We start from the raw sequence: 230,686 nt of genomic DNA on the forward strand, positions 1-230,686 counted from the left end.
TATCACAATACGCGTGATGGTGCGAACGATGCGCAAGCGGATATGGAAGATGATTGTGCTGGCGGGGCTTGTAAGATTTAGGTTTGATAGATGGCGGGTTTAACTTTTTGGTTAAGCTCGTCATCCGCTTATATCTACTTTAAATATTAACACGGATATAGCAAAGTAATATTGAAACTTATCAAATAACTTCAAGGACTGGAAAGATGAGTGATATTAAAATTTCACCTGTTAATGTAGATCTAACACCTTTGGTAGAAAGTGCACCTAAAGGTGTTAATAAACTTTTCGATCTTTTATTTTCAAAACATCTTAATCGTCAACAAAGGACAGATAGGCTTTCTAGTGCTCAAACAGAAAAAGATATTAAACTAATTGAGAATGGTATAGCAGAGTTTAGGGATGGCAAGTTCATTTTAAGTTCAGAAATGGTAAATAACCCCACTACTGTTGTCGGCAATATGATTAATAATCAAACAACTATAGAACAAGAAAATGTCCAGCAATCATTAAATAAAGCATTGGAATACCTGTCTGGAATTGAAGACCATGAAGTATCTGATGATATCATTGAACAAACCTTTTTTAATAAATGGTTTAATTTCTCAAAAGAAGTTTCTGATGATGAATTGCAGTCTTTATGGGGCAGATTACTGGCTGAAGAGCTTTGTTCTCCTAATACTATCAATTATTTAGTTCTAAATACCTTTTCATTGATGTCAAAAAGACAGTTAGAATCATTTCTCAAAATTGTCCCTTACACAGCATATAGCCATCTTATATTTTATGACAATAATAGACCAAAGGATGAAGCATTTGAAGGCACATCATCTTTTGAATTACAAGAACTTCAAGATTTAAAGCTAATAAAAGAATTCAATTCAACTTTTCAAACTAGCTTTCCCCTTTCTTTTGGTATGCTTGACAACAAAAATACGCCTTATATATCCAAGTCTTATAACGGAAATTATGTATTATTCCTAAAATCTGAAAGTAATGAAGAAGTATCAATAACTGCTTACCAATTAACATCTATTGGACAGAAAGCACTGGAAATTGCTGAGAAAGATGCTGATATAGCAAGTCAGTGTCAGTTTCTAGCAAAAAAACTTTTTAACTTTAGAGGTTTAGAGCATATAACAGATATAGAAATCCAAAGACGAGACTCTAATGGAAAATATGAGTTTATCGATAATATCAAAAGAGCATAATAAATGAGTTGTAAGGTACGCCCAGCGCACCGATGATATAGAAATCATGTTTAAATGTGCGCAAAGCGCATCCTACAAATTACGCCCAAACAGAAAAATTGTTAAGAAAGAAGAAAGATGCCCCAGCAAGGCTTTTTAGCCGCGACTATATCGGTATCCTGCTGACGACGATGGCGATGCAGTCTGAGGCTGAACGTAGTATCGAGACAACAGGAATGCGGTCAGACACAATAGACTGCACGCCAGCGGCAAAGCAGATACAAGCGGTAGGCGGGATTGGCTACTGTTATAATGAAAACATACAGACAGAACTAAAACGACGGAGGTCATGTGCAATATACCGCAATCATCAAAGACGGTGGTTTGTTTATTCCAAACGTATTTTCAGACCTAAACGATGGTGGCTCGCATATCGTACAAGTCGAGGTTGATATTGCAGAGGTGCGTCAGCAGTTAGGTGTGAATGAAGCACCAAAGACAACTGTCGCCAAAAAAAGCGTGGCAAAAGCAGCCAAAAAGCCAGTATCGAGAGCGGCTAAAAAAGACGTAAAAACAGCAGCGGAAGAGTCTGATGTGAGCACCCTACGCAAAAGCGCACTTGATGAATTAGAAGCACTCGATGATAGTGAGCTGAGCGAGATATTCAAAGCCTATATGAACGATGGGCAAGAGTCGTCACAGATATCACTAGAGAACCTCTAAGCTAAAACGCTATAATCCAAAAACGTGTCATAACATCAGATCAAAACCAGTCAAACCCCTATAAATTAATAACCGTATCAATTATAAAGGCAGTCCCATGACTTACTCGATTTTTTCTCAAACGCCAAACAATGCTTTAAAAGAGCCGATGTTCTTTGGTCAGCCGGTCAATATTGCCCGCTACGACCAACAAAAACACCCTATCTTTGAGCAATTGATCGAAAAGCAGCTGTCGTTTTTTTGGCGTCCAGAAGAAGTCGATGTATCACGTGACCGTATTGACTTTGGTAACTTATCCTCGCATGAACAGCATATATTTTTGAGCAATCTCAAGTACCAGACCCTACTTGACTCTATTCAGGGCCGTAGCCCAAACGTGGTGCTACTGCCACTGGTGTCTATCCCTGAGCTTGAGACTTGGATTGAGACATGGTCGTTCTCTGAGACCATCCACTCGCGTAGCTATACCCATATCATTCGTAATATCGTCAATGACCCGGGTATTGTGTTCGATGATATTATGCAAAATGAGCACATCTTGGAGCGTGCGTCCGACATTGCCAAATACTACGACGACTTGTATCGTAACTCGCAGTTATACAGCTTATACGGGCCGGGTACGCATAATATCAATGGCGAGCAAATCACTGTCGATTTAAAGTCTCTCAAAAAACAGATGTATCTGTGCATCATGGCAGTCAATGTCTTAGAAGCCATTCGCTTTTATGTGTCGTTTGCCTGCTCGTTTGCTTTTGCTGAGCGCAAATTGATGGAAGGCAATGCCAAAATTATTAAGCTTATCGCTCGTGATGAGGCGCTACATTTAACTGGCACGCAGCACATGCTTAACTTAATGCGTAACGGCAAAGACGATCCTGAGATGGTCGAGATTGCAAGCGAGTGCTATGATGAGAGTGTTGAGATATTCCGTAAGGCGGCCGAGCAAGAAAAAGAATGGGCCAGCTATCTGTTTAAAGATGGCTCGATGATCGGTCTAAATAAAGACATCCTTTGTCAATATATTGAATACATTACGAACTTGCGTATGGAAGCGGTCGGCTTGCCATCAGCGTTCCCAAATTCGAAATCAAATCCGATTCCATGGATCAATACATGGTTGTCGTCTGATAACGTACAAGTTGCCCCGCAAGAGACAGAGATAAGCTCATACTTGGTCGGGCAGATTGATTCGGATCTATCAGAAAGCGATTTTGATGATTTTGAGCTCTAATACAGTTTTGAGCTTTAAGACCGTTTTGAGTCTTAAAGATAGAATATGCTTTGCGTAGATGGATACAACGATAACAAAGTACTACTGGGATAGACTATGACTTGGGTAATGACCAGTAAAAAACAGTTTTATTTGCATGATGATGAAAGCCTGCTCGATGGGCTGCTGCGTACAGGGCACGAGGTCAATTATCAGTGCCGTGAAGGTTATTGTGGTAGCTGCCGAGTCAAGCGCATAGCCAGCTCACATGTGGTTGATTATCCGTTTGCACCGCTTGCTATGATCGAAGAAGATGAAATCCTGCCTTGCTGTTGCCGTGTGCAAGGAGTCATTTACATCAATCATGAGCCTATCGTGAAATAACCACTCATTTATGAAAATAAAAATACCCAATAAAAAGCGCGCTACCTTAGATAAGATAGCGCGCTTTTTATTGGGTAATTACCATGCCCGTCTTGCTTATTGCGACGCGGTGTCTTGTTCAAACAGTTTTAGCAGCTCTTCACGCATACGGTTGCGCTCTTCTTCTGACATCATCGGCGCATCTGGATCATCATAGTATTGCTCTTCACCTTGAGCCCCTGTACCGCCTTGACCGTTTAATCTGTCATCGTGCAAGATTCTAGGTGTCTGAACTTCTACGACTTCTTGCACAGGACGCTCTTCAAGCATAATCTTAACTTGTTTGTTTTGACCGTTGCGCAATACTTGAGCGTTTAGCTCAGTCGTTGGCGCCTTACGCGCCACATACTGAATCAAAGTATTGGCATCTGTCATCTCGATACCATCGATGGTCAAGATAACATCACCGACTCTTAGGCCACTTTTGGCAGCGGGACCTTGAGCGACGACATTTAAGACTTCTACTCCTGTCGAGGTTTCAAGGCGCGTTGGATCACGTAGTTGTGATTGAATCTCGATACCTAACCAGCCGCGACTGACTTTACCGTCTTTAATAAGCGCATTCATGACTTGCTCAACGATGGCAGTTGGAATAGCAAAGCCAATCCCCATCGAGCCGCCAGAGCGCGAAAAAATCACTGTATTAATACCGACCAGCTCTCCGCGAGCATCGACAAGTGCCCCGCCCGAATTACCCGGATTGATAGCAGCATCAGTCTGGATAAAGTCTTCAAACTTATTGACCCCAAGACCCGTACGACCAGTTGCCGAAATAATCCCTTGAGTGACCGTTTGACCGACACCAAACGGATTACCAATTGCTAATGCTAAATCACCAACGCGGCTAGGCTCTTCACGAAAGCCAAGCGGCGTAAGCCCTGTCATATCGACCTTGATCACAGCCAAATCACTATCGGGATCCGTGCCGATGACCTTGGCTCGATTTTTACGCCCGTCGTTGAAAGCCACCGTAATCTCATCTGCTTTTTCGATCACATGAGCATTGGTAACGATATAGCCATCCTCCGACACGATGACACCAGAGCCAAGGTTGGTTGGCCCCTGCCCTTGACCTTGTGGCCCACCATGGAACTCAAAAAAGCGACGTAACACAGGATCATCCATGTAAGGATGTTCGGCCATGGTCTGAGTGGTATAGATATTGACCACCGACTGCGAGGCACGAGCGACCGCATTATGATACGAGTCAATAGGTTCAGGTTTATCAGATGCAGGTGCTATAGCTTCTTGCTCAGCCGCGGTCGTTCTTGGTGGCTCCCACGCTGTCTTCGATGGTGTCTTCATACTCATAAACAACCAGACAAACGCTGCAATTATTACCAGCAATAAAACCCAAGGTAACCACTTCCACAGTGTTGCCTTGTTGTTGGTGTTTGGAGATGACGACATATATAAACCTCTATAAATTTAATCAAACAGACGTTATTGAATACAATGGGATGACGACTATTTTTTGCTTGCTATTAAGTACCACACAACCCGTTAAAACCTATTCATCCAGTAGGCTCACGTATGTAAATTATAACTGCCCATACATCAAAATAGTAACGTATCGTGTACCATTTCAGTTATGGGGTTTATCTACTCATTTGCAACATCATGCTAAAATGATTACTACAAATTTATGAACGGTGATTGTTAAATTGGCTCAAACAAGGTCAGCTAGAACAATAGTTTCAACTTAAATCATAAGGACACCCAATGTCAGCAAAAGACCCATCATACGACTCATCAAATGTAGCGATTACTGCCCAAGCGTTAACGCAGTTTTGCGATGACTATTTATCTGCAAATGCCTTTAAAGACTATGCTCCAAACGGATTGCAAGTAGATGGCGGGCAGCCTATCAGACGTATTGTGACCGGTGTTACTGCTTGTGAGGCCTTGATCGATGCTGCTATCGAGGCGAAAGCCGACGCGATTATGGTACACCATGGTTACTTTTGGAAAGGTGAACCTGAGCCTATTACTGGTATGAAGGGTCGGCGTATTCGCAAATTGATGCAGCATGGTATCTCGATGATTGGCTATCACCTACCGCTTGATGCACACCCTATCATCGGTAACAATGCAAAGCTCGCTGAGACGCTAGGACTGACGATCACTGAAGCACTCTACCCTCATGAGACCCATCCTGTGGGCAATATCGCTATTTGTACGCCGCAAAGTGCCGAAACCCTAATTCAGACGATTACTCAAGCACTCGGCCGCGTGCCTCTACATATTTCAAGCGATTGTCGTTTCACAAACGAAGATGAAACAAACAATACAAAAATGATCGAACGTATCGGCTTATGTACAGGCGGTGCGCAAGATATGATTGAGCAGGCAGCTATAATGGAATGCGATGCCTATCTGTCTGGCGAGATATCTGAACGTACTACACATAGCGCACGAGAGCTTGGGATTGATTACTTTGCTTGTGGCCACCATGCGACAGAACGAGGTGGTATTCAGGCGCTTGGGGAGATGGTTGCTCAGCACTTTGGACTACCAGTGACATTTATCGATATCGATAACCCTGCTTAACGCTACGCCGTAGAACTTTCTCAAAAATAGGGCCTTTTCGAAAAATATTGACATAGTACCGCCTGACTGGCGATAAAATAGACTTTATTCGTTTATATGAATATAATAGCTGTTTTTGACCGTCTATTACTCAATTGTTAAGTTTTATCACTCTTTAATTAACTTTACTTGAATAATGGCCTTATAAGCCCTATAAAGTCAACTAGAAAGAGAATGTTTTGTCATGAAACTTCCCATTTACTATGGCCTCCGGTTATAACGCCTAGCTATTTAATAATGATGCGTACATTTACTATAAATTACGTTTGATACTTTTTAGCGAGACGTTGCAACGATTGTATAATTCGATCTTATGAGGTGCGATGTCATTTACATTATAAGTAATTGATGTCTCAAAGCTCGTATAATTCGTTATCAATACTGCTGGACAATATAATATTGCAAGTAAAATCAAACGGTTAGATATTACCGTATTGTTTGATTTTACCGTATGTTTATTATTTTTGTCTCAATAACTTATTCATGACCTTACCTATAGTTAATATAATAATTTAAGTGTATTTTCAGCCATTATCGATAAAGGTGACATAACTGTCATTATTCTTTATCTGTGTAGCTTTATTTGAGCGATGTTATTTTTGACATGCTTAGAACGGTAGCACACGGTTTATTATGCTGTTTTATAAACTTATTATTATATTAATCAAGGTGTTGTAATGCTCATAACACTAAGATCTCTATTAGCGATTTAGATTAATGAGCTGTGTAACATCTAAGCTGCCTTCAAAATGTTTATTTATCATTTACGTACACATTGAGATGATGGCAGCTCCCTGGTAAGCAGGATGGCTAATATTAGGAGACATCCATGCAGCGTATTACTTATCGTGTAAAAGTATCTGCGCAAGGTGCCAAACGTCGTATTTCTTATTTACTGCGTCCATCCAAGCGCTCACTTAGCACCAAAAGTAACCTCGTTTCATCCGTTACCCCTACCAAATTGAACCGTTTTGCCAAAACAAAAAAGATGGCACAAGTATCTAGTATTGCCCTTCTCTCCTTACCTGCTGAGAGCCTGATTACGATGGATTCAACAGTACCAGCCTATGCTAAGGTGATGCTTGAGGAGACTCTTACCATCGCAGCTGTCCCAGGAGACAGCACTTATTTTGCGACCGATGGCTTTCAGCACGGCTTTGGCTTTGATTTGATACGTAGTTATGCTGATGAGCTAGGCGTTGAGATTGATTTAAAGGCTTATGCTAGCGAAGAGGCGGCATTGAGAGCAATAAAATCAGGTGACGCTGATATGGCATTGACGACAGCGAGTACGCAGCTAAAGAGTCAGCTGAATTTGTCTTCAGTTAATGTTAGTTGCGGCTATGATGCTAGCCTAACAAAAAATGGCTTACATCCTAAAGTCAGCTGGACATTTAACCAAGCCGATGATCCGTTATCACAAAAAGCCAGTTACTTCTTATGTGATAGTATCAAGCTTGAAAACACGCAAAAGCTTGCCGCGTTTTATAATCAAAACTTACTAAAAGATGCTTATAGTCAAGATCATTTTAAAAAGACGTTGACTGAAAAGTTGCCTGATTACCAATCTTCTTTTGAAGAACAAGCCCGCAATTATAACCATGATTGGGAGCTGCTAGTGGCGATGGGTTATCAAGAGTCGCATTTAGATGCCAATGCCGTATCGCCGACAGGCGTACGTGGTTTGATGATGCTCACTAACAACACTGCAAAAGCAATGGGGGTCTCAGATCGTGTTGACCCTTATCAAAGCATCGGCGGCGGCGCTCGTTATTTAGAACAGATGAAAGCTGACTTCGCTGATGTGCCAAAGACTGATCGAATCTGGTTTGCACTTGCGGCTTATAACATGGGCCCTAATGCGGTCAAACGTATACAGCGCAAATTGAATGATGCTGGTATCGATGATAAAAGCTGGGCGAACGTCTATACATATTTATCAGAAAATAGAGCTTCCAATAGCCGTTATGGGCAGGCGATGCATTATGTAAGTAATATCAGAAGCTATCTTGAAACGATTAAAACTCGTATGGTCTAGACATATGAGTTTATAGAGGAAATATAAAAAAGCTGCTCTTATGTAAGAGCAGCTTTTTTACTGTTCAATTATGTTAGTCGGGTTTAACAGTGAGTTAGCGATTAGGTACTGTTAGGCGTTGACCACGTTGTAGCATAGTGTCTGCTGCGATATTGTTCATATCAGCAAGCGCTTGGGTTGAGACCCCATATTTACGAGCCAGTCCGATAAGACTATCTCCAGAGCCAACCGTATATCGCACTGTTGCTTTAGGGACTTTAATCGTTTGGCCGCGCTGTAGCTGGGCATTGGTCGCCATATTATTCGTTGCTGCCAAATCTTCTACTGCAATACCAAAACGACGTGACAAAGCGATTAAACCATCGCCTGACTGTACTCTATAACGTTCAGTGTTACCAAGTACTTTGCCATTACCGCTTCTACTGCTGACTGTCGTACTTTGGCTGCTAGCATTTGTATTATTGATAGTGGCGCGAGCACTGCCCCTTGCTGGAATAGTAATAGTACGACCACGCAATAAGTTTGACGTCGTACTTAAGCCATTTGCTGCCGCCAAGTCACTGATACCGATATTATAGCGACTGGCTACCCCTGTCAAACTATCGCCGGACTGTACTTTATAGCTTATAGGTTGATTGTTTAATTGGCGATTTACTTCTGCTTTTGATACAGGCACTCTAATGGTTTGTCCGCGTTGCAAGCGCGCGTTAGCATTAAAATTACTATTCACTGCTGCGACTTCTTTTGCACTGACCCCGATACTATTTGCAATACCGATTAACGTCTCTCCTGATTTTACTGTATAACGGCTGCTAGAGACTGAGCTGTTAGCACTACTGGTATTTGTACTACTAGAATTGCTATTGGTAGAAAGATCGACGCTATCAGGTATTTTGAGCGTTTGACCCACGTATAAAGAGTCTGTTGCTCGAATACCATTAAGACTGGCTAGAGTATTGGCTGACATGTCAAACTGGCGTGCTAATGCAATGAGGCCATCACCAGGTTTTACTTTGTAGTTTTGAGTCGCGTTGCTAGATTTGCGAGCTTTAGTAGATGGTGCAGCAGGCGTTGTCGCTGGGGCCTTGACTTTACCTGGTATTAGCCACAGTTTCTGACCTCTTAGCAAATCAGAACGGCTGCTCAAATTGTTATAACTTGCCAGCTGTGTCACTGATAGGCCAAAGCGATTTGCCGTACCGATAAGCGTGTCGCCCGACTGTACAACGTAACTGTCTGGCTGATCTTTGGTTTGTGTATTTGCACTACTCAATGGCTCAATAGTCTTGGCATCGTACAAATATAGAGTACTACCAGACAACAACTTTGCCTCGGCATCTATCTGATTCCACTCAGTAATATCACGCCAGCTGACGCCTGCACGACTGGCGATATTTGATAAGGTATCGCCGCGTTTTACCGTATAAGTTGTACGTTTGCCCTGAGGTTTTGGCTTACTGACTGGCGTTTTTGCAAAGCTCAACTTTTTATCTTCACCACTGGCCTCCAAAATAGACTGCTGTGTCTGTACCGCGGATAGATTGATGTTGCCATCAGCGTTAATGACCTCGGTTTCTGGTGTTTTGACTCGTATCTGATTGGCGATAAAGTCGCGCTCTTCTTTACTAAGTGGAGGCTCTTGGACAATGGTATTGTTTTGTGTAATCTGTGCAGAGGTCGTCGGTAAGCTATTACTGCGTTGCAGTTCAGCATTAATCTTACTGGTCTCTTTACTTGTGATAGGTGGCTCAGTGCTAACAGTCGAGTTACTATTATATCCAGAGCCGCTAGACGATGCCGGAGAGATATAACTGGTCGTTTGCTGCGGCACGCTTGCACTGGCAGCGTAATCTGCCAAGCCGCCACCAGTAGAAGGTAATGACGAGCTGGTATATGGTCGACTATTATAGCTTGGCGTAGCAGTACTACTTGGGCTACTGGTGTTACTTGAGGCAATAACGTTACTCGTACCATTGCCTCTTAACGATATAAGCTTGGCATCAAGATTGGTATTAATATCATTAGGGATGATGATACGCTGCGGGCCTGAGGCATCAACACGTCCTGATGTTAGAGCTGTATTCAGCCTTTCTAATTCATCGTAACTAACGCCAGTTACTTGCGACACTTCAGCCAAACTGACACCATAGTTGACTGGTACACTACGAAAATGCTGTCGGTTGGCAATAGCTGGCAGGTAAACACCGTACTGCTCAGGCTTAGCGACGATTTCTGCTACCGCCAAAAAGCGTGGTACATAATTCATTGTTTCAGTAGGCAGTCTAAGCGACCAGTAGTCAGTGGGCAATCCACGAGCCGCATTGGCATCAATGGCTTTTTGTACACGACCAGGACCTGCGTTATAAGCTGCTAGTGCCAGCTCCCAGCTACCAAACTGATTGTATAACGCTGTCAAAAAGTCATAGGCTGCACGTGTTGATTCGATCACATCACGGCGACCATCATAGGTGCTGCTTTGATTCAAACCATAAATTCGTCCCGTACTTGGAATAAACTGCCACAAACCTGCTGCCGCTGCACTACTGGTGCCGCTTGGATCATAAGAGCTCTCAATTACTGGTAATAAGGCAAGCTCAGTTGGAATATTGCGACGCTCAGCTTCACGTACTGTATGGTAAATATAGCGACTGGCACGCGCAGTCAACCGGTTTAAGTAATCTTGTCTGCTAGTAAACCAGCTTTTTTGCCCTTCAATACGTTGATTGTAGATAGGCTGACCGCCATTCATACGATAACCAGCTCTTAGACGATTCCACAAATCACCATATTGCTGAATAGCCAGTTTATTGTCTTCAACCATGGTCATATCAGTCGCTTCTAATAAGTCTGCCAACTCATCTAAGCTTTCTGCATCCAAAAATGCAGTTGAGTAGTCATCACTCGTACTTGGGCGAGCAGCTCCAGACTGTTTGACTGGGCGCTTATTCACAACAGACGAGCTATTGGTAGCACTGGTATTTTTTACCGTTGACGTATTGCTACAGGCGCTGATAAGTAGGGTTGACACTGCAAGGGTCAATGGTAAAGCTATAAATGATTGGGGTTTTGATGACACAGTAGACATGATGATAGAAGGTTCCTAGCGACAAGAAGTAATGAAGATAATCGACAGTATAATATACAATGTAAGAAACAGACCATCATTCTATAGAAGATGATCTGCAAAATTTAAATTAAATTAATCAATCGCTACTTGGGAAACTGCACGTAGCAGCACAGCGTTGCCAGTCGACAAAGTAAGTGTGACTCTTGATGTAGTCACAAATGAGACTTTTTTGCCGTCTTTAACCCAGCTCTCAACGGTTCTAACGTTTGCCTTTGCTTGTGAGCCAGTCGTAACGATATTGTTGATGCTAATATCATAACGATAATTTGACGTTTGGCTCCAGCTGTCTTGTAATAATTTTAAATACGCATTTTTATCGAGACTGGTAGACTTCCCCTTTCTAGATAAGGAGATCAGTGCATCATCAGATACCAAACGGGCAACTTGGTTGATGTCATTATTATTAGCTGCTGCTTTCATCGCAGTAGCATAGTTTTGTACCAAGCTCTCATTCATGGTCGCAGCTTGAGCAGTAATAGCAGCAGTACCGGCCATTACCGTCAACGTAGCAACGCTCGCGCTTTTTATAAACAGAGCCAATAGCCCTTTATTCCACAGTTGTTTCATTATAATCCTTAAGGTGTTTCTTATTATCTAATTGTGTTGAGTAATTGACACTCTATTAATGGTATTTTTAGCCTATCACTAAATACTCACACCTATGTAACGCCATGTGTAATTATTGCATGTATACCTACCTAGTATCCTACTATTACATCCTAAACGCTTTACCCTTATAGGCTCATGTATAAGTCTTTATGAAGTTTTTATACATTTACTAAGCTTTGGTATTGTCATGTATCGCTTCTTCATCATCGTTAAGCTTCATACCTAAACGCTCCACTCGCCTATCCATCATTTGACGAGCCAGTGCCTGCATGTCTTCGACACGATCTATCTCATCGACGATCTCAAGACCTAAGAGAGTCTCAAAGACATCTTCTAATGTCACCAAACCTTTAACTTCACCATATTCACCTACCGTGATAGCGATATGAATACGATTTTTTAGCATCAATTCTAATAAATCAAACAACTTCATTTTTGAAAATACAAAGGTAATTTCTCGTTCAAATTGCGTCAAAGGTTTATGCATCGCATGATTGACTTTTGCCAACAGCATATCCGTTTTTAGGACAAAACCGGTAATGTTATCCAAATCGCCATCATAAATAGGTAAGCGCGAAAACGTCAGTTTTGGACGATCAACCAATACTTCAGCGACCGTTTTATTCTGTTCAAACGCAAGCATGACTGAGCGCGGTGTCATAATGTCTTCGACTTTAATGGCGCCAAAGGCGAGTAAGTTACGAATAATTCGTGACTCTAATGGATCAATCTGGCCAGATTCTTCACCTATGCTGGCAAGCGCAGCAAACTCACGGCGGCTAAAAACATGTGTCTCTTTACTGCGTACTAGTAATTTTGTCAAACGTTCTGAAAACCAAATCAGAGGATAGAGTATAAGAACAATACCGCGTACAAAGTAAGCTACTATGCCGCTTAGCTGACGCCAATAAACCGTTCCTAATGTTTTTGGAATAATTTCAGATAAGAACAAAATCGCCAAAGTCATGATTGCAGAAAATAGACCAAACCATGCGCTGCCAAAGACAATCGTTGCCTGTGCACCAGCACCAATCGAACCTAGCGTATGGGCAACCGTATTCAATGTCAAAATAGCCGCTAAAGACTGGTCAATATTGTCAATCTTTAAACGTCTTAACATGTTTGCTTTGTTAGGATTGCTTTCTTCGACATCAGCGATATACGAAGGGGTCATACTGAGTAATGCGGACTCTGCTAAAGAACAAATAAACGATATACCAATAGCGATAGCAACAAAAAGTATAAGTAAAAAAATGCTGGTAGCTGTTGGTGCCGCTGATGCTGGGGTTTCAGCAGCTTGTGATAAAGCCGCCTGTGCTGAATGAGGTAAAGCAGTGATTAATACAGTCATCAATGCTGATAGACCAAATACTACCTTTGTGCTAGGACGAGAATAACGCGTCGTCGGGGGAGGTTCAGCAGGCGCTTCTTTACGATGAGCGCGTGGACAACATAGACGAGGTGTAAACGAAAAAATGGTGAACAAGTTAGGTAACCTAAACAATGAAAAAAGAATGGAAAAGGATAAAATACAATGAGCTTTATTGCTAGTAAATACAGTGACTGCTCGCGTTTAACTCACAATGAACAAAGCTTAACGAATAAAATAGCTCTATATAATAAGAACGACAAACCCGCGACTCCTTACGCTAACAGACGATATAATCAATCATTTGATATTAGCACTGATGCTTATATTTAACAATTAAATGTCGTGCTATCTACCTGTCCAAAAAACACCCTATTTTAAATAAAAAACATAGTAATAAAATTGTATGAGTAATGCTCTTATTGGTGGTGTCAAATTGACACAAATTCAATATCTACTGACTTAGTATATTTCAATATATCGTCATTTTATTTTAGTTAGTTACTGCTTAAAGGGATTGTCGCACTAGATATCGGCTGCTAGTATGCCAGTACGTTAAGGAAAATACCTTCATCCCATGATTAACAGTTACCAAGATTGGGATTTTTTGTTACTATGCGTTTAATTTTATCGTTCCCTATGACTTATTGAGAGAAATTATGAGCTTATTTATTCAAGCTGCCCATGCTGCTGCTCCTGAAGCCGCAGGCGGCGCATCACTGTTTGGTCAAATTCTATTGCCAGTAGCTTTTTTTGCAATTTTTTACTTTTTAGTCATTCGTCCTCAATCGAAGCGTACCAAAGAGCATCGTGCTATGGTAAATGCTTTAACTGTTGGCAGCGAAGTGATTTTCGCTGGTGGGCTTATGGGCCGCATCAAAAGCCTTGAAGGCGACTACGCTATTATTAGCTTAAACAACAATACTGACATTAAAGTACAACGAGCTTCTGTTATTTCAGTATTACCTGCAGGCACCATAGAAAGTGTATAAATAGAAAGCATATAAATATCGATGATGGATCATCGCGTTTAGCATTTATCATTATGGCCTTGACTCATACATCGATGAAAATGACCGTTGATACTCTACGGTCATTTTCTGCTACTAGACTGCCAAATTAATGACACATTGATTCCTCGTTAGTTTCTAGGTTAATCCGTTGCCTTTTAGTTAGTCGATTCATTGTAGCAAACTTACCTTTTATCTGCGTATTGCGGCTCAAAAGTTAGTCGTTCTATAATGCTTAGCGTTCTATTATTATAGCGGATGCTTGCAATGATGAATGATGCTTCATACTGATTATGATCATTGTTCATGATAAATGTAAACACTCCATCTGCTAATCTGTGGCCTGCATCGCCAGTATCTTATCAACTTAAAGAAGTGATTATGCAATATCCCGCTTGGAAGTACCTACTTATCACCGTCGTACTGATCATCGCTGGTCTGTACGCTGCACCCAACCTCTACCCTGATGAGCCTGCTGTGCAGATTACCAGTGCTGCAGCAGGTACACAGCTATCTGAAGGTATTTTGACTCAGTCAGAGAGCCTGTTAGAAGAAGCTGGCGTAAGCCACCACGATGGCACTTTTGAGGGCAACAGCGCCCTGGTACGCTTAGACAATCCAGATGCTCAGCTCAAAGCACAAGAGGTCCTCAAAAAGAACCTTAGTGACGATTATGTGGTTGCGCTCAACTTAGCGCAGACAACGCCGCAGTGGCTACGTGATATTGGTGCAAAACCGATGAAGCTTGGCTTGGATTTGCGCGGTGGGGTACGTTTCGTTCTAGAAGTTGATATGGACAAAGCTTTAGAGCAGCGTCTGTCCAGTGCCAGTCGTGATGTGCGCCGTGAGCTACGTGCTGAGCGTATTGCAGTTAAGGGTATTAAGTCTGAGTCACAAGGTATTGTATTACATTTCGCTAATACAGATACCCGTAACCGTGCACAGAATATTCTTCAAGGCTCGATGGGCAATAACTTTACCTTACAGTCCTCTATTGATGATCAAGGTCCTGCGCTAATCATGGCTTATAATGATGCGACATTGGATGAGATTAACAGTTATGCAGTCAATCAAAACTTAACCACCCTACGTAATCGTATTGCTGAGCTTGGAGTTACTGAAGCCTTAGTACAGTCTCAGGGTGCTAGCCGTATCGTCGTCGAATTACCTGGCGTACAAGACACCGCGGAAGCCAAACGTGTACTTGGACGTACTGCAAACCTTGAGTTCCGTTTGGTTGCCAAAGACAGCGAAAACTTTATGGGTGGTATCCCTCCTGCTGGTACCGAAGCCTTTCCATTCCAGACACTTGACGGTCCACCTGTACTGTTAGAGCGTCAAGCCATCGTCACTGGTGACAAAGTTACTAACGCCCAAACCAGTCTTGATGAAAGTGGCCGTCCTGAGGTCAATATTACCTTGGACAGTGCGGGCGGCAAGCTTATGCAAAATGCAACCCGTACCGCTGTTGGCGATCAAATGGCGGTATTGTTTATCGAAAATAAACAAAGAATTACGTATGAAGAAGACCCAACTACAGGGGAATCTGTTGAAGTGCGTACCCCTTACGCTGAGACCAAGGTCATTAACCGCGCTAATATTCAAGCAGTACTAGGCTCATCGTTCCGTATTACTGGACTAGATAGCAATGCTGAAGCGGCTGAGCTTGCTCTATTACTACGCTCAGGCGCACTTGCAGCCCCAATGTATTTTGTTGAAGAACGGACCATTGGGCCGTCACTAGGACAAGAAAACATTGCTAAAGGTCTGTTTTCAACTCAGATTGGTTACTTACTAGTCTTTGTCTTTATGATTATTTTTTATCGCCTGTTTGGGGTCATTGCCAATGTAGCATTGGCAGTAAACGTCATTATCATTATTGCGATTATGTCGATCTTAGGCTCATCGCTCACTCTACCTGGGATTGCTGGTGTGGTCTTGACCATCGGCATGGCAGTAGATGCCAACGTACTCATTTTTGAGCGTATCCGAGAGGAGCTGGCAAACGGGGTACGGCCAAAATCTGCAATCGTGGCAGGCTTTGATCGTGCTTTTAGTAGTATTTTTGATGCCAACATCACCACGTTATTGGTCGCGTTTATCTTATTTGCGATTGGTACTGGTCCGATTAAAGGCTTTGCGATCACCTTAGCTATTGGTATTGTCAGTTCACTATTTACCGCGATTTTGGTAACACGTGCACTGGTACAAATTGCTTATGGTAAGCGTAAATCTATCAAACGTTTGAGTATCGGCTAGGAGAATAACATGGCGATTGAACAAAATAACAATCCTGAGAATAATACGCCGACGTCTAGTAGCTCAGGCGGTGCGGGCAATAACCCTAATGACAACCAAAAACGTCGCCGCCGTAGTAAGCCGCGTCGTGATGGTAAAGGCAGCAATGCTAAAGCCAATAATCCTACGACGGCAAAAGCTGGCAAAGGTAAGTCTCATGGGACTAACAAAAGCTCAAAAAATGAGCAAGCATTGGCGACTCAAGCAGACAATGCTGCTATCGATAACGATCATAACCAAATAATCGATAGCGCTGCTGATGACGCTGCTGCAAAAGAAGGCGGTATCAAGGCAGTTGGTAATCAGCGTATTATTCCGTTTATGAAGATAGAAAAGCCTATGGCAATTTTGTCTTTATTCATGGTCATTGCTAGTATTATTGCGATTGCGGTCAATGGTCTTAATCTTGGTTTGGACTTCACGGGCGGGGTTTCAGCAGATGTACGTTATGAGCAGCCCGCTGAGCAAGTTGAAGTCGTACAAGCATTGGCGGATAATGGTTTTGATGATGCTGTCGTACAGTATCTAGGCACGCGTCAAGAGCTGCTTGTACGCTTGCCACCACAATCTGACAATATTGACGGTCTAAGCGCCAGCTTAACTCAAGCTTTAGCTTTGCCTAATAACACTGCTGATATTAGTAACGTTAACATTATCGGCAGTCAAGTCGGTAACGAGGTGTATTTAAACTCAGTCATGGCGTTAGGGCTAGCATTAGTATGTATGCTTGGATATGTCGCTCTACGTTTTCAGTTTAAGCTGTCACTTGGCGCGGTCATGTCGTTGTTTCATGACGCTATCGTTACTATCGGTGTCTTTGCATTATTTGGTTTCCCCTTTGATCTGACCGTATTGGCAGCCATATTGGCATTGATCGGTTATTCACTAAACGATACGATTGTCGTCTACGACCGTATTCGTGAAAACTTCCGCCGTGTCCGCGGGATTAGTCCCAGTCAGACGGTTGATTTGTCATTAACAGAAACGCTGCGCCGTACCATTATGACTATTTCAACAGTGCTATTAGTTGTATTAGCCATGATGTTCTTAGGCGGTGACGGACTGTATTGGTTCTCAGTAGCGCTATTCATTGGCCTGCTTGCTGGTACTTATTCGTCAACCTATATTGCAAGCTCTATCCCTCTTAGAATGGGTCTATCACGCGATGACTTCGTTGTAAAAGTGAAGCCTGAGTTTGAAGAAGAAATCGTGACTTTCAATGATCCAAAGATGTTTGAACAAGACTAATGGTACACACCTATTTTGATAGCATTGGCTTCAATAACGGTGTTTAATAATAGTAGTATTGACTAAGAGACGACTAAAGAATCGAGTAAAAGCACCTAACCGTTAGGTGCTTTTATCTTTGTATGACCATCCAATATATTTAGTAGTAAAAGCTCATCCCGCAGTCATGTAGCAAACGGGCGGGTATTATTAGCTGTGTTTACGCAGAAGTGATCATCTTATGCCAACGTCTACCCCATCAACAGTCACGTCGCCTATTGACACACGCTACAGGCGTATTGTCGCGATTGCTGTTCCAGTTTTATTAGCTAATCTAGCCATGCCGCTCCAAAGTGTGATTGATACTGCCATCGTCGGCAATATGAATGATGCCGCAAAGCTTGCAGGCATGGGCCTGGCAATACAGCTTTTGTCCCTACTGCTTGTTAGCTTTAACTTTTTACAATATGCATCTTCTGGTTTATCTGCACAGGCATTGGGGCAACTTTCAGATAGTAGCAACTCTATAAACTCGCAGCAAAAAGCATCGCCACTGCTATCTATTTTGCAGCGTGCGCTCTTATTAGCCGTCGTCATTGGTTTGGTGTTACTACTAGCGAAGCCTTGGCTCATAAACTTTGGCTTGCAAGCGTTGTCTGCCAATCCTGATAGTGGCGCTGCTGCCAAGATTTATTTAGATGTACGTTTTTGGGGAGTCATTGCTGAGCTGATGAACTTTGCTTTTATTGGCTGGTTTGCAGGTCAAGGCAAAACGCGTTATATGCTCTATCAGCAAGGATTTATTGCTGTATTTAATATTATTTTGACACTGTTTTTTGTTTACAGTATGCAGTTGGGAATAGCTGGCGTTGCGTTAGGGACTACCATTGCATTTTGGTCAGGGGTTGTATTGGCCTTGTGGCTTAGTCGCCGACATTTACAATTGACTTGGCCTACTTTCTTTCAAGTGGACCCGCAGCATTTTACTAAAGATAAAATGCTTAGGTTATTCTCTTTGAATAAAGATATTTTTATTCGTACGCTTATCTTAACAGTGAGCTTTGCATGGATTACTCGCCTCTCTGCTCAAAGCGGCGATTTAGTATTGGCTGCTAACGCAATATTATTGCAAGTATTAAGCATTTCAGCCTTTGCACTTGATGGCGTAGCAGTGTCAGCTGAGACTTTAAGTGGACAAGCAGCGGGACGTCGTGACTGGTTGCGCTTTCGTGTTATTGTCAAGCGTACAGGCATTGTCAGCTATGCTCTTGCTTTACTATTAAGTACGATTTGGTGGCTTGCCATGCCAACTTATTTAGATTTGATGACCAATATCGAAACGGTTTTTACCTTAACTAATAGTTATCAAGGTTATGCCATACTACTCCCAATCGTCGGTGTGGGTGCTTATTGGCTTGATGGTATATTTTTTGGTTTGACGGCAGGACATGTCATTCGCAATGCCGCTTTGATACTGGCTATCATATTTTTCCCCCTTAGCTGGCTACTTTATCAGCAGTGGGACATGACTGGTATTTGGCTTAGTGTATGGTGCCTGTTGTTATTACGCATGCTAATTCTTAGTGGTTTTTTGTACTATGCGCATAGAACTGGCAGTTATGAAGAATTACAACCAATTTGATGAGTTATTAAATATACTTTTATCCATATTATAAACGCATATAGTAAGAAGTATTGTTTACAAACCATCATGTCTATAAATCAATATTTCGACCAATCTATTAAGCTTGACGATCTTAGGATATCTTGTGAATACTTACTCTGAACAACAGCAAAAATCCGCTTATCAATGGGCTGAAGGCTTTAAAAAAAGCATTCCAGTCGCTATGGGCTATTTACCTGCAGGTATCGCTTTTGGTGTCTTGGCACAAATCGCTGGTGTGCCGATATGGGCAACGATTATGCTCAGTATCGTACTGTATGCAGGGGCGGCTCAGTACGCTTGTCTACCCATGCTTAGTGCCGGCCTGCCCATAGGTAATATTGCAACTAACATTGCAGCCATTAACCTGCGTCACGTATTTTATGGGATGCCGCTGCTACAGTCTCTACCAAAAAACAAAATAGCCAAAACTTATTGTTTATTTGCGCTAACAGACGAAACATTTTCAGTGATGACGAGCTTACCACATGAAATACGGCGTGCGATTATATTACCCATTAGTTTGTTTAACCAGAGCTGGTGGGTATTGGCAAGCGCTATTGGGGTAATGATCGGCAGCACTCTTGGTGACTTGGTGCCGCATTTGGATTTTGCGTTGGTTTGTTTGTTTGCAATCTTAGCTTACGAGCAATTTCAAAGTATTAAACGCTACTTCCCTATTGGCATCGCGGTCGTTGCTTTGGCTATTGCCTCGTTATTCACCAGCAATTGGTTACTTCTGGTAGCGATTACCATCTGTATGCTCATGATTTTGGCACGTGGTTTTTGGGTACAACATAAAGTGACAGGAGAGAACGATGAATAGTAGCTATTTGATTGCAGCCACTTTCGCGATGGCTGGAGTTACCTTTATTACTCGTGCTATTCCAGCATTAATACCAAAAAAGCTTCTTGATACGCCTTGGCTACATCGACTCAATGAGAGCTTACCGCTATCTGTCATGGTCTTATTGATTTTGACCAGTCTCTCCTATCAAGACTTGTCTGCCAGCACTGGGCTAAATAGCGCTGAGGTGCAACTATTACTTGCTCAAATTGGCGCATTGTTATTAGTGCTAATTATCTATCATATTAGCCGTCAGTTATTAATAAGCATGGTCGTGGGTATTGCAGCAATTAACGGCCTACTTTGGATGTTAACCAACGTTTTGGGTTAATCGTATTCATAAGTTGATAGATTATCCCTTAATACTTAGTAAACAAAAATAATAAAAAAGGCTGAATTCAATTAAGAATCCAGCCTTTTATTTTATATAATACCTTTAAGTCATACTATAGTTAATTCGCTATAAAAACGATACAGCGATACTGGTATAAATTTTTTGCAGTCTCTGTCAGCGTAGACACAGCAAGCAAGAAAAATTGATACCAGTTGCGTATCATATTACAACGCATCGGTTTTATTCGATATCGACTATACTGACTAAAAATGGTTATTTAAGACTCTTCTACACCCATCATATCGACAGGCGTATCTGCGACAATTTGTACCCCTTTTTTACCAGCTTTAGCGATTTCGCTACGCTGCTCTTGCAGGTGATCAAGGTAAGCTTCATTGATTTGTCCAGTGATATAGCAGCCATTAAATACAGCACAATCAAAACCTTCAACGCGGCTATGCTTTGTATCTTTTACCGCATCGATAAGATCATCTAAATCTTGAAAAATCAGACGGTCAGCACCGATGATTTTACGTACCTCTTCCACACTGTGCCCTGAAGCGATAAGCTCACTACGTACCGGCATATCAATCCCATATACGTTAGGATATTTTACTGGTGGCGCAGCACTGGCAAAAAACACTTTTTTCGCCCCTGCATCGCGTGCCATTTGAATAATCTCATGACAGGTGGTTCCACGGACGATAGAGTCATCAACCAACAAAACGTTTTTGTCTTTGAACTCCAACGGCACGGCGCTAAGTTTTTGACGAACTGATTTTTTGCGCTGCTGTTGACCTGGCATGATAAAGGTGCGACCGATATAACGGTTCTTCATAAACCCTTCACGGTACTTAATATTCATCTTCAGTGCCAGCTCCATCGCTGAAGTACGCGACGTATCAGGAATCGGAATCACCACATCAATATCGTGGTCATCGCCCCATTCATCGAGGATTTTTTGTCCCAGTTTTTCGCCCATACGAAGGCGCGATTTGTAGACAGAGATATTGTCCATGATAGAGTCTGGACGCGCAAAATAGACATACTCAAAAATACAAGGCGTATACTCTTTTTGCTCTACGCATTGATACGTATGTAGATTGTGATCCAAATCGATAAAGATAGCTTCACCAGGTTTGACATCACGAATAATACTAAAACCGCAACCAGTTAGGGCCACTGACTCAGAGGCAACCATATACTCTGTGCCGCCATTGGCAGCTAAACGTTCGCCAAAGATTAGTGGACGAATGCCATTTGGGTCACGAAACGCCAATAAGCCATGACCAGTAATCATCGCTACTACGCCATAAGCGCCTTCGCAGCGAGCGTAGACCGCTTTTACCGCTTCAAAAATATCATCAGACGTTGGATGAGTCTTACCTAGATTTTGCATCTCATGAGCAAGAACGTTTAATAGTACTTCAGAATCTGAGTCAGTATTTAAATGACGACGATCATCTTGATATAACGATTTGGCCAAGCTTTCAGCATTGGTCAAGTTACCGTTGTGCGCCAAAGTAATGCCATAAGGTGAGTTTACATAAAATGGCTGTGCCTCTGCACTGCTTGAAGTACCTGCAGTAGGGTAACGAACATGGCCAATACCGAACTTACCCACCAGTCTGACCATATGACGGTTCATAAAGACATCACGAACCATACCGTTTTCTTTACGTAGATATAGGCGACCATCCTGCAAGGTCACAATACCTGCCGCATCTTGACCACGATGTTGCAACATAGTTAAGGCATCATAAAGAATTTGGTTGACTGGCTCATGAGCTGCAACCCCAACGACTCCACACATAGTTATGTCCTATTTAAAACCACACATTAGTAACACTATAACGGTAAGCTAAATAACAATGTTGCCTACTAGCTTACCGATGACCTGATGATATATATTTACTGATATTTGTTTCACTGAACTGAGCATTTTATTGGCTCTAACTCACTGATTCAAGAATAAAGATACTGATTGATTTAAGAATAAAGATATTATATATGATGACATATTAACGACAATATTTAGATAGTGCATTATCAACAATGGCGATTTAAATTGTAGATACCACAGATGTTACATAATGATGAATGCCAATTTATCAAGGTATCACTTGTCGTAACTAGAGTCGTTAGAACTAATTTTGCCCTTAATTTTACCATAATTAAGACTGATTCATCTGCTCCCACGCACTGCCTAATACATCTGATGCAAGCGTTTTTGCCATTGGCGCATAAGGAAGTAGCTCAGGGGCCAGTACAGAAGTTTGCCACTGCGGAAGCTGTACTAATAACGGCGCACTGACACTAATAATGACTAAAACCACAAGAGTGTTTTTGGCCGCCCCTAATACACCGCCTGCCATTTTATCTACCACGCCCAAGCGTAAAGTTTTAAGCACTCCTGAAAATACAAACGCTACTAAATGCATCACAGCTAACACTACGATTACGATGAGCAAAAAAGCCATCGCCATTTGTAATACAGAGCTTTGGGTCAGCCCCGATAGCTGCGGCGCAATAGGACCAGCTAAACGAGTCGCAACAATCAAAGCGATAAACCAACCAACTAAGCCAACCGCCGTCTTGACAAGTCCTATTTGAAAACCACGCCATAAGCCAATAAGGACCACAATGGCAATGACGATATCTAGACCACTCATACTGACCGCCTCATGGCTTTATAGGACCATCTTAATCAAATGTCTTGGGCATCATAATAGCCGCCAATAGCTTGAATACAAGACTGTACCAAGCCTGGGCCTCGATAGATAAGACCTGTATAAAGCTGAACCATATCTGCCCCAGCTTTAATCTTTTTAACTGCCTTCTCGCCACTATCGATGCCACCAACGCCTATAATAGTCACTTTATCCTCTAGCTGATCTGAGAACTGTTGCAAAATTTGAGTACTAATATGACTGACGGGACGGCCAGATAGACCACCTGCTTGATCACCATCGGTCAGATCCTCAACCCCCACTCGGCTCAAGGTCGTATTGGTTGCAATCAAACCATCAATGTCAAAATCTAACAATTGCTGCGAGATATAATCAACTTGTAGCGGCTCTAAATCAGGGGCGACTTTTAATACTAACGGCACATAGAACCCGTACTCTGTCGCAAGCTGGCTATGACGATTTTTAATCACGTCTAATAACTGCGTTAACGCCTCGCCGCTTTGTAAATCACGTAAATTTTTTGTATTAGGTGATGAGATATTGATTGTAATATATGAGGCATGGGGATAAACACGTTCTAGACAGTAAATATAATCGTCAGCCGCATTTTCGACGGGCGTACTGGCATTTTTACCAATATTGATACCGATGTTGCCTTTATATTTACAGCGTTTGACATTTTCAATCAGATAATCGACACCCTGATTATTAAAACCCATCCGGTTAATAATAGCATCTGCCTGTCTTATTCTAAACAGACGTGGCTTATCATTCCCAACTTGCGGCTTTGGCGTGACCGTACCCACCTCAATAAAGCCAAATCCAAGCTCAGCCAGTGCGTCAATGTAATCGGCATTTTTATCCAATCCTGCAGCCAGACCAACAGGGTTAGAGAACTGCAAACCCATACAGTTCGTAGGTTGCATAGATTGGCCATAAGCCAAGCCCAAAGCCCGTGCTTTATGAGCTTTTGCCAGTAAAGATAGAGTCATATCATGAGCATGTTCAGGATCCATCTTAAACAAAAAAGGGCGAAGCAAGGCGTAAGACATAATAACGATAAACCCGGTCTGGATAGAAATAGTGAATGAAATAAGATGGATGAAACATTGAGCGTCATAAAGCGCTGCAATTATATCAGCTTAACAATAATAAGACCAAAGTTTCATTCTTAATATCATGGGCAACGACTGAATACTAGCTGTGTTTTGACAAGCATAGACGGACGCATTAGTAGTCAACTAAATTATGGTACAGGACGATTGTCAGTAAGCGCGATCCAGCCTCTGATAATACGGTATAGGTGCCAAATAAAAGTAAAGAGCATCAGTAACGCGCCAAACCCGGCCAACAAAAATGAACCGATAGCTATATTACCACTATCAGCCAACATACTGACGCCAACGCCACCGAGCGCAAACGTTATGATAATCGTTCCTATGATAAAAAAGACTATACTGTACCAAAAAGTCTTAATCTGCCAGTCAAAGTGTGTCGCAAGCCATGTACCTTCGGCATCACGGCGTTTGCCATAGTTCATTATGATTGGCACAATCCACAGCAGCCCTGCCGTAAAATAGCTGATCACATAAAGCAGATAGGTGATGTGATTATAAGTGATTAATGCGCGCTGCTCTTTTTGAGTCAACAGTGGTCTCTCTTGCTGCATAATTCTGTGTGTCGTTTGTGAGTCAATAAAGGGTTCGGTAGTCCGTGTTTTTGTATATGAATGCTTATCGGTTTTATCGTTAGAAGACTGGTTCATAATTTTTATCCATAACTGACAGTAGCCATTAAGTACTCAATTGTGGCAAATAGCGTCGCTTTCAAGATGAAAATTACCATGTCCTGATAATCTAACTTACAGTAACGGTTAAACGTAGATGAATATGTAAAGAGCCTTTGAGACAAGTTTTCAAAAATAAGGTTTATTAAGACGTGACAGTCGCTTGTACTTGCACCTGCTTGGTCGCCACATCCTGCTGCATCAACAGCTTTGTAAACTGCCAGCCTTGTTGCTCAAGCTTACCAAGTGCAGCACTGACGGTCGCTTGGCTCGGATGACTAAAGCTCAATTGCACCCCTGCACCATTAGCCACCACTTGTGCATTATCGATACCTGAGCTGTTTAATGCAGTATTCACGCGGCTTGCTGGTGGCATTGCATCAGCACCATCTTGATTACTAGCAGCATTTAATGCATTGGGGTCGATATTGGCTGCTTGTGAGCGTAACCAAAAATAATCAGCGACCTGCTCTTGGTAATTAGACTTACTCTCTTTAGCGGCTTGATGAACACTATAGCCACCGTAACCACCAACAAATAACAATAAAAACACCAGCAAAATAACCAATGCCATCTGATCACGAGAAGAGAGTACTTGCCAGCGTGACCATAGTGCGTTTTGATAGTTGTTCACACGTGCTGACAAGGCATTGGTTGCTAACGATCTGTGGGTGGTACGGCGCTGTAATAGTTTCATCACTTGACCTTGATGGATGGTATAAAATTTAAAAACTAAAAATTTAAGATTGTGCCATATTGTCTACGGCCGCAGGATCATTGGCGATATCGATGGTAATCTGTCCACTAAACTGTCCTTGCTCATTACTGTTGACTCGCTCTAGGCTTGCTTGAATACCTTGTGCCGTCAATGTGCTGGCGAACTTATCAAGACTACCACGGTCTGGCGCTATTAAGGTAAAACTTAAGACAGATGGCTCCATAACCAATGCCTGTGCATGTAACGATGACTGCTTAATAAGCGGTGATATCCGCGCCAATACCGCTAAGTGTGAAGCCGACTCTTGACTGTCGCTACGTAGTTTTGGTTGCATCTGCACTTGCAGCTTGGTGCGACTGGTATTGAGCACCTCATCTGGGAACCATGACTGGTACTGCTTCGCGGTTGCCATCTGTGCGACATCAGCGGCAGTATTATAACGATAAGTTTGTAAGGCATCAGTTGCCATTTGCAATACCAATGCTGACAATGCAACCATCATCGCCACTCGTAAATAGGGCGATAGATTTGTGGTTGATGACTTGATGAAAAAGTTAAGTGCGTGGCGTTCTGGTATCTCTATTGGCATAGGGACTGTAGATAAAGGCGTTGATAATATCTGCTGTTCTGCCAGCAAGTTGGCCGTTTCTGTCGCGATACGTGTTTCTGCTATAGAGTCTGATGTAAAGCCTGACTCCAAGTCAGTTTTTTGCAAGTTATTGCTATTATCTGTCAAGTCATCAAATGCATCAATTGGAGCGCTAATAGATGCTAAATCAGCCGATGATATCGAAGGCAATATACAAACTTCACTCAAATGCGGCAAGCGCTCAAAAATAAGTGGCAAGTAATTTACTGCCAAGCCCTGATATTGTGACTGTCGTAATAAAGCAGTATATTCATCTTGATATAAAATTATCTGCTGAGCGGCCCCCTCTTCAGGAATTGGCAACAGTAAAAAGTCCGGCAGTAGCGCGTTGATACTTAGGCCGACTAAAGCTGCGCTTTGTTGCCATGACTCTATATTGTTTTCAGCCAGCGCATAAATGTGATGTGCATGCGTATCGCCAATCTGCCTAATTGCCAATTGCTCAACTGGAGTTAAAGAAGCTTCTTCAAATAAGTACTGCTTACCTGTGTTACCAAGCTGTTTTAGCTGGGCTGCATTTAGCTTCGTATCGACTTGCAACAGATAGCTGGAGGGAAAATAAAGACAAAGTGATGGAGCACTGTTTTTGTTATTACCATAAATATCATACAGCTGTTGCCAGCCGGTCACAGACTGCCATTCTTTTGTATCAGCGTGCCAAACTGCTAACGGACTATGCTGCGATCTTATCCAAACATGTAACACCAAGCGTGTCCTTACTTAACTTATGAGATAAATTATTAAAATAAAACCAACCATCAGACATTTCAGTAGTTAGTCATGGTCGCCAGTTAAATCAAAGCGCGGTATTGACTTACGCCTTTATAATATCAATGGGGCTGCTGCGGCACAAAACGGTCTATTTCGTTTGCCATACCAGTCATGACAAATTCCATCTCAAAGACACGTGCTTCAGCCAAAGCGAACGACTCAGGATTATCACCAGTTAATAACCCAGCAAGGTAGGCAATGATAGACATATGACAAACCACCACCAAACACTCGGCTTCAATCTTTGCAATATCTGCTAATGCCATATGGGCATCATCGGACGGTGTAATATTGTCTTGTACTATAGACGGCACTGCAGTAGCACGCGATTGTAGCGCAGCCAATGTTTGCTGCGCGCGTTTATAAGGGCTTACTACAAAATGGTCTGGCGCATAATGCTCAATAATATATTCAGCCGTTTGTGCTGCTTGCTGTTGACCATACTCAGTCAATTGCCGTGCGCTATCTGGACGAGTCTCATCTTCTGCTTGTCCATGACGCATTAATATAATCTTCATAATATCCCTTTATTACCGCTTATTACATAACTTTTAGCAAACTTATTTTTTGTCTTTGCTAGCACTGTCATTTTTAGCAGTACTTTTTTTAGCATCTTTATTTTCAACCGAATCATCGTCAGTATTAGTAACGTTTTCAGCATCGTTTTTAGAGTCAGAATCTTGTTCTTGGTCATCTGGATTACTAGCAGCCGCTTGCATCTGTGCAGTAAGCGCCGCATTACTATAATCGTGTGGCATGACAAACTCGACATCGCTACGAAACCCTGCTTCCATCAAGTGCAGTGCTACACCAAGCGCTGCTTTATCTTCATAAATAACAGCGTACAAAGCATGGGTTATCGGCATATAAATACCGTCTTTGGACGCTTTTTCATGCACTTGCTGGATCGTATTAACCCCTTCGGCAGTTTGTCCCAGTTTTTTGACCGCTGCATCAATATTCATACCGCGACCGAGCATATTACCAATTTGATAGTTACGGCTCAGCTCCGAGCTACAGGTAGCGTACAGATCACCAACGCCTGATAAGCCTAAGAATGTCAAAGGATTGGCGCCAGCTTCTACCCCAAAACGACTCATTTCAGCCAACGCTCGGGTTAGTAGCATGGCTTTGGTGTTTTCGCCCACATCATATGCAGCAGCCATACCCATGGCAATGGCATAAATGTTTTTGAGCGCCCCGCCAAGCTCTACTCCGCGTATGTCATCACTGGCAAATACTCGAAAAAATGCACTGTGTAGTGCAGCTTGCACTGCATGACGCAAAGGCTCAGAATGACTGGCTATTACTGTCGCTGAGGGCATATTTTTCATAATCTCAATAGCGAGATTTGGCCCTGACATCACCCCAAAATTTACTTCTGGCAGCTCATCTTTGATGATGTCACTCATCAGCGCAAAGGTGTCTTTTTCCATACCCTTGGTCAAAGATACAACCGACTGTCCTGTAATAAATGGCGCAATACTCTTAAGCGTCTCACGAAATGCCAAGCTTGGTACTGCAAGAAAAATAATGTCTTTATCTTTGACGGCAGATGCTAAATCGTGACTGTATTTAAGGCTTTCATCTAGCTTATAACCAGACAGATATTTTTTGTTCATCTGCGATTTAGCCATAGATTTAACCGTACGCTTGTTACGAACCCAGAGGGTTGTATCACAGCCATTACGGGCGGCTAAGTTTGCCATCGCTGTACCAAAACTACCGCCGCCTAAAAACGCCAAACGTAGCTGATCTGGATTATCACGTACTTGTTCCATATTTTTGGCGACATCGGCTTCAACGGCACTAGGATTAAGCTTTCTTCGGCCAAGCCCTGATTTAGTTGCGCGCTCAATAATACCTGCCAGCAGACCACTAGACTTTTCAGTACTAGCGGTATCCAAACTTATATCGTCTGTCTTTTGATTGGGCGCTACTGTATCGACAGCTTCTTTATTTGGCTTTTCGTTGGATGTATTGTTTTTGGTAGAGCTTGTCATATCTAATTATCCGTGTTGACTGCTTATATCATTGAGGCAGATTACACTGTCTGCATAAAAAGGTATAGCGTTATATGATGCTTTAGTTCTGATACATCACCACACCAGCTATGATTAAAACCAATAAAATGACGCTTATGATTCAAAACGTACTAACGGTTCGATATCGATCGGTTTACGTTTTGGCTCATCTTTGGGACTAGTGCCAATATAAACAAAAGCGGTGACATAATCATCTGAGCCGACATCGAAATACGCTTTTACCGCAGGCTCGTTACACAGTAACCCTGTGCGCCATACGGTACTAAAACCTTGTGCTTTTAGAGCCAAAATCAAATTTTGTACAGCAGCACCAGCACTTAGCATTTGCTCAAAAGGTGGGACTTTTTTGTGTGCTTGCATTTGAGTCGCAACAGTAATGATAAGGGGGGCGCGTAATGGCATATTTTGAGTTTTTTTGATGGTTTTTTCAGACAAGTCCTCGCCATCTTGCACCGCTTTTGTCTTTGCAGCTTCAAGAAGGGCAAGACCCAGCTCATGACGAGCATCGCCTTCCGTCACAATAAAGCGCCATGGGCGAAGCTTCTTATGATCAGGCGCAGTTGCAGCGCATTCAATAGCCTCTTGGATTTGGGCACGAGTTGGTGCTGGCGCATCCAGATTACCCATACTGCGTCTTGAATTAATCCAGTTGATTAGTTGCTCACCAGTAACGTCTATATTATCAACTCCTTTATCATCATCAACTATCTCTTTATTATTCTTATTTTCGTCAGATACATTCATCATCTATCCTTAATTATTATCATCATTGTCGCTCAGTATGAGTGGTATTCTACAACTAAATACTTGATAGTTAAATCAAAAAACAGTTACGCAGCGTCAACGTTTTCAACACGGTGCTGCATTTTTAAATAATCTTCTGATTGCATCTCAAGCAAGCGTGAGCGCGTACGTTCGATCTCAAACGCGAGTTTTTCTCCTTGGTACAGCTCTAGAATCGATTGTTCCGCTCGTACCAGTAGCTTGACACGGCGATCATAAAACTCATCAACCAGATAAATAAAACGACGAGTAGGATCGCGCAAGTCATCGTCTAGTGCTGGTACTGCATTGACCAACACAGTGTTAAATCGCTTAGCAATCTCAATAAAATCAGAGGCAGAACGCGGCTCCATACACAGATGACGAAAATCGCAGAACAAAATATCTTCGGTACGAGCATTGATTTTTATTTCACGGCCATTGATAACGATGGGCTCGTTACTGATTTTTTGATTATTAGATAAGCTGGCAAAACGGTTGGCAAGCCAGTGATGATTGGCTTTGGTCATCGGCGACTCATACAGCTCTGCTTGCTGTAATACACGCAAACGATAATCAATGCCTGAGTCAATATTCATCACGGTAGTATGACGCTCAACCTCAGCAATGGCAGGCAAGAAACGATCTCGATGTAAGCCATCTTTGTACAGGCCCGATGGTTCAATATTAGAAGTGGCAACCAAGGTAACACCGCGGTTAAACAACATAGTAAACAGATCCCCTAGGATCATTGCATCAGAGACGTTAGAGACAAAAAACTCATCGAAACAGATAATCAGCGCTTCTGTATGAATAATATCGGCGACCTTTTCTAGCGGATCACTTTGACCTTGTAACGTATTGAGCTCGCTATGTACACGCTGCATAAAATGATGAAAATGCTGACGCATCTTACGCTCAATCGTCAAAGAGTCATAAAACATGTCCATCATCCATGTTTTACCGCGGCCAACGCCGCCCCACATATACAGACCTTTTGGTGCAGCAGGTTTTGACTTTAAAAAACTGAAAAAGCCCTTTTTTTGTTCGGCACTACTATTAAGCTGATGATAGAGATCATCAAGGTAGCTCATAGCCTGATATTGCTGCTCATCTCGAGTAAACTCATCAGTACCGATCGCTTGTTCGTAGCGTTGCAATGGCGATAATCTCATAATGCGACTCATCGTTAGACAAAATAAATAATAAAGTAAACTGTTGATCTTGCTTCACCATATCTCGGCAAAACTGAGAACCAGTTATAATTAAGAGTAATACTGATAGATAAAACTATTAAGTAAAATCTATGTATCACTACCAAAGCTGTGCTCTTCTAATAAACCCTTAAGCTCAGATAAACGTCCATGGAAAAAATGTCCTGCACCGTCCACCACACTAACACTAATACCTAAGCGTTCAGCAAATGCCTGCATAGTGGCAGGCTCAATCACTTCATCAGCATTACCATAAACCTCAAAGGTCTTGTCGGCTGGCAAATACAAATCGCTGCTGTCGTTCTTCTCCACCGATGGTGCGATAAGGGCGATTTTTGCAACTTCAAAATCACTCAACCCCCAAATATGAGAGGCTTCAAGTATTTGCTCAGCGACGCGTGCTGTCACATAGCCACCGAACGAAAAACCACCAAGCCATAGCTTGCGTGCAGCGCTTTGTTCTGCAATCCATTGTAGCACGGTCATTGCATCTACTACTTCACCATCGGCATAATCATGCTCACCAGTCGACTGCCCAACACCGCGAAAGTTAAAACGTACCACATGCATACCATTGTCACGAGCAAAACGGTACATGGTCGTGACCACTTTATTATTCATCGTACCATCAAAAAGTGGGTTGGGATGGCAAAGCAGCGCCACTGTATCGGTATCTGGATCATTAGGGTTATCTTGTTGCCATAGTGCGTCAACTTCAAGCACGCCAGCCGGAGCAGGAATCAATTGCATAGATTTACTTATAAATTGAGAATAGATAGGTTAATTATCCTAGATATGATTTATATTTCAAGTGATTTGCTGTGTACTGTTGCTGTTTGTTTGACTTTTGCTTGTTATAATCCATTATTTTGAGTAATTAGTGAATTTTCGTGCTTATCATCTAGAAACAAAGTACAAATAGAAACAATGTACAAAAATTAAGGATAATTTATGAAGACCCTTAGTAAAACCACAGTATTGACGGCTACTGTAGCCACTGTTCTTGCCTTAAGTGCGTGTCAAAGTACGCTTTCATCACCTGTTATTCAGCGCGCCAACTCAATTTATGAAACAACTGGTATCGCAGATACTAAGGTAAAGGCTCAACAAAATGCGATAGATAGTGCGCAAAAGACTTGCAAGAGTAAGCAGGTCATTATCGTTGATGACAAAATGACGTATAACGGTATCTTGGATGAGCGCACTGGACGTATGGTTGGACAAGCGGGTGCCGTTATTGGCTCAATCTTCGGCACTGGTACGCCAGATTTGTCCCGTAGTGACGATTATGAGTATAAAATTAACTTTCGTTGTCAGTAATCGTCAATCGCCTATAACAAATAAAACAGGTTGATAGTAGCATCACTGGCTTCTCTTTTTGTATGCCCGTTTTTGGGTTAAACTGTCGTATTAAATGTTTAAGCCATCTTATTTAGTCTAAAACAATCAATTCACAAACAAACAGACTACAAACACTCAGCTTTTAATCTGTCCTTACCTTTGGTTTTTTATTATGCGCAAACCCAATCTCTCAAATATCAAACAAGCAAAGGTATTAGCACCTGCCAAGGATTTGGCGACATTGGAGGCTGAACTCGCCGAGCAAGAAAACAGTCCTGAAGTCAACCTAGAAGACACCGTTCTGCGTCTTAGCGACTATCTATCAGCCGTTGATATGGTCATCAAGCAAACCTTTAATCATCGCGTGTGGGTAAAAGCTGAGATTCGCAACCTGTCTAGCAAAGGTGGACATTATTACTTTGAATTGGCAGAAAAAGACGACGATGGCAAAGTTATCGCAAGCTGCCGTGGTAACCTGTGGCGCTTTAAAGCCGACCGCGTCTTAGCGAAGTTTGAGCGCGCAACTGGCATGCCGCTTGAGCGCGATTTAACGGTACTGCTCAAAGTATCGGCAGGTTTTCATGCACAGTACGGCTTCTCGCTCACTATCGAAGACATCGATCCCAGCTATACGTTAGGCGACTTGGCGCGGCAATATGCCGAGATGATCGACCGCTTAACCGGTGAAGGTTTGTTACACCTGAATCAGCAGCTGCCTACGCCATTTGATATTGAGCATGTGCTGGTCATCGCACCCGAAAAGGCCGCAGGATTGGGAGACTTTCAAGCCGACGCAAACCGCTTAGCCAGTACCGGTGCGTGTCAGTTTCATTATCATCATGCTACCTTTCAGGGCAATCATGCCCCAAGCGAGATCCGCCAAGCAATCGTTAGCGCCCAACAGCAATTCCAAGATACTTATCAGCGTATACCAGATTTGTTAGTGATTATTCGCGGCGGCGGTGCCGTTGGTGATTTAGCCTATCTCAATGATTATGAGCTAGCGGCCCTAGTCGCTGAGCAGCCTATCCCTGTGTGGGTCGGTATTGGTCACGAGCGTGACAAAGTTATCTTAGATGAGGTCGCGCATACTAGCTTTGATACGCCATCTAAAGTGATTGCAGCTATAATGGCGCATTTAGCCCAGCTAGTCACTCAGACGCTGCAATACCAAGCACAGATTAAGCAAGCAGCAAAGCGGCAGTTGAATATGGCTGAGCAAAGAACGTCACGACAACTGAGCCAAATACAATCGCAAACTGTCGGTCAGCTAACCGCACTGCGAAAAGACAGCGATTATGCGTGGCGTAGCATTCAGCAAAGCGCACAGCGCCAAGTTAAGCAGGCAGCAAGACGAACTAGTGAGCTACGCGCGCAGACCCAATCCTCAGCTTATCAGCAGTTGGCAACGGCTGCTACAAATAGTAAGGATTATCGAAAAACTGTTATGCAAAATGCTCAGCAGCGCGTCATACAAGCGCAGCGTAACAGCGAGCATCTACGTGATATTGTACTACTACATCGTCCGTCTCGCGTACTCAAACAAGGCTATACCATGCTGACTGATACAAAAGATAAGCAGATATTGACCAGCAGTACGCAGCTTTATCCCGAGCAGACCATTCATATTGTCTTAAAAGACGGTAAAGCAAAAGCGCAGATTATTGATATCAAAACTAATAACAAGATGACAGAATCTGCTAATACGCTAACCGAATCATAAAACAGTTTTTAATAATTATTTACTTACTCAAACCATATTATCTACTTAGACCATTACAAGAAACTAGGAAACCTTATGACAACCCCTGCTCGCCGACGCAAAAAAGCCGCCCCAAAAACCTTTAAGGCGGCTTACGATATTCTAAAGACCAATGCAGCTGAACTACAACAACAAGATGAGCCTGATATTGATAACCTAATGACAACCGTTGAAGAGTCAATCGCCGCTTATCGCGTATGCGAAACTCGTATCAATGCCGTGCAACAAGCATTAGATGCAGCATTTGCTGAGGAAGAGAAAACAGAGAATAACGATCTTTAGACGGTCGTTACTCTGGCTCATCGACCTCAAAGACTTGGCGCAAATAGGCAAGATACGTATCATTATTGATCATCGTCTTACCTGGGCTGTCAGACAACTTAGCAACTGGCTGCCCATTGCATTCAACCAGTTTAAGAACGATATTAATTGGCGTGATGCCCATATCATTGGTGAGATTGGTGCCGATGCCAAAGCTGGTTTTGATACGATCTTTAAAATACTGATGCAGCTCCCACGCCTTATTGAGATTCAGACCGTCACTAAAGGTCAAAATTTTGGTCTTGGGATCTATCTTTAATTTTTTATAATGAGCGATTGCTTTATCACCCCAGCTATAGGGATCTCCGCTATCATGACGCAGGCCATCAAATAGCTTGGCAAAATACAAATCAAAGTCGCGTAAGAATGCATCCATACCAACGACATCTGTTAAAGCAATGCCCAAGTCGCCGCGATACTCATGTACCCACGCCTCAAGCGCCGCTTTTTGTGAATCTCGAAGACGCACATCTAGTGCCTGAAACGCCTGCATAAACTCATGTGCCATCGTGCCGATTGGCGTCATTCCCAGCTCTTTTGCCAAATATACATTAGAGGTACCGCCAACTATTTTTGGAGCAACTTTGTGTAGAGTCTCAACCACATGCGCTTGCCAAGCTTTGCTAAAACGCCGGCGAGTACCAAAATCAGCAACAATAAAAGGCGGTGTGTCATGACTGTATTGGGCTTGTTCTATTGCATAATTATGCAACAAGGCAACTTTTGCATCCAGTCTACGCTGGCCTTCTTTAATCACACTAGGATCAGACAATGCATTAAAATATAGCTCATTCACGATGGCTAATACAAACACTTCAAAGAACATCGCTTGTATCATCGGTCCTTCAATATCAATACATAACCTGCCTTTTGCGTCAGTACTGACCGTAATAAATCGACGCTTTAGCTGAAACAGCTCAAGATAATCAACGAAGTCTGAACGAATAAAACGCAACCCTCGTAAATATTCCAACTCGTCTTCTAAAAACCGCAATTCACATAAACTGTCGAGCTGCTGCTCAAGTGATGCTTTAATATCTGCTAGCGGATAAGCGGTGTCTTTGTTATTACGGCAACGAAAACGATAAACCCCATGCGTCTGCGGAAACTGATGTAGCATGGCTTGTAGCATGGTGAATTTGTACAAATCGTTATCAAGTAACGAGGTAATAATAGGTGCATAGGTAACGGTCATGCTAGGGCCTTAAAACGCAAAAATAATAAATAAACGTCACCTAACACTTAAAGCGACATAATAGGTGATTGATAAGCTCAAGATGATTACTGTTCATGAGTCATCAATAAAAGGTCAAGTATAACGAAGTTTGTTGTTTTTTTCAGAATTCGCTGTTGATTGCAGCAAAATTACTACGATTGCCTAGAGCGTATTCTCAATAACCAAACGGGAAGGTATCGAATGATCCTTCCTCTCGCTGTTTTGGCAGCGCTTCAACGGCACGCGTGTTATCAAACCAGATGTACTCATCGAACTGGGCTGGCAAAGAGGCATAAAAGTAATGACTCTGTAACTCAGTTTCAGGTCTATAAATGACGCCTATCGCTCGCTCTAATCGCTCTGGAAGCAATTTTTTACGAATGTCTTTATGTAGTGGATAGCGCAGTGGTAAAAGAAAATTATCAGCAGCGACCTTGTGAAAAATACGTTCATAGCTGTCAATATGTGATGGCTGTACTTGTTTTATCTCCATGGGCCCGCCCCAGCTAGACGCAGCAGCAACCGTACCATGATCAGTACCAAAACCTATATTATAAACTTTGTCAGCATATTCTTGACGCGCCAATTGGCCTATATTTAATTCGCCACGTGTACTCATTTGGGTTGCTCAAGCATCACCAAGGTGGGAATTATGTGCCCAAACAACTGCCTTTGATTGGGTGCCTCTAAACTCAAGCACTGCCTGTAGTGTGTCAAACATGTGCTGATCGCGCTGGTTCCATGAGTTGTTTTCAGCATAATATAGGGTACGGTAATAGCGTTCGGCATTGGCTATTAGCTGAGCATTTTGCTTGGCGTCAAAAAACTGCTCTTCGTTAGCTTTAGAATGCTCTAACTCTGTCTTGAGTAAATCCTGCAGATTTTTGAGTACTTCTGCTTCACAACTTTTATGTTGCTCGGTCATCACTGCACGGCCGTACAAAGCAGGGTCATCTGCCCAAGGTATCAGACAATCATAACGCCCGCGGACAATTTCTGCAGTCTTCGGATCCACTTTTTGCAAATAGTCCAATACTCTGTCAATAGAACTGTATAAGCTGTATAAATCCAGACCATACAAACCTACTTTTTGTTCTGAAGATTCAGTTTTAGCATTCTCAATTTTAGTATTGTATGCATGAAGCCAATGGGTAAACTCAAGCATGGATTGATTAGCCCACATCCAAGTAGGAAATCTGGAAAAAGGTTTATTCTGTAGCAAAGCATCTTGCTCTCTTCCATGAATATAATGATGGATATGCGCAGCATCTGTCCAGTCCGCTTCAGCAGTGACAATAGTAAAGCCTTTCTTTTCTATGAGCTCTTTGGTAATACGTGCGCGCATCTCATAAAATTCAGCCGTGCCATGTGATGACTCGCCAAGCAATACAACACGGCTGTCTCCAATACGCTCCATGAGATTATCTAGATTGACGTCATCAATACTTGCAAAATGTTCACTTGATTGACCAATCAATTCAGACAAAGCTCTATTAGCTTTCATCCCTTTTCTCCTTCCAACCTGCTGCACCAATCAGAGGTACAAAACGAACACTTCCCAAATCTTTTGTCTCATATTCCTCTTTACTGATACGCCGAATACGAACCAGTTTTTGTGACTTCAATGTTGAGCCAACGGGAATGACCATACGTCCGCCGATGGCGAGCTGTTCTTTGAGGATTTGCGGCGCTTCAGGTCCTCCTGCTGCAACTATAATGGCATCAAAAGGAGCATAATCTACCCACCCAAGTGTCCCATCGCCATGCTTGACCTGAACATTGGTATACCCCAATTTTTTTAGTCTCATTTGGGCAGTATCTGCCAAAGCTTTGTGGCGCTCAATCGTATAGACATGCTCACAAATCTCTGCAAGCACAGCTGCAGCATATCCCGACCCTGTACCGACTTCCAGTACGCGGTCGTCTGACTTCAACTCAAGTGCCGCCGTCATCAAAGCAACGATAAAGGGTTGTGAGATGGTCTGGTTTTCTTCAATAGGTAGGGGTGAGTCTTTGTAAGCAAACTCGATGAGATCTGTAGGTATGAATGCTTCACGTGGTACCGTACCTAGCGCATTAAGCACTGTTTGATCGTGAATGCCGCGAGCTGCAAGTTGGCGATCTATCATTTGCTGCCTTAGTTCTTCAAAATTATCCATGATGGTTTCCTTAATTTTTATTTTGGAGTAGTCAATACCATTGATATCGTCAGTCCCAAATAAAATAGATAAACATACATAACTGAGAAAAATTTATTTGTTGGCTATACGCTTTTCCAAAGACTATGACAATTGCTTTTAGCTGGCTTACATTCTTTTTAGTTTATAGATGTTTTACTTACTTTAGGCTTTAGCACTCATAAACTGGGCGACATAGTCGTCGGCTGGATGGTAGCGTAACTCATGCGGTGTGCCCGTTTGCACTAAGCGCCCACCATTTAAGATACTAATACGTTGACCGACTTTGACCGCTTCATCGATATCATGCGTGATAAAGACAATGGTCTTATTCAACCGCTCTTGTAGCTCAAGCAGCTGATCTTGCAATTGAGCACGGATCAGTGGATCAAGTGCAGAAAACGCCTCATCCATCAGCAAAATAGGATTGTCTGTTGCCAGCGCGCGCGCAAGCCCAACACGCTGCTGCATACCACCTGATAACTCATCAGGATAGCTGTGTTCCAAATTTTGCAAGCCCACTTCATTAAGCCAGTGCCGGGCAACCTCATGGCGCTCACTGACACTCATTTTACGGACGCGCAAACCATAAGCGACGTTTTGCATGACGGTCATATGAGGCACTAAGCCAAAATGCTGAAACACCATGCTAACGGTTTGCTGGCGATAGTGTTGTAGCCCTTTATCGTCAAGCTTTAACACATTGATCGCAGAAGATGATTTTTCAGATCCTACTGGGTCTTTAATGTTGTCAGCAGTCATTGTAGTTGGCTGCACATTGGCAGTATTTTTTGTATTGATATTTTTTGCATTGATAGAGGTATCTACCCATATTTTGCCGCTGGTTGGATCAATTAAGCGGTTGATATGGCGTATCAATGTTGACTTGCCAGAGCCTGACAAACCCATAATACAATGCAGCTCGCCCGCTTTAACATTCAGATTAATATCATATAGCCCAACCGAATAGCCAGTTTGCTCTTTCACCTTAATGCTGTCCATACCCTCAGCCAGTAACGTCAGTGCAGACTGTGCTTGCGTACTATTGGCATTATAAATCTTACTGATATTCTCTAATTGGATATGATTCATCGTGGTTCTCGCTATTGGTATTTATTGTTGTCGTTGTTATGGTTTTCGTTATTGTCACTTTCGCTGTTTGTTACGCTCATTTTTAACGGGGCATGTGCACCTTAACGCCAAGCAAACTCCTAACCAATCGGACGTTTGCCCCCTTCAATGGTTTTTTGACGCGCACGCTTACCTTGACCAAAAGCTTGAGTAATACGGTCGATAATAATAGCAACGATGACAATAGCGGTACCTGCTTGTAAGCCTTGACCGATATTGAGCGTTTGGATAGATTGCAAGACATCTTCGCCAAGACCAGGTGCACCAATCATGGAAGCCAGTACTACCATAGCAAGCGACATCATTACTGCTTGATTAATCCCCGCCATGATACTAGGCAGTGCTTGGGGCAGCTTAATCCAGACAAGCAGCTGCAAATGAGTGCTACCAAATGAGCGTCCTGCCTCGACCATTTCATGATTGACTTGAGTAATACCCAAAGTCGTTAGACGTATGAGTGGCGGCAGTGCATAAATGACTGTGGCAAACAGCGCCGGTACTTTACCAATCCCGAACAACATAAGTACCGGAATAAGATAAACAAAGCTTGGCATGGTCTGCATCACATCTAGTACAGGTGTCACAATCTTACGAAGTATCTTGCTACCTGACATGGCAATACCAATAGGAATACCAATCACTACCGTAACCAATACTGATACAATCAGTAGCGCTAAGGTATCGATGAGCGCGCCCCATAGACCAAAAGCACCAATTAAAAATAGCCCTGCACCACAGGCTAGCGCAAACCATATTTTGCGGACACCAAACCATCCTAGTATCGTTACAAGCGCGATAATGATCCATGGTGGAATAACGGTTAACAGACGCTCAATGGGTAGTAATAGATAGGTTAATGCCATCGTACTGATGGTACGAAACACATCACCATAATTTTGAACGACGCTTGCCAAAGTATTATTCAGCGGAGTCTCAAGTGACCAAGAAGGGAAGCTTGATGCTAGACCTAATTGATTGTCACTGGCTGCACTGTCATTAACAATGCCAGTATTAGTAACAGCTGCGCCTGTTAAGCTTATACCTAACTTAGCAGCTAGACGCTTGGCTGCTTCATCAGACAACCAATCTTGCCAAACATTTGGGTTATCACGTAAAAACGCTAACGCTTGCTCATCTCCACTACGCTTAGTCTCACTCATCTCTAAGATAGCGCCATTGAGCTTGTCAGGGGTGAATTGAACCTTTTTGAAGACATCAGCGAGCTCAGGATTAGATTCTATAAAAGGCGTGGATACTGCAATACCTAAAGGAGACACAGGGAAGCCAGACACACAATCAGCGGTACCATCAGCTCGTAACAGATCTTGCCAGCAGGCATTATCATGAGCTGGGAACTCTAATGACGCAAAGTCATATTTCGCCATCAAACCCGTAGGCTGCCAGTAATAAAATAGTAGCGGTTTGTGCTGCTCAAACGCAGAGGCAATCTCAGCATCAAGAGCTGCTCCAGTACCAGGATGGGCATTATTAAAAGTGCTGTCTAAACCAGTATTTTTAAGCAAACGAGTATTAAAAACCTCGCATGCCCAGCCCGATGGACAGTTCATAAAACGTGACTTACCAGGTTCTTCAGGGTCTGGAAATAACTCAGCATATTTAGGCAAATCTTGATAACTGCGTAAACCTGGGTTTTCTTCTAAGACATATTTGGGTACATACCAACCTTGAGTTGCGCCGCCCTTGAGCGTATCGCCAATGACTGCCACTTTATTCTGTTCAATGGCTTGTTCCATAATCGGCGAGCGTCCAACCCATTGCTCACCAATGACTTGAATATCGTCCTGTGACAATGCCGTCTCAAGCGCAGGGCCTGCTCCTGGTACTTCTTCGATCGTACAGTCATAGCCATCTTCAGTGATGTACTTAAGCACACCAGAGATAAACTGACCACTCTCCCAAGTCAGCGCGCCAAATTTGATAGGTGATTGGCAGGCTGCTGATGCCGATATTGGCAGTAACAACGCGCTCATACAAAGTAAACTTAACGCAATCCATTGGCGCATGTTATGTCCTATTTATTATTATTTTAGCCAGTCATTATCAATATTAAAGTTTATTGCTAACCAGAAATATAAATTTACCACAACTACCATCTAGTAATATTACGAAGTGTAGCGATTTATAGTATTGATGACAAACGCTTACTTATTCATCACTAGTGCTTTTTTTGACTAAAAAAAGCTTATAATTGGTAGTACATGCTAATGGTTTTAGCTCTTTTTTTAAAAACTGACTATATTTCAAATAAAAAAACAGCGCCTATGCTAATAGACGCTTTGATACTTTAAATAACGAAGCTTAAATATTAACTACTTTAACAGCAGAGCCATACCTTTTTTAAATAGCTCACCATAAGGCGGCAACAACAAATTCATACCATTAAGCTTCGATTGTACGAAGACAGGCTTCATATGACTTAAGCGCTCAAATCCTGCTTTACCGTGATAGGCCCCCATACCTGAGTGACCTACTCCGCCAAATGGCATATCATGCTGGGCCACATGCAAGATGACCTCGTTAATACAAACACCACCCGACACCGTATGCGTGCGTACTTTATCAACGTCGCGATCATTATTACCAAATACATATAATGCTAACGGACGAGGTCGCTCGTTAATGAAACGAATGGCATCATCAAGTGTTTCGTAGTCCATTAATGGAAGAATCGGTGCAAAAATCTCCTCCTGCATCACGTCACTGTCCGTTTCAGGATCAGTAACGACAACCGGAGGCATCAAACGTGTCTCAGAACTTGCCTTAACATCAGTAAGCGGCTGTACACGTTCTTCTGGCAATTTTTGTAAATAACCTGCTACACGCTTAAACTGGTCGTCATTAATAATGTGACTATAGTCTTGATTGTTACCAATATTAGGATAATGTTTTTGCATCCACTCTTTTGCTAGGCTAATAAAACGCTCATGATATTGACGTTGAATCAACACATAATCAGGCGCGATACAAGTTTGACCAGCGTTAAGGGTCTTGCCCATCATTACGCGATTGACTGCGTTCTCTAAATTCACATCATCGAGCACGATGACTGGCGACTTACCGCCCAGCTCAAGTGTCACTGGTGTTAAGTTCGGTGCTGCTGCTGCCATGACTTTTTTGCCGACAGCAGTAGAGCCAGTATAAAGCAGATGATCAAACGGCAGCTTACTAAAAGCTTCAGCAATATCGACTTCTCCCAGTACGACACAGACCATATCTGATGAAAAATAATGCGCGACTGCTTTAGCAAATGCCTCAGCAAATTTTGGTGCAGCCTCACTCATTTTAACCATTACTCGATTGCCAGCAGTCAAGGCATCAATCATCGGCCCTATCGCCAAATATAATGGGTAATTCCATGGCACCATGATACCGACCACGCCTAAGGGCTGCGGCTGAATCTCGTTATGCGCAGGCATATATAAAGCTGATATGGATGCGCGGCGGGTTTTCATCCAAGCTTTACCATGTTTTTTGGCATGACTGATACCCGTAAAGCTAGGGAATAGCTCTGCAAACTGCGTCTCTGACTCGCTACGATAGCCAAAGTCTGCACTAATAGCCTTGGCTAAGGTTGTTTGATTATCGCTCAATAGCGCTTCTAGATTGTCTAACTGACTCTCACGCGTGCTCCAATCAGTAATGGGCTGATGACGGCTCAAGGTTTGTAGGCGCGAAAAATTTGCTTGTAATTGCGCTATCGTCGTAATAATACTCAATGGCTTTTGAGAGTCAATTGACGTTTGATTATTTATCGCTTCGCTGTTTATAGTTTGGTCATTATCTGTCATGTTGCTTCCTTGTCATACATGCTAAAGTGAAAGCACTCTAGCCAGTTGCTACTTAATGTAGCGTATCGAGTGAGGAATGAAAAGGTTGATTCACATACTGATAGGTTTGCACCAGCTGTCTTTTAAAGCAGTACTTGGCTACATTAACCTATTTATAAAATAAGCTGTCATCTACAGACTGGGTGATAATAGCAAAAACTGCTAAACTCGTTATTATCTTTAATTATGTATTATTCTCTCTTAAACAAATCATAAATACGACAAATTGCACCTACCACAATAAGAAGCTGACCCTCATGCCAAAGCACACACTAAAAACTATGCAAACAACCTCACAAGAAACATCGCAACAGGCTTCACAAATAAGCGATATGCTTGTCAGTAAGTCATTATCTTCTGCAGACTATAATGCAACTCATAATGCGATGCTTGAGCGCACACTTGAGCGCATTGCTTTAAAGAAAGAGCAAAGCTTACGTACGCCTGATGAGTTATGGATAGTTGATCATAATGATGTCTATACCCTAGGTCAGGCAGGTAAAGAAGAGCACATACTACAGCATACAGACACGCCTATCATTAAGACCGATCGCGGTGGACAAGTCACGTGGCATGGCCATGGACAACTGGTAGTATATTGGCTATTTGACTTACACAGTCTTGGCTGGAGTGTTCGAAATCTAGTATCACATGCCGAACAAGCGATAGAAGATGTCGTCAACGACTGTCTACAAATCCTGCCGCCAACGGATAGTAACGATGTTAGTAGCACTATTAGCGCTCATTCGCGCCGTGATGCGCCGGGTGTCTATTTATATGCCAACATGTCTCATACGTACGATAACGATACTGATGATGATAGCGATATAGATAAACAATCTGACTCGTCAGTAGAAGACACTATTATGTTAGGTAAAATTTCCTCATTAGGTTTTAAGATTAAACATGGCTTTAGCTATCATGGCATTGCACTTAATTTAGATTGTGACTTGTCAGCGTTTAATGCGATTAACCCTTGCGGTTATGCTGGCATGCAAATGCTACGATTGGCTGATTTTGTGTCAATGAATAATGATGCAAAGCGAGAACTGCAAATGAGCGCAGCATTGAGTTATGAGCAAGTTACCCAAAAACTTATCGATAATGTGGCCAAACGTCATGCTGGTCTGATTGAATTGCGACCGATTGCTTCTTATAAATAACAGCTGGTCTCACTACTTTATATTAATCGTCTTATGCCAATCTAAAGTATTGAGTCTTATTTTGCATAATATCGTGCCTTCTTAGACTTAAGCTTAACAAGAAAATTTAAGTCAAACTTGCTATACTCGCAGGCGGTACAAATTAGGCGCAGCGATACACATCCTACGCCACATATCATCCTTTAAACATTTTTAGCCAATCAAGTATTTATAACAAGAGCAGATAGGAGTATTTTATGGCAGATTTCAATAAAATCTTAGACGCAGGCGATGTTGATGGCGGCATTATTAATGTCGTAGTCGAAATCCCAACTGGCAGCAGTCACAAAATTGAGTGGAATCGCGAATTGGCTGTGTTCGAGCTTGATCGTATTGATCCACAGATTTTTGCCAAACCTTGCAACTATGGTTTTATCCCGCAAACCCTTGATGAAGATGGCGATGAGCTTGACGCACTGCTTATTACAGAGCAGCCATTAACGACTGGTATTTTCTTAAAAGCCAAGGTTATTGGTGTGATGAAGTTCGTCGATGATGGCGAAGTAGATGACAAAATCGTCGTCGTACCAGCTGATGATCGCAACAATGGTAATGCCTACAACAGCTTAGAAGATTTGCCAGAACAGCTCATTAAGCAGCTACATTTCCATTTTAGCCACTACAAAGACCTGAAAAAAGCAGGTACTACCGTGGTCGAATCATGGGGTGATGTCACGGAAGCGAAAGAAGTCATCAAAGAGTCTATCCAACGCTGGAAAGATATGTAAACTACTGCTTTAGGTGATAAGTAAGCATTATTTAAAATACCGCAATCATCTTTATGACGGCGGTATTTTTTTGTGTAAATTTAGGTCATATTGAAAAACTATCAAGTTGTAAAGGTTTTGCTTTATAGTCAGGCCAATAAAAAGAGAGTCAGTAAGACTGGGACAAGTTTTGCGCAGTCTCTGTCAGTGTAGACACAGCACGCAAGAAAATTTTTTCCCAGTCTCGCGTCATAATCTGGTGTATCCATTTAATTTAGTATTAACGATACCATCGAACAATAATTTTATAGAGATAACATTGCTATAATGGTTGGCATTCTTAACAAGCGCTCTAACGTCATCAAATAGCAAGGACCATCATGTTTAACTCCGACTCAAACTCAAAACCTGTCAGTGCAAAGCTACCCAAGTCTATTGGTATGATGGTCGAAAAAGGCAATCTAGTGATGGCAATCAAGACGTTGGCTCAAGACGAAAACATCAGCATGGACGCAGCAAAATTACGTATTGACGCCTATGAGACCGAGATTAAGAATAAACAACATCAAAACCTAACTACAATTGCCAATAGACAAGGCATCCCAAATGAAGCTTTAAGTTTCGATAGAGAACCAGAGGTAGAGACCACGACTGAAACGCTTGTCAAGCACCGCGTCAAAACAACGCAACCTGAGCAAGGTTTTAGAAGCTTACAAAAAGGCGTCGATAGTAAATTGGATGATATAGGCTATAAAAAACCGCTCATCCCTTATTTGGCTAAGCGGCTTTTAGTGATTGCAGCCATCATGGCAGGATTGTTTTGGATATTATGGCGGGTCTTTGGTTAACTAGTTCTTTACTTAACTAAGATTTTTGATAATAAGGATATATTTTGATAGAAATGCTAGCCCATTATATCGATTTGGTTGCCAAGGTAGTTGAAATCATTGGTGTACTTATTATGTTTTTCGGTTTGTTCTTTGCGTTTTATCGCGGCATACGATTAACTAATGGCTTCAATCATGATACCTATGTCGAGATTAGACAGACCGTTGGTAAGTCTATTTTATTAGGCTTAGAGGTGCTCATCGCTGCCGACATTATGGCAACCGTGGTCACAGAGCCGACGTTACGCGGCGTTTTAGTATTAGGTTTTATTGTACTCATTCGAACTTTTTTAAGCTTATCACTACAAGTCGAGCTAGAAGGACGCTTCCCGTGGCAAAAAGAAAAATCACCGCAGGGGGCACAGCGTGTGAATCAAAAACTTTATAATGAAAATTCTGATAATCTAAATCCAAGCCCAGATTTAGACCCTTAAGCTCAGACTCAAAATGCGGATTATAGATAATACTTTTGGTATGACATTTATTTAAGTTATTCGTGCGTTTGCAAAAAATCTTCGACCACGCGAAACTGTCCAGCGGTACTTTCCTCGCCATACATTGCTTGGCGAAAAGCATTAGAGTTGGGAATGCCAGTGGTGTACCAAGCGATATGCTTACGGGCAATACGGCAACCTGAGTATTCACCATAAAAATCATATAACTCTTGTAGATGGGCCAGTACGATGTCTTTTATCTCGCTAACACTTGGCGCGTCAAGGCTCTCACCAGTACGTAAAAAATGCTCAATATCCCGAAATAACCACGGTTGTCCTTGGGCGGCCCGTCCTATCATCACCGCATCACATCCTGTCATCTCATAGACCTGTTGGGCTTTTTGCGCGCTATCGATATCGCCATTGGCAATGACGGGAATACTAATACTCTCTTTGACTTCTCGTATCAGCTCATAACGCGCTTCACCGGTATACATATCCTCACGCGTGCGCCCATGAATAGCAATGGCAGCAATGCCTGCTTGCTCTGCTCGCTTCGCCACGCGCAAAATATTCTCTCGTCCATTTTCAAAACCTAAGCGCGTTTTTAATGTCACCGGCGCATTGACGCTATTTACCGCAGCATCTAATAAACGCGCGACCAAGTCTTCGTCTTGCAACAACGCCGAACCTGCCAGCTTGCGACAGACTTTTTTGGCAGGACAGCCCATATTGATATCGATAATCTGCGCGCCATTATCAATCTGATAATGCGCTGCCTCGGCAAGTTTATCCGGCTCAGCTCCTGCTATCTGCGCAGAAATTGGCGCGATTTCATTATCAAAATTGGCACGATAGAGAGATTTTTTGCGCGCATAAAGTGCTGTATCAGCGATAATCATCTCGCTGACTGCATGACCTGCGCCAAACGACTTACACAGCCTACGAAAAGGATTGTCCGTCACCCCTGCCATAGGTGCGACCATCAGACGATTTTCAATCGACAAACCGCCAATATTAAGCGGCTGCAACAATGGATGATCGCTGGCAGATTGTACGACCGATTCAGCGTGGGCTGGATTATTTATAGACATAAAAAACGGCTTGATTTGCATAGAAAACAAGCCGTTATTCTAAGGGTTCTTGGTTTTAATGCAAGCCATTCAGGTGAATAACTTGCAACAATAAACATTCAGTTTCAACAATGAAACCAACTATTTATCAAACATGCTACTTATCAAACACACTGCCCTGCTCTAGCGTAATATCGTCATCATGTTCCTGCATACGCCAAGGTAAGCTATTAGGCGACTCTTCTAAAAAGTATAGATATTTTTCAAACTGATCGATGATATCGTTAATCACCGACTCTGATTGATAACCGTACAAGTCATAAACCTGACCACCGCGGCGCAAATGGACCTTGGCACGGTAATAGTGATCTTGCGATATCTCACTGCTGACCCTGTCCTTATAGTAATCAGGTATGTCTTGGTGCGTCAACCGCACTTCATACCAAAACTCCACATCATCGCCATACTGTAGTTCTAATACTGCCCGGTTATTGGTGTCATCGTAATTGACTTCAGGATTCCAACCCGTTTCCTTAAACTTCTCCGCCACCTCCTTCATCGATGTCATGACCGTCCCTTTAATATAGCCCAAAACATCCTCGCGGCTTGGCTGCTCAGTGATGTAATCAATCCGATTGCGCCATGACTCAAGCTTAAGCAGATGCGGTGGCAAACGGTTTTCATTTGCTAAGCTTTCATCACGGTGACCTTCAATACGCAGCGCCCGCCACATACCAAACATTGCAATCAAGATAATCATCGTAAACGGTAAAGCACTGACGATGGCTGCCGTTTGCAGAGCTTGTAGCCCACCTGCCAGCAGCAGCACCGAGGCGACAACACCCAATATCACCACCCAAAACGTACGCTGCCATGCTGGCGTGTCACTACGCCCTCCTGCAGCTAGCGAGTCAATCACTAACGATCCAGAGTCAGAAGAAGTGATAAAAAAGGTAATAATAAGTACGACCGCTAGACCAGATACCACTTGAGTAAATGGTAGGTTTTCAAGCAGCTTAAATAGAGCGATAGCTTGGTTGTTCTGTACTTCAGTAATTAGTGACTCATAGCCTTGTACCATAATCATATTTAGCGCCGTATCACCAAACACGGCAAACCAAAAGAAAGTGAAGATAGTCGGTACTAGCATTATACCGGCGATAAACTCACGAATAGTACGCCCGCGGCTAATCTTGGCAATAAAGATGCCGACAAACGGTGACCATGAAATCGTCCATGCAAAAATAAACAGCGTCCAACTGGTGATCCAATCGCCTTGCTGATAGGCTTGCAAACTAAAGGTACGTTCAACGATATTGCCCAGATAGCTGCCTGTGTTCTCCATAAAGGCATTTAGAATAAACACTGAAGGACCGACGATAAATACAAACAGCATCAGGGAGGTCGCGAGTGTCATATTTAAAATAGACAGGCGTTTGACGCCCTTATCCATACCCGCCAACACTGATATCAAGGCCAAGCCTGTTATTACGGTGATTGCAATAACCTGTACGGTGGTATTAACTGGAATACTCGGCACCAAGTAGTTCAAGCCAGTGTTAATTTGCGAGACAGAGATACCCAAACTGGTTGCTAGGCCAAATAAAGTACCCAAAATAGCAAATACATCAACCGCATGACCGATGGGGCCATGGATTTTTTCGCCAATTATCGGATACAGCGTCGAGCGCATTGACAAAGGTAAACCATGTCGAAAAGCAAAATAAGCCAAGGTGAGTGCCACCACACCGTTAATAGCCCAAATATGAAAACCCCAATGGAAATACGCAATTTGCATGGCCTCTTTGGCTGCAGCAATTGTTTGCGGCTCTGACAGCGGCGGCGTAGCAAAATGAATCACAGGCTCAGCAACACCATAGAACAATAAGGCGATACCGTATCCTGCCGAAAACAGCATAGAGATCCATTCAATAAAATTATATTGCGCCGTACCATGATCAGGTCCTAGCTTAATACTACCATAAGGTGAAAATGCCAAAATCACGATAAACATCAAGAACAGCGCTGTGGCCAGCATATAAAACCAACCAAAAGTCTCGGTAGTAAAGCCCAGCACTTGTGCAAACAAACCACTTGCCAGTTGTGGATTGACCGAAGCACCGATCACCAACAATACCATGACCACAGCAGTCGGTATAAATACCGGCATCAAAATAGTCGAACGAGATAGCTTACTCATAAAGGGTTCTCAAAAATCATAAATTTGAATGGGTATATGATACGCTTATATAACATCTGTTTTTTTAAAGTATTTATATGTCTTTAGTATGCATAAATAACGCTTGTCAACAATTCATTCATCCCTAAGCCTAGTAAGCGATAGTTTAGAATAGCGTTAACCATAGCGCTTTTAAACTATAATGAAAAGGGTGTTTTCTATAGAAAAAAGGCAGCCATCTAGCTGCCTTTAGTGACAATCAAATGATTCGATACTTACTTATCAAACACACTACCTTGCTCAAGCGTAATATCATCATCATGCTCTTGCATACGCCAAGGCAAAATGTCTGGCGACACATTAACAAAGTGTAGATATTTCTCAAACTGATCGATGATATCGTTAATCACCGATTCTGATTGATAACCATACAAATCATAGGTTTGACCACCACGGCGCAGATATACCTCAGCACGATGGTGATGCTCTTGCGGTAATGTATTGGCCATATCTTCAGTATAATAATCAGGAATCTCATGCTCGGACAAACGAACCTCGTACCAAAACTCAACGTTATCACCGCGTCTTAATTCAAGCACTGCACGATCATTAACCTCATCATAATTCACATCAGGCAACCAGCCTGTCTCTTCAAACTTCTCTGCAACTTCATGCATTGAAGATAAAACCGTGCCTTTAATATAGTCTAGTACCTTATCACGCGTTGGTTGATGGGTTATATAATCAATACGGTCGCGCCATGCATCTAGTTTGAGTAAATGCGGTGGGAGATGATTGTCATTGGCTAAGCTCTCGTTGCGATGCCCTTCGATACGTAGCGCACGCCACATGCCAAATGTAGAGATCAATATGATGACCGCAAAGGGTAGCGCGCTGACAATAGCAGCAGTTTGTAGGGCACTCAGACCGCCAGCAATCAGTAGCGCTGCCGCGACTGCACCTTCAGTTACCACCCAAAACGAACGCTGCCACCACGGCGTATCACTGCGACCACCTGCAGCAAGTGAGTCAATGACCAGCGACCCTGAATCCGATGACGTCACAAAAAAGGTGATAATCAATAGAACCGTTAATGATGAAACTATCTGTGTAAACGGCAAATTTTCTAATAATTTAAACAATGCTATCGCTTGGTTATTTTGCACCTCCCCAATCAAAGCATCGTAACCATCAACCATAATCATATGTAGCGCGGTATCACCAAATACTGAAAACCAAAAGAACGTAAACAGCGTTGGTACTAGCATCACACCCAGTACAAACTCACGAATGGTACGACCACGACTAATCTTAGCAATAAACAAACCGACAAACGGCGCCCATGCAATCGTCCAAGCAAAGATAAATAACGTCCAACTACCGATCCAATCACTTGACTGATAAGCTTGCAAACTAAAAGTACGCTCAACAATATTGCCCAAATAGCTGCCCGTATTTTCCATAAAGGCATTTAAGATAAATACTGATGGACCGACGACAAATACAAATAGCATCAGCGCTGTTGCCAAGACCATGTTTAGGATAGACAACCGTTTAACACCTTTATCCATTCCAGCCAGTACAGAGACGAGCGCCGCTGCCGTAACCAAAGCGATAATAATGACTTGCACTGTCGTGCTTACTGGCACCGTGTTAGGTAATAAGTAATTCAAACCTGCATTGATTTGCGCTACCGATAAACCCAAACTGGTGGCGATACCGAACATCGTGCCTACAATCGCAAACACGTCAACCGTATGCCCAATAGGCCCATATATTTTGTCACCAATTAATGGATATAACGTTGAGCGCACTGATAATGGCAAACCATGGCGAAAAGAAAAATATGCCAACGATAACCCTACCACGCCATAAATCGCCCAAATGTGGAATCCCCAGTGAAAATAAGCAATCTGCATCGCTTCCTTGGCAGCAGCAATGGTTTGTGGCTCTGAGAGTGGCGGACTGGCAAAATGTAGCACAGGTTCGGCGACGCCATAAAACAGTAAGGCAATGCCGTAGCCTGCTGAAAACAGCATAGCAAACCATTCCAGAAACTTATACTCAGCCTCCGCATGGTCAGGCCCAAGTTTGATACTGCCATAAGACGAGAAAGCCAAAGCAACAATAAATACCAAGAATATGGCAACTGCCAACATATAAAACCAACCGAAAGTATCGGTGGTAAACGCTAGTACAGAACTAAACAATTCGCCAGCAGCTTCGGGATTAATCGCTGTGCCAATCACTAGCAACAGCATAATAGCGGCGGCGGGTAAAAATACTGGCAGCAAAATAGTGGAGCGAGGTAATTTACTCATAAAAGACATTGTCCTCAAATTAAAGGCACTTTTATCGAACGAAAAACTCATTCGTATAGGTGAAGTAGAACAAACGCGCCCAATAAAACATATTTTTTACCACACTATCCGATCAAACCCCAGATATAAGCTTGTCTTGTAACACTAATTTAACGATTGTTACATGACTATTACCAAGCAATAAAAAAGGTAGCTTGTCAGCTACCTTTTTATATCTATGGTAAGTTTGTTAGGACTTAAAGCCTTTATCTGATGTAATTAATTTATATAACCAAAAACAATAGCACTATATTAAAAATCTAAAATCGCTGCTGCAAGTTTCTTTGCCATATTAGCAAGCGCTTCGCCATCCGCTTGTTTGGCAGCATGAATACCCAATTCATGTATGTTTCCTGGTATCAGGTGTACATGATAATGAAACACTGTTTGCCCTGCTTGTGCGCCATTTAGCTGCATCTGAATAATACCTTCACGCGCAAATACCTGACGCTGCGCTTGCATGACTTTTTTAGAAGTCATCAACACAGCTGCTGCATATTCTGGCTCAAGATTTGCCAAATCAATGGCCTTTTGCTTAGGGATGACCAGTACATGACCTTCTGCCTGCGGCATGATGTCCATAAAGGCGAGCGTTTTGTCGTCTTCGTACACCTTATGGTGCGGAATATCGCCGTTTAACATTTTGGCAAAGATGTTATTGTCATCGTACTTGACTACCTGATTTTCCTGACTCATTATATTATTCCTTAAATATTCATTAGCAGTTAATACATCATTTTATCTAGTTACCTATCATCTGCCATATATAGTGGACGAAATAGAGTCTGAGTACAAGATACCTTCTCACTATTATCATTTATAACACGGTGTAGTCATCAAATATTAAATCGTTATATCGATCGTTTAAACACTTATTTTGTTCGCGATGTATGTGCTTTAAATGTTATATTAAACCTTCACTCTGCCAATGCTAGGTTTATGAATTTGACTACCCTACCTACTCAGTTATCATCCCATTCTAATGCCGATACATTTTCTGACTCTGATAAACTATCATCTGCATCATCAGATGATATAGAATCATCAGAAAGTGGTGCTGTCACAAAGACTATCGCGCCAAATGCCACTATTTTGGCTGACGCTCTAACTGATACAACCATCAGCTGGCGCATTCATAATTGCAAAATTAGTGAAAAAACGCTCACTCAAGATATGCCTTTGGCGTTTTTATATTACTACGACAGTTTAGATGACGCGATCAAACAGACTCATCCGTTAACACCTGCCCTACTTGCTCAGTTTAATACACCTATGACAGCCAGTGAGGCCGCCAAACTCATCGGTATTGATAAGGCGCTTATCACCAGCCCGTGGCATGTAAAAGTTATCGGCTCGCTGGTTGTGTTTAGCGAAGCTTTGCAATTAGCGGTACGCCTACATTGGACAAATACGGGCAAAGCAACGCAGCAGGTATATACCAAAGACGCAGACGACGCTATGACAGCGGCTTTTAAAGAATGGCAGTTTTTTGGCCGTGTGGATGTACTGTATAAAAATGACAAGCAAGATTTGGTCAGTATTGATGAGCAAAGCGCAAATGATGAGCCGCTAATCATCATCAATGCTAGTACAGACTATCAACAGCTATTGGCTACTCATGCTTTAACGATTGTCGCTAAGCTAGAAGCGGATAAAGCAGAATTGCCTTGGTTTGAAGCAGCCATTCTAGAACGAATCGCCTAAGCATATGACGCCAATTTTTATGTAAGACATCTTCACATTACCCATGAATTGTTTTTAGTTATTCATATCTAATGGTATGGTAACGTCTTAGTATTATTCACTAGTATTCACTTTGTATAAAAAGCACACTATAAACATCAAAGCTAAAGCTGAGGCTATATCTTCAACGAGTCTCGCCTATTTGTAAGGAATATCATATGGATTATCGCTCAAAAACCTCTACCGGTGGTCGTAATATGGCAGGTGCTCGCGCATTATGGCGCGCCACTGGCATGACCGATGGTGACTTTGGCAAGCCGATTATCGCGATTGCCAACTCATTTACGCAGTTTGTACCTGGACACGTACATTTAAAAGATCTTGGACAAATGGTGGCGCGTGAAATCGAAAAAGCGGGCGGTGTGGCAAAAGAGTTTAATACCATCGCCGTCGATGATGGTATCGCAATGGGTCATAGCGGTATGTTGTATTCGCTGCCAAGTCGTGACCTCATCGCTGACTCGGTAGAATACATGGTCAATGCTCACTGCGCTGATGCGTTGGTCTGTATCTCTAACTGCGACAAGATCACCCCTGGCATGCTGATGGCTGCCATGCGCCTAAATGTGCCTGTGGTGTTTGTTTCTGGCGGGCCAATGGAAGCGGGTAAAGTTGTCGCTAGTACCGTTGCTCACAGTCACAATAACGACGGTGGCAGCGACGTACATGCAACTGACAGTAAAGGCAACGCCATTCGTAAGCTTGACCTTGTTGATGCGATGATGGATGCTGCTGATGACACCATTAGCGATGAAGATGTCTTGGCTATTGAAAGCTCAGCGTGCCCAACTTGTGGCTCTTGCTCTGGTATGTTTACTGCCAACTCAATGAACTGTTTGACTGAAGCCTTGGGGTTATCATTGCCTGGCAATGGCTCTTTATTAGCAACTCATGCATTACGCCGCGAGTTATTCTTAGAAGCAGGTCGCACGATTGTATCTTTGGCCAAACGCCGCTATGAGCAGGACGATGATTCGGTATTGCCGCGCTCTATTGCGACCAAAGCTGCGTTTGAAAATGCGATGAGCTTAGATATTGCGATGGGCGGCTCGACCAATACTATCTTGCATCTATTGGCTGCGGCAAATGAAGCAGAAGTAGATTTCAAAATGGCAGATATCGACCGTTTGAGTCGCGGTGTCCCTTGTCTCTCTAAAGTTGCTCCTGCTTCGCAAAAATATCATATGGAAGATGTGCACCGTGCCGGCGGCGTGATGGCATTACTTGCTGAGCTTGATCGAGCAGGTTTACTTACCACCGATATACCGACTATCCATAGCCCCTCCATGAAAGCAGCCATCGATAAATGGGATATCATGAATCCTGATAATACTGAGGCGCGCGCGCGCTACATTGCTGCACCTGGTGGCGTACGTACCACTGAGGCGTTTTCACAGTCAAAAGAATGGCCCAACCTTGACGTCAACCGTGAGTCGGGTTGTATTCGTAGCGTCAAGCATGCCTATTCAGCAGATGGTGGCCTTGCCGTACTCTATGGCAATATCGCTGAGCGTGGCTGCGTGGTCAAAACTGCTGGCGTCGATGAAAGCATCTTAACCTTCACTGGTCGTGCGCGTATTTTTGAATCACAAGATGCAGCCGTAGCAGCTGTGCTTGATGATCAAATCGTAGCAGGTGACGTGGTTATTATCCGCTTCGAAGGTCCAAAAGGAGGTCCTGGCATGCAAGAGATGCTGTATCCAACGACCTATCTTAAGTCAAAAGGCTTGGGTAAAGAATGTGCGCTACTCACTGATGGTCGTTTCTCTGGGGGTACATCAGGTTTATCTATCGGCCACGCCAGCCCTGAAGCTGCTGAAGGCGGTGCGATTGGTCTGGTTGAAGAAGGCGATACCATCCATATTGATATTCCAAACCGTACCATCAATATGCAGGTCAGTGATGCAGACCTAGCCGCACGTCGCGCCGCAATGGAAGCACGCGGCCGCGATGCATGGAAGCCTGTGAGTCGTGAGCGTTATGTCACACCTGCCCTACGTGCTTATGCTGCTATGACGACCAGTGCAGACACGGGTGCGATACGAGATGTGAGTCAAGTGGAGCGCTAACTACAGAGCAGCTATCCAAATTTTTGAATCAAGCCAGCTTTTATGCTGGTTTTTTTTCACCAAAAAACAACGCAGCTGACGTTTTGATAACGATTTTTTGCGAAACTCATTGCGTTTTTTCGTCACTATAGGTTTTTGACCGCTTTCATAGATTACGTTTATGTTCTACATCTTACAACTTCTACAGATTGCTATTATCAACTTTCCATTTTAAATTTTAAATTTTAAATTTTAAATGGACCAAGCGGCTTGCATAAACCTTATGATTGAAAATTATAATTTATTCTTATTAGTTTGCGGTATCGCTTTTTTATTTGGTGCTGTTTTTCCCATTATATTTAGGCCCCTACCCTTATCTCTACCCATGCTCCAAGTTACTTTTGGCATTGTGATTGGCTATTTGTGGCTTTCATTGTCATTTCTAGACCCCATGGAACACGGCATTATTATCGAAAAACTCACTGAGATTGTGGTGCTGGTATCACTGGTTGGAGCTGGTATTAAAATTGATACGCCATTGTCTTGGCGACTATGGCGTCCTACTGTACGATTATTACTTATTACTATGCCTATTGGCATTTTTGCCATGGCTTTTTTGGGCTATTATGCTTTTGGTTTAACCATAGGTGCAGCGATTCTACTAGGGGCTGTACTTGCTCCTACCGATCCTGTATTAGCATCTAGCATTCAAGTTGGACCGCCTAATACTGGGGGCGAAGACGCCCCACGTTTTACCTTAACATCAGAAGCCGGGCTCAATGATGGCTTAGCATTCCCCTTTGTGTATTTGGCCATCAAAATAGCTGAAGCTTATAATGAAGGTCAAGGGTTCTCAGGTGAGCTACTTTGGACGTGGTTTACACACGACGTATTATGGAAGATTGGTGCAGGTTTAGTCGTCGGTATAGTCGTCGGAAAGACTTTGGCAAAAGTGGTGTTTTCTAAGCATACTCGTGAGACTACCATCTCTCAAGGTTATGTAGTCATTGCATTGACATTATTAGCTTATGGCTTGGCTGAATATATACATAGTTATGGCTTTATTGCTGTCTTTATCGCCGCTTTTGCCTTTCGCCGCTCGGAGCATGAACATAGTTACCATGAAAAACTGCATGATTTTGCTGAGCAGTCAGAAGGTCTATTGATGTCCTTAGTACTGGTAGCTTTTGGCATGCTTATTGGACAAGGGTTGCAATCAGGTGTTGAGCTGACATGGCGAGTCTATATTGTCAGTTTTGCTTTCTTACTATTTATCCGTCCGCTAGGTGGTATTATTGCTCTGACAGGACTGAACCTACCTCGAACGGAAAAATATGCAATATCCGCCCTTGGTATTAGAGGTATTGGTACTTTATATTATTTGTCTTATGCGCTTAATCACGGGTTTTTTGGAGAAGAAGATGCGCTTAAGCTTTGGGTGGTATGCTCTATTGTTATCTTATCCTCTATCTTTATGCATGGTTTAAGTGCGCCAAAATTACTAAAAATGACAGCTAATAAACCACGCTCATAGTTCAAGTTGGTAATCTCAATTCGTATGTTTAATCTGTATTGATCAAATCTAATACCGCTTCCGTCAGGGCAAACTGGCGGACATCATTTAGCATAGTTACATCAAAGTTATGTATAAAAGCGAAAGACAGCTGCCGAGCAGGATCACACCAAGCGACTGAGCCGTTGTAGCCCATGTGTCCAAAACCCGCTTCGGTATTAGCACAAACGCTAAACAGACGATGATAACCCAAGCGCCAATGCATGTGAGCAGGCATTACTGCATCCATCCCTGTGACTTGCGGAGTAGATAGCTGCTCGAATGTTGCTTCATCGATTAGAGTTTGCCCTTGCCATTTACCACCGTTTGCCAACATAGCATAGATGGTCGCCAAGGCTTGTGCTGAAGCCACACCATTGGCAGCTGGAATAACTGCCTGTAGCGTTTGACGATTATAGTAATCTATAGGTTGCTTGTTGGCTGGTATGAGTGCAGCCTTATAGTTCTTTAAATTTAACTGATTTGTATTAAGGTATAGACGGTTGATCTGAGCGGTATCTAGTATAGACAATTCTTCTGTATTTTTGTCGTTATTATATTCTTCAACTGTTTGAAATTTGGCCGCATGCTGTTTCCAGCATTCATAACTTGACAGAGTTGCATAGGTACGTAATGTATGTTCAGAGTCCGGTTTTAATACGGGCTTATTTCGACGAGAACGGAGCTGAGTACGCTCTACGGTATGATCTTGCGTTGAGGCTACAAAATCCTTGACCAATACAGCCACTTTATCTGCTTTATCGCTTGGCACACCAAAGTAGCAACTATCAGCAATACCTAGCGGCTCCGTTAGATAATGACGTAACGCTTCGGCCAGCGCCATATCGGTGACCGCTTCTATGACACCTCCTAATATCCAGCCATAAACCAGCGCACTATAAGCACTATCATATCGCATTGCATCCTCAGGCAAGGTTATGGGCATTGCAGCGACCTTAGCAAGCATACTGTCCCATTCGAGCAAGGTTTCGCTATCAGCATCAATACTGTTTATCGAAAACAAATTGGCTTGATGCGACATTAATGAGCGTAAAGTGATATCAGCTTTGTCATTGGAGGCAAACTTAGGCCAATAGTTGGCAATTGGTCTGTCATAATCAAGTAGTTTTTGTGACACTAAAACATGGACCAACGTTGCTAATATGCCTTTGCCCGTTGAAAAATTTAGGGATAAAGTTTCTGGTTGCCATGAGACATCAGGTTGTGCCATGCCGACACTGGCCTGCGCAATACACTTGCCAGCTTGATAAACGACTATTGACCCACCTGCTGGCGCGTCATCTAGCTGTAGATCGGTCAGTAATTGTTGTAGGCGCTGCTGTATTTTGGTATCAACCCTACCACTTCGATCATAGTTGTTAGCAGTATATGGCATTGTCGTTTTACTCACTTATTAATTATCACGTGGTTTTTGATGATAGATAGTTTTACTAGACAATAATAAAAAAGGCCACCCATTGGTCGCCTTCTAAAACACACCTTTAACCCTACTATCACATTAACGCGGTACTAGCAATCGATTATGTACCTCTTGCTCAAGACCAGCCAGTCCATGACTACGCCCACGCTCCATAGCAGTATCCATCTTACGCCCGCGTAACCAGCCAGCACGTAGGGCAATCGCTGCCCCTGCTCTATTTCCTGACCCGCAATGCAATGCGGTTTTTTTACCATGGTACTGGCGCAGTATATTATCAAACGCTAATATATTGAGCTGCTTTAAATCTTTGGCGCCACTTATAGGTAGCTGTTCGTAATGCATACCAGCGCGCGTTACTGCCTCTGACTCATCGAAACTAAGCTCATCATCAGGCTGCAAATTAATAACAAGCTCAACCCCTGCAGCTGCTAACGCTTTTACTTTGGACTCATCAAGCGCACCGCAAACGATTGTCTGTTCATCAGGGCGAAAATAAGGCTCTAGTACTTCTGAAAGATTCATACCATTGTCAGCTACCGGGTCTTGATTATCATGTTCATCTGTAAAGGATTGGGCATTTGTATTTAGAGTCATAGTCGTATATATATTGGTAGATATTAAGATTTGAGTTAAGATTATACTGATTAATCTTCTGAAATTAACTTAACAACACCAGCAAGATGCGGCTTATCGTTTTTGGCGCTATACAAACCAAAATTACAGCTGTCATCACTGCTCTCAAGCTTTGCTAGGGATTCAGCAATCAGCTCAACCTCAGATGGCAAAAATATAGGTAGCTTAAATGATACCTCAGCAGTACATGCATCGGGTAGTTCGCCCATCATTGCCAAACATTTGGCCTTAGACCACATGCCATGAGCGATTGCTTTAGGAAACCCAAAAGCTCGTGCTGACAATGGATGCAAATGAATAAGGTTAAAGTCCCCAGATATAAAGGCATAACGACGACCAATATCTTCTGGCACTTCAAAGACAGAATGGGTCCCTTCTTCATCGACCATTGGTTTGACAGTAGCGGGACGCGGCTTGTTTTTGTTGCTTGCATTACTAGCAGGTTTTTTACCACGGGCTAGATACGTCGAGACCCCTTCCCAAATGACATCATCTTGTGACTTGACCGTAGTTACAAAGTCAAACTGCTGGCCTTGAGCATGATCACGTAAATTATCGAACGACACGGACATAGCGATCGTCTCACGCTCGCCAATAGGACGATACTGCGTCACACTATTATCTACATGTACCAGCCCTAACATTGCAAAAGGAAATGGTTCTTTAACCATCATATTCATCTGTAACGCTTGCGATAGCACAGAAAAATAAGTAATAGGGATTTTACCATCATCAGCAAAACCGCAAATATTACGGTAATCTTCTAAATTATCTTGATCGATGTGCAAATCATTCACATAGTAGGTCGCTTGCGGCAGCTCATCCTTGCCAACTTTTGCGTTGTCACCGATAGGCAACAGGCTCTTTATAATATTAGCGTAAGTGGTATGCGCTTTTGGCAACGCATCATAGTGTTTATCTGACATAAATCTATCCTGATTGAGGCTTAAGCGAATTTTTAGCACATCCATTGGCTGTTTAGTCGCTTATTTTGCAACATCTTGGCTCAGAAATACAGAACTAAAAAGTTACTAAATAAGCAAAACTAAAGACAAACATGAAAATATCTATTAAAAACAAAATTTTTATTAACCTTGTCAACCTTGTGGTTTTAACATAAAAAAGCCACCCATAGGCAGCTTTATTACAATAAGTTAGTAAATTTGTCATAAGTAACGATGATTTATACAATAAATCAATAGTAACATCATCAACTTAGTACAGAATTTATATCTATATATTTTATATAGAAAAATAACAGTTATATATAAATATTATGCACCTAGCAAGCTTTGACCACAGACACGTACGATATTGCCATTTAAGCCGCCTGATGCAGGAGAAGCAAGCCACGCAATCGTTTCAGCCACATCGACTGGCAATCCGCCTTGACTCATTGAGTTCATACGGCGACCTGCTTCACGAATAGCAAATGGGATGGCTTCGGTCATCTGAGTCTCAATGAAGCCTGGAGCAACCGCATTTATCGTCATGCCTTTGTCATTGCCTGCCAACTGTTTTGCAGTCGCATCGACCAGCCCAATAACACCAGCTTTAGAGGTAGCATAGTTGGTCTGACCAAGGTTACCTGCGATACCAGAGATTGAAGACACACATACAATGCGAGCATCTTCTTTTAATACATCATTATCAAGTAAATAACGATTCAATCTAGCGATACTGGCAAGGTTAATATTGATAACCATATTCCACTTTTTTTCATCCATTTTGGCAAGCGTTTTATCACGAGTAACCCCTGCATTGTGAATAATAGCGTCAAGACCACCACGCTTTTTGGCAGCTTCAGCGATTTGTTCGCCAGCATCATCACTAGTGATATCAACCATCAAAGTCGATCCACTAATCTCGCTTGCAACTTTTTGTAAGTCAGCTTGTTGCTGTGGTACATCTAGGCAGATGACATGTGCGCCTTCACGAGCCAATACGCGAGCGATCGCCTCACCAATACCGCGACTGGCGCCAGTGACTAACATCGTCTTGCCACCTAATGGCTGCGTCCAGTCTACTTCAACTGCATTACCCTTACCGACACGTACGACTTGTCCTGATACATAAGCTGAACGCGCTGAGGTAAAGAAGCGCAATGTTGAATCAAGATTGTTTTCAGAGCCTTCAGCGACGTAGATCAATTGAGCGGTAATACCCCGTTTGAACTCTTTGCCGACAGACTTCACAAATCCTTCAAGCGCACGCTGGGCTAAAGCTGTTTCTACATCAGTGATCTCTTCAGGTGGACGACCAATAACGACGACGCGACCTGACTTCTCTACGCGGCGAGCCAAAAAATGAAAGAACTCATAGACTTGCTTGAGCTCATCTGCATTGCTGATATTGCTGGCATCAAACAATAATACCTTAAAGTTGTCTTCACTGCCTGTATTGGCCTTTGCTTCTACGTTTGCATCAGCAAGTGCATCTTTAATACTGTCTCTGCTATTAACAAACACTTCAGCATGCAATTCTGACAAGATACGCGCGATAGACTTGCTCACACGATTGTCATTACCATCGGCTGAACCAACTAATACACTGCCGCGTACAAGACGTTGTCCGCTCTCAAAACGATCAAGACTTACTGGTAGCGGTAGACCTAAGTTTTTAGCAACTTTTTTACCAATAGAAGATTGAACAAAATCACCATAACGGTCTGACATAAAATACTCCTGTATCTAAAATTAAAACAATAATGAATGAAAACAGAGGGGTCTTTAATAAGTGAATTTAAAGTTGACATAACTATACACGCCTAAGCTAAACAAGTCCAAAAGTCAACGATATAAACATGAGTAAACGCGCAGACTTACAAACGCAGCAGTTACTTTCTCTTTCTTTGAAAAACAAACTTATATGCTAAAATAAAACCTAGAAGTTATGACTCAATTATATACTGATAACAATATATTATCAGACAGTCATTTAAGCAATACTAATAAGTAATACTGCTCAGTCTATGTATTTTTGGCTTATGTAAATTTGAGTTTTTGTTACCTGAATTGCTAAAGGTATACAATAACAGGGTAAAAACTATTACGATAAACGGCTACCATCTTCTATATTGATGACCTACCTTGTTTATGACAATGTTTTATTACCTTATTATCTACTACATTCACTCGTTTTAAGGATAACTTTATGAGTAACAAAAAGAATAGCCCAGTCGTTGAGAGTACAGTTATCAAAGGTAACACTCCAGCAGCAGACAACACACAGAAAAACCCTCAATCACAAAAAGATGTCCAAAAGAACAATGACCATTACGATTCAATTGCTGAGTTAAAAAAAGCCACTGATATTGTTGATGCTGACGGCAATCTAGTTGATGACAACTCTGAAAACGATCAAGCGCAGAAAAAAGCAAAAATTAAAGAAGATTTAGTTAATGAGTCTAATATGAGTGAATCAGAAGACCTCAATGTATTTGATACTACAGCAAAGTCTGAAGCGGCCAAAACGCATGAAGACAATACACAAAACCAATCAGTAAAATCAGAGGATCGTGCTGATGATAATACCGATGAGGCAGCGGCTAAGACTAGCAAGCCAAATACTGCTTCTAAAAAGAGCCGCGCTACCAAACTAAGTTCAGGCCAACATCGCGTTGCCATTTTAGGGGGCAATCGCATTCCTTTTGCCCGCTCAAATGGACCTTATGCTGATGCTAGCAACATTGATATGTTAACCGCTGCACTTAATGGTCTTATCGAACGTTATAATTTGCAAGATGAGCGTGTGGGTGAAGTGGTCGCCGGCGCTGTTTTAAAGCTTAGCCGCGATCTTAACTTAACACGCGAAGCGGCTCTAAATACTGCTCTAGACCCACACACACCCACTTATGATGTCTCACAAGCTTGTGGCACTGGTCTACAGTCTGCGTTTGCCTCGGCCAATAAAATTGCTTTAGGTGTGATTGACTCAGCCATTACGGGCGGTGTCGATACGACTTCAGACGCGCCTCTCGCTGTGGGTGATGGCCTACGTAAAGTCATCCTAAAGTTAGGAGCAGCAAGAAACAACAAACAGCGTTTGCAAGCCCTCATGGGTCTGAACCCAAAAGATCTGATTGAATCACCACAAAACGGTGAGCCGCGTACTGGCTTGTCTATGGGTGAGCACCAAGCGATTACTGCTCTTGAATGGAACATCAGCCGTGAAGATCAAGACGAATTGGCTTTTAATAGTCACAAAAACTTGGCTCGCGCTTACGATGAAGGCTTCTTTGATGATCTTATTACGCCATATAAAGGTCTGACACGCGATAATAACTTACGCCCAGACTCTACTCTTGAAAAAATGGGCAAGCTTAAACCAGCATTTGGTAAAAAGAATGCCAACCCAACCATGACAGCGGCCAACTCAACACCACTAACTGACGGTGCTTCTTGTGTACTGCTAGCCAATGATGAGTGGGCAGAAGCACACGGTCTGAAGCCTTTAGCCTATATTGTTCACCAAGAAACAGCGGCTGTTGACTTCATTGGTAAATCTGGCAATAAAGAAGGTTTATTAATGGCACCAGCCTATGCAGTACCGCGTATGCTTGAGCGTGCTGGTCTTACTCTACAAGACTTTGATTTTTATGAGATTCATGAAGCCTTTGCTTCACAAGTTCTTTCAACCCTTGCCGCTTGGGAAGATGAGACATTTTGCCAAGAGCGCCTAGGACTTGAGGCGCCGTTGGGCTCTATTGATCGTAGTAAGCTAAATGTGAATGGTTCATCACTTGCTGCTGGACATCCGTTTGCAGCAACTGGTGGCCGTATCCTTGCGACAGCAGCTAAGCTACTAGATCAAAAAGGCTCAGGTCGTGCGCTTATCTCTATTTGCGCAGCTGGCGGTCAAGGTGTCACTTGTATCCTAGAAAAATAATCTGGTGCTTATCAGACAAATAGCTTAAATATTTTGAATTTTTAACACTCTTTAATCGATTGGTTAGAGGGTGTTTTTTATGCTTCCTTATTTTTAAATGCAGTGACAAATCTGCTAGCGCGATAATGAGCAATACAAGGTTGCATCACACAATAATAAAACGCAGTCACCGCATAGCTTCGCCATCAGATATGCTAAAGTAAAGACCACAATTAATACAATGATAAGAATAGTTATTAGGAGTTTTCTATGAGTAAGATTCCCTCGGCAATTGACCCAAAGTCTTTGACACCGCAGGAACATGCCGAGCTAAGCAAACCTGAACAAGGCAACTTCATTACACGCATGGACAAAGAAGTCTTCAATGATGAGCTACGTCGTAAGATGCATCAGGATTTAATTGACGGTTATGATGAAGAGCTTGAAAATGAAATAGACGATTATGTACGTGATTTTCGTTTTGATGGGCTTGAGATGACAGAGCAAGAAAAGCTTGATCGTCGTACTTATTTTCAAGAACTGGTCCGCTTGCAGCGTGAGTTGATCAAATTACAAGATTGGGTAGTCGATCGCGGTGAGCGCATTGTCGTGATATTTGAAGGTCGTGACTCAGCAGGCAAAGGCGGTGCTATAAAGCGTATTACTCAACGTCTTAACCCACGCGTTTGTAGAGTTGCTGCTCTGCCCGCACCAACTGAGCGTGAGCAGTCACAATGGTATTTTCAGCGTTATGTGGCGCACTTACCAGCAGCTGGTGAGATTGTGTTGTTTGATCGAAGTTGGTATAACCGTGTCGGTGTTGAGCGCGTAATGGGGTTTTGTACCGATGCCCAGTATGAGGAGTTTTTTCAATCTGTACCTGAGTTTGAGCGTATGCTTGTGCGTTCTGGTATTAGGTTGGTTAAATATTGGTTTTCTATCACTGACGATGAGCAGCATTCGCGGTTTATGAGCCGGATTCATGATCCACTCAAACAATGGAAGCTGTCGCCAATGGACTTGCAATCAAGGCGGCGTTGGGAAGATTATACCAAAGCCAAGGAGACTATGTTTGAGCGTACTCATATTCCAGAAGCGCCGTGGTGGGTGGTTGAGGGCAACAATAAAAAACGGGCGCGTTTAAATTGTATTGCTCATTTGCTTGAGCAGATACCTTACAAAGAAGTGCCGCGCGAGGAAGTAGAATTGCCCGAACGTAAACGCGATGACGAATATTATCGAGAGCCTATTCCAGACGATATGTACGTTCCATCACGTTATTAGACCTTCGTAATGTCACAGTCAATAACTGACAAGACGTTTACTTATATAATGTGACCTACTATGGTCTGTCTTACACTATAGTCTATCTTACATAGTATAAGTCGCTTGCTGGCTATCAATCTTGCCTGCTAGTAAGCGTTCAACTTCATGTTTTATTTTTTGTCCCGCAACATCCGTACCGATTTGGACGGCAAACCCTGCAGGACGGTTGGCCTGTGCTTTATGATTGATCCAAACCACTTTGCCATTCATCGGTAAGCGTTCGCTAGAATTGGGTAAGGTAATCGCAATGAAGACTTCATCACCCAACTCCTGGACACGATTGGTGGGTACAAACAGGGCACCATTATCTACAAAAGATAAATAGCTGGCATATAGTTTTTCGACATCTTCAATATGACAGGTAATAATACCGCCACGTCCTGGCATTGCCATAATAACATCCTTAATTTTGATATACGGTTAGATATCGCTTGACTGTCACTTTAGTTTTACTATATAGAGTCTATATGCTCAGATAGATTCTATAGATAAACCAAGTCTTGCATCAGCTTATCATAGGCAAATTTTTCTTGCACATTTTGTTGAAGGGCTGTTTTTGTTTGCTGCAACTGGCTTAGCAATGTTTCTAATGCGTTGTCTGTAGGCTGATATTTTTCTAAAGCGGCTGATAGAGCAATATCTTTTTGGTTACTATCAAGACCTAAACAAACGCGCCGAATATCAATCAGCATAAGCTCAGTCAGCTTGAGAAACTCTGGTAGATCAATCTCAGCTTGCCAATAGTCACTAGCCGCTACACTGCTACGCTTACCACTACGTAAGGCTTGCCATGTCGTCAACCATAGAGCGCGTTTGCTATACCAGGTAGCTTTTGCCAGCTCTATTGCTGCAAGTGGTGCACCGTTTGCTAACTGTAACAACTGGGTAATTTGTATCGGACTTACCACTTCACGATTAATCGTATTGCCAAGCTCTTGAGCCACATAGTCATTTGTAATAGTTGGTTCTACTCCCTGCAATGGTAACTGCTGTACACGACTTTTAATCGTTGGCAGTAGTTTTGCTGGCATGTCACTGATTAAAAAAAGATGAACTTGTGCTTGTGGCTCTTCTAACGTTTTTAAAAGGGCGTTGGCCGCTGCGATAGTCATTTTTTCAGCATGATCTAACACGCAAATGCGCATCCCCTGTCCGCCCTGGTAGATAAAAGGCTGCAATGCGCGAATATCATCTACCTTTACTGTCAACGCAGCACTACTGGTTGCTTTTACCGACTTGGTATTGGTCTTCGTTTTTTTATTATTACTGACAGCTTGGTTATTTTCCTGACTTTCAGTGCTAATAGGCATACTGGTAATAGGCAATACTTGTAAGCTTGGATGCGTACCAGATCTAAGCCATTGACAGCTTTGACAATGACCACAAGCTCCAAGCGGATGCTGCTGACGCTCTTGACACAATAGCCAAGCTATCAGTCGCCAAATAAAAGCACGCTTGCCCATTCCTTGCATACCAGCGGCAAGTAATGCATGCGGCAAATTATGGGGCGGTGATAGTACACGACTTGTAAGCTGCGTCCACAATGCTTGCTGCCATGGTAATAGTGGCGCAAAATAAATACTGTCTGTCATATGATTCACGCTTGTTGCCTACTATTTCGTTTAAAATTTACTAAGCTTGGTACTTATCTTATCTTATAGATTCTTTCAAATATCAATTGCTAAATAAATGCTTAGGCTATTTATTATGTATTGCTTATAAACTTATTGACACTCATTGCATTTAAACGATCCAAATCTTCTTGCGTGTCCACGCCAGCAGGTAGCTGAACTTTTGCAGCCGCAATAGCTATGTTGCCACCGTTTTCTAAAATGCGTAATTGCTCTAAGCTCTCAAGCGTTTCAAGCGGTGTTTGAGACCAATGGACAAATTGTTGTAACAAACTTACCCGATAAGCATACAATCCCAAATGACGGTAAGCCTCTTTTGGGGCGGGTAGATCCGCTATATCTAAGTTACCAGCAGCCACTGCCAACGCCACATCACGATCACAAGGAATCGGTGCACGGCTAAAGTACAGCGCGCGCTGAGTGTCACCAACGATTGCACTCACAACCTTGACCACCGACGGTCTTATGAACGTCTGATAATCTTCAATAGGCTCGTATAAAGTCGCCATAACGCTGTCATCATCTTGTACCAACAGGTCTTTGACTTGCTGTAGTAAGAGCGGCGGCACTAATGGCTCATCTCCTTGCATATTAATAATGATATCATGATCAGCCCAGCCTTTGATCGTCGCAACTTCAGCCAAACGATCTGTGCCTGAAGCATGATCAGCACTTGTCATTACCACTTCATACCCTGCATCCGAGCAAACCTTAGCGATTCGTTCATCATCAGTCGCAATGCACATATCATCGGCAAAATGCGCGGCTTGAGCCTTTTCAGCGACCCAAAGTATCATAGGCTTACTATGAATATCTAACAAAGGTTTACCTGGTAGACGTGTGCTTTTAAAGCGTGCAGGAATAACGATATGAGTTTTGGCAGGTGCTAAAGCTGACGACATAAATAATTCCTATAACAAAAGGTACATAAATTCAAATAGGTAATATAAAAATAAGCGAGTAATTTAGACATACGCTTAGACATAAAAACAACTATATACATCGACTACCTTAACTTAATTATCATAACTTGACCCAACCATGTTGATACCATGTACGGTCAATTGCTGCTGCAATGTCTGATAGCAAACGTCAGATAGTTTGGCAGTCACAGGTAGTACCCATAGCTTGTTTACTAAAGCTATAATGTCATTGCCACTGTGACTATCAATAGATTCAGTGGATTCAGTGGATTCAGTGGATTTTATAGCATTTATTTTACTAAGCTCTGTTAATAGCACTATTCGAATTTTTACAGCGTCCTTAGTCGTCACAATCATAGGATGCTCAGTGTATTGCAGTAGCTCGGTCAGACTAAAGTTATGATGATCCGGATAAGGATGTCCTATGACATCAAAACCAAGCGTGCTCAGGGTGGCAAAAAAGCGCTGAGGATAGCCAATACCACTAATCGCATGTACCTTATCACCTTTTGACGGTACTACCTTAGCTGACAAAGGTTTAGATAACAAAGGTATGGTTATGTTTGAAACGTTCAACTCGACTAATTCATCATCAGACAGCAAAGGATACAGCTCATCTGGCTGTAACTGCATCGTTAAACGCTGAGCTAAGTTTTCATTATCGTTAAGAGCTGGTACTACGTTGGGTTTCTCATGATAGATAACGGTTGCATCCTTTAATCGCGCTATCGGTTCACGTAAAAACCCTGTCGGTAATAGCTGCTGATTGCCAAATCCACGTGCTACATCTACTACTATCCATTCGATATCACGTTGCAACGCATAATGCTGTAAACCATCGTCAGCGATAATTAATTGTAAGTCAGGATGCGCGTTTAGCAAAGTCGTAATTGCCTGCTTGCGGTTTGGGCATACTGCCATTGGCGCAGCAGTGGTGTTGACAATCAAACACGGCTCATCGCCTACTGTATTTGGCAAACTCTCTTTGGTTACTAACGCTGGCATTTGGGATGTATCGCCGCCATAACCACGGCTAATCACGCCAACCTTTATGCTTTGCTTCTGCAAATAACTGACCAAAGTGATAATTAAAGGCGTTTTGCCACTACCGCCAACCGTAACATTACCGATGACCATAACTGGTACAGGCGCACGGAAACTTGTCAATACTCCCAGTTTATAAGCCTGACGGCGCAACCAAACAAGCAAGCCATATAGCCAGCTAAGCGGCAATAGTAACCAAAGCCAAGCTGCTTTTTGCTGCCAAGCACGAGTAATTGTCGTCTCAATACTCATTATTTAGCATCCATCTGGTTTTGCCCGTAATTTGTAACCCAAACTGTTTATTATTCAAAATCTCGATCATACATTTGCGCATAATGACCTTGCTTTTGCATAAGCTCATTATGGGTACCAATTTCAACGATTTGCCCGCCGTCCATCACTGCAATACGATCTGCTGACTCAATCGTTGTGAGACGATGCGCAATGACTAAAGTAGTACGATCTTTCATGACATTGTCGAGCGCTTGCTGAATAAAATACTCTGACTCATTATCAAGCGCACTGGTCGCCTCGTCTAATATTAGGATTGGCGCATCTTTTAATAGGGCGCGTGCTATCGATAGGCGCTGGCGTTGACCACCAGACAACTGCAAGCCTTCTGCTCCAATCTGGCTTTGATAGCCTTGCGGCATTTTCATGATAAAGTCGTGAGCAAAGGCATCTTTAGCAGCAGCTTCAACTTCAGCTTGCGACTTAGTCGCTAAACTGCCATAAGCAATGTTATTAAAAACGGTGGTGTTAAATAGTACCACTTGTTGATTAACCATAGCAATTTGCGCACGCAGACTCTCTAAAGTAATGTCTTCAACAGGCATGCCGTCCATCGTAATCTGCCCTGAAGTTGTGGCTAAGGTGCGCGTTAGTAAGTTAACCAAGGATGACTTGCCAGCACCACTACGACCAACCAATGCGACAGTCTCACCTGCCCGTACATCTAAGCTAAAGTCCTGCAACGCGACAGTTGAGTCAGGATAGATTAGGCTAACGTTATCCAACTGAATCTCACCTGACAATGAGGGACTAAGCGTACCCGTATCGCGCTCTTCAGGCTCATCAAGTAATGCAAATATAGACTCACCTGCAGCGATACCTTTTTGCAGTTTTTGGTTGACATCGGTCAATGAACGTACAGGTTTACTTAGAAGACCTGCTGCTGCAATGTAGGATATAAACTCGCCTGCTGAGATATTGTCAATCACCGACGGGCGCAGAGCAAGCCAGACTACCACAGACATCGCCATTGCCATCAACAGCTGCACCGCTGGAGTGTTGATGCTATTGGTAACGACCACTTTCATGCCTTGACGCAGATTCTTTTTTGATGTGACGTTAAAGCGTTGAGCCTCGTAAGCTTGCCCGCCATAGTTTTTTACTACTTGATAACCGCCAATCACCTCATTAGTGATGTGACTCACATCACCCATGGTTTCTTGGATACCTTTGGACAGCTTTAGGTAACGCTTAGAGGCAAAACGAATCAACCATAAGATCGGTGGCAATACCAAAAACAAAATCAACGTCAAGCGCCAATTACTATAAAGTAAAAAACCAATCAAAGCGACGACTGTTAAGCCATCACGCAACACAGTCTTCATAGAGTCGGTACTAGCCGCCGTTACCTGCTCGACATCAAATATTAGTTTGGAAGAGATGGTTCCTGCAGGATTGGCCAGATAAAAAGAGCTTGGCAAGCGTAATAACTTATTAAACACTTGTACCCGTAGCTCATAAACCAGATTTCGTGAGACTAATGCAGAATAATAGTTACCCAAAAAGCTACCAACACCGCGCACAAAGAATAGCGCAATAATCAAAGCAGGAAACCAATTTTGCTTTGCTTGATCGTTTTGATTGATAGCATCGGTGATATATTGTAATAGTTTGGCAATCCAGATCTCTGTTGCCGCATTGATAGCAAACCCTAATACGGTTAAAAGAAGTGCCCACCAGTAGGGTTTTAAATACCTTAACAGACGCAGCAACGTCTTACGCTTAGGCGGACTCGATGGCTGTTCAAGTTTAAGATTGGCAGAGGTTTTAGTTACGTCAGATTGACTCATAAAAGCCTCGGGTCAAATGTTGATAGATGGGTTTGTGACATTCGTCGCATTAGCAGCGTCATTACATACAAAAGAATATGGATGTATAGTCGATACCGAATCAAACCGATACATTGTAACGTAATGTGCAACTGGTATAAATTTTTCTTACTTGCTGTGTCTACGCTGACAGAAGCTGCAAAAAATTTATACCAGTGTCGCTGTATCGTTTTTATAGCGAATTAACTATAGTAATGAGAAAATAGATGGCTCACCACTGCCTACTGCGGCAGTGTTTGACCGAGCGGCATAACAGTACTGATATTCAAATTTAAAAAGCCCAATTTGCCCGCAATATCCATTACTTTTACCACTGATTGATGAGTGGCGTTGGCATCGGCAGCGATAACAAACAAAATGTCCCGCTCATTACCTGCTTCTTGTTGCAACATACTGGTCAGCTCAGCCTCACTATTGTTAGCAAGGCTCATACCATTAACCATATAATTGCCATCCTCTTGTACCGCCACCTCAATACTAGTAGTTTGCTCGACAAGTGCGACACCTTCCGCTTCAGGCAAAACTATATTTAAGCGACTAAAGTGATTGAATGACGTTGCTAATAACAAAAACACGATCAAAAACAGTAAGCAGTCAATCATGGGTGTTAAGTTGATTTCTAGTGGTTCAACGGTAGGCTTTCTAAAACGCATGGCTAATTCTCTGATGACGTAAGGCTAGAAGGCGAAAATACAAGTATCTTCTATGCAGGTTGGTGCGTATTTTCAGTATCAAAACCCAATGTATCACCCAACTGCTCATCGTCTGTATGCTGATTCTTTACTACCGTAGCGGACGGTTGATTGAACGGTAAATGAGCATCAGCCAAGAGTTGATAGTCGTAAAGCTCTTGAATCATCAGTCCAGCTTCAGTCTCAAACCTAGCATTAATATCTACAATCCGGCGCTGAAAATAGCGATAAGCGACGAGCGCTGGTATCGCAACGACCATACCAGCTGCCGTGGTAATCAAAGCTTGCGAGACACCGGCGGCCAGCAAAGTAGGATCCTGCATCGCACCATCTGTAATGGCCAAGAATGAAGATATGATACCCAGTACAGTACCCAATAGACCAAGTAGTGGAGCAATTGCTCCTATTGTACCGAGCATATTAATGTTTTTTTCGAGCTGATGTATCTGTACACTGGCTCTATTTTGCATGTGCATAGTCATTGAGTCTAGACCATACTGACGATATACCAATCCTGTCGCTAAGATATCGCCCAATGGGGTTTTTTCTTTAACATTCATTAACTGAGTGCGACCAATATCGCCATTTTCACGTAGGCGCGTTATTAGTTGCTCACGTAATCTGTCAGGTACGATTTTACTAAACTGTAGCGTACTGCTGCGCTCAATGATAATGATAAGCGTAACTATCGAACATATGACGATTGGCATCATCAGCCAACCACCTGCTTTTACCAACTCCCACATAATGACTCTCTTATATCTTATCTAAAATGTCCAAAAGCTTGCGACCATTATGTAATGAAAGTCATTATTAGCGCAGCATGTACCACAGTACAACATTGACACACTGATTAAGTGTGTTGTTTTTAATACGTCAGTTTCAATGAGTGCATTAGCGCTGCGCTTCTAGCTGTTTGATTAACGCTGCCAGCTCATCTTGATTGTGAAAAAATATCTCTACACTACCCTGACCATCTTTTTTATGCTTAAGTTTTACTTCTGCCCCTAGCATATCTGTGAGGTGCTGCGTTAAACGTTCAGCATCGTGAGACTGTGATTTTTCAGTACGATCGGCTTTGGATACAGGATTTAAGATTGACTTGACCAGCTTTTCAGCCTCTCTTACAGTCATTCCACCATCAATAATTTTTTGTGCAATGATAGGCTGCTGCTCAGAAGATAACGCCAATAACGTACGCGCATGTCCCATGTCTAAAGCGTTATTTGCCAGATGATCTTTTACCGCGTCATGCAACTGATTGAGACGTAGTAAATTTGATACCGTCGTTCGCGCTTTGCCTACCACATCTGCAATCATTGCATGACTCATGCCAAATTCAGTATGAAAGCGCTGTAATGCTGCTGCTTGCTCAATGACTGACAAATCTTCGCGCTGAATATTTTCGATCAATGCAAGTGCAATCGCCAGCTCATCAGATAAAGCGCGTTCAATCGCTGGAATAACTGGTTTACCTGCCATTTTTGCTGCACGCCAACGACGCTCGCCTGCGATGATTTCGTGAGTCACATCGACTGTACTTTTATCCTCATTTGCAAGCAGTGGCCGGATGACAATAGGCTGCATCACTCCGTGTTGTTCGATCGAAGATGCCAGCTCCGCTAACGCCGTTTCACTCATATCACGGCGAGGTTGGTATTTACCTGCTTGCAGTTGGCTTACTGCAATTTGTACCAAACTGATCTGGTCCTCAGAGGCACCACTATCTATTCCATCGCTTGTGGTTCTAGTATTGTGTTTAGAATTATGACGGGTTTTTACGCTATTGCGAGTAGTACGCGGCGTGGTAGGCTCACTTGTGTCCGTAGCTACTTTTTTATTATTTTTTGTCGTCTGAATTTTGCTCTGCGCAGTAGATGATTCTGATGTCTGAGCACTAGAGCTGGCAGTAACCGTATCGTCACCATCACGTGTAACAGAATCGTCTTGCAAAGCAGAGGCGGTAATTTGCTTTTCTTTTTTGATTGATCCTAATAAGGCATCTAAACCTCGATTGGCAGCCAATCCTCGTTTTTTCGCCATGATTACCTATCCTCTAACGCTAAATAAAAGCCAAATGTTTATTAATAAATGCTCACTGATAAATACGCAACTTAGTACTTTATCGCTCAGCTAGCTGATGATTACGTTTGCTATATCTTCTTAATTTTAGCCTCTGCTAACGGCTTTGCTTGATAACTTCAGCTGCCAGTTTTTGATACGCGCGCGCCCCTTTTGACCATCTTTCATAGGCAATCACTGGTAGTCCATGCGCAGGCGCTTCGGCCAAGCGAATGTTTCTTGGGATATGAGTTTTGTACATAATGTCGCCAAAATGAGCTTCGAGTTCGGCAGACACATCGCGCGCTAACGTGTTGCGTGCATCAAACAACGTTCTTACAACCCCTCGAATATACAGTTTAGGGTTGAGCTCGGTTAAGCGTTCAATCGTTTGCGATAAATCAGCCAAACCTTCTAATGCATAATACTCGCATTGCATCGGAATAATGACGCCATCAGTGGCTACCAAAGCATTGATTGTTAACAGGTTTAAACTTGGCGCGCAATCCATAATGACATAATCGTAGGGTCCTTTTTTAGAGCTGGACTGAGCCTCTACTAAATTGGTCATTGCAGTCTGCAATAGCTCATGACTGTTGGTTTGCCCCATTAATGTGACATCCATACCTGCCAACTCACGATTGGCTCCAATCACATCAAAACCTGCCGGACTCATAACAGTCGCATCTTGTAATGAGACATCATCAAGTAGCACATCTGCTATTGTCAATTCTAAATCATTTTTATCAATACCAGTACCACTAGTAGCATTACCTTGTGGATCCAAATCAATCAGCAGTACGCGCTTACGCTTCGCCGCCAAACTGGCAGTCAAATTTACCGCCGTGGTCGTTTTACCAACGCCACCCTTTTGATTTGCAATTGCTATGATTTCCATACACTTACTCAATTTGATTAAGGTCTGTTGCTCGTTTTCGCTTTAATAAACTTTCGTTTTACATTCTTATTGTCATGTTTCACAAAAAATCTGTTCGTAATTTTATTATAATTTACGCAAAATATCACACGAAAACCTTAAGATTAAGGTCTCACGTTTTAGCCATTGTGTTAAATATACACCGAGCTGACCATGCCAAATGTCGCCCAGTTATTAATGTGCTCATAGCTTAGTCATTTTTGGCAGACAATTCAATCAAATGACGACTATCATGTAAACGTGGCACATCAAGAATAACGGTTTTGATTTGCCATTTTTCTTCTAAAACTTGTAGCTCATCATCCGTTGGCATTTTGCCTTTCATAGCGCACAAACGACCACCATTCGCCAATCGCGACTGCGCCACTTCAACAAAGTCTGTTAAGCTTGCAAAAGCTCTAGAAGTGACCACTTCATAAGTCGTTTCATGTGCTTCAATACGTGCAGCAATTGGTTGCACGTTACTCAAACCAAGCTCACTACTAATTTGCTTGATAAAACGAATCTTTTTCTGATTGCTATCGAGTGCAGTACATGAGCGTTCAGGCTGACAAATCGCGATAATAACTGCAGGCAACCCCGCTCCTGTACCGATATCTAGCAGCGACCCTTGAGGCAAATGCGGTATAATAGCCAGACAATCAATGACATGCTTAATTAAGGCTTCGACTGGATCCGTAATCGCGGTCAGATTATACGCTTTATTCCATAGTAAAAGCTGATCTAAGTACAATAATAACGTGCGCTGCTGCGTTTGGCTCAACGTTAGACCCAGCTCTTGCACTGCTTGAGCCAAAATATCAGCAAGCAATGGCAACTGCTTACCAAGTTTTGTAAAACCAGCAGCATCTATGTTTGTATTACTCATGCTCGTAGAAGGTAAAGAGGTTTTAGCAGAAGCTGACATATGGCGAATCATCCAGTTTTGGCATGTGAACCTTCTATTTTATCATGCAGGCCACATATTGAATAGTTGCAGATTGCGCTAATGTCCATCATCTTATACTATCAGCGCTAAGATTAGAGGGTTATTCCCTTATCTTTTTATTTTTTATGTCTTTATATAGGATTGCCGTTTTGTTATTACCTACTCTAGTATTATGTTCGTATGACTCAAAATACTAAGATATCTTGTAAGATATCGTTATTAAAACTTATCACCTTTTAAACTATTACATGATAAATGACCATACGCCTATGACCGAACAGCCGATTGCCTCTACAATGCAACTTTCAGACGATATTGACCTGATGACGACACCTACTGTTGTGACAGATCCTATATCAGTAAAAGCGAAGCACACAGATGACAAACAAGATACTTCATTACCCCATCCGATATTTAGAGCAGTTGATCAACGCTGTCTTATCGCCGCCAAGCAATTGAAACGTTATAGTGCTGCTGATATCCTGCCTACTGACACCCGTACTGCGCCCGATTTGGACATTGGTTTTGGGCAAAAGCGTGCGCTCAAAGCCTTGCACACTGCACTGGATATAAAAGCTAGTGGCTATCACGTCTTTGCCGCTGGCGAAAATGGGCTTGGTAAACGTACCATTATCAGCCGTTTCTTACAGCACATCGCTATGGATGCACCCACACCAGACGACTGGGTCTACGTGCACAATTTTACTGACCCTCGTACCCCTCTAGCGATACGGTTGCCTGCTGGACAAGCGGTATTATTACAACAGCAAATTAGCGACTTATGGACACAGGCAAAAAAACGTCTCAGTCAACGTTTTCGTAGTGACCAATATCAAAGTAAGATCGAGGCGATAAAAAACGACACGCACCAAAAGGAGAGTCTTGCTTACGACGCCCTAAATGCTGAAGGTAAACAATACGACTTGGCGTTGACGTTTCGCGCAGTTGATAATAAAGCGATGTTTGTGCATCCAAGCCAATTGCCTATAGAGGAAAATGATAAAACGACATCTACTACCTCTAAATCCACATCCACCGAGACGACTGAGCCAAGAAATACTGCCACACAAAGTGATTATGAGTCTGAGCTGCATGGCTTTACACAAAAAAATCACATGCAAAAGCGTCTTAGCCAGCTCACTATCGCTTTAGAAAAGCTAGAAGATGAAGCGAATGACGCAATAGAAGCGTTACATCGTAGTATTGCTCGCCGTGCGTTACAACCCTTATTTGCTCCCATACAGGAGCAGTTTGCTAACCTACCAGCTGTTATGAATTATCTTAATGCGATATTCGATGATATGGTGACCCATGTCGAACATATTGTTAATGGCGATGATGAAGAGTTTACTCCTGCTGTACTAGCGACTACCCCTAGCCGATACGCTGTCAATATCATGGTAAATCATGAGCCTGAAAGCGGCGTGCCAGTCATCTTTGAAGATCTGCCTACTCATCTTAATTTATTGGGACATGTCGAGCAAATTACCCAATTGGGCACAGTGACTACCGATGTCAGTATGATAAGAGCTGGCGCACTACACCGAGCAAATGGCGGTTACCTGCTGCTTGAGGCCAGTCACGTACTTGAGCACCCCTATGCTTGGCAAGGTCTAAAACGCGCTCTACAATCACGTAAAATCAAGTTGTCTAGTCTTGAGCAAATGCTGACTTTAACAGGCAGTTTATCACTAGCACCGATGCCAATCGATCTTGATGTTAAAGTGATTTTGCTTGGAGAAGCAGATTTATATTATGAACTACTGGAGCTAGAGCCAGAATTTGATGCTGTGTTCAAAGTTCGTGCTGACTTCCATGATGATGTGACACGTACAGCTGAGCATGAGCTAGCGTTGGTCGCCAAAATGGCGGATATTATCGATTATGCCAACCTATATCCTTTTGACAATAGCGCACAAACTACTCTTCTTGAGCATTTAAGCTTACAAGCTGAAGATCAAGACCGTCTTAGCCTGCACAGTGACCGCCTCATCAAGCTCTTACACGAGTCGAACCGTCATGCACGCCTCAATGAAAAGAGCATCGTCGATGCCAGTCATGTCGTCCAAGCCATCAGTGATATGGATGAGCGCTCAGGATACTTGCGTGATCTATACTGGGATGAGCTAAAAAACGGCCAACAGCTCATCAATACTCAAGGAGAGGCTGTCGGTCAAGTCAACGCCCTTACTGTTGTCAGCTATGCTGATAGTGAGTTTGGCATGCCAGCACGTCTTACTGCTTTGATTCAACCCAACATTGGTACTGGTGAGATTCTCGATATCGAGCGTGATGTCGATTTGGGCGGCAGTTTACATGCTAAAGGTATGTTGATTATGACCAGCTATTTGCGTGCGCTATTTAGCCAACATCATGCGCTAAATTTTAGTGCCTCCCTAGCCTTTGAACAAAGCTACGCTCATATTGATGGCGATAGCGCGACAGTCAGTGAAGCTTGTGCGCTCTTCTCAGCTTTAGCGAATGTACCTATCAACCAATCCTTTGCTATTACAGGCTCTATGAATCAGTTGGGTGAGGTGCAGGCCGTCGGCGGCATAAATGCCAAAATTGCAGGATTTTTTGATGCTTGTCGCGAGCAAGGTATGACAGGTCAACAAGGGGTAGTAATACCAATGGCCAATGTCAGCCAATTGATGTTGCGAGACGATATTATTGCTGCGGTCAAGGCAGGCAGCTTTTCTATTTATGGCGTGCATACGATTAGTGAAGCCTTGACACTGATGACAGGCTTGCCTATCGATACAATGAATAAAAAAGGTCGTTATCGTAAAGATACTTTATTTGGTAAAGTCTTGCGCCGATTGATGATATGGGACGATAATCAAGATACATGTGAGCCTATTGAAGAAAAAGAATCCAAAAAGAAAGCCAACAAGAAACGTAAATCTAAACGTCGTAAGAAAAAGGATAAACAAAAACAGCGTAAAAGCGAGAACGCTGATGACGGTCAATGATGACGCAAACCGAGTATCGTCCTCTTCGGCAATCATTTGCATTCATACTTTGTGTTAAAACTCTTTCGCTAAAATCATTCAGAAGATTGCTGGATGACAATCTTCAAAAGCCAAACTTAAACCTTCTAGACGCTTAAGCTATTTTCTGCGATGATAAACGTCTTTTATGCCAAGCAGGCTATGTTTTAACATGTTACTGTTTATGACAGACTCTATATAGGTTATCTCTCAATGACTGCGCAAAACGCTAACGCAACAGAACTCTCTACCTCTAACGCTCCTGATGAGCAGACAGTACAGCCTGTTTTATCAGCTACCGAAGAAACGGAGAATGTAGCGAACGATACAGCGGCTAGCCGTCATGGAGCGGCGACTACTGCGCGGCAATGGCAAGTGTTGTCACAGCTCCAGCGCAACCGCTGGGTGGGCACGACACATATTTATGAGCAGCTCAAGCTTGCTGGGTTCGATATCAGCTTACGTACAGTACAAAGAGATTTGAACGCTTTGGCCAAACGTTTTCCAATTGAAAAAAATAATGCCAACCCGCAAGGCTGGCGCTGGAAAGACGACGCTCCGCTGCAAAGCTTACCACATATGAATTTATCGCAAGCGGTTGCCTTTAATATGGTGGAAGCAAATCTTACTCAGCTACTTCCGCCAGCTATTTTAGATGAGCTATTCCCATGGTTTGATCTGGCACGGCGACAGCTTAAAAATAGCAAAGTCACGCACTCATGGATAGATCGCGTACGCATTGAAACAGCAACTCAGCCATTAATTGCGCCGCATATTGATTTGGACAGTAAAGACAATATTTATCATGCGCTGTTTTATCAACTACAGATTAAAGCCTGTTATACACGCAGTAACAAGTCAGAGGCCAGTGAGTATGTCTTAAATCCTATTGCTATCATTCAACGTGGCGTGATTATTTATTTGCTCGCCACTCGAACTGATGATCCAAAAGCCATTATCCGTACCTTTGCGCTGCATCGATTTGCTAGTGTTGAAATACTAGATAGCACTGCAGTAACACCAAATGATTTTCACTTAGACAGCTATCTGGACGCCGGTAGCATGGGCTTTACACATCCCCTATTGAGTCAGCTGCCTGATCGAGGTAAAAATACCCCTATTGAACTGCGCTTTACCAAAAGGGCTGGCAAAAGTCTAACAGAAAGTAAGCTGAGTGACGATCAAATCGTGGTGTTTAATGACGATGAAACTTTAACGATTCATGCGACCGTTAATCTGACCTCACAACTGGTTTGGTGGCTGCGCGGTTTTGGAAAAGGCTTATTAGAGGCCAAGCCGCCGCTTCTTTATCAAGTAGTCTTGGACAAAACATCAGACAATGAGTAACAAAATAATCAATAAAAGTTTGAGTAAAAAAAAGGAATACCATGTCATCTACCGCCTCATCACCCCTACTTTCAAAAAGCTTAAGCACGTTGGGCTTGACTGCCGATATGTTGTTTTTTTCGCTCAATTACGAATTTACTAAAACCGAATCCAAAGGTATAATGAAGCGCTTTAAAAAGAGTCAAAGCGCAATGGATATCGATATTGCTTGCATACTATACGACGAGAATTGTACGATCAGTGATATGGTCTGGTTTAAACAACTGCGCGATAAAGCTGAGTCTATCCGTCATCAAGGCGATAGTCTCAATGGCAAAGATCGTGGTGAGCAAGCGTTGTACAATGCGCCAATGGATCAAGAACAGATCCGTCTGTATCTAGATAAGGTTCCATCTCATATCAGTCATATAGGGTTGCTTGCAAGCTCATATCATGGCGAACCTTTTGGCAAGATAGAGGCCGGTGAGATCCATCTAAGCGACGACGAAGGCAACTACGCTTTTAAGGTCAATCTCAAGCAACTGCCACGTGATTGCAGTGCAGTTTGGGTCGCAGGTTTGCGCCGTGATATTGATGATTGGCACTTAACCTTACAAAATCTTCCACTCTCTGAAACTGACCTACAAAAAGCAGCTCAACAAGTTGCACATGAGCTTGCACGTGCTTTGCCCATCCCAGCACTGCATACCACCAATTAAAGCTCACAATGTTATCAAGAAAAACGCTATTCCAATGGCTCTCCGCAATTAGGACAAAAATTCTTTTTGCGCACTTCTTGTTCGCGGCGCTCAAGCTCTTGTTCACGTAGGACTTGCAACACAATATCTTGTGCTTGCTCTTTATCCAATCCAAGCTCACGGCGAATCTTATCAATCATCACTTGGTTTTGCACTAAGTCAAAATCACCATCTACTAGCTGTTCGCGAAAGTGTTGCTCAAGCTCATCTCGTCGCTGGGCAAGCTCATTGGCGAGACCTGTTGCCAAAATACCAGCTGGTAATGCTGCCAGACCCACACCTAAAATAGTAATGATTGCCCCTAATATCTTACCTGCATTGGTAATTGGCGTCACATCGCCATAACCGACAGTTGTAAGTGTGACAACAGCCCACCACATCGCTTTGGGTATCGATTCAAACTCTTCTGGCTGTGCATGGTTTTCTACTAAATAAATACCGCTAGATGCCGTTACAATCATAATTATCAAAATAAAAATGACGGCTTGGAATGAGCCTTTTTCTTTACTAATAACAACTAGTAAGATACGCATTGAGGCAAAATAACGTGTGAGCTTTAGGATTCTAAACAGACGTAGGATTCTAAGAAAACGCAGATCGAAGCTGACAAAGAAGTTTAAAAATGCAGGAACAATCGCTATCAAATCGATCAAAGCTGATGGACTTTTTATCCACTCCCAGCGTTGACGCCAAGTAGTATTATCTGGCTTGGCTTCAGCCACACTCCAAAAACGTAATAAATACTCAATAGAGAACACCACAATTGAGAAATTTTCAAACAACGTAAAGTATTCTTGATAAGGGTAATACCATTGATCAACAGACTCAGCAATCACTGCTGCAACGTTGGTCATGATCAAAAAAATTAAAAAATAATCAACATAACGACTAAATAAGGTATCGTGATCATCATTTTGCAAGACATCATATACAAAGTGACGCAGGCGCCGTATAGATTGGAATAGCATGCCGTCCCTATGCGGTAAAATACCGTGATTGAATGAATAAAAAGTAAAAAATATAATCGTTAATTTATTAAACGAGCGAACAGACATACGTATTTTACGTATAGAAGAATAAGGTCGCTTCTACAATAAACGAATCAATCATACAAAATTTGCATACGATATATATATCAAAGCCAGTAGTAACATAATAGTAATAGCCAAACTTATATGCAAAAACTGTAGTTCCATCCGAGAGCTACTACTCGAGCTTGCTGCAGGCACCAGTGATAACCCGCATTCAGAACAGCTGTTATCAGCTTGATTCAATATAATCAATGAATATGCGTTTGTACAACGCATAGGAGAATTACTACAATAGCCAGTCATAAATATATTGTCGCTCCTGTCACTTGTACTACTTTATAAAAATACTTTAATAGATCTTTTCGTTGTCTAAAATGTTCTTATCTATATTAGATAAGAATATAGAATAACGACTAAAATCAATATATATAGCCTATAACACTCTTTTATCTGTTACCACAGATAATTTGCATAAATCCTAAAGACTTATTCTACTTCTAACTTTTCACGTTATAAATAATATTTGGATACTATTGGTTAGATAATAGACGTTATTCACTATTAAAGACTTATTTACTACCATATATCAGGTATTTTGCTTATTACGCTTCACAGCCCTACTCTTAGTAAGGGATATGTATTATAATGAAACAAGTTAGTTACATTTTATAAAATAAGTGTGATTATTCCTTATAAGTAATTAATGTAATCCCTCATTGAATACTTACTTTCCATCATTTATTAGTTCAAGGAACCACCCGATGAAACTACAATCCCTAGTTTTAGCAACTGCTACTGCACTTACCATGACTACTGCTTTTGCTGTCCCTGCTGGTACTTGGACCGTTGCTGCTGGCGCCCATATGGTTGATCCAAAAAGCGATAACGGTACAGTATTAAATGATGCCTACTCTGTAGATGTAGACAGCGATATTCGTCCAACGGTCAGCGGCGAGTACTTTGTTGCAAACAATATCGGGGTTGAATTGCTAGCTGCTGTTCCGTTTCATCATGACATCACTTTAACTGATGCTAATGATAATGAAATTGAAGGTAAAACTCAGCATTTACCGCCTACTCTATCTGTACAGTATCACTTCGATGGCTATAACATGCCAATGAACGTAAAACCATTTGTTGGTGTTGGTGTTAACTACACGACTTTCTTTAAAGAAAGAATCTATCTTGGTAATGGCAACGATTTAGAGTTAGATGATAGCGTTGGTATCGCCGGTCATATTGGTCTTGATATTCCATTTGCAGAGACAGAGTCTTTCCGTATTGACGCTCGTTACATGGATATTAAAACAGATGCTAGCTTAAACGGCACTGACATTGGTGAAGTAGACATCAGTCCTTGGGTATATGGCGTAGCTTTCGTTAAACAGTTCTAAATTAGCGCAGCCATAAGATAAAGATACACCTTAAAAGCCAGCTTGATTGCTGGCTTTTTTGTGTCTGATGATTGGTGTAAAAATATCAATACCATAAAAAAGACCGCCCGTAGACGATCTTTTAAACATACTACTCATAACTACTCAATGAGCTTTTCTATAGCAAGATACGACGCGGGTCAGCCAATAAACTTGCAACATAACGAGTAAATACGGCCGCATCAGCACCATTAATCACGCGGTGATCATAAGATAATGATAATGGTAGCATCAAGCGCGGCTCAAAGGTCTGCTTATCCGCATTCCAGCGCGGCTGCATTGTTGCTTCAGAAGCACCCAATATACCTACTTGTGGCCAATTGACCAATGGCGTAAATGACGTTCCACCCAAAACACCTTGGCTCGAAATCGTAAAGCTAGCCCCTTGCAAGTCCTTGGTGCTAAGCTTTTTATCACGCGCTTTTACAGCCAGCTCGCCGATCTCAATCGCAATTTGCTTGATGCCTTTGTCTTGCGCATTTTTAATCACTGGCACAATCAGACCGTCGTCAGTCGCTACTGCAATACCCATATTGACGCTTTTACGCAAGATAATTTGCGTATTATCATCACTTAGATGACTGTTAAAACGCGGATGCTGAGTAAGCGCATAGGCAGTTGCTTTAACGATGAAGGCTAGAATAGTCAGACCAATACCTTCTTTTTTCATACCGCCTTTTAGCTCGCCACGTAGCTTTTCAGTCTCTGTAATATCTGATACATCAAACTGAGTAACCTGCGGCAGGTAGGTATTGTAATTAAGCTGCGGTATCGAGACCTTTTGTAGACGAGTAAGGTCTTGTATTTCAGTCTCGCCCCAAATTTCAGTATTACTCATGTCTGGCAGTGCAGGCAAACTTGCACGCGTACTACCATCACTAGCTGATGCGACCTGCTGTTTGTTGGTCATCAGCTTATTGACATGTGCGAACAGATCTTCTTTTAAGATACGATCATTTAGCGCAGTACCAGTTACGTTGGTAATGTCTACACCCAGTTCGCGAGCAAGCTTGCGAACAGCAGGTCCGGCATATACTTCTGCTGATTTTTCGTTAACTTCAGCTTCACTTAACTTGTTGCTTGCTGTATTTGTAGCAGCACTCGCTTTATCAGCATCTGCTTTAACCGGCGCTTGCTTAGGTTCACCTGACGTTTGCGAAGCTTGCTTATTTGGACGTGCCGTTTCAGAAGTCGTTGATGCGGCGGCTTTAGGCTCGTCACTACTATCACTCGTGCCACTACCAACGATGATAATAAAGTCTTGACCATTGGCGACCATGTCACCCGCTTGTACCAAGATTTTTTCAATCTTACCATCTTCTGGTGCTGGCACTTCGACCGAGGCTTTATCAGACTCAATTAGTAATATTGACTGATCAGCGGTAACCGTATCGCCCACACTAACCATAATTTCAGCTACTTGTGCTTCATCAACGCCTAAGTCTGGTAATTGATAGGTAGACGCCGATCCTGACGCTGTAGCTGCAGGCTTGTCATTACTTTCAGACTCACTTGATTCTTCAGCAGTAGGCTTAGCTTCTGGCTCTTTACTACCTTCATCGCTATCTTTACTTGCCTCACTGTCTTTATTTGAGTCAGATTTGTCTTGGCTGTTATTATCTGTTGCGTCTGCCGCATCACTTTCAAGCTCGATAAGTACCATACCTTCGCTAACTTGATCACCAACAGCAACACTAACCTTAATCACTTTACCAGCAGCAGAGCTCGGTACTTCTACCGAGGCCTTGTCTGATTCTAATAAAACGATATTATCGTCTTTTTCGATGATGTCGCCAACCTGTACCATAATTTCACTGACTTCGGCACTATCGACACCCAAATCGGGGGCTTTAATTTCCATCCTTTCTCTCCTTGTCTATAGGTATTATTCTTTGACGTCACCATCATTGAGTAAATTGGCATCGGCTTGATCTTCAGCACGGCCTTCATTACTGATTTCGTCATCGTCTTCACCGACAAACTCAGGTACAGGTTTCGGGTGGACATTATCAGATGCTGGAGCTGGTGCATCTGGGAAATGATCATAATAAGGCTGTTGCTGCCATGCTGGCGGCTGATCTACTTCAATACCAAAGCTTGAAATAGCATCTTTTACCAAACGCATCTCAACTTCGCCCTCATCTGCCAAGCATTTGAGTGTAGCTACTACAATATGGGCTGCATCAACGTGGAAGAAACTACGTAGTTGCTCACGCGTGTCTGAACGTCCAAAGCCATCTGTACCAAGCGTGGTGTAAGGACGGTTATCTGGTAACCATGCACGGATTTGCTCTGAATAATTACGCATATAATCAGTTGCAGCGACTACGATACCTTCGTGCGGCGCAAGCTGCTCTGTTACCCATGAGACTTTTTCTTCTTCCATAGGATGCAAACGGTTGTAATCATCACAAGCCATACCATCACGAGTCAACTCATTAAAGCTGGTCACGCTCCATACGTTAGATGTGATATTAAACTCATCTTTTAGTATTTTTGATGCTTTTTGGACTTCACGCAAGATCACACCAGAACCTAACAGCTGAACTTGAGTTGAACCATTGTCTTCAAGCAAGTACATACCACGTTTAATACCTTCCTCACTTCCTTCAGGCATCGCAGGTTGCTCATAGTTCTCATTCATTAAGGTCAAGTAGTAGTAAACACGCTCACCTTCGCCATACATTCGGCGCAGACCATCATGCATCACTACTGCCAGCTCATAACCAAAGCAAGGATCATAAGTCACGCAATTAGGTACCACATTAAATAGTAACTGCGAATGGCCATCTTGATGCTGCAAACCTTCACCGTTTAAGGTAGTACGACCAGCAGTTGCACCCAATAAGAAGCCTTGAGCCTGACAATCGCCTGCCGCCCAAGCCAAATCACCAATGCGTTGGAAACCAAACATTGAGTAGTAAATATACATCGGAATCATCGGCAGCGCATTGACAGAATAACTGGTTGCCAAAGCAATCCATGCACTCATCGCACCCGCTTCATTGATACCTTCTTCTAACATATGACCATCGATGGCTTCTTTATAGCCCATCAAGGCTTCACTATCTTCTGGCGTGTACTTTTGTCCAACGGCAGAATAAATACCCAATTGACGGAACATACCTTCTAAACCAAAGGTACGCGCTTCATCAGGTACAATTGGCACTACACGGTCTTGAATGTCTTTATTCTTTAACATTGCTGATAATAGACGTACAAATACCATGGTAGTCGATTGCTCTTTACCTTTACTGCCTTGTAGCACACGATCAAAAATCGATAACTCAGGAATATTAAGCGGGATATGACCACTACGGCGATTTGGCAAATGACCACCCAACGCTTCACGGCGACCTTTGAGATACTTCATCTCCGCTGAACCTTCTTCAGGGCGATAAAATGGCAGGGTCTCTAGTTGCTCATCGGTAAATGGCAAATCAAAACGATCACGGAAATACACCAACGCTTCTTGATCAAGCTTCTTAACTTGATGTGATTTATTGACCGCTTGGGTGGTGGATAAACCATAACCTTTAACTGTCTTAACCAATACAACGGTTGGCTGACCTTTGGTTTTCATGGCCTCACTAAATGCAGCATACACTTTCATAGGATCGTGACCACCACGGTTCAAACGTGAGAGATCCTCATCCGTTAATTCATCTGCCATTTCTTTTAATTCAGGATATTTATTAAAGAAATGTTCGCGAGTGAAGTCAGGCGTTCGGGCTTCATAAAGCTGATATTCGCCATCGACTGCTTCTTCCATACGATGTTTCAGCACACCAGTATCATCATTAGCAAGTAGACTATCCCAATTACCACCCCAGATAACCTTAATCACTCGCCAGCCAGCACCGCGGAATACAGACTCTAGCTCTTGGATGATTTTGCCGTTACCACGTACCGGACCATCAAGACGCTGTAAGTTACAGTTGACGACCCAAATCAGATTATCAAGCTTTTCACGGCCAGCAAGTGAGATGGCACCCAAGCTTTCTGGCTCATCGGTTTCACCATCGCCTAAGAATGCCCAAATCTTACGGCCTTCTTTTTCAAGCAATTTACGGTTTTCCATATAGCGATGCACATGCGCATGATAAATTGACATGATCGGACCCAGACCCATCGAGACGGTTGGGAACTGCCAGTAGTCCGGCATCAAATATGGATGTGGATAGCTAGATAGACCTTTGCCACCTACTTCGCGGCGAAAGTTATCAAGTTGCTCTTCAGTCAGACGACCTTCTAAATAAGAGCGGGCATAAATACCAGGTGCTGAGTGACCTTGATAGTAAATCATATCACCACCGAAGTGGTCACTAGCAGCGCGGAAGAAATGGTTAAAACCAGTCTCATAAAGCGTCGCACTAGACGCAAATGAGGCCAAGTGACCACCCAAATCGTCATCGTTTTTATTAGCGCGCATTACCATTGCCAAGGCATTGTAACGAATCAAGGCGCGAATCTTACGCTCAATACTTAAATCGCCGGGATACATTGGCTCGTCTTCAACCGCAATGGTGTTGATATAAGCAGTATCAAGGCGATTAAATGGTAGGCCTTCTTGTACGCCCATGTTATACAGCGCTTTTAACAAAAATTGGGCACGGTCTTTATCAGCGTGCTTGATGACGGACTCAAACGCATCCAACCATTCTTGCGTTTCGGTGCTATCAGCATCCTTATAATAATTCATCTTTGTTTGTCCTTTTATATCAGTCATTCCCACCTTATGGTAGGGGGTTATTAAATAATATGTGATGAGAGATGGGTTACTTTACGACGTCCTTGCTGCGCTCAAGCACTCCATTGTCCTATGCAAGTATATGAAAAATTTTTTTTGTAATTGAACAAACAATAAGCACAAATACAATATCAATCATATATTTACTTTGATTGTTAAAATCAGTTGTCAACCATACTCAAAATGTCTATAGGTATGATCATAAAATAATTATAGGCATCCATTATAAGCGCTTATTACTTAAATGTTTATGGCTGTAGAGAAATGACAACATAACAAGTATTTTGTAAATAAATAGCGATTAGTTTTTTTTAAAATGTTAGCAAAATATACGTTTCGTTCTTTGTATCTATATCTTAATGATACTTAGACATCCACTGTATTTATTCTATAGTTGACGGAATTTTCATCGTGTCAAGTCAACCAGCAATAATTTGGTGGGGTTATAGCCAACAATGCTGCCTTAGTATCGAACAAAGAGCAAGCGGCAAACGGTTGTAGCATTATTCAAAAAAGAAAATTGTAGTAGCTATATTTGATCTAACTAAATTTTTACTTTTTATCATTTTAATTAAAGAACTATGAACCCAATATTGATAATAAAAACTTAAATAAGGTTGATTTTTAACCGCTACCGCTTAACAAGTCCAAAACTCCATCCATCTGATTTCGGGCGCAATAGCAGTAATTTGCGTTTATATTCTTTATTAACTATATAAAGACACTTAACGAGTCTTATTAATATAAATATACATTTTACAACATGAAATGTACGTATACCTTTTGTCTGTAGAAAGGCAATAAAGTTATTCGTATTTTCAGAAAAGCTAGATTTACACCATATCAAGGCTTTTGTAATGCCGGTATCAACAAGTCGAGAAAGGAGTTAATTATGATTATAGCTGCCAAACGTTATCTAAGAATACTAATGACAACCACGATAGTATCTACAGCGTTCTTTCATACCGCTCAAGCAGCTGATGCATTAAAGATGGAACTACAAGCTACTAAAATTATAAAAAATGCTGATGGCAAAGCTCGTTATGTCGTTGCATCAAACGCTCAAAAGGGTGAGACCGTACAATACCGTGCCACCTATACCAATACTATCAGTCAGCCAATTAGTAATGTCGCTGTAACCCTGCCTATTCCTGCCAATATGACCTTTACTGGTGAAGCACAACCAAAAAGTGCGCAAGCGACTATCGACGGTAAAAACTATGCAGATATACCACTTATACGCAAAGTAGATGGCAAAGCCGTCAGGGTACCATTGACCGAATATAAAGCATTACGCTGGAATATTAAATGGCTTCCTGCCAACAAACTGGCAGACGTATCTCTCAATACTATTATCAATTAATAATTTTAACCACTTTTTGCAATACTTTTAGGAGATTCTTTATATGAAAACCACTATGTTCAAACGTTCAGTATTAACAGCTGGTATTGTAGCCGCTATGAGTATGACTGCTGCAAACGCTGCTGATGTAGTATATGACGAAGAGAATGCTTTTTCTGTGACGAACAAGGCAACGGCTACTTATACTGTCGCCAACAATACGACTGAGCAGAAAGCCGAGTCAAATGAAGTCGTCGTCAATGTGACTGAAACAGGCGCGTTTAGCTTAGTTGCCAAAAACGATGATGGCACCATTGGTGACAATATAAATGAAAATATTGAAGCGACCCCCAGCTCTGGCTCTTCTGTGGACTTTAGCCATACGCTCAGTAACGACGGTAATATCTCTGATACCTATACCATCTACCTATTTAAACCATCAGACAATTTGCCTGTTAGCGTTATCATTAAATACCAAATAAAAGAAGGTACCACCAATGTTGGTAACTCTGAGACCATTGCAATCGGTGGTAAGATAACGCTTAAACCAGGCCAAACTGCTGATATTACTATTACTGCCACATCAAATAGTGATCGGGTTATTGGTCATAATACCTCCTTTATGGTAATCGCGGCCAGTAAATATCTTACAGATAAAGGTCAGACGACAGCAGATAAAAGAGCGACCAATACCAATAACGCTATTACAATCACCCCTGTCTATGCCATTACTAAGTCTGCGACCACCAATCTTAACAATAAGATATTCGATACCAACAATGCCAACGCCTATGTTGACTATACGATTACTGTGAAAAACGAAGGTAATATCGATGGTACAGCAGTCAAAATTACTGACGCCTTACCTGCAGGTTTGGTGGCTATAAAGACTGGAGAAGACAACTATATAGCGCCTACCGTAGTCGCCTCTGGTACAAGTACAGCTAAAGATGCAAATATTTCAACCACTGGCAAAGAGATAACGGTTATTGGTCAAGATATCAAAATGAATGAGACCATTACCGTGACTTTCCGTGCAAAAAAAGATACGACTACGCCGGCTACTGGTACCAATATCACCAATTATGCACTCGTTGAAGATGATGTTGATGGCAATGGTTCTTTTGATCTTGTTGACAGCTCAGGTGATGATGCAGATACGTCAGTCTCTGAAAAAACCTACGAAGATACCACTGCTACTAATTACAAAGGTAAAGATAGCAACTCTAACGCTACTATTACTACCAGTAGCCAGACTCGTAATTTGACGGTTAAGAGCAATACTCTAGACAAAGAAGTTGCCCTCATCAGCCAAAACAATACTTATATCTATACCATCACTAATAAAGGGACAGATATCACCGAAGCTGCTAGTCCTGATAAAGTTTACTTTACAGTTGTCCCAACTGTTGATGATGCCAACATTACTATCAATGAAGCAGAAGTGTTTGTCGATGCCAATGATAATGGTAGCTATGATAGTGGCGAAACTGTTTTGACCAAAACGGATAAGGGATATGATCTTAATAAAGCAGCCAAGGCTGGCCTAGCGCCTGATGAGTTTGTAAAGATCGGTGTAACAGTAAATACAAATGGTTCAGGCAGTAACCTTGCAGGTGGCACAAATAATATCGATGACTCTGAAACCATGGCTATTACTGTATTGCCACAAGGCCCAGTTGCTGGCACCCCTGCCCCTGCTAACACCAGTGTGAGCTCGACTACTACTATGAAAGGCGTCAGTCTACTCAAGTATCAGGCAGTAGCCGCCTGTAAAGCAGATTTGACTACCCTTAGCTGGACAAGTGACCCTATCAGTGGTGGTGAAGCCAAGCCTGGCAACTGCGTTTATTATAAAATTACTGCAGAAAACACTTTTACCGATGCAACTAACGTGATTAGCGGTCTAATAGTAACAGACACGTTAGAGACACCTAAAATCGAGTATGAAAAAGACTTTAGTTCTGAGACATCAGGAAGTTCACTTGCAGCTACAGCAACTTATAGTAAGCCAAACTTAGTCGCTACATTCGATAACTTAGCTGCAAATGAAACAGGCACTATTTATTTCTCTGCCAAAATATCTCAGACAGGTACTAACCAACCTTAACTCAATTCTCATATATTGTATCTAAGACATATTATATTTAAGACTCAAAGCGCTACCTTAATCGCATATTAAGGTAGCGCCAACTTTAGTTTCCTGACTCCTATTTTTTAACGTCCGTTTTTCAACCACAATCTCCTACCTAGCTTTTATCGGTACTTATAACCTATCACTTTGTTATACATATACTCTTTTCAGAATATAAGCTCACATTTCAGGTTTGCGTAACCGATTTTGCGTAACGTGCCAATTTTCAGCAAACAAACTGCTGTAATTCTACTTAACTTTATATTTCTAAATTTAATTTAGCTTATTTAGTTAGGCTAACCGTCGTTAATGTCAACTTAAGTCAATATTTAGTTTATGGCATATATCTTGCACCTATATCTTGCATAAGTTATTTGAATTTGGCGACTTTTTTCCTTTAATAATTGCCAATCTACCGTCTACGACACAAACACTTTGATCATTCAGTATTACGATGTTTAAAGTGAATTTAGCCTCGAGAGAATAAGATGCAAGAAAGCAGCCATACTATTTATAGAACATACATCAGTGCTCGAATAGCGCTTGGTTTAACGACATCTACCATGCTGTTCATAGGGCTAAGCGCACACAGTCAGAACGTACAGGCCAATCCCTTTTTGCCGACAACGACTCCAAACTCCGCAGTAGGTAGCTGTCCTTCGAATCATAAGATGTATTACATTGGCGCAAACCCACCAGCGTATAGTCCGATTAATTCGCAAACCCTTAATTGGACGACGGGCAATCCTTCCAATACTTTTACCTTTGTAGAATCATCTGGTAATAAGACTTTTTTGATCAATTTTCCGCTGCTTTTAGATTTAAATAGTAACTATGGCGGCACGCCTCCGATTTATGGATCTCTTAACGGTGCTACCACCTCAGCAATTAATTTGATTCACAACTCCCCTGCTACCAGAATTAATCATACTTTAGATATTAGCGTTAATCGGTCAGTGAGTAAAATCGGTTATAAAATACAAGATTTGGATTCAACTGGCAGCTCTGGTCAAGTGCCCTATATCGAACAAGTCGATGTCTCTGCTAATAAAGGACAACTGACTGCTAATGCCAATTATCACACTATTAATACTGCCAATAATATCGTAAGAGCGCGTGAAGGACTGAACTGTGGTAGTGGAGAATGTACTATTGACGCTGCTTGGAATTATAACATTGCTGATGCTCTTCTCAATTTAAAGCATAGCAATACGTTCACGCAAAGAAATAGCCCTCATGCTATTGGCTATTCAGACTTCTACTTCTGCCTAGCGCCTCCCAAACTTATTGTCAAAAAACAGCTTGATGGCAATCGCGTTAATGACACTAATATCAATCGCGATCAGTTTTCGATCAGTGTCAACAATAGTGCCACATCACTAAAAACGTTTGAAACGACTGGTTCAGGACAAGTCGTTACTAATGATAATAGTGGCGTCGTAGATCTGGCAACCAATACTACTTATACCATTACTGAGCGGGTCACAAACAATCTAAATAACGGCGATATCGTCACTTATAACGCAGCTTATACATGTAGTAATGCAATGACTGGCAGCACAACTATCATGCCCACGACCGCGATGAACTACAACGCAGCGGCAAAAACGCGTTCATTTACCCTTGCTAATGCCGCTTATGGCGACGAGATTACTTGTACTATCACCAATAGTCCATCTGTTCCGTTGAGTTATACATTTGCAGGTATCGTTTTTAATGACAATGGTGGCATCATCGCTAACGCCAATACCAAGCAAGACATTTCGACTACTTTTACGAGTAATAGCAATTACTACAATGGTGTCTTTGACAACAATGAATCAGGTATTTTTGACAGTGGTTTACGAATCAGGCTGACTGACTGCAATGGCAACAATATCGTATCTACCTCACCAAATCCACAAACGGTTTCAAGTGCAGCAGCCAATACTGGTAGGTATAGTTTCAGTGTTAGTCCAAATGCGCTAGTGGGTAGATCAAAAGTGTGCTTAATCGAAACTGAGCCAAGCTCTTGGGAATATAGTGAAGATACGACTGTGAATACTAAAGAAGTTGCACTAGTCACCAATGTTTATAATTACAAAACCGAAAAGGACAGCTCAGGCAATATCACACGCAATCTTGATTTTGGTGAAGTAAAAGCAGACAACACCGCACTGGTACTTAAAAAATCACAATATGTGCACACTTGTGACAGCGCGCTCAGCTATCCCAATGTTGCCACTACCAATCAACCAACGACAGGATTTAGTACCAATTCTGCCAATGATGTCGAGCCAGGTAACTGTATCGCTTATAAATTGGAAGCGTATAACCGTGGTCACGTTGACTTAAATGAGGTTAGTATCAACGACTCTTTACAGCGCACTCCTGTTGAGTCAATCTTTAATCTACCCAAACCGCTAGGGAACCCTTCATCAGTATTTAAAAGTACCAATACGTCAGCGCCTATGGGCCAAAACGGCACCATCATATCTGATAGTTTTAATTTATTAAAAACGTCTGCATCCTCGACAGAGCCGACCAAAGCTACTTTATATTTCAACACCAAATATGGCGCCAAAAATACAACCCCATAAATAAGCTTTTATCGATTACTACTTTGGAAAACTAAAGCTATAGCTTGTTAAATATTCTCTTATATCCATTAAAGAACCGATAAACGTCGTTTATCGGTTCTTTAGTGTTTACTTATAAATTTTTTGTAAGAATAAAAATGTAGAAAAAGCCGCTAGCACTTATAGTAAACAATTGTTTTTACTTATATTTTTATAAGTTGGCAAGAATATTGCATGTAGATATTATCCAAACGAGGAACATGATATGAAATCATTTCAATTTTTACGCCATGCTCTTGTTGCCACTACGGTGTCTGCATGTCTAATCAATATATCTTATGCAGCGGATGCACTAAAGATGGAGTTACAGGCTAATAAAGTTGTCAAAACCGCTGATGGTAAGTTCAACTATATCGCAGCGTCAAATGCTCAGAAAGGTGAAACCGTTCAATACCGCGCCACTTATACCAATATCATCGATCAGCCTATTAGTGATGTCGCTGTAACCCTGCCTATCCCTGCCAGCATGACATTCACTGGTGATGCAAAACCAAACAGTGCACAAGCGACTATCGATGGCAAAAATTATGCTGATATGCCGCTTATGCGTAAAGTAGATGGCAAAGTCGTCAAGGTTCCATTATCTGAATACAAAGCCCTGCGCTGGAATATCAAATTACTTCCTGCAAATAAGTCAGCTGACGTATCACTTAATACCTCCGTTAAATAAACCCTTTGACCTTAGCTTTTCATTTTTTTACTCAGGAGAATCTCTGGATGGAATCCAGTATCTTTAAATACTCAGTATTAACAGTCGGTATTGCAGCAGCTTTTGGCATAACTAATGTCGCTAATGCCGCTGAATCCACAGCTGCATCGACCCCTACTATTAAAAACGTAGCAAGTGCAACGTATAAGATAGGCACTGTCGCGCAAACGGCCGTTCAGTCCAATCCAGTAACTGTCAACATCACACAAAGTGCAGCTTTTAGTTTAACGGCTAAAAACGATGATGGTAATAGCGCCGATGACTATAACCGTGACTTGCCCGTAACGCCTAAAGGTCGAGTGACTTTTAGCCATACGTTAACCAACACAGGTAACGTAGAGGACACTTTTAAGCTTAACTTGGCTCAAGGCGGTACTATTCCAGGTAGCCCGCAAGATGCCAGCTCATACGATTTGGACACGACTAATGTTACCTACACTATCTATAATGCAGATGACTCTTTAAAGAGCACAACCACTGTTACTGGCACTGTGTTTCAAGACACCAATATTACTCTTAAACCTAATGAACATGCTGACATTTCAATCGCAGCAAAAACAGCTGGAAACGTCGGTGGTGACTCACAGAATCTAACATTATCAGCAACCAGTGAATTCTTTACAGGTGCTGATACTACCAAAGCGACACTGACGAACATTGACAACAGTATTACTAAAGTAGCTGTGTTCAAAATCACCAGTAAGGTAAACAGTACCCTAAACTTGAATGATCCAAGCTCTAAGGTTACTTATACCGTAACGGTTCGTAATGACGATACTGCTCCTTACGCTGCCGCTGCCAACAACATTGTTGTCTTTGATGGCTTACCAGAAGGCTTACGTTTAGCAGATCAGCCAAATCTAAGTGTGAGTAATAATGCGACTATCGTACCGGGTAATGAAGGTAAAGGTACTAGTGATTCAAACGATAGTATCAGAGTTACTCTCCTGAATTTAGCGCCAGGTGAAACAGCCACTATCACGTTCGATGTGCAAAAAGATCAAGCCGAACCACTTGCTGACCCAAAAAACATCATTAATCATGCTTCTGTCACCCTCAATCTTGGTGAAAACCAGACCATCTACGACACGACAGATAGCACTGACACCAAGCAAAACACTGCCAACTTCTATCCAGCTGCTGATGATAGCGAAGTCACGAACGGTACTGTTAGCACAACTACTGGTAGTGACTCAGCGGCCCCCTTAGTCGCAAACCAGCGTGCTGTTAGCATAACAGCACCTACTACCAGAGGTATTCCAACTACTACTGACGACACCACACAAGTCACACATTCAGCTGTCATCAGAAATACAGGTAGAGAGACCGAAGGCGATCAACTCGGTGAGATTAAGTTTACCATCACTGAAGGTGCCAATGACCAAATCACTCAAATACCGAACACGGTAGAAGTGGTATACGACGCTGACGATAACCCAGCCACTGCTAATGTTACCTACACTGTCACAAAAGACGGTAACGGTGATTATGATCTCAGTACGGCCGTCCCTAAAAATGGCGGAGCAGCATGGACTGGTATGGCTCCGAACTCAAGTGTCACCATCAACTATAAAGTAGAGTCTACACAAGCCGTTATTGACTCAACCGAAAAAACCACAGTTACGTTAGTCGTTGGCGGGCAAGACGCTCCTTCTACAGGTGCGCGCTCTGTTGAAAACACGACTGTAGTCAAAGGTCTCAAACTGGTGAAACAACAAGCATTAAATGAGACTTGCGATGCTAATGCGTCGCTAGTCTTTACGCAGGCTGATGTCGGTGCTAAGCCTGGCGACTGTATCGTTTATAAGATCACAGCGTTTAATAACTTTGCAGCGTCGGATGCACGATTTAACTTCACCGATCTGATCATAACGGATACTACTGCTCGCTTTAATAACAAGGCTCAAGTACTGACCTCTAGCACTACTCCTGCTTTTGCAGTCAAACTTGCTGAAGTAGACGATGCAAATGACTCACCTGCAAACAACACTTATGGTGCAGCGGCAGGCTCTACTGCTATTAGCGGTACGGTACCAAGCTTAGACCCACAGAAGTATGCAGCACTTATATTTTCAGTAAAAATTAATCCTGACGGCGCTGCTCCTGGCTCAATTTAACATTGTGTAAATTATTTATTTTTATATACCGTTATCTGTAATTAGATTATAGATAACGCAAAAATTGTCTTTGCTTAGATTACTCTACAAGTAAGCAAAGACAATCCCTATGTTTTTGGATTTGATTGGATAATCACGTAATATGACACTTCACTGTATCACTCAGTCTACTCGTCTATCGGCTAAAGCAGCCAAATTATCTGCATTAACTGCGGCTATACTGATTATGCAATCAAATTCCGCTATGGCAGCTACGTCTGATGTACTTAGCATCATTGATAATATTGCCAATGCTCAATATTATGTCAATAACGATAAAGACGTATTACTGACCAGCACCTCAAACCAAGTAAAAGTCCAAGCATCAGCGTTAGAGAAGTATGACCTTCGCCTAAGCCAATCACCATTACAGACTGTAGCGTCTGGTAGTGAAGTGATATGGAAAAACGTGCTGACTAATAACAGTTATAGTGATGAAACTATCGCGCTAAGCTATGATATCCCAAGCAGTCTATCCAACTTTAAAGTCTATCAAGATATCAATAAAGACGGTCTGATTGATTCAGATGATTTATTAATTACTAATGTTAATTCAATCAAAATCGGACAAGGTGAGAGTATCCAGCTCATCGTACAAGCCCTTACTGACAGAAACGCGCAAGATGGCGATACTGCTGACATTAAGATCGGCGCAGTCGTCGTTGAAGATGAGTCAGTAAAGGCAGCAGTGTCCGACAGCCTCGTCATTGTCGAGCCTAGTATTAACTTTATGTCTTGGAACTTTACTGGTGGTAAAAGAAACTCGCAAATTGGTAGCGATATTTATGTTGAGGCCGGTTACGCACAGTGTAATGTACAGCCTGATAAGCCAGATCAAACCTGGGTGACTATTACTTCACCGAAAACGGGAGACACCTACTCTCTTAAAGCTGTCGAAACGGGTGACAATACGGGTAAGTACCGTTTGTCAGCACCAACACAAAATAATGCCAATGCACTCAATGACAATATCATCCAAACATTAAAGGGCGATACGCTACAAGCCAAATTGGTTGCTTGTATTGACAAAAAAGTTGGGTTAGATGAGCAACCTAATGCGTCTCATTTTAGCTATATTGATGAGCAAATCAGCAGTGATATCGCCATCATCAATGAGTCTCCTAACTTACAGGTGACTAAAGAAGGTGATGTCAAATCTGCCGAGCTTGGTGATTATGTTAACTATAGTATTACCGTAAAAAACGATGGTGCAGCGACTGCTTATGACGTCCAATTAAAAGATGCGCTACCACGTGGTTTCGATTATGTGACCGGCAGTCTACGCGTTGATAACAGCCAAATCACTGAGTTTAAAACTGAGGGAAAATATCAAGTTTTAGGTTTGGGCGATATGGCCATTGGTGAGAGCAGAAGCATCAACTATCGCGTGTTGATTGGCTCATCGGCATTAGGTGGTGACGGTATTAATAGAGCTATCGCTCAAGGTCGTAATGAAAACGACCAAGTATTAGTCTCTAGAGAAGCACAATGGAAAATTGATGTAAGCCGCGGCGTCATGAATACCGATGGTATTATCGTTGGTAAAATTTATCATGACATCAACCGCGACGGTATCCAGCAAAAAGACAATGGTGAGCTTGGTGTCGCTGGTGTCCGCATCTATATGGAAGACGGCAACTATATCGTTACAGATCCTGAAGGTAAATATAACTTCTACGGTATCAGCGCCAAGACCCACGTACTAAAAGTCGATCGCACGACTCTACCGGTGGGTACCGAGCTCATTACTCAAAGCAACCGTAACGCAGGCGATGCGGGCAGCCGTTTTGTCGACCTAAAATATGGCGAGATGCATCGTGCGGATTTTGCGCTAGTGGGCGGCATGGGCGATAGTACTGAGCGCCTAAACCAAGAGCTTATGACGCGTAGTAAAAGCATTAGTGCCAAAAATGACGCTCTTGAGCAAGCCGTCAAGAGCGAGTTAGCTTTGGAGCCTGATTACGACCTTAATAATGACGACAATGTCGATGCCAGTGGCTGTAAGTCTAATGATGAATTAGATCGTGGTATTCAGTGTGATTCAGCGATCGTTGCCGATATGGCTAACCCTACTGACGAACGTATTAACCTAACAGTCAATACTGTCGTACCGCCCAAACAAACAGAGCTTGAAAAATATCTTAAAAAAGTAGCCAACAACGATGTAGCATTTATTAACTTAAGTGCAGGTCAACAGATAAACTCGTACAAGCAATTGGTTCAAGTTCAAGCGCCACTAGGCTCAAACTTTACTCTATATGCGAATGGTAAAGCGGTACCAGAAGAGAAAATCGGAAAGACAGCCGAACAAGCAAACCAAAATGTCACAGCTTTTGATTATTATGCCGTTGATTTTAAGCGTGGTAGCAATACTCTACGCGGCGTCGCAACTGACGTCACAGGTAAGGTTATCTCAGAGCAAACTATCGAAGTCATCGCGCCCGATAGCTTGCAGGCGATTAATTATCGTACTCAAGAGCGTTTGATCGAAGCTGATGGTGTGAGCGAATACCAAGTCGTCATTAGCCTAAAAGATCGTAACAATCTTCCTTATATCTCATCGACACCTATTACTATTGATACCAATATTGGCCGTATCAATCTAAAAGACAACAACAAAGATCAAGCTGGCACCCAGTTTAGCGTAGACGGTGGCGAGCTACTGATTCCAGTAATTGCGCCAAATGCTCCTGGTAAAGGTGAGCTAATTATTGATACTGGTAGCAGCAAGCAAGTGATTCCGCTGCAGTTTACCGCAAAACTACGTCCGCTTATCGCGGTAGGTATTGTAGAAGGCGCTATATCACTAAAAGACTTTGATAGCGGCAGTATCACTGATGCTCAAGGCGCATTTGAACAAGAGCTGCATGAATTTGCAGGCAGTGACGACTATGCAGCATCTGTTCGCGCGGCAATGTTTTTAAAAGGGAAAGTACGTGGTGATTATCTGTTGACCCTAGCTTATGACAGCGACAAAAAAGGTGAGCGTCTATTTCGTGATATCGATCCAGGTGAATACTACCCAGTATATGGCGATTCATCCGCCAAAGGTTTCGACGCTCAATCTACGAGCAAGCTATATATCCGCTTAGATAAAGGCCGCTCATTTGCTATGTACGGCGACCTAAAAACTCAGATCGACAATGACGAAGGTATCAAGCTTGGTCAATACAACCGTACCTTAACGGGTGTTAAAGCCCAATATGAGGATGCAGATACTCGTGTTACGACTTTCATTGCTGAAACCAGCTCATCACAACGTGTAAATGAAACTCGTGGTCTCGGTATTTCAGGCCCCTATCTACTCGCTGGCGACTTTGACGCGGTACTCGAAAATTCTGAAACCATCGAAGTCATCACCCGCGATGCAAACAATCCTGGCTTGATCGTGCGCCGTGAGACATTAACGCGCTTTGCTGACTATGAGATCGATCCTATTAGTCGCAGCCTATATCTCAAAGCTCCTATTGCTAGCCAAGATATTGATGGCAATCCTATCTACCTGCGCGTCACTGTTGAAGTAGACGAAGGCGGCGAAAACTACTGGGTCGGCGGCGTAGCAGCCAAACAGCAGCTAACTGGCAAAATCTCTGTCGGTGGTAGCTATATCAATAGTGATGATCCACTAAACAAAGAAGAGCTTGCCAGCATTAACAGTGTCATCAAATTTAACAACAATTTGAATCTGGTCGCAGAGTATGCCAAGAACAAAGCTGAAAATCCTAATTATGAACCTAGCAATCAGATCAATGCAGAGTTATTAGAAGGCGACAATACTGATGGCGATGCCCTACGTATCGAGCTAAATTACGACGACAAAAACCGCACGCGCGCTAAAGCTTATTATAATAAAGCTGATGAAGGCTTCGTTACAGGTGCCTCTCCTCTAACCGCTGGACGTACTGAATCTGGGATAGAAGCCAATCATAAATTTAAAAACAAAACAACTGTACTAACGTTTGAAGGTATACGTACCGAAGACCATACTACCAATGCCAGTCGCGAAGGCGTACAGGCGAGTATTGAGCAGCGCTTAAGCCAAAACATCGTTGGTGAAATTGGACTACGTTATTATAAACAAGAAGCGACTGCTGCCTCACGTAATACGCAAGCAGCGACCGACGTCGTAGACACTGATATCGTCGATCAAAATGAGAATCCAATATTTAATGACAGTTTGATTAACCAGTCAGCACTCAACGGCGTGAATACTTTAGAAAAAGATATAGAAGGCATGACAGCCCGCGCCCGTATCACTGCTCGCCTACCTAAGCTCAATAAAGCCTTGGTATTTGCTGAATATGAGCAAGATGTTGAGCACAGTGCACGTAACGCAACGTCTATCGGCGGTGAAACTCCACTAGGTAATCTAGGTCGTCTTTATGCGCGTCATGACCTAATCAATAGCTTATCAGGTAGCTACGGTCTTGATGATACCGATGAGCGTCAACGTACTGTTGTAGGTTTTGATGCGACCTATATGAAAGACGGTAAAGTCTATAGTGAATACCGTGCCCGCGATGCCATTAGCGCACGTGAAGCCGAAGCGGCTATTGGTTTGAAAAACAAATGGTATGTCCAAGAAGGTCTAACCCTAAATACTTTATTTGAGCGGGTTGAATCGCTTGAAGGCGAAGAGGACAGCACGGCAACCGCTGCTGGCTTTGGTGTTGAATACTTGGCTCAAGAAAACTACAAAGCATCAGGTCGCTTAGAGAAACGTTGGGGCAATTCTAGTGATACATTATTAGGTAGTGCCGGTATCGCCTATCGCTATACTGATGACATTACCCTACTGGCAAAAGACATCTACTCACGAGTAGACTATGATGATGGTCATCGTACTATCAACCGCTTCCAGCTGGGTGCAGCGTATCGTGATTATGATAGCAACCAGTTAGATATGCTCGCAAAGCTTGAGTATCGCTTAGACGATAACAGTACTGGAACAGATCCATATCAAAAAGACTCACTGATATGGTCATGGAGTGGCAACTACCATCCAACCCGTCCATTAACATTATCTGGACATTATGCGGGTAAATATAACCAATACGAAGCTGATAATTTAGAAAGCGAAAACACAGCTCATGCTGCTTATGTACGTGGTCTATACGATATTAGTGAGCGTTGGGATATTGGCTTACAAGCAGGCACCTACTGGAACAATCAAGCCAATGATTTAGCTTATATGCTTGGTGCGGAGGTTGGTTATAGTCCAATGACCAACTTATGGTTATCACTTGGTTATAACTTTATGGGCTTTGAAGACGAAGATATCGCCTATGATGACAGCACCCAAGAAGGCGCTTACTTTAGGCTACGCTTTAAGTTTGATGAAGACTTATTTGAACGTACCGACCCACGTAAAAACAAACATATAAGCGCTAAGCCTAAGACCTAAAAAAACCTATTGTTGAGAGCATGTTTGTTGATAAAATAGCTTCATATATAACGATATTTTGTAAAAATTATAAGTTGGCTCATGCATGAGTCGACATACAACAAGGCTTGCACTATGTTAAATACTTCAAACTTGACGACGATAGTATCTGTCTACAAGCTTTGCAAACGTACTGCACTATCTGCAATGACGCTAATAGCATTTTTGCCTTTGGCAGAGGCTGCAGATAGTAATCGTCACAACAAGAGCCCAGCTAAAGACAACCCCAGTACAATTAACTATTGCTATGATAATGAAGTAAAACCAAATGCCCGCTTACAGTATCAGCTGTCTGAGCCGCAAACTATTGATTGTATGCTGACCGAGCTTGCTTCATACCAACAAAACCCTCTAACCGCACGCCAGCAATACTTTGCTTATAAAGCCCAAGCTTGGCTAAACTACGCTTCTTATGAGAACAGTATAAAAAGCCACTCATCTGCTGGCAGACAAGCATTAGAAGCTGCCGCTACTATTTTACAAAAGCTACAAAGTAATGCCGATGAGGAGCTACGTTTAACAACTGATATTCCATCGACATCTGCTTTGATGAGGCCTGATCTGTGGGCAATAATAAGTGCCTTGAAAGGTAGCGCTTCAACAAACAGTGATAACAAAATCATTGCTCCACGTGAGTTAGCATTTAGTGAAGTCGCTCTCATTTGGGCAGCAGCTGATCAATGTGCGCATGGTAGACGTGAGTCTGGTACGCATTTTCGGATGGCTGAGCGTTGGTTAGAGCAGGCACGTGAAGCCTACGTTAACGCTCATGATTCAAAGACCAACGTAGCACTTGAGAACTCAATCGTCGATTACTATAAGCAATACGTACCATTAGATCCGCAAGATGATATTTGTCGTGGTCAATCATTGTCTTTGACCTCCCATACATCAAACATTAATGACGTTAAAAACTCGTCTTTAACTCAGTCTATAACACTAAATATGACTATGCCAACTGCCAAATATAGTATTGGTCATAACACCATAAAACATCTCATCAACTAAGTTATGGCTCTATAGAGATCTGTAAAACAAAAAAAGCCGACATTATGTCGGCTTTTCAATATCAGTTGTTTCGTTATTTATTCATAGTAAACGGTATTATCTATGATGAAATAAAGCTTAAATGAGTACAACCGAGTCTTAACGGTTTTTACGAGGAAGCTTCTCTGGTAAATAGCAACGTAGATAAGCAATAGACGCTGTGGTAGCTTCTTGTAGATAGTTATCTGTGATTCGTTCATGACGACGATAAGACAAAGTAAATACACCATTGATAATACTGTAAGTTACTAATAGTATATCTTGTATGTCTTCAAACTTTGGCATCTCATAGCGTTCTGATAGACGCTTATACACTAGCTCAACAATTTGATGATCCATGTCTTCACCAAAACCATCACCTTCAAAATCTGGTGTATTGGTATCATAGATCAATTTGGCTTTGGTCTGGTCATCATGGAAGATACTTACGCAGCGCTGGATAAGAGCCGTTAGATAACCCTGCCATCTATCATAATCTACGGTCTCAACCGTGGTTAGTATTTCTAAAATCTCGATTGCATTCAAAAAGCGTAATGCTAAAAATATCGCTTCAATGTTTGGAAAAAAATGATAAGCAGAGGCTCGCGGAATACCCGCTTCTTCACACACATCAGCCAAGCTAATATCATTAATAGAGCGAGTCTCACTCAGTTTTTTTGCGCCCATCAGCAGTTTTTGACGGCGTACTCGACCTTGCTGGCTTGTAAACTTGAACTTGTTTGGTACCAACTTCTTAGCCAATTCTGAATCGACCAATATGTCTTCTATTTTGTCGTCTTTATGATCACTCATTATGAACCTCTTGTTATTACGCCCTATTATTTATAGATATGATCTTCATCGAATAACACTAACATTAAACCAGCATACTAATGTCAATTTAATAGTAAGTATTGTTGCTACTAAATTCGATGAGGGAGCATCATAAACACTTGCACATTATCAAACAAGGGGCGTGAATAGATTAGATGATAATGTACCTATTGATAATTTGGCTCGTTATGTTGTACGGTTAATTGTGAAGTCTTATCTTTGCTCGAACAATACCATGGTCAGTGACTCTATCATCATAATCCCACTTTAAGTGATCATTAAAATAATCCACACGTTCTACATGGCCTAGCGAAAACTTACTGTCAGGCAAAAACTCTTCTGAAACAAATAATTGGTCGATAACTTCTGGCATGCCCTGATGAATATGTGTATATGCCACGTCTTTCATCCAACCATAACGAGCCTGAATACGCGCCGCATCGAACAAGGCTGTGTCACGCATACTTTTGTCATAGTTCACCTCTCCTGTCTCAGACATTAACTGCGTAGTCACACTACCAGTGACATCGTTCATATCACCTAACAATATCAACGGTTCACGGGTATGCTGTAATCGCTGAATGATAGACATACGTATCGATGCAGCTTCTGCCGCTCGCATACATAAACTGCGTAACTTAGCGCGCACACGAATATTAGGATCATCCATATCTTCTAACAAATCACCAGACTCATCTCTTAAAAAGTATGCACGTTTACTTTTAAGGTGGGCCGTGATGATTGTCATTGGCTGACCATGCACATCAACCCGTAATAACAGTGGTGGGCGATTAAATTGACGATAAGCTCCAACATCAGGAATATCAATGACAGCTTCGGACACTATATCTGTCAATAGTGTGCTCTCTAACTGAGCAAAACGGCTAATAAAACCAACAGCTGGCGTCTTTTGTGCGCCTTGACCGTAGGTATGTTTACTAGAGCTATCGTTACTAGCAAGTGGAATGATCGCATGTTCTGCTTTAAATCCCAGTGATACTGCCAACGCTTCCAACGCCTCACTGTCCCATACTTCTTGTACTGCGATAATATCTGCATGAGCCTTGGTGAGTAATTCAGTTATTCCTTGCAATTTATCTTGATAGGTCTTTTGATTGTAAGCTGGCGCATTCTCATAATAAATTCGATTTGGATTGGCAAAATTGAGTAAATTAGCAGTCGCTATATAAAATTGCCTTTGTTCATTTTTACCTGTATGACGATCCATAGATTACCTATTTTTATTTTTATATGGCTTTAAATGACTGTTTTAAATATTGTGTTTCGATCCATTATTGCTCAATATTCATTGATACTAAATAAAAGCAAACAAAAAAGCCTCCAAAGTTACCTTTGGAAGCTTCAACATAGCACAAATTACATTAGTTGGGTATATTCGTTATACTGCATATACATTTGTTCCCTTGTGACTCACAAACCAGCAATATTTTATACACAATAATTACCACCCTTTACTTTTAAGTAGTAATAATGTATACAACTTAAACTATTTGTAAACCTACGCTGTTAGACGACATGTAACTTACTAACAGTAATTACTAGCTAACACGGTTCCATGCATCACGTGATGCAAGGCGGGCATCATCCCATGCCAAACGTGAATCACCTTTCACCTCTTCCCAAGAACGTCTTAGGTCGTGCTCATGATCTTCAAAACGTGCATCAGCAGGATAACGTGCTCTGTTGGCATAACCTACTGCATAAGCTGGGTGTAAGTCACGCTCAAAATCATGGCCTTGCTGATAATAGCTAGTATTGGCATGTTCTGCACGCCAGTAAGCTTCTTCGCGAGTTGGATCTATCGCTTCTGCTGCTGCATGTCCTGCGCCGCCACCAACAACTGCACCGATAGCACCACCGATTAAGGTACCAAGTGGTCCTGCCATTGTACCAATTGCTGCTCCTGCAGCTGCGCCACCAACACCACCGACACCTGTACCTACCGGATGAGATCCTGGCTTGCCAGTAATAGGATCTGCATTAAGATCTTTCTTTGTCTCTTTAGACATATTTTTTACTTCAGTCCGATCAATGTTGTCTCGATCATTAGTAACTACTTTTCTGTCGACCACTTCAGGATCGGCCGTTCTACGGGCATTGTCAGCAATGATACGCTCTTTATCAGAGATTCCTAAATCATCATCAGTGACAATGTGCCCATCTGTACTAACTAACTGGTCACTAATATGAGTAGAGGGATGTGAGTTGGGATCTTCTATGATAGAACCATCGGTACTAACTAATGGGTCACCAGCAAAAGTTTTATTATTTTGATCGTCATTTATGTGTTCATCTTCTAAAATCACACGGTCGCTACGATTTATATTTTTATTACTCATAATTTTATCCTTAAATTGGTTATTATTTATAAATTTAGATTGATAAGCCAAACTTCTAATTGGCTACTATTCTTGGTTAACCACAATTAAAGTATAAAAATCATCAACACTTGTCGATAGAACGTTTATGTAAAATATGTCGATGTCATGATGACCTTAGGTTACAGGATGTATAGTTGTTAGTCAGCCATATAAACCTTATATTAAGAATGTTAAACAAAGGCATCTTATATTTGTATATCTCTCAAACTTCCATTAGCGCTTTAGCAATCACTTGTTGCCATTTATCAATGTGCTGCGCTCGTCTATCAGAAGGCATTTGAGGCTCAAAAATCTGGTCGACTTTCCACGACTCCTTAATTGTTTGATCGTCATATAAACCATTCTTTAGACCAGCCAATAATGCTGCTCCTTTAGCGGTAATTTCAGTGTCTTTAGGTCGTAAAACAGGGACATTGAGTAAATCTGCTTGAAACTGCATAAGTAAATCATTGTTTGCCGCACCACCATCGACTCTTAGCTCCGTTAATGAATGCGGACTGTCTTTTTGCATAGCAATCAGCACATCATAAGTTTGAAAGGCAATTGCTTCGAGTGCGGCACGAGCGATATGTGCTTTAGTAGTACCGCGGCTCATACCGCTAATGCTAGCATGTATATCCGAGCGCCAATAAGGGGTGCCAAGCCCAGTGAAGGCTGGAAGCAATACGACATCTTCGCTGCTGTCTACCTGCCGCGCTAAATCTTCAACATCGCAGCTTTGTTTGATCATGCCAAGATTATCACGTAGCCACTGGACGATAGCGCCTGCCATAAAGACGCTACCTTCTAGCGCGTAAGTAACTTCGCGACCAAAGAAAGAAGCGGGCGCTTGTATCATACGTTTACCAGACTGCACAATGTCACTGATAGATAGGTTATCTACACGATTAATAGGAGCTTTACGCTGCCAAGCTATCGTAGTCAGTAGTTGGTGCTCACTAAGTTTGGGTATCTGACCAATATTCATCAGCATAAAACACCCAGTACCGTAAGTATTTTTGGCCATGCCAGGCTTAAGACAACCTTGTCCGAATAACGCTGCTTGCTGATCTCCTAGCACGGCATGAATAGGAATTTGTTTGGCAAACAAGCCTTTTTTGGTCTTGCCAAACTCACCATCTGATGGCAGTACTTTCGGTAATATATTCATTGGAATATCAAAGCGCGCGCACAGATCTTCTGACCATGCCAGCTTATGAATATCATATAATAGTGTACGTGAAGCATTGGTGATATCGATAACATGCTCGCCACCAGTCAGCTGATAAATTAGCCAGCTGTCGATGGTACCTACCGCTAACTGACCGCTGGCAGCGCGCGCTTTAATCTTGGGATTATGTTCAAGCAGCCAAGCAATCTTACTGGCACTAAAGTAGGCATCTAAGCGCAGGCCTGTAATCTGTTGAATGTGCATCGCTACATCATCAACACTATCTCTGGCCAAGTTTTTACAGTAGCTTGTCGTACGCCTATCTTGCCAAATAATCGCTGGCGCTAGCGGTGTACCTGTTTGTTTGTCCCAAACGACAATAGATTCACGCTGGTTGGTAATAGCAATACTAGTGACATCAGTTGCCAGTAACCCCGCTTGATTAATGACATCGTGCGCACAGCTAATTTGAGTTTGCCAGATTTGCCGCGCATCTTGCTCTACATAGCCAGCTTTTGGCGTGTGTAACGTAGTGGGCTGCTGGGCAATCTCGATAGGACGCGCACGATCATCATACAAAATCGCGCGGCTCGATGTTGTTCCTTGATCCAATGCCACTATATATCCTGCCATTTTTTACTCCTCAACTTTATCAAGCAATATCTTTGGCTCTACTTACCCGATGTTTTTAAGACCAACCGTATTAAAGCCAGTTATATAGTTGTCTGTTTTTATGATAGTCCCTAAAATAAAGCATACACCATCATTCTACAAAATTTATAGCGGTATAGTATTATAATGCCCCTATCTCTTGATGCATATTATATAAAACCTCAACACTGAATGAACGATAAGTAAGTAATAAGCATTGACCTGTTACAGTTGTATCTCTACAGTATACGCCTTGCTACCTGTATTAAAGCTTCTACTATAGGTGACAGTGGGTTCAATTGTTTTTTACTTAAGTATTCTGTATCGCAATACCTTATTATACGACGACCATTTGCTTCTTGATTGACGGTTTATATTTCATGAAATCTGCCATCTTATCTCTGCCATGTACGATTGCAACTATTATGCTAGTAGGAGTATCAACTCACAGCACAGCGAACGACCATACTGTAAGTACAGATGATGGCCAAAAACTTGTTTCAATGAATAAAACTCATCCTAAACCAGTTCACTCGGTTTTACTGCAGCCATCAAGTAGCCCTACTTTAGACACTCTCATTGACCCTATTACTCATAAAGAAGTCGCTAACAGCTATCCATTAGATGTATCTAGCTTTTTAAGTCTTGAGCAAGCACAAGAAATCTTATTACAAGTTTCACCCAAACTTGCTGCCAATCAAGCTGCCATTGTAGCCAATGAATATCAAACCGATGCTCTTAAAACAATAGACAATCCTTTTGTATTCGCGCAGTTATCGGCCAATGCCTACAATGTACAAGAAGATATTGACTTATCAACGCTCAAAAACGGTGTAAATAATGCTGGTGCTAATACTGGTGACGTTATTCCTCCGATGCCACCTGTACCAGATTTGCCAAACTTTGGTGAGATGATTGGTGATCGTATCCCTGACTCCTACGACTTTAAGCGCTCAGGCTCTACAGCAGGGGCAGGTCTTGGTTTTGCTTGGCCTGTTTATACTGCTGGACGCACTTCAGCACTCACTGGTGCATCAGATGCGCGCACTCAAGAGGCAGTGGCAGACAGCGTACTTGATAAAAATGCGCTTTATAACACGTTGATTGAGCGTTACTTCAAGGCGCAACTGGCGATTATTGCCGCTTACTTGCGTGAAGACGCTTATGACACGCTGCAACAGACCGACTATATGGCGAAGCGACTTTATGAAGAGGGTTTTATCTCACGTGTTGATAGATTGGAGGCGCAATCAGCATTGGCAGATGCAAAAAGTGAATCAGTGAATGCCAATAATGACGCACGTCTGGCGATGATAGCCTTACAACGTCTGTTGCGAACAGACTACCGTATCAAACCAACCACCCCACTATTTGTATCCAGCCGCTCTTTACCAGATGTCAGTTACTTTCAGAACTTGGCACTAAATCATCATCCAGGTTTACAAAAAGTCGCTGCAAAGCGCATGCAAGCCGAGCAACTACGTAAGTTATCTGATACAGGTTATAAACCAACTGTGATGCTGTATGGCTATGGACAGGTTGAAAGAGATCCTAGCTGGATTGCAGGTGTGTCAGCCAGTTGGAAGCTGTGGGGCGGACTCGATAAAGCAGCGTCGCTAGCATCCAATGATGCTAAGATACGGCAAGCAAATTTGTCCGAAATTGAAGTCAGTGACAACCTATTGTTGTTAGTCGAAAAAAACTGGAACGATGTGAACAATGCTCAATCGCGCTACCAGGCTCTTCAAAGCAATGTCGACTTAGCCGCAGAGGTATTACGCTTGCGTCGCCTTGGTCTGCAAGAAGGTGTGAATACTACTATCGAAGTCGTACAAGCACAAACGCAAGCTCTTAAAGCCCGTACTGAACAAGCGCAGGCTGCAAACGACTATGTACAAGGGCTTGCAGCTCTCATGCAAAGCTGCGGTACACCGCTTGCCTTTAACGATTATCTGAAGGTGGCTGATATTCGATTGCCAACTTTATATACTAAACAGTGATTTATGACTAAAAGTAATAAGCTACGTCGATAGGCCTTTGTACTCATGACTGTAGATAATCTCATAACCATTCCATCACCAATCCTATTGTGAACCAATTTTTTATGAAAGAAATGACTTCTAAATCGACCAGTAGTTGGCTGCAGATTTTACTACAGACATGGCGTACCGCGAACAATTCTAATGTTTGGGCACATTGTGCAAACGTAGGATTTTTTGGTTTTTTATCGATTTTTCCAGTAATGGCTGTGTTTGTGCTAGTTTATGGACTCGCGTTTTCACCGACTGAGATTCAAGAGCAGATTTTAATTTTGCGTCCATTTATACCTGACACAGTATATGAAGTCCTCAACTCGCGTTTAAGCGAATTGGTCTCTAGCACCACATCTACATTAACTTTCAGTCTTATTGTATCGACTTTGCTCGCCCTCTATGCTGGCTCTAAAGGTATCAAGTCATTGATTATTCTTATCAATCTTGCCTTCCATATCACGCAAGAACGCAGCTTTATACAAGGTACGATTCGAGCCATCAGTTTGACCTTTGGAGCAGTGGTGATTTTAATTATAGCGATCTCTTCTATCGCTATAATTCCTTTAGGAGCGGCTTATTTTCCCTTCCCTCAAGTAGCCAAGACGATTGCGCTTTGGAGCAGATGGCCGATATTGGCAGGTATCATATTTTTAAGCTTTCTAAGTCTTTATCGTCTAGCGCCAAACCGTGATGCTGTAGCATTAAAGAAACTGGTACCAGGCGCAGTTCTTGCAACCGTTCTCTGGATTGTATTGTCTGTGCTGTTCTCGATTTATGTGCAAAACTTTAATAATTATAGTGCCGAGTTTGGAGCGTTGTCAGCAGCTGTGGTCATTATGCTGTGGCTTTATTATTCCGCATTTGTTGTCGCCTTTGGTGCTATTTTTAATTCTAAAGCCATAAGAAACGACAAACCTTGTACTATTCGAGTGTATTAGAGCACCCCTAGTAATAAACCCCTTTATCCTCAACTTAGTTGCTTTAGGAATATCACCATCATGACTAAACTTCCAAACGAATCAGACGACTCAAGCAAGCCAACTGATTCTGATGAGTCGGCGCTGGCTGCTGAGCCTATAGAGGATATGTCAGATGCAAAACAAGAACAGGCTACGCCCAATTATCATCACAATAAGCCTAAAGCAAATGACTCGGCCATGATAAAAAAAGTGCTGCTTGCTATGGTGTTGCTCATCATCATTGGCGTCATTGCTTATGGCTTGTACAAAAGTACTGGGCAGAGCAAGCCGCAAGTCATGACACTACAAGGACAAATGCAAATGCAGCAAACGTCCATCGCAGCGAAAGTACCAGGGCGTATTGCGCAGATTATGGTCACTGAGGGCGATAGAGTAACACTGGGTCAGCAGCTGATTGAGATGGACTCTCCCGAAATCAACGCAAAGATTGCTCAAGCTCGTGCCGGTAAAGATATGGCACAAAGCCAGTTAGACAAGGCAGAAAACGGCGCGCGCCCGCAAGAGATCGCGCAAGCAAAAGCCGCTTGGCAAGCCAATAAAGCCGCTTCTGATTTGGCACAGAATACCTACCAACGTGTCAATCGCCTTTATGAAGAAGGACTTATGGCAAGGCAGAAGCGCGATGAAGCCTATGCACAGTATCTGGCTACGCAAGACCAAACTGAAGCGGCGCGTTTGCAGTATGACTTGGCATTAGAAGGCGCGCGCAGCGAAGATAAGTCTGCTGCCACCGCACAAGTCGCGCAAGTCGACGCTCAGCTAGATGAAGCGCTGGTCGCAAAAGAAGAAGCCAACCTCAAAAGCCCGATTGCTGGTATTGTGGATGATGTCATCGTCAGCGCAGGTGAAGTCATTGGACAAGGTGTACCAATACTGACCTTAGTCAATACAGACGAGCAGTGGGTCGTGTTAAACGTTACCGAAAATTATTTAAACCAATTCGCCATTGGACAGCATTTTACGGGTACTATCCCAGCGCTATCGTCTACAGATAAGCCTTTTACTAAAGAGTTTACAGTTTATGCGACTTCAACACTGTCTGATTTCGCTACTTGGCGACCAACCAACAATAATGACGGCTTTGATGTACGCACTTTTGAAATCAAGGCAAGACCTTCAAACCCAGACAGCCGGATTCGCTCTGGTATGAGTGTTATTGTCCAGATTGATCCGGCCGCTGTTATTCAGGCTCAAGAGTAAAGCATGCGTCTGTTAAAAGCATTCATACGTAGTGCTGCGTACGAGCGGCGGTTTTTAGCCAAAAACCCATGGGATTTGGCAATGGTAGTCTGGATACCATTAGCGACGGTATTGCTGGTTTGGTGGATATTTTCGCAAACCCAAATCAAAGATTTGCCTATTGGTGTGGTTGATCAAGATAACGGCCCTATTGCCAATACGCTGGTGCGCTATTTAGAAGCCAGTCCTGAGCTAAGCATCTATCAACAGTACCACTCGCCAGCCGATGTCGAAGCGGCTATATTGCAACTGGATGTTTATGCGGTCGTCGTCATACCTGAGAACTTTTCACGCAATATCTCATCTAGTAAACCAGCACCAGTCATTCTGCAAGTGAATGCTCAGTATGGTACGCATTCAGGCATCATTCAGACCAGTGTACAAGCAGTCGTCGGTACTTTATCAGCAGGCGTTGAGATACAGCGTATGGTCAAGCAAGGGATGGCACCTTCGCAGGCAGCAATCAACTACTCTCCTATCGCCATTCAGCGTACCAGTCTATTTAATACCATCAATAATTATCAGCAGTTTTTGGCATCGACGGTGATTCCTGCACTATTACATATTTTAGTAATGGTGATTGGCGCAACGACAATTGGCCGCGAGCTGCGCGATAAGCAGCTTGGACATTGGTCTCGCTTTATTGATACAGGTACGCCTGATTTACCTTATTTAAAGTCAACCAGCGATAGCAACCAATATAACGAACACAGTAAATCTGTGACAGATACTCAACACGAGCTAAGTAGTGTACCAAATATTAAACCTACTAAACCTATAGCTGACGTCAGAAAATCAAGCTTAGCTGTATTATTTGCAGGATTATTAGGTAAGTATTTTTGGCCCATACTGGCCTATAGCATCTGGTCTGCATTGGCATTATGGCTTGCCACACCGCAACAAGGTGTAGCCATAGAGTCCTTGATAGTCACTTATATCAGTCTAGTATTACTAATGATGTTGTCATTTTGGCTTGGTGCCGTGTTTACGCTCGGCTCGTTTTCATTACGTATGGGATTATCTGCGACGGGATTCATCTCCGTACCTTCCTATGCGTTCGCAGGCGTGACCTATCCTTATATCGCCATTACCGACAGCGCCAAATATTGGGCGGATGCACTACCATTGACGCATTATCTACAGCTGCACATTGCGCAGCTACAAATGCAAGCTCCGGTTGCGGTATCACTGCCCATTGTCTACGGCCTACTTTTAGCAACCATCATTGCGCTGATATTGATGGTTTTTTTGACCAAACGTGCCTTGTCGCATCCTGAGCGCTGGGGAGCCCGCTAATGTCAAAGCCATCTAAAACCAATGCTATAAAAACACCAATCTCCTTAAAGAAACCATCAGTGCCACAGTCATTTTGGACAAACTTTACCCAAACGTTTAAAGACGTGTTTACCGATAAAGGCGTGCTCTTAATGTTGGTTATAGCGCCTATTATTTATGGTTTTTTTTATCCATGGCCCTATTCATCTGAGGTAGTCAATCATGTGCCGGTCGGTATTGTTGATTATGATAACAGCGACTTATCGCGTACCATTGTGCGTTATAGTAGTGCCAGTCCGCAACTAAACACCAAACGCTTCCTTAATGAGCAAGCAGCCAAAGAAGCCATTTGGACAGACCAGATTGCAGGCTACATGATTATCCCAAGCGGACTTGAGCAGCAAGTGTTATCAGGCAAAGCCGCCAGCGTCAGCGTACTCGGTAATGGTGGTTACTTTTTATTAAATAAAAACGTGCAGATGGGATTCTTACAGGCGGTCAGTACAGTATCTGCAGGTATAGAAGTCAAAAAAAACGTCGCTCAAGGGGCTTATGCGCCTACTGCTGCGCAAAACACTCAAGCCGTACCATTACAGATTATGCCTTTGTATAATCAAACTGAGGGTTATGGTGCTTATGTGGTACCAGCAGTGTCTATTATTATTTTACAACAGACTTTATTGATAGCCACGGCAATGCTGATTAGTACTTGGTACGAGCAGCGTCGTCATAGTACCAGTATTCGCGGCTGGCTCGGCCGGATTGCAGCCATGAGTATACTTAGCTTTACAGTTGGCTGCTTTTATTATGGCTGGACCTTTGAGCTGCATCATTATCCGCGCGGACAAAACATGCTTGGTAGTTTGCTATTTCTGATGATTTTTTGTCCGACAGTAGCGACGCTTGGTTGTGTGTTTGGCTTGTGGTTTCGCTTGCGTGAACGCAGTATGCAAATCTTGATTTTCAGCTCACTGCCGATGTTTTTTATGAGTGGTTATCCTTGGCCTGCTAACCAGTTGCCAGAAATACTACAAATTTTACGTTGGCTAATACCTACTACCCCTGCGATCAATACTTCAGTACAGCTAAATCAGATGGGCGCCAGTCTCTCGCAAGTCGCTATAGGGTTTTATGCCTTGTTTGGTTTATGGCTGTTTTACTTTATCTTGCTTCTATTTATGCGTAAGCGCACACAATCAAAACAATCTACTTTTAAATGCCCTTGACCCAAAAGTATTTAATGAAGCAATACTCATTTAGAAAAACAAAGTTAAAAACACTTTGCCAAAAAAAACACTTGTTACATCAATAACAAGCGCTTTTTTATGTCTTTTCTCAAAATCTAAAACACTCGGTTGAGTCCATTTAACGCCGCTACCCGATAAGCTTCTGCCATCGTTGGATAGTTAAACGTCGTATTGACGAAATACTCAAGGGTATTATTACACTTCATCACGGCCTGTCCGATATGGATGATCTCTGACGCATGATTGCCGTAACAATGGATACCCAAGATTTCAAGCGTTTCACGATGAAACAATATCTTTAATACACCAGAGCGCTCGCCGATAATCTGCGCACGCGCCAAATGTTTAAAAAACGCCTGGCCCACTTCATAAGGAACCTTTTCGTCTGTCAGCTCTTGCTCAGTTTTACCGATACTCGAGATTTCAGGAATGGTATAGATACCAGTCGGTACACTTGATACTGGTTCGGCATCTCTATCACCGACCATAAAGGCAGCAGCGCAGCGTCCTTGGTCATAAGCTGCAGAAGCAAGAGATGGCCAGCCTATAACGTCTCCAGCTGCATAAATGTTTTTAACCCCTGTACAGTAAGTATCATCTACTTTGAGCTGTCCACGGCTATTAGCCTCTAAACCTATGGCTTCTAAATTTAAGCCCTCAGTATTACCTGAGCGCCCATTTGACCATAAAATTGCATCAGACTTGATTTTTTTACCACTTTTGAGATGTAAAATCACACAATCGTCGTGAGTCTCAAGATGGTCGATCTCTTCATTACTACGAATAAGGACACCGAACTGTCTAAAGTCATGCGCGATGGCATCACTGATTTCACTATCAAGGTAGCTTAGTAGCTGATTTTGGTTATTGATTAAGTCAACTTTGTAGCCAAGACCGGTGAAGATGGAAGCATATTCACAGCCGATGACACCTGCACCATAAATGATGATTTTTTTGACCACATAATCCATTTGCAAAATTTTATCAGAATCAAAAACGCGCGGATGATCAAAATCTAAAATCTCAGGACGATAAGGTCTGCTGCCAACCGTGATAATCGCCTTATTAAAAGTAAAGGTTTCAAAGATATTTTCGTCAGTTTCAACACGCAAGGTATTGGCATCTACAAAACTTGCCCAGCCATGAATGACTTCAATACGGTTACGCTCATAAAAGCGTGTATGAGTACTCACTTGGCTACGTATCACGCGACGAGCATTGGCCAGCACCTTGTTTAGTGGCACTTGCTCATATTCAAGCGCTTTGGTAAACATAGGATCACGGCGAAAATTGATCAGATTAAATACGGATTGACGCAGCGCTTTACTAGGAATCGTACCGACGTGAGTAGAGTTACCACCAACCTGATCGCGTGGATCAATGACCGCTACCTTTTTACCAGACTTAGCCAGCTTCATCGCTGCAGCCTCACCAGCAGGACCTGCGCCTAGCACAACTGCATCGTATTCAAAATTATGCTGATCGCTTTTTATACGCTGCGAATCTTTAGTAAAGCCTGATTTGATATCGATACGCGTATCATCTAACGGATTGACCAAATCGGGATGATGCATAACATCTTCTGTGACTTGTTCGTGGGTTTGCTCGATTTGTTCTTGTTTATTTTTTTCTTTGGTCTGCTCAGGAGATGTAGCAGGTGCAGCGCCGCTGTCTTTGTTTGATACTTCAGTCTTTGTATCACGACCAGTATCGTTAGTTGCATCATCTTTGCGTTTGCTTCCCATGATAACCTCTTTAATTATTTATTTACTGACTTGTCTGTCAATCTACTCATACTGTTATGAAGCCATCTATACGTGAATCAATACATTCATGCGTTAATAGCCAGTATTATGGCGTGCCCACCATACGTTGTGACAAAATATTTTGCAATGTCCAATGCCCATTTAGGCTCTGACGCCCCTCATCAACCTGCGGACGCGCACTAATCACATACTCTGTACCAAGACTTGGCGTAAAGTCATCAATCCAATCATAGGGGATTTGAAATACCGAACCATCTTTATTGGACTTGGCTAGCAGACACTGCATCGGTAATGCTGAGGCACAGGCCACGCGGTTTGGCATAATGGTTAACGTTTGCGCGTCACCTAAGACGATAGTAGGTATATAGCGCGGCTCGGGTACAGGCTTGCGCGCAAAAGGTGACGTTTGACAAGCACTAAGTAACGTGACACTGCATAGCAGGCCTAACAAAAACAAGGGCGATGTTTTAGGTTGATGGGATAGACTCATAACACTCTCTATGTGGTGATAAATGTATAGCGATACTTATATAAAATGTAGTATATAGTGATAATAATGGTCGACTATAAACACATGTATCAGATTAACCAATGCGACGTTTTAGGCCCGTCATTTGCAAAATGCGAGTGGCAATCTCTTCAACAGACATCTCGGAGACATCAAGGCTTTGAATACCTTGTGAAGTGTAGATACCTTGTATAGCGCGCTGCTCTTGCTGACACTGCTGATAGCTAGAATAGCGACTACCTGCGCGGCGTTCTTGGCGGATTTTTACTAGACGATCCGTATCAATCAACAAACCAAACAGCTTGTCTTTATGCTCGCGCAATGCTTTTGGTAGCTGATTGTCGTATAGATCATCTTCAGTCAATGGGTAGTTAGCGGCGCGAATACCAAACTGTAAAGCCAAATACAGTGAGGTTGGCGTTTTACCTGAACGTGATACGCCAATTAATATGATATCTGCCATATTGTAATGACGCGTACGTGCTCCATCATCATTATCCAAAGCAAAATGTACCGCATCGATACGCTCTTTATAAGTCTCAGAGTCGACGTTATCGTGAGCATGACCAGAATGAGCATCTGGCTCTATACCAGTTTCTTCCGCGATACGGCCGATCAAACCTTCGTACATATCTAAATTACAGCTATGAGCAGAATTAATCTTTTCGCGAATTTCTGGACTGACAATAGTATCAAATACTAACGGCAATAATCCATCGCGTTGATAAGCGATGTTGATTTGCTCAACTGCGTTTTCAGCACGTTCGATACTATCGACATAGGGCAATACTCGAGTTTCGAATGGCACTGAGGCAAATTGACTCAATATAGAACGGCCCAACGTTTCGGCTGTAATGGCGGTACCATCAGAGATAAAGAACGCGCTTCTTATCGCCTGTGAATTGTCCAAACCTAAAGCATGACGGTTTTGAATAGTCGTTTTATCTTGCTCAGACAGACTGTTTGAATACATAACTTGAAAACCTTAGTGTAAACCTCAATAGTAAGCTTTAATCGACTCATGATATTTAGTGTGTCAATTTTTAAAACTGAATCGCTATGTGGCAAATATATGGTGAATGGTAATAACGTATATATAAATAGGCAACTTATTTAGTACACTGATAGTTGTGTCTCTAATGAATTTACTAGCTGCCATTAGGGTCTTATACGCTTGTTACTTTATGTCCTACATTATACTCATAATAGACACTTAATAGGAATCAAAGTTAGCACAACTATAAAATCTAAATGACAGACATTTAATACAATCCTTTATGTGGATTTGAGCACATTAAACGTTGCAGATGACAGAAATACATATCATTTACGAAAATATTTATCTTAAGTTGGCTGCTTTATATTCGGATAAGTGAGACAATAGTTCGATTATTTACTCACAAATTATTGCTAGACTCTATAATTTGTATCTTTTTCATAAGTTTTTCGGTCTAACCCCTCGAAATTGTCCAAATATAGCGGTATAATTCACCGTTATAATCTTTACTAAATAACCTTATTTTCTGGAGTTATCATGGCAGCGCAATCTACAGCACTTGTGATCAATCTTGATCAGTTAGGAAAAAACGACATTGATATGGTCGGTGGTAAGAATGCCTCGCTTGGCGAGATGATCAGTCATCTGTCCGATCTGGGCGTTAGCGTCCCAGGCGGTTTTGCTACAACTTCAAATGCTTTCAATCGTTTTCTGACTGAAACAGGTTTGCTTGATAAAATCAATAGTGAACTTAAAGCGCTCGATGTAGACGATGTAAATAAGCTAACTGCCACAGGTAAAAAAATCCGTAATTGGATTATCGAACAAGAATTGCCAGAAGATCTTGAAAAAGAGGTTCGCCAATCATTTGAAGAGATGAGCGATGGTAAAGACATTGCTGTGGCGGTACGTTCTTCTGCAACTGCTGAAGATTTGCCAGACGCGTCATTTGCCGGTCAGCAAGAGACTTTCTTGAACATTCGTGGTATTGATAACGTGCTACTCGCTATTAAAGAGGTATTTGCTTCTTTATACAACGACCGTGCCATCTCTTATCGTGTACACAAAGGTTTTGAGCACGAAGGCGTTGCCCTCTCTGCTGCTGTACAACGTATGGTACGCTCAGAAACAGGCGCAGCTGGCGTTATGTTTACGTTAGATACAGAAAGTGGTTTTGATCAAGTAGTGTTTATCACATCGAGCTATGGCTTGGGTGAGATGGTCGTTCAAGGTGCTGTTAACCCTGATGAGTTTTATTTATCAAAACGCCTACTCACGGATGGTAAACCTGCAATTATTCGCCGTAACCTTGGTAGCAAGCACAAGAAAATGATTTACGGTGATGAAGGTAGCACAACCAAATCTGTCAAAACAGTCGATGTCGAAAAGCAAGAACGTATGCAGTTCTCGTTATCTACTGAAGAGCTGACTGATCTTGCCAAACAAGCCATGACTATCGAAAAGCATTATGGTCAAGCGATGGATATTGAGTGGGCAAAAGATGGCGATACTAATGAGATATTTATCGTACAAGCTCGTCCTGAAACGGTAAAAAGTCGTCAAGACAGTACTGTTATGGAGCGCTATGTCATTGATACAGCTGGTGCTAAAGTATTGTGTGAAGGTCGCTCAATCGGTCAACGTATTGGCGCTGGTAAAATACGTATCGTGAGCAATCTAAACGAGATGGACAAAGTCCAAGACGGTGATGTTTTAGTATCAGACATGACAGACCCAGATTGGGAACCAGTCATGAAGCGTGCTTCAGCTATCATTACTAACCGCGGTGGCCGTACTTGTCACGCTGCTATTATTGCGCGTGAGCTTGGTGTCCCAGCCATCGTTGGCTGTGGTAACGCTACTGAATTACTGGTCGACGGTCAAGACGTGACTGTCTCTTGTGCTGAAGGTGACACAGGCTTTATTTATGAGAGTCAAATTGATTTTGAAATCCAGACCAACTCTATTGAATCTATGCCAGAACTTGCATTTAAAGTCATGATGAACGTGGGTAACCCAGACCGTGCTTTCTCATTTACCCAAATGCCAAACGAAGGTATCGGCCTTGCACGTCTTGAATTTATCATCAACCGTATGATCGGCGTGCATCCAAAAGCACTGCTTAACATGAATAGCTTGCCACGTGAGATATCACAAGCGATCAATGAGCGTATTGCAGGCTATGCATCACCTGTTGATTTTTATGTCGATAAATTGGTCGAAGGTATCTCAACGCTCGCTGTTGCCTTCGTGGATCAACCCGTTATCGTTCGTATGTCAGATTTCAAATCAAACGAATATGCTAACTTGCTTGGTGGTAAATTATATGAGCCATCAGAAGAAAACCCAATGTTGGGCTTCCGCGGCGCCAGTCGTTACGTGTCTGACAACTTCCGTGACTGCTTTGAGCTTGAGTGTAAAGCACTAAAACGCGTACGTGATGAGATGGGTTTGACTAACGTCGAGATTATGATTCCTTTCGTACGTACCGTTGGTGAAGCAGCAGAAGTCATCGAGTTGCTTGAGAAAAATGGTTTAAAACGTGGCGAAAATGGTCTACGCGTTATTATGATGTGTGAGCTACCTACCAACGCCTTACTAGCAGAAGAATTCCTAGAGCACTTTGATGGTTTCTCAATCGGTTCAAACGACTTGACTCAGTTAACGCTTGGTCTTGATCGTGACTCAGGTATCGTCTCACATTTGTTTGATGAGCGTGATCCTGCAGTTAAGAAACTATTGTCTATGGCGATTGAAGCTTGCCGTAAAGCGGATAAATACATCGGTATCTGTGGTCAAGGTCCATCAGATCATCCAGACCTTGCGTTTTGGCTCATGGAGCAAGGTATCAGCTCTGTATCACTAAACCCTGATTCAGTCCTTGACACTTGGTTCTTTTTAGCGGGTGAAGAAGCACAATAAACTGCAGTATTCAGTCACCGCAGTAATTCACACAGTCATTAAAGTTACTTTGATTAGGGTCTATTTGATTTTTTCGAATAGACCCTAATATAATGATTTAAGATATGACTAATTATGTAGGCAACTATGCAGATTTTCCTTGCTCGAGACAACGTACAAGCAGGTCCATATACATTGGATCAGTTAAATATTATGCTGACATCTGGTGAAGTAGTATTGGATGATTTGGTATGGCATGAAGGTTTAGATAAATGGCAACGTATTGGTGACTTAACAGGTAACCAATATTCTTATCGTCCTGCTGATATCTCTTCTCCTTCTAACGACTCTATTGTCAACAATGTGACAGTCTTTCCAGAAGACAATGCTAGTAACCCCCAAAGTAGTAAATCGGTATCGCTAGATAGATTATATGGTAAGCCTGAACGCTCAAAAGATACCGCCAAAAACACAAAAGCGGATATGACAACCAACCGTCATCACACGCCTCATAGTAACGTGTCACTAAATAAGTCAACTGTCAATAAGACTGGGTCTCAAAAAGATAAAGTTATTGGTAATGTCGTCTTGGCACCTATCATGTCACGAGTATTAGCCACTGCGCTTAATGGCCTATTGTATGTATTAGCGATTTTTCCGCTGGTACTGGCATTAACCAAAATGGACATAGACTATTCAAAGTTTCAAGATATTCAAAACATGGACGCTGCATACCAGTACTCAATGACACTCATGGAGAGCTTACCTAGCTCTACTTTAATGATGTCACAAGTGATGGTGTTTGGACTGTTTGCGCTACAACTGGTATTTATTACATTACGTGGACAGTCGCTTGGTAAGCTTATCACTGGCATTCGTGTTGTCGATCAAACCACACATCGTATACCCTCTTTTCTTAAGCTTATCGGTATGCGAACCTTGCTACTCTTTATTATCTACAACCTATTATTTTCATTTACAAGTTTCTTAGGATTTGTCGTCATTGCTGTTCACTACTTTATAGCATCTAAAAGCCCTGAAAATATAGGGTGGCATGATAAGATTGCTAAAACTTTGGTAGTTAAAGCTGATAGTAGCCAATTGGCTAAGCAACCTGTAGTAAAATAAATATATTTAGCCACTTAAAACTATATAGACTCACTAAAAGCAGCGCTTAGTCGTTGCTTTTTTATTTATCGGCAGACAACAGTATTAACCTTTGTGTTAAGACTCGACTACTGCTATAATACGGCGCTTTATATCCTAAGCTTATTTTCAACTTTTCTTTAATGATTTGTTTGAGAGGCAGCTTACCTTATAAATCTCCTTGCTATTAACATAGGGTTAATAGCTACTAATCCGTAAGGAGTCCAAATGAGACATTACGAGCTGGTGTTAATCGTACACCCAGACCAAAGCGACCAAGTGGTCGGCATGGTTGAACGCTATATTAAGTTGGTTCAAGACAACGGTGGTGTTATTCATCGTTTAGAAGATTGGGGCCGTCGTCAACTGGCTTACCCAATCAACAAGATTCACAAAGCTCATTACGTTCTTTTCAATATCGAAACTGACGGTGAGACTTTGGCTGAGCTTGAAGAGTTATTCCGTTATAACGACGCGATCATTCGTAGCCTAGTTATGCGCCGTGACGATGCTATCACTGAAGAGTCACAGTTAGCTAAAAATGCCGATGAAAAACGTGCACGTAAAGCAACTACTCGTCGTCCAGACAGTCGTGAAAACGACGACAACGACAACAGTGAAGACTAATTAAAGGAGAATACTTATGGCACGTTTCTATCGCCGTCGCAAATTCTGCCGTTTCACTGCTGAAGGCATCACTCACATTGACTATAAAGATGTTGAGTTGCTAAAACAGTATATCAGTGACAATGGCAAGATTGTACCTAGCCGTATTACCGGTACATCTACTAAATATCAGCGTCAACTAGCCACTGCTATCAAGCAGGCTCGCTATTTATCGCTACTTCCGTATACTGACAACCATCAGTAATTTAACCGTTAACTAGGAATGACTCATGCAAATTATTTTGTTACAGCGTATCGTCAACCTTGGTAAACTCGGTGAAACTGTCGATGTAAAACCAGGTTACGGACGTAACTTTCTTATCCCTCAGGGCAAAGCACTACCTGCTACTAAAGCTAACATTGAAAAGTTCGAAGCACGTCGTGCTGAGCTTGAAGCTGAAGAAGCAAAAGAGATCGCTGTTGCTCAAGAGCGTGCTGATGCACTAACTGACGTTAATGTGATCATGCGTGCAAAATCTGGTGACGAAGGCAAGCTATTCGGCTCTATCGGTACTCGCGATATCGCCGAAGCATTGACTAACTCAGGTCTAGAAGTTGACCGTGCTGAAATCAAGCTGCCTGAAGGCACTCTGCGTCAAGTTGGCGAATATAATGTTGATATTCAGCTACATCATGACGTTACTGCTAGCATTTTAGTAACCATTCTTTCTGAAGATGGTGATGAAGAAAACATTGCAGTAGAAGATGATGAGACACAAGACGAGAGCGAAGATTACTCTGAAGAGTAAGTTTTAGAATATCTCGTTTAGATCAAAAAGAGCCAGTGACTTTAAGTTGCTGGCTCTTTTTTGTTTAGGAGACGCGGGTTCAACTCCCGCCATCTCCATCATAACGAACAATCTTTAGCAGTTTGGTTCTTATCGTAGTATGGTATAACTTATATCTTATAAATCATTACTCTAAATAGATCTAAGCACTGAGACGTTCATATGACATATTATTCAAAGCCAAATTATTCAAAGCACTTACACGATTGGCTTAAACGTGGCCGCAATTGGCATATCGAATATGACGACTATCTGTCCAATCATATTACCCATAATTGGATTGCGCTTGATGCTGCAGGTGTCAGTCAAAATAAAATGCAATGGTGGCAAGACGTATATATTAACAATGTCATAGATAAAGGTGCTACAAGTACGGCAAAAGGGTCTGAAATGCTTGTGCCGCCGCGCCAAAATGCGCTTGACTACACAGCGATAACGGATGTCAATTGGCTATACAATATACAGTCTACGCGTATCGCATTTGAAGCCTATCGTGACTTTTTTGATAAGAAAATAGCAAAGCTTGGGTTAAATACTTGCTTAAAACGCTACTACCCTGCGTTATCAGAGGGTATGGCAGGAGCGGCAATGCATCCAGTAATACATACAGGTTGGGCGGTCGATGTTGAGTCCGATAATATGGCAGCGGAAGGACTGGCCTATATGGCAACTGCCTTCCAGCCCTTAGCGACGGGCGCACATCATAGCTTGTATCAGTTATGGTCACCTGATGCGCCGCACCCTATTGACATGCTTGAGCAAATTTTAGCTGACGATAGCCTATCTCAATTAACCAAAAGAGCTGTTCAGCTGAGTCAAACTGAAGATTATAAGCAATTGAATAGAGGCGGCTTCCAGCAGCGTTTAATTACCTTCGATAACCCTAATGAGCCAATGGCACAGTTTCTTAATGATAAGGTTGTACTAAAGCTACCTGAGACTGGCAATAATTTGACTAACTCTATCGAAGCGCTAACCGTGATGGCAGCAAGCATAGTGTACGGTAGTGATAATGAATTTTTTATCATTCATGGATTAACCAGTTTGCACAGCGTTTTATGCGTACTACCCCATCTCAACGAGTTAGCACAGCGCGATGCATTGGGTTATTGGTTTCGCGCCTTGGTGGCAACGTTCATCATTCAAGACCGTCCTAACCATAAAAACACGCTAGCTATTATTAAAAGGTGGCAAGCAGATAAAAATACATCTAACAACCATCAATTAAGTGATGATGACAAAGCTTGGTGGCTACAGACCTTGCAAGCGACGACCGACAGCCTTGATGAGCATGTACCTAAGACCGTTTATGTGCTAAAGCGCTGGGCTGAATGGCAAGCGTTTTCAAAGGCATCACATGATATATTCGCTACAACCGCGCTTAATATTGCCACGCCTCATAAAGATGGTAAGTTACATGAGAATTTATGGTTTAGCAATTCATCTTCTTGAATTAATAGGAAAATAGACAGCCTCTCTTTATTTATCGTAAAAACGCCCCATATAATAGTTCTATGAACGAACAATAGTATTCATCGGGCTATTATAATATAGTATGTTATTAAGTGTAATGTCCGCATATAAGACCATTGCCAAAACCACCATTATATATTATAATACGTCGTTCTATTGGGGATGTTCTGGCTTCGACGCTGGTGATGAAACTCAATGATGCATGTCGAGAGTGTATGTCCTCTCGTAAATCAAACATATATTGTTATAGTCGCAAACGACGAAACTTACGCTCTAGCAGCTTAAACCCTGCTTACTGCGCTGCCGATTACCTATAGTTGACCAGCCCAGTTGAAGCGTCCGTATATAGGTTCGCCACAAGGGATTGTCTCAATCGCTTGGGTTCAAAAGTAGAGAATCGTCCAATCCATCCTGCCTGTCGGATCGGTGCGGACTAAAATCAAAGACAGAATCTAAACATGTAGAGTCATGAGCGTAATGCTGGCGGACGCGGGTTCAACTCCCGCCATCTCCACCAAATATATTAAATTAAGTCAATCACTTAGGTGGTTGGCTTTTTTTATGACATGATTTTGATAGGTTTTGATTATAGAGGTTAATTAGCCACTGCCCAGCGATAGAGCTTTTTAAGACCATAACTACCTGGATCGACCAGCTCTAACATATCAGCGCATGCTTCAGAACAGAACAACCGATACTCAGGATTATAAAATCCTGGAATTATAGTTCTAATCAAAGCCAAATAGTCATATTTAAAGCTTTTACGTTTGTTGAACCAACGTACGGCATAGTCAATATCACACATAACTGGAATCAATACCCAGTGACTAGGCTCCATATAGATCGTCTTACGCCGCAGTCCACCATCGCGATGACTTGAGCTAATACAATCGTAACGTTGCTCGCCCAATTCATTAATCACAAGCTCACAATGACTATAGGGAGAACCATCGATTGTACTAATAATATGGTCTAATAACTTTCCTTTTTCTGCAATGTAAAACGCCAAATAGGTGGCTTGCATGATGTACTCCTATAGTTACATTCTCCTATATAAATATACAGTAGCCGGCCAGTAATTGATAATAACTGCCATAAAAAAGCCAGTCAAATTACCTGACTGGCTTTGATGTTTTGTTGTTCTGTTGTTTTTTAGCCTTCAAGCCAAGACTTTATTTAGCCATTTACCAATATTTTGTATTTGCGGCATACAGACCTGATGCGCCATTGGATAAGTGTTATATTCAACACCATATCCCTTATCTGATAACAGTTGCTGTGCCTGCTGTCCCAAGATTACAGGAACAACTGGATCGTGAGTACCGTGTTCGATCAATATCGGTATCTCTTTATTAGCAGTGCTATAGTCGATATGATCATCGGTTGCCAAATACGTAGATAAGGTCATCAGTCCCGCTAGCCGCTCAGGATAGCCAAGCGCGACATGATAAGCCACTGCCCCGCCCTGCGAAAACCCTGCGATAACGATATGTTTAGGTTTGATGCCGCGTTCAATCTCACGACAAATCAAGTCATGGATTTGCTGAGAAGATGTCTCTATCTGAGCCAGATCGACTTTGCGCTCAAGGCTCATCTCTAAAATATCATACCATGCTGGCATCACCATACCACCGTTTACTGTCACTGGGCGTTTAGGCGCATGCGGAAAGATAAAGCGTACGGCCATGTCATTCGCTAAGCCTAACTGCGGTACCACTGGCTCAAAGTCATTGCCGCTAGCGCCCAAGCCATGCAGCCAAATCACTGCTCTGTCTATATTCTTTTGTGATGGGTTATGTTCAACAATGACCGCATCTAAATAATTACTCATATTCTTTAGGTTCCTTTGAATAAAATTATGGATACAAACAATTTATGCTTTCTATAGAACTGGTTTCTGTAGTAGGTTTTGTTCTTTATTTTTTAGTTCCGCACAAAAAAAGCCTTTGGTTGTTTCTAATTAGATAAGACTAGAATCAACAAAAGGCTGATAACTCTTTGAATGCGGTTTTAAGTAATTGATTCTACCGGCTGCTTAACATCCCCATTTTGACCACGATGACGCAGATAATGATCGAGCAATACAATCGCTAGCATGGCTTCTGCAATGGGCGTGGCACGTACCCCCACACAAGGGTCATGACGACCTTTAGTTAGCATATCAATTGCTTCACCATCTGTATTTATGCTCTTACCAGGGGTAGTAATGCTAGAAGTCGGTTTAAGCGCGATACTAACGCTAACATTCTGACCTGACGAGATACCACCTAGGATACCGCCAGCATGATTGGCAGTAAACCCATCTGGAGTCAGCTCATCGCGTGAACGATGACCAAACTGCCCAGCAACAGCCATACCATCGCCAATCTCTACCCCTTTGACGGCATTGATGCTCATCATCGCATGGGCAATATCAGCGTCTAAACGATCAAAGACAGGCTCTCCAAGTCCGACTGGTACGCCACTGGCAATAACTTCTAACTTCGCTCCGCAGCTAGTACCTTCTCGGCGTAGGCTATCTATTAATGTTTCAAAGCGACCAACCGCCTCTTTGTCAGCAGTGAAGAACGGATTACTATTCACAAAACCCCAATCGATCTGGCTTGGGTCTGTGACGTTACTATATTCATTACCAATTTGGGTGACATGACCACGGATTTGCACACCCAAGCGCTCTTGGAGATACTTCTTAGCGATAGCACCAGCCGCGACTCGCATCGCTGTCTCACGGGCTGATGAGCGACCGCCGCCGCGATAGTCGCGAAAGCCATACTTCATACTATAAGTATAATCAGCATGACCAGGACGAAAAGTATCTTTAATCTCACTATAGTCTTTTGATTTTTGATTGGTATTACGAATAAGCAGACCGATGGACGTACCCGTGGTTTTACCTTCAAACACACCGGAGATAATCTCAACTTCATCAGACTCACGGCGCTGGGTTGAATACTTAGAGGTGCCTGGTTTGCGGCGGTCTAAATCTACCTGTAAATCTTCTGCAGATAATACTAAACCTGGAGGTACGCCATCAACGATAGCCAACAAACCTGCACCATGTGACTCACCGCAAGTGGTGACGGTGAAAACCTGACCAATACTATTACCTGCCATAACTATCCCTAAACCAATAAAAATCTGTTTATATGTATTTACTAGTGGATCAAAAGCGCTGATTCGTTATTGACTCTTGTCCAATAACTGTACGTAATGTGCGAACAATTCACGATGCGCCATTAGCTCATCAAAAGTAATCGCAAAAATACCATGACCACCGAGTGCAAATTTTAGCCAGTCAAACTGAATGTCTGGATAAGCTTGTCTAAGCGCCCACTCACTATCACCCACTTCACACACTAACAAGCCTTCAGGACTTAGATATTCTGGCGCTTCAAATAAAATACGATGCACCAAATCCAGTCCATCTTGTCCAGCAGCCAGTGCTTGCTCAGGCTCATATAAAAACTCAGGCGGTAAGTCGGCCATGATAGCAGCATCAACATAAGGAGGGTTGGTCACAATAAGTTCATATTGATTTTCCGCTGGAATCTTTGCAAATAGATCTGATTCGATCACGTTCACTTGATGACCAAGATCGTGATGATCAACGTTGACCATCGCCACTTCTAATGCTCCTTTGTCAATATCAACCGCATCGACTAAGGCATCGACAAAACGTGTCGCCAGTGCAATAGCAATACAACCTGACCCAGTGCATAGATCTAAAATACGCTCTGGTTGTGACAATTGTTTCATATCAAGCCCATGATCATAAAACACAGCCGGTTGACCATTAACAGTTGCACCTAGAGGCTTTGCAAGCTCATTGACATCAAAATATGGGTGAAACTGCTGGCGGATTAACTCCGCTATGGGCGAGCGCGGAATAAGAACGCGTTCATCGACATAAAAAGGCAGATCACAAAAATAGGCCAAATTGATTAGGTAACTCAGCGGTTTTCGTTCAGCGATACGCTCTTCTAATAAGCTTAGCACCTGCTGTTTTTCTGACGTCGTCAAACGGCAATCAAGTATTTGCTCATTGGCGGCCCAATCTAAAGACAGAGAATGCAAAACAATCGCTGACGCTTCAGCAAACTCGTCAGTAGTACCTTGTGCCACAACCACATCATAATTGCGTAGTTGAGTGACTGAAAAACGAATGAAATCACGTATGCTAGATAATTGTTCACGCGCCTCTTCAAGCTCGCTATGTAAGTTTGCAAATTGATCTTCTTCAGTGATTAGATCCGTTTCATCTGTATCCAACCCATCTTGTAGATTCTGCTCAAAATGTTGAGACGCTTGATCGTTAGAATATTGATTTTGAAACTCTTCTGCACTCATAGTCTGGTGTTCTGACATATCGCACCTTGTTGATTACATGCTCGTTAGTCACATGATAGTGGATTAAATAAAACGCTGTGCATGCATTATAGACGTAAACGCTATATAGCGCCAATGACTATAAATCTTACTGCAATAAAACTTTGAAGTAAGAGTTTACAGCTATCTATAGCAATAAAATTAATTGATCATTATTTAGTAATTGACCAGCATTTATTCATTTTTTGGAATTTTTTATAAAAAGATAATCTTACTTAAAAATTGCTAATCAAACATTTTGAGCAACATACCAGCTAAAATATCAGCCAAATATAACTATATTGTATGTCATACGTCAGCTATTGACGCTTAGCACTCTACAGGTACAAAAAGATGTATCAAAAGTTTGCTTAGAATCTTAATTGTGCGCATAATAGCTCCATTGTAATAACCTACTATGGTCAAATATGATGAAAATAAAACCTCTTATTGCTTCTATGTCTATCGCTATCATTAGCGCTAGTATGAGCCTCAGTGCCGTTGCTGCAACTGATGATACGCGTACAACGCCAGCACGTACGGCTGACAAATTACCTGGTATTGCTGTATTGGCAAGCCTTGATGTACAAGAAAATCGTAGCACATCAATTGACAAAAATAACACAGTTGCTACGCCTAGCATCGAGCCTAAGACCACTGACAGTATGAGTGATCTGATCGACACTAAGCAAGATAACAGAATACAGTCAGCATCAGAACCAGTCGCTGCAGACAATATGAGCGCAGCTGAGCTGACGCGTAAGGATGAACAATCTGATCGTACTGACGATATTAGTGAAGGCCAAGCTGTGGCGGGTCCTAGTGACGCCTCATCTATAGACGCAACAGATCCTTCATCTTTTGAGATGCCTCAATATGAAAAGAGTCTAGACTTCAACACTGATCCTGCGATCAAAAATATCGAAGATAAAGATGGTAAAAGATATACCACGCTTAATTTGTCAAATTATGCCAAGCAAGTAAACAACGCCACATGGTCGCCGAATATGAACGTCAATTCAGCGATGACTATCAAAATGCAGGCTTTGCTTGACTGGAACTATGCCTCTCCTGGTCCAATCGATGGTGGTTGGGGCATGAATAGTAAAAAGGCGTTAATCAACTTTCAAACGATGAAAGGATTACCAGCGACTGGTACGATGGATCAAAAAACATGGGATGCATTGACTAAGAATATCCCTGCCAATAAGCCTGTCTTAGTCACGTATACGTTGACTGAAGATGATATCAAAACCAACTTTTTGACTACGCCTTCAGGTTCGGAAGCCAAATCAAAAGTGAAAGGTTTATATTATCAAGATATTAAAGAGATGCTTGCTGAGCGCTTTCATATGGACATACGCTACCTTGATAAGTTAAATAAAAATAAAAACTATCGAGCGGGTGAAACCATTACCGTACTTAACACACGTAAGCCGCTCAATGAGCGTATTAATCGCGTGGTTGCTGATAAAGCAAGCAAAACACTATATGCTTATAATGATGATAAGCTGGTTGCTACTTATCCAACGACGATTGGTAGCGATGCCACTCCTTCACCACAAGGTACCTTTAAGATCATTAATAGAGTTAAGATGCCATGGTATAAAGCGACTGTCGGTGAAGGTGGCGACAAAAAAGTACATATGTTACCACCAGGGCCAAATAACCCCGTTGGTGTCGTCTGGATGGGTTTATCAAAGCCTTCTTATGGTATTCACGGTTCACCCAAACCTGAAGGTATCAGTCGCCAAGCATCAGCAGGTTGTGTTCGTCTAACCAACTGGGATGTATTAGAAGTTTATGCCAATATCGAAAATGGCGCGACAGTTGAGCTTAAGTAGTAGCCGACTCGATAATACTTCATTGATATATTCATCGTTCATTTTAAAAAGACCTTTATTTTAAAGGTCTTTTTTTGTTTACTGATAGATTTTTATTCATAGATTATAGGGATCAAATATGAAGACAGTGATGTTCATAGGTTATGGATCGATGGCAAGAAAGGTGCACGAGATGCTACCTAAAAACGTCAAATTATCGACTGTATTAGCCAGTCCAAGGAGCGCAAATCATTTAACAATAGAGATGGGCGAATCTATAAATGTGATTACTTCTGTAGACGATTTACTAGAAGTTCCTGATATCGCTATTGAGATGGCGGGACAAGATGGGCTTAAAGAGCACGGTATCAAAATCTTAGAGAGAAACATACCTCTTGGGATTGTCTCAGTGGGTGCTTTTACTGATGAAAAATTTGCGATTTCGCTACATGATGCTGCAAAAAGACATGGGGTAAAAATTCATATTTTAGCAGGAGCGGTAGCAGGTATAGATGGCATCAATGCTGCAAGCTTGGCCGGACTTAGTAAAGTTATTTATCAAGGTAGAAAAAGCCCTTCGAGTTGGAAAGGCAGTTATGCTGACAAGCTCATTGATTACGACTCTTTAAAAAAATCGACCGTATTCTTTACAGGTACTGCTAGAGAAGCTGCGACTTTATTTCCTGCCAATTCTAATGTCGCCGCAACCATTGCTTTAGCAGGGGTTGGCTTAGATGAGACACAAGTAGAGTTGATCGCCGATCCCACGCTTTCTCACAACATTCATCATATAATAGCTGAAGGCATATTTGGTAAGCTTGAAATTAGCATAACTGGATTACCATTAGCTGAAAATCCCAAAACTTCAAGCTTAGCTGCATTTAGTGCTTTACGTTTGTGTCATCAGATTAATCAAGCTCTACAAATATAAAGCATCAATGAAGCGAGGTTATATGGTCAAAAACTCCAAATATTTCAAGTTTTATAAACCTCGAATAGCTCATATAGCTGAAACATTATACTCGCTGACCGTCGTTATTTTCTTCACCAGTAATGCTGCCTATTTTTTTGGTAAAGAACAATCCGACTGGTATTGAGATTAAGATACCAATCACTACAGCGATCTTAATGTGCGGTATTTCATTTAATCCTGTTACCAATGCTGCGATTATAAGTACGCCAGTGATGACTGTTGCCGTCATTGAATAGATCATAGAAAATAGTGTCCAGTTCATCGCTTAATCCTTATAAATTGTGTGGGTATAACACCTTTATACGTCAAATCCACACTAATAGTAAGCTTTTAGCATATACTCACAGGGCATACATATCGACTGACTTCTTCAAAAAACCATGCTAATATAAGGGATTATTTGTCAACTCATATATTTACTTTAATCCTCCTTATTTTCTTCATCACTTCTTAATAATACTGCTCTAACAATCAGTCATCTACTATTTCTCATCATAGTGTCTATTAACTAAAAAATTATTACGCTCTTCATGTTTTATCATTACAATAGCACTCCTCTCTTATTTGACTTGTAAAGCCAAAATGCTATGACATCATCAATCAACGACTCTTCTGAACCTGCCCCTTCAAAAAAGGACACATCCAACTTTCAAAACAGTACCAACGCTAACAGTACCAATGCTACTGAGGTAAAAAAGCAAGATCCATCGGACTATGTATTAGACAGTAACCGTTTGGTTGAAGAAGACAGGCAACAAGCAAATGAAATAGAAGCAGAGGCTCAACATTCCGACCCTGAGATAACGATGACTTCACCCAGTCCAGATGTAGTTATCGCCTCTGTCGAAAATATCTCACCTCAATCAGAAACTGCGGCAGCACAACCTGATGATAAAGATAACAACCAGCACCGCACTACCGAATCAGAAAATACTTCTTCGTCTCAAACGCCTCCTACAATACCAGCAGAATCCAATAATAACTCATCATCACCTGCGCCAAATTCGACGTTGAACGATGATGTTGACGGCAATGTTAAGCCACATCAAAGCGAGGATGAAAACGAAAAAAGTGCGAATGACACAGAAAGCCATCTAACAGACGATGATAAAGTCGATAAAGTCAAAGAAGAAAAGGAAGCAAAACTTGAGTCTTATAAGCAATTTATAGCGGAGCAATTTAGCAATCAAAAGGTAGACTATCCAAAAGTACGTCTCACTATCGAGGCCAATGCATTACCTAGTAAAATGTATTTTATGATGAATACCCTTTCTGCCATCATCGCCAGTTATGGATTGATAACCAATTCAGCGGCAGTCGTTATCGGTGCAATGTTAGTCGCTATGATGTTGGGGCCTATTACGGGAGCTGCATTAGCTATCATTGACTATCGCATGCCGCTACTACGCAGAACACTATTTACCGTTATAGCTGGCGTCTCTTTAGTTGTCTTAGTAGGTTTTGTTGTCGGTTATATGCATCAAGGCCAGCCGCTTTCCTCTGAAATTCTCTCGCGTACGCAGCCGACTTCAATGGACTTAATGATTGCACTTGCTGGCGGTACTGCTGGTGCGTACGCAATGGTCTCACCGCATCTGTCTGTCGCAGTGGTTGGTGTGGCGGTTGCAACCGCTCTTGTACCACCCCTTGCAGCAAGTGGTATTTTGTTTGCCAATGGAGAGACTACATTGGGTTTTGGTGCAGCCCTGCTCGCCTTGACCAATATTATTGCTATTCAATTTACGAATGCGATGGTGCTTTGGTTTTTGGGCTTTCGTCGTTTGGTCGATGATGATTACAAATCAAACACTTATATAACGTTCTTTCGCCGTAATGCCGTTGCGTTATTATTATTGGTTGGGTTAGGTATTTATTTGACCATTAACTTAAACATCAGTGCCACACAACAAACTTTTGAAAATAACGTAAAGGACGCTATAAACAGCCATTTTATAGACAAAGGTAACGTATTAACCAACATGCAATTTGTAAAAGCTGATGGTTATCAAAATGTACGTGCGGTCATTCGTGGTGAAAAAAGTCCGACCTCTTTTGATGTACAAGATATTGAAGCGGTTATCACCCAAGATATGGCGGATAACTTTCCTGATTATTTGCCTATCAAGTTACAACTGCGTTATCTGCCTGTAAAAATAATCGAATCTGATCCTTTTATCCAAAATAGACTTGACGAAACTGATGCTGCAATTTTGACTAAGTAATGTTAATACCAAACCTATCCATACTTATAAGAGTGGCATACAAAGGTGACTGATGTTTACCACACGTCTATTTGTTAATCTTCAACACACCTTATATGTTTGTGCTAAAATCGCTTGCAAAATTATTTTCTTTATTTTGTCCTTTTTATTTATCTCTATTTGTCAGTAAGGAGCCGCTGTGAGTCAGCCATTTCGCTCAGCCGATATTCGCCAAGCTTTTCTAGATTTTTTTGTGAGCAAGCAGCATACCGTTGTGTCTTCATCGAGTCTCATCCCGCATAATGATCCCACACTGCTGTTTACCAATGCCGGTATGAACCAGTTTAAAGAGACGTTTTTGGGTATGGAGCCACGTGACTACACACGGGCAGTATCTTCACAAAAATGTGTCCGTGCAGGTGGTAAGCACAACGATTTGGATAACGTTGGCTATACCGCGCGCCATCATACCTTTTTTGAGATGCTGGGTAACTTCTCGTTTGGGGATTACTTTAAGCAAGCAGGTATTGCTTATATTTGGGAGTTTTTGACATCTGATGAATGGCTTGGGATAGATAAAGATCGTCTATATGTGACCATTTACGAAACTGATGACGAAGCCTTTGATATCTGGAATAAAGACATTGGCATCCCCAGCGATCGCATCATTCGTATCGGTGATAATAAAGGCGCACCCTACGCATCCGATAACTTTTGGACGATGGGTGATACTGGTCCTTGTGGCCCTTGTACCGAAGTCTTTTACGATCATGGTCCTGAGATTGAAGGTGGACTACCCGGTACTCCTGAAGAAGATGGCGACCGCTTTATTGAAATTTGGAACTGCGTGTTTATGCAGTTTAATCGTCAAAAAGACGGCACTATGCTGCCATTACCTGCGCCTAGTGTCGATACTGGTATGGGGCTTGAGCGTATTAGCGCGATTATGCAAGGCGTCCATGGCAACTATGAGATCGATTTATTCGTGCATTTGATGGATGCCTCTGCTGAGATTTTAGATATACAAAATGAGCAGCAGTCATCGCTTAAAGTGATTGCCGATCACATTCGTGCGGTTGCCTTTTTGATTGCTGATGGTGTCCTGCCAAGCAATGAAGGGCGCGGCTATGTGCTCCGTCGTGTCATTCGTCGAGCCGTGCGTCATGGAAATAAGCTTGGCGCCGATAGCGATTTCTTCTATAAGATGGTCGCGCCACTCGTAGCTGAAATGGGAGAAGCTTATCCTGAGCTAAAAGATAAGCAGAGCGTCATCGAAAACGCGATTCAAAAAGAAGAAGCACAATTTGCCAAAACACTGGCGCAAGGTTTACGTTTACTTGCCAGCGAGCTTGAAGACTTAAAAGATGGCGATATTCTCTCTGGTGAAGCAGCCTTTAAACTCTATGATACTTATGGCTTCCCGCTAGACTTGACTGCTGATATCACTCGAGAGCGTGGTATTGCGATTAACGAAGCTGAGTTTGATGAGCATATGCAGGCACAGCGCACGCGAGCACGTGATGCTGGCAAGTTTGACGTTGATTATAGTAGTGTCATTCAAGTTGAGAGCCCTACCGAATTTATCGGTTATGAGCAACTGGAAGAAAACAACGTCAATGTTATTGCCTTATACCAAGACGGTAAATCTACTGAACACTTAGATGAAGGAATGGAAGGTGTCGTCATCATTGATCGCACACCATTTTATGCTGAGGGCGGCGGGCAAGTTGGCGAGCTTGGCGAAATTCGTACGACAACAGGGGTGTTTGAAGTACAAGATACTAAAAAGTCTGGACAAGCTATTATTCACTATGGTGTCGTAAATATGGGCCGCGTTAGTGTGCAGCAAACGGCGGACGCGCACGTGCTTTCTGATGTTCGTGCCGCTAGTGCCAAAAACCATTCTGCCACGCACCTATTGCATGCAGCATTAAAAGTGGTATTGGGCGATGAGGTTGCACAAAAAGGTTCGCTGGTATCAAGCGATGTATTACGTTTTGATTTTGCTTATGACAAGCCCGTCAGTAGCGCTGAAATCATGCGCGTAGAACGTTTAGTCAATGAACAAATACAAGCTAACGCACCTGCTTGTATTGAGAATATGCCCATCGATGAAGCCATGCAAAAAGGCGCAGTCGCGCTGTTTGGTGAAAAGTATGGTAGTGACGTTCGGGTCTTAACTATGGGCACAGACAGTATCGTTGATGGACAGCGTCAGCCCTTTTCTATCGAGCTATGTGGTGGCCTTCATGTACAGCGTACCGGTGACATCGGTGTCTTCAAAATTGTCAGTGAGTCTGGTATTGCCGCAGGTATTCGCCGGATCGAAGCCGTTACTGGCATAGGTGCGATAAAATACATCCAACAAAACGATCAGCAGTTGAGTACTTTAGCCTCCCAGCTCAAAGTCAAACGCCCTGAAGTGGCCCAGCGTGTACAGACTATGGCAGACAAACAGCGCGATTTAGAAAAACAACTGGAGCGTCTGCAACAAAAAATGGCCAGTGCTCAAGCAGCCAGCTTATTAGACGATGTACAGACCATTGCAGGCACGCCAGTATTAATTAGTATGGTAGAAGGCATTGATGGTAAGTCGATTCGCCCATTGATGGATGATATTAAGTCCAAACTGCAAGACAGCGTGATCGTCTTAGTGGGTGATAAAGATGGACAGCTAGCGTTGGCGGCCAGCGTAGCCAAGTCCGTCACTGCTCGTATTAAAGCTGGTGACATTGTTCGTCATCTTGCTGGCGAGTTAGGAGGTAAAGGCGGTGGTAAGCCTGATTATGCCCAAGGTGGCGCGTCCAAGACCGATAACATAGGCGCGGTTATTACAGCTCTACCAGCGTGGATTGAGTCACAACTTGGTTAACAAGAGGCTCAGAGTTCTATAACTTATCTGATTGGTTATAACAGTTATAACCAATCGCCATGTATCTAATGGCTGTTGCGACTTAAAATCAGTGTGCTAGTGTGGTATAAAGTATGGCGGTCAGCTCTTAATCTAGTCTGCCAACGAAAAAAACAATCAATAGCACAGCAGTTTTTATGATCCGGCTTTATCTTTGTTAGTATTTACCTCAAGCAATAGGAATAAATAGACTCATTACAGGTTAACACTAGCAACTTATAGACAGCCATTGACGAATAATAGGTAAATTTTATGGCTTTAATAGTGCAAAAGTATGGTGGTACGTCGATGGGCAGTATCGACCGTATCAAAAATGTCGCAAAGCGCGTCAAACGTTGGCACGATAATGGCCATCAGATTGTCGTTGTAGTTTCAGCCATGAGTGGTGAAACCAACCGTTTGATTGATCTGGCTCGCCAAATTAGTAGCCAACCAGATCCCCGCGAATATGATCAAATGGTCTCAACTGGTGAGCAAGTTTCTATCTCACTCTTAGCCATGGCAATTAAAGACCTTGGCGTGGGTGCTCGCTCAATGACTGGGCGTCAAGTAGCGATCAAAACGGATAACGCGCACAATAAAGCACGTATCGAGAGTATTGATGATAAAAACATACGTGAACAACTAGACGCTGATAATATCGTTATCGTGGCAGGCTTTCAAGGTATCGACGAGTATGGCAATGCTACTACCTTAGGACGCGGCGGCTCTGACACTACAGGTGTTGCGATTGCAGCTGCCTTAGGCGCAGATGAGTGTCAAATTTATACGGATGTTGATGGCGTCTATACCACCGACCCACGTGTGACCTCAAAAGCCAAAAAGCTTGAAAAGATCACCTTTGAAGAAATGCTCGAAATGGCCAGTCTTGGCTCCAAGATTCTACAAATTCGCTCTGTAGAGTTCGCTGGTAAGTATGGTGTGCCTTTACGTGTACTCTCTAGCTTTGATGAAAATACCGACGGCAGCTTTGATCAAGATTTTCAAGACAATGTCGGCACCCTAATTACAATAGACGAAGGAGACAATATGGAACAGGCAATCATCTCAGGTATCGCATTCAACCGAGACGAAGCAAAAATTGTAGTACGCGGTGTACCTGACCATCCTGGTATTGCCTCTGCTATCCTAAGCCCGATTGGTCGCGCTAACATTGAGATCGATATGATTGTGCAAAATCTTTCGGATCAGGGTACAACAGATTTTACTTTTACCGTCAATCGCACTGACTTAGACAAAACCATGAAAGTGCTAAATGATGAGGTAAAAGACGAGATTGGTGCAAAAGAGATACTAGGCAATAGCGAGGTTGTCAAAGTGTCACTGGTTGGTGTCGGTATGCGCTCACACGCAGGTGTCGCTAGCCTTATGTTTCAGACGCTTGCTGAAAACAATATCAATATTCAAATGATATCAACTAGTGAGATTAAAGTTTCGGTTTTGATTCAAGATCAACATTTAGAAAAAGCCGTTAAATCACTACATACGGCCTTTGGTCTGGACCGTGAAGACGGCGATAGCAAAATTGCGGGTTTATAAAACCAATGCAAAATACTATGGTTCGTCGATTTAGTGTTGGTTATTATTGAAACCGTTAAAACTGTAAGCCTATTTTGGTAGCATTGTTTTGACGGTTTTCAATTAAATAGCTATTTATCGTTTCTAATAAGTATTTGGTTAGGAAGGTACTTTTTATACCCTTTTTGTAATTTTAACGTTATTAACGTTGTAGTTTACCTAATAGTTTTATGAAAACCCGTGACAGCATCTGTTATGCCACCTATAATGGGGGCTCATTTGGGCTAAATGAACCTACCTATCATCATCGCTTATCGTGTAACACTTTACTTATCGTATGAGGCGCCTATATTACTTTATGGTTGTCGTACATAGGTTCCATGTCATGACGATTTAGTGATGATCTGTAATTGAGATGTAATGTAATGAGTAATAATTTTTTAATGCGACATAAGGAGTGTGACGCATGCTAATTTTGACACGCCGTGTGGGCGAGACGTTAATGATCGGTGATGAAGTGAGTGTTACTGTTCTGGGCGTTAAAGGCAATCAAGTACGTATAGGTGTCAATGCACCTAAAGATATTGCAGTACATCGTGAAGAGATTTATCAGCGTATCCAGCAAGAGCGTACAGTACAATCACAGATGCAACATCTTGAACAAGGCAATTTTGCGCCATCATTCGATGATGAAGACTACTTTAATCGTTAATTTAACCTGCTTTGAGGTCATTTACTTATGAGTATCCGCCAATCAGACGTATCGGCTTTGCTTAATGGATTGAACAAAAAAGCCATTGGATTTAATGATGTTATCAGCTTTATTGATGATTTTTATCGCTATGCACCAGTGCCATTCGTAAATGGCTTACTGCATAATGATGCTGGTGAAAATGAAGGGAGTGCAAAAGTCTTTGGCTTTGCTAGACATCATGGCTTAGATCAATTAGATACCCTAAAGCTTTTCGGTGAGCATTACGAAAAGGTACAAGCTACGCCGAATGGTACAGACCATGCTAACATTCGTAATTTTTTACATTGGGGCTGGCAGGGATTTTTAATGGAAACAAATCCACTGACATTACGTCCAAACGTAGATACTACTGCACTGTAAGCTATATAGTATCTGCCACTATAAAAAAGCCACGTTATGATGATAGCGTGGCTTTTTTATATCAAGTTGATTCAGATTGTTCAACCCAGTATTACTCAATACTATTCCATTTATAACATTACTTATCGCGAAATTTGACCGGTTGAATCGCCCCCTTAGGATTGGGCATATTAGGATAATGATGTTCATGCTCTACATCACACTCAGCTCCAACGGTTGAACCATCGTCTTTTATAGGTTTATGAATGAAGCCAGTACGCTCAGCAGGTGCTAGATGTTCGTGTTCCCAAATCATGACTGCCTGCATGCAAGTAGCACGCTGTTCAGCATTTAACTTAGTGCCATCAGCCCATTTACCTAGCTCAATAGCAACGCGGAACTTATCAACCAACTCTGAGGTTAAACTCGCTAAGATTGTTTGTTTATCCATTATATCTACTCTCTACTATTATTTTAGATACGTTTACTCGTCATCTGTAATATCATCATCACTGTCGAGACTAAATTCTTCAGCGTGGACGTTCCAGTGTAGCTTAGTACGGCAAGCTTCATAAAAGTCAAAGCCTGGAGGATGCAGCAAAGTCAGCTTATCTGGATGTTTACGAATGTATAAACGCTGTTCTTGTTCAAGTGGCATGCTCGCTTTGCCGTCTGCACTGACCATCGGCTGCGTACGATTGTCCTCATGAATGCGAATACAGACTTCGCTATTGCCACTGACTACAATCGGTCTGCTCGATAGCGTATGTGGATGCATAGGCACTAGACATATTGCATCCATACTAGGATGGATAATAGGGCCGCCACCTGACAAGGCATAAGCGGTCGATCCTGTCGGCGTTGCAGCGATTAAACCATCGCTATGCTGTCGATAAACATCTTGACCATCAATTTTCATTTGAAAATCAATCATATGTACCGATTTTCCGGCATGTAAAACAATGTCATTAAGCGCCATGTCTTCATGGATAATGTCGCGTCCTTCTCTTATCTCCATGGTCAATAAAAACCGATGGTCAAGCTGATAGTCGCCCATTAATACTTGACGCAGCTTAAAGGCAGCTTCATCAGGCTTTACATCAGCCAAGAACCCAAGTCGGCCACGGTTGACACCCAATACAGGTACACGGTAGCGCGCTAGTGCTTCAGCTGCATGTAAAATAGAACCATCTCCCCCTACTACGATGACAAGATCACAAATCTCGCCTATCAAACTACGCTTGACGATTTTGACTTTTTCTACTTCCGTCAAATCTAGAGTAGGCAAGTTAGCAGTTTGTACATCCATAATCAACATCAAACCCATATCATTGATGGTTTGTGCAATTTGAACAAGGCTTTGGGTGACGCTACGTTTACCAGCTCGGCCCATCAGACCAATACGCCTAAAAGCTGGGTTTTTTATAGCATGAAATAGCTCTGATTCGTGCAAATGCGGCAATCTTTCTGACTGCGCTGAGTTTTCCATAAAACGACTCGGTATCACTGTAAAGTACAGAGTAATGATAGCGATAAATGAGCGTTTAAACTAGCATGTTTTATCAATTATCGTTGTTAACTGTCATAATCGACCCCATATAATAACTAACGTACGCATTTTTTAGATGTTTTTTTGACTACTAAAAGTATCGTCTATATTAGTCAATAAGCGATTTAGCAGTCGCATAAAACCTCTATCTCTCATGGTGTCACGCAAACACAGTTGACAATAATAACGGTTTTGCTAAAGTAACTGACATCTGTATTATTTTATTTATATTTTTTATTAAGGATACATGTATGGCCAATCCTATTGTCAGTCGCGCAGAACTTGCGGTCGGCGGTAAGTCGATGACCGTCAAAGGTGTGGTACAAAAGACAACAATGCTATTAGGCTTGTCAGCACTCTCTGGTTTAGGCTTTTTCTTTTATGCAATTGCTGCTGGATTATCTAGTAGCTTTATCTATATGACTGCAATCGTTAGTATGTTTGCAGGTGTTGGTTTAGCGTTTTTTATGATTTTTAAGCCTCATATGGCTAAGACCCTAGCCATTCCTTATGCTTTACTAGAAGGTTTGTTCTTGGGCGGCATCTCGATGATATTTATGAGTATGTATCCAAGTGTGCCGTTGACTGCGTTATGTGCAACCTTTGTGACAGCCGCGGTTATGTTAGGTCTATATCGCTCAGGCCTAGTGAAGGTCACGGATAAGTTTCGCTCTATTATGATGTCAGCAGTTTTTGCGATTATGATCTTATACGTTGTGCAGTGGGGTTTTGTGTTGTTTGGCTCAAGCTTACCGTTTTTATTTGATGGCGGGATGATTGCTATTGGCTTTAGCTTGTTTGTCATCGTTATCGCCTCATTCAGTCTGTTGTTGGATTTTGATAACATTGAGCGCGGAGTAGCAGCAGGCGTTTCTGAAGACTACGAATGGATATTTAGTGTAGGCATTGTAGCGACTTTAGTATGGATGTATATCGAGTTCCTACGTTTGCTAAGTTATTTACAAGACTAACTAAAAGTAACGTTTTATTAAAATTATGCTTAAAAACCGCCTTTAATAACAGGCGGTTTTTTTATGGATAAAACTAATGGCTTGTTAAAACTTAAGTTGCGATGAAAGAAGCATTGTGATTGAGATTAGCAAGTCTGATAAGCTTCAAGTAACTAGATGATAACAGTTGTTATATGCAAATATAGGTTAAGCTCGTTTTAAACGCAGCGCATTTAACACCACTAATAATGAGCTTAGCGACATGCCAATAGCAGCGAGCCAAGGCGGAACATAGCCTAGCGCCGCTGGTATTAACACGATACCGTTATAAGCGAGAGCCCAGCGAAAGTTTTGTTTAATAATACGTTCGGTTTTATCAGCGATACGTTTAGCAGCAGTAATTGCATCGATTTGACCGTTCAATATGATACTGTCACTAGATACTTGTGCCAAATCTGCGGCCCCAGCAATCGAGGTCGACACGTCTGCTGCTGCCAACACAGGGGCATCATTGATACCATCGCCGACCATTAGGACGACTGCGCCTTCAGCTTGCAGTTTTTGTAAGTGGTTAACCTTATCGGTTGGCGATAAACCGTTGTAAGCAGACTGCATTCCCAAATCTTTAGCCATTACGAGCGCTTGCGGGCTTGGATCTCCTGTTAGCATCACTGACTCGATACCATACTCCTTAAGGGTATCAAGCATCGGTTTGGCATCATCACGTATCTTGTCATTGAAATAAAAACATGCCATTCCCTGCCACGTACTGCCACCGTTTGCTTGGCACGATAACACCACCGCGGAGCTGGCACGATGAGTAACTAAATTAATAATGGAGTCATCAATGGGGCTTATATGACTATCAAAATTATCGTTGACAGAACTATCGTTGACCCTATCCAAAGCGAAATCTATATGTCCAATACGGTACAATACGCCATCAATCACGGCTTCCACCCCGCCCGCTGGATAATGCTGCAAACCTTGGGTAAGTGGTAAATGCAATTGATGAGCCGCTGTTAGCAATGCATGAGCAATAGGATGACGACTGCCTACTTCTAAAGCGGCAGCAGTGGCTAAGAGACTGTTTTTTTGTGAAGCTGTCTTTGATTCATCTTTTTCATGTTGTTGTACAGAGTCTAATAGCTCAATATTCAATAAGTTTGGTTTACCATAAGTAAGTGTGCCCGTTTTATCAAAAGCCACGTGGGTGATTTCTGCTAGTGTTTGTAGCGTATGTCCACGAGTCGTCAAAAAACCATAGCTTGCCAAGCGATTGGTCGAGACAGTCAATGCAATTGGTGTGGCCAATGACAGCGCACAGGGACAGGTCGCTACTAGTACCGCTACAGTTGCCCAAATCGCTTGGCTTGGATCAACGACATACCAGCCGATAAACACCAACGCCGACAGTACTAAAATGCGCGCAACAAACCAACGTGCCAGCTTATCTGCTTGCTGAGCCAGCTTTGGCTTTTCGCTCATAGCACGGTTCATTAGCCTATCAATCAGGCCTATTTGACTGTCTGCTGGCAGTGCGGTAATCAACATCTCAAACGGCTGACTGTCGTTCTGAGCGCCGCCAATAATATAGTCACCTTGAGTTTTGGCGATCAAGTTGCCTTCACCTGTTAATAGGCTCTGAGAGACTGTAGCAGTTGGACTTAGCAAAATACCATCACTAATAATCTCGGAACCCGCCTCAACTATGATGATATCGCCCACTTGTAAACTATGAGCGGTGACCATTTGCTTTTCTTCATCTTCGTTTTGTCGTTTTAAGAGACCCAATTGTCGATTACGTGTCTGCTGCCAGTCTTTAGCAATACGCAAGGTTAGTTGCTGGACGTCGTCCTCCATGTTCTGCATAAAGTTAGGTATAGAGCTTGACGCATGCTGATTGCTTGTACCCTCAATAGTCACATTATCAATCTGCTCAGCAAGATTTTTTCCTGCTTTATTAACATCACTCTCCCCAGTCGTACTTTGCTTTAATTGCTGCAAAATACGTTCGGCAGACTCTTTGTCTTCAGCAATTTTTTGTACCAGTACCGGCTCTACAACGACTAGGTCATTTGCCATAGTAGCTGCTTTTAGACGTGCATTATGCTCAATATAACGTCCTGCCAATAAGAAGAAAATAAACATACTGACTGAGTCATAATACGTCTCTCCTTGACCAGTAACAGTGGCATAAAGACTGGTAAAGAAAGTAACAATCAAGGCAATACTAACTGGCACATCCATATTGACTTGGCGTGCACGAATCGCTGACCAAGCCGAGGTAAAAAACGGTATACCTGCATAAAAAAACACAGGCGTACTCACAAATAAAGATACCCAGCGTAAAAAGTCGCGCTGGAATATCAGCATATCGCTATACTCGCCAAAATAGATCGCTACGGCATACATCATCGCCTGCATGGAACCCAATGCTGCAATACCAAGCCTTAGTAGCATCTGATTGTTGTGACGTGCCAGCATAGCCTCATGGGTATCTTGCCGATAAGGTTTTGCTTCATAGCCGATCTCGTTAATGACAGCTAAGATACGGCTAATAGGCAGCTTGCTCTCGTCCCAAATCACTCGCATACGCTGATTGGTCAGATTTACCTGACATTTGCGAATACCATCTAACTCATCTAATCGTGATTCAATCAACCACGTACAAGCGGCACAGCGTAGATTGTTGACAGACAACTCCGCAACTGACATACCATCTTGGGCATAGACAAACTGCGACTTTATTTCGTCATTATCGTAGGCTTCAAGGCGTGTTAATTGAGTGGGTAGACTGGCTGTACGGTTGATTTCTGAGCGATCAAGGTAATACTGCTCAAGTCCAGCTTCTACAATGCTTTGAGAAGCCAGTTGACAGCCCATACAACACATCTCACGTGACTCCCCTAATATCTCAGCATGAAAGGGTGGCTGCGGTACTGGATCACCGCAATGGAAACAGTGACCGGCAAGCGGCAATACCAAACCTTCAATGATTGAGCTGTCTTCATGAGATATGATTGCGGGTATTGATGACGAGACACTAGACATAATCGTGCTTACTTCCTTTAGACATACTGCTTTACAGATATTGTGTTGCATAAATATTGCTTGATTTAGACTAAATTTAAGCTTAACAATAACCTAGCAACTATTGATAAAATAACAGCAGATAATCCATACAAAAAACACCATTTTTGGGCGTATAGGCTGTTATCCTATATGGCACTTATTAAATAAATTAAAACCTTATAGACAGTCATATATAAGCGAATGCCATATTAAAACTCATTCGTTAAATACAATATTTGCCCTACTCTTAGTTCTTTTAAACTCATATTAGTACTATTACTACGCTTTCATTAGTTCATTTATATATTGATATTCGATGTTATATCATTATACACCTTCCTAGCTAAACCCAATAAAACCTTAAGTCGATGATGATAGATTGAAAATTTTGTCAATTTGCGTCATTATGAGGCAGTTTTTTATCCCAATACGGTGCGTTATCAGTGCGAAAATCTAATCCTAAGTTACCTCAGTCTGCTGCAAGTAATCCCCCCTCGCAGCAACGCGGAATTGTATTTAGTAGTATTCTATTAATCATTGTCATCGTTGGCATGGTTTTGTTGGCGCTGTATCTGGTCAAGCTTGACCGTACTATTACTCATAAGTTTGAAGGTAAGCGCTGGGATATTCCTGCCAAAGTGTATTCGCAACCGCTTGAGCTTTATCAAGGTGCGGCAGTTGACAACAGTATGATGAAGACTTGGCTTGAGCTGCTTAATTATCGTAGCAACAAAGCCTATGATCGCACAGGTAGCTTCTATAAGTCAGGCAATAACTACTTTATTCATACGCGCGGCTTTACTTATAGCGCAAACGATATTGATAAAGAACAAGTCATCAAAATGACGATTGCCAACGATAAGATTAAGTCGATTCAGAGCACTGAACAAAATAAGACTGGCATTATTCGTCTTGAGCCTGTAAGTATTGGCGGCATTTATCCGGATAGCAATGAAGATCGCATGGTTGTCTCTTTAGATGACGTACCGCAACCATTAATTGATGCCTTAATCGCGACTGAAGATCGCGGTTTTTATGAGCACAAAGGAGTATCTATACGCGGTATCGCCCGTGCCGTGATCAACAACTTTTCTGGTGGCTCTATGCAGGGGGGGTCGACCATCACCCAGCAGCTTATCAAAAACTTTTATCTGAATTCTGATCGCACCCTTAAGCGTAAAGCCAATGAAGCACTGATGGCCGTATTACTAGAGCTGCATTATAGTAAAGATGAGATTTTGCAAACCTATCTTAATGAGATCTATCTTGGTCAAAATGGTAACCGCTCTATAAATGGTTTTGGCTTGGCAGCACAATTTTATTTTAACCAACCTCTAAATGAGCTGCGCTTGGATCAACAAGCCATGCTAGTCGGTATGGCTAAAGGGCCAAGCGTCTACAATCCTCGTCGCCATCCTAATGATTCAAAGGCACGTCGTGATGTAGTGCTCAACAATATGCTACAGATGGGTTCTATCAGTCAAGAGCAATACGATACGGCACTAGAAAAGCCTCTTGGAGTGGTAGACAAGCCTGTTGAAGGCAAAAGCCAATTTCCAGACTTTTTGGACATCGTCAAGCGCGAGCTTAATGACGTCTATTACTCTGATGACCTAAAAAACGAAGGTCTTACCATTATTAGTACCCTTGACCCTATTGCGCAATTAGCAGCCGACAAAGCGGTTGATAAAAAACTTGGCGAATTACGTCGCAACAGTAGTAAGACCAAAGACTTGCAAAGTGCCTTGGTCAGTGCCAATCCTGAAACCGGTGAGCTTGTCGCTGTCGTTGGTAGTGGTAGCGAGTTTACTGGTTTTAACCGTGCTGTTGATGCCAAGCGTCAAGTTGGATCATTGTTAAAACCTGTTATTTATATGACAGCGCTTGAAAGCGGTCGCTACAATTTAGCCAGCCCCGTCGATGATTCTCCGATTACGGTAAACTTAGGGGATGGTAGCAAGTGGAACCCTAAAAACTATAGTGGTCGTGATCATGGTTATGTTCCATTAACAACAGCACTTGCCAAATCGTATAATCAAAGCGCCGTGCGTTTGGGAATGGAATTTGGCATTGACACATTTGCCAAACAGTTACACCGTTTGGGTATTGAAGAAAAGATCCCCGCTTATCCCTCAGCGCTATTAGGCTCAGTTAACTTAAGTCCTATGGACATGCTTGGCGTGTATCAAGTCTTTGCAACTGGTGGCTTTCGCACCCCTATTCATAGTATTCGAACCGTTATTGACAATCGTGGGCGAATTTTGCAGCGTACTGGTCTGAACACTCAACGTAGCATACCACCTGAAACCAATTACTTAACCAACTACGCCTTACAAGAAGTGGTCAAAAACGGTACTGCCAAACGTGCCCAATCACTTGGTAGCAATTTAAACCTAGCGGGTAAGACTGGGACGACCAATGACTACCGTGATGCCTGGTTTGCAGGCTATAGCGGCAACTATGTGAGCGTCGTCTGGGTTGGACGTGACGACAATAAACCAATTGGGCTTAGCGGTGGTACTGGAGCACTGCCAGTATGGGTTGATTATATGAATCGTATAAAATTGACGCCTGTCGCGATGCCAGAGCCTGAAGGAATTGAATGGTTATGGCTTGAGAATAACACTGGCAAACTATCTAATGAGCGCTGCGCCTCGGCTCGATATTTACCAGTCATGTCGGCACATTTGCCAGAAGAAGCGAGCAGCTGTGCGATCTCTTTGTATCAGCAGGAGCAAGCACGTGGTCAAATACAATGGGAAAATGAGCAAGGATCGATCAATCAGCAGCGTCAGCGTGAAGGTCTAAATATACCAAACAGTGAGATAATCGAGCCAACTGACGAAAATGGTGATAACGATACTCAAAGACGTACGGATACTTGGTACGATCGAGCTCTTGAGTGGTTCTAGTAAAATATCTGATAAGCTGTTGATTCATACTGTTGGTTAAAATGACACAGAATAAGGGGTTTGATATGGCGGTATTTATGCAACATCAGTACTTGGTAGTACAGAACAAAAGCTACAAAAGTCTCAGCAGATCTTTATTGCTAACAAGTGCGCTCATCAGTACTTTGATGTTGAGTGCTTGTCAAACGACATCATCGCTACCTAGCAACACTGCTACGGTGATAACCAAAACGCCTGTGACTGTAGCACCTACCACAACTAAAACACCGTCTGATATTCAAAATCGTCCTGATGGTACAAATATCTACCAAACCAAACCATATATACCGCCTACTGATGCTACGCCAAAGAATAATACTTACTCAGAAAACACCTCAGACGCTAACAACCCTTTAACACAGCAAACACAGGTCATAGAACAACCAGAAATCATATTTAACGAGCCTGTATATACTCCCCCGCGTGACGATTATATGATCTCGCAGCCCCCTACTGCACCGTCACATAACGAGCTATTAGAGCAGGCGCGTCAGAATTCAAAACAAAAAAGCCGTCAACCTACTGATAATCAAAGTAACTTGCCAGCTTTTCGCAATCTCATGCAAACTGGTACTAGTCATTTAAAATCAGGCAATCTAACGTCTGCTGAGAACAGCTTTACCCGTGCGCAGCGTTTAGCACCGAGATCATCAGCAGTATACTTTTATCTATCACAAGTAGCCCTAAAAAAAGGGCAACCGCGTAAAGCTGAGGCCATGGCGCGGCGTGGTCTGACTGTTTCTGAAGATGCCAATCGCCGGCGTTCATTATGGCAGCTTATCCTACGCTCAGGTCAACAACAAAACAATTCGCGTGTTGTTCGTGAAGCGCAACAAGCACTTAAGTAATTTTGAGCTACTTTTACATAAAGTACAGTAGCTTACATTTGTTTTACTCACTTTAATCTAATCAAAGGTATCTTTATGGCATGGCAACAACTGCACCTCCAGTGTGAAAAAGCAAACGTCGAACTTGCAGAAGCACTGTTGTTAGAGGCAGGCGCACTATCTATCGCGTTAGACGACGCAGGTGATCAACCCTTATTTGAGCCATTGCCTGGCGAATCACCTTTGTGGGATGACGTAATACTAACCGGCCTTTTTGACGCTACTACCGAAGACGGCAGTCGACAGGCCGTTGAGCAGCTCAGTCATGATATTGCAGCACAAATACAAGCCAGTCGCATTTGGTTGACAGCAGTTGACGATAAGGACTGGGAACGTGAATGGATGACTCATTATCATCCAATTGAATGCGCTAACAACCTATGGATTGTGCCTAACTGGTTAACGCCACCCGACGCTGATGCCACTAATATTGTTATGGATCCAGGACTTGCCTTTGGCACAGGTTATCACGCCACTACGCGTCTATGTCTAGACTGGCTAACCGAGCAAGACTTAGAGAATAAAGTAATAATAGATTATGGTTGCGGCTCGGGTATATTGGGCATTGGCGCGTTGTTATTAGGTGCCAAACACGTCTACGCAGTCGATATTGATCCACAAGCAGTTCTAGCTACGAACCAAAACGCTGCACGCAATAAGGTTGATGGACAATTGCAAGCATTTTTACCAGAAGCGTTTGCAGATTATTGCGCGCAGCACGATATTATTCCAGTGGATGTTATTGTTGCCAATATTTTAGCGAAACCTCTTATTAGTCTCGCTCCCTATTTTGCAACTTTAATGACACCTAAAGGACGCATAGTGTTAGCAGGATTAATTGAGTCTCAAACCGAGCAAGTTGCAGAGGCTTATCGTCCTTACTTTGACCTCGATTCTAAACATGCTTTCACTTCTCAAGAAGATCAACATTGGCAACGTTTGTCAGGAGTATTTACACAATAGCAATAAAAAATAGTTTTATTTACACACTAGCAACAATTTATTACATCTGTTACGATAGGTAATTGGTTGGATTTTGCAAATGCAATACTACTCCCTATTGTCTATCGTGCTACAGATATCTCAAATAAGACAGTTTTTGGTGAGTGAGTATATGGTGATTATTACTGTATTTCTTTGGACTCAATTACATGACTACGCTTATCAAAACACAATGTCCTTCTTGTCAAGCCTACTTTAGTTTACCACAAACTTTATTAAATGAGCTGGATGCCAAAGTACGCTGCAAACGCTGTCAGCAGATATTTTTGATCAATGAAAACCTTGTGGTTTCTGGTGATGAGCCTTCAGGTATCAATAGCACCTCTACTTTCAACCAAAAAAATAAGCATAATAACGCGCAACGAAAGGATGATGACTTTTTATCTTCTGACACGCTTATCTATGATGATATGCCTATTGATGATCTTGAATCGCCAAACTCAGCACACAATTCATTGGATGAGATGAGCGCTTGGTCTTTTGATTTGGACGCTACGCAAATATCATCAACGCATCAAAACTCTGCAAACGCAGCTGATAAATCAATAGCCACTGCAGATAGCGACGCTTTCATTGATCATGATATCTATAACGAACCAGAAAACATGTTTGAAGAAACAAATAATGCTATAAACACCATGTCTCGATACGACAATGTTTCAGTCCCTATTGATACTTCTAACAGAAATACTAATAATGATAATGCATGGCTCGAAAAACTTCTTGAAGAGCAAAACCATAAAACAGACGTTATAGAACCTGGTACTGATTTATCACAATTGCTGGTGAGTATGGGCGTACCACTGAGAGATCAATTTCAAGCTACTCCTAAGCGCGCAAGCAAAGTTCAGTCACGTATTTATCCAGTACAATCTCGTGTACAAACATCCATCGCTTCGTTACTGTGGCTGGCCGGCTGTTTGGTGTTGATAATGCTATTGTTTGCACAATATGTTATTTTTAATTTAGACAATCTAGTCAAAAATCCAATGTATGCAGAGCGCTTACAAGCAGTTTGCGCTATTGCCGCTTGTAGTCTACCCACTGCTGATATGACAGCTTTTGATATCGTTGACGTGATTTATCGGCCTAGTAAGGTAAATGCTGCTGATGGGTTTACCGATATAGCAGCTACCCTGGCAAATCAAAGCACAAAATCTCAGTTATTACCCAATCTAAAAGTCAGTATCTATAGTAATGACGATGTTATTGGAGAGTTCATTGCCATGCCAAAGGACTATCTAGTCAGCAAACAAAACCTACTCTCTGCTGAACAAAACAAACCCTTTATGTTTACCGTCCCTGTGGTCAATGATGAGATTAATAAAGTAATTATTGATCCTATTTATTAATCTTTTATGCCTGCCTGTCTCTAACCTGATGTTTACATTGATATGCAGTTTGACACCCAGTTAGCCTTTTATTTATAACCTTTGTCGTATGACAATATTTAAGGACATTATCTTATGGCACACTCAGTTCCTCCTACTGCCAACCATCTTGCCCACCATCATGATCATCTTCGCGAGTCTGATAATCAAGATAGCATTCAGCAGCCAACAATGGACGCACAAAGCAGCTCAAACAATGACTTGTATGGCAACTCAGAGCTTGCTCCAGTCAATGCACCCTTGCGAGTACATGTCGAACGTGTCGTACGTGAATACTTTGCTGCTTTGGAGGACGAGATGCCAACAGACTTTTATGAGCTTATCTTAAGAGAAGTAGAGCTACCTTTGTTAACAGTCGTGCTTGAACAAACTCGTGGCAATCAAACCAAGTGTGCTCAAATCTTGGGTCTCAACCGTGGCACATTACGTAAGAAACTAAAAATTCATAATTTAATGTAGTTGGTTGTATAGAAGTTAGTATTTATGCTCTAAAATGATATTGAGTTTTGTGTAAATGAGTCAGATGTTTTATTATAGGCATCGTGATTATTAGGGTGTTTTTAAGGTTAGACGGTATATAGCTGACTGCAGATACGCTGTTATAACCTTAAAGCTTCACTTCATGCTGTTAATATCACGCTTTATCATTATTGTATAAGGCAATTTATAGATTAAATGTAATTGTATCTGTGATTGCTACTACTATCTTGCCGGACGTTTTGTCGGGCTTTTTCTATGGAATCGTTTTTATGGCTACCAAACCGTTTGCTCTACTCTCAGTCTCTGATAAATCTAATATCATAGAATTTGCTCAAGGGCTTATTCAGTCAGGATTTGACTTATTATCCACTGGTGGTACTTATCGGTTGCTCAAAGAGCATGATGTGGCGGTAACTGAAGTATCAGATTATACTGGTTTTCCTGAAATGATGGATGGCCGTGTTAAAACATTACATCCAAAAATTCATGGCGGTATCTTAGGTCGCCGTGGTACAGACGATACAGTAATGAATTCACATAGCATTGATCGTATCGATTTGGTCGTGGTTAATCTGTATCCATTTGCTGAAACGATTGCTCGTGCCAATGTCACTATGAATGATGCTATTGAAAACATCGATATTGGTGGTCCAACTATGGTACGTGCCGCTGCTAAAAATCATGCTCATGTAGGTATCGTAACTGACCCAGCTGATTATGAGCGTGTGCTTACCGCTTTAGGTGACGGCACGGAGCTGACAACGGCTCTACGCTATGACTTAGCTGTCAAAGCGTTTGAACATACGGCACAATATGATGGTATGATCGCCAACTTCCTAGGCAGCCGTGTCAATGATACTCAAGAGCCTGAAAGTTTTCCGCGTACCTTTAATGTGCAGTTTGAAAAAGCACAAGACCTACGTTACGGTGAAAACCCTCATCAAAATGCAGCCTTCTATACCGAAAACCAGTCTTTAAAAAGCCAGCAAGCTTCTATTGCTACTGCAAAGCAATTACAAGGTAAAGCGCTCTCTTATAACAATATCGCTGATACTGATGCAGCTCTTGAGTGCGTTAAAGCTTTTAATGCATCTGCTTGCGTCATCGTAAAGCACGCTAATCCTTGCGGCGTAGCAGTGGATCAAGACCAGGTCGCAGCTTATAAGACAGCATTTAGCACAGACCCTGAGTCTTCTTTTGGCGGTATCATTGCTTTTAATCGTCCATTAACCGTGGCGGCTGCTAAAGCTATTATTGACAACCAATTCGTTGAAGTCATTATCGCCCCAAGTATTGAAGACGGCGTGCTTGAGACAACTGCGACTAAGAAAAACGTACGTGTATTGGTTTGCGGCGAGTTGCCAGCGCCGGCTCAGCGTGACTCTCAACTTGACTATAAGCGCGTCAACGGTGGTTTACTCGTACAAGAGCAGGATTTAGGTTTGATTACGGCTAATGATCTAAAAATCGTTACCGATGTTCAACCAACTGAAGCCCAAATCGCTGACTTGCTGTTTAGCTGGAACGTTGCAAAGTATGTCAAATCCAACGCTATTGTTTATGCCAAAAATCAGCGTACTATTGGTGTGGGTGCAGGTCAAATGAGCCGCGTCAACTCAGCTCGTATCGCAGCTATCAAGGCGGAGCACGCTGGATTGGTTACTGAAGGAGCTGTCATGGCATCAGATGCTTTCTTCCCATTCCGTGACGGTATTGATAATGCTGCAGAAGTAGGTATTTCAGCGATTATTCAGCCTGGTGGCTCTATGCGTGATGATGAAACCATTGCTGCAGCAAATGAGCACGGCATTGCCATGGTCTTTACTGGTATGCGCCATTTCCGCCACTAGTACTCAGCCAGTTAGTATTTATTTATCATCCATCAAAAAAGCCACTGTATAGTACAGTGGCTTTTTTATTCAGTAAATCTCGCCCATCTTTTAGCCATTCTTAATCGCTAAAACTAAAGCCATGATACTTTTATTGACTTTGTGCGCCGGCTATATTGGCTTCATTGATTTCAACTTTATATACTAAGCGCAGATAATCTAAATAATCTTGTAGCTGATCTTGACCTAGATTGTCGCGAATGATACGTGCGGTTTGGGCTTTTTCTATATCCGATAACTGTGATTGTTGTTCAGTTTCGATGCGATTGCCAACTATCACACTAGCGCCTATCTCAGTCTCGCTAGCTAACGCTACAACCCCATCTTTAGGCGCTTGCTGACTGAATGCTAAACTGCGTTCTTTATTGGTCAATAACGTTGTTTGACGATTCACTTGACCTAATGCTTGAAAGTTTACTGGTTGCTCATTAATATCAGCCACAGTCTTAATACCAGCAGCTAATTGTTTAGCGTCTTCAAGAGCCATAGCACTGGCTTTTTGTTGACGTAGCTTTTGCGTGATTATCGGTGTTGCTGCTGCAAGCGTAAGAGTCTGAGTAGGACGATAGTTACTTGGTTGTACCCACGCCGTACCATTACCGACCTCAATCCCGGCTGTTACTGCTTGATCTTGAATAGTAAACTCATCAAACGCCTGTTTAATAACAGCAGGTTGCGACAACACTGAGGTGTTATTTTCTTTACGATAATCTTTAATATTTTTCAATGCCACATTTTCTTGCTGCGCAATATCTTCGATACTAAAACCATCAGCTGCCAAGTCATTAATCGCCGTTACTTTATCAGCATAAATAGATTGACGTTTATATTCTTTTGCCTTGATTGTTAGCTCGTCACGCATGCTTTCTAGGCTTGGTATTTTGCTACCATTGTCTTCTGTTACCGTAAATATCTGATAACCAAAACTGGTTTTGATAGGTGGTGTAACATCACCAACACTCAAACCTTGTAATGCTGATTCAACAGTGGCAGCATCGTTGCCGAATACTGAGGCATTAAACAGTCCAATATTACCACCACTTGCTCCTGATGGATCGTCTGACTCTGACTTAGCCAATGTTACAAATGACTCACCTTTATCAAGACGGGCTTTAACATCGCTGGCGCGTGCCTTTGCATCATCACCAGTCAATAAGATTTGGCTAATCTTACGTTCGTCGACCACAGCAAGACCTTGCTTATAGCTTTCATATTGCTGTTGCAGCTCTTCTTCTGTCACTGTATCAACTTTGATCATCGCTGGGCTCAGCTGAATGTACGCCAAGTCAACCATCGCATCACTTTTTAGCGTTTCTTTATTGGCATCATAGTAGGCTTGAATATCGTTTTCGCTAAGCTTAACTTGCTGCTGATAGTCTTGCCAATCAAAGCGGTGCAGCCAAATATCACGCGATTCTAGCTGCAAATCAATCAATTGATTTACCGCTTGCATAGGGTAAATGGCAGTACCAACGATACTAGCATTGAGCTGGTCAAGACTTAGTTGATTGCGAAATTCAGCAAAAAGTTGGTTTTTATTCATGCCACGTTGACGTAAAAAGTTTGAAAACTGAGCATTAGAAAACTCACCATTTTCATCTTTAAAAGCTTCCTCTTGACGTAACAGACGATTAATCGTTTCATCTGATACTGTCATACCTAGCTTGCCAGCTTGCTGCTCAAGCAAAGTACGATCAATCAACCCTTTTAACACTTGCTCATGTAATACGTCTTCATTTAATAAGCTTGCATCATCAATTTGGTCTAAAATCTCAGAACGTCTATTGTTGACTGCGTTCTGATACTCTGATAAGCCTACACTTGCTTCACCTACTTGAGCAACTTGATTGGGGTCAACATTACCCTGAAAGTAGCTTTCAATGCCCAATAAAGCAAGTGGCGATAAGCATAGAATCAATAAAATGCGACCAGGCCAGCTTTTTAAAAAATCGCGCAATTTATCCATAGTTATTTCTACTTTTAACTCATATTGATGATGAACCATTGCAACACTGTCGATGACATGTAAAACAATGAAATGATAAATGGTATGTGTGTTATTTGAAACTGATAAAATCGTAATTCAATAAAGCAATATCGTTACGCGCGCCCTATGATACGTGAATTTTGGTCTATACTCAAAATATTCCAAGCTTGTACGGCACAAATTTTAGCAATAAAAAAAGCACCTTTGTTTAAAGGTGCTTTTCATTGCTTGCTTTGCTATTAAAGATTAAACAACAAATATAAAAAACAAGCCAATATTCGCCTAGTTTAAGCGCTCTTTTAAGTTTTTACCAGCTTTAAAGCTTGGTACTTTACTTGCTGGAATGCTTAGCTCTTCACCTGTCTTAGGATTGCGGCCAGTACGAGCTTTACGGTCTTTTACGCTAAATGTACCAAAACCGACCAATGAGATGCTTTCACCAGCTTCTAGAGCTTCGCCAACGCTTTCCATAACGGCGTTCAATGCATCACCAGCTTGAGTTTTGTTTAGACCACTTTTATCTGCGATGCTATCAATTAATTCTGACTTATTCATAAAATTTCCTTCAAGTTTAAGGGCTGAAATAAACGCTAACGTCCGGCATTGTATCGCTCTCACATGATATAAGCAATAAAAACCATTTTAGACGCTTTTGTTTGCAGGTTGCGCGTTATTAACGTCTTTATATCAAGGCAACAAAAGGAGCGCAAGCGATTTTACATTTTTTCGCTTGCGAAACTACGTATTTGACACTTAACGTTACGCAAATCTCCTGTAACTCTTTATTTGATGTATAAATTTGCTTTAAAAATACTACTTATAAAAGAATGGTTTAGTAGACTTCTAATGTAATTTTCGTACTCTACAATACAAACTTTACTAAAAAAGTGTCGCTTTTAATATAATTTAAATGGTTAACTCAACGTTAAAGGTAGAAATTCATCTTATACAATGATTCTTTATGACCACATAAGACTATTGATTGATAGCCAACAACGTTAGTATAGTTTTTAGCGGCTTGTATTATCATTCTATTAATGCTTATCAATTTACTGTTTGCTGTTAGTTCATAGCACAACAATTTATTAACTGACATAGAGATACATTACTTTTTATGATGAAAACGTTATGATAGCTGTCGCATAGTATGTTATAAAAAACCGAACTATAATCAATCCTATGTTTGCAAACATTCATTGTTACTTATATTTTATGTTTTCTTTTAACCTGCCCAATAAAATGGATTACTTACATGAAGCGTACTACATTGTCTCACTCTCTTCTTAATATCATTTTAGTGTTCATTGAGTCAGCATTGACCCTGTTGCTACGTCTAGATCCTGAGCTACGTAAAGCTGCCTACCCACTTGCTAAACAGGGCACTTTGGTTTGTCTGCGCCTCTATTTACCTCATGTAGAGGTTTTTGCAACTTTTAGCTACAAAGGTGTGTTACTCGACGCTCAACTACCTGTTGATCGTAGTGAGCCTGACGTCGTTATCAACGCTTATAGTATTCAAGTGTTGAATGCTCTTACCTCACACGACAGTGAAACAACTGAAAAATTACAAATGCGCGGTGAAGCCATTCAAGTGCAACTGGTTAAGCAGTTTATCACTCAGCTAGGGCTAGGCAGTTTGATCCAAGGTATCGTAAAAAAATTCAAAGGCGGCAGTACTAAGAAAAAGCCTAGTACAGAGGAGATGGAAGAAAAGAAGCATAATTATAAAATACGTATTGCAGAACAACAGACTCAAATAAATACGTTGACCATAAAAAATCGCGAGTTTGAAACAACAGTAAAAGAGCTACAAAGTAGACAAAAAACGCTTACCATTGTATCAGTTGTAGCGACTATCATCGCGATCGGTGCCATCATTGCTTTATTAATGAATTGATCTATTTAGCTTTGCTCTTGTTAAACAACGACACTTAATGACGCTACAGAGCTGTCGTTAAGTGTTCTACTCTTACTGTTCCCCTCTTTGTTATGTCTCTTTTTAAGTCTTAAGTTTACCGATTACTTTTATTAATAACCGTGATAGATAAGATTAACCATACTAAGACACTTTAATCTTGACTAAATTACTCAGGATTAAGTATAATAACTCTATCACAGCACATATCTGGTTAATCATTTGTTGTTTGATGGTGCTAGCATTTAATCTGTTTAGTATCGCCATGATGTAAGTAGTCTTACATTAATTTTATTAATCAATATGCTTAAGCTCGTTATTAAATTTGGCTTATAACTGATCAGCTTGGAGATATTTTATGCGTTTAACTACTCGAGGTAGGTACGCCGTTACCGCTTTATTAGATCTGGCTTTACAGACTAGTCAGCAAGACAGCGCTGTGTCCTTATCTGATATTGCAAAGCGACAGTCTATCTCTATCTCCTATCTTGAACAGCTGTTCTCCAAACTTCGTAAACGTGGCTTGGTTACTAGTATCCGCGGCGCGGCAGGTGGTTACCATTTGGCAAAACCTTTAGATGAAATAGACGTGATGACCATCATCTCTGCTGTTGATGAATCTGTTAACGCGATGCAGTGTGAAGGACGCGGTGATTGTCAAGGCGGTACAATGTGTTTGACCCATGATTTATGGTGTGCATTATCAAATCATATAGAACAGTACTTGAAAAATATAACATTAGCGCAATTATTAGATATGGAAAACGTGCAGTCAGTATCAGAACGTCAGCATACCTCTACTAAAGAGATTTCCTTAAAAGACATTAATACTATTACTTTATCGACCAGCGAGGCAAACCCAGCATGAGCCAACATAACACCCTTATATATTTAGATTATGCCGCTACTACGCCAGTTGCTAAACCAGTAGCTGCTAAGATGAGCGAGTATCTGACTGTAGATGGCATCTTTGGTAATCCAGCCTCGCGCTCACATGGCTATGGTTGGCAAGCAGAAGAAGCGGTAGAGACTGCTCGTGGGCAAATAGCTGAAGTAATCAATGCTGATCCGCGCGAAATCGTCTTTACTTCTGGTGCAACAGAATCTGATAACCTAGCAATCAAAGGTGCAGCACATTTTTATCAGTCTCGTGGTAAGCATATTATTACAAGTAAGATTGAGCATAAAGCAGTATTAGATACTTGCCGTGAGCTTGAGCAAGAAGGTTTTGAGATCACGTACCTTGAGCCGCAAGCAAGTACTGGTCTCATTTTGCCAGAGCAAGTTAAAGAAGCCCTTCGTGACGATACCATCTTAGTATCACTTATGATGGTAAATAATGAGCTTGGTACGATTACCGATGTTGCTGCTATTGGTGAGATTACGCGTGACGCAGGTGTTATTTTCCATGTTGATGGTGCTCAAGCTGTCGGCAAGGTAGTGATCAACCTTGAAGAGATGAAAATTGACTTGATGAGTTTTTCTGGTCACAAAGCATATGGTCCTAAAGGCATTGGCGCATTATTTGTTCGCCGTAAACCGCGCATTCGCCTAAAAGCAGAGCAGCATGGTGGTGGTCATGAGCGTGGTATGCGTTCAGGTACATTACCGACGCATCAAATTGTCGGTATTGGTGCAGCATTCGCTTTAGCTAATGAGCGTTATGAAGAGGATCATGCGCACGCAGCCAAACTACGTCAAAAGCTTTGGGATGGCCTACAAGATATCGAAGAGATTTACTTGAATGGCGATTTAGAACACAGTGTTCCTAACATCGTAAATATCAGCTTTAACTTTGTTGAAGGCGAATCACTGATGATGTCATTGAAAGACTTAGCGGTATCATCTGGTTCAGCCTGTACATCAGCGACGCTTGAGCCATCTTATGTGCTACGTGCAATTGGTCGTCCAGATGAGTTAGCTCACAGCTCGATTCGATTCAGTTTTGGTCGTTATACGACTGAAGAAGATATTGATACTGTGGTTAAGCAAATGCATGAAGCGGTTGATAAGCTGCGTGCCCTATCGCCACTTTGGGATATGTATCAAGAAGGTGTTGATTTAGATTCAGTTGAGTGGGCAGAACATTAATATTTGGTAAGATATATTTAATGAATTAGATAATAATATGGTTATAAAATATAGCCATTTAGTGAGAAATCAGACAATTATAAATAACGTTTTTATATGAAGTGTTTGACCCCAATTATCGATGAGTAGTTAAACCTTTCAATGTTAATAAATAACTACTCATCATCTAACTAGGAGAAAACCCCATGGCCTATAGTGACCAAGTTATTGATCATTACGAAAATCCACGCAACGTTGGCAATCTTGATAAAAATGCCAAAAACGTTGGAACTGGCATGGTCGGTGCCCCAGCTTGTGGTGATGTGATGCGTCTACAAATTCAAGTTGATGATAAAGGTATCATTGAAGACGCTCGCTTCAAAACTTATGGTTGCGGCTCAGCTATTGCGTCAAGCTCACTCGTTACTGAGTGGTTAAAAGGCAAAAGTTTAGATCAAGCTGGCGAAATTAAAAATATGGATATTGCTGAAGAATTGGCATTGCCACCAGTAAAAGTTCATTGTTCTGTGCTTGCAGAAGATGCTATTAAAGCTGCCATAACCGATTATAAAGGTAAGCATGGTACTGCCAAAGTAGCAGAAGAAGCGACAAGTTAAATCTGATAGCATACACAATGTATGCTGTTAGCACTGCTGTAGTAGTGTGAGTTGCATTACTAATAACGCTTAGAGGTGACAATGATGCTTATAGGTGCTTGTCACCTTTTATTTTTAAAAGTCATTAGATTGTGATGAGTTTATTGATATGACCATACATTTATAGTGGTTGTTATCAATGCATAAATTACCATATTGTATAAGTTACTATATTGTTAGTCGTCATCAAATTTAATAGTAAATAGGAGTTGGCATGATTGAGATGACAGAACGCGCCGCTCAGCATGTTCGAGATTTTTTGGATAATCGCGGCAAAGGTGAAGGTATTCGAGTTGGTATTCGTACAGCTGGTTGTTCAGGCCTAGCCTATGTTTTAGAGTTTGTAGATGTACCTGATGATAACGATACACGCTATGAAAGTCGCGGTGTCAGCATTTTTATTGATCCTAAAAGCTTGGTTTATTTAGACGGCTTATTGATGGATTATGAAAAGGAAGGCTTGAACGAAGGCTTTAAATTTACCAACCCCAATCAAAAAGGCGAATGTGGCTGCGGGGAATCCTTTACTGTTTAAAATGTACGATTACGATATTGAGCAAGTAGCAGCATCTTGATGTAAATGTTGCAAAGTTAGTATTGGCCATTAAGCCTCATATAAGTATGTATTTACAATATTCAGTTAAGCAAAGACCTGAAAAACAAACAGAACAGCAAGGCGCATAATATGACAGATGTCACTTTAGAAGCTCAGTTTGATAACTTTTTTGCTCTATTTGAGCATCCTGTACAGTTTGAAGTCGATCAAGATAGCCTTGATCAGCGTTTACGTTTACTACAAAAGCGTTATCATCCAGATAATCTTTCTGTTAATGGTAAAGAGAGCGTAACAGATACCGCGCAAGCAAAGCAACAATCTGAGCAGGCATCAGCCTTGATCAATCAAGCTTATCAAACCCTTAGTGCTCCTGATAGTCGTGCCAGCTATTTACTTGATATGGCTGACCAAGCACAGAATGTAGAACACTCTATTGCTGATTTGGATTTTTTAGAAGATGCGATGCAGATGCGTATTGATTTAGATGAAGCCATCGAAGATAAAGATCGTGCGACATTACAACAACTGCATCCGCAAATCATAGAGCGCTTAGCGCGTCAATCTAAACGTTTTGAAGAAGCTTATGAAAGTGAAGACTGGCAGACTGCCATTGATGCCACACAAAAGCTGAAGTTTTTGGTCAAATTAAATGCTGATGTGACGATCGGTCTTGATGAAGTAGCGAGCGCTGAACACTCAGATGATGATGACCTATATGTTTAAACTTGACGTATGAGTATTACACTCTATATGTATGGTCAAAATATTACTAACAATATTTTCTTATTTTAAGCGCTATTTTCTTCTATTGTAGAGTAAGACTTTAGCCGTTAAACTATCGTCGCCTGCATACTACATTTGCTTCATTTTACTTATCTATTTTATCTTTGAGTTATTTTATGTCTTTATTGCAAATTGCCGAACCCAATCAAAGCGCCCAACCTCACCAACATCGTTTTGGTTTAGGAATTGATCTTGGTACCACACGCTCACTGGTCGCTGTGGTACGTTCAGGCAAAGCGCAAGTCTTAGAGGCAGCTACAACGACTGATACTTTATTACCTTCTGTAGTTTATTATCCAAGTACAGGTAACCCCCTTGTCGGTTACGACGCTCTAGCGCACTTAGCAGATGATCCAAAAAATACGATTGTTTCAGCTAAACGTTTTATGGGCCGTAGCCAAGCTGATATCAAGTTCTCTCATCCTTATGAGCTGTCTGGTCACAAAGATGATATGCCAACGTTTGTCACCGCTCAAGGTGAGGTCTCTCCTGTTGAAGTATCAGCACGGATTTTAGCGGCTCTTGAACAGCGAGCTACGAGTGCCCTACCTATAGATAGTGTAGAAGGTGCTGTGATTACCGTGCCTGCCTATTTTGATGAAGCGCAGCGTCAGGCGACCAAAGATGCGGCACAAGCGGCTGGTATTAATGTACTGCGTTTATTGAATGAACCTACCGCTGCTGCAGTTGCATATGGTCTCGACAAACCCGCTGAAGACTCTGTTAATAGCGAGACTAAAGAAAACTACTACTTAATTTATGATCTTGGTGGTGGCACTTTTGATGTGTCTATTTTAAAGCTTAATGATGGTGTCTTTGAAGTATTAGCAACGGGTGGTAACAGTGCCCTAGGCGGTGATGATATTGATCGTTTGGTGACCAATTGGCTCATCAAACAAGCAAACGTCGATCCTAAAGACGTCAGCCCTCATGATAAATCAATACTTGCGCAGCAGGCTAAAGCCTACAAGCAAGCGCTAACTGATGCCAAACAAGTCGATATTGACATTATTGTCAATGAGCAGTCTTATCAAGGCGTACTGCGTCATGAAGACTTAGTCGCCATCGCTAACCCTGTTAGTCGCCGTACATTAAGCGTGTGTGAACAAGTACTGCGTGATGCAAAGCTATCTAGCACTGATTTAGATGAAGTAATTTTGGTGGGCGGCTCAACCCGTATGCCTGCTATCCAAGACGTTGTGGCTGAGTTTTTCAATAAGCAGCCACTTTGTCGCCTAAATCCAGATGAGGTCGTTGCCTTAGGTGCGGCTCAGACAGCGCATCAACTGGTTAGTGGTGATAGTGATGACCATTTACTATTATTAGATGTGACACCATTATCGCTTGGTCTTGAAACCATGGGCGGTTTGGTTGAAGTATTAATCCCACGTAATACCCCTATTCCTGTTAAAAAGCGTCAAGTGTTTACCACTTATCAAGACGGACAAACGGGCATGGTTGTTCACGTAGTACAAGGTGAGCGCGAAACAGTAGAGAACTGCCGTTCACTGGGACGTTTTGAGCTATATGGCATTCCGCCAATGAAAGCAGGTTTTGCCCGTATTGAAGTGACTTTTAGTATTGATGCTAATGGACAGTTGACAGTTAGTGCACAAGAAACCACAACAAAGACAGAGAGTCAGATTGAGATTGTGCCTTCTTATGGATTATCAGATGAGCAAAAAGAGCAGCTTTTGACTGCTGGATTTAAGCATGCAGAAGAAGATAAAAACGCTCGTTCTTTAATTGAGACTAAAGTAGAAGCTGAGCGCGAAGTGCTCGCGCTACAATCCGCCCTGAACGAGTTTGCTGCTTTATTAACATCGGAGGAGCAGCAGTCCCTTGCTAAGCATATTCAAGGGTTACAAACGGCCCTTGAAACTGACGACTTATCAGTTATCGAGAGAGAACAAGCTTCACTTAAACCGCACAGCGACGCTTTTGCTGCTCGTATTATGAATCAGAGTGTCAAAGCCAGCATGGCAGGTACAAGTGCTCAGGACTGGTAATAGCTACACTGATGACTATAAATCAATAAGTATAATTCATTTAATATAATATATTTATACGTTATAACATTTCATTTTTAGATTTTTAATCGATTAGTATTGGACAGACAATTTATGCCAAAGATTACTGTACTACCCCATCACGAGATTTGCCCTGAAGGTACTGAGGTCGAGCTTCAATCTGGTGATAACTTATGTAAAGCCTTGCTTGAAAAAGGCGTTAAGATTGAACATGCTTGTGAGATGTCAAAAGCATGTACGACCTGTCATGTCGTGGTTCGTAAAGGATTTAATAGCTTAGAAGAAATGGATGATATTGAAGCCGACTTGTTAGATCGTGCTTGGGGACTGGAACCTGATTCACGCCTGTCTTGTCAGGTGATGCTTGATGAAGAAGATTTAACCATAGAAATTCCCAAATATACGCTTAACCATGCTAAAGAAAATCATTAAAGAATAAGCATAAAGTTTTTCTACACTAAAAAGCCAGCTATTAAAATATAATAGCTGGCTTTTTGTTTGGATGAAAAGCTAGTAATCTTCGTTCATTGTGTTGATTAAAAAAACTGCCCCAGTTATCTTTTACTTATTGATTAAAGAATGCTCTTTTTCTTCCTTTTCAATACGTTCAAGTGCGAAGTTCAGTTTGCTTTTAATCTCTTTATAATCATAATTTTGCATGTCTTTAAAATTTAAATGTAGATTAAAGCCAGGTAGAGTATGATCCACCCACTTAGATAAGCGGCCTTTATTAGCGTCAGGGTCTAATACTTGCCAAGCATTGATACTACTATCAAAACCTTTTAACTGATAGGTGCCAGCATATTCGCATTCGTAATCGTGGCAGACATAATCATAAGTCCTTTGACTAATAAGAATATCTCCCTTTCCTGCTATCGATTCAAGACGAGATGCAAGATTTGCCTCTTTACCAATGATAGTATAGCTCATGCGACTATTACTGCCAAAGTTCCCTACATGACAGTAACCGGTGGTAATCCCAATGCGTACATACAGTCCTTCAAAGCCCATCAAACGCCATTCCTGACGTAAACTGCGCATTTCTCGGCGCATATCAATTGCCATGGCCACGCAGTCCAATGCATCTTGCCGCGTCCCTCGACTGTTGGGTTCACCAAAAAAACATATCATACCATCACCAACAAACTTGTCTAGCATCGCGCCGTGTTTGTTGGCAATAACTGTCATACATTTCATATAAGTATTTAAAATATCAGCTAGGTTATCAGAGCTTAGACTGTCAGACAGCTCAGTGAATCCAGCGATGTCTGAAAACATGATCGTAAGTTTCGCTCGTTTATTATTCACATCTACCACATTGTCTGACTTTACAATTGGTTGCCAGACCTGAGGAGGTATGAAACGGGACAATTTACTAATGACTGATACCAAAGTATTAAGTCGTCCCTTTGTCTTCTCTGCCGTGTTTTCGTAACTCAAATATTTATGATAAATCTCCCAAAACTGACAGCATATAGTAATAATACTAGCTAGTAATACAATGGGTGATATAAAGTCATCATTGCAAACCATCATATCGCTATTTAGCATGGTACTGACGTAATAAAACATGACAGTAATGACGATCGAAACAATAATCAGCTTAAGTCGATTTTCAGGCTCACTTAAGATGATTCGAATACCGATCAATAATGACAAACTCAGTGATAAGATGGTACAAAACTGCATACTTCCAATGACTGTTGACAATAGCATTACAACGATATTGGATGTCCAAAAGCTTGGTTGACGCCGGTAGTTGTAAATTAAAATCATTAGACTTGGTAGGCTTACAATTGTAAACAATACCATTGAAATAGAATTAAACTCAAAATGCATAGCGACCAGCACTACAGTAAGCAGTAGGACGAATATCTCTGGATAGTCAAACCGAGCATATTCTTGATTTTTCAATAAAGTCGATGATTTCAATCTACCTAAAAGAGGCATACTTGACAGTCGCTTAGATTAAGACAAGCTAAAAAAGCTTAGAAGAGTGAGTGTTAAATTTTATAATAAAATAGAGAGGAATACAGCTGGTTGATTGGCGGTAATGATCTATGTAGATGTTGTATAAGTTACTAGTAACGTACATTGCTAAAAATGAACAACAGTTAATCAATACTATTCATCCTAGATACCGTTTAACATTACTCAGTAGTGTCAGTAGTTGACGTTCTGGTTATAACGTAAGAAACAGTACAACGCAAAAAATATAAACGTAACCATTCGCCAAGTACTGTATCTAACATTGTATCTAACTGTTGATTAACAACTACATTTGCCAATCAAACGGCATTTGATGATGACCTCGCAATGCAATCATTAATGTTTGCTGCATTTGTGCCAATATATCTTTTGTATATGGTACTGCAGGTACGCCCCATACTGGATTTGGCCATTGCAGATCGTTTTGATAGCGTACTATATGATGAAAGTGTAGCTGTGGAACTTGGTTGCCGAGTGCTGCAACATTCATTTTGTCGGCTTGGAATGTCTTGGCAAGTTGGCTTGACAACCAGCTTGACTCACGTAAAAATTGTGCTTGGTCGGATTCAGACAATTCATACAATTCTTTGATACCTGATACACGTGGTATTAAAACCAGCCAAGGAAACTGGCAGTCATTAATCAAACGACATGTCGACAAGGGAAAATCCCCTACTAAAAAACTATCAGCAGCAAGCTTAGGATGTAGTTGGAACATAATAACGGCTTCTCTTGTTATAAAATATCAATAAAATCAGTTAACAGCTATCTATAATGGCGCTATTTTATCAGTTATCTGTAACGACGTGTTGAACATTCACACATACCTACTGCTGATCATACTCATCTATCAAAACTGTGTTCTATATCGAGGCGAGATGATAACAATATAACACCCTTGACTAAAGAAAACAGAACACGTTTTTAAGCTGTTTCGGCTACTGTATGTTCGCTAAAATAATGCAGTAGCTCTTGGATAGCAGTGACCCGCTGCTGCGGTGTCTCAAGTTTATCTGCGTCATTATAACGAATACCTGAAGCGCCGTTCATACGATAACGTTGACCATCAGATTGAATCAATTTAATGATTGCCAAAGCGTCAACTGGTGTATCGGGTGCAAATTCTAGCGTCACACTATGGCTATTGGCATCAATTTTATTAATTTTTAATGGCTCTGTTTGTAAACGGAGGTCATGAATGGCAAATAGCTGCTTGGTTTGATCTGGCAGCACGCCAAAACGGTCGATCATTTCAGTACGTATGTCGATCAAGGTTTCTTTACTATCCGCATTACTAATCCGTTTATAAAATAATAGGCGCTGGTGTACATCGTGCAGATACTCTTCTGGTATCAGTGCTGAGCTGTGTAAGTTTATTTCACTGGTTAACGATAACGGCGTGCTCAAATCTGGCTCTTTGCCTGCCTTGATGGCTTTGGTAGCCCGTTCGAGCATATCCATATACAGACTAAAACCAATTGCCTGCATATTACCGCTTTGCTGTTTACCCAGTATTTCACCAGCACCGCGAATCTCTAAATCTTCACTCGCCAGCATAAAGCCTGCACCCAATGTATTGGCGCGCTCAATCGCATGTAATCGGCGTTTGGCATCCCCTTTAAGACCCTTAAGCGATGGTACTAATAGATAGCAGTAGGCTTGATGATGACTGCGACCGACACGGCCACGCAACTGATGCAGCTGAGCCAGGCCAAATTTGTCAGCGCGCTCAATAATAATAGTATTGGCATTCGGTACATCGATACCAGTTTCAATAATAGTTGTACAAATTAACACATTGAATTTTTTATGGTAGTACTGCTGCATGATTTGTTCAAGCTGACGCTCCTGCATCTGTCCATGAGCGACCCCTACGCGCGCCTCTGGTACCAGCTCGCGAATAGTCTCTGCCATACGCTCAATACTTGCGACATCATTGTGCAATAAGTATACCTGTCCGCCGCGTAGCAACTCACGTAAAATAGCCTCTTTCATTAGAGCTTCTGTCTTTTGCATGACAAAAGTTTTAATAGCCAAACGACGTGCAGGCGGGGTTGCAATAATAGACATATCTCGCATACCAGATAACGCCATGTTAAGCGTTCTAGGTATCGGTGTCGCTGTCATCGACAAACTATCTACATCAGTCTGAATAGCCTTAATACGCTCTTTGTGACGTACACCAAAGCGATGTTCTTCATCGACGATCATCAACCCCAAGTTAGAAAACTTGACATCAGGCTGTAATAGCTTATGCGTACCTATCACAATATCAACTTTACCAGCAGCCAAATCTGCTAGCACCGTCTCCTGATGCTTTTTACCACCAAACCGTGATAAGGTCTCGATACGGACAGGCCAATCAGCAAAACGGTCGCGGAAGTTGTCTTCGTGCTGTCCTGCAAGCAAAGTAGTCGGTACTAATACGGCAACCTGATAACCAGCGCTGACGGCAATAAACGCAGCTCGCATGGCAACCTCTGTTTTACCAAAGCCCACATCACCACAAATAAGACGATCCATCGGCTGGTTTTGTCTCATATCTTCGATAACCGCGTGAATAGCGTTGGCTTGATCCGGGGTCTCTTCAAAAGCAAACTGGCTGGCAAACAGATCATATTGTGAGATATTTATTTTAAAATGAATACCCACTTTGGCTTCGCGCCTTGCTTGCATATTGAGCAGCTCTGCCGCCACATCATGAATTTGCTGCAATGCTTTTTGCTTGGCTTTGTCCCATTTTCCACTACCAATTTTGTGTAGAGGAGCAAGTGCTGGATCACCACCACTGTAACGACTGATCATTTGTAGACTGGCTACTGGTACATAAATACTGGCATCATCGGCGTATTTTAGATGGATAAATTCTTGCTCACCGTCACCCACATCTAAAATAATGAGGCCATTATAGCGACCAATACCATGCTCGATATGGACAATAGGACTGCCTTGTGTCATTTCAGTGACACTTTTGACCAAGAACTCTTCTGATACGCCACTTTGTCGACGGCGACGTGTTTGTAGTACTTGCCTACCGAATAGCTGAGTCTCACTAATCAGCACCAAACGTTCGGGGACAAAGACTCCGCGCTCAATCGGTGCAACTGTCAGACCAACATATGGTTTTTGGCTTGAATTGTTGTCACTGACCTTGTCTGCTGCTAAAAAATCTTTGAAGCTGTCATAGGTTTTTATATCAATTTTACCTTTGAACAGCTCAATGAGAATCTCTCGACGACCTGCAGTTTCAGCGACAATTAATACTGGTGTACCTGTTTCTACCTGCAGATGTAAAAAATCCAACAGTTCGGTTAAAGGTTCTGCCTTTTGGTGGTTTACTGTCAGTTGTGGCGGCATTTGCGCGCTTAATGTGACTAGGCCTTGTTGTTTGGTTTGCGATACAGTAGATGCGGATGCTTCTTGGCCATTAAGATCTGCTACATCTGTCATAGATGCAAGCTCTTCTCTTGCACTTAATATCACTCGTGGATACTGGTTTAAATGCTCATTCAGCGTATTGGATAATAAATACAATAGCTCTGGTGCTACGATAGGTTTATCAATATCATGACGACGCTCTTCATAGCGGCGCTGGATTTGCGACCAGTAATCCGCTTGGCGCTCATTGATTAGCTCATCTGTAATGAACAAAGCATCTTTAGGCAAATAATTGAATAAGCTGCTCTCTTGCTGCCAATCTTCTAGATCAAAAAACAACGGTTGATAATATTCAAGCCCACTACTCGCAATTCCTGCCATCACATCTTTATGTAACTCAGATTTACGGCTACTAGCATTTGGGAACATTGCAGCAAAATTCATGCGAAAAGTGTCTTTCCCATCTTCTAAAGGAAACTCTTTTGCAGGTAGTATTTGAAACTTCTTAATAGGTTTTGAGATATCGGGCAATTTATGCAACAACGATAGCGACTCTTGACCCATACTTTTATCATTACCGGAGACCATAGCCTTTAGATCATCATCGGTCAACGTACGCTGAGTCTGCGGGTGAAAAAAGCGAATTGTCTCAATTTCATCATCAAATAAATCTAGGCGCAGTGGAAATGGCTGACCCATCGCAAAAATATCAATAATACTACCGCGTACTGCAAACTCGCCTGGCTCAAATACATTGTCAACCGCACGGTAGCCCGCTTTCGCTAGTAGCTCACGTTGAGTATGGATATCAAATTGATCACCAACACCTAAATCAAAGTGTTGTCCAATCAGCCAGCTAGGCGGTGCAACGCGATGCATCAAAGCTTGTACAGATATGAGTAGCACACCTGACGTTGGCATATCTGTCAATAAGTTGATTCGTTCACTAACGATATCTTGGTGCGGGGACAGCTCATCATACGTTAGCGTCTCCCAGTCAGGAAAGACATAAGCATCAACGCCGCAAAATGCCAGTTCAGTCTCTATCTGGTTGAGCTGGTTTTGATCTCGAGCTACGACCACTTTCAAACGTTCTGACACTTCCCATATAGTCGTTTTGACCAAACTTGCTAACCATAGACTGCCTACTGCACCATGTACGGGTGCAAGCCAGCGTCTTTGCAAGTTTTGGATAGGAAATAGCTGTTCATTAATGGGAGCAAAAGCGTCAGTTAGGGCAGTGATAGACATAGCAGGTAGGATCTATTTAAGAATCTGGCAGTTATTATACGAATATTTTCGCAATTGACCAAAACTAATTTACACTTTAACAGGCTGCTACGATTTGACAAAACTAAACGGTTTGTTAACATGGCACGCTTTTGGCTATTCTTGTTTTAAGCTAACTTTCCATTGTTAGCATTTAATTATTTCTATATAAACTTTTGCATAGTATTTTGAATAAATATCTCCTATACATGCCTTTTATTGAGTCTCGATTATTCAGTAGCTTGCACTCTCTGTAAAGCGCCAACAGCATTTTTACATTACCTAAAATCTAAAGCTTGTAGCTGCCAAAAACTGTTTATTAGTCATAAATAGTCGATACTTTGACGGTGTCCAGCTCAGCTAACTCATCAGGAGATTCGTCACCTATGAACGAGCAAAAACAGATTCCAAAGCCCCTTCTCGATAAATTTCGTCGCAGGCTTTATACCACTGAACATACAGTTGGTGAAAATAACACTGAAATATTGGGTTTAGATTTACACAGACCTGTATTCTTCTTTACCGCTATTGCCGTTGTTGGCTTTGTATTATTTGCTTTATTACTACCGAATATAGCCAATTCTTGGCTTAATGGTACTAAAGATTGGGTGGTCAATGGTTTTGACTGGCTCTTTGTCAGCACAGCTAATATTATGGTGATATTTAGTCTGATATTGGTTGTGTCTCCCTATGGCAGCATCCGAATTGGCGGTATAAATGCCAAACCTGAGTTCAATCGGCGCTCGTGGCTCTCCATGTTGTTCGCAGCTGGCATGGGCATCGGCCTTATGTTTTGGAGTGTGGCTGAGCCATTGGCTTATGCAAGCGGTTGGGCAGGTACACCACTTGGTGTCGCAGCAGGCAGCCCTGAAGCTTACCATGCTGCTATGGGTGCGACCATGTACCACTGGGGTTTGCACCCTTGGGGTATCTATGCAGTAGTTGGTTTGTCATTGGCCCTATTTGCTTACAATTTTCGCTTCCCATTGACCATGCGCTCCGTATTTTATCCTATTTTTAAAGAAAAGACATGGGGGCTGCCTGGTCATATTATTGATATATTGGCCGTACTAGCGACGATATTTGGTCTAGCGACTTCGCTGGGTTTGGGTGCTCAACAAGCGGCCAGCGGACTTAATTATTTGTTTGGTTGGGACTTTGCAGGTAATTCGCTTGAGATTACCATTATAGTTGTAGTGACTGCTCTTGCTACAATATCTGTAGCACGTGGCCTTGATGGCGGGGTTAAGCTATTGAGTAACGTCAATATGTTAGTCGCTTTATCTTTGTTGCTGTTTGTGTTTTTCGTTGGCAACTCAATCGGATTGCTGAGTAAAATCGGTGCCACTGCTGTTGATTATGCAACTTATATTATCCCGTTATCGAATCCTATAGGCCGCGGTGACGACGAATTCTTTCATGGCTGGACAGTGTTTTATTGGGCATGGTGGATCAGCTGGTCACCTTTTGTAGGTATGTTTATTGCTCGTATTTCAAAAGGCCGTACAGTACGTGAGTTTATTACCTCAGTAATGTTGGCCCCTACGCTTGTAACCATCGTCTGGATGACGGTATTTGGACAGTCAGGATTGAGCCAATATGATAATCAAGTCGGTGAGCTGGCAGGAGGGGTCAGTGATGCTTCCTTAACCTTATTTCAGATGCTGGCAAATCTTCCTCTAGGGACCATTACCTCTTTAATTGCTATTATTCTAGTAATGGTGTTTTTTGTGACTTCATCAGACTCAGGCTCTTTAGTGGTTGATACGATTACGGCAGGTGGTAAGCTTGAAGCTTCAATATATCAGCGTATATTTTGGGCTGTTGCTCAAGGACTTATCGCTATTGCTCTTCTCTATGGCGGCGGTGCGCAAGCCCTAAAAACCATTCAAGCAGGCTCAGTAAGTACGGGCTTGCCTTTTACCTCGGTGTTGATCGTTATGTGTATTAGCTTATGGCTTGGTCTACGCAGGATTTATAAAGCACGCGAACAACTACTCTCAGAGCTTGAAAAATACTAATGAATCATTTACTTTCAACCAAAAAACCCAGTTCCGTAATTTGAACTGGGTTTTTTAATTATCATATAATTACTTATAATATATAATTATTTATAATTACAATCGATTTATACTAACAATACTTTACGCTATTAAAGACTTATGACTTGCAATAATGCCATTATTATCTGCATAGACAAACATGCCAGAATTTAAAGTCAGGTCGCCAAAGCTAATTTCAATATCTGTTTGACCCTCATTTCGGCGTGTTGACTTGCGCGGGATACAGCCTAATGCCATCACACCGATATTCATTTGCGCCATGTCATCGACATCACGGACGCAGCCATACACAATAACTCCAGCCCAGCCATTATCAATCGCTGACTGTGCAATCATATCGCCGAGCAGCGCACAGCGCATTGAACCACCACCATCGACGACCAACACTTTGCCTGCACCGTTATCGTCTTTGCCATTACTATTCAATAATGCCTTCACACGGCTATTATCTTCAAAGCATTTTACTGTCACAATTTCGCCGCAAAACTTATCTTTTGCGCCAAAACTCTGAAAGGTCTTGCCCTCAATATTTGGTAAGCAGACTTGTGATTCAGGATTGGCATCCAATAAATCACAGGTTACAAAGTTCTCTTTATTCATTGCTGTTGATTCTGACATAGCTATTTACTCCTTGTTAATGACTATCAGTTATTTTGCAATCTATGGTCTTGCTATTATTGATATTACTTTATCAGCAAATGCTTAGGCTATTATCTTCCAAACAAGTTTGGTCGTTTGGCCTAACTTACCGACATAGTAATGTCGTGATTCATTTTTTGACACGAGTCATCGCTAGCATCTGCTTATTCTCGATAATATCAGTCATACTGGGCTTTGATTCAGAGAGCTTTGATTCAGAACGATAATCGCTGTATTTACGACGTTCGTACATATCATGGGCGGTCATTGCCATCGAAATCGCGACACGTTTGGCTGAAATGGGATGCAGCGGTAATGATTCAGACACTAAAGGCGAGATGATTTTAAAGGCTTTTTGACTAATGCTCTCGATTGGTCGACCTTTATGCTTACCCAATAATAATGAGGGACGAAAAACAGCCAAACGCTCAAACCCTAGGCTCATAATGGTTTGTTCAGTTTCTGCTTTTACTCTATTATATAAAAACCGACTGTCAACGTCAGCATTCATTGCAGACAATAAAAAAAAGTTTTTAACCCCTTTATCAAAGCATAACTTGGCAAAACTTACGTTATAGTCATAATCTACTTTTCGAAAAGCCTCATCGCTGCCTGCTTGCTTCTTAGTTGTACCAAGGCAACTGAAAGCATCCGTTGTAGCATCCACACCGATGTTTGCAAAAACGTCGGCTAAGTTATCAAAGTCATTCACCTGATAGAATCTCATACTAGCATTTATATACCTCGGTGGACGTCTGGCAATGACTATTAATGTATCATAGAGTTCACTAAGCTGCTTCGCAAGATGCTGACCAACCAAGCCTGTCGCGCCAATTAAAATTGCTTTTTGCTGCATATCCTATCCATTATTCATAATCGTAAAGTATTATAGAGACTATTTTATGACTTTTAGGTTTATGGTTTTCGAGTCGTACTATAGACGATTCACTATAAAACCCATACAGTGCGTGGCTAGTAACCTACTGGTTTTACGTAAAACGGACTATGCCCTATATTATAGGGCAGTATCATAACTAAGTTACCCTATAACTGTCGCTACTATTCATGATTTATTGTAAGAGTTTTTATCAATGGTTCGATTATTAACCACTATTTATCTATATACCTAACTTTATACATATTAGCATAACGACACATACAACTTCTTTTCGCTTTGATGGTCAAATATATTGTTCTAAGCGCAATAATTTGCTAAGATATCCGGCTTTACATGTCATAGCTATTTAATTATTCCAGATGGCTTTGACGCTACCGATGATTTATTAATATTAGGAAGTCTAATATTGAACATCGATATCATGTTTGACGAGACGGCTGCTCGTCACCGATGATTGTTAAACTCATTATTCCAATCAACATTCATATTTTTATCTGTCTTTCATAAAGGAGATACGCGTGGCTAACACTGCACAAGCTCGTAAACGCGCCCGTCAAAACACTAAACGTCGCCAAAACTCAGCGTCACAACGCTCTATGGTTCGTACTTATTTAAAGCGTGTCGACGCAGCAATCGAATCTAAAGATTATGATGCAGCTACCGAAGCTTATAAAAAAGCGGTACCTGTTCTTGATCGTATGGCTGACAAAGGCATTATTCATAAGAATAAATCTGCCCGTCGTAAGAGCCGTCTAAACAAAGCTATCAAAGCTCTTCAAGCTTAAGATTAGTAGCTTTAACAAGCGTTCATAAAAAAACCTTGTCCTAGTGGCAAGGTTTTTTTATATCTATTCAAAATGTAATATTTAATACTGTCCCTTGTAGTTTTAGCCTCGCGCCGCTTTAATACTACGTCCATCTCACTTTCGGCGGTAATAATAGCTTACTAGGATGAAAACCAGCAGCACGGTAGCTATCTATTAACGTATTGATCGGGCGAACATAAACCTCTCCGCGCCAAACAAAATATGCATTAGCCTGCTCAAATGGCTTATCATCAAACCATAAAAACACGCCTTCCATCATTTTGGGCCAGTCGTTCCAATCAATCTCAATCACATCGAACATTATCGCTAAAAAAGCAGATAGTAACGTATCATGACTCACTGCCAACATTAAATGTCCATGCTGTGGCTGGTTTTGATAAAAAAGCGATAAAATATCGAGTCCACCTTGATAGGCATTTTTTGTACCTTCAAGGTTACCTTGTAAAAAACGATTAATAAAATTGAGCACACCAATCTCTTTAAAGACTGCATTCGCAATTTCAGGCTCAGTAACCAAGCTACCTGGCTCAACCAATAACGATTGATGCGCTATCGGTCGTTGTAATCCTGCCCCTTCTTGCATTAGCTGCGCGGTATCAATACAACGTCCAATAGGGCTTGAGATGCTATCTACGTCGAGAGAATATGGTAGATGACCAGCTAACCAGCGCCCCCAAGACTTTGCTAATACGCGTCCTTTAGGTGTAAGTGGCAGCTGGTAGCTGGCAAACCCGTTACCATCGGAGCGCTCACGCAAAGAGTGTCTAGTAAACAAAATCAAGCGCTTATTCTCGGGTAACAAGTTAACCGAAGAAATCATACTATCAGGCAGATGCGCTGGGGCAGGCGCGCTCATCTTAAGAGGCTTTTGAGCATTGGACTGCTCAGAACGTGATGATTCAGAAAATTTACTCATAGCAGCTAGCGTAGCAGATTATTGGATACTAGTGAACGAAATATGAGCAGACCAACAATAAAAATGTCAGTAACAAAGTATAACGATAGATAAGTCATATAGAGACTACAACACCAAATGCTCATGGCTTACAGGCAGCATTGTGTAGGCTGTATCGCATAATTCACATCATTCAAGATATGCTAGCCAATATCGATAACTCTATCCCACGCAAACTCAATCTCAGTGCTACTAACTTCGTTAGGATATGCACGAGGATTGACAATCACGCGGGTATTACCAATACGGTAATCAAACGCTTCATGGGTATGGCCGTGTACCCATAGGGTTGGTGCCCAATCCTTATGCATCCAGCTAGATAAATCACTAACAAAAGCTGCGTTACTGGGCAGCGTAGCATACTTTTCAGAGACCGATAAGGCGCTAATACTATGATGAGTCATCACGATTGTTTTTTTTCCTAATTGCTGCGCCTCAATCAACGCCTGCTTTAACCATTGGCGCTGTTGAATATGTAGCTCAATCGATATTTCAGGAGAAAATAGCCCATTACCTGCATATATCTGCTTATAATCACGCATAAAACGTTTAGCAACTACCATCGTATCTTCATTGGCTTGATACTGATAATCTGTCCACAACGTACACCCCAAAATACGTACCTCACCAATATCGAGATGCTGGCACTGTAAGACGCGAACGCCTAGCTGCGAATCGGTATTATAGTTGTCCCAAGTGGCTAATCTTTTATCAAAATGCAATACATCTTCATTAAAGTACTCATGGTTGCCTGCAATGGTAATAAGGGGCACTTGCAGACGTTCTGCCTGCTCTCGTAACCATGGCATACCACTATCGCTGTTGGCAGTATCCCCTGCTACTAATATCACGTCAGCGTCAGTTTTGGGAATATGACCTACGGGATGTGATTGACGTGCATAACTGTCAATATGTAAGTCACTTAATATCTGTAATTTCATATTATCCATTATTGTCTAATAACACCAGCTGTAGAAGCATCAAACAATGATCACAAGCATAAGTACTCTATTTGTGGTTTACTTAGCACTGAGCAAGTTTGACACTGCCAATCATAGTTTCGCAACTGGTATACATATAAAGTTAAATAGTGTAGCACCTTTTTTGCTACCTACAAAAAGCAAAAATGCAGCTGTTTAAGCTGCACCTCTTATAACATTATAAACATTAGATACTATTGAGTATCATCTGCAATTTAGCAGCAGGGTTCGTAGCCTGTGTAATAGAACGTCCTATCACGAGATAATCAGCGCCATCATTCAACGCCTGCTTTGGCGTACAGATACGTTTTTGGTCATCGGCATTGTCTTCTGGTAAACGAATACCAGGCGTCACTAGCTTAAAATCTTGACCACACAGCGTCTTGAGGGTTTTAGCTTCTTGTGCTGAACAAACCACGCCATCAAGACCAGCTTGCTTAGTTAATTGTGCTAAACGACTAACTTGTACATCTAAACCATCAGTAATACCTGTTTGCATCAATGCGTCATTATCCATAGAAGTCAACACAGTAACAGCAATTAGTAAGGTATCTAAGTCATTATCCAGTAAGCGCTGTTTAGCCAGAGACATAGCTTCAAAGCCTGCGCTAGCATGAATATTAACCATCCATATACCAAGCTCGGCTGCCGCTAATACTGCTTGTGCTGTGGTGTTAGGAATATCATGAAACTTCAAATCTAAAAACACTTCAAATTGACGTTGATGAAGCGCTTTTATGATATCAGGCCCGCAGCGAGTAAACAGCTCCTTACCTACTTTTAAACGACACAGCGCTGGATCTAGCTGCTCAGCCAATGCTATTGATGCTTCCATTGTCATATTATCTAAAGCAATGATGACTGGAGAATTAGTTGTATTATTCATGATGTTGCCATATCAATATTGAATTTATTAAGCGTCATATGTATAGGTAAACCATTGATTAACCATTACATAATTTAGTCTCGCTTTTGCTTAGTAAGCGTAGCACTCTCATCTACATTAACCGTGGCTTGGTCATGTACGTTGGTCGCTGTCGAACCATAAACAGCTTCTTCAACTGTCGGCTCATTCGCTTGACGATCGATAACGACGTTGGCCTGAGTTACTTGTTCTTGCAAATTAGCATTTAACTTTTGCAAACGCGATATTTCCCACTTATTTTGTAATACACGGAAAATTAATAATGCTAATAGCATACCAATCACAATACCGAGTATCAGACAAAGTATGAGTAGCAGTCCTAAATTCATCGTAGGAGCTTGTAAGAACAGCAGGTTGACGCCAATATCGGTATTGTTAGCTATCACCAAACCAAGCGCATAAGCAAAACTTAAAAATAATAAAACGAACAGTATAAAGCGCATGATATGCATACCTCGACAAAATGTGCGAAAACACCTGCTTCTTAATACCTAACAAAGGTAAAACAAGTAAATTAAATAATAAGTAGTCATGATAAATCATAAGTACCCATTACTTTATACTTGTTCTGTTAACCATCAGTCTTTATGAGCTATGAAGCTACTTTGTCGTTGACTGCTTCACGCAATGCTTTGCCAGGTTTAAAATGAGGAATGGCTTTGGCAGGTACCGGTACGCTCTCTCCTGTCTTTGGATTACGGCCCATACGAGCACGTCGATGATGCAAGCAAAAGCTACCAAACCCTCGAACTTCAACTCGGCCATCATTAGCCAAAGTATCTACCATCAAGTTTAGTATTTCTCGCACAGCATCATCAACAACCATCTCAGTCATGGTGTCACAGCTCACACTTAAATTACTAATGAAGTCGGATTTATTAATCGCTTGTTGCATCGTTACAATTGCCTTCTTTAATTAATGAAAATATGACTGATAAATAAAGGCGATTTTTCGCTATGTATTATTTATATATCAATCATATCTAGGTTATCAATTGGTTATTATTACTACAAAGTATCGTCCAAAACTAATCGATTGTTTTTTATAGGAACAGCTACTTTAAAGAGATAAAAATAATAACGCTTAAAAGTTAATGTATAATCAAACACTTGGCATGAGTTTACATTTCTTTACTCAATGTAGCAAATGATAGCGGAATTCTACACAAATAGGAATCAAAGTTTGGACAAAACGTTGAAAAATTGTTTTTGTACTTATTGATTAAGCGCTATCATCATTTTTAATCATAAAAAAAGCGACCGAAGTCGCTTTTTTTATGGTTAATATAGTTATAACTTAAAGCTTACTGCATTTGCTCTTTGATTAGATCACCAATCGTTTTTGGTTGAGCATCAGAACCAGCTGCTGGAGTAGCACTTGCACCGCCAAGATCTTTAATCGCTTGACGCTCTTCGGCTTCGTCTTTTGCTTTGATAGACAAGCTGATATTACGAGTCTTACGATCTACACTAATGATCTTCGCTTCAACATCATCACCAACGCTTAAATGCTTAGTAGCATCTTCAACGCGATCACGTTGAATTTCAGAAGCACGTAGGTAAGCTTCTACTTCATCCGCAAGTTCAATAGTAGCACCTTTAGCATCTACTTCTTTTACTTTACCATTTACGATAGCACCGCGGTCATTACTAACCAAGTACTCGTTAAATGGATCTGAGCTTAACTGCTTCACGCCTAGACTGATACGGTTTGCTTCTGCATCTACAGACAATACCATTGCTTCAACGGTGTCACCTTTGTTGTAGTTACGGATAGCTTCTTCACCAGTCTCATTCCAAGAGATATCAGACAAGTGAACAAGACCATCAATACCACCGTCTAGACCGATAAAGATACCAAAGTCAGTGATTGATTTGATCGTACCAGTGATTTTATCACCGCGCTCGTGCTTTTTATCAAACTCATCCCATGGGTTTGCTAGGGTTTGCTTGATACCTAAGCTGATACGACGACGTTCTTCATCAATATCAAGAATCATCACATCAATCTCATCGCCTACTTGAACGACTTTCGATGGATGGATATTTTTGTTAGTGTGATCCATTTCTGATACGTGTACCAAACCTTCGATACCTTCAGAAATTTCAGCGAAGCAACCATAATCTGTCAAGTTAGTTACACGTGCTTTAACCACACTACCGACTGGGTAAGTGCCGCCCACGTTGTCCCAAGGATCAGTACCAAGTTGTTTTAGACCTAAGCTTACGCGGTTACGTTCACGATCAAACTTCAGTACTTTAACTTTTAAGTCTTGGCCAACTTCAACAACTTCAGATGGGTGCTTGATACGGCGCCATGCCATGTCAGTAATGTGTAGCAAGCCATCGATACCACCAAGATCAACGAATGCACCGTAATCAGTAAGGTTCTTTACGATACCTTCGATCTCAATACCTTCTTCAAGCTTGTTCAATAGCTCTTCACGCTCAGCTGAGTTTTCAGCTTCCATAACTGCGCGGCGGCTAACCACAACGTTGTTACGCTTTTGATCAAGTTTGATGACTTTGAATTCTAGCTCTTTGCCTTCAAGATGCGTCGTGTCACGGATCGGACGTACATCTACCAATGAGCCTGGTAAGAACGCGCGTACTGAACCCACGTCTACAGTAAAACCACCTTTTACTTTACTAGAAATGATGCCTTTAACAATCTCATCGTTGTCATAGATTTTTTCAAGGACATTCCACGTCTCAACGCGTTTGGCTTTTTCACGTGACAGTAAGGTTTGACCCATACCATTGTCAACTGCTTCAACCACAACATCGACACTATCGCCAACTTCAACTTCAAGTTCGCCTTCTTCGCTTAAAAACTCTTCACGAGCGACGATACCTTCAGATTTAAGACCAGTATCTACTGTGATCCAATCACTATCGATGGCCACAACAGCACCTGTAATAACTGAGCCACGCTCAATATCCAGACCCTGCTCTTCAATGCTCGCTTCAAATAGTTCAGCAAATGATTCCATTATGTCTACCTTTGTATAGCCGTATCCTGTCCAGCACAGTACGGATCAAATTTATGATTGCATAAAACGAGAATACTGGTTTTATATCTTATACAATCATATAAAAAAACGTTTGTTGATAATAAGCTTCTTGTCAATTCTACTTACTAGCAACAACTGTCTTATATAAAGATCTTGATACTTCTTCAATCACTACTAACCTTGATTACTATAATTTTATACTAAATTCAATCATCGTAGGAAAGTTTTTAGTTCGTAATATGTTGTTTTTATTAACTATTAAAATAAATACCTTTATCTTGGCATTGTTTTTTGACTAATTCATAAACTGTATCAGCATCTAACATTGAGCTATCTAATACCAAAGCGTCTTCAGCAGGTTTTGACGGTGCTGTGGTTCGGTTTTCGTCACGTTCATCACGAGCTTTAATTGTATTCAGAATGGCTTCAAAATCTGCTGTTTGACCAGCTCTCAGCAATTGGGCTACGCGGCGCTCAGCTCGGGCTGTAGCACTAGCCGTCAAAAAAACCTTCACATCAGCATCGGGAAACACGACCGTTCCCATATCGCGACCATCGGCGACCAACCCTGAACGCTTAGCCATATTTTGTTGCAGTTCAAGCAATGCTTGACGAACTTTAGGGAATACCGCTATCTGAGAGGCATAACCTCCGATAGTTTCATTACGGACTTGCTCACCGACGGCTTCATCATTGACCAAAATATCGACCCGCCCTGACTCATTATTGGGCACAAAAACAATATCTAAACCTTGAGTCAATTGCAGTAGCGCTTCTTCATCGATAGATCGTTTGGCATCTGCACTAACCAATCCAGCCTCAAACGCTTTTAGTCCTACGATACGATATAACGCGCCTGAATCTAATAGCTGATAACCAAGACTCTGTGCTAATCGCCATGTAACCGTGCCCTTGCCTGCACCACTTGGCCCATCGATACAAATGACAGGATAACGCTTAAAACTCGTTGTACCACTATCCTCACTATTAAGTAAAGAGTCATCAGGTGTAGAGACGGTCATAACACTCACTTAATCACAGACATTATGGAGACGATGCTTCATATACTTACTTGATATTAAAGTTTATTTCTCAGGTGTTTAATAAGCCAATTAATTGGTTAGCAATCAAACAGGGCAATATTATAGCAAACAAACCACGTTATCACTAGTATCAAGACTTATATCTTATTCATTAACCATATTATTTACTAGATGCACTGTCTTTACGCTGCTTCATGCTTTTTCGACGTTCACGAAAAAAAGTCTTGAGCATCTGACTGCTATGTTCGCTACATAAACCTTTATGCACTTGGATACTATGATTATAAAAAGGCTGTACAGCCAAGTCCATTTGACTACCAACCATACCAGCGCGTGGCTCACTTGCAGCATATATCAGCCTATCGACCCGTGCGTGTATCAGAGCCCCAATACACATGGTGCATGGCTCTAAAGTCACGTATAAAGTAGTCTTAAGTGGTAAGCGATAGTTTTTCAAGCGCGTACAGGCATCTCTTAATGCGACAATCTCAGCATGTGCTGTCGCATCATGGCGTCCAATCGGCTCGTTAAACCCTTGACCAATAATTTGATTATCATGTACCAATATCGCACCTACTGGCACTTCTCCGCACTCAGCACCTTGACGAGCAAGCGTGAGAGCTTTTTGCATCCATTTAACATCTTGAGTTGACCAAAACGTATTCGTTGCAATTGGAAGAAAATTAAATTTATCATTTGTTAATTGCTTATTCATAGAATAGACAGGCTGATACTCATCATATTGAAACATTGCCATTTACTGTGGTAGCTGCCAGTCAATTAGCGTTTTCCCATATTGCTTTAGATAGTCATTGGTTTTAGAAAACGGCTTGGAACCAAAAAATCCGCCACGATTTGCAGCAAGCGGGGATGGATGAACAGCGGTTAAGATAAGATGCTTGTCAGTATTGATATACTTACCTTTCTTCTGTGCTTTACTGCCCCACAATATAAATACTGTGTGCTCTGTTTGTTCATTCACCACATCAATAACAGCATCGGTAAACTGCTCCCAGCCTTTATTTTGATGGCTGTTTGGTTCACCTTCTCTAACCGTTAAAGAGCTATTTAATAATAGTACCCCTTGCTGTGCCCAATAGGTCAAATCACCATGTGCAGGGGGTTTGGTACCGATATCATCTGCCATCTCTTTAAGCAAATTGTTCAATGAAGGAGGCTTTGGAATGGCTTTAGGTACAGAAAACGATAGGCCCATTGCCTGTCCTGGACGATGGTAAGGGTCCTGACCTAAAATCACGACTTTCACTTGTGACAACGGCGTTAAATTAAAGGCATTAAACATCAGTTGTGCTGGCGGATAAATACTGTCATTCGACTGGTAAGATTCTTTTAAAAAAGCCCGCAAGTTATCCATATTCTCAGAGGTTAATTCATCTGCTAATGCTGTTTTCCAATCTTCTGGCAGGCGTACATTATCTAAAATCGCCTGCTTTTGTTCTGGGGTTTTTGTTGTCGGCTCATGGAACAGTTCCATAACAAGTCCTTTCTTATTTATTATTAATCAGCTTAAAAAGTATATAACCATACTATAAAAAGCATCCTACTTATTATATTAGCAAAATGTTATGCCAAATTTGTTATAAAGTATAGCAATCGCATAATCGAATATCACAAAAAAACGGCTACCTAAGTAACCGTTTTTTATCTAAAGAAAGAATATTGTTAACTTGCTAATGACTCAGAGTCTGAATGTGGTTCATGAGTTTCAACCACAGTTAGAATAATACGGCTATCCGCTGAACCTTTATCAGTTTGCATACTAGTACTTGATGTGGCCTCATCTTTATTCAACGAAACTTCGTTAGAAGTAGTATTAGATTCTTCATCATGTTCCGGTTCTAGAGATATATGTACCACTCCGCCATTAACCAAATCACCAAACAAAATCATATTTGCCAATGGTTTTTTAATCTCATCTTGTATTAGACGCTGCATAGGACGCGCACCCATTAAACGGTCATACCCTTTATCAGCAAGATAGTCACGTACCTCATCGTCAATCTCTAAAGTGACCTGTTTGTCATCAAGCTGTACTTGCAGCTCTACTAAGAACTTATCAACAACTGAGATCACTACTTCTGTATCTAAAGGATTGAACTGAATGATCGCATCTAAACGATTACGGAACTCAGGCGTAAAGACTCGTTTTAGCGCTTCAGTATTGTCGCGACTGTGATCTTGTTGAGTAAAGCCCATAGATGAGCGACTGATACTATCTGCACCCACGTTGGTCGTCATAATAACAATAACTTGCTTAAAGCTAGCCACACGGCCGTTGTTGTCAGTTAGCGTACCGTGGTCCATGACTTGCAATAGTAAATTGAAAACATCAGGATGCGCTTTTTCAATCTCATCAAACAACAATACACAGTGCGGATGCTGATTGATTTTTTCAGTAAGCAGACCGCCTTGATCATAACCGACATAACCTGGCGGCGCCCCTATCAGACGTGAGGCTGTATGCGCCTCCATATACTCTGACATATCGAAGCGTACCAGCTCTACGCCCAGCAGGCTCGCCAACTGACGTGATACTTCTGTTTTACCAACCCCTGTAGGACCTGCAAACATAAAGGAGCCAATCGGTTTTTCTGGTGCTTTTAGTCCTGCTCGTGACAGCTTAATAGCATCAGCAAGTGTAGCGATCGCTTCATCCTGTCCAAACACTAAATGCTTGAGATCACGATCTAAATGCTCAAGAATACTCTTATCATCACTGGAGACTGATTTGGGTGGAATACGGGCAAGCTTAGCAATAATGGCTTCAATATCAGCAACATCAATTTTTATCGATGGCTTTTGATTATTGATCGTTTGCAAATCATCTATTGTTTTCGACTCGTCATCAGCTTTAGCAGTGGCTGCCTTAGCTTGCATCTCATTGTCGTTATCAGACTTACTGGTATCAATACCTTCATGGTCTTTTTGGTTGATATCTTTTTCCAAATCCGCAATCAGACCGTCTTCTGCATTGATATCATTTGTATCGGGAATAATCCCTAAACGCTTATACGCGCCAGCTTCATCGATAACATCAATCGCTTTATCTGGTAAAAAACGCTCATGAATATGCTTAGAAGACAACTCTACAGCTGTCACTAACGCTTCATCAGTATACTCAACGTTGTGGAACTCTTCATAACGTGGTTTAAGACCGCGTAAGATATCAATGCTATCTTCAACACTTGGCTCTTTTACATCAATTTTCTGGAAACGACGCGATAATGCGTGATCTTTTTCGAATACTTGACGATACTCAGTAAAGGTGGTCGAACCGACACAACGTAACTCACCATTTGCCAATGCTGGTTTGATCAAGTTTGACACATCCATATTACTACTCATTGACGAACCTGCGCCAATAATCATATGAATCTCATCAATAAATAAAATCGCATTGGGTTTTTTCTTAAGGGCATCAAGTAGTGATTTCATACGTTTTTCAAAATCACCACGATACTTAGTACCTGCTATCAATGCACCAATGTCAAGACTGTAGATCACACAACCGTTCAACGGTTTTGGTGCTTTATCATTGATAATCAGCCATGCCAAACCTTCAGCGATAGAAGTTTTACCAACCCCTGGCTCACCGACCAATAACGGATTATTTTTACGACGACGACACAATACTTGTGCAGTACGCTCAATCTCAGGGCCACGACCTATCAGAGGATCGGTTTTGCCTTCTGCAGCACGCTGGTTTAGGTTACTTGCAAACTCTACCAAGGGATCTTTACTGGTTTTTTCTGAGGCACTGCGGCGTTCTCCGCTAATAGAAGCACGTGGTTCAGATGGCTCATCCTTATCTTGTCCATGCGACAGATACTGAGTAAGCTCTAAGCGACTAATTCCCTGCTTTTTAAGCAAGTAGACCGCGTATGTATCGTGCTCAGAGAACATAGAAACCAAAATATCTGAGCCTTCAACCAACCGACCACCGCCGATAGATTGCACATGAAAAATAGCACGCTGCAAAATACGATCAAAGCTTTGAGTAGGCTGTGGTGATTGCTCTATATCCACATCTATCGTTGGCGTATGCTTATCAATATAAGCTTCAAGCTCCGTACGTAGATTTGAGACATTGGCATTGCAAGCAGTTAAAGTATTAGCAGCATGAGTATTCTCAAGAAGTGCTAATAACAGATGTTCAACAGTGAGATACTCATGCGACTTTTGGCGCGCAAGCGTCATTGCTAAACGCAAAGAGACTTCAAGGTGACGACTTAACATAAGAAATTCCTACGGTTATACAACTCTTTATAATAATTTAATAGCTTAATTGGTAAATCAGGGCAGCAAAAGGATTGTTCAAGGTTAAAACATAACGGTTATTAAAGGGTAAAACTATAATATGACTGCAGGCGTATTCTGCCTTGCTCTTACTTACCTTTATCACAACACGATCGTTATATATAGTCAATCTATTAACACGTACTAAAATGTATCAAAGAGTATGGTTACTGCATGTTATTAAATTCAGAAAAATACTGCTTCCATATGTAACCTTATTCTTAATAACCCTACCATTCCGAATAGAAGTACGTTACAAGTAGATTTTGGCAAAAGGGATATTTGACTTAGGTTTAAGGCCTTGTGTAAAGACTAACAGACGAAAAATCTCAGCACTTTAAAGAACCAAGCCAATATGTGAATAAATGATGATGACTATGAATGAATAAAAAAGATGTAATTAAATAAAGCGATGATGTTTAGAGATAATACCTATATAAGGTTATCTTTGACTAAAATCAAGATGAGGAGGAGTAAAGTGGGTATGGAAGTAGGCGTAATATTAGCTGATAGCTAGTCTATGAATGAATAGAACAGATTACCCTATTCACCTTGATGGGGTTCAATTTGAGTCAGTAATGGGTAGCCTTCACGATGAGCCAAACTATTTACCTTCTTGGCCTTAGTTTCAGCAATATCTTTAGGATAAATACCAGCAATACCTTTACTGCTATTATGAATAGTTAGCATAATTTCAACTGCAGAGTCGATATTATGGCGAAACTCTGACTGCAAAATGTATACGACAAACTCCATTGGCGTATAGTTGTCGTTATACATAACCACAGCATACATGGGCGGCTCTGCTACTTCAGGTTCTGCAACTAACACATCTGCCTGAGGTGTTGTTTCATTGTCGGTGTCATCGTCTTGCGCACGATGACCAGCCGGCATATTAGGAAAATGCCAGTCAGCTACCGTAGGTTTAACATGCTTTATTACTTGTTTTATGATCATAATAAGAATGGTTTCAATAAAAATTTGATAAAAAATAAATAGTAAATTAATAACTTTTTAAAATAGTATTAATTGATATAAGTTCTGTGTACAGTCTGTTCAAAATTATAATGACGCAGTAAGAACCATCGCATTTATAGTATTTAGGGCTCAATAGGACTTTGATCAACTTCAGGTAAATCCATTAATGACAAAGGCATACTATCTACCATATCACCGAGCTTCCAGTCATATAGTTGTTCGACTTGTTCGTCACCTGCTTCTAAACTAAGCTTAACTTGTAAAGGTTTGAACCCACTAGGCATCACAAATCGACCACGAATACGAACAATGCCCTCAATAACATAACGAGCAGGGTCTAACGGAACTTCTACAAAGTTATCTTTGTCTTGTAGCGTTAACGTCACCTGTAAGCTTTTAGCAAGGCCATCCTCGCTGAGCATTCCTACATCAAAACCATATTCAAAAGCATTTTCGGGTAATGGCTCAATTTTAGCGCCTAATACTTGTAGTGGCATGCCCCCTTGTTCAGCGATAACTTCTGCATACAAATCATTCAACTGTGAGGTTTGTCTGTTATCAACCTTCAAAGCTTCTTGCTTTTGACGCAGCTCATCTAAATTTGCCAAACTAATGGTCAGCTCTTGTTTGGCTGTAGCTACTTGGTTGGTCAGCACCTTATGGCTGATACGTAAGTCTTTGAGCTCGTTAGTAGCTTCTTTACTATTAATCGTTGCCTGCTCAGTTTCTGTCTTTAGCGTATAATAACCACGTTGATAGCCAAGCTTATGCCCAAGCAATATAGCTATTATTGCTGTTACCAGTATCGCTACCACAAATAACGCTAGCAGCCATGACGATGCACCTTGTTGACTGTTGGCAATACCCTGATTATATTTTATACGATAATCCCTATTTAATAATGGCTGCAAGTACATACTAGTTGCAGGCTGACGATGTACAAATGCAGACGCGTGACACGCTGGTTGAGCTGGCTGATAGCGCAAGCGGGAGGCATTCTTAACACGCATCTGGATAATATCTCTTAACAGTAAAGGCGAGATATTATAACGGAATTTAAAGTCAATACCTAGCATAGCGCTGTAAGCGTAATGACTCAATAGTAAAGTTTCTGTGATAAGTCAGCACCATATTCTGTATAGATATCCCTTCTACCTAACAAGCTTTAGGGTACAATTGGTGCTGCGTTCAACCCCAGTGTCTCATCAAGCGCAAACATCACATTCATATTTTGTACTGCTTGCCCTGCCGCTCCTTTGACAAGGTTGTCTTGTACTACTAAGACGGTCAACTCACCGCGTTCATTATTTTGATGTATTGCGATACGTAAACGGTTACTAGCACGCACACTACGTGTATCAGGGTAGACACCATGAGGCAACACATCAATGAATGCTTCACCTGCATAGCTGTCTTCAAACTCCTGCTGCCAGTCGATACCAGTGCCTGCTTCTGTAAGTGCTATATGAATAGAGCTGAACATGCCGCGAATCATAGGTACTAAATGCGGTAAAAAACGTACCTGTTGTGAAAATTGACTGTCTAATAACTGCTCAATACCTTGTTCAATCTCAGGTAAATGACGATGGCCTCCAATACCGTAAGCCTTAAAGTTATCTGTCGTTTCAGCATAATTAAGCGCAAGGCTTGCTTGACGGCCTGCACCAGATACGCCAGACTTGGCATCAATAACGATACGCGACTCAATCAAACGTATTGCTTGTTTGTTCTGCTTATCAATAATTGGCTTTAAACCTAAAATAGCCGTAGTCGGATAACAACCAGGGTTACCTACAATAAAAGCCTCTGCAAGCTTGTCACGATTTAGCTCAGGAAGTCCATATACTGCTGTCTTTAATAGCTCAGGACAGCTATGCGTCTGCTGATACCAATGTTCAAAATCTGCCAACGACTGTAAGCGAAAATCGGCCGCCAAATCGATTACCTTCACGCCTGCTTGAGTCAATGCTGCGGCTTGCTTCATAGCGACTCCGTGCGGCGTAGCAAAAAACACCACATCGCATTTTTGTAAAGCAGATAGCGTCTCATCGCCCAAATCACTAAACACTAAGTCTGATATGCCACGTAAGCTTGGGAATATCTCATCAGCACGCGTTCCAGCTTCACTTCTTGAAGTTAATAAATCAATAGACACCTTAGGATGCGCTGATAACAAGCGGATAAGCTCAATACCTGTATAACCTGTACCACCGACAATAGCTGCTGAAATCATAAGGTGTCCTTTTATTTAATAATCATTAAATGCACTACACATCTTTGCGAAATATACTGTTTATTGGTACTGAGATTTAATCAATACACGCGTTAACTACTATCTAAATACGCTTAAATTTGATAATCATGTACAGCATCTATAAATACTTTGGCACGATCTGGGTTGACCCACTGAGTAATACCATGACCGAGGTTTGCTATATAGCCTGTTTTGTCTCCACTAGCATAAGCACCATCTAGCATCATTTTGACTTCTGCCTGAATGGTCTCGGGTGAACCATATAGAGTAGCTGGATCCAAGTTACCTTGAATTGCCTTACTACCCTGTAGCTTTTTATGCTTTTTAGTAAGATGACGCTGGCTTTCAGTCAAAACTTGACGTGCACGATCGAGCGGCATGGTCCAATCCAACCCTAAGGCATCAGCCTCACTGTCCGCTTGAATATCTAGCCAAAGACCACCCCCCTTGGTAAATAAGACCACTGGAATCTCCGGATGGCGTATTTTCAGCTCTGCTACGATACGCTTGTTATATTGATGAGAAAAGTCTATAAACTGACGATGACCAAGCGCTCCGCCCCAACTATCAAATATCTGTAGAATCTGCGCTCCAGCTACGACTTGCGCATCTAAATAGTCAATCACAGACATCGCTAACTTGTCTAATAACTGATGTAAAAATTCAGGATTACTGTATAAAAACCCTTTCGTATAGCGATAATCTTTTGAGCTACCACCTTCAATCATATAAGTAGCAAGTGTCCATGGGCTACCAGAAAAGCCAAATAATGGCACTTGTCCGTTCAACGCTTTACGGATGCTTGTCACCGCACGCATAACATAGTCAAGAGAATCGTTGACATCAAGCTTTGGCAATCTATCAAGATCTGCCTGATTACGAATAGGATGTTTAAACTTAGGTCCTTCTCCAGTCTCAAAATACAAGCCCAAACCCATCGCATCTGGAATAGTTAGAATATCACTAAACAAGATAGCTGCGTCCAAATCATAGCGGCGCAGCGGTTGTAAAGTGACTTCCGTCGCTCGATCAGTGTCTCTGCACAAGCTCATGAAATCTCCAGCTTCTGCACGCGTTGACTTATACTCTGGTAAATAACGTCCAGCTTGGCGCATCATCCAGACAGGTGTGGTATCAATCGGCTCAAAACGCAGTGCCCGTATTAGTCTATCGTTTTTTAAAGGAGCAAATTCTGGCTGGGCTGTATTCGTGTTATTTGAGGCACTCATGTATAAGTCTCCAAAAGAGTACAATACTCATATTGTAATTATCATTGTAAAAATAAAAAATTAGGAAGCGTCTATTTGTTGATAAATAATAAATAGTCGCGTTTTAATTAAAACGTACATATGAATCAAAACATACATATAGTGAATGCCATAAAGATAAAATCTATTATGGCATTCGTTTTGATCTTGAAAAATATAGTGATACTTGTTGCTACTTATCTAAGTAATCTTAACCAATGGTCAGTATTATTTATAGACTGGCTATGTATCTATTATCTTACTACCGTAAGCTTGTCATTTTTAGCAGATATCATCACATAGACAATGCTAAGTTATCACGATGCACCATAACCACGCGTTCTTCTTTGTTGCCAAGGATTCTATCGAATTGTTCAGTACGCTCTCGAGCTACTCGGCGCGCATCATTAGAAGAGAAGTTCATCTGCCCTACCGCTAAACGCTCGCCTGTATCTTGATGAACAATTTCTACTACATCTCCTTCATCAAAATCACCGCGCACTTCTACCACCCCAACTGGTAACAAGCTCCTGTTGTGCTCTACTAGTGCTTTAGCGGCGCCCGCATCAACGATCAAAGTACCTGACATACGTAAATGCGCGGCTAACCATTGTTTACGTGCAATAATTTTGTCGGCATCGTTAGTGGTTAATAGCGTACCGACAGCTTCACCAGACACCACACGAGTAATGACGTTATCAATAGCACCGCTGACGATTACAGTTGGGCAACCGCCCATTGCTGCAAGGCGACCAGCACGAATCTTGGTTAGCATACCGCCACGACCAAGCTTACCACCGTCACCTGCAATGTCAAAAAGATAGTCAGCCATCGCGCGCTCTTGGCGTATCATTTTAGCATCAGGGTTGTCTCGTGGGTTGTCGGTAAACACCCCATCTTGATCCGTCAAGATAATATATAAATCTGCATTGATCATAGCCGCTGACATTGCACCCAATGTGTCATTATCACCAAACTTAATCTCATCAATCGTAATGGTATCGTTTTCATTAATAACTGGGAGCACATTCCACTCTAATAGCTGCGTCAGTGCACCAGTGGTATTCAAATAACGACTACGATTAGACAAATCGTCGTGAGTTAATAATAGCTGAGAGCTTTGTATTCCGTGTTGAATCAATGCTGACCACCACGTTTCAATCAAACCCATCTGACCAATAGAAGCACAAGCCTGCAATGCTGCAAGCTTTTTTGGCCGCTCATCAAGGTCCATTCGCACCACGCCTTCGGCAACTGCGCCTGACGATACCAATAGTACTTCAACGCCCTGCTTATGCAATTTAGCAATCTGTTTGGCCCACTCATAAATAGCAGTTCGATCCAGCCCTCGCCCATTATTGGTTAATAACGATGAGCCAATCTTGACAACAACGCGCTGAATATCAAAATTACGATTTTGTTTGATAAACCTTGCCTCTTCGGTCGTTTGGTCTGTGTCACCTGCCATAAAAACTCCTGTAAATTGTGGGGGTTGATTTAAAAATAATAATAGATGATCTATTTTGTTGTATAAAAACCTCATATAGTCTCATACACGACAACATCAAATTTGTATAAACGTTAGCAGAGAATATCAGCAAACACTACCGTTATCTTCTGCTAATACATTCTAAGAGGTATAGACTACTTCTACACCGTCATCGTCATCTAAGTCGTCATCATCTACAAGATTGGTACCTTCACGCTCAGCTTTGCGAGCCGCACGATACGCTTCACGCTGCGCCTCTGTATTTAAACGTACTTCTTCTTCTAAACGCTCAAAACGCTCTTTTTGTGCATCAGCAAAAATAGGATCTTCTATTTCACGCTCGCGCTCACGCTCAATTTCATTCATTAAATGATATTTGACAGCATCAACACCTTCGCCTGTCAAAGTGGATGTGCGAAACACAATACCTGTCCAGCCAAGCTCTGCTACGATATGCGTACATAACTCATTTAAGTCTTCTTCAACCACTTGATCAATTTTATTTAACACTAAAATTTGAGGCAAATTGGCCAATTCAGGGGAAAAACGCTCAAGCTCGTTTAGGATAACTCGAGCATTCTCTACCGGATCGCTACCATCAATTGGCTTTACATCAACCAAGTGTAGTAGACGACGCGTACGAGCAACATGCTTTAAAAAGCGAATACCTAGACCAGCACCTTCAGACGCACCCTCGATTAGACCTGGAATATCAGCCATCACAAATGAGCGATGACGTCCAATATCTACCACACCCAAATTAGGAACCAGCGTCGTAAATGGATAGTCAGCAACTTTAGGTTTAGCAGCAGAGACTTGACGAATAAAAGTAGATTTACCAGCATTAGGCAATCCCACCAGACCGACATCAGCCACTACTTTTAGCTCAAACTTCAGTACCTTTAACTCGCCTTCAAAACCTGAGGTTGCTTTACGCGGCGCTTGATTGGTAGAGCTTTTAAAGTGAGTATTGCCAAGCCCTCCGTCGCCACCTTTAGCAACCAATATTTTTTGATCAATCTCAACCAAGTCGCCTAGTACCTCGTCTGTCTCGGTATCAATGATAGTCGTACCAATAGGTACTGGCAAGAATACGTCATCAGAGCCTTTACCAGCGCAGTTTTTACTATGACCATTCTCACCACGCATGGCATCATAGCGACGCGTATAACGATAGTCGACTAGAGTATTTGTGTTATCATCGGCAATAACATAGACATCACCACCGCTACCGCCATCACCGCCATCCGGGCCACCGCGTGGTACGTATTTTTCTCGGCGAAAACTGGCGATTCCATTACCACCGTCACCTGCTTTTACCGTTACGACGGCTTCATCAATAAATCGCATCTTACGTTCCTTACTTTCTAGATTACAGTCATTGGCTGATTTTATATTGGTACTTAAAGATATCTATATACTTAATTAGTCTACTAATCATCTACTTGTTAGTCTATCTATCATTCAATCACTAAATTGACTGGTATAAGTTGACTACTCATAAAATATGCCTACCACAAAGCAAGCATGCTTTATAGTCAAATTAGATACCAATTAGTAACACTCTTATAGTAGCGCTCTTATTATCATATAATAGAAATACGAAAAGTTTTTTATCACTTTTATGATCATTATACCAGTAGAACCGTTGTGGATGTTATCAAACAACAACACCCGATAACCAAACGGAATATCGGGTGTTGTTCTACACTGTAAGCATGTTAGGCTTCTTGAGCTGTACTCATAAGCGATAACAATCAAAGTAGCTTAACAAAAGCTTACCCTCGTACCTCACATATACAGATGTTATGCAGGAATCTGAGTATAGCTAATACCACCCATTTGAGTCGCCAAGCGTAGTACTTGCGTGCTATAGCCTACTTCGTTGTCGTACCAGATGTAGACAGTTGCATGATTGTCAGTAACGATAGTGGCTTGCGCATCAACAATACCAACGTGCTTAGTACCAACAAAATCTGTTGATACAGCTTCTGTCGAATCGGTATAAGAAATTTGTGATTGCCAAGTATTACTGTTAGCCATCTTACGCAAAAACTCATTTAATGCGTCTGCACCTTGTGGCGCTTGCTTTAAATTTAAGTTCAAAATCGCCAAACTGACATTAGGAGTAGGTACACGAATAGCATTACCTGTCAGTTTACCGCTAAGCTCTGGTAGTGCTTTGCCAACCGCTTTAGCCGCGCCAGTGCTAGTAATCACCATGTTTAGTACTGCACTGCGACCACGACGATCAGACTTATGATAGTTATCAATTAAGTTTTGATCATTAGTAAACGAATGAATCGTTTCAACATGACCGTTTTCGATACCATATTCATCGTTTAATACTTTCAATGTTGGCGTAATGGCATTGGTCGTGCAACTTGCAGCACTAACAATGGTGTCCTCACCAACAGTATCGTTATTAACACCATAAACGACGTTTTTGATATCCCCGCCAGCAGGCGCAGTCAATAATACTTTATTGACGCCTTGAGATTGTAGGTGTTTACCTAGGCCAGCTTCATCTTTCCATATACCTGTATTATCAATGACTAACGCATTATCAATACCATAAGCTGTGTAATCAATCTCACTTGGATCATTGGCATAAATCACTTGTACAAAACGACCATTGATAACCATACCATTGTTATCATCATCAACGCTTACGCCGCCCGTAAAGCTACCATGAATGGAGTCACGCTCAAGTAATGACGCACGCTTAGCAAGATCCCCTGCAGCAGCCGGACGTACTACGATAGCTTTTAACTGCAAACCCTTTTTACTAGATGCTTGTGATAATAATAGACGCGTTAAAATTCGTCCAATACGTCCAAAGCCATACAACACAACGTCAGTAGTACCGTTTTGTGCAGATTTATCGTCACCAGCCTCTTGTAAAGCCGCTTGCAAATCAGTGTCATTGGCGATCAATTGACCAACATCTACACGTGATGATTGAATGTCGCTACTAGAAGCCAATGCTTTAACCATCTCTAAAGTGTCAGCAATAGCAATAGGCTTACCATTTTGCTCACGAATAGCTGCTTTTTGATGCAACGCCAGTACTTGACCGACTGAAGTTGTATCAAGTGTCTCACCGAACAAAGTAACTTGTACGTCTTTTTCGTTATAGAGTTTGTTTAACAGTCCAATTAACTCAATAGCTTGTTGTTCTTGATCGTTGTAACTATTTAGACGATCTTGATGTAATTGGCGTAAGGTATTAGCTTGGCTCACGAGAAACATCCTTATGGTCAGTAAAATGTGTTTGTAAAATATAGAAGGCTATGTAAGTACTAAAAACTTATAAACTGAGAGAGACGCTACGTTAGTAAAATTGATACATACTTATTAATCATTATATTATGTAGTAGGTTTATAAGCTCTTTGGTCGTACTTATCATAGGTTTTAATTGGGGTACATTTTAGCTCAAAATGCCTGATTTTGCTAGTGATAACCTTTATTACTAACGTTTGATATCAATCATGTATTGTTTTTGACAGAAACTATGTTCATAACACAGCAAAAAGGCAACTTATTAGGTCACCTTTTTATTTATCTACCAAACTGAGTCAATACTCACTATTAGGTTCGCTACAAACAGACAGAAGACTACCGATCACTTGATCAATTTTTATTTAATATTAAGGGACCAAATTTACGGTTTGATTACGATGATCCGTTAATGTGAAAGCTTTTAGATCATAACCCTGTTGCTGAGCAATTTGACGATATTTTGCATAAGCTTCTTGTGAAATATCTGGTGAACGAGCCAGCAGCCACAAATATTCTTTATCTGGGGTACCAACCAAAGCCGTTTGATAATTGGGATCATGTGCCAACACCCAGTAATCGGCGCGCCCAACAGGTAACCAGCGAATCCATGACGGTAAAAAAGTAACCTTAAGCTTACTACCTGTATCATCTGCAGGCTTTGCAAGACCTTCTGCAGTAACCGATTCACCATCTTCATCAATACACTGGTTCAATACCGTAATACCAGTGTCTTTTACATTAGGAGTATAGGTAGCAGTCACATCGCTGGCACAGTTGCGCTGAAAATACATTGGTAAACGACCGATCTCATACCATGTTCCACTATATTTTGTTAAATCAAGACTATCTACTGTAGTTGGTTCAGTAGCTGACTGATGAATAATAGAAGAAGGTGTAATATCTATAGTCATATTGGCTGCTACCTCTGCATCTACTTTACCAGTACTGACGCTAGTGGCATCATGTGAGGCAGGCATTTCCGGCGGCGTTGCAGCATAGGCTGAAAACGCAGCTAACGGTACAATAATCGCTAGTGCTATTCCAGTGTGTTTAATCAGACTATTCATAAATATACGCTCCGGTACTTCGTCATTTAAGCCCGTAGAAGTAAGATCGTTATTTATTGATTTCTCACTGCCTGAAAGCAAATGTATAGACTTATTATAGTTGGCATCATTGCTAGCATTACTATAATTATTCGCTGTATTTACATCATTTGTTAAACGCTTGTTAACCAATTGATGATTTTGCCCAGACTGAGAACCGGCTGCCTGTATGTCAGAATATTCTGACGTAGGTAACTTATTGGTTTTCATAAAAATACCATTATTTTGAATTAATAGTGCGGTTTATTAGTTGATATAAGTATGGTTATAGTAAGGCTTATAATCAGTTGCTTACTCCATACGTTTATCTCACATAATTTTTAACTGCAATATTAAAGATATAATGGAAATCGGAACAGTGTAGCATTGTAGGGAAAAGCAACCGTTTGTAAATAATATTGTCTTTGTTAGTAATACTAAATACATAGTAACTGGTATGTAAAAGATTTAACGAAAAACAATAATAGACCATGGTAAAGAAAACGATGCTATTTTTCATTCATAAGCTTAAAGAAACTGCCGGATACCTGCTATACTCGTGGCGCCATACTGCGTCGCTTGAGTAAATAAATTGGGCGATAATCCACCCAAACCAATGACAGGCATATCTGCAAGTGCTGCTAGATCTGACCATGCCTCCCAGCTTAAAGGCTTAGCATCAGGATGCGTTTGAGTGGCCAGTACAGGGGATAAGAAAATACCGATGACTGGTGACTCTTGTCGCTCTAAACGACTATTGGCAAGTTTATTGGCTGCATAAATACTATCAGCATCATGACAACTTACTATTAATGGATGATGTAAAGATTGCAATTGAGCAGCATTATCTTTAACTTCGTCAGCCCACTGTAGTAACGATGTCTGTGTTAGATGGTACGCTATAATTTGATGACTAGATGCTGGGTGATGGTTTGAATAATGTTCGTTGATGTCATTAGGCATAATGACTTTAATATCTGGTCGCTGACCCATCAGCTGCTTTGCGACGTTCTTTGAGCCTATATCTTGGACTCGAATATATACCCAAGCATCTGACGCTATGTGAGCTTGATGATATTGTAACCATGCTGTCGCTGCGTCAGGGTATGTGCTGAACTGTGATAAAGGATAGGTAATTGCTATTTTTGAAGGCAAGCGTAGCCATTCAAGAATCGTTTTATTAGCAGCTGGCAAGTTGTAGCTTCCTGCTAATAGCTCAGACTTATTTACCCATGCTAGCATCTGTCCTTCTAAACCATAGCCTTGATGTTTATATACGTCATACTGATGAGACGTCAGCTCGACACGATAGACTTGTAAACTTACTTTTTTATCACCGTAATCATGGTGCAATCGCCCAAGCTTAACGATCGTATTATGATGAATGACGATGCCCGTTTCTTCAGCAACTTCTCGTATTAGTGCCTGATTTGCAGTTTCATGAGCCTCTATCTTGCCGCCTATAAATTCATAGCGATTGCCTTGATGCTGAGACTTATCTCGAAATCCAAGCAAATACTTATCTTTATAGTAAATAACAGCAATGGCGACATTAATCGTGACAGTTATATCGTTGCCTAGTTGTTTGGTCGATGCATTTGACATAGCTCTCTCCTTAATCAATTCTCTCATAAAGCTTTTCGTTCAAAATTCGGTCAAGTTTTTTAGAATTAAGTCTAAGATTTTTTCAATAATAGTGTTAGTAATGATTGATTTAGATATATTTACACAATAACTGTATTTTATTTTATCAATTGGCTTGCAAAATACTTCAATGTAAATGATAATTATTATCGTTAGCAACCACTATTACTTTAACAGTTATTTAATCAAAAGGAATTCACTATGAGTATGGTCATCTCTCGCTACTTAAACTGCCGTGAAAATCGTTTGCCTACTTTACAATCGCAGCACTTGTTTGCTTTAACCAAGGAAGTCCGTATTGAGCATGAAGGCGAAGAGTATCGCTTGCGTTTGACTCGTAACAATCGCTTAATTTTGACCAAATAACCTAATTGTACCAACAAAAAACGCCTCTATTGAAAGGCGTTTTTTATTGGAAGATAATCAACACTGGCTATTGATAGCAGCCTTTTATCATAGTCGACAACCACAGTCATCCCTAAAATAGCGCAATGAGTACAATTTAAAACTGCCAGCTATAGACCACATCTACAGCATTTTCAGCCGCAGAGGTCGCCTCGACATAAATACGGCGTGTCAATTGATAACGAATAGACAAGCTGTTTTCCGCGTTAAATACGCCAACCCCATAACGAATGTATAAATCAGGAGTGACGTAACCTGTGACATTAACATTAGTATCTTCACTGTTACCTGAAGCATCCACAGTTAGACTCTGCAAACCAAAAGCTTGCCCAATTTGATTGGTCAAGCTTCGTGTACCAGTCAAGCCAAAGTTGAGACCAGCTGCCGCCAGACTATTAGTGACCTGTGACTTAAATCCTTGTTCACTAACTTGAGTTGCTTCACCATCGTCGATACGACCGGTCACTAGAGCATTCATCGCTTGTTGTTGCGTCAAGCCTGCATTGTTAAAGACAACGATATTTGGGTTTTCAGTGTTGCCTGTCACACGTACGCCGACTGTTTTATCATCAATTATTTTTACAGCCTCGATACTCAAATTGGGCTTCATCACATCGCCATTAAAGCGTATCTGTCCATAATTTAGCTCTAAATTCTGTCCAAACGCATCGATACTGGTACGGCGAGATACCTGCACGACCCCTTTAGCGCGCATGACACCAGTACCATTTTGACTGATATTAAGAGCACCTGCCAAAGGAATGACAGCACCAAAGCCACGGAAGTTAATATCATCACCCAAATCAATACCAATATCAGCGTTAATCGACCAAGGTTTTGATATTGCTAAAACGTCATCGATATTACCAATTAAACGTCTATCGATCACCACTGCATCTTCAGTTTGGGTGATAATATCTTCACTCGCTTCAGGAGGACGAATCGTCGCTGATGGTACGCTAACTGCACCTTCAATGTTAACGTAGCGATCGCCTGGTCGCACGATAATATCGATATCAGGATTGACCTCAGCCAATAATAATGGTGGCTGCGTTAACACCAATCTTTCACCAACAATACTCAGCTTGGCTTGCAGCTCTTGTTGCCAATTAATGGTCCCAATCAAGGTACCTGTACCTGTACCACTATTAAACTTACCGTCAATAGCTGCTTCTGTCCCGCGGATTTTTGCTGTAGCGTTTATTTTGGATAAATTGACTGGTAGATCAAGCATCGCAACACGACCATTAGCAAGTTTTACATCGCCATAAAACTGGGGCTTGGTTAAGGTGCCGCCAATGCCGCCTGCCATCGTAATATTACCTTCTAATACGCGCATTCCCGGGAAAAACGGCTTTAGGATAGCCAGATTAAATTCATTAAGTACTAATGCCCCTGATATTGGTTTGGGCGCTTTGTACGGATCTACTATGGCTTCAGCGTAACCGCGAGCACCATTACCAGTATTGACATCTGCACGCAGTTTTAATCCTTCAGGGACTGATAATGCGATGAGTGATATACGCTCATAAGGGATGGTTACAGGTGCAGCATCACCATCTTGAATCAGACCTATTTTGCCATTGTCAGAATATAGCGTTGTATTGATGGTAGGCGGTTTGCCACGTTGCCAGCCGACAATAGCTTTGCCATTAATCTGACCATGCCAATCAATATCTTTGGGTAAGAACACTGAAAACAGTGATGTATCAAGCTTTTGTAAAGCCAAATTAACATTACCACCAGCAGCTGAAGCTATAAGGTTTTCGCGCAAACATAATTTGCCAGTCTGATCCTCTGCTTGCCAGCAGTGTGCTGCTAACTGTACTTTTAGATCAGTTTTGCCACTATTCTGTGGTTTTGGTAAATTTACAATAGCCTGTGCAGGTTGTAACTGGTTTAAGGTTGCATATTGCGACTGGACACGTCCTTTACCTATCACCCCTGACCAACTCAACTGGTCACGATTAAAACCACCTTTTAATCGTGTTGAGATATTTAGCTTCTCATTAGCCATCTTAAGGTTAACGACATGACTTTGCTCAGTACCACTAAACGAGGCATCGATGTTCTTAAAACTTTGCCCAGCTGCATCTAAACCTTCTGCACTAATAATCAGTTGACTAGGACTATTGGCTAAATTCACAAGTTTACCGCGTACACGGCCTTCACGTAAGATAAATCCAGGCAACACAATACGCTCACCGACCAAATCTACGTAGATCGTTGGCAACGCCTGGCCTGCTGGCTGTGACAAGGTCGCACCGCCAGTGACTTTGCCCGTCAGCTTATCTGAGAGTTGATCGAGACTAGTGATATTGATTTTTGTTTGCAACTGCTTGGCATTACCATCAGCCGTCAGGTAGTTGTCGCCCCATCGTAGTACTAAGTTATTTGCATTCAGATTATCGATGAGAGCATTGACCTGCTGATATTGAGACTCAACGTCTTGGGCTTTTAAACGCTCAAAATAGTTGGTCAGATCTTCAGGTAAGTTTAATTTAGCCGCTAAGCTCCCTTTAGCACTCAAAGGCTGACCTTTTAGAGTACCGTTTAGATCGATTTGTGTTAGGTTGATAATCTGCTGTGCTTTACGCCAGCTACCATCCGTTTTTATATTGCCCGTAATCGTACTCGGTGTATCTTTTAGGAAGTAACCTAGATTAAAGCGATCCATCACCGCACTAATATCCCAAGCAACCCCTTTGCTCACATCGACTGAGCCTTGGGCGTCAATACTACCTGCTGTGCCTATATGACGAAAACGCTTGATACGGATGAGCTGCGAGTCCCCATTGGCATCAATGGTCAGTTTACCAGCAGGTAGCTGTTTGGCATCTAGCATCCCATCGAAATTTACAGCAAAACGTTGTAGTTTACCCTTTTCATCAGGATGGTTTTTGGACGCAGATTGCCACTGCCCACTGGTGTTCAAATCACCGGAAAGAATAGCTGGATTATTCGGTAAAAAATAACCCAAATCAAAATTATTAAAGCGGCCGTTTACTGTCCAGCCAATATCTTGGCGCAGATCAAGCACACCTTTTACATTAACAGCGCCTGCCTCACCAGTATAATCCAACTTACGCACATTGATTAGCTTTGGTGTACCAGCGGCATCAATAGATAGTCGACCATCAGGAACATCAGCAGTATTGAGCTGACCATCAAAACGTGCATCGAAAACCGACAGCTCACCTCCAACGAGATCAATGCTTGCGTCACCCGTCCCTGCTATACCAATTTCACGACCCTCTTGTGTGGCATCAAGCTGAGCTTCTAGATCCGTATTATTGAGATTAATAATATGCCGCTGACCTTTGACACCGTTTTTGGTGATATCTAGCAAACGACCACTGGCGTTGAGGCGGCCTGTTAGACGCTCAAGTGGTAAATCGTTACGATATTGTTTGGGTAGTAAGCCATTAGTGCGCGCGTCTATCTGCCACGTCAAAGGTCGGCGCTTAGTTGCTAGCTGTATTTGCCCATTACCCGATAAATCACCAACGATGCCTTTATAGTTGAGACTATTTATATCAATGACATCGCCATTCTTACGAATTTTGACATCATAATTGCCTTTAGGGGCTGCGTTTAACTCATTGATAAGGGCATTGGCATCAACAGACAAACGTGCACCGCGCACAATGACATCGGCTTGTCCATTTGGACTGTTAATATCACCGATATTAGGGACATTACTGCGAATAAGGTTTTGCCAATTGGCATTGATATACCAAGGAGCCACCTGTTTAGACTTTAATGAAGTCTTACCACGTACTATATTGGCATTGATGTGCTCACCATCACGCTGACGCAAGTCTGCATCAATCTGCGTATTACCAACACTATTTTGTTGTTGATAATGCACCGATAGTCGACCATTAAGCTTTTGCGGTGCATACGCCTTAAAGTCAGTATACTCATCAGGAATGGCGCGGCGAACATCAAAATTACTACCTGTCGCTCGCACTTTTGCATCAAAGCTATTTTTCCAATCCAAAATACCTTGTAATATTAAATGTCCAGCTGGAACATTAGCGTCTAGACGATCGACATGCATTTGGCTATTGGCGATGATAGCGCGACCCTGATAATGTCCTGAAGGGATATCTTTGGCAGTTAACTCAGTATTAATACGCAAACGTATCTCAGAGATGACCCCATTTGCCGTAGCAGTACCACTTTTTAGATGAATGTTTTGGGCATCTGCGTAAGGAATGAGAACATCATCCCACTGTAATTTGGCTTGAAAAGGCGCATCATTATCGAGACCTTGCACGACAAACTCACCTCGGACATCCCCTTCATTATAACGACTACGCACCTTACCTACAGTACGCTTTAAGCTACCTGTCGCTGTAATGTTTAGGGGATCGATATACGCTTTTTCTAAAGCACTGACTTCAGCGATGGCACTGAGGTCCAATGGATAGTCGCCTTGTAAATCTATATTGCCCTGTAATGCATTGATTTTTACAATATCTGCATAACGCAAATCGCCGCGACCAATGGTGACTTCACTCCCTACCCACGTTAAATCTCGAGCACTAATATCATGTACCACGATAGGATCTTTGGTGATTTGTTTATAAACAATGTTTTTTATTTTAGCTTGATCAAAGCGTAGATTGACTGGTAACTTGAGTGTTTTATAATCAAATGGCTCACCAGTTGGTGGTTTATTATTGATGATTTCTATGCGCTGGATATCAGCATCTCGAAGGTGTACTTCTTTAGAAAAGACAGCGCGCCAGCCTACCTTAACGTATGCTTTGTCTACCGAAACCTCAAGATCTTCAGTCGCTTTGATATCTATATCTGTGACCCAGATACCATCTCGCAAATTGCCTTTGCCGTATGTAAGTTTAATGCCTGTTTCTGCACTGACCTTTTCTAAGACAAACCTCGTCCCTGACTCTGTGCCCATCATATAAAAGAATACTGCAAACATAAGCAGTAGAACGACAAGTATCAATACTAATAATTTGAATACAAAGGACAGTGGATACCAGCGCTTTACTGCACGAGCATCTCTTTGAGCTGGATCTTCATCGGGTGAACGTTTGGGCGGGGTCTTTTTGTTCAACATGATACTCAACTACGTTAAAAGATTATTTACCAGCAATCGGTAGGATAGATAAAAATGGCTCATAGACTTTTCTACTTTAATAAACTCAATCATCTACATATAGTCAAGTCTATAATTTTTACTAGAGTGGCGAGCCAATAAAGAAGTGTAGTCTAACTGGAACACTATCTTCTGTCACGCCTGCGGCTACATCTACGCGTACGACACCCACAGGTGAGGCCCAGCGAACACCGACCCCAACGCCAACCTTGGTTTCAGTCTCAAAATCTTTGTCATAAGCATTACCCACATCGGTAAATACTGCACCGCGAAAGCCTGGAATAAATTCATAATTATACTCAGCACTACCGACTGCTAGTATTTGTCCACCAGTTAGATAACCATTTTCTAGCGGAGACAAGCTTTCATAATCGTAGCCACGAATGCTTTGATCCCCACCAGCGAAAAAGCGCAATTTATAGGGTACTTCATAAAAGTCATCTGCCCATATGTAGCCTGTATTGACGCTTCCAAGCACTTGATGCTTATTGTCATCACCAAAGCTATAGACACCACTGACACCTGCACTAACTATAGCCAAATCGGTATCGCTAAGCGCTTTATCTGCGCCCGCCTCAATACCATAGTACTGACGTATACCACGCGTTGGATTGGTCACACTGTCAACGTCCGTTTTATTGACGCCGTAACCAAATAATAGTGCCTTTTGCTTAGGTTTAGAGGATGTAAAACGTATGGGTAGATCATCCAACTCAGTATCATCAACGCCAGTCTCCAGCTCATCTAAACGATAACGTACAGAGTAACTACGATTCCAACCATTTTCACGGCGAATATTACGGGCCAATCCAGCTTTCAGAGTTTTGGTTGACAAATCAAAGTTACCTTCACCTTGATCAATCACCTCCTCTTCATAAGTGAGACGTCCCTCTAGCTTGTCGTTGAGCGGATGCTTCCATGGTCGACTGGCATAGACACCGATATTTTTATTGATCCGAGACACCTCAGTCTCTACCCCTGCTTGATAGCCTTTACGATTAATTAAGTTATAGTCGATTTTAGCAGTCGCTCGTACATCCGTATCTGTACCATAACCGATACCGACTTGCGCATCACGCGGTTTATCAGCAGAGACAAAAACATACAAAGGGACTTTTTTGCTTTCTTGAACCTCTACTGGGGTTTTACGTCCTGCAAGGGTTGGCGGTACAAAATCTTCGTCCAATATACTTTCATCATCAGGGAAGATTTTTTTGGCGACTTTGCTTATAGAGTCGCTAATTTTGCCTAAAAGATTATCAGCTTCTTGTGTTTTTTCGTCGAGCACCCGATTATTTGGTAACCCGCTTAACCGATCTGCCTTACTTTTGATAGCCGATAACTTGTCTTGTGTTTCTTGGTCAACTTCAAATTCGATGGGAGCCACATCTATTGCATCTACAGTAGCGCCGTTGTTGGTCTCAATGCTATCAGTAGTATTGTCAGCCCTATCAATATCGGTACTACTGACATCGACATCATTACTATCGTCTGCAATGCCAGAGGCAGCTTTAGTATTGTTGGCATTTATTATCGAATCATCAATATTGTCATTATTAGACGCATCGATATCGTTAATAGCATTGTCGACATCGCCATCAATAACGCCATTATTATCAGCAGTTATCGGCGTATTATCGAAAGCTAACGTGCTGTTTTCGCTCATATCATCTGGTGGCAATATTGTCTCAACATTGACGGTGTTAAAATAACGAGTCGCTGACAAATCATTACCAAGTTTGGTGATATCAGGACGATAGAACGGATCACCTGCTTCAAAGTCAAACATCTGCTTTAGTAATGGGGTCTCTACTGGTAGCTTTTTAGGATCGGTAGTAAGCGTTCCTGTCTCCTCATCATAGGTAAAAAACACCACATCATCAAATTGATAACGATCGCCTGTGTTATAGACCAGTGAGACATCAGCTGTATTGTCTGGCAAGATAATATCAACTGATTTATTTAACCAGTATTGATCAAAATAACCATATGTATCACTTAATGCTTCAAGTGCCGCCTTACTATTTTTATAAACGCGGTGATTAAAGACATCTCCTTCTTGCGGTAACATACTTGTTTCAAGGGTTTTAAACTCAGGCTGCTCAATACCTTGACCGCGAATATCTACGACGCGGCTATCGACACGTACTGGCTCACCAAGTTTTTCAATAATGACGTCAATGGTATCAACGGTTGGTTGGCGTAAACGTAAGGTAACGTCGTAATAGCCTACTGCTTGCGCAGCATCTAAAGCAGTCTGGCGCAAACGTGGTAAAGCTGCGGTAAAATCAGCAACAGATTGTACAGTTGTATCATCAAGCGCAGCTTTAATATTGTTAATCGGTTGGCTATCTTCATCAGCTTTGATAAGTTTTGGCTGCGTATCGTCTGTATTTTCAGCGCTACTACCATCTGTCTGCTGTAAATAAACGCTGGTTTCTACATGTGGTAGAGCCATGGCGCCTCCATTAAACAAACGACTATATAAGCGTTTAACAATGTTGCTACTATTACGTGCCCGTGAGCTAGGTTTGGATGCTTGTACGATGCTATCGGTCACTGCTTGAGTTTCTGTTGCTACTTGATAGTCAGGTAAATAATCATCAGGGTTTAAAGCTTCTGTTTGCTCGCCTGACTGCTCTATCGTTTCATCTACTATAGGCAGCTTACCCGTACTTGCATCAGCCTTAGTATCAGCTATAGTATCGTCAGTACCTGTTACTGGATCACGTTCTTGCTGCGCAAGCGTCTGTACAGGACTCTGTTGGCTACTATCTACACCATTGCTACTGACTGCATCACTAACCTCAATCGGGCGTGACATAATCTCATCAGATTCAGCATTCTCATTCTTACTTTCTAGTCGTCCAAGAGTATCAAGATTGGTCGGTGCTGGTAAGCTTGCTGCATCTAGACTTGGATCCAAGCCGATGGGCGTATCACGGCTATCCAAAGTCGCTACCGGTTTATCAAAATCGCTATCACTGTTCTGACTATTGTCGCCTAACGTATTGTCTTGATTGTTTTTCGCCTCTACCGCCGCAAGCTCACGATCAATTTGTTCAGGCGTCATCATCTGATAGCCTTGCTGCTGTACTGTGGCTGCCTGCTCTAATAAATTATCATCACGTGTGCTGGTTGAACTTTTTTCAATATTGTCTGAGTCGGTCGTCTTACTATTGATAGGTTTGGTCGATAGAGAGTTTTTTGACTCGCCTTTTAATGTTTGCTCACTATAATCTTCTAATACTGACTCATCGATGACACCTTGCTCTACTGCTTTTTTTAGGCGTAGCGCATCTAAAGCTGCATCAAGCTCAGTCTCTTGATCAGTCATTAGCGCATTATATTTGGACAAGCTTGAAAGCTTGGCTGATGCTTCGCTACTGGTATCAACGTCATCTGCACCAAAGGCAGGAGTTGCCACACCAAAGCCGACTAACGCACTTGCTAACGCGGTAAAAAGCGTTGAGCGGGTAAAATAGCTGCGCGACTGCGTTAAAGGCTGATGTCTTATCATACTTATTTCCTATCACTTCACGCGGCATACTATACTGACGATGACTACCGCCTGCACTAACCGGTGAATGTACTTATCATATTTAATATTAGTGATACTGGTAATCAACTTTGACACCACTATGTCAAGCTTACAAATCATAGCTTAGTTAATTATCAAATCATAGCATCTAGCACATGTATTTATAGCAAAGCCTTGCTATTATACGGTCTAAAAACCATCAACCTATCCTATATTTCAATAAGTTTTTGATAATAATCACAATTATATAGCATACAAATACCTTATGCTGCCTGTATTTAGTTCACTCTATGCACCAGACGCTAGCCACTTGTAGGAGTCCACATGGCAAATCAGTTTCAATTATTTAAGCGTCGTCGCTTTAACGCTATGTTTTTTACCCAGTTTTTGGGTGCTTTTAATGACAATATTTTTAAACAAGCACTGATTTTAGTTTTGACCTATACTGCCGCCAGTCAAATCGGCGTGGAAGTGAGCATCTTGAATAATTTAGCCGCCATGCTGTTTATTTTGCCTTATTTTTTATTTTCTGCCTTGGCGGGACAGATTGCAGATAAGTTTGAAAAGTCGAAACTCACCCGCTTTGTTAAGCTGCTTGAGCTGGTCATTATGACAGTGGCGGCTATAGGCTTTGTGTTTGAATGGTATGCTCTGCTATTTGTAGCGCTGTTTTTAATGGGTACGCATTCTACCTTTTTTGGTCCGATTAAATATGCTTATCTGCCACAAGCAATGCAAAAAGACGAGCTTGTCGGGGCCAATGGTCTGTTTCAAATGGGTACTTCTCTTGCTATTTTACTCGGCATGATAGTCGCTGGAGTATTAACGCAGCTGCCACAGTCACTATATTGGATTAGCGCAACGGTTGTAGTTGTAGCATTATTGGGCTATATGGCAGCGCGCTTTATTCCTATGACGCCAGCGATGCAGCCCAATCTGACTATTAATTGGAATGTTTTTACTACTAGTATAGCCACGGTACGTTACTTGTATTCTTTGCCTTTTTTGTTCTTTGTAATTTTGGGCAATAGCTGGTTTTGGTTTTATGGGGCAACGTTTTTGACTCAGACGCCTGAATTTAGCAAAGTCATCTTACAGGGTGATGAGTCTGTCGTTATTTTTCTATTGACTCTCTTCTCTGTTGGCGTGTCTATTGGTTCTTTACTGTGTAAAAGTTTGACGAAAAATCAAGTGAGCTTGCGACTGTTGCCTTTTGGCATCGCAGGACTCAGTATCTTTGCTATTGACCTTTATTTTTCGTTATCAGGGCTAAATAACGATTTGAGTTCGAACACTCTCTTAGGGATTAGCGATGTATTTGGTAGAGGCGGTAGCTTACGGGTATTTGCTGATTTATTCTTTTTAGGGTTTAGTGGTGGTTTGTATATTGTGCCCCTCTATGCCTCTATGCAGGCTTATGCGCCCAAAAGTCATCGTGCACGTATCGTAGGTGCCAATAATATCTTCAATGCTATATTTATGGTTACCTCGGCTATATTTGCTATCGTGGTATTAAACAGTCTCAATCTGTCACTGCCACAGTTATTTTTGGTCACAGGCCTACTCAATATCATCTTCGGCGTGTTTTTATATATCAAGCTTAACAAGCATGTTGGGCAAGCCGTTATGCAGACTTATGATGAACTACCCAGCAGTGAAAGCTAATGTAGCATGGCAGTTTTCATCAATAATATACAAGGGATTCGTTGAATTATAATCATGTCATAGCACGAATTTTGATGCCGATAATTGAGATTGTTTGCTATAGTGATGAAAGATTATTTTTACGATTTACATAAGCCAATACCGACACAAAGTTATATCAGGAGCTAATTATGGCACTGCGTTCGTTATCTAAGATAGACAATTTGCTTCTTGGCGTTGATAAGGCGCTACGGGCAGTCGTTCCACACTCCAACCCCAGTACTCGTCCATTACCGGTCAATGATGATACGATTCCTGAGCTAAGTATTACAGAATCGCGGCACGTGGCAGGTCTTATGCGCATCAACCATACTGGTGAGGTATGCGCGCAAGGTCTATATCACGGGCAAGCGTTTAGTGCAAAAGATGATGGCGTAAAACAAGCCATGCAGCAATCGGCTGAAGAAGAAGTAGATCACTTAGTATGGTGTGAGACTCGTTTGCAAGAGCTGGGCAGCCATCCCAGTATTTTTACGCCATTATGGTATGGTATGTCTTTTGGTTTGGGTGCCGTTGCTGGTGCTATCTCAAACGAGTTTAGCTTAGGCTTTGTCGCTGAAACTGAAGCTCAAGTTAGTGAGCATTTACAAGATCATATCGAACAGCTACCAGCACAAGACCAGCGTTCACGCGCCATACTGGCACAAATGGATATCGAAGAGCTACATCATCGAGAGCTGGCGATTAATAGTGGCGGTGCAGCATTATCGCCCCCTGTTCGCCGTACCATGCGTTGGATGGCCAATCGTATGAAAGCCACAGCCTATCATTTATAGTTTGGCAACACTGCCCGATATACTTTCTCGTTAAAGCAGCCCACTAAAACCTGTACTTTGATAAAAGGTTTTAATATATTAAGTCCCTTATGATTTTGATGATTGAAGCTAATCTGTAGGGTTTTTAACAATCCTACTATTGAGAGGATTTATGCTAATTTGATAGGGTATAAAAAATTTGTACAGTTCTTAACCAGCCAGTATTCACTATATATGTTCATTATATAAACATTACTTATCAAAAATAATTTATCAATAACCAAGGTAACGATTGCCATGAGCCAACCCATAAGCCCCATCAAACATAATAAATCAGCTGCTTTAACTGCTTTAGCAGCGGCATGTACTTTGATGCTGTCAGCGCCCGCGCTAGCGGCAACGCCTGATACAGCTGCTGCACCTGCTGTTAGCGCCAATGCACCTAGCGCCATTGACTCAAGCAAACGTATTATTCGCCGCGCACAGCCAAATGCAACGATTAGTAACGCCCAATCTAGTAACGCTCCATTGAGTCCATCCGATGCAAAAGCCGCTGAACAAACAACAGAGCAAGATGCTACTCAGCAAAACCGCGCAACTGCACCGACTCAACAAACGCCATATACGCCTGTAGTCCCTGTAGCACCGAAACCTACTGGTACCACACAGGTCTATCAACGTGGCCCTATTACCAGCACCGGTATCGATATCAGTGCAGGCCAGCTAAACAGCATACCAACGCCGCAAGTTCGTGTCTCAGATATTAGTTTTGTCCCAACACTATTGATTTCACAAAAAACGGGCCTTGGTACAGACAAGCTGGATGTCAGCTTACTTGATGACTTTATTGAAGACGTCTCGCCCAACGCACGCCACTATCCACCAAACTTCCCTAATCGCTCACAACGTCACTACACGCGTGAAAAAATCAAAGTATTGACTGAGTGGATCGAACCTTATGCCAGCGAGCCTGACGCTTCCTTTGATGTTCTATTGCGTGCTGCCAAACTTAACGGTATGGGTCGCAACCTAGACTTAGGCTCAGAGTATGCAGTTCGTGCTGGTCAATACGTAGATCGCGCTATCAAAGCCAAGCCAGATAGTGGAGAAGCCAACTTTTTGTATGGCATGATGCTATCAGAAGGTGGCGGGTTTAAAGAAGGTAAAAAGTATCTGGACAAAGCTGTTGAGCTTGGCTATACCGAAGCTGAACAAAGCTTAGCGCAGTCTGATTTGTTGAGTGATCGCCGTAATGAAGCCTTAGATCGCTTGCGCCGTCTTGAACAACAAGTACCGGATAACTCAATCATTCGTCAACAGATTAAACTGATTGAAGATGGTAAATACTACATTTGGGATTTGCCTGCACCTGACATCGACGTTAAACCAAATACCCCTATTACCTAGGTTTATTGCTATAAGTGAATGGGATACCGCTCATTTGTATTGTTAATTGAAGCGTTGCCTCAATAATTAGCTGTCAGTTAAGCACGTTTGTTTTATATTGATATCATGTCAATAATAAAGCGAACGTGCTTTTTTATGGATTGACCTATCTATTATAGAAGACTATCTGTCTTCAGCATTGTTTTTTAAAGCACACTGCTCAACAATCAAAATTTAAGCATTAATCCATATAGTGTAAACGCACAAGTTGCGCTAGACTCAACACTATATGAGTGTTTTTAATAAAGCACTGATGGAAAATCTATATTTATATAATTTATCTACTAAGGTCTGCCATGTCATTTGCCTCTCTTACTGCGATTACAGCAGCCTACATTAAGAAAAAGCCAATGGCTATCACAGCGCCAGTAGCACTAGCAGCGACTTTGGTGCTAGTGCCTGCTTGTAGTACAGTCTCAGTCAATAAACAAACTCAGGCAAAAACTATCAATACTCAGCGTGGTAGTATCGTCACTGATAACAAACTTAGTACCGCTACTTCCTCAACATTACTGTCCGCTGGCCTCAATGAGCAGGCTTGCATGCAGTATTTTGATCGATGTCTAGCACAGCTCACTGATAGCATGCTCGACGAACACTATAGATCAGCGCTTGCTGTCTACGCTGAGCTTCACTATGCCAAAGCTCGTCAACTTGCTAATTTAAATGAATGCCAGCAGGCTTTGGCACGGCCACCTCTTGACCCTTATTATGCCAATGCTCCTTTATCAGCCGAGGAAGCTGATACCCAACAGCGAAATACCGAAACTTGTGTCAATAGCTATCAAGCGCGGCTTTTTGACGCCATTAAACTTAGCTATACTTATCTGTTTTACGACAGCCTAACCCATGATTTTGAAGAGGCTAATTCGGATAAGGCTGTCGCGCGTCAGCCAAACCGCATCCCAACCGATATCGATATCCAAACCCAAGATATCTATAATGCTGCCACCAATAGCGTCGTTACACAGCTATACAGATCAACAGACAGCTCAAATAACCTAATTGGCGGTACAAAAATAAACTATCTGCCACCCAGTACTACTATTGATAATGGTAATAAAGCGGCAATCGCCAATCGAGCACCGTTACGTGGTAAACCCACCGATCAAATCAAAATCATGAATATTGAAGTTGATAATTATGATCTTAACGTCTATCTACCGAACGAAAATACCTACTTGCAAAATGCTCATAAGCAGTCATCTGCCCTTGCCGATTTAACCTCAACTTATGAGTTGCGTCTATCGGGTCTGAACTCTGTCAGCAAGCGTCCAGGTTTGGGCATTGGTTTGGTGGCATCATTGGATGACCGTTATACTACCACCATTCGTCAGCTACTAGAATCATCACTATCAGGCAAACTATCTAAAACGATAAATAATGGCAGCATGGATGATAGCGCAGTAAGTACACGTATTTATCCTACTGGGCATTTACTGATGACAGGTCTCATAAAACCAGCTGGTGACAGCATCCTTGATGTACTTAGTAGCAATCAGCTCGATATTCACTTATACAACCCCTATCGTAGTAGTAACGTCCATATTCTTGGCAATGACTATCCACTTGCTGCCAATTTTTCAGCAGGTTATGGTCTATGGTTAGCAGAAAACCAGCTCGACGGTGTCGGATATTTAAACTTACTGACGCGGCGTCAAGAGGCAACGCTACCTAAGCTATTCATGCTTGAGCCCTATGATCCTAATAAGCGTGTCATCGTTATGATACATGGCTTGGCCTCTAGTCCTGCCACCTGGGTCAACCTAACTAACGATATATTCAATGACGATAAGCTACGTGACAACTATCAAGTATGGCAAATATTTTATCCGACCAATCTGCCTATTTTAGAAAACCGCTATCAGATTCAAAAATTACTCGAAACTACTTATCAGCAAACAGATCCTAACGGACAAAATCGTGCCAGTAAAAATAGCGTAATTATCAGTCATAGTATGGGCGCTCTTATTTCTCGTATGATGCTGTCTGACGATAACTTAGTGGACGATCTAGACAGGCTTGATGACCAAAACATGCTTTCTATTAGTGAAAAAAGTAAGATTCGTGACGCTCTTAAACAATCTTTTGGCGAGCAGCAACTAAAAACGCGTTTCGAGTTACAAGCACTACCACAAGTAGATACTGCTGTATTTTTGTCCGCGCCCTTTAGAGGCACTGACTATGCAGATCGCTGGTTTACCCGTGCTTTGCGCCGTATTGTGTACTTGCCGGTAGGTTTGATAAAAACAGTCACTGACAATTTAGCCACCCTTGCAATTAAAGGCGATTTAGCACAAAACCCTTTAGGGGCGCTATATCTACAAAACGGTGCCAGTCAATTGAGTAACAAGTCCTCATTTATTCAATTAACCAAAGATATCACGATGAATGAGCGCATTACCTACCACTCAATTATTGCCAATAATGATACAGATATCACTCAAGGTTTGGCACAGATGCAGCCTGGTGGAGCTAGGATAGACTTATCCCAAGCGATAAAACCCGATGCAAATGATGATACTGATATATCTTCTATACCAAGCGCGCCACTCGTCGCAGCGGTGATGGTGGATGAGGATATTAGCCAAGCACTCACTGAGCGTCTATCCGATGGTATCGTGCCTTACACCAGCGCCCACCTTAAAGGCGCGGCTTCTGAAACCGTTATCAGTGGTGGTCACAGTATACAAACCAATCCGCAAACTATTTTGACGTTAAGACGCATCTTACACGAGCATTTGAAGCAGTAATATCCGTTATAAGCAATTGTTAAATATATCTTTATTATTAGCAACTATTAATGACGGATGAGTAGGCATTAGGATAACAACGCTTACTATGCACAGCTTGCGTGTATACCTAGGGTGGCGCATAATATATGCACATTAATACATATTGATTTACGTATTTTACAGACAAATGACTTTAATTTATAAGGATATAGATTATCTACTACAGCTAAATAGTATTTGTATAAACTATCTTTATATAAAACGTCCTTAGCTAAATGTCGTTTGTAGCTAAATAACACTTGGCTATTGCCCGTAACGTTTATACCACTGATTACGGACAGTTACTTGAGCGTATCATGGAAGCCATCGCTAGTCAGCTAACAGGTAAAGGTAACCGTTTATGTTCGCTACGTTTATGATCGATCAGATGGACGCGCTGATGCTAGCGCGTATCCAGTTTGCTTTTGTTATCTCTTTTCATATTGTTTTTCCCGCCTTTTCTATCGGACTTGCCAGCTTTTTAACTGTGCTTGAATTTCGCTGGTTAAAAACAGGTGAGCCTATTTATGCAGAAGTTTATAAGCACTGGGTAAAAATATTTGCTGTCGTTTTTGGTATGGGTGTCGTATCGGGCGTGGTCATGTCCTACCAGTTTGGCACCAACTGGGCAGTATTTTCAGACAAAGCTGGCAACGTTTTGGGGCCTCTACTAGCTTACGAAGTACTGACCGCCTTCTTCTTAGAAGCTTCTTTTCTTGGTATCATGCTGTTTGGTTGGGGACGCGTGAGCAAGCGTATGCACTTCGCTTCAACTGCGATTGTAGCCGTTGGTACGCTCATTTCAGGGTTTTGGATTTTGGCGGCCAACAGCTTTATGCAAACACCGCAAGGCTTTATGGTTGGTGCTGATGGTTTGCTCTATCCGACCAACTGGCTTGAGGTTATTTTTAACCCCTCATTCCCGTTCCGCTACGCACATATGATGACAGCAGCGTTCTTGACCACTGCCTTTGTGATTGGTGGTATCGGTGCCTACTATATCCAATCCAAAAAACATACTGAACATCGCAAACATGGTCGCGTGATGTTAGGTATGGCAATGGTGATGGCTATTTTTGTTGCGCCAGCGCAGGTATTGATTGGCGATATGCATGGTCTAAATACGCTTGAGCATCAACCTGCTAAAGTTGCAGCGATGGAAGGACTTTGGGAAGATGAGCGCGGGGCGCCATTGGTCCTATTTGGCATCCCAGACCAAGAGGCACAAAAAAACCATTATGAAGTTAAAATCCCTTATTTATCTGGTTTGATTTTGACTCACTCGTTGGATGGTGAAGTTAAAGGGCTTAAAAATTGGGCACCAGAGGATCAACCTTATGTCCCGATTGTATTTTGGTCATTCCGCGTCATGGTGGGTATTGGCACGTTGATGGTTCTAGTAGGATTGTTTAGTCTCTACAAATACTTCAAAAAGCAGCAATTTGATCCTAAGAGTAAATGGTTCCACCGTGCGTGGATGATGATGACGCCACTTGGTTTTGTCGCACTACTCGCCGGCTGGTTTGTGACTGAAACAGGCCGTCAACCGTGGACGGTATATGAGGTGATACGTACGGCTGAAAGTATGTCACCCGTTGCCGCCCAACAAGTGGCAACGACATTGATTGGCTTTATTGTGCTGTATATCTTTGTTTTTGGTGCGGGTAGTTTTTATATCTTACGCTTAATTGCTCAAGGGCCAAAACCTTATGAAGATCCTTCAGATGATAACTTCTATGAGCACTCTATTACCGAAGGGCAAGGTCGCACATTGAGTGGTGATAGTAATCCTTCTGAAAACACTAAGAAAGATGATACAGAAGATCTTGATACGCCAGCGAATGATGAAAAAGACGGAGGGTTGCGCTAATGTTTAACTACGGCGATGTATTAGACTTACCTTTGATTTGGGGCGGGCTCATTGCTCTTTCTGTCTTTATCTATGTACTGCTTGATGGCTTTGATTTAGGTTGCGGGATTTTATTCCCGTTTGCAGGCTCGGACAAAAACCGTAGCCGAATGATGAACTCTATTGCCCCATTTTGGGATGGTAATGAGACCTGGTTAGTATTGGGCGGTGGCGGCTTGTTTGCCGCTTTCCCAGTCGCTTACGGTATCATTATGACTGGGCTATATCTGCCCGTTACCGCTATGTTATTTGGTCTCATTATGCGCGGGGTTGCGTTTGAGTTTCGCTTTAAAGCCTCTTCACGCCGTCATGTCTGGGATACCTTCTTTTTTGTAGGTTCTGTGATTGCCACTTTCTCTCAAGGGATCATGCTCGGTGCCTTGGTGCAAGGATTAGAAGCAAGCAATCGTTTATACACAGGCGGACCTTTTGACTGGTTCTCACCATTCCCAATCATGTGCGGATTTGCGCTTATTATTGGTTATGCACTACTTGGTTCTACTTGGCTTATCATCAAAACTGAACACAAACTACAGGTTTGGGCGCGTAAAGTCTCCGGCTGGATGTTAATGGCATTAGTAGCCGCAATGATTGCCGTCACGGTATCTATGTTCTTCTCCGATATAGATGCACTTGAAGGCTGGTTTAGCTTCCCAGGCTTGCTCTATCTTGCGCCAATGCCACTTATTGTTGTATTGCTATTCTTTTTAATGCGTAAAGACTTAAATACTGAGCGCGAGTACCGTCCATTTTTATTGACGGTTGCTCTATTTTTGATGGGTTATATTGGTGTTTGTTTTGCTATATTCCCTTATATAGTCCCGTATCAGATGACAATTTATGAGGCAGCAGCGGCTGACACTTCGCTCTCCTTTATGTTGATTGGTGCAGTTATTATGCTACCGATTATCTTAAGTTATACCGCTTTTGCGTATTATACTTTTAAGGGAAAATCTGATCACAATCCTATGTACTAATGACTAATAACGGTATAAATTGGATAAATTAGAATGACTGTGGTGGCTTTGTTAAATGACACCAGCCACAGACAAAAAGCAAATGGGGAGGTTCCCATGAAAAAGCTCAGTAAAAAACAATCGCAGTGGGCATGGTTCATTGGTCTATATCTGGCAGGTTTTTTAGTTATCTTTACTATTGCCCAATTAATTAAATTGGCAATGGGCGTTTAAACTATTATCTAAGTAATAAAAAAGCAGCGCTAATCTTATGATCAGCGCTGCTTTTTTATTTATCCAGTTTTTTTATTAATCAAACACCGCAATGATTATCAGCGCCTTTACTGTGAATAAAGTCATTTATCTGCTCTAAGCGCTCTGGTGTGCCGACGTCTATCCAATTATCAGTGATAACCTCAGCGGTAATCTGAAACTTAAGCATCGCTTGCTTGAGTAGTGGTGCTAGTGCTGCCGGTTGTCCTGCAACCAAGCCATCAACCAATCTGGGTGACATCACGCTAATACCAGCAAAAGTATACTTGTCTGCCTCACCAATTGGAGTCTCACTGGCAAGCCCATTATTAATAGCAAAGTCACCGCTATTATTATGCTCTGGATTATCGATTAATAATAGATGTGCGCGCTGATCGGCACTCAGCGTATAATCTTGCAATTGCGCAAAGTCATAGGTCGTCCAGACATCAGAATTGACTAGAAGAAAAGGCTCATCTCGTAATTTACCCGTTTGTAACGCTTGGAAAATGCCGCCTGCGGTCTCTAAAGGCTCATCATCTTCAACCGACCAATGCAAATTTACCCCGTATTGCGACCCATCGCCTAGGGTATTCATTAGCTTGTCAGCAAGCCACGAGACATTGATAGTAATATCAGTGATGCCCGCGGCTTGTAATGCCTGTATATGCCAGACAATTAGCGGCTGTCCACCTACTTCAACTAACGGTTTTGGGGTCTCAAGAGTCAATGGACGCAGACGTGTCCCCTTACCAGCCGCCAAAATCATCGCTTGGGTTATAACAGACATGCACGCTCCTTATTAACATTATTATTTTAATAATCGAATTAATTTATCAATACCTATTACAATGCAAACTTATCTTGATAAGCAGGTAATACGCTATCTTTTAGCCATAGATTAAAGGGTAATATAGCTTGCTTCATAGCATCACTGCCTTGCTCAGCCAGCCAGTCTAACTCAAAGACAAGATCGCGCATGACTTTTGGAATATCAGCTAAATAGCGGTTTTTACCATCACGCTCAGACAACCGAATAAAAATGCCCAATACTTTTAGATGTCGTTGTACACCCATTACATTTAGGTCATGTTCAAACTGCTCAGCATTGTTCGCTGTCGGTAGCATTGCTTGCTGTTGCAATTGCCAAAAATCATAGACCCAGCTTGACACTTGATTTTCTGGCCACTCTACATAAGCATCACGTACTAAGGACACCAAATCATAAGTATATGCACCGATGACAGCATCTTGAAAATCAATGACGCCTAAGCGCGAATAATCTGCTTGATCTTGCATCAAGTTGCGACTGTGATAATCACGATGAACAACCACCTGAGGTTGGGTCAAAATATCATTAATTAGGGCAGATTTTAGATTTTCCCATAACTTCTCATCAAGGCTGACACCAATATAAGGTATGAACCAATCACGGAACAAATCCATTTCTCGATTGAGCATTGCACTATCATAATAAGAAAGTTCATGCTCTACGCGAGCTGTCTGTACGGGCGTTTTTTGTAGCTCGACCAATGTGGTCATCGCTAACTGATAACACTCATTAACCTTTTCGGTTGGCGCATCAACTAATAAGTGCGCAAACTCGATCGCCCCAAAGTCTTGCAGGACCAAAAACCCTTGTGCCATATCTTGAGCAATAAGATCTGGTACATTGACTGCTGGCGCCATCAATTTGGTCACGTTGACGAACTGCTGCATTGCCTCTTGTTCATCAGCGGAGTCCATAACGATATACCTTACCATCGGGGTATCATCACTACTGGTGTTATCAAACAGCTGTATACGGTGGTACTGACGCGCACTAGCATCCCCCGGTAAGCTATCAAGCACAAAGGTCTGATCTACGAATACTTGCTGCAACCAGTTCTCTAATTGCTGCTGACGAGTACTATTATCGACATCAGTATTGATATTAGTATCGGTATCGGGCTGTAAAATCATATTGTCTGTCATAAAGGCCATCGCAGGTTAACAGTCAATAAGCTTAAGTACTTGATAATTGTAAGAACAATAATGTTGAAAATACAATTGTTAAAAATACCTAGTATTAATGACTAAATTAGTAATAAATAAAGTGAATACTTGCTAAAATGACGGGCTGTTTTTATTTGCTGGACGTTTTAGATTATTTTTAAGGCTCGCTTTAGGCGCTGTGCTAAGCAGTAATCGTAAAAACGTCTTGCTACGTCAGAAAATTTGATGAATAGTGTAGCTGATTTGGTTTTTTTTGACTATGATAAGTCGTCAATAGTTGTAATATGATTGTATATTTAAATTCATATTACCGTATAGTGGTCAAAAATATGACTACCCTCAGCTTACTTTTATTGTCGCAGGCTGATTTTTATAAGTTCGGCTTAAACATAAAACGACATTAATATTTACAACTGAATCAAATATCGCAACCCCATAGGCTTTGCAATCATAGGTGTGCCCTTGTTATATTCTCCGCTTTACCAAAGCATTCGTTTGATTTTGTTTGGTGCTATCAGCTTAACCGGCTTGACTGTCAGCGCTGCCACAATAGACAACGATGATAAGCAGGCAGCAGCGCCGCTAATTTCTGACAGCCCTAGTATCGCCAATCCTCCTATCAAAGACTACAGCAGCAGTAATAAGAGCTTAAGCGCTACAACAACTGCGGATGTTGCTGCAACTACAGTAGATCCTTTGAGCATGAAGCACAGTGCTGATACTACAATGAGCCATCAGGCTGATGACAACAGCTATCCACTAGCTTCTAGCGATAACTTTAACGCCAGTGATGATTTGGTTGCCAATAATACAGTGTCTAATACTGATAATGCCACCTTAACAATCTCTGAAACCACACACAGCTCAAGCATTGATGTTAAAGCGTCACAAGACAATAACGATAGTAATGATGAAAAAAATACAGTACAGGCAAATCAACCTATAAAGCAGAATCTAGCAATTGAGAATAGCCGTCTCGATATCAATGATGAGAGCGTCCAAGACAGCTTGATGCGTTTAGCAGAGTTTTATGAGTTGACTCCTGATACTGATCCATCAACCTTAAGAAACAATAATGTCGATACTATAAATCCTGAACAAACTATAAGCACAGAACAAGACGATGTTCAAAATAAATCGACAACCACGACTCAAAACATCCCTGAAGTAGGCAAAGAATTAAAGTTACTTCCAAACACAGTGGATAGTGCCCAGCGCTGCGAAGGTCAATGGGTCAGTCCTAAGCGCAACCCCAATTATCAACGTGCAGTCAATGAGGCCGGCGGACAGACAAACACTAACCTTAGTGGCATTCCTAATGAGCAAGCGCCTCTGTTTTCGGAGTCTGACTATGGGTACTATAATAATGTAGATTATGCTGAGCTATCTGGCAATGTTATTATTGACCAAGGTAGTCAGCATATTGAAGCCGACAAGGTGATGCTTGATCTGGCCAATGGCACTGCTGCCGCACAAGGCAAAGTCATGTTTACTGACCAAGTCTCTAATAGCAACAATCAAAGTAGCAACAACGCCAGTATGACTGATAAGTCTTTGAAGGGCGGTCTTATTGGGGTCGCAGACAACCTAGCATATAATACAGAGACTGGACAATCTACTGCTGACGAAGTCGCCTTTGCTAGCGTAGAATTGCAAGCTCATGGTTATGCCAAACGTTTGCATCGACCTAATGATACTCAGTATGAGCTTGATGAGGTAATGTTTAGTACTTGCCCGCCAACCAACCGCAAGTGGCAGTTTGATGCCAAAAGTATTGATCTAGATACCGAGACTGGACGCGGCGAAGCTTACAATACTACTTTTCGCATTGCAGATATTCCTGTATTTTACCTGCCTTACTTCAACTTCCCTGTAGACAGTCGCCGTAGTAGTGGCTTTTTATTACCGAGCGCAAGTATTGGTAGCGAAAGTGGACTGGAAATTGATGTCCCCTACTATCTTAATCTAGCGCCTAACTATGATGCCACACTCAACACTCATCTCTATACCAACCGTAACCCTATGCTATCTGGCGAGTTTCGTTATTTAACTGAAAATTATGGCAAGGGCATATTTAACGGCTCATACTTACCCAATGACAGAAAATATGATGGCGAGGATCGCAGCAGCTTTTTTTATGATCACTCCTGGTCATCAAGTAGCATCCCGCGTTTAAGTGGTGATGCCAAGTACAGCTATGTGTCTGATGAAGATTACTTAAACGACTTTGATACCCTTGGTTTGTCTGATAGTACAGTAAACTTACCGAGACGCGCTCGGCTCAACTATTACAACGACTACGTTAATGGCGAACTAAAGCTTGAAACCTTTCAAACACTTGACGCTTTTGATAACGATGGTGACGCGTTAGAAGACAAAGACAAACCTTACTCACGCTTGCCGCAGTTATCGCTCAATTATCGTCTGCCTTGGTTAGACGCCTTTGACATTACAGGCGTTCACGATTCAGCTTACTTCAAAAAATCTATTGATGATGGCTCTGAAGACGAAAAAAGCGGTATACGTGTCTATAACAAATTAAGTACTACTTATCCAATTGAAACGGCATGGGGTTATGTAAAACCAAAGCTTAGTTTGCAACACTTATACACCTCTTATGATCAAGACAGCTTAGAAGACAACCAACTGAATAAAGAAGATGGTAGTCAATCGGTCTTTGTACCACAGGCCAGTATTGATGCTGGATTGCACCTTTATCGTGCAGGCTCACCTTTTGGTGCTTTTGACGACACCATGGGTGGATATCAGCTACTTAGCCCGCGTCTAAAATACACTTATTCGCCTTTTGAAGATCAAAATGATATACCCAACTTTAATACTCGTATTGCGTCTATCAATTATGAACAGCTGTTTTCGGACAGTTGGTTTTTAGGACATGACCGCTTGCAGGACTTGCATGCCATTACTCCTGGTATCAATTATCGTTACATCGATGCAACGGGCGTGACACGTTTTGATGGTAGCATTGCAGAGCAGTTCTACTATGGTGATGGTCGCGTCAATCTCGATGATCAAACGCCCGTATTTAACACGTCGTCCTCTGGGATGGTATGGAATGCTAGCGCTCAACCTTATAATAATGTGTGGGTTGATGTTAGTGGCGCTTTAAATAATAGCTATGATATTAACTACCTTACGACAGAATTGCGTTACCAGCCATCAAACAATAGCCTATTCAACGTCGGTTTTGTGAAGCGTCAACGTGATGAAAACACGGATCAGTTGCCATTGTCTGCATTTACAGCATCTGCTATTTTCCCTATCAATAATAGCTGGCGGGTGCTTGCACAAGGACAGTACGATTATCGCAGCGATAAGATGCTGGATGCACTCGTTGGTATTGACTATGAGGACTGTTGTATTGGTTTTGCGGTTTATGGTCGTCGCTACTATAATGATCTAAACCTTAGAGAAAAACCTACACAAGCGGTCATGGCAGAAATCAGACTTAATGGGCTTGGCAGTAGTAGCAGTCGTCTGACTCGCTTACTCGCAGATAAAGTCCTAGGTTTTGAGCCAGTACAAACAGCGTGGAAAGACTAACAGCTACTTTAATAAGCTCATCAAAATTAGATATGTGAGCGTTAATATAGCAAGCTGTGCCGTATAACAAGTTGAAAAACAAGTGTGAATAATCACAGAATAATATTGTAAGCAAAACATCCAGTACACAATTATTTGCAAGAGAATACGCAACGTGTCACAAAGATAATTGCCCAACTATCATCCGATGCGATGACATTGACGAGGAGCATCATGAGATTTTTTTCTTTACACCAGACCAACCGTGCTGTACTAGTTTCTATGAGTATCAGTGCAGGCGTTTTATTAAGCATTAGTAGCCAAGCTGCACCAGCAGATACGCAAACGAACGCTGTGGCTACTAGTCAAGATGACAATGCTCGTTTAACGTCCGCTAGTAGTACTGACGGTATCATCGCTTTGGTCAATGACAATGCTATCTTAAAAAGTGACTTGGTAAATGCAATTGCACAAACACAGGCACGTGCGAAGGCCGCTGGCGAACCTATTGCCAATTCAGCACAATTGCAGTCTGAGGTACTAAATGCGTTGATATTGCGCGAGTTGCAATTATCATTGGTTAATCGTGTCGGTCTAAAGCCCGATGAGGCTGCTATTAATCAACGTCTTGCACAAATCGCTCAGTCTGAAGGACTTACTAGTATTGGTGCGCTACAGCAGCGTCTTGATGCCAACCAAGCTGGAAGCTACGCGGCTTTACGCGCAAAACTGATCGAAGATGCTGCTATTCAAGCATTACAGCAGCGTCAAATCACTAATCGGGTGCGCATCAGTGAGCAAGATATTGATGCATTTTTGAGCTCTCCTGAAGCAAAACGCCTAAATCAAAGTGAGTATCAAACCATCCATGTTCGCGTACCTTATATAGATGACTATAGCCGCTTGTCAGAAGCTCAGCGTAGTGAGGCACTAAAAGTCGCGCAGAATTTGCGCACTCGCCTGCAAGCACCAAATGTCGATGTCGAAGCTGTGGTCGCTGAGGCCCAAGGCAGTTACCCTATTCCATTACAAGGTGGCGATATGGGTTATCACAAAGCTGCTGCCCTACCTACAGAGCTATCTAGCGAAATTACCAAGCTTGAAGTTGGCGCCGTTAGTGCTCCATTAGTGACCCCTGAAGGTATTGACATTATTAAACTGGCTGACAAAAAAGCCAGTGATACCATGATTATACCGCAGTGGCATACTCGTCATATTTTAGTTAAAGCTGATGAGCTTCAAACAGAAGCCCTCGCTGAACAGAAGATTAATGATTTGTACAACCAGCTACGTCAAGGAGCAAGTTTTGCTGATTTAGCATCGACTTATTCTGACGATCCAGGCTCAGCAGGACGTGGTGGTGATCTTGATTGGGTTAGCGAAGAAGATATGGTTGGCCCGTTTGAAGCTGTTATGAAAAACACTACCGTTGGTGATTACTCCGCCCCTTTCAAAACTCAGTTTGGTTGGCATATTCTAAAAGTAGAAGACAAACGTCAACAGGATGTTAGTAATCAATATCGTCGCAATATGGCTCGTCAAGCGCTTTATCAACGCTTAGCACCGCAAGCGCAAGAGGATTGGTTACAAGAGTTGCGTGCTGGCGCTTATATTCAAGTTCTTAACTAAAAGATACCTACCTTACTGCTCACTTATACAATATTTGATAATCCTTAAGGGCGTATATCTCTATATACGCCCTTTTCGTTCTTTCAAAATTTTCTATAGTAGTTAAGATTCTTATATATTGACTATTAAACATTACTTTTTTTACGTTCTGTAATCAACTTCTGATATGCTAGTATCAATGTATAAAACTAAAACCTAGTTTATCGAAACTATATTTATTTAAATTCTTCTGTAGTCATTTGTACTTTTTCTAACCTTTATTAATAATAACAGTAACAATCAGCTGATGTTTGGTAAATATAATGCTACGACAGTTTGTTAGGTTCGAGGATTCATTCCTTGATTGCTTTATTTCGAGTGAAAAAATCACGATGTAAGGTCTTACAGACTATCGAGGATATTATAAAGGCGAAAGGATTGCATCGCCGTGCATTCTTTATAACTCCATAATCATAATTTATATTTGGGATACATAAGCGTGAATAACAAATTGACTGGCAGCGACTTAACACGAGCAATGCTGAATCGTGGCGATAAAAAGATTTGGTGTGCAGTAGACGATGATAGCGATGCACGTGCTATCAGTGATCAAATTGACAATGATTTTACCGCTCGTATCGTATCTTTCCGTGATGGAAAGTTTTATTGTACCGCTGGTATGACTTGGCTATATGCTGTACCTATCAAAATTGCTCCATTGACACAACAAGAAGCCAATTTATAAATAAAATTGGCTTTGTGACATTAGAATGAGTGCTATTGTTCTAATATCTTATCGTGCATAAACGGTTTTTATCTAAAAGCATATATGTAAATACATATATATGCTTTTTTGTACTTGCAGCTAGCGCATTAAACTCAATAACATTTTATTCAACTTCAACTATCTATCTCACAAAGAAAAGCCCCGAACCTTGGGCAATTAGTTCGGGGCTTTAGCGCTTCATGTTATTGTTATTGTTCTTCCTTGATGACTCATCCTAAGTCATAAACAATAACTTATAAAACAGCGGGCTGACCTGTACTCATAAACTTATTGTCTCAACACTGCATCCTTGCCTATCCTTGTGTTGATGAAGCTATTGTATGGTAAACGGATATGGGTAGCTAGAGGCTAAAAGCTCTATTTACTGTACGTTTTGGCTTACATGTATTCGTTTAAACGAATTAAAAAAAGAGGCTGTTTGAGCACGGTTTCAATGATACTCTGCATGTTCTTTTGATACTTTATCACCTTCTTTTTTACCTTCTTCGATTTTATTTTCTGTCTCTTCAATATCTTCAGTTTGGGCAGTCGGTGCATTTTGTTCTTGCTTATCTGCTTCCTCCGGTTCGTACTGCAAAGTTGTCATGACAGGAAAATGATCAGAACCTACAGACGGCATACGCTGAATATTAACTACAGTAAAGCAAGCACTATGAAATAAATGATCTAATGCCCAGCGTAAAAATGGGTACTTAACATGGAAAGTATTGATAAAATGACGACCAATACGTGGGTCTAGCAATCCTGAGATACGTTGAAAGCGTCGAGTGGTCTTTGACCATGCGACATCATTGAGATCACCTGCTAATATTGCTGTCTGATTATTTTCTTTAATGTGCTTACCAACCATCAGTAGCTCAGCATCACGAGTGGTTGACTTATCGGCTTCTGTGGGACTTGGCGGCATCGGATGCAAGCAGTACAGCCAGATGACTCGCCCACTTTGCAGACGCAGTTGTGTATGGATAGAAGGTATATCATCTATCATTAAGTACTTAACTTGAGGGTCTATCAACTCAAGCTTAGAATACAGGTGCATACCATAAAGATTATCTAGCGGTATTTTTACTGTATAAGGATAATCAGGCTCAATTTGATTAAGCGCCTTTTCCCATTTCTCATCACTTTCTAAAGTAATCAAAATATCAGGCTGCTTTTGTTTGACCAAATCAACCAGTTTTTGTGTCTCATCATTGGGAGTCAGGACATTTGATACCATGATTTTAAGCTGATATGCCTGCTCTTCTGGCTTGTCTTTTGCATTTTGGACTTCTTTTTTCCATAATTTAGTATAAGGCAATACCATTCTAAGCTGAAAAGCCAACGTAACAGTTAAGGTAATAAACAACAACCACTGCTCCCATTGCCACTCTGACCAAAACACCAACATGCCAATCCACGCGATAATACCCAGTACCATTATTTGAATACGTGGAAACTCAACACCTCTCACCCACCAGTTATCAAGAGGTAACCAGCCCCAGATTGTCACAAATGCGATGAATCCTGCTAACCATTGCATGCCATAATATAATAAGGAGATATCCATAGTATGTATTAACCGTTTGTTAGTTTGTGGGTGAGATTTATGATTATACTTACCTTAAATTAAACGACAAAAGTCCATACCGTTTTTCTCTAAAAACATTTAGGCTTTTGCTTTAGGTGCTTATATGAGTAAGTCTATTGAACATTTATATTAGGTACACACTTTAGCATCTCATGAGACTATCGCCTATTGCTAAACATTACTTAAGCATAGACTGTCATAAAATATTACAAACGCTATCTATAAGAGATATAAAGAGAAGCGCACTCAATCCTATTTGAGCCAAATAACAAGATAGTAATCGGCCCAAGAGCTGGTAAATGTATTCTCCATTAAATGCTCGCCTTAAAGTAATAACCAAAAGTTATAATAGGCACAGTTAATAGTGTGCAAAAAACTTCGAAAAACCACTGAAATATCTTGATTTTTAACGTTATTCACGGCATTGTTACTGGTTGACGACGTAATAACTGATTGTAAACAGGATTAGACTTCATGAGTAATTTAACAGTAGGGTTGGTAGGCTGGCGTGGTATGGTTGGGTCAGTATTGATACAACGTATGCAAGAAGAAAATGACTTTAACGGTATCACGCCTGTGTTTTTTTCGACGAGTAATGCAGGTGGTCATGCGCCAAGCTTTGACGGCGTTAAGACCAGCCAACTTAAAGACGCTCATGATATTGCTGCCTTAGCAGCGTGCGATGTGATTATTACTTGCCAAGGTGGCGATTATACATCAAAAGTTCATCAGCCGTTGCGTGACAGTGGCTGGAGTGGTTATTGGATTGATGCAGCAAGCACTTTGCGCATGGAAGATGACAGCATCATCATCCTTGATCCAGTGAACCGTAGTGTCATCGATAATGCACTGGCTCATGGCAAAAAGGATTTTATTGGCGGCAACTGTACAGTATCACTAATGCTAATGGCTATCGGTGAACTGTTCAATAAAGGCTGGGTCGAATGGGTCAGCGCCATGACGTATCAAGCAGCTAGCGGCTCGGGCGCAAACAATATGCGCGAGCTTATCAATGGTATGGGCGTCTTGCATGATGCAGTTAAAGATGAGCTGGCTGATCCTGCCAGCGCCATTCTGGACATCGATAAAAAAATTGCGCAGACCCAGCGCGCAGATAACTTTCCTAAGCAATATTTTGGCGTACCGCTCGCAGGCAGTTTGATCCCTTATATCGATGCTCAGTTAGACAACAAGCAATCCCGTGAAGAGTGGAAAGGTGGTGTTGAAACCAACAAGATCCTTGGCAACTCTGAAGCTGACAATATCGCTATTGACGGTATGTGTGTGCGCATTGGCGCCATGCGCTGCCACGCTCAAGGCTTAACCATCAAGCTCAAAAAAGATATCCCATTAGAAGAAATCGAAGCGGCGCTAAAAAATAGCGGTAACGAGTGGTTAGATGTGGTCGAAGATGATAAAGAGGCTACCGTGAGCCGTTTAACCCCAGTAGCCGTGACCGGTACATTGACTGTAGCGTTAGGACGCTTGCGTAAGCTAAACATGGGGCCTGAATATCTAGGTGCATTTACCGTTGGTGACCAGCTGCTATGGGGTGCCGCTGAACCTTTGCGCCGTATGCTAAATATCATTCGTGAGCAAAATAGCTAAACTGGATGTTTTAAAGTTAAAAGTAAAAAACTAAGAACCAAAAAGACAGCAGAGGCTGTCTTTTTTGTGGATATTAATTGGGCTGATAGGCAATCATCACTTCATTGCGACGCATAAACGGTAATGTCCATGGCGGATTATAACGTGCAATCTGGGGTGTACTCATTATATTCAGATTTTGGCTTTGCATCCAAGACTGTAGCTCTTCTGTCTTTTTTGCGACCTTATCAGTTCCTGCCAATCCTGAAAACTTGATAACGCCATAATTCTGTACGGGTACTTCCTTAATCTCAATATTTGGGTTGTTGGGCTTAGGCAATGTTTGTATCGTATATTGGCTTGGCATAGTAAATTGCACGCGCCACTTACCATCGTCTCGTTGCATGCTTACGGGCGCGGTCATGGCAATCTTTTGCGACTCACCATTGTCTTGGTTGCTTTTAGGTTCCATAGTGACAGGCGCGGTCATACTAATCTTACTGCTCTTCCCATCTGACGCCGTATTATTCCCAAAGATATAATCTGCCAAAACCTTAAACCCTTCGCGACTGGCATCATTTTGATCACCTGTCACCCACGTTTGAGCTACCAGCTGTTTATCGTAACGACGTAACTCAAAATTATCGGCTTTTAACAAGATAGTATAATCTGGTTCCTCGACTGCCATAGCTGCTCCTGATATTAGTAATAGGCCACTTATTAGTAAACCATTGAATAGTTTTTTACTCGTAAAAAAGTCAGTTGCTTCAGTCATACTATACCCTCGCTATTCAAAAGTAAGATTAAATACTTTCACTATCTCATTGTTCACTCTAGCAAGTGTACGATGATCCTGTCTGTATTTTTTGGTTATAGTAAAGAATACTTTCATAGCATTATTCACTGCTGCTAAACTTCTAGGTCCCCAAAAAAACCTAACAATGTTATAATTAGCACCATTTTCATAGCTTACATAGCGGTTATCATATGCAATTTGTTTTACATAAAACAGCCACTGGCGGGACGCGTGCACGCCGTGGTACAGTCCATCTCAATCATGGTGATGTACAAACACCCGCCTTTATGCCTGTCGGTACTTATGGCACAGTTAAAGGTATGCTGCCACGCGATATCGAAGCCATCGGCGCTGATATTATATTGGGCAATACTTTTCACCTATGGCTACGTCCTGGTACTGAAGTAATTGATAAATTTGGCGGCTTGCATAAGTTTATGCATTGGGATAAACCCGTCTTAACCGATTCGGGTGGTTTTCAAGTGTTTAGCCTCGGTGCGATGCGTAAAATTACCGAAGAAGGCGTCAACTTTAAGTCGCCCATCGATGGTGCCAAGGTGTTTTTGTCACCAGAAAAGTCGATGCAGATTCAGTATAGTTTGAACTCAGACATCGTTATGCAATTCGATGAATGTACCCCCTATCCTGCGACTCATGATGAAGCGAAAAAATCTTTAGAGCTATCATTGCGTTGGGGGCAGCGCTGCGTTGACGAGCATAATAGACTGGGCAGTACCAATGCGCTGTTTGGTATCATTCAAGGCAGTATGTACGCAGATTTGCGCAAGCAATCACTTGAAGGTCTACTAGAGATTGGTTTCGATGGTTATGCAATAGGTGGTCTGTCTGTTGGTGAGCCAAAAGATGAGATGATGGATGTACTAGACTATATCCCAAATGCGATGCCAGCAGACAAACCACGCTATCTAATGGGCGTTGGTAAGC

At 41.9% G+C, this 230,686-nt stretch carries 171 protein-coding genes, 1 other RNA gene and 2 pseudogenes (2 of these 174 only partly in view); 85 read left to right on the top strand and 89 right to left on the bottom strand.

The features are described from left to right. From nrdA to yfaE, 5 genes are all read left to right on the top strand, one after another. Window positions 1–81: the end of a class 1a ribonucleoside-diphosphate reductase subunit alpha gene (gene nrdA / locus ACS8FC_RS04340; protein ID WP_439295964.1), read on the top strand. The gene continues 2,196 nt to the left of window position 1, outside the view; the window shows 81 of its 2,277 coding nt (coding positions 2,197–2,277); the start codon falls outside the window, past its left edge; its stop codon occupies window positions 79–81. Window positions 82–206: 125 nt separating this feature from the next. Beyond that, entirely contained in the window at window positions 207–1,211 is a 1,005-nt protein-coding gene (locus ACS8FC_RS04345; protein WP_439295965.1) for a DUF2806 domain-containing protein, read from the top strand. A 330-nt stretch (window positions 1,212–1,541) separates the two neighbouring features. Then, window positions 1,542–1,913 (top strand): hypothetical protein, encoded by a 372-nt coding sequence (locus ACS8FC_RS04350; protein ID WP_439295966.1) that lies wholly within the window; start codon window positions 1,542–1,544, stop codon window positions 1,911–1,913. A gap of 97 nt (window positions 1,914–2,010) precedes the next feature. Next, window positions 2,011–3,144, top strand: a complete 1,134-nt coding sequence (gene nrdB, locus ACS8FC_RS04355) for a class Ia ribonucleoside-diphosphate reductase subunit beta (protein ID WP_439295967.1) — start codon at window positions 2,011–2,013, stop codon at window positions 3,142–3,144. A 96-nt stretch (window positions 3,145–3,240) separates the two neighbouring features. Further along, complete coding sequence (gene yfaE / locus ACS8FC_RS04360; protein WP_299187604.1) at window positions 3,241–3,507, top strand: class I ribonucleotide reductase maintenance protein YfaE; 267 nt, start codon at window positions 3,241–3,243, stop codon at window positions 3,505–3,507. Window positions 3,508–3,603: 96 nt separating this feature from the next. Here the strand turns inward: yfaE and ACS8FC_RS04365 are convergent, their stop codons facing one another. After that, entirely contained in the window at window positions 3,604–4,956 is a 1,353-nt protein-coding gene (locus tag ACS8FC_RS04365; protein WP_439260780.1) for a S1C family serine protease, read from the bottom strand. A gap of 312 nt (window positions 4,957–5,268) precedes the next feature. On the opposite strand from ACS8FC_RS04365, the gene ACS8FC_RS04370 reads away from it, so the two are divergent. Together ACS8FC_RS04370 and ACS8FC_RS04375 are read left to right on the top strand one after the other, a co-directional pair. Beyond that, complete coding sequence (locus tag ACS8FC_RS04370) at window positions 5,269–6,096, top strand: Nif3-like dinuclear metal center hexameric protein (RefSeq protein WP_439260779.1); 828 nt, start codon at window positions 5,269–5,271, stop codon at window positions 6,094–6,096. Window positions 6,097–6,964: 868 nt separating this feature from the next. Further along, entirely contained in the window at window positions 6,965–8,173 is a 1,209-nt protein-coding gene (locus tag ACS8FC_RS04375) for a transglycosylase SLT domain-containing protein (RefSeq protein ID WP_439295968.1), read from the top strand. A 94-nt stretch (window positions 8,174–8,267) separates the two neighbouring features. Here the strand turns inward: ACS8FC_RS04375 and ACS8FC_RS04380 are convergent, their stop codons facing one another. The 3 genes from ACS8FC_RS04380 to ACS8FC_RS04390 form a co-directional block, all read right to left on the bottom strand. Next, on the bottom strand, window positions 8,268–11,258 hold the full coding sequence (locus ACS8FC_RS04380) for a lytic transglycosylase (RefSeq protein ID WP_439295969.1): 2,991 nt from the start codon (window positions 11,256–11,258) through the stop codon (window positions 8,268–8,270). A 114-nt stretch (window positions 11,259–11,372) separates the two neighbouring features. Continuing rightward, the gene (locus tag ACS8FC_RS04385) at window positions 11,373–11,867 is read right to left on the bottom strand and encodes a hypothetical protein (RefSeq protein ID WP_439260776.1); all 495 of its coding nucleotides are present in this window, start codon (window positions 11,865–11,867) and stop codon (window positions 11,373–11,375) included. A gap of 211 nt (window positions 11,868–12,078) precedes the next feature. Further along, on the bottom strand, window positions 12,079–13,395 hold the full coding sequence (locus ACS8FC_RS04390) for a hemolysin family protein (RefSeq protein ID WP_439260775.1): 1,317 nt from the start codon (window positions 13,393–13,395) through the stop codon (window positions 12,079–12,081). Between the two features lie 542 nt (window positions 13,396–13,937). Here ACS8FC_RS04390 and yajC point away from each other — a divergent pair. The 6 genes from yajC to ACS8FC_RS04420 all read left to right on the top strand — a co-directional run bounded on the left by yajC (window position 13,938) and on the right by ACS8FC_RS04420 (window position 20,654). Next, window positions 13,938–14,270: a preprotein translocase subunit YajC gene (gene yajC / locus ACS8FC_RS04395; protein ID WP_058368608.1), complete on the top strand. Its 333-nt coding sequence runs from the start codon at window positions 13,938–13,940 to the stop codon at window positions 14,268–14,270. 399 nt (window positions 14,271–14,669) lie between these two features. Continuing rightward, a complete protein-coding gene (gene secD, locus ACS8FC_RS04400; protein WP_439260838.1) occupies window positions 14,670–16,547 on the top strand; it encodes a protein translocase subunit SecD in 1,878 nt (625 codons plus the stop codon). 9 nt (window positions 16,548–16,556) lie between these two features. Next, window positions 16,557–17,834, top strand: coding sequence for a protein translocase subunit SecF (gene secF / locus ACS8FC_RS04405; protein ID WP_439260774.1), 1,278 nt, complete (start codon window positions 16,557–16,559; stop codon window positions 17,832–17,834). A 220-nt stretch (window positions 17,835–18,054) separates the two neighbouring features. Continuing rightward, window positions 18,055–19,455 carry an MATE family efflux transporter gene (locus ACS8FC_RS04410; protein ID WP_439295970.1) on the top strand — a complete coding sequence of 467 codons (1,401 nt, stop codon included), beginning with the start codon at window positions 18,055–18,057 and terminating at the stop codon, window positions 19,453–19,455. A gap of 205 nt (window positions 19,456–19,660) precedes the next feature. Continuing rightward, window positions 19,661–20,302, top strand: coding sequence for an AzlC family ABC transporter permease (locus ACS8FC_RS04415; RefSeq protein WP_439260837.1), 642 nt, complete (start codon window positions 19,661–19,663; stop codon window positions 20,300–20,302). Continuing rightward, complete coding sequence (locus ACS8FC_RS04420) at window positions 20,295–20,654, top strand: AzlD domain-containing protein (RefSeq protein ID WP_439260772.1); 360 nt, start codon at window positions 20,295–20,297, stop codon at window positions 20,652–20,654. The genes ACS8FC_RS04415 and ACS8FC_RS04420 overlap by 8 nt, the downstream gene beginning before the upstream one ends. A 280-nt stretch (window positions 20,655–20,934) precedes the next feature. Here the strand turns inward: ACS8FC_RS04420 and purF are convergent, their stop codons facing one another. The 11 genes from purF to ACS8FC_RS04475 all read right to left on the bottom strand — a co-directional run bounded on the left by purF (window position 20,935) and on the right by ACS8FC_RS04475 (window position 32,042). Continuing rightward, the gene (gene purF, locus ACS8FC_RS04425) at window positions 20,935–22,470 is read right to left on the bottom strand and encodes an amidophosphoribosyltransferase (RefSeq protein ID WP_299215990.1); all 1,536 of its coding nucleotides are present in this window, start codon (window positions 22,468–22,470) and stop codon (window positions 20,935–20,937) included. Between the two features lie 361 nt (window positions 22,471–22,831). Continuing rightward, a complete protein-coding gene (locus tag ACS8FC_RS04430; RefSeq protein ID WP_439295971.1) occupies window positions 22,832–23,329 on the bottom strand; it encodes a CvpA family protein in 498 nt (165 codons plus the stop codon). Between the two features lie 35 nt (window positions 23,330–23,364). Then, window positions 23,365–24,399, bottom strand: coding sequence for a quinone-dependent dihydroorotate dehydrogenase (locus tag ACS8FC_RS04435; RefSeq protein WP_439295972.1), 1,035 nt, complete (start codon window positions 24,397–24,399; stop codon window positions 23,365–23,367). Between the two features lie 194 nt (window positions 24,400–24,593). Further along, window positions 24,594–25,112, bottom strand: coding sequence for a DUF4870 family protein (locus ACS8FC_RS04440; protein ID WP_439260770.1), 519 nt, complete (start codon window positions 25,110–25,112; stop codon window positions 24,594–24,596). A 166-nt stretch (window positions 25,113–25,278) separates the two neighbouring features. Next, complete coding sequence (gene gspM, locus ACS8FC_RS04445; protein WP_439260769.1) at window positions 25,279–25,830, bottom strand: type II secretion system protein GspM; 552 nt, start codon at window positions 25,828–25,830, stop codon at window positions 25,279–25,281. A gap of 43 nt (window positions 25,831–25,873) precedes the next feature. Continuing rightward, entirely contained in the window at window positions 25,874–27,205 is a 1,332-nt protein-coding gene (gene gspL, locus ACS8FC_RS04450; protein ID WP_439260836.1) for a type II secretion system protein GspL, read from the bottom strand. A 125-nt stretch (window positions 27,206–27,330) separates the two neighbouring features. Further along, entirely contained in the window at window positions 27,331–27,789 is a 459-nt protein-coding gene (gene sixA / locus ACS8FC_RS04455; protein ID WP_439260768.1) for a phosphohistidine phosphatase SixA, read from the bottom strand. 42 nt (window positions 27,790–27,831) lie between these two features. Next, entirely contained in the window at window positions 27,832–29,274 is a 1,443-nt protein-coding gene (locus ACS8FC_RS04460; RefSeq protein WP_439260767.1) for an NAD(P)H-dependent glycerol-3-phosphate dehydrogenase, read from the bottom strand. Between the two features lie 135 nt (window positions 29,275–29,409). Then, window positions 29,410–30,063, bottom strand: a complete 654-nt coding sequence (locus ACS8FC_RS04465; protein ID WP_439295973.1) for a nitroreductase family protein — start codon at window positions 30,061–30,063, stop codon at window positions 29,410–29,412. 83 nt (window positions 30,064–30,146) lie between these two features. Further along, the gene (gene zapE, locus ACS8FC_RS04470) at window positions 30,147–31,253 is read right to left on the bottom strand and encodes a cell division protein ZapE (RefSeq protein WP_299216012.1); all 1,107 of its coding nucleotides are present in this window, start codon (window positions 31,251–31,253) and stop codon (window positions 30,147–30,149) included. A gap of 129 nt (window positions 31,254–31,382) precedes the next feature. After that, window positions 31,383–32,042, bottom strand: coding sequence for an alpha/beta hydrolase (locus ACS8FC_RS04475; RefSeq protein ID WP_439295974.1), 660 nt, complete (start codon window positions 32,040–32,042; stop codon window positions 31,383–31,385). A 201-nt stretch (window positions 32,043–32,243) separates the two neighbouring features. Here ACS8FC_RS04475 and ACS8FC_RS04480 point away from each other — a divergent pair, with 201 nt between their 5' ends. The 3 genes from ACS8FC_RS04480 to xseB all read left to right on the top strand — a co-directional run bounded on the left by ACS8FC_RS04480 (window position 32,244) and on the right by xseB (window position 34,677). Then, window positions 32,244–32,612: a hypothetical protein gene (locus ACS8FC_RS04480; protein WP_439295975.1), complete on the top strand. Its 369-nt coding sequence runs from the start codon at window positions 32,244–32,246 to the stop codon at window positions 32,610–32,612. Window positions 32,613–32,805: 193 nt separating this feature from the next. After that, window positions 32,806–34,356 carry an exodeoxyribonuclease VII large subunit gene (xseA, locus tag ACS8FC_RS04485; RefSeq protein WP_439295976.1) on the top strand — a complete coding sequence of 517 codons (1,551 nt, stop codon included), beginning with the start codon at window positions 32,806–32,808 and terminating at the stop codon, window positions 34,354–34,356. Between the two features lie 75 nt (window positions 34,357–34,431). Further along, window positions 34,432–34,677, top strand: coding sequence for an exodeoxyribonuclease VII small subunit (gene xseB / locus ACS8FC_RS04490; protein WP_439260761.1), 246 nt, complete (start codon window positions 34,432–34,434; stop codon window positions 34,675–34,677). Between the two features lie 7 nt (window positions 34,678–34,684). On the opposite strand, the gene pncB is transcribed toward xseB, so the two are convergent. From pncB to ACS8FC_RS04520, 6 genes and pseudogenes are all read right to left on the bottom strand, one after another. Next, window positions 34,685–35,911 (bottom strand): nicotinate phosphoribosyltransferase, encoded by a 1,227-nt coding sequence (gene pncB / locus ACS8FC_RS04495; protein ID WP_439295977.1) that lies wholly within the window; start codon window positions 35,909–35,911, stop codon window positions 34,685–34,687. Window positions 35,912–36,107: 196 nt separating this feature from the next. Then, window positions 36,108–37,436 (bottom strand): annotated as a pseudogene (locus tag ACS8FC_RS04500) (erythromycin esterase family protein). Beyond that, window positions 37,426–38,091 (bottom strand): protein-L-isoaspartate(D-aspartate) O-methyltransferase, encoded by a 666-nt coding sequence (locus ACS8FC_RS04505; RefSeq protein WP_439295978.1) that lies wholly within the window; start codon window positions 38,089–38,091, stop codon window positions 37,426–37,428. Before ACS8FC_RS04505 ends, ACS8FC_RS04500 begins: the two are co-directional and overlap by 11 nt. A 183-nt stretch (window positions 38,092–38,274) precedes the next feature. Then, window positions 38,275–39,201, bottom strand: coding sequence for an ATP-binding cassette domain-containing protein (locus ACS8FC_RS04510; protein WP_439295979.1), 927 nt, complete (start codon window positions 39,199–39,201; stop codon window positions 38,275–38,277). 119 nt (window positions 39,202–39,320) lie between these two features. Next, window positions 39,321–41,264, bottom strand: coding sequence for a glycine betaine ABC transporter substrate-binding protein (locus ACS8FC_RS04515; RefSeq protein WP_439295980.1), 1,944 nt, complete (start codon window positions 41,262–41,264; stop codon window positions 39,321–39,323). A gap of 306 nt (window positions 41,265–41,570) precedes the next feature. Next, the gene (locus tag ACS8FC_RS04520) at window positions 41,571–43,049 is read right to left on the bottom strand and encodes a coniferyl aldehyde dehydrogenase (RefSeq protein WP_439260755.1); all 1,479 of its coding nucleotides are present in this window, start codon (window positions 43,047–43,049) and stop codon (window positions 41,571–41,573) included. Between the two features lie 320 nt (window positions 43,050–43,369). Between ACS8FC_RS04520 and ACS8FC_RS04525 the strand changes: the two genes are divergently transcribed. From ACS8FC_RS04525 to ACS8FC_RS04540, 4 genes are all read left to right on the top strand, one after another. After that, window positions 43,370–44,251 carry a lipoyl protein ligase domain-containing protein gene (locus ACS8FC_RS04525; RefSeq protein ID WP_439296069.1) on the top strand — a complete coding sequence of 294 codons (882 nt, stop codon included), beginning with the start codon at window positions 43,370–43,372 and terminating at the stop codon, window positions 44,249–44,251. Between the two features lie 236 nt (window positions 44,252–44,487). Then, a complete protein-coding gene (locus ACS8FC_RS04530) occupies window positions 44,488–45,018 on the top strand; it encodes an inorganic diphosphatase (protein ID WP_439260754.1) in 531 nt (176 codons plus the stop codon). A gap of 359 nt (window positions 45,019–45,377) precedes the next feature. Beyond that, on the top strand, window positions 45,378–45,845 hold the full coding sequence (locus tag ACS8FC_RS04535; RefSeq protein ID WP_439260753.1) for a hypothetical protein: 468 nt from the start codon (window positions 45,378–45,380) through the stop codon (window positions 45,843–45,845). Between the two features lie 53 nt (window positions 45,846–45,898). Then, a complete protein-coding gene (locus ACS8FC_RS04540) occupies window positions 45,899–46,318 on the top strand; it encodes a DUF1622 domain-containing protein (protein WP_439260834.1) in 420 nt (139 codons plus the stop codon). 56 nt (window positions 46,319–46,374) lie between these two features. Here ACS8FC_RS04540 and dusB read toward each other — a convergent pair whose 3' ends face one another. The 4 genes from dusB to ACS8FC_RS04560 all read right to left on the bottom strand — a co-directional run bounded on the left by dusB (window position 46,375) and on the right by ACS8FC_RS04560 (window position 52,626). Next, window positions 46,375–47,412 carry a tRNA dihydrouridine synthase DusB gene (gene dusB / locus ACS8FC_RS04545; RefSeq protein WP_439260752.1) on the bottom strand — a complete coding sequence of 346 codons (1,038 nt, stop codon included), beginning with the start codon at window positions 47,410–47,412 and terminating at the stop codon, window positions 46,375–46,377. A 136-nt stretch (window positions 47,413–47,548) separates the two neighbouring features. After that, complete coding sequence (locus ACS8FC_RS04550; protein ID WP_439295981.1) at window positions 47,549–49,591, bottom strand: BCCT family transporter; 2,043 nt, start codon at window positions 49,589–49,591, stop codon at window positions 47,549–47,551. 254 nt (window positions 49,592–49,845) lie between these two features. Then, a complete protein-coding gene (locus ACS8FC_RS04555; RefSeq protein ID WP_439295982.1) occupies window positions 49,846–51,891 on the bottom strand; it encodes a BCCT family transporter in 2,046 nt (681 codons plus the stop codon). Between the two features lie 291 nt (window positions 51,892–52,182). Next, on the bottom strand, window positions 52,183–52,626 hold the full coding sequence (locus ACS8FC_RS04560; protein WP_439295983.1) for an HIT family protein: 444 nt from the start codon (window positions 52,624–52,626) through the stop codon (window positions 52,183–52,185). A 243-nt stretch (window positions 52,627–52,869) separates the two neighbouring features. Between ACS8FC_RS04560 and ACS8FC_RS04565 the strand changes: the two genes are divergently transcribed. From ACS8FC_RS04565 to ACS8FC_RS04575, 3 genes are all read left to right on the top strand, one after another. Then, window positions 52,870–53,634: a hypothetical protein gene (locus ACS8FC_RS04565; RefSeq protein WP_439295984.1), complete on the top strand. Its 765-nt coding sequence runs from the start codon at window positions 52,870–52,872 to the stop codon at window positions 53,632–53,634. Between the two features lie 197 nt (window positions 53,635–53,831). Continuing rightward, window positions 53,832–55,742: a dihydroxy-acid dehydratase gene (ilvD, locus tag ACS8FC_RS04570; protein WP_439295985.1), complete on the top strand. Its 1,911-nt coding sequence runs from the start codon at window positions 53,832–53,834 to the stop codon at window positions 55,740–55,742. Between the two features lie 262 nt (window positions 55,743–56,004). Then, a complete protein-coding gene (locus ACS8FC_RS04575; RefSeq protein WP_439295986.1) occupies window positions 56,005–57,255 on the top strand; it encodes a cation:proton antiporter in 1,251 nt (416 codons plus the stop codon). Between the two features lie 28 nt (window positions 57,256–57,283). Here the strand turns inward: ACS8FC_RS04575 and ACS8FC_RS04580 are convergent, their stop codons facing one another. The 4 genes from ACS8FC_RS04580 to ACS8FC_RS04595 all read right to left on the bottom strand — a co-directional run bounded on the left by ACS8FC_RS04580 (window position 57,284) and on the right by ACS8FC_RS04595 (window position 62,022). Further along, on the bottom strand, window positions 57,284–58,669 hold the full coding sequence (locus ACS8FC_RS04580) for a serine hydrolase domain-containing protein (protein ID WP_439295987.1): 1,386 nt from the start codon (window positions 58,667–58,669) through the stop codon (window positions 57,284–57,286). Window positions 58,670–58,792: 123 nt separating this feature from the next. Continuing rightward, window positions 58,793–59,308, bottom strand: a complete 516-nt coding sequence (locus ACS8FC_RS04585; protein ID WP_439295988.1) for a protein tyrosine phosphatase family protein — start codon at window positions 59,306–59,308, stop codon at window positions 58,793–58,795. Window positions 59,309–59,358: 50 nt separating this feature from the next. After that, entirely contained in the window at window positions 59,359–60,273 is a 915-nt protein-coding gene (locus tag ACS8FC_RS04590) for a MaoC family dehydratase (protein WP_439295989.1), read from the bottom strand. 348 nt (window positions 60,274–60,621) lie between these two features. After that, window positions 60,622–62,022 carry a 3-oxoacyl-ACP reductase gene (locus ACS8FC_RS04595; RefSeq protein ID WP_439295990.1) on the bottom strand — a complete coding sequence of 467 codons (1,401 nt, stop codon included), beginning with the start codon at window positions 62,020–62,022 and terminating at the stop codon, window positions 60,622–60,624. A gap of 736 nt (window positions 62,023–62,758) precedes the next feature. On the opposite strand from ACS8FC_RS04595, the gene ACS8FC_RS04600 reads away from it, so the two are divergent. Then, window positions 62,759–64,234: an acetyl-CoA C-acetyltransferase gene (locus ACS8FC_RS04600; protein ID WP_439296070.1), complete on the top strand. Its 1,476-nt coding sequence runs from the start codon at window positions 62,759–62,761 to the stop codon at window positions 64,232–64,234. Between the two features lie 249 nt (window positions 64,235–64,483). Then, window positions 64,484–65,497, top strand: a complete 1,014-nt coding sequence (ppk2, locus tag ACS8FC_RS04605) for a polyphosphate kinase 2 (protein ID WP_256713825.1) — start codon at window positions 64,484–64,486, stop codon at window positions 65,495–65,497. An 87-nt stretch (window positions 65,498–65,584) separates the two neighbouring features. Here the strand turns inward: ppk2 and ACS8FC_RS04610 are convergent, their stop codons facing one another. The 10 genes from ACS8FC_RS04610 to rsmG all read right to left on the bottom strand — a co-directional run bounded on the left by ACS8FC_RS04610 (window position 65,585) and on the right by rsmG (window position 75,854). Beyond that, window positions 65,585–65,932 (bottom strand): PilZ domain-containing protein, encoded by a 348-nt coding sequence (locus ACS8FC_RS04610; RefSeq protein WP_299216078.1) that lies wholly within the window; start codon window positions 65,930–65,932, stop codon window positions 65,585–65,587. Between the two features lie 89 nt (window positions 65,933–66,021). Continuing rightward, window positions 66,022–67,140 (bottom strand): DNA polymerase III subunit delta', encoded by a 1,119-nt coding sequence (locus ACS8FC_RS04615; RefSeq protein WP_439295991.1) that lies wholly within the window; start codon window positions 67,138–67,140, stop codon window positions 66,022–66,024. Window positions 67,141–67,244: 104 nt separating this feature from the next. After that, a complete protein-coding gene (kdsB, locus tag ACS8FC_RS04620) occupies window positions 67,245–68,072 on the bottom strand; it encodes a 3-deoxy-manno-octulosonate cytidylyltransferase (protein ID WP_439295992.1) in 828 nt (275 codons plus the stop codon). 114 nt (window positions 68,073–68,186) lie between these two features. After that, the gene (gene lpxK, locus ACS8FC_RS04625) at window positions 68,187–69,389 is read right to left on the bottom strand and encodes a tetraacyldisaccharide 4'-kinase (protein WP_439295993.1); all 1,203 of its coding nucleotides are present in this window, start codon (window positions 69,387–69,389) and stop codon (window positions 68,187–68,189) included. Window positions 69,390–69,439: 50 nt separating this feature from the next. After that, window positions 69,440–71,218 (bottom strand): lipid A export permease/ATP-binding protein MsbA, encoded by a 1,779-nt coding sequence (gene msbA / locus ACS8FC_RS04630; protein WP_439295994.1) that lies wholly within the window; start codon window positions 71,216–71,218, stop codon window positions 69,440–69,442. A gap of 260 nt (window positions 71,219–71,478) precedes the next feature. Further along, complete coding sequence (locus ACS8FC_RS04635; protein WP_439295995.1) at window positions 71,479–71,910, bottom strand: ExbD/TolR family protein; 432 nt, start codon at window positions 71,908–71,910, stop codon at window positions 71,479–71,481. A gap of 50 nt (window positions 71,911–71,960) precedes the next feature. Next, window positions 71,961–72,695 carry a MotA/TolQ/ExbB proton channel family protein gene (locus tag ACS8FC_RS04640; protein WP_439295996.1) on the bottom strand — a complete coding sequence of 245 codons (735 nt, stop codon included), beginning with the start codon at window positions 72,693–72,695 and terminating at the stop codon, window positions 71,961–71,963. A gap of 148 nt (window positions 72,696–72,843) precedes the next feature. Further along, the gene (locus ACS8FC_RS04645) at window positions 72,844–73,992 is read right to left on the bottom strand and encodes a ParB/RepB/Spo0J family partition protein (protein ID WP_439295997.1); all 1,149 of its coding nucleotides are present in this window, start codon (window positions 73,990–73,992) and stop codon (window positions 72,844–72,846) included. Between the two features lie 136 nt (window positions 73,993–74,128). Next, on the bottom strand, window positions 74,129–74,908 hold the full coding sequence (locus ACS8FC_RS04650; protein WP_439295998.1) for a ParA family protein: 780 nt from the start codon (window positions 74,906–74,908) through the stop codon (window positions 74,129–74,131). Between the two features lie 229 nt (window positions 74,909–75,137). Then, the gene (gene rsmG / locus ACS8FC_RS04655) at window positions 75,138–75,854 is read right to left on the bottom strand and encodes a 16S rRNA (guanine(527)-N(7))-methyltransferase RsmG (RefSeq protein ID WP_439295999.1); all 717 of its coding nucleotides are present in this window, start codon (window positions 75,852–75,854) and stop codon (window positions 75,138–75,140) included. Between the two features lie 290 nt (window positions 75,855–76,144). Between rsmG and ACS8FC_RS04660 the strand changes: the two genes are divergently transcribed. The 3 genes from ACS8FC_RS04660 to ACS8FC_RS04670 all read left to right on the top strand — a co-directional run bounded on the left by ACS8FC_RS04660 (window position 76,145) and on the right by ACS8FC_RS04670 (window position 80,913). Further along, entirely contained in the window at window positions 76,145–78,850 is a 2,706-nt protein-coding gene (locus ACS8FC_RS04660; protein WP_439296000.1) for an AAA family ATPase, read from the top strand. A gap of 231 nt (window positions 78,851–79,081) precedes the next feature. Then, window positions 79,082–80,215, top strand: a complete 1,134-nt coding sequence (locus ACS8FC_RS04665) for a helix-turn-helix transcriptional regulator (RefSeq protein WP_439260731.1) — start codon at window positions 79,082–79,084, stop codon at window positions 80,213–80,215. Window positions 80,216–80,256: 41 nt separating this feature from the next. Next, complete coding sequence (locus tag ACS8FC_RS04670) at window positions 80,257–80,913, top strand: TerD family protein (RefSeq protein ID WP_439260730.1); 657 nt, start codon at window positions 80,257–80,259, stop codon at window positions 80,911–80,913. A 26-nt stretch (window positions 80,914–80,939) separates the two neighbouring features. Here ACS8FC_RS04670 and ACS8FC_RS04675 read toward each other — a convergent pair whose 3' ends face one another. Beyond that, a complete protein-coding gene (locus tag ACS8FC_RS04675; RefSeq protein ID WP_299216111.1) occupies window positions 80,940–81,920 on the bottom strand; it encodes an ion transporter in 981 nt (326 codons plus the stop codon). 824 nt (window positions 81,921–82,744) lie between these two features. On the opposite strand from ACS8FC_RS04675, the gene ACS8FC_RS04680 reads away from it, so the two are divergent. Further along, a complete protein-coding gene (locus tag ACS8FC_RS04680) occupies window positions 82,745–83,377 on the top strand; it encodes an OmpW/AlkL family protein (RefSeq protein WP_439260729.1) in 633 nt (210 codons plus the stop codon). Window positions 83,378–83,534: 157 nt separating this feature from the next. Here ACS8FC_RS04680 and ACS8FC_RS04685 read toward each other — a convergent pair whose 3' ends face one another. Then, complete coding sequence (locus ACS8FC_RS04685; RefSeq protein WP_439296001.1) at window positions 83,535–85,277, bottom strand: 2-oxo acid dehydrogenase subunit E2; 1,743 nt, start codon at window positions 85,275–85,277, stop codon at window positions 83,535–83,537. Window positions 85,278–85,301: 24 nt separating this feature from the next. After that, a complete protein-coding gene (aceE, locus tag ACS8FC_RS04690; protein ID WP_299216120.1) occupies window positions 85,302–88,118 on the bottom strand; it encodes a pyruvate dehydrogenase (acetyl-transferring), homodimeric type in 2,817 nt (938 codons plus the stop codon). Window positions 88,119–89,058: 940 nt separating this feature from the next. Between aceE and ACS8FC_RS04695 the strand changes: the two genes are divergently transcribed. The 7 genes from ACS8FC_RS04695 (at window position 89,059) to ACS8FC_RS04725 (ending at window position 103,576) form a co-directional block, all read left to right on the top strand. Continuing rightward, a complete protein-coding gene (locus ACS8FC_RS04695) occupies window positions 89,059–89,529 on the top strand; it encodes a hypothetical protein (protein ID WP_439296002.1) in 471 nt (156 codons plus the stop codon). 43 nt (window positions 89,530–89,572) lie between these two features. Continuing rightward, on the top strand, window positions 89,573–91,618 hold the full coding sequence (locus ACS8FC_RS04700) for a hypothetical protein (RefSeq protein ID WP_439296003.1): 2,046 nt from the start codon (window positions 89,573–89,575) through the stop codon (window positions 91,616–91,618). 512 nt (window positions 91,619–92,130) lie between these two features. Then, on the top strand, window positions 92,131–94,221 hold the full coding sequence (locus ACS8FC_RS04705) for a hypothetical protein (protein ID WP_439296004.1): 2,091 nt from the start codon (window positions 92,131–92,133) through the stop codon (window positions 94,219–94,221). Between the two features lie 244 nt (window positions 94,222–94,465). Next, window positions 94,466–94,930 (top strand): hypothetical protein, encoded by a 465-nt coding sequence (locus ACS8FC_RS04710; protein ID WP_299216135.1) that lies wholly within the window; start codon window positions 94,466–94,468, stop codon window positions 94,928–94,930. Between the two features lie 47 nt (window positions 94,931–94,977). Beyond that, a complete protein-coding gene (locus tag ACS8FC_RS04715) occupies window positions 94,978–97,086 on the top strand; it encodes a hypothetical protein (RefSeq protein ID WP_439260724.1) in 2,109 nt (702 codons plus the stop codon). A gap of 142 nt (window positions 97,087–97,228) precedes the next feature. Then, window positions 97,229–102,529, top strand: coding sequence for a hypothetical protein (locus tag ACS8FC_RS04720; protein WP_439296005.1), 5,301 nt, complete (start codon window positions 97,229–97,231; stop codon window positions 102,527–102,529). 114 nt (window positions 102,530–102,643) lie between these two features. Further along, on the top strand, window positions 102,644–103,576 hold the full coding sequence (locus ACS8FC_RS04725) for a hypothetical protein (RefSeq protein WP_439296006.1): 933 nt from the start codon (window positions 102,644–102,646) through the stop codon (window positions 103,574–103,576). A 138-nt stretch (window positions 103,577–103,714) separates the two neighbouring features. Here ACS8FC_RS04725 and ACS8FC_RS04730 read toward each other — a convergent pair whose 3' ends face one another. The 4 genes from ACS8FC_RS04730 to glpK form a co-directional block, all read right to left on the bottom strand. Continuing rightward, on the bottom strand, window positions 103,715–104,407 hold the full coding sequence (locus ACS8FC_RS04730) for a TetR/AcrR family transcriptional regulator (protein WP_299216147.1): 693 nt from the start codon (window positions 104,405–104,407) through the stop codon (window positions 103,715–103,717). Window positions 104,408–104,627: 220 nt separating this feature from the next. Beyond that, on the bottom strand, window positions 104,628–105,656 hold the full coding sequence (locus ACS8FC_RS04735; protein ID WP_439296007.1) for an endonuclease/exonuclease/phosphatase family protein: 1,029 nt from the start codon (window positions 105,654–105,656) through the stop codon (window positions 104,628–104,630). 331 nt (window positions 105,657–105,987) lie between these two features. Continuing rightward, window positions 105,988–106,458, bottom strand: coding sequence for a hypothetical protein (locus ACS8FC_RS04740; RefSeq protein WP_299217962.1), 471 nt, complete (start codon window positions 106,456–106,458; stop codon window positions 105,988–105,990). 574 nt (window positions 106,459–107,032) lie between these two features. After that, complete coding sequence (gene glpK / locus ACS8FC_RS04745) at window positions 107,033–108,613, bottom strand: glycerol kinase GlpK (protein WP_439260720.1); 1,581 nt, start codon at window positions 108,611–108,613, stop codon at window positions 107,033–107,035. 398 nt (window positions 108,614–109,011) lie between these two features. Between glpK and ACS8FC_RS04750 the strand changes: the two genes are divergently transcribed. From ACS8FC_RS04750 to ACS8FC_RS04770, 5 genes are all read left to right on the top strand, one after another. Then, window positions 109,012–110,631 (top strand): TolC family protein, encoded by a 1,620-nt coding sequence (locus tag ACS8FC_RS04750; protein WP_439296008.1) that lies wholly within the window; start codon window positions 109,012–109,014, stop codon window positions 110,629–110,631. A gap of 104 nt (window positions 110,632–110,735) precedes the next feature. Further along, on the top strand, window positions 110,736–111,602 hold the full coding sequence (locus ACS8FC_RS04755; RefSeq protein ID WP_439296009.1) for a YihY/virulence factor BrkB family protein: 867 nt from the start codon (window positions 110,736–110,738) through the stop codon (window positions 111,600–111,602). A 60-nt stretch (window positions 111,603–111,662) separates the two neighbouring features. Continuing rightward, the gene (locus tag ACS8FC_RS04760; RefSeq protein ID WP_439296010.1) at window positions 111,663–112,844 is read left to right on the top strand and encodes an HlyD family secretion protein; all 1,182 of its coding nucleotides are present in this window, start codon (window positions 111,663–111,665) and stop codon (window positions 112,842–112,844) included. A gap of 3 nt (window positions 112,845–112,847) precedes the next feature. Continuing rightward, on the top strand, window positions 112,848–114,179 hold the full coding sequence (locus ACS8FC_RS04765) for an ABC transporter permease (protein ID WP_439296011.1): 1,332 nt from the start codon (window positions 112,848–112,850) through the stop codon (window positions 114,177–114,179). Continuing rightward, entirely contained in the window at window positions 114,179–115,384 is a 1,206-nt protein-coding gene (locus tag ACS8FC_RS04770; RefSeq protein WP_439296012.1) for an ABC transporter permease, read from the top strand. Before ACS8FC_RS04765 ends, ACS8FC_RS04770 begins: the two co-directional genes overlap by 1 nt. 116 nt (window positions 115,385–115,500) lie before the next feature. On the opposite strand, the gene sthA is transcribed toward ACS8FC_RS04770, so the two are convergent. The 3 genes from sthA to ppsR all read right to left on the bottom strand — a co-directional run bounded on the left by sthA (window position 115,501) and on the right by ppsR (window position 118,652). Then, the gene (gene sthA / locus ACS8FC_RS04775) at window positions 115,501–117,150 is read right to left on the bottom strand and encodes a Si-specific NAD(P)(+) transhydrogenase (protein ID WP_439296013.1); all 1,650 of its coding nucleotides are present in this window, start codon (window positions 117,148–117,150) and stop codon (window positions 115,501–115,503) included. Window positions 117,151–117,256: 106 nt separating this feature from the next. Beyond that, a complete protein-coding gene (locus ACS8FC_RS04780; RefSeq protein ID WP_439296014.1) occupies window positions 117,257–117,661 on the bottom strand; it encodes a DUF4377 domain-containing protein in 405 nt (134 codons plus the stop codon). 94 nt (window positions 117,662–117,755) lie between these two features. Beyond that, window positions 117,756–118,652: a posphoenolpyruvate synthetase regulatory kinase/phosphorylase PpsR gene (ppsR, locus tag ACS8FC_RS04785; RefSeq protein WP_420884168.1), complete on the bottom strand. Its 897-nt coding sequence runs from the start codon at window positions 118,650–118,652 to the stop codon at window positions 117,756–117,758. A gap of 561 nt (window positions 118,653–119,213) precedes the next feature. On the opposite strand from ppsR, the gene ppsA reads away from it, so the two are divergent. The 7 genes from ppsA to ssrA all read left to right on the top strand — a co-directional run bounded on the left by ppsA (window position 119,214) and on the right by ssrA (window position 126,167). Then, window positions 119,214–121,598 carry a phosphoenolpyruvate synthase gene (ppsA, locus tag ACS8FC_RS04790; RefSeq protein WP_439296015.1) on the top strand — a complete coding sequence of 795 codons (2,385 nt, stop codon included), beginning with the start codon at window positions 119,214–119,216 and terminating at the stop codon, window positions 121,596–121,598. Between the two features lie 126 nt (window positions 121,599–121,724). Next, window positions 121,725–122,705: an RDD family protein gene (locus tag ACS8FC_RS04795; RefSeq protein ID WP_439260711.1), complete on the top strand. Its 981-nt coding sequence runs from the start codon at window positions 121,725–121,727 to the stop codon at window positions 122,703–122,705. Window positions 122,706–122,951: 246 nt separating this feature from the next. After that, entirely contained in the window at window positions 122,952–123,350 is a 399-nt protein-coding gene (gene rpsF, locus ACS8FC_RS04800; protein ID WP_439260710.1) for a 30S ribosomal protein S6, read from the top strand. Between the two features lie 16 nt (window positions 123,351–123,366). Next, a complete protein-coding gene (gene rpsR / locus ACS8FC_RS04805; protein ID WP_058368567.1) occupies window positions 123,367–123,594 on the top strand; it encodes a 30S ribosomal protein S18 in 228 nt (75 codons plus the stop codon). A gap of 25 nt (window positions 123,595–123,619) precedes the next feature. Then, window positions 123,620–124,138 (top strand): 50S ribosomal protein L9, encoded by a 519-nt coding sequence (gene rplI / locus ACS8FC_RS04810; protein WP_439260709.1) that lies wholly within the window; start codon window positions 123,620–123,622, stop codon window positions 124,136–124,138. Window positions 124,139–124,339: 201 nt separating this feature from the next. Next, a complete protein-coding gene (locus tag ACS8FC_RS04815) occupies window positions 124,340–125,629 on the top strand; it encodes a questin oxidase family protein (RefSeq protein WP_439296016.1) in 1,290 nt (429 codons plus the stop codon). 179 nt (window positions 125,630–125,808) lie between these two features. Next, window positions 125,809–126,167, top strand: a transfer-messenger RNA (tmRNA) gene (gene ssrA / locus ACS8FC_RS04820). A 78-nt stretch (window positions 126,168–126,245) separates the two neighbouring features. On the opposite strand, the gene ACS8FC_RS04825 is transcribed toward ssrA, so the two are convergent. The 4 genes from ACS8FC_RS04825 to prmB form a co-directional block, all read right to left on the bottom strand. Next, window positions 126,246–126,674: a hypothetical protein gene (locus ACS8FC_RS04825; protein ID WP_439296017.1), complete on the bottom strand. Its 429-nt coding sequence runs from the start codon at window positions 126,672–126,674 to the stop codon at window positions 126,246–126,248. Window positions 126,675–126,809: 135 nt separating this feature from the next. Continuing rightward, the gene (locus ACS8FC_RS04830; RefSeq protein ID WP_439296018.1) at window positions 126,810–127,481 is read right to left on the bottom strand and encodes an alpha/beta hydrolase; all 672 of its coding nucleotides are present in this window, start codon (window positions 127,479–127,481) and stop codon (window positions 126,810–126,812) included. Window positions 127,482–127,660: 179 nt separating this feature from the next. Further along, window positions 127,661–128,764, bottom strand: a complete 1,104-nt coding sequence (gene aroC / locus ACS8FC_RS04835) for a chorismate synthase (protein WP_439296019.1) — start codon at window positions 128,762–128,764, stop codon at window positions 127,661–127,663. Window positions 128,765–128,830: 66 nt separating this feature from the next. Continuing rightward, window positions 128,831–130,015: a 50S ribosomal protein L3 N(5)-glutamine methyltransferase gene (gene prmB, locus ACS8FC_RS04840; protein WP_439296020.1), complete on the bottom strand. Its 1,185-nt coding sequence runs from the start codon at window positions 130,013–130,015 to the stop codon at window positions 128,831–128,833. A gap of 428 nt (window positions 130,016–130,443) precedes the next feature. Between prmB and ACS8FC_RS04845 the strand changes: the two genes are divergently transcribed. Further along, window positions 130,444–131,859 carry a L,D-transpeptidase family protein gene (locus ACS8FC_RS04845; RefSeq protein WP_439296021.1) on the top strand — a complete coding sequence of 472 codons (1,416 nt, stop codon included), beginning with the start codon at window positions 130,444–130,446 and terminating at the stop codon, window positions 131,857–131,859. A gap of 118 nt (window positions 131,860–131,977) precedes the next feature. After that, on the top strand, window positions 131,978–132,769 hold the full coding sequence (locus tag ACS8FC_RS04850) for an aspartate dehydrogenase (protein ID WP_439296022.1): 792 nt from the start codon (window positions 131,978–131,980) through the stop codon (window positions 132,767–132,769). Window positions 132,770–132,854: 85 nt separating this feature from the next. Here ACS8FC_RS04850 and ACS8FC_RS04855 read toward each other — a convergent pair whose 3' ends face one another. Next, window positions 132,855–133,073 carry a hypothetical protein gene (locus ACS8FC_RS04855; RefSeq protein WP_439296023.1) on the bottom strand — a complete coding sequence of 73 codons (219 nt, stop codon included), beginning with the start codon at window positions 133,071–133,073 and terminating at the stop codon, window positions 132,855–132,857. Between the two features lie 325 nt (window positions 133,074–133,398). On the opposite strand from ACS8FC_RS04855, the gene ACS8FC_RS04860 reads away from it, so the two are divergent. The 5 genes and pseudogenes from ACS8FC_RS04860 to ACS8FC_RS04880 all read left to right on the top strand — a co-directional run bounded on the left by ACS8FC_RS04860 (window position 133,399) and on the right by ACS8FC_RS04880 (window position 140,555). Next, window positions 133,399–135,033, top strand: a complete 1,635-nt coding sequence (locus ACS8FC_RS04860) for a DUF389 domain-containing protein (protein ID WP_439296024.1) — start codon at window positions 133,399–133,401, stop codon at window positions 135,031–135,033. 178 nt (window positions 135,034–135,211) lie between these two features. Beyond that, window positions 135,212–137,884 (top strand): alanine--tRNA ligase, encoded by a 2,673-nt coding sequence (alaS, locus tag ACS8FC_RS04865; RefSeq protein ID WP_439296025.1) that lies wholly within the window; start codon window positions 135,212–135,214, stop codon window positions 137,882–137,884. Between the two features lie 291 nt (window positions 137,885–138,175). Further along, window positions 138,176–139,462, top strand: a complete 1,287-nt coding sequence (locus tag ACS8FC_RS04870) for an aspartate kinase (protein WP_439260695.1) — start codon at window positions 138,176–138,178, stop codon at window positions 139,460–139,462. Between the two features lie 445 nt (window positions 139,463–139,907). Further along, window positions 139,908–140,075, top strand: a pseudogene (csrA, locus tag ACS8FC_RS04875) (carbon storage regulator CsrA); the annotation flags it as partial. Between the two features lie 105 nt (window positions 140,076–140,180). Beyond that, window positions 140,181–140,555, top strand: a complete 375-nt coding sequence (locus ACS8FC_RS04880; RefSeq protein ID WP_299216229.1) for a HopJ type III effector protein — start codon at window positions 140,181–140,183, stop codon at window positions 140,553–140,555. A gap of 118 nt (window positions 140,556–140,673) precedes the next feature. Here the strand turns inward: ACS8FC_RS04880 and ACS8FC_RS04885 are convergent, their stop codons facing one another. Further along, a complete protein-coding gene (locus ACS8FC_RS04885; protein WP_439296026.1) occupies window positions 140,674–140,985 on the bottom strand; it encodes a YeaC family protein in 312 nt (103 codons plus the stop codon). Window positions 140,986–141,018: 33 nt separating this feature from the next. Next, window positions 141,019–142,023, bottom strand: a complete 1,005-nt coding sequence (locus ACS8FC_RS04890; protein WP_299216235.1) for an NAD(+) kinase — start codon at window positions 142,021–142,023, stop codon at window positions 141,019–141,021. Window positions 142,024–142,334: 311 nt separating this feature from the next. Here ACS8FC_RS04890 and ACS8FC_RS04895 point away from each other — a divergent pair, with 311 nt between their 5' ends. Beyond that, entirely contained in the window at window positions 142,335–143,054 is a 720-nt protein-coding gene (locus ACS8FC_RS04895) for a Bax inhibitor-1/YccA family protein (RefSeq protein WP_058368538.1), read from the top strand. Between the two features lie 186 nt (window positions 143,055–143,240). Here ACS8FC_RS04895 and ACS8FC_RS04900 read toward each other — a convergent pair whose 3' ends face one another. Further along, window positions 143,241–146,087, bottom strand: coding sequence for a heavy metal translocating P-type ATPase (locus ACS8FC_RS04900; RefSeq protein ID WP_439296027.1), 2,847 nt, complete (start codon window positions 146,085–146,087; stop codon window positions 143,241–143,243). A 464-nt stretch (window positions 146,088–146,551) separates the two neighbouring features. Here ACS8FC_RS04900 and mrcB point away from each other — a divergent pair, with 464 nt between their 5' ends. From mrcB to purH, 6 genes are all read left to right on the top strand, one after another. After that, window positions 146,552–149,020 (top strand): penicillin-binding protein 1B, encoded by a 2,469-nt coding sequence (gene mrcB / locus ACS8FC_RS04905; RefSeq protein WP_439296028.1) that lies wholly within the window; start codon window positions 146,552–146,554, stop codon window positions 149,018–149,020. A 65-nt stretch (window positions 149,021–149,085) separates the two neighbouring features. Next, window positions 149,086–149,907, top strand: coding sequence for a tetratricopeptide repeat protein (locus ACS8FC_RS04910; RefSeq protein WP_439296029.1), 822 nt, complete (start codon window positions 149,086–149,088; stop codon window positions 149,905–149,907). Between the two features lie 75 nt (window positions 149,908–149,982). Then, window positions 149,983–150,909, top strand: a complete 927-nt coding sequence (gene prmA, locus ACS8FC_RS04915) for a 50S ribosomal protein L11 methyltransferase (RefSeq protein ID WP_345832156.1) — start codon at window positions 149,983–149,985, stop codon at window positions 150,907–150,909. 188 nt (window positions 150,910–151,097) lie between these two features. Continuing rightward, complete coding sequence (locus ACS8FC_RS04920) at window positions 151,098–152,300, top strand: DUF3426 domain-containing protein (protein WP_439296030.1); 1,203 nt, start codon at window positions 151,098–151,100, stop codon at window positions 152,298–152,300. A 210-nt stretch (window positions 152,301–152,510) separates the two neighbouring features. Further along, entirely contained in the window at window positions 152,511–152,798 is a 288-nt protein-coding gene (locus tag ACS8FC_RS04925; RefSeq protein WP_420884185.1) for a helix-turn-helix domain-containing protein, read from the top strand. 290 nt (window positions 152,799–153,088) lie between these two features. Further along, window positions 153,089–154,669, top strand: coding sequence for a bifunctional phosphoribosylaminoimidazolecarboxamide formyltransferase/IMP cyclohydrolase (purH, locus tag ACS8FC_RS04930; RefSeq protein ID WP_439296031.1), 1,581 nt, complete (start codon window positions 153,089–153,091; stop codon window positions 154,667–154,669). A 130-nt stretch (window positions 154,670–154,799) separates the two neighbouring features. Here purH and ACS8FC_RS04935 read toward each other — a convergent pair whose 3' ends face one another. Together ACS8FC_RS04935 and ACS8FC_RS04940 are read right to left on the bottom strand one after the other, a co-directional pair. Continuing rightward, on the bottom strand, window positions 154,800–156,674 hold the full coding sequence (locus tag ACS8FC_RS04935; protein ID WP_439296032.1) for a SurA N-terminal domain-containing protein: 1,875 nt from the start codon (window positions 156,672–156,674) through the stop codon (window positions 154,800–154,802). A 303-nt stretch (window positions 156,675–156,977) separates the two neighbouring features. Next, entirely contained in the window at window positions 156,978–157,250 is a 273-nt protein-coding gene (locus ACS8FC_RS04940; RefSeq protein WP_025653024.1) for an HU family DNA-binding protein, read from the bottom strand. A 697-nt stretch (window positions 157,251–157,947) separates the two neighbouring features. Here ACS8FC_RS04940 and ACS8FC_RS04945 point away from each other — a divergent pair. From ACS8FC_RS04945 to fdx, 8 genes are all read left to right on the top strand, one after another. Then, window positions 157,948–158,592, top strand: a complete 645-nt coding sequence (locus ACS8FC_RS04945) for a hypothetical protein (RefSeq protein WP_345832152.1) — start codon at window positions 157,948–157,950, stop codon at window positions 158,590–158,592. A 376-nt stretch (window positions 158,593–158,968) separates the two neighbouring features. Next, window positions 158,969–159,478, top strand: a complete 510-nt coding sequence (locus ACS8FC_RS04950; protein ID WP_299189044.1) for an Rrf2 family transcriptional regulator — start codon at window positions 158,969–158,971, stop codon at window positions 159,476–159,478. Next, entirely contained in the window at window positions 159,475–160,701 is a 1,227-nt protein-coding gene (locus tag ACS8FC_RS04955) for an IscS subfamily cysteine desulfurase (RefSeq protein ID WP_439260684.1), read from the top strand. Before ACS8FC_RS04950 ends, ACS8FC_RS04955 begins: the two co-directional genes overlap by 4 nt. 185 nt (window positions 160,702–160,886) lie before the next feature. Beyond that, on the top strand, window positions 160,887–161,297 hold the full coding sequence (iscU, locus tag ACS8FC_RS04960; protein WP_439296033.1) for a Fe-S cluster assembly scaffold IscU: 411 nt from the start codon (window positions 160,887–160,889) through the stop codon (window positions 161,295–161,297). A gap of 253 nt (window positions 161,298–161,550) precedes the next feature. After that, complete coding sequence (gene iscA / locus ACS8FC_RS04965; protein ID WP_299216268.1) at window positions 161,551–161,871, top strand: iron-sulfur cluster assembly protein IscA; 321 nt, start codon at window positions 161,551–161,553, stop codon at window positions 161,869–161,871. Window positions 161,872–162,021: 150 nt separating this feature from the next. Further along, complete coding sequence (hscB, locus tag ACS8FC_RS04970) at window positions 162,022–162,615, top strand: Fe-S protein assembly co-chaperone HscB (protein ID WP_439296034.1); 594 nt, start codon at window positions 162,022–162,024, stop codon at window positions 162,613–162,615. 176 nt (window positions 162,616–162,791) lie between these two features. After that, on the top strand, window positions 162,792–164,684 hold the full coding sequence (gene hscA, locus ACS8FC_RS04975) for a Fe-S protein assembly chaperone HscA (protein WP_439296035.1): 1,893 nt from the start codon (window positions 162,792–162,794) through the stop codon (window positions 164,682–164,684). A 114-nt stretch (window positions 164,685–164,798) separates the two neighbouring features. Continuing rightward, the gene (gene fdx / locus ACS8FC_RS04980) at window positions 164,799–165,137 is read left to right on the top strand and encodes an ISC system 2Fe-2S type ferredoxin (protein ID WP_439260680.1); all 339 of its coding nucleotides are present in this window, start codon (window positions 164,799–164,801) and stop codon (window positions 165,135–165,137) included. Between the two features lie 129 nt (window positions 165,138–165,266). Here the strand turns inward: fdx and ACS8FC_RS04985 are convergent, their stop codons facing one another. From ACS8FC_RS04985 to mfd, 3 genes are all read right to left on the bottom strand, one after another. Then, on the bottom strand, window positions 165,267–166,619 hold the full coding sequence (locus tag ACS8FC_RS04985) for an adenylate/guanylate cyclase domain-containing protein (RefSeq protein ID WP_439296036.1): 1,353 nt from the start codon (window positions 166,617–166,619) through the stop codon (window positions 165,267–165,269). A 361-nt stretch (window positions 166,620–166,980) separates the two neighbouring features. After that, window positions 166,981–167,412, bottom strand: a complete 432-nt coding sequence (locus ACS8FC_RS04990; protein WP_439260678.1) for an HIT domain-containing protein — start codon at window positions 167,410–167,412, stop codon at window positions 166,981–166,983. A gap of 206 nt (window positions 167,413–167,618) precedes the next feature. After that, window positions 167,619–171,323 (bottom strand): transcription-repair coupling factor, encoded by a 3,705-nt coding sequence (mfd, locus tag ACS8FC_RS04995; protein ID WP_439296037.1) that lies wholly within the window; start codon window positions 171,321–171,323, stop codon window positions 167,619–167,621. Window positions 171,324–171,727: 404 nt separating this feature from the next. Here mfd and ACS8FC_RS05000 point away from each other — a divergent pair, with 404 nt between their 5' ends. Next, window positions 171,728–173,362, top strand: a complete 1,635-nt coding sequence (locus tag ACS8FC_RS05000; RefSeq protein WP_299216288.1) for a BCCT family transporter — start codon at window positions 171,728–171,730, stop codon at window positions 173,360–173,362. A 123-nt stretch (window positions 173,363–173,485) separates the two neighbouring features. Here ACS8FC_RS05000 and rraA read toward each other — a convergent pair whose 3' ends face one another. Further along, entirely contained in the window at window positions 173,486–174,022 is a 537-nt protein-coding gene (gene rraA / locus ACS8FC_RS05005) for a ribonuclease E activity regulator RraA (protein WP_439260676.1), read from the bottom strand. A 151-nt stretch (window positions 174,023–174,173) separates the two neighbouring features. Next, window positions 174,174–174,899 (bottom strand): NAD-dependent epimerase/dehydratase family protein, encoded by a 726-nt coding sequence (locus ACS8FC_RS05010; RefSeq protein WP_439260675.1) that lies wholly within the window; start codon window positions 174,897–174,899, stop codon window positions 174,174–174,176. A gap of 560 nt (window positions 174,900–175,459) precedes the next feature. Between ACS8FC_RS05010 and rpsT the strand changes: the two genes are divergently transcribed. Then, window positions 175,460–175,726 (top strand): 30S ribosomal protein S20, encoded by a 267-nt coding sequence (gene rpsT, locus ACS8FC_RS05015; protein ID WP_058369082.1) that lies wholly within the window; start codon window positions 175,460–175,462, stop codon window positions 175,724–175,726. Between the two features lie 124 nt (window positions 175,727–175,850). Here rpsT and ACS8FC_RS05020 read toward each other — a convergent pair whose 3' ends face one another. The 19 genes from ACS8FC_RS05020 to ACS8FC_RS05110 form a co-directional block, all read right to left on the bottom strand. Continuing rightward, window positions 175,851–176,624, bottom strand: coding sequence for a histidine phosphatase family protein (locus ACS8FC_RS05020; protein ID WP_420884184.1), 774 nt, complete (start codon window positions 176,622–176,624; stop codon window positions 175,851–175,853). A 242-nt stretch (window positions 176,625–176,866) separates the two neighbouring features. Beyond that, complete coding sequence (locus ACS8FC_RS05025) at window positions 176,867–177,664, bottom strand: metallophosphoesterase (RefSeq protein WP_439296038.1); 798 nt, start codon at window positions 177,662–177,664, stop codon at window positions 176,867–176,869. A gap of 226 nt (window positions 177,665–177,890) precedes the next feature. Continuing rightward, entirely contained in the window at window positions 177,891–178,589 is a 699-nt protein-coding gene (gene pyrF, locus ACS8FC_RS05030) for an orotidine-5'-phosphate decarboxylase (protein WP_439296039.1), read from the bottom strand. 74 nt (window positions 178,590–178,663) lie between these two features. Next, window positions 178,664–179,071 (bottom strand): lipopolysaccharide assembly protein LapA domain-containing protein, encoded by a 408-nt coding sequence (locus ACS8FC_RS05035; RefSeq protein WP_439296040.1) that lies wholly within the window; start codon window positions 179,069–179,071, stop codon window positions 178,664–178,666. Between the two features lie 149 nt (window positions 179,072–179,220). Continuing rightward, entirely contained in the window at window positions 179,221–179,523 is a 303-nt protein-coding gene (locus ACS8FC_RS05040; protein ID WP_068036291.1) for an integration host factor subunit beta, read from the bottom strand. A 409-nt stretch (window positions 179,524–179,932) separates the two neighbouring features. Then, complete coding sequence (gene rpsA, locus ACS8FC_RS05045; protein ID WP_439260672.1) at window positions 179,933–181,621, bottom strand: 30S ribosomal protein S1; 1,689 nt, start codon at window positions 181,619–181,621, stop codon at window positions 179,933–179,935. A gap of 272 nt (window positions 181,622–181,893) precedes the next feature. Further along, window positions 181,894–182,664 carry a (d)CMP kinase gene (cmk, locus tag ACS8FC_RS05050; RefSeq protein WP_439296041.1) on the bottom strand — a complete coding sequence of 257 codons (771 nt, stop codon included), beginning with the start codon at window positions 182,662–182,664 and terminating at the stop codon, window positions 181,894–181,896. A gap of 181 nt (window positions 182,665–182,845) precedes the next feature. Next, on the bottom strand, window positions 182,846–183,400 hold the full coding sequence (tadA, locus tag ACS8FC_RS05055) for a tRNA adenosine(34) deaminase TadA (RefSeq protein ID WP_439260831.1): 555 nt from the start codon (window positions 183,398–183,400) through the stop codon (window positions 182,846–182,848). Window positions 183,401–183,442: 42 nt separating this feature from the next. After that, a complete protein-coding gene (locus ACS8FC_RS05060; RefSeq protein WP_439260670.1) occupies window positions 183,443–184,180 on the bottom strand; it encodes a uracil-DNA glycosylase in 738 nt (245 codons plus the stop codon). Window positions 184,181–184,368: 188 nt separating this feature from the next. After that, entirely contained in the window at window positions 184,369–186,942 is a 2,574-nt protein-coding gene (gene clpA, locus ACS8FC_RS05065) for an ATP-dependent Clp protease ATP-binding subunit ClpA (protein WP_439296042.1), read from the bottom strand. 603 nt (window positions 186,943–187,545) lie between these two features. Continuing rightward, window positions 187,546–187,896 carry an ATP-dependent Clp protease adaptor ClpS gene (locus tag ACS8FC_RS05070; RefSeq protein ID WP_439296043.1) on the bottom strand — a complete coding sequence of 117 codons (351 nt, stop codon included), beginning with the start codon at window positions 187,894–187,896 and terminating at the stop codon, window positions 187,546–187,548. A gap of 206 nt (window positions 187,897–188,102) precedes the next feature. Continuing rightward, window positions 188,103–188,990: a hypothetical protein gene (locus ACS8FC_RS05075; protein ID WP_439296044.1), complete on the bottom strand. Its 888-nt coding sequence runs from the start codon at window positions 188,988–188,990 to the stop codon at window positions 188,103–188,105. 155 nt (window positions 188,991–189,145) lie between these two features. Further along, window positions 189,146–190,213: an N-acetyl-gamma-glutamyl-phosphate reductase gene (gene argC, locus ACS8FC_RS05080; protein ID WP_439296045.1), complete on the bottom strand. Its 1,068-nt coding sequence runs from the start codon at window positions 190,211–190,213 to the stop codon at window positions 189,146–189,148. 113 nt (window positions 190,214–190,326) lie between these two features. Beyond that, window positions 190,327–191,463: a uroporphyrinogen decarboxylase gene (gene hemE / locus ACS8FC_RS05085; protein ID WP_299216327.1), complete on the bottom strand. Its 1,137-nt coding sequence runs from the start codon at window positions 191,461–191,463 to the stop codon at window positions 190,327–190,329. A 313-nt stretch (window positions 191,464–191,776) separates the two neighbouring features. Next, on the bottom strand, window positions 191,777–192,949 hold the full coding sequence (gene proB / locus ACS8FC_RS05090) for a glutamate 5-kinase (protein ID WP_439260665.1): 1,173 nt from the start codon (window positions 192,947–192,949) through the stop codon (window positions 191,777–191,779). A gap of 162 nt (window positions 192,950–193,111) precedes the next feature. Then, window positions 193,112–194,320 (bottom strand): Obg family GTPase CgtA, encoded by a 1,209-nt coding sequence (gene cgtA / locus ACS8FC_RS05095; RefSeq protein ID WP_439296046.1) that lies wholly within the window; start codon window positions 194,318–194,320, stop codon window positions 193,112–193,114. 456 nt (window positions 194,321–194,776) lie between these two features. Further along, entirely contained in the window at window positions 194,777–196,222 is a 1,446-nt protein-coding gene (locus ACS8FC_RS05100) for a glyceraldehyde-3-phosphate dehydrogenase (protein ID WP_439260663.1), read from the bottom strand. A gap of 399 nt (window positions 196,223–196,621) precedes the next feature. Then, on the bottom strand, window positions 196,622–197,569 hold the full coding sequence (locus tag ACS8FC_RS05105) for a lipocalin family protein (protein ID WP_439296047.1): 948 nt from the start codon (window positions 197,567–197,569) through the stop codon (window positions 196,622–196,624). 297 nt (window positions 197,570–197,866) lie between these two features. After that, the gene (locus tag ACS8FC_RS05110) at window positions 197,867–198,943 is read right to left on the bottom strand and encodes an NUDIX domain-containing protein (RefSeq protein ID WP_439296048.1); all 1,077 of its coding nucleotides are present in this window, start codon (window positions 198,941–198,943) and stop codon (window positions 197,867–197,869) included. Window positions 198,944–199,189: 246 nt separating this feature from the next. Between ACS8FC_RS05110 and hemP the strand changes: the two genes are divergently transcribed. Continuing rightward, on the top strand, window positions 199,190–199,348 hold the full coding sequence (gene hemP, locus ACS8FC_RS05115) for a hemin uptake protein HemP (RefSeq protein WP_227672156.1): 159 nt from the start codon (window positions 199,190–199,192) through the stop codon (window positions 199,346–199,348). Window positions 199,349–199,484: 136 nt separating this feature from the next. On the opposite strand, the gene ACS8FC_RS05120 is transcribed toward hemP, so the two are convergent. Both ACS8FC_RS05120 and ACS8FC_RS05125 read right to left on the bottom strand, forming a co-directional pair. Next, window positions 199,485–204,479, bottom strand: a complete 4,995-nt coding sequence (locus ACS8FC_RS05120) for a translocation/assembly module TamB domain-containing protein (RefSeq protein WP_439296049.1) — start codon at window positions 204,477–204,479, stop codon at window positions 199,485–199,487. A gap of 121 nt (window positions 204,480–204,600) precedes the next feature. Next, entirely contained in the window at window positions 204,601–208,038 is a 3,438-nt protein-coding gene (locus ACS8FC_RS05125) for an autotransporter assembly complex protein TamA (protein WP_439296050.1), read from the bottom strand. A gap of 345 nt (window positions 208,039–208,383) precedes the next feature. On the opposite strand from ACS8FC_RS05125, the gene ACS8FC_RS05130 reads away from it, so the two are divergent. From ACS8FC_RS05130 to ACS8FC_RS05160, 7 genes are all read left to right on the top strand, one after another. Continuing rightward, window positions 208,384–209,724: an MFS transporter gene (locus tag ACS8FC_RS05130; RefSeq protein WP_439260658.1), complete on the top strand. Its 1,341-nt coding sequence runs from the start codon at window positions 208,384–208,386 to the stop codon at window positions 209,722–209,724. Window positions 209,725–209,900: 176 nt separating this feature from the next. Further along, window positions 209,901–210,539, top strand: coding sequence for a 2-polyprenyl-3-methyl-6-methoxy-1,4-benzoquinone monooxygenase (coq7, locus tag ACS8FC_RS05135; protein WP_439260830.1), 639 nt, complete (start codon window positions 209,901–209,903; stop codon window positions 210,537–210,539). Between the two features lie 276 nt (window positions 210,540–210,815). After that, window positions 210,816–211,925 (top strand): tetratricopeptide repeat protein, encoded by a 1,110-nt coding sequence (locus ACS8FC_RS05140; protein WP_439296051.1) that lies wholly within the window; start codon window positions 210,816–210,818, stop codon window positions 211,923–211,925. Between the two features lie 335 nt (window positions 211,926–212,260). Next, entirely contained in the window at window positions 212,261–214,717 is a 2,457-nt protein-coding gene (locus ACS8FC_RS05145; protein WP_439260656.1) for an esterase/lipase family protein, read from the top strand. A gap of 382 nt (window positions 214,718–215,099) precedes the next feature. After that, window positions 215,100–216,608, top strand: coding sequence for a cytochrome ubiquinol oxidase subunit I (locus ACS8FC_RS05150; RefSeq protein ID WP_420884167.1), 1,509 nt, complete (start codon window positions 215,100–215,102; stop codon window positions 216,606–216,608). Then, the gene (gene cydB, locus ACS8FC_RS05155; RefSeq protein WP_439260655.1) at window positions 216,608–217,624 is read left to right on the top strand and encodes a cytochrome d ubiquinol oxidase subunit II; all 1,017 of its coding nucleotides are present in this window, start codon (window positions 216,608–216,610) and stop codon (window positions 217,622–217,624) included. Before ACS8FC_RS05150 ends, cydB begins: the two co-directional genes overlap by 1 nt. Before the next feature lie 96 nt (window positions 217,625–217,720). Further along, complete coding sequence (locus ACS8FC_RS05160; protein ID WP_149031854.1) at window positions 217,721–217,837, top strand: DUF2474 domain-containing protein; 117 nt, start codon at window positions 217,721–217,723, stop codon at window positions 217,835–217,837. A 79-nt stretch (window positions 217,838–217,916) separates the two neighbouring features. Here ACS8FC_RS05160 and murU read toward each other — a convergent pair whose 3' ends face one another. After that, window positions 217,917–218,645 carry an N-acetylmuramate alpha-1-phosphate uridylyltransferase MurU gene (murU, locus tag ACS8FC_RS05165; protein WP_439296052.1) on the bottom strand — a complete coding sequence of 243 codons (729 nt, stop codon included), beginning with the start codon at window positions 218,643–218,645 and terminating at the stop codon, window positions 217,917–217,919. A gap of 56 nt (window positions 218,646–218,701) precedes the next feature. Next, window positions 218,702–219,829 carry an aminoglycoside phosphotransferase family protein gene (locus tag ACS8FC_RS05170; RefSeq protein WP_439296053.1) on the bottom strand — a complete coding sequence of 376 codons (1,128 nt, stop codon included), beginning with the start codon at window positions 219,827–219,829 and terminating at the stop codon, window positions 218,702–218,704. Window positions 219,830–220,312: 483 nt separating this feature from the next. Here ACS8FC_RS05170 and ACS8FC_RS05175 point away from each other — a divergent pair, with 483 nt between their 5' ends. The 3 genes from ACS8FC_RS05175 (at window position 220,313) to ACS8FC_RS05185 (ending at window position 225,746) form a co-directional block, all read left to right on the top strand. Then, the gene (locus tag ACS8FC_RS05175) at window positions 220,313–223,414 is read left to right on the top strand and encodes an LPS-assembly protein LptD (protein ID WP_439296054.1); all 3,102 of its coding nucleotides are present in this window, start codon (window positions 220,313–220,315) and stop codon (window positions 223,412–223,414) included. A gap of 213 nt (window positions 223,415–223,627) precedes the next feature. Further along, window positions 223,628–225,022 carry a peptidylprolyl isomerase gene (locus ACS8FC_RS05180; protein WP_439296055.1) on the top strand — a complete coding sequence of 465 codons (1,395 nt, stop codon included), beginning with the start codon at window positions 223,628–223,630 and terminating at the stop codon, window positions 225,020–225,022. A 478-nt stretch (window positions 225,023–225,500) separates the two neighbouring features. Further along, the gene (locus ACS8FC_RS05185; RefSeq protein ID WP_075102875.1) at window positions 225,501–225,746 is read left to right on the top strand and encodes a hypothetical protein; all 246 of its coding nucleotides are present in this window, start codon (window positions 225,501–225,503) and stop codon (window positions 225,744–225,746) included. Window positions 225,747–226,218: 472 nt separating this feature from the next. On the opposite strand, the gene ACS8FC_RS05190 is transcribed toward ACS8FC_RS05185, so the two are convergent. Next, on the bottom strand, window positions 226,219–227,337 hold the full coding sequence (locus tag ACS8FC_RS05190; RefSeq protein WP_439296056.1) for an endonuclease/exonuclease/phosphatase family protein: 1,119 nt from the start codon (window positions 227,335–227,337) through the stop codon (window positions 226,219–226,221). 495 nt (window positions 227,338–227,832) lie between these two features. Between ACS8FC_RS05190 and asd the strand changes: the two genes are divergently transcribed. Continuing rightward, window positions 227,833–228,966, top strand: coding sequence for an aspartate-semialdehyde dehydrogenase (asd, locus tag ACS8FC_RS05195; RefSeq protein ID WP_439260649.1), 1,134 nt, complete (start codon window positions 227,833–227,835; stop codon window positions 228,964–228,966). 73 nt (window positions 228,967–229,039) lie between these two features. On the opposite strand, the gene ACS8FC_RS05200 is transcribed toward asd, so the two are convergent. Beyond that, the gene (locus ACS8FC_RS05200; RefSeq protein ID WP_439296057.1) at window positions 229,040–229,720 is read right to left on the bottom strand and encodes an SOUL family heme-binding protein; all 681 of its coding nucleotides are present in this window, start codon (window positions 229,718–229,720) and stop codon (window positions 229,040–229,042) included. A 212-nt stretch (window positions 229,721–229,932) separates the two neighbouring features. Between ACS8FC_RS05200 and tgt the strand changes: the two genes are divergently transcribed. Further along, window positions 229,933–230,686, top strand: partial view of a tRNA guanosine(34) transglycosylase Tgt gene (gene tgt, locus ACS8FC_RS05205; protein WP_439296058.1) — the 5' portion only. The gene runs 398 nt beyond the window's last position; the window shows 754 of its 1,152 coding nt (coding positions 1–754); it begins with the start codon at window positions 229,933–229,935; the stop codon falls past the right edge of the window.

The organism is Psychrobacter sp. 1Y4 (assembly GCF_051847555.1).

Excerpts from the sequence above, each read along its gene's own strand:
- ACS8FC_RS05160 (WP_149031854.1), top strand. The coding sequence starts at position 217,721 with ATGAAAAAGCTCAGTAAAAAACAATCGCAGTGGGCATGGTTCATTGGT.
- ACS8FC_RS04860 (WP_439296024.1), top strand. The coding sequence starts at position 133,399 with ATGACATCATCAATCAACGACTCTTCTGAACCTGCCCCTTCAAAAAAG.
- hemP (WP_227672156.1), top strand. The coding sequence starts at position 199,190 with ATGGTCATCTCTCGCTACTTAAACTGCCGTGAAAATCGTTTGCCTACT.
- ACS8FC_RS04375 (WP_439295968.1), top strand. The coding sequence starts at position 6,965 with ATGCAGCGTATTACTTATCGTGTAAAAGTATCTGCGCAAGGTGCCAAA.
- ACS8FC_RS04610 (WP_299216078.1), bottom strand. The coding sequence starts at position 65,932 with ATGGCAATGCCAGGACGTGGCGGTATTATTACCTGTCATATTGAAGAT.
- ACS8FC_RS04910 (WP_439296029.1), top strand. The coding sequence starts at position 149,086 with ATGGCGGTATTTATGCAACATCAGTACTTGGTAGTACAGAACAAAAGC.
- ACS8FC_RS04760 (WP_439296010.1), top strand. The coding sequence starts at position 111,663 with ATGACTAAACTTCCAAACGAATCAGACGACTCAAGCAAGCCAACTGAT.
- hscB (WP_439296034.1), top strand. The coding sequence starts at position 162,022 with ATGACAGATGTCACTTTAGAAGCTCAGTTTGATAACTTTTTTGCTCTA.
- glpK (WP_439260720.1), bottom strand. The coding sequence starts at position 108,613 with ATGGCAGGATATATAGTGGCATTGGATCAAGGAACAACATCGAGCCGC.
- ACS8FC_RS04585 (WP_439295988.1), bottom strand. The coding sequence starts at position 59,308 with ATGACTCTAAATACAAATGCCCAATCCTTTACAGATGAACATGATAAT.
- ACS8FC_RS04880 (WP_299216229.1), top strand. The coding sequence starts at position 140,181 with ATGAGTATCCGCCAATCAGACGTATCGGCTTTGCTTAATGGATTGAAC.
- ACS8FC_RS04635 (WP_439295995.1), bottom strand. The coding sequence starts at position 71,910 with ATGCGTTTTAGAAAGCCTACCGTTGAACCACTAGAAATCAACTTAACA.
- ACS8FC_RS04380 (WP_439295969.1), bottom strand. The coding sequence starts at position 11,258 with ATGTCTACTGTGTCATCAAAACCCCAATCATTTATAGCTTTACCATTG.
- mfd (WP_439296037.1), bottom strand. The coding sequence starts at position 171,323 with ATGTCTATCACTGCCCTAACTGACGCTTTTGCTCCCATTAATGAACAG.
- ACS8FC_RS04730 (WP_299216147.1), bottom strand. The coding sequence starts at position 104,407 with ATGAGTGATCATAAAGACGACAAAATAGAAGACATATTGGTCGATTCA.
- ACS8FC_RS05010 (WP_439260675.1), bottom strand. The coding sequence starts at position 174,899 with ATGCAGCAAAAAGCAATTTTAATTGGCGCGACAGGCTTGGTTGGTCAG.
- ACS8FC_RS04770 (WP_439296012.1), top strand. The coding sequence starts at position 114,179 with ATGTCAAAGCCATCTAAAACCAATGCTATAAAAACACCAATCTCCTTA.
- zapE (WP_299216012.1), bottom strand. The coding sequence starts at position 31,253 with ATGAGATTATCGCCATTGCAACGCTACGAACAAGCGATCGGTACTGAT.
- ilvD (WP_439295985.1), top strand. The coding sequence starts at position 53,832 with ATGGATTATCGCTCAAAAACCTCTACCGGTGGTCGTAATATGGCAGGT.
- ACS8FC_RS04365 (WP_439260780.1), bottom strand. The coding sequence starts at position 4,956 with ATGTCGTCATCTCCAAACACCAACAACAAGGCAACACTGTGGAAGTGG.
- ACS8FC_RS05190 (WP_439296056.1), bottom strand. The coding sequence starts at position 227,337 with ATGGATATCTCCTTATTATATTATGGCATGCAATGGTTAGCAGGATTC.
- sthA (WP_439296013.1), bottom strand. The coding sequence starts at position 117,150 with ATGGGAAGCAAACGCAAAGATGATGCAACTAACGATACTGGTCGTGAT.
- ppk2 (WP_256713825.1), top strand. The coding sequence starts at position 64,484 with ATGAGTAAGATTCCCTCGGCAATTGACCCAAAGTCTTTGACACCGCAG.
- yfaE (WP_299187604.1), top strand. The coding sequence starts at position 3,241 with ATGACTTGGGTAATGACCAGTAAAAAACAGTTTTATTTGCATGATGAT.
- ACS8FC_RS04735 (WP_439296007.1), bottom strand. The coding sequence starts at position 105,656 with ATGGATCGTCATACAGGTAAAAATGAACAAAGGCAATTTTATATAGCG.
- proB (WP_439260665.1), bottom strand. The coding sequence starts at position 192,949 with ATGGCAGGTGACACAGACCAAACGACCGAAGAGGCAAGGTTTATCAAA.
- ACS8FC_RS04505 (WP_439295978.1), bottom strand. The coding sequence starts at position 38,091 with ATGGATAATTTTGAAGAACTAAGGCAGCAAATGATAGATCGCCAACTT.
- kdsB (WP_439295992.1), bottom strand. The coding sequence starts at position 68,072 with ATGTCGTCAGCTTTAGCACCTGCCAAAACTCATATCGTTATTCCTGCA.
- ACS8FC_RS04510 (WP_439295979.1), bottom strand. The coding sequence starts at position 39,201 with ATGAATCATATCCAATTAGAGAATATCAGTAAGATTTATAATGCCAAT.
- ACS8FC_RS04940 (WP_025653024.1), bottom strand. The coding sequence starts at position 157,250 with ATGAATAAGTCAGAATTAATTGATAGCATCGCAGATAAAAGTGGTCTA.
- ACS8FC_RS05120 (WP_439296049.1), bottom strand. The coding sequence starts at position 204,479 with ATGTTGAACAAAAAGACCCCGCCCAAACGTTCACCCGATGAAGATCCA.
- ACS8FC_RS04900 (WP_439296027.1), bottom strand. The coding sequence starts at position 146,087 with ATGTCTAGTGTCTCGTCATCAATACCCGCAATCATATCTCATGAAGAC.
- ACS8FC_RS04815 (WP_439296016.1), top strand. The coding sequence starts at position 124,340 with ATGACATATTATTCAAAGCCAAATTATTCAAAGCACTTACACGATTGG.
- ACS8FC_RS05150 (WP_420884167.1), top strand. The coding sequence starts at position 215,100 with ATGTTCGCTACGTTTATGATCGATCAGATGGACGCGCTGATGCTAGCG.
- sixA (WP_439260768.1), bottom strand. The coding sequence starts at position 27,789 with ATGAAGATTATATTAATGCGTCATGGACAAGCAGAAGATGAGACTCGT.
- ACS8FC_RS04665 (WP_439260731.1), top strand. The coding sequence starts at position 79,082 with ATGACTGCGCAAAACGCTAACGCAACAGAACTCTCTACCTCTAACGCT.
- ACS8FC_RS04715 (WP_439260724.1), top strand. The coding sequence starts at position 94,978 with ATGGAATCCAGTATCTTTAAATACTCAGTATTAACAGTCGGTATTGCA.
- ACS8FC_RS04515 (WP_439295980.1), bottom strand. The coding sequence starts at position 41,264 with ATGCGCCAATGGATTGCGTTAAGTTTACTTTGTATGAGCGCGTTGTTA.
- cmk (WP_439296041.1), bottom strand. The coding sequence starts at position 182,664 with ATGACCGTCTCTACACCTGATGACTCTTTACTTAATAGTGAGGATAGT.
- ACS8FC_RS04595 (WP_439295990.1), bottom strand. The coding sequence starts at position 62,022 with ATGTCAGACCGTTATGGTGATTTTGTTCAATCTTCTATTGGTAAAAAA.
- ACS8FC_RS04555 (WP_439295982.1), bottom strand. The coding sequence starts at position 51,891 with ATGAGTAAATTACCTCGCTCCACTATTTTGCTGCCAGTATTTTTACCC.
- ACS8FC_RS04920 (WP_439296030.1), top strand. The coding sequence starts at position 151,098 with ATGACTACGCTTATCAAAACACAATGTCCTTCTTGTCAAGCCTACTTT.
- ACS8FC_RS04640 (WP_439295996.1), bottom strand. The coding sequence starts at position 72,695 with ATGTGGGAGTTGGTAAAAGCAGGTGGTTGGCTGATGATGCCAATCGTC.
- ACS8FC_RS04520 (WP_439260755.1), bottom strand. The coding sequence starts at position 43,049 with ATGACAGATAATGACCAAACTATAAACAGCGAAGCGATAAATAATCAA.
- ACS8FC_RS04440 (WP_439260770.1), bottom strand. The coding sequence starts at position 25,112 with ATGAACCAGTCTTCTAACGATAAAACCGATAAGCATTCATATACAAAA.
- ACS8FC_RS05200 (WP_439296057.1), bottom strand. The coding sequence starts at position 229,720 with ATGACTGAAGCAACTGACTTTTTTACGAGTAAAAAACTATTCAATGGT.
- ACS8FC_RS04590 (WP_439295989.1), bottom strand. The coding sequence starts at position 60,273 with ATGTCAGATAAACACTATGATGCGTTGCCAAAAGCGCATACCACTTAC.
- ACS8FC_RS04890 (WP_299216235.1), bottom strand. The coding sequence starts at position 142,023 with ATGGAAAACTCAGCGCAGTCAGAAAGATTGCCGCATTTGCACGAATCA.
- purH (WP_439296031.1), top strand. The coding sequence starts at position 153,089 with ATGGCTACCAAACCGTTTGCTCTACTCTCAGTCTCTGATAAATCTAAT.
- rplI (WP_439260709.1), top strand. The coding sequence starts at position 123,620 with ATGCAAATTATTTTGTTACAGCGTATCGTCAACCTTGGTAAACTCGGT.
- ACS8FC_RS05020 (WP_420884184.1), bottom strand. The coding sequence starts at position 176,624 with ATGAGCGCGCCTGCCCCAGCGCATCTGCCTGATAGTATGATTTCTTCG.
- hemE (WP_299216327.1), bottom strand. The coding sequence starts at position 191,463 with ATGAGTGCCTCAAATAACACGAATACAGCCCAGCCAGAATTTGCTCCT.
- ACS8FC_RS04705 (WP_439296004.1), top strand. The coding sequence starts at position 92,131 with ATGCAAGAAAGCAGCCATACTATTTATAGAACATACATCAGTGCTCGA.
- ACS8FC_RS04935 (WP_439296032.1), bottom strand. The coding sequence starts at position 156,674 with ATGGATAAATTGCGCGATTTTTTAAAAAGCTGGCCTGGTCGCATTTTA.
- argC (WP_439296045.1), bottom strand. The coding sequence starts at position 190,213 with ATGATTTCAGCAGCTATTGTCGGTGGTACAGGTTATACAGGTATTGAG.
- secF (WP_439260774.1), top strand. The coding sequence starts at position 16,557 with ATGGCGATTGAACAAAATAACAATCCTGAGAATAATACGCCGACGTCT.
- pncB (WP_439295977.1), bottom strand. The coding sequence starts at position 35,911 with ATGACCGTTACCTATGCACCTATTATTACCTCGTTACTTGATAACGAT.
- ACS8FC_RS04755 (WP_439296009.1), top strand. The coding sequence starts at position 110,736 with ATGAAAGAAATGACTTCTAAATCGACCAGTAGTTGGCTGCAGATTTTA.
- fdx (WP_439260680.1), top strand. The coding sequence starts at position 164,799 with ATGCCAAAGATTACTGTACTACCCCATCACGAGATTTGCCCTGAAGGT.
- rsmG (WP_439295999.1), bottom strand. The coding sequence starts at position 75,854 with ATGTCAGCTTCTGCTAAAACCTCTTTACCTTCTACGAGCATGAGTAAT.
- ACS8FC_RS04870 (WP_439260695.1), top strand. The coding sequence starts at position 138,176 with ATGGCTTTAATAGTGCAAAAGTATGGTGGTACGTCGATGGGCAGTATC.
- ACS8FC_RS04765 (WP_439296011.1), top strand. The coding sequence starts at position 112,848 with ATGCGTCTGTTAAAAGCATTCATACGTAGTGCTGCGTACGAGCGGCGG.
- ACS8FC_RS05105 (WP_439296047.1), bottom strand. The coding sequence starts at position 197,569 with ATGAAAACCAATAAGTTACCTACGTCAGAATATTCTGACATACAGGCA.
- ACS8FC_RS04575 (WP_439295986.1), top strand. The coding sequence starts at position 56,005 with ATGATTGAAAATTATAATTTATTCTTATTAGTTTGCGGTATCGCTTTT.
- ACS8FC_RS04550 (WP_439295981.1), bottom strand. The coding sequence starts at position 49,591 with ATGAGTAAGCTATCTCGTTCGACTATTTTGATGCCGGTATTTATACCG.
- ACS8FC_RS04855 (WP_439296023.1), bottom strand. The coding sequence starts at position 133,073 with ATGAACTGGACACTATTTTCTATGATCTATTCAATGACGGCAACAGTC.
- ACS8FC_RS04525 (WP_439296069.1), top strand. The coding sequence starts at position 43,370 with ATGCAAACAACCTCACAAGAAACATCGCAACAGGCTTCACAAATAAGC.
- ACS8FC_RS04465 (WP_439295973.1), bottom strand. The coding sequence starts at position 30,063 with ATGATGAATGTATCTGACGAAAATAAGAATAATAAAGAGATAGTTGAT.
- ACS8FC_RS04895 (WP_058368538.1), top strand. The coding sequence starts at position 142,335 with ATGGCCAATCCTATTGTCAGTCGCGCAGAACTTGCGGTCGGCGGTAAG.
- ACS8FC_RS05180 (WP_439296055.1), top strand. The coding sequence starts at position 223,628 with ATGAGATTTTTTTCTTTACACCAGACCAACCGTGCTGTACTAGTTTCT.
- ACS8FC_RS04720 (WP_439296005.1), top strand. The coding sequence starts at position 97,229 with ATGACACTTCACTGTATCACTCAGTCTACTCGTCTATCGGCTAAAGCA.
- ACS8FC_RS05100 (WP_439260663.1), bottom strand. The coding sequence starts at position 196,222 with ATGTTTCTCGTGAGCCAAGCTAATACCTTACGCCAATTACATCAAGAT.
- ACS8FC_RS04700 (WP_439296003.1), top strand. The coding sequence starts at position 89,573 with ATGAAAACCACTATGTTCAAACGTTCAGTATTAACAGCTGGTATTGTA.
- ACS8FC_RS04675 (WP_299216111.1), bottom strand. The coding sequence starts at position 81,920 with ATGCTATTCCAATCTATACGGCGCCTGCGTCACTTTGTATATGATGTC.
- ACS8FC_RS04600 (WP_439296070.1), top strand. The coding sequence starts at position 62,759 with ATGAGTGAATCAGAAGACCTCAATGTATTTGATACTACAGCAAAGTCT.
- ACS8FC_RS05070 (WP_439296043.1), bottom strand. The coding sequence starts at position 187,896 with ATGCCGGCTGGTCATCGTGCGCAAGACGATGACACCGACAATGAAACA.
- ACS8FC_RS05110 (WP_439296048.1), bottom strand. The coding sequence starts at position 198,943 with ATGTCAAATGCATCGACCAAACAACTAGGCAACGATATAACTGTCACG.
- ACS8FC_RS05125 (WP_439296050.1), bottom strand. The coding sequence starts at position 208,038 with ATGATAAGACATCAGCCTTTAACGCAGTCGCGCAGCTATTTTACCCGC.
- ACS8FC_RS04750 (WP_439296008.1), top strand. The coding sequence starts at position 109,012 with ATGAAATCTGCCATCTTATCTCTGCCATGTACGATTGCAACTATTATG.
- hscA (WP_439296035.1), top strand. The coding sequence starts at position 162,792 with ATGTCTTTATTGCAAATTGCCGAACCCAATCAAAGCGCCCAACCTCAC.
- ACS8FC_RS04740 (WP_299217962.1), bottom strand. The coding sequence starts at position 106,458 with ATGTCTAAAGAGACAAAGAAAGATCTTAATGCAGATCCTATTACTGGC.
- cydB (WP_439260655.1), top strand. The coding sequence starts at position 216,608 with ATGTTTAACTACGGCGATGTATTAGACTTACCTTTGATTTGGGGCGGG.
- ACS8FC_RS04420 (WP_439260772.1), top strand. The coding sequence starts at position 20,295 with ATGAATAGTAGCTATTTGATTGCAGCCACTTTCGCGATGGCTGGAGTT.
- tadA (WP_439260831.1), bottom strand. The coding sequence starts at position 183,400 with ATGAATAAGCAATTAACAAATGATAAATTTAATTTTCTTCCAATTGCA.
- aroC (WP_439296019.1), bottom strand. The coding sequence starts at position 128,764 with ATGGCAGGTAATAGTATTGGTCAGGTTTTCACCGTCACCACTTGCGGT.
- gspM (WP_439260769.1), bottom strand. The coding sequence starts at position 25,830 with ATGAAACTATTACAGCGCCGTACCACCCACAGATCGTTAGCAACCAAT.
- iscU (WP_439296033.1), top strand. The coding sequence starts at position 160,887 with ATGGCCTATAGTGACCAAGTTATTGATCATTACGAAAATCCACGCAAC.
- ACS8FC_RS04845 (WP_439296021.1), top strand. The coding sequence starts at position 130,444 with ATGATGAAAATAAAACCTCTTATTGCTTCTATGTCTATCGCTATCATT.
- ACS8FC_RS04950 (WP_299189044.1), top strand. The coding sequence starts at position 158,969 with ATGCGTTTAACTACTCGAGGTAGGTACGCCGTTACCGCTTTATTAGAT.
- ACS8FC_RS05140 (WP_439296051.1), top strand. The coding sequence starts at position 210,816 with ATGAGCCAACCCATAAGCCCCATCAAACATAATAAATCAGCTGCTTTA.
- rpsA (WP_439260672.1), bottom strand. The coding sequence starts at position 181,621 with ATGGAATCATTTGCTGAACTATTTGAAGCGAGCATTGAAGAGCAGGGT.
- rraA (WP_439260676.1), bottom strand. The coding sequence starts at position 174,022 with ATGTCAGAATCAACAGCAATGAATAAAGAGAACTTTGTAACCTGTGAT.
- pyrF (WP_439296039.1), bottom strand. The coding sequence starts at position 178,589 with ATGAATAATACAACTAATTCTCCAGTCATCATTGCTTTAGATAATATG.
- prmB (WP_439296020.1), bottom strand. The coding sequence starts at position 130,015 with ATGTCAGAACACCAGACTATGAGTGCAGAAGAGTTTCAAAATCAATAT.
- ACS8FC_RS04565 (WP_439295984.1), top strand. The coding sequence starts at position 52,870 with ATGAATTTGACTACCCTACCTACTCAGTTATCATCCCATTCTAATGCC.
- ACS8FC_RS04385 (WP_439260776.1), bottom strand. The coding sequence starts at position 11,867 with ATGAAACAACTGTGGAATAAAGGGCTATTGGCTCTGTTTATAAAAAGC.
- ACS8FC_RS04795 (WP_439260711.1), top strand. The coding sequence starts at position 121,725 with ATGCAGATTTTCCTTGCTCGAGACAACGTACAAGCAGGTCCATATACA.
- ACS8FC_RS04885 (WP_439296026.1), bottom strand. The coding sequence starts at position 140,985 with ATGGATAAACAAACAATCTTAGCGAGTTTAACCTCAGAGTTGGTTGAT.
- ACS8FC_RS04955 (WP_439260684.1), top strand. The coding sequence starts at position 159,475 with ATGAGCCAACATAACACCCTTATATATTTAGATTATGCCGCTACTACG.
- ACS8FC_RS04540 (WP_439260834.1), top strand. The coding sequence starts at position 45,899 with ATGCTAGCCCATTATATCGATTTGGTTGCCAAGGTAGTTGAAATCATT.
- ACS8FC_RS05060 (WP_439260670.1), bottom strand. The coding sequence starts at position 184,180 with ATGGAACTGTTCCATGAGCCGACAACAAAAACCCCAGAACAAAAGCAG.
- prmA (WP_345832156.1), top strand. The coding sequence starts at position 149,983 with ATGGCATGGCAACAACTGCACCTCCAGTGTGAAAAAGCAAACGTCGAA.
- ACS8FC_RS04480 (WP_439295975.1), top strand. The coding sequence starts at position 32,244 with ATGAAGACCCTTAGTAAAACCACAGTATTGACGGCTACTGTAGCCACT.
- ACS8FC_RS04685 (WP_439296001.1), bottom strand. The coding sequence starts at position 85,277 with ATGGAAATTAAAGCCCCCGATTTGGGTGTCGATAGTGCCGAAGTCAGT.
- ACS8FC_RS04475 (WP_439295974.1), bottom strand. The coding sequence starts at position 32,042 with ATGCAATTGATTCCTGCTCCGGCTGGCGTGCTTGAAGTTGACGCACTA.
- ACS8FC_RS04830 (WP_439296018.1), bottom strand. The coding sequence starts at position 127,481 with ATGAGTAATTATTTAGATGCGGTCATTGTTGAACATAACCCATCACAA.
- ACS8FC_RS04710 (WP_299216135.1), top strand. The coding sequence starts at position 94,466 with ATGAAATCATTTCAATTTTTACGCCATGCTCTTGTTGCCACTACGGTG.
- cgtA (WP_439296046.1), bottom strand. The coding sequence starts at position 194,320 with ATGCGATTTATTGATGAAGCCGTCGTAACGGTAAAAGCAGGTGACGGT.
- lpxK (WP_439295993.1), bottom strand. The coding sequence starts at position 69,389 with ATGAGTATTGAGACGACAATTACTCGTGCTTGGCAGCAAAAAGCAGCT.
- ACS8FC_RS04370 (WP_439260779.1), top strand. The coding sequence starts at position 5,269 with ATGTCAGCAAAAGACCCATCATACGACTCATCAAATGTAGCGATTACT.
- aceE (WP_299216120.1), bottom strand. The coding sequence starts at position 88,118 with ATGAATTATTATAAGGATGCTGATAGCACCGAAACGCAAGAATGGTTG.
- xseB (WP_439260761.1), top strand. The coding sequence starts at position 34,432 with ATGACAACCCCTGCTCGCCGACGCAAAAAAGCCGCCCCAAAAACCTTT.
- ACS8FC_RS04945 (WP_345832152.1), top strand. The coding sequence starts at position 157,948 with ATGAAGCGTACTACATTGTCTCACTCTCTTCTTAATATCATTTTAGTG.
- ACS8FC_RS04580 (WP_439295987.1), bottom strand. The coding sequence starts at position 58,669 with ATGCCATATACTGCTAACAACTATGATCGAAGTGGTAGGGTTGATACC.
- yajC (WP_058368608.1), top strand. The coding sequence starts at position 13,938 with ATGAGCTTATTTATTCAAGCTGCCCATGCTGCTGCTCCTGAAGCCGCA.
- xseA (WP_439295976.1), top strand. The coding sequence starts at position 32,806 with ATGCGCAAACCCAATCTCTCAAATATCAAACAAGCAAAGGTATTAGCA.
- ACS8FC_RS04345 (WP_439295965.1), top strand. The coding sequence starts at position 207 with ATGAGTGATATTAAAATTTCACCTGTTAATGTAGATCTAACACCTTTG.
- ACS8FC_RS04925 (WP_420884185.1), top strand. The coding sequence starts at position 152,511 with ATGGACGCACAAAGCAGCTCAAACAATGACTTGTATGGCAACTCAGAG.
- ACS8FC_RS04660 (WP_439296000.1), top strand. The coding sequence starts at position 76,145 with ATGACCGAACAGCCGATTGCCTCTACAATGCAACTTTCAGACGATATT.
- ACS8FC_RS05130 (WP_439260658.1), top strand. The coding sequence starts at position 208,384 with ATGGCAAATCAGTTTCAATTATTTAAGCGTCGTCGCTTTAACGCTATG.
- purF (WP_299215990.1), bottom strand. The coding sequence starts at position 22,470 with ATGTGTGGAGTCGTTGGGGTTGCAGCTCATGAGCCAGTCAACCAAATT.
- msbA (WP_439295994.1), bottom strand. The coding sequence starts at position 71,218 with ATGAGTCAATCTGACGTAACTAAAACCTCTGCCAATCTTAAACTTGAA.
- ppsR (WP_420884168.1), bottom strand. The coding sequence starts at position 118,652 with ATGTATTCAAACAGTCTGTCTGAGCAAGATAAAACGACTATTCAAAAC.
- ACS8FC_RS04535 (WP_439260753.1), top strand. The coding sequence starts at position 45,378 with ATGTTTAACTCCGACTCAAACTCAAAACCTGTCAGTGCAAAGCTACCC.
- ACS8FC_RS04645 (WP_439295997.1), bottom strand. The coding sequence starts at position 73,992 with ATGGCGAAAAAACGAGGATTGGCTGCCAATCGAGGTTTAGATGCCTTA.
- ACS8FC_RS04990 (WP_439260678.1), bottom strand. The coding sequence starts at position 167,412 with ATGTTCCAACTACATCCTAAGCTTGCTGCTGATAGTTTTTTAGTAGGG.
- ACS8FC_RS04825 (WP_439296017.1), bottom strand. The coding sequence starts at position 126,674 with ATGCAAGCCACCTATTTGGCGTTTTACATTGCAGAAAAAGGAAAGTTA.
- ACS8FC_RS05035 (WP_439296040.1), bottom strand. The coding sequence starts at position 179,071 with ATGCGCTTTATACTGTTCGTTTTATTATTTTTAAGTTTTGCTTATGCG.
- ACS8FC_RS04650 (WP_439295998.1), bottom strand. The coding sequence starts at position 74,908 with ATGGAAATCATAGCAATTGCAAATCAAAAGGGTGGCGTTGGTAAAACG.
- rpsR (WP_058368567.1), top strand. The coding sequence starts at position 123,367 with ATGGCACGTTTCTATCGCCGTCGCAAATTCTGCCGTTTCACTGCTGAA.
- ACS8FC_RS04850 (WP_439296022.1), top strand. The coding sequence starts at position 131,978 with ATGAAGACAGTGATGTTCATAGGTTATGGATCGATGGCAAGAAAGGTG.
- nrdB (WP_439295967.1), top strand. The coding sequence starts at position 2,011 with ATGACTTACTCGATTTTTTCTCAAACGCCAAACAATGCTTTAAAAGAG.
- ACS8FC_RS04430 (WP_439295971.1), bottom strand. The coding sequence starts at position 23,329 with ATGAGTGGTCTAGATATCGTCATTGCCATTGTGGTCCTTATTGGCTTA.
- murU (WP_439296052.1), bottom strand. The coding sequence starts at position 218,645 with ATGTCTGTTATAACCCAAGCGATGATTTTGGCGGCTGGTAAGGGGACA.
- ACS8FC_RS05040 (WP_068036291.1), bottom strand. The coding sequence starts at position 179,523 with ATGCAACAAGCGATTAATAAATCCGACTTCATTAGTAATTTAAGTGTG.
- ACS8FC_RS05170 (WP_439296053.1), bottom strand. The coding sequence starts at position 219,829 with ATGACAGACAATATGATTTTACAGCCCGATACCGATACTAATATCAAT.
- clpA (WP_439296042.1), bottom strand. The coding sequence starts at position 186,942 with ATGTTAAGTCGTCACCTTGAAGTCTCTTTGCGTTTAGCAATGACGCTT.
- ACS8FC_RS05025 (WP_439296038.1), bottom strand. The coding sequence starts at position 177,664 with ATGAAATTACAGATATTAAGTGACTTACATATTGACAGTTATGCACGT.
- ACS8FC_RS05075 (WP_439296044.1), bottom strand. The coding sequence starts at position 188,990 with ATGCGTGTTAAGAATGCCTCCCGCTTGCGCTATCAGCCAGCTCAACCA.
- ACS8FC_RS04530 (WP_439260754.1), top strand. The coding sequence starts at position 44,488 with ATGGCAGATTTCAATAAAATCTTAGACGCAGGCGATGTTGATGGCGGC.
- secD (WP_439260838.1), top strand. The coding sequence starts at position 14,670 with ATGCAATATCCCGCTTGGAAGTACCTACTTATCACCGTCGTACTGATC.
- asd (WP_439260649.1), top strand. The coding sequence starts at position 227,833 with ATGAGTAATTTAACAGTAGGGTTGGTAGGCTGGCGTGGTATGGTTGGG.
- ACS8FC_RS05145 (WP_439260656.1), top strand. The coding sequence starts at position 212,261 with ATGTCATTTGCCTCTCTTACTGCGATTACAGCAGCCTACATTAAGAAA.
- ACS8FC_RS04415 (WP_439260837.1), top strand. The coding sequence starts at position 19,661 with ATGGGCTATTTACCTGCAGGTATCGCTTTTGGTGTCTTGGCACAAATC.
- iscA (WP_299216268.1), top strand. The coding sequence starts at position 161,551 with ATGATTGAGATGACAGAACGCGCCGCTCAGCATGTTCGAGATTTTTTG.
- ACS8FC_RS04560 (WP_439295983.1), bottom strand. The coding sequence starts at position 52,626 with ATGAGTCAGGAAAATCAGGTAGTCAAGTACGATGACAATAACATCTTT.
- ACS8FC_RS04460 (WP_439260767.1), bottom strand. The coding sequence starts at position 29,274 with ATGACAAGCTCTACCAAAAACAATACATCCAACGAAAAGCCAAATAAA.
- ACS8FC_RS04670 (WP_439260730.1), top strand. The coding sequence starts at position 80,257 with ATGTCATCTACCGCCTCATCACCCCTACTTTCAAAAAGCTTAAGCACG.
- ACS8FC_RS05000 (WP_299216288.1), top strand. The coding sequence starts at position 171,728 with ATGAACGAGCAAAAACAGATTCCAAAGCCCCTTCTCGATAAATTTCGT.
- ACS8FC_RS04725 (WP_439296006.1), top strand. The coding sequence starts at position 102,644 with ATGTTAAATACTTCAAACTTGACGACGATAGTATCTGTCTACAAGCTT.
- rpsF (WP_439260710.1), top strand. The coding sequence starts at position 122,952 with ATGAGACATTACGAGCTGGTGTTAATCGTACACCCAGACCAAAGCGAC.
- ppsA (WP_439296015.1), top strand. The coding sequence starts at position 119,214 with ATGGCAGCGCAATCTACAGCACTTGTGATCAATCTTGATCAGTTAGGA.
- dusB (WP_439260752.1), bottom strand. The coding sequence starts at position 47,412 with ATGTCTATAAATAATCCAGCCCACGCTGAATCGGTCGTACAATCTGCC.
- ACS8FC_RS04780 (WP_439296014.1), bottom strand. The coding sequence starts at position 117,661 with ATGAGTCTATCCCATCAACCTAAAACATCGCCCTTGTTTTTGTTAGGC.
- ACS8FC_RS04410 (WP_439295970.1), top strand. The coding sequence starts at position 18,055 with ATGCCAACGTCTACCCCATCAACAGTCACGTCGCCTATTGACACACGC.
- ACS8FC_RS04435 (WP_439295972.1), bottom strand. The coding sequence starts at position 24,399 with ATGTCTTACGCCTTGCTTCGCCCTTTTTTGTTTAAGATGGATCCTGAA.
- ACS8FC_RS04695 (WP_439296002.1), top strand. The coding sequence starts at position 89,059 with ATGATTATAGCTGCCAAACGTTATCTAAGAATACTAATGACAACCACG.
- ACS8FC_RS04680 (WP_439260729.1), top strand. The coding sequence starts at position 82,745 with ATGAAACTACAATCCCTAGTTTTAGCAACTGCTACTGCACTTACCATG.